At 38.3% G+C, this 230,686-nt stretch carries 210 protein-coding genes, 2 pseudogenes and 2 other annotated features (1 of these 214 cut by a window edge); of the genes and pseudogenes, 51 read left to right on the top strand and 161 right to left on the bottom strand.

The window, feature by feature from the left end:
• On the top strand, positions 1–395 hold the end of the coding sequence (locus tag PYW34_RS01920; protein ID WP_002286297.1) for a glucosaminidase domain-containing protein. 1,750 nt of this gene lie to the left of the window's left edge; the window shows 395 of its 2,145 coding nt (coding positions 1,751–2,145); its start codon lies beyond the left edge, outside the window; it ends in the stop codon at positions 393–395.
• Positions 396–446: 51 nt separating this feature from the next.
• Here the strand turns inward: PYW34_RS01920 and PYW34_RS01915 are convergent, their stop codons facing one another.
• From PYW34_RS01915 to PYW34_RS01870, 10 genes are all read right to left on the bottom strand, one after another.
• Positions 447–1,487, bottom strand: a complete 1,041-nt coding sequence (locus PYW34_RS01915; RefSeq protein WP_002286298.1) for an aldose epimerase family protein — start codon at positions 1,485–1,487, stop codon at positions 447–449.
• Positions 1,488–1,763: 276 nt separating this feature from the next.
• Positions 1,764–3,566, bottom strand: a complete 1,803-nt coding sequence (locus PYW34_RS01910; protein ID WP_002286302.1) for an FtsX-like permease family protein — start codon at positions 3,564–3,566, stop codon at positions 1,764–1,766.
• 13 nt (positions 3,567–3,579) lie between these two features.
• Positions 3,580–4,332, bottom strand: coding sequence for an ABC transporter ATP-binding protein (locus PYW34_RS01905; protein WP_002286304.1), 753 nt, complete (start codon positions 4,330–4,332; stop codon positions 3,580–3,582).
• Between the two features lie 8 nt (positions 4,333–4,340).
• The gene (locus PYW34_RS01900; RefSeq protein WP_002286306.1) at positions 4,341–4,703 is read right to left on the bottom strand and encodes a YxeA family protein; all 363 of its coding nucleotides are present in this window, start codon (positions 4,701–4,703) and stop codon (positions 4,341–4,343) included.
• Between the two features lie 175 nt (positions 4,704–4,878).
• Positions 4,879–5,751, bottom strand: coding sequence for an SPFH domain-containing protein (locus PYW34_RS01895; RefSeq protein WP_002286307.1), 873 nt, complete (start codon positions 5,749–5,751; stop codon positions 4,879–4,881).
• A gap of 50 nt (positions 5,752–5,801) precedes the next feature.
• Positions 5,802–6,290, bottom strand: a complete 489-nt coding sequence (locus PYW34_RS01890; protein ID WP_002286309.1) for a DUF5348 domain-containing protein — start codon at positions 6,288–6,290, stop codon at positions 5,802–5,804.
• Positions 6,291–6,427: 137 nt separating this feature from the next.
• Positions 6,428–7,219, bottom strand: a complete 792-nt coding sequence (locus tag PYW34_RS01885) for a DUF4097 family beta strand repeat-containing protein (protein WP_002322196.1) — start codon at positions 7,217–7,219, stop codon at positions 6,428–6,430.
• Between the two features lie 54 nt (positions 7,220–7,273).
• Positions 7,274–7,882, bottom strand: coding sequence for a DUF1700 domain-containing protein (locus tag PYW34_RS01880; RefSeq protein ID WP_002286313.1), 609 nt, complete (start codon positions 7,880–7,882; stop codon positions 7,274–7,276).
• Positions 7,875–8,192 carry a PadR family transcriptional regulator gene (locus PYW34_RS01875; protein ID WP_002286315.1) on the bottom strand — a complete coding sequence of 106 codons (318 nt, stop codon included), beginning with the start codon at positions 8,190–8,192 and terminating at the stop codon, positions 7,875–7,877. Before PYW34_RS01875 ends, PYW34_RS01880 begins: the two co-directional genes overlap by 8 nt.
• A gap of 155 nt (positions 8,193–8,347) precedes the next feature.
• Positions 8,348–9,076: a DUF554 domain-containing protein gene (locus PYW34_RS01870; RefSeq protein WP_002294613.1), complete on the bottom strand. Its 729-nt coding sequence runs from the start codon at positions 9,074–9,076 to the stop codon at positions 8,348–8,350.
• A 158-nt stretch (positions 9,077–9,234) separates the two neighbouring features.
• Between PYW34_RS01870 and PYW34_RS01865 the strand changes: the two genes are divergently transcribed.
• Positions 9,235–10,116, top strand: a complete 882-nt coding sequence (locus PYW34_RS01865; protein WP_002286319.1) for a LysR family transcriptional regulator — start codon at positions 9,235–9,237, stop codon at positions 10,114–10,116.
• Between the two features lie 236 nt (positions 10,117–10,352).
• On the opposite strand, the gene PYW34_RS01860 is transcribed toward PYW34_RS01865, so the two are convergent.
• Together PYW34_RS01860 and PYW34_RS01855 are read right to left on the bottom strand one after the other, a co-directional pair.
• Entirely contained in the window at positions 10,353–11,396 is a 1,044-nt protein-coding gene (locus PYW34_RS01860; RefSeq protein ID WP_002294614.1) for a HAMP domain-containing sensor histidine kinase, read from the bottom strand.
• A 2-nt stretch (positions 11,397–11,398) separates the two neighbouring features.
• Entirely contained in the window at positions 11,399–12,067 is a 669-nt protein-coding gene (locus PYW34_RS01855) for a response regulator transcription factor (RefSeq protein WP_002286323.1), read from the bottom strand.
• Between the two features lie 141 nt (positions 12,068–12,208).
• Here PYW34_RS01855 and PYW34_RS01850 point away from each other — a divergent pair, with 141 nt between their 5' ends.
• Positions 12,209–14,545 carry an ATP-binding cassette domain-containing protein gene (locus PYW34_RS01850; protein ID WP_002323231.1) on the top strand — a complete coding sequence of 779 codons (2,337 nt, stop codon included), beginning with the start codon at positions 12,209–12,211 and terminating at the stop codon, positions 14,543–14,545.
• A gap of 114 nt (positions 14,546–14,659) precedes the next feature.
• Here PYW34_RS01850 and PYW34_RS01845 read toward each other — a convergent pair whose 3' ends face one another.
• Entirely contained in the window at positions 14,660–14,971 is a 312-nt protein-coding gene (locus PYW34_RS01845) for a hypothetical protein (RefSeq protein ID WP_002333221.1), read from the bottom strand.
• Positions 14,972–15,151: 180 nt separating this feature from the next.
• Here PYW34_RS01845 and PYW34_RS01840 point away from each other — a divergent pair, with 180 nt between their 5' ends.
• Genes PYW34_RS01840 through PYW34_RS01830 form a run of 3 tightly spaced genes read left to right on the top strand, consistent with a single transcriptional unit; the run spans position 15,152 to position 17,679 of the window.
• On the top strand, positions 15,152–16,627 hold the full coding sequence (locus PYW34_RS01840) for a UbiD family decarboxylase (protein ID WP_002334442.1): 1,476 nt from the start codon (positions 15,152–15,154) through the stop codon (positions 16,625–16,627).
• 46 nt (positions 16,628–16,673) lie between these two features.
• Positions 16,674–17,258, top strand: coding sequence for a UbiX family flavin prenyltransferase (locus tag PYW34_RS01835; protein WP_002297414.1), 585 nt, complete (start codon positions 16,674–16,676; stop codon positions 17,256–17,258).
• A 1-nt stretch (position 17,259) separates the two neighbouring features.
• The gene (locus PYW34_RS01830) at positions 17,260–17,679 is read left to right on the top strand and encodes a hypothetical protein (protein ID WP_002286333.1); all 420 of its coding nucleotides are present in this window, start codon (positions 17,260–17,262) and stop codon (positions 17,677–17,679) included.
• A gap of 280 nt (positions 17,680–17,959) precedes the next feature.
• On the opposite strand, the gene PYW34_RS01825 is transcribed toward PYW34_RS01830, so the two are convergent.
• From PYW34_RS01825 to PYW34_RS01815, 3 genes are all read right to left on the bottom strand, one after another.
• Complete coding sequence (locus tag PYW34_RS01825) at positions 17,960–18,244, bottom strand: DUF1905 domain-containing protein (RefSeq protein WP_002294619.1); 285 nt, start codon at positions 18,242–18,244, stop codon at positions 17,960–17,962.
• A gap of 351 nt (positions 18,245–18,595) precedes the next feature.
• Complete coding sequence (locus PYW34_RS01820; protein WP_002286342.1) at positions 18,596–19,306, bottom strand: DUF4811 domain-containing protein; 711 nt, start codon at positions 19,304–19,306, stop codon at positions 18,596–18,598.
• Positions 19,303–20,775, bottom strand: coding sequence for an MDR family MFS transporter (locus PYW34_RS01815; protein ID WP_002286343.1), 1,473 nt, complete (start codon positions 20,773–20,775; stop codon positions 19,303–19,305). Before PYW34_RS01815 ends, PYW34_RS01820 begins: the two co-directional genes overlap by 4 nt.
• A 137-nt stretch (positions 20,776–20,912) precedes the next feature.
• On the opposite strand from PYW34_RS01815, the gene PYW34_RS01810 reads away from it, so the two are divergent.
• The gene (locus tag PYW34_RS01810) at positions 20,913–21,386 is read left to right on the top strand and encodes a MerR family transcriptional regulator (RefSeq protein ID WP_002286344.1); all 474 of its coding nucleotides are present in this window, start codon (positions 20,913–20,915) and stop codon (positions 21,384–21,386) included.
• A gap of 152 nt (positions 21,387–21,538) precedes the next feature.
• Here the strand turns inward: PYW34_RS01810 and PYW34_RS01805 are convergent, their stop codons facing one another.
• Complete coding sequence (locus tag PYW34_RS01805) at positions 21,539–22,090, bottom strand: PadR family transcriptional regulator (RefSeq protein ID WP_002286354.1); 552 nt, start codon at positions 22,088–22,090, stop codon at positions 21,539–21,541.
• Between the two features lie 104 nt (positions 22,091–22,194).
• Here PYW34_RS01805 and PYW34_RS01800 point away from each other — a divergent pair, with 104 nt between their 5' ends.
• Entirely contained in the window at positions 22,195–22,725 is a 531-nt protein-coding gene (locus PYW34_RS01800; RefSeq protein ID WP_002286355.1) for a phenolic acid decarboxylase, read from the top strand.
• Between the two features lie 482 nt (positions 22,726–23,207).
• Here the strand turns inward: PYW34_RS01800 and PYW34_RS01795 are convergent, their stop codons facing one another.
• Together PYW34_RS01795 and PYW34_RS01790 are read right to left on the bottom strand one after the other, a co-directional pair.
• Positions 23,208–23,651: a GNAT family N-acetyltransferase gene (locus PYW34_RS01795; RefSeq protein ID WP_002286361.1), complete on the bottom strand. Its 444-nt coding sequence runs from the start codon at positions 23,649–23,651 to the stop codon at positions 23,208–23,210.
• 15 nt (positions 23,652–23,666) lie between these two features.
• On the bottom strand, positions 23,667–24,827 hold the full coding sequence (locus tag PYW34_RS01790) for a class C sortase (RefSeq protein WP_002333220.1): 1,161 nt from the start codon (positions 24,825–24,827) through the stop codon (positions 23,667–23,669).
• Between the two features lie 506 nt (positions 24,828–25,333).
• On the opposite strand from PYW34_RS01790, the gene PYW34_RS01785 reads away from it, so the two are divergent.
• Complete coding sequence (locus PYW34_RS01785; protein WP_016925797.1) at positions 25,334–27,034, top strand: hypothetical protein; 1,701 nt, start codon at positions 25,334–25,336, stop codon at positions 27,032–27,034.
• A 101-nt stretch (positions 27,035–27,135) separates the two neighbouring features.
• Here the strand turns inward: PYW34_RS01785 and PYW34_RS01780 are convergent, their stop codons facing one another.
• Together PYW34_RS01780 and PYW34_RS01775 are read right to left on the bottom strand one after the other, a co-directional pair.
• Complete coding sequence (locus PYW34_RS01780; RefSeq protein ID WP_002294625.1) at positions 27,136–27,969, bottom strand: endonuclease/exonuclease/phosphatase family protein; 834 nt, start codon at positions 27,967–27,969, stop codon at positions 27,136–27,138.
• A 303-nt stretch (positions 27,970–28,272) separates the two neighbouring features.
• The gene (locus tag PYW34_RS01775) at positions 28,273–30,438 is read right to left on the bottom strand and encodes a PTS transporter subunit IIBC (protein ID WP_002286368.1); all 2,166 of its coding nucleotides are present in this window, start codon (positions 30,436–30,438) and stop codon (positions 28,273–28,275) included.
• A gap of 259 nt (positions 30,439–30,697) precedes the next feature.
• On the opposite strand from PYW34_RS01775, the gene PYW34_RS01770 reads away from it, so the two are divergent.
• Genes PYW34_RS01770 through PYW34_RS01755 form a run of 4 tightly spaced genes read left to right on the top strand, consistent with a single transcriptional unit; the run spans position 30,698 to position 35,691 of the window.
• Positions 30,698–32,992 (top strand): glycoside hydrolase family 65 protein, encoded by a 2,295-nt coding sequence (locus PYW34_RS01770; protein ID WP_002333219.1) that lies wholly within the window; start codon positions 30,698–30,700, stop codon positions 32,990–32,992.
• Entirely contained in the window at positions 32,985–33,650 is a 666-nt protein-coding gene (gene pgmB, locus PYW34_RS01765; protein ID WP_002286375.1) for a beta-phosphoglucomutase, read from the top strand. Before PYW34_RS01770 ends, pgmB begins: the two co-directional genes overlap by 8 nt.
• Positions 33,643–34,650 carry an aldose epimerase family protein gene (locus PYW34_RS01760; protein WP_002294627.1) on the top strand — a complete coding sequence of 336 codons (1,008 nt, stop codon included), beginning with the start codon at positions 33,643–33,645 and terminating at the stop codon, positions 34,648–34,650. Before pgmB ends, PYW34_RS01760 begins: the two co-directional genes overlap by 8 nt.
• Positions 34,651–34,671: 21 nt before the next feature.
• Positions 34,672–35,691 carry a LacI family DNA-binding transcriptional regulator gene (locus tag PYW34_RS01755; protein WP_002294628.1) on the top strand — a complete coding sequence of 340 codons (1,020 nt, stop codon included), beginning with the start codon at positions 34,672–34,674 and terminating at the stop codon, positions 35,689–35,691.
• 280 nt (positions 35,692–35,971) lie between these two features.
• Here the strand turns inward: PYW34_RS01755 and nhaC are convergent, their stop codons facing one another.
• The 4 genes from nhaC to tyrS form a co-directional block, all read right to left on the bottom strand.
• On the bottom strand, positions 35,972–37,339 hold the full coding sequence (gene nhaC / locus PYW34_RS01750) for a Na+/H+ antiporter NhaC (RefSeq protein ID WP_002286385.1): 1,368 nt from the start codon (positions 37,337–37,339) through the stop codon (positions 35,972–35,974).
• A 109-nt stretch (positions 37,340–37,448) separates the two neighbouring features.
• Positions 37,449–38,846: a tyrosine-tyramine antiporter gene (gene tyrP, locus PYW34_RS01745; protein WP_002316652.1), complete on the bottom strand. Its 1,398-nt coding sequence runs from the start codon at positions 38,844–38,846 to the stop codon at positions 37,449–37,451.
• A 266-nt stretch (positions 38,847–39,112) separates the two neighbouring features.
• Positions 39,113–40,990 carry a tyrosine decarboxylase gene (tdc, locus tag PYW34_RS01740; protein ID WP_002286400.1) on the bottom strand — a complete coding sequence of 626 codons (1,878 nt, stop codon included), beginning with the start codon at positions 40,988–40,990 and terminating at the stop codon, positions 39,113–39,115.
• A 290-nt stretch (positions 40,991–41,280) separates the two neighbouring features.
• Positions 41,281–42,537 carry a tyrosine--tRNA ligase gene (gene tyrS / locus PYW34_RS01735; RefSeq protein WP_002294629.1) on the bottom strand — a complete coding sequence of 419 codons (1,257 nt, stop codon included), beginning with the start codon at positions 42,535–42,537 and terminating at the stop codon, positions 41,281–41,283.
• Between the two features lie 111 nt (positions 42,538–42,648).
• Positions 42,649–42,854 (bottom strand) — a binding site (T-box leader).
• Positions 42,855–43,116: 262 nt separating this feature from the next.
• On the opposite strand from tyrS, the gene PYW34_RS01730 reads away from it, so the two are divergent.
• Positions 43,117–44,418, top strand: a complete 1,302-nt coding sequence (locus PYW34_RS01730; protein WP_002296829.1) for a polysaccharide deacetylase family protein — start codon at positions 43,117–43,119, stop codon at positions 44,416–44,418.
• A 68-nt stretch (positions 44,419–44,486) separates the two neighbouring features.
• On the opposite strand, the gene PYW34_RS01725 is transcribed toward PYW34_RS01730, so the two are convergent.
• The gene (locus PYW34_RS01725; protein WP_002294634.1) at positions 44,487–45,086 is read right to left on the bottom strand and encodes a TetR/AcrR family transcriptional regulator; all 600 of its coding nucleotides are present in this window, start codon (positions 45,084–45,086) and stop codon (positions 44,487–44,489) included.
• A gap of 253 nt (positions 45,087–45,339) precedes the next feature.
• Here PYW34_RS01725 and PYW34_RS01720 point away from each other — a divergent pair, with 253 nt between their 5' ends.
• Both PYW34_RS01720 and PYW34_RS01715 read left to right on the top strand, forming a co-directional pair.
• Positions 45,340–46,221 carry an ABC transporter ATP-binding protein gene (locus tag PYW34_RS01720; protein WP_002294635.1) on the top strand — a complete coding sequence of 294 codons (882 nt, stop codon included), beginning with the start codon at positions 45,340–45,342 and terminating at the stop codon, positions 46,219–46,221.
• Positions 46,222–46,233: 12 nt separating this feature from the next.
• Positions 46,234–47,844: an ABC transporter permease gene (locus tag PYW34_RS01715; protein WP_002301601.1), complete on the top strand. Its 1,611-nt coding sequence runs from the start codon at positions 46,234–46,236 to the stop codon at positions 47,842–47,844.
• 76 nt (positions 47,845–47,920) lie between these two features.
• On the opposite strand, the gene PYW34_RS01710 is transcribed toward PYW34_RS01715, so the two are convergent.
• The 5 genes from PYW34_RS01710 to dhaM all read right to left on the bottom strand — a co-directional run bounded on the left by PYW34_RS01710 (position 47,921) and on the right by dhaM (position 51,688).
• Entirely contained in the window at positions 47,921–48,580 is a 660-nt protein-coding gene (locus PYW34_RS01710; protein ID WP_002289290.1) for a Crp/Fnr family transcriptional regulator, read from the bottom strand.
• A gap of 282 nt (positions 48,581–48,862) precedes the next feature.
• Complete coding sequence (locus PYW34_RS01705; RefSeq protein WP_002289292.1) at positions 48,863–49,528, bottom strand: glucose-6-phosphate 1-dehydrogenase family protein; 666 nt, start codon at positions 49,526–49,528, stop codon at positions 48,863–48,865.
• A gap of 146 nt (positions 49,529–49,674) precedes the next feature.
• Positions 49,675–50,280 carry a dihydroxyacetone kinase subunit DhaL gene (gene dhaL, locus PYW34_RS01700; RefSeq protein ID WP_002289293.1) on the bottom strand — a complete coding sequence of 202 codons (606 nt, stop codon included), beginning with the start codon at positions 50,278–50,280 and terminating at the stop codon, positions 49,675–49,677.
• A 27-nt stretch (positions 50,281–50,307) separates the two neighbouring features.
• Complete coding sequence (gene dhaK / locus PYW34_RS01695) at positions 50,308–51,318, bottom strand: dihydroxyacetone kinase subunit DhaK (protein WP_002289294.1); 1,011 nt, start codon at positions 51,316–51,318, stop codon at positions 50,308–50,310.
• Positions 51,293–51,688: a dihydroxyacetone kinase phosphoryl donor subunit DhaM gene (dhaM, locus tag PYW34_RS01690; protein WP_002304157.1), complete on the bottom strand. Its 396-nt coding sequence runs from the start codon at positions 51,686–51,688 to the stop codon at positions 51,293–51,295. Before dhaM ends, dhaK begins: the two co-directional genes overlap by 26 nt.
• A 153-nt stretch (positions 51,689–51,841) precedes the next feature.
• Here dhaM and PYW34_RS01685 point away from each other — a divergent pair, with 153 nt between their 5' ends.
• On the top strand, positions 51,842–52,162 hold the full coding sequence (locus PYW34_RS01685) for a heavy metal-binding domain-containing protein (RefSeq protein ID WP_002289297.1): 321 nt from the start codon (positions 51,842–51,844) through the stop codon (positions 52,160–52,162).
• Between the two features lie 111 nt (positions 52,163–52,273).
• Here the strand turns inward: PYW34_RS01685 and PYW34_RS01680 are convergent, their stop codons facing one another.
• The 6 genes from PYW34_RS01680 to PYW34_RS01655 form a co-directional block, all read right to left on the bottom strand.
• Positions 52,274–53,131: an LPXTG cell wall anchor domain-containing protein gene (locus tag PYW34_RS01680; protein WP_002289299.1), complete on the bottom strand. Its 858-nt coding sequence runs from the start codon at positions 53,129–53,131 to the stop codon at positions 52,274–52,276.
• A 107-nt stretch (positions 53,132–53,238) separates the two neighbouring features.
• Positions 53,239–54,543 (bottom strand): glycosyltransferase family 2 protein, encoded by a 1,305-nt coding sequence (locus tag PYW34_RS01675; RefSeq protein ID WP_002294643.1) that lies wholly within the window; start codon positions 54,541–54,543, stop codon positions 53,239–53,241.
• On the bottom strand, positions 54,540–55,049 hold the full coding sequence (locus PYW34_RS01670; RefSeq protein WP_002294644.1) for a hypothetical protein: 510 nt from the start codon (positions 55,047–55,049) through the stop codon (positions 54,540–54,542). Before PYW34_RS01670 ends, PYW34_RS01675 begins: the two co-directional genes overlap by 4 nt.
• 174 nt (positions 55,050–55,223) lie before the next feature.
• A complete protein-coding gene (locus tag PYW34_RS01665) occupies positions 55,224–57,359 on the bottom strand; it encodes a HelD family protein (RefSeq protein WP_002296832.1) in 2,136 nt (711 codons plus the stop codon).
• A gap of 82 nt (positions 57,360–57,441) precedes the next feature.
• Positions 57,442–59,097 (bottom strand): FAD-dependent oxidoreductase, encoded by a 1,656-nt coding sequence (locus tag PYW34_RS01660; RefSeq protein ID WP_002294648.1) that lies wholly within the window; start codon positions 59,095–59,097, stop codon positions 57,442–57,444.
• Position 59,098: 1 nt separating this feature from the next.
• Complete coding sequence (locus PYW34_RS01655) at positions 59,099–59,413, bottom strand: rhodanese-like domain-containing protein (RefSeq protein ID WP_002294651.1); 315 nt, start codon at positions 59,411–59,413, stop codon at positions 59,099–59,101.
• Between the two features lie 169 nt (positions 59,414–59,582).
• Here PYW34_RS01655 and PYW34_RS01650 point away from each other — a divergent pair, with 169 nt between their 5' ends.
• Positions 59,583–59,843, top strand: coding sequence for a metal-sensitive transcriptional regulator (locus PYW34_RS01650; RefSeq protein WP_002294653.1), 261 nt, complete (start codon positions 59,583–59,585; stop codon positions 59,841–59,843).
• Positions 59,844–59,856: 13 nt separating this feature from the next.
• Entirely contained in the window at positions 59,857–60,171 is a 315-nt protein-coding gene (locus PYW34_RS01645; protein WP_002321527.1) for a DsrE family protein, read from the top strand.
• A gap of 729 nt (positions 60,172–60,900) precedes the next feature.
• Here the strand turns inward: PYW34_RS01645 and PYW34_RS01640 are convergent.
• The 36 genes from PYW34_RS01640 to PYW34_RS01465 all read right to left on the bottom strand — a co-directional run bounded on the left by PYW34_RS01640 (position 60,901) and on the right by PYW34_RS01465 (position 102,440).
• Entirely contained in the window at positions 60,901–61,455 is a 555-nt protein-coding gene (locus tag PYW34_RS01640; protein ID WP_002294657.1) for a CDP-alcohol phosphatidyltransferase family protein, read from the bottom strand.
• A gap of 125 nt (positions 61,456–61,580) precedes the next feature.
• Positions 61,581–63,509 (bottom strand): endonuclease MutS2, encoded by a 1,929-nt coding sequence (locus tag PYW34_RS01635; RefSeq protein ID WP_002294659.1) that lies wholly within the window; start codon positions 63,507–63,509, stop codon positions 61,581–61,583.
• 305 nt (positions 63,510–63,814) lie between these two features.
• Positions 63,815–64,531, bottom strand: a complete 717-nt coding sequence (locus PYW34_RS01630; protein ID WP_002292560.1) for an MIP/aquaporin family protein — start codon at positions 64,529–64,531, stop codon at positions 63,815–63,817.
• On the bottom strand, positions 64,532–66,355 hold the full coding sequence (gene glpO / locus PYW34_RS01625; RefSeq protein ID WP_002294666.1) for a type 1 glycerol-3-phosphate oxidase: 1,824 nt from the start codon (positions 66,353–66,355) through the stop codon (positions 64,532–64,534).
• Positions 66,356–66,368: 13 nt separating this feature from the next.
• A complete protein-coding gene (glpK, locus tag PYW34_RS01620) occupies positions 66,369–67,865 on the bottom strand; it encodes a glycerol kinase GlpK (RefSeq protein ID WP_002294668.1) in 1,497 nt (498 codons plus the stop codon).
• Positions 67,866–68,000: 135 nt separating this feature from the next.
• Entirely contained in the window at positions 68,001–69,461 is a 1,461-nt protein-coding gene (locus tag PYW34_RS01615; protein WP_002296783.1) for a helix-turn-helix domain-containing protein, read from the bottom strand.
• On the bottom strand, positions 69,451–70,746 hold the full coding sequence (locus tag PYW34_RS01610) for an NAD(P)/FAD-dependent oxidoreductase (protein WP_002294670.1): 1,296 nt from the start codon (positions 70,744–70,746) through the stop codon (positions 69,451–69,453). Before PYW34_RS01610 ends, PYW34_RS01615 begins: the two co-directional genes overlap by 11 nt.
• A 331-nt stretch (positions 70,747–71,077) precedes the next feature.
• On the bottom strand, positions 71,078–71,755 hold the full coding sequence (locus PYW34_RS01605) for a type 1 glutamine amidotransferase domain-containing protein (protein ID WP_002294671.1): 678 nt from the start codon (positions 71,753–71,755) through the stop codon (positions 71,078–71,080).
• Between the two features lie 29 nt (positions 71,756–71,784).
• Positions 71,785–72,876: an NADH-dependent flavin oxidoreductase gene (locus PYW34_RS01600; RefSeq protein ID WP_002294672.1), complete on the bottom strand. Its 1,092-nt coding sequence runs from the start codon at positions 72,874–72,876 to the stop codon at positions 71,785–71,787.
• A gap of 100 nt (positions 72,877–72,976) precedes the next feature.
• Positions 72,977–73,411, bottom strand: coding sequence for a MarR family winged helix-turn-helix transcriptional regulator (locus PYW34_RS01595; RefSeq protein WP_002294674.1), 435 nt, complete (start codon positions 73,409–73,411; stop codon positions 72,977–72,979).
• A gap of 583 nt (positions 73,412–73,994) precedes the next feature.
• Positions 73,995–75,452 carry a glycoside hydrolase family 1 protein gene (locus tag PYW34_RS01590; protein ID WP_002294677.1) on the bottom strand — a complete coding sequence of 486 codons (1,458 nt, stop codon included), beginning with the start codon at positions 75,450–75,452 and terminating at the stop codon, positions 73,995–73,997.
• Positions 75,449–77,344, bottom strand: a complete 1,896-nt coding sequence (locus tag PYW34_RS01585) for a beta-glucoside-specific PTS transporter subunit IIABC (protein ID WP_002317516.1) — start codon at positions 77,342–77,344, stop codon at positions 75,449–75,451. The genes PYW34_RS01590 and PYW34_RS01585 overlap by 4 nt, the downstream gene beginning before the upstream one ends.
• 57 nt (positions 77,345–77,401) lie before the next feature.
• Positions 77,402–79,177, bottom strand: a complete 1,776-nt coding sequence (locus PYW34_RS01580; protein ID WP_002320969.1) for an HTH domain-containing protein — start codon at positions 79,175–79,177, stop codon at positions 77,402–77,404.
• 49 nt (positions 79,178–79,226) lie between these two features.
• Complete coding sequence (locus tag PYW34_RS01575; protein ID WP_002296776.1) at positions 79,227–80,723, bottom strand: glycoside hydrolase family 1 protein; 1,497 nt, start codon at positions 80,721–80,723, stop codon at positions 79,227–79,229.
• A 193-nt stretch (positions 80,724–80,916) separates the two neighbouring features.
• Positions 80,917–82,539 carry a glycoside hydrolase family 13 protein gene (locus PYW34_RS01570; RefSeq protein WP_002294685.1) on the bottom strand — a complete coding sequence of 541 codons (1,623 nt, stop codon included), beginning with the start codon at positions 82,537–82,539 and terminating at the stop codon, positions 80,917–80,919.
• A 448-nt stretch (positions 82,540–82,987) separates the two neighbouring features.
• Entirely contained in the window at positions 82,988–84,301 is a 1,314-nt protein-coding gene (locus PYW34_RS01565) for an NCS2 family permease (protein WP_002294686.1), read from the bottom strand.
• 244 nt (positions 84,302–84,545) lie between these two features.
• Positions 84,546–84,770 carry a hypothetical protein gene (locus PYW34_RS01560; RefSeq protein ID WP_002294687.1) on the bottom strand — a complete coding sequence of 75 codons (225 nt, stop codon included), beginning with the start codon at positions 84,768–84,770 and terminating at the stop codon, positions 84,546–84,548.
• 19 nt (positions 84,771–84,789) lie between these two features.
• A complete protein-coding gene (locus tag PYW34_RS01555) occupies positions 84,790–85,212 on the bottom strand; it encodes a VOC family protein (RefSeq protein WP_002320973.1) in 423 nt (140 codons plus the stop codon).
• Positions 85,213–85,354: 142 nt separating this feature from the next.
• Complete coding sequence (locus PYW34_RS01550; protein ID WP_002296773.1) at positions 85,355–86,065, bottom strand: B3/B4 domain-containing protein; 711 nt, start codon at positions 86,063–86,065, stop codon at positions 85,355–85,357.
• A 17-nt stretch (positions 86,066–86,082) separates the two neighbouring features.
• The gene (locus PYW34_RS01545) at positions 86,083–86,580 is read right to left on the bottom strand and encodes a GNAT family N-acetyltransferase (protein WP_002321138.1); all 498 of its coding nucleotides are present in this window, start codon (positions 86,578–86,580) and stop codon (positions 86,083–86,085) included.
• A 36-nt stretch (positions 86,581–86,616) separates the two neighbouring features.
• Complete coding sequence (locus tag PYW34_RS01540) at positions 86,617–87,069, bottom strand: MarR family winged helix-turn-helix transcriptional regulator (RefSeq protein ID WP_002294693.1); 453 nt, start codon at positions 87,067–87,069, stop codon at positions 86,617–86,619.
• 134 nt (positions 87,070–87,203) lie between these two features.
• Entirely contained in the window at positions 87,204–87,809 is a 606-nt protein-coding gene (locus PYW34_RS01535) for an NUDIX hydrolase (RefSeq protein WP_002294695.1), read from the bottom strand.
• Between the two features lie 368 nt (positions 87,810–88,177).
• On the bottom strand, positions 88,178–88,798 hold the full coding sequence (locus PYW34_RS01530) for an AAA family ATPase (RefSeq protein ID WP_002294697.1): 621 nt from the start codon (positions 88,796–88,798) through the stop codon (positions 88,178–88,180).
• A gap of 1 nt (position 88,799) precedes the next feature.
• Positions 88,800–89,669 carry a class II fructose-bisphosphate aldolase gene (locus tag PYW34_RS01525; protein WP_002294699.1) on the bottom strand — a complete coding sequence of 290 codons (870 nt, stop codon included), beginning with the start codon at positions 89,667–89,669 and terminating at the stop codon, positions 88,800–88,802.
• 22 nt (positions 89,670–89,691) lie between these two features.
• Positions 89,692–90,099, bottom strand: coding sequence for a hypothetical protein (locus PYW34_RS01520; protein ID WP_002294701.1), 408 nt, complete (start codon positions 90,097–90,099; stop codon positions 89,692–89,694).
• An 18-nt stretch (positions 90,100–90,117) separates the two neighbouring features.
• Positions 90,118–91,407, bottom strand: coding sequence for a PTS sugar transporter subunit IIC (locus PYW34_RS01515; protein ID WP_002294703.1), 1,290 nt, complete (start codon positions 91,405–91,407; stop codon positions 90,118–90,120).
• A gap of 26 nt (positions 91,408–91,433) precedes the next feature.
• On the bottom strand, positions 91,434–91,736 hold the full coding sequence (locus tag PYW34_RS01510) for a PTS sugar transporter subunit IIB (RefSeq protein WP_002287534.1): 303 nt from the start codon (positions 91,734–91,736) through the stop codon (positions 91,434–91,436).
• A gap of 24 nt (positions 91,737–91,760) precedes the next feature.
• Positions 91,761–93,854, bottom strand: coding sequence for a BglG family transcription antiterminator (locus PYW34_RS01505; RefSeq protein ID WP_002287536.1), 2,094 nt, complete (start codon positions 93,852–93,854; stop codon positions 91,761–91,763).
• 488 nt (positions 93,855–94,342) lie between these two features.
• Positions 94,343–95,107: a TIM44-like domain-containing protein gene (locus PYW34_RS01500; protein WP_002287538.1), complete on the bottom strand. Its 765-nt coding sequence runs from the start codon at positions 95,105–95,107 to the stop codon at positions 94,343–94,345.
• A 110-nt stretch (positions 95,108–95,217) separates the two neighbouring features.
• A complete protein-coding gene (gene mdcB / locus PYW34_RS01495) occupies positions 95,218–96,087 on the bottom strand; it encodes a triphosphoribosyl-dephospho-CoA synthase MdcB (RefSeq protein WP_002287541.1) in 870 nt (289 codons plus the stop codon).
• A gap of 24 nt (positions 96,088–96,111) precedes the next feature.
• Positions 96,112–97,188: an acyltransferase family protein gene (locus tag PYW34_RS01490; protein WP_002287542.1), complete on the bottom strand. Its 1,077-nt coding sequence runs from the start codon at positions 97,186–97,188 to the stop codon at positions 96,112–96,114.
• A 23-nt stretch (positions 97,189–97,211) separates the two neighbouring features.
• Positions 97,212–97,805 carry a malonate decarboxylase holo-ACP synthase gene (locus PYW34_RS01485; protein WP_002287544.1) on the bottom strand — a complete coding sequence of 198 codons (594 nt, stop codon included), beginning with the start codon at positions 97,803–97,805 and terminating at the stop codon, positions 97,212–97,214.
• A gap of 3 nt (positions 97,806–97,808) precedes the next feature.
• On the bottom strand, positions 97,809–99,485 hold the full coding sequence (gene mdcD, locus PYW34_RS01480; protein WP_002287546.1) for a biotin-independent malonate decarboxylase subunit beta: 1,677 nt from the start codon (positions 99,483–99,485) through the stop codon (positions 97,809–97,811).
• Entirely contained in the window at positions 99,475–99,774 is a 300-nt protein-coding gene (locus PYW34_RS01475; protein WP_002287548.1) for a malonate decarboxylase subunit delta, read from the bottom strand. Before PYW34_RS01475 ends, mdcD begins: the two co-directional genes overlap by 11 nt.
• Before the next feature lie 101 nt (positions 99,775–99,875).
• The gene (gene mdcA, locus PYW34_RS01470) at positions 99,876–101,522 is read right to left on the bottom strand and encodes a malonate decarboxylase subunit alpha (RefSeq protein ID WP_002287549.1); all 1,647 of its coding nucleotides are present in this window, start codon (positions 101,520–101,522) and stop codon (positions 99,876–99,878) included.
• A gap of 6 nt (positions 101,523–101,528) precedes the next feature.
• Positions 101,529–102,440, bottom strand: coding sequence for an ACP S-malonyltransferase (locus tag PYW34_RS01465; protein ID WP_002287550.1), 912 nt, complete (start codon positions 102,438–102,440; stop codon positions 101,529–101,531).
• A gap of 119 nt (positions 102,441–102,559) precedes the next feature.
• On the opposite strand from PYW34_RS01465, the gene PYW34_RS01460 reads away from it, so the two are divergent.
• Entirely contained in the window at positions 102,560–103,417 is an 858-nt protein-coding gene (locus tag PYW34_RS01460; protein ID WP_002287551.1) for a LysR family transcriptional regulator, read from the top strand.
• Between the two features lie 186 nt (positions 103,418–103,603).
• Here the strand turns inward: PYW34_RS01460 and PYW34_RS01455 are convergent, their stop codons facing one another.
• Together PYW34_RS01455 and PYW34_RS13035 are read right to left on the bottom strand one after the other, a co-directional pair.
• The gene (locus PYW34_RS01455) at positions 103,604–103,966 is read right to left on the bottom strand and encodes an MmcQ/YjbR family DNA-binding protein (RefSeq protein WP_002287552.1); all 363 of its coding nucleotides are present in this window, start codon (positions 103,964–103,966) and stop codon (positions 103,604–103,606) included.
• 188 nt (positions 103,967–104,154) lie between these two features.
• Positions 104,155–104,337: a hypothetical protein gene (locus PYW34_RS13035; protein WP_002294711.1), complete on the bottom strand. Its 183-nt coding sequence runs from the start codon at positions 104,335–104,337 to the stop codon at positions 104,155–104,157.
• Between PYW34_RS13035 and PYW34_RS01450 the strand changes: the two genes are divergently transcribed.
• Positions 104,312–105,751: a helix-turn-helix domain-containing protein gene (locus PYW34_RS01450; RefSeq protein ID WP_002287554.1), complete on the top strand. Its 1,440-nt coding sequence runs from the start codon at positions 104,312–104,314 to the stop codon at positions 105,749–105,751. The genes PYW34_RS13035 and PYW34_RS01450 overlap by 26 nt on opposite strands.
• A gap of 6 nt (positions 105,752–105,757) precedes the next feature.
• On the opposite strand, the gene PYW34_RS01445 is transcribed toward PYW34_RS01450, so the two are convergent.
• The 4 genes from PYW34_RS01445 to tdc (PYW34_RS01430) form a co-directional block, all read right to left on the bottom strand.
• The gene (locus PYW34_RS01445; RefSeq protein ID WP_002321255.1) at positions 105,758–108,310 is read right to left on the bottom strand and encodes an HAD-IC family P-type ATPase; all 2,553 of its coding nucleotides are present in this window, start codon (positions 108,308–108,310) and stop codon (positions 105,758–105,760) included.
• Positions 108,311–108,423: 113 nt separating this feature from the next.
• Positions 108,424–109,755, bottom strand: coding sequence for an amino acid permease (locus PYW34_RS01440; protein WP_002287558.1), 1,332 nt, complete (start codon positions 109,753–109,755; stop codon positions 108,424–108,426).
• Positions 109,721–111,199, bottom strand: coding sequence for an amino acid permease (locus tag PYW34_RS01435; RefSeq protein ID WP_002287560.1), 1,479 nt, complete (start codon positions 111,197–111,199; stop codon positions 109,721–109,723). Before PYW34_RS01435 ends, PYW34_RS01440 begins: the two co-directional genes overlap by 35 nt.
• A 304-nt stretch (positions 111,200–111,503) precedes the next feature.
• Entirely contained in the window at positions 111,504–113,339 is a 1,836-nt protein-coding gene (gene tdc / locus PYW34_RS01430) for a tyrosine decarboxylase (RefSeq protein WP_002287561.1), read from the bottom strand.
• 469 nt (positions 113,340–113,808) lie between these two features.
• On the opposite strand from tdc (PYW34_RS01430), the gene PYW34_RS01425 reads away from it, so the two are divergent.
• Positions 113,809–115,236, top strand: a complete 1,428-nt coding sequence (locus tag PYW34_RS01425) for a helix-turn-helix domain-containing protein (RefSeq protein ID WP_002287562.1) — start codon at positions 113,809–113,811, stop codon at positions 115,234–115,236.
• A gap of 91 nt (positions 115,237–115,327) precedes the next feature.
• Here PYW34_RS01425 and PYW34_RS01420 read toward each other — a convergent pair whose 3' ends face one another.
• The 3 genes from PYW34_RS01420 to PYW34_RS01410 all read right to left on the bottom strand — a co-directional run bounded on the left by PYW34_RS01420 (position 115,328) and on the right by PYW34_RS01410 (position 116,495).
• A complete protein-coding gene (locus PYW34_RS01420) occupies positions 115,328–115,693 on the bottom strand; it encodes a DUF1622 domain-containing protein (RefSeq protein WP_002294718.1) in 366 nt (121 codons plus the stop codon).
• The gene (locus PYW34_RS01415) at positions 115,690–116,055 is read right to left on the bottom strand and encodes a DUF1622 domain-containing protein (RefSeq protein WP_002287567.1); all 366 of its coding nucleotides are present in this window, start codon (positions 116,053–116,055) and stop codon (positions 115,690–115,692) included. Before PYW34_RS01415 ends, PYW34_RS01420 begins: the two co-directional genes overlap by 4 nt.
• 191 nt (positions 116,056–116,246) lie before the next feature.
• Positions 116,247–116,495 (bottom strand): hypothetical protein, encoded by a 249-nt coding sequence (locus tag PYW34_RS01410; protein ID WP_002321251.1) that lies wholly within the window; start codon positions 116,493–116,495, stop codon positions 116,247–116,249.
• Here PYW34_RS01410 and PYW34_RS01405 point away from each other — a divergent pair.
• From PYW34_RS01405 to PYW34_RS01385, 5 genes are all read left to right on the top strand, one after another.
• A complete protein-coding gene (locus PYW34_RS01405) occupies positions 116,494–116,622 on the top strand; it encodes a hypothetical protein (RefSeq protein WP_002287569.1) in 129 nt (42 codons plus the stop codon). The two genes, PYW34_RS01410 and PYW34_RS01405, sit on opposite strands and share 2 nt — an antisense overlap.
• Positions 116,623–116,678: 56 nt before the next feature.
• Positions 116,679–118,373, top strand: a complete 1,695-nt coding sequence (locus PYW34_RS01400; RefSeq protein ID WP_002287570.1) for an oleate hydratase — start codon at positions 116,679–116,681, stop codon at positions 118,371–118,373.
• Between the two features lie 99 nt (positions 118,374–118,472).
• Positions 118,473–118,646, top strand: a complete 174-nt coding sequence (locus PYW34_RS01395; protein WP_015370987.1) for a hypothetical protein — start codon at positions 118,473–118,475, stop codon at positions 118,644–118,646.
• A 377-nt stretch (positions 118,647–119,023) separates the two neighbouring features.
• Positions 119,024–120,157 (top strand): alcohol dehydrogenase catalytic domain-containing protein, encoded by a 1,134-nt coding sequence (locus tag PYW34_RS01390; protein WP_002287572.1) that lies wholly within the window; start codon positions 119,024–119,026, stop codon positions 120,155–120,157.
• Between the two features lie 30 nt (positions 120,158–120,187).
• Complete coding sequence (locus tag PYW34_RS01385) at positions 120,188–120,508, top strand: YrhK family protein (RefSeq protein WP_002287574.1); 321 nt, start codon at positions 120,188–120,190, stop codon at positions 120,506–120,508.
• 28 nt (positions 120,509–120,536) lie between these two features.
• Here the strand turns inward: PYW34_RS01385 and PYW34_RS01380 are convergent, their stop codons facing one another.
• From PYW34_RS01380 to PYW34_RS01330, 11 genes are all read right to left on the bottom strand, one after another.
• A complete protein-coding gene (locus PYW34_RS01380) occupies positions 120,537–121,001 on the bottom strand; it encodes a GNAT family N-acetyltransferase (RefSeq protein WP_002287575.1) in 465 nt (154 codons plus the stop codon).
• Positions 121,002–121,132: 131 nt separating this feature from the next.
• Positions 121,133–122,386: a PTS sugar transporter subunit IIC gene (locus PYW34_RS01375; protein WP_002287577.1), complete on the bottom strand. Its 1,254-nt coding sequence runs from the start codon at positions 122,384–122,386 to the stop codon at positions 121,133–121,135.
• Positions 122,387–122,414: 28 nt separating this feature from the next.
• On the bottom strand, positions 122,415–122,732 hold the full coding sequence (locus tag PYW34_RS01370) for a PTS lactose/cellobiose transporter subunit IIA (RefSeq protein ID WP_002287579.1): 318 nt from the start codon (positions 122,730–122,732) through the stop codon (positions 122,415–122,417).
• Positions 122,733–122,757: 25 nt separating this feature from the next.
• The gene (locus PYW34_RS01365; RefSeq protein WP_002287582.1) at positions 122,758–123,078 is read right to left on the bottom strand and encodes a PTS sugar transporter subunit IIB; all 321 of its coding nucleotides are present in this window, start codon (positions 123,076–123,078) and stop codon (positions 122,758–122,760) included.
• A 463-nt stretch (positions 123,079–123,541) separates the two neighbouring features.
• Positions 123,542–124,957 (bottom strand): glycoside hydrolase family 1 protein, encoded by a 1,416-nt coding sequence (locus PYW34_RS01360; protein WP_002333210.1) that lies wholly within the window; start codon positions 124,955–124,957, stop codon positions 123,542–123,544.
• Between the two features lie 16 nt (positions 124,958–124,973).
• Positions 124,974–126,290 (bottom strand): PTS sugar transporter subunit IIC, encoded by a 1,317-nt coding sequence (locus tag PYW34_RS01355; protein ID WP_002287584.1) that lies wholly within the window; start codon positions 126,288–126,290, stop codon positions 124,974–124,976.
• A 149-nt stretch (positions 126,291–126,439) separates the two neighbouring features.
• Positions 126,440–127,138, bottom strand: coding sequence for a FadR/GntR family transcriptional regulator (locus PYW34_RS01350; protein WP_002287585.1), 699 nt, complete (start codon positions 127,136–127,138; stop codon positions 126,440–126,442).
• Between the two features lie 288 nt (positions 127,139–127,426).
• Complete coding sequence (locus tag PYW34_RS01345; protein ID WP_002321245.1) at positions 127,427–128,383, bottom strand: aldo/keto reductase; 957 nt, start codon at positions 128,381–128,383, stop codon at positions 127,427–127,429.
• Positions 128,384–128,495: 112 nt separating this feature from the next.
• A complete protein-coding gene (gene msrA / locus PYW34_RS01340) occupies positions 128,496–129,329 on the bottom strand; it encodes a peptide-methionine (S)-S-oxide reductase MsrA (RefSeq protein ID WP_002287588.1) in 834 nt (277 codons plus the stop codon).
• A 174-nt stretch (positions 129,330–129,503) separates the two neighbouring features.
• A complete protein-coding gene (locus PYW34_RS01335; protein ID WP_002287590.1) occupies positions 129,504–131,138 on the bottom strand; it encodes a 6-pyruvoyl-tetrahydropterin synthase-related protein in 1,635 nt (544 codons plus the stop codon).
• A complete protein-coding gene (locus tag PYW34_RS01330) occupies positions 131,125–132,813 on the bottom strand; it encodes a hypothetical protein (RefSeq protein WP_002334441.1) in 1,689 nt (562 codons plus the stop codon). Before PYW34_RS01330 ends, PYW34_RS01335 begins: the two co-directional genes overlap by 14 nt.
• Before the next feature lie 145 nt (positions 132,814–132,958).
• Here PYW34_RS01330 and PYW34_RS01325 point away from each other — a divergent pair, with 145 nt between their 5' ends.
• Positions 132,959–134,596, top strand: coding sequence for a membrane protein (locus PYW34_RS01325; protein ID WP_002305330.1), 1,638 nt, complete (start codon positions 132,959–132,961; stop codon positions 134,594–134,596).
• Positions 134,597–134,740: 144 nt separating this feature from the next.
• On the opposite strand, the gene truA is transcribed toward PYW34_RS01325, so the two are convergent.
• From truA to sstT, 3 genes are all read right to left on the bottom strand, one after another.
• Positions 134,741–135,481: a tRNA pseudouridine(38-40) synthase TruA gene (gene truA, locus PYW34_RS01320; protein WP_002294728.1), complete on the bottom strand. Its 741-nt coding sequence runs from the start codon at positions 135,479–135,481 to the stop codon at positions 134,741–134,743.
• A 190-nt stretch (positions 135,482–135,671) separates the two neighbouring features.
• Positions 135,672–136,307, bottom strand: a complete 636-nt coding sequence (locus PYW34_RS01315; protein WP_002294730.1) for a DUF998 domain-containing protein — start codon at positions 136,305–136,307, stop codon at positions 135,672–135,674.
• A 146-nt stretch (positions 136,308–136,453) separates the two neighbouring features.
• The gene (sstT, locus tag PYW34_RS01310; protein WP_002304113.1) at positions 136,454–137,674 is read right to left on the bottom strand and encodes a serine/threonine transporter SstT; all 1,221 of its coding nucleotides are present in this window, start codon (positions 137,672–137,674) and stop codon (positions 136,454–136,456) included.
• 254 nt (positions 137,675–137,928) lie between these two features.
• On the opposite strand from sstT, the gene PYW34_RS01305 reads away from it, so the two are divergent.
• The gene (locus PYW34_RS01305) at positions 137,929–140,922 is read left to right on the top strand and encodes an LTA synthase family protein (protein WP_015370986.1); all 2,994 of its coding nucleotides are present in this window, start codon (positions 137,929–137,931) and stop codon (positions 140,920–140,922) included.
• A 59-nt stretch (positions 140,923–140,981) separates the two neighbouring features.
• Here the strand turns inward: PYW34_RS01305 and PYW34_RS01300 are convergent, their stop codons facing one another.
• From PYW34_RS01300 to PYW34_RS01280, 5 genes are all read right to left on the bottom strand, one after another.
• Complete coding sequence (locus tag PYW34_RS01300; RefSeq protein WP_002294735.1) at positions 140,982–141,698, bottom strand: DUF4767 domain-containing protein; 717 nt, start codon at positions 141,696–141,698, stop codon at positions 140,982–140,984.
• Positions 141,699–141,924: 226 nt separating this feature from the next.
• Positions 141,925–142,467 carry a ferritin-like domain-containing protein gene (locus PYW34_RS01295; RefSeq protein WP_002294738.1) on the bottom strand — a complete coding sequence of 181 codons (543 nt, stop codon included), beginning with the start codon at positions 142,465–142,467 and terminating at the stop codon, positions 141,925–141,927.
• Positions 142,468–142,471: 4 nt separating this feature from the next.
• A complete protein-coding gene (locus PYW34_RS01290) occupies positions 142,472–142,699 on the bottom strand; it encodes a heavy-metal-associated domain-containing protein (RefSeq protein ID WP_002294740.1) in 228 nt (75 codons plus the stop codon).
• A gap of 78 nt (positions 142,700–142,777) precedes the next feature.
• Positions 142,778–144,658, bottom strand: a complete 1,881-nt coding sequence (locus PYW34_RS01285) for a heavy metal translocating P-type ATPase (RefSeq protein WP_002294742.1) — start codon at positions 144,656–144,658, stop codon at positions 142,778–142,780.
• A gap of 188 nt (positions 144,659–144,846) precedes the next feature.
• Positions 144,847–145,461 carry a GNAT family N-acetyltransferase gene (locus PYW34_RS01280; RefSeq protein WP_002302651.1) on the bottom strand — a complete coding sequence of 205 codons (615 nt, stop codon included), beginning with the start codon at positions 145,459–145,461 and terminating at the stop codon, positions 144,847–144,849.
• Between the two features lie 141 nt (positions 145,462–145,602).
• Between PYW34_RS01280 and PYW34_RS01275 the strand changes: the two genes are divergently transcribed.
• Entirely contained in the window at positions 145,603–146,163 is a 561-nt protein-coding gene (locus tag PYW34_RS01275; protein ID WP_002294749.1) for a TetR/AcrR family transcriptional regulator, read from the top strand.
• A 304-nt stretch (positions 146,164–146,467) separates the two neighbouring features.
• Here PYW34_RS01275 and PYW34_RS01270 read toward each other — a convergent pair.
• From PYW34_RS01270 to rlmH, 11 genes and pseudogenes are all read right to left on the bottom strand, one after another.
• Positions 146,468–146,782: pseudogene (locus tag PYW34_RS01270) on the bottom strand (hypothetical protein); the annotation flags it as partial.
• A 253-nt stretch (positions 146,783–147,035) separates the two neighbouring features.
• The gene (locus tag PYW34_RS01265; RefSeq protein ID WP_002294751.1) at positions 147,036–148,676 is read right to left on the bottom strand and encodes a membrane protein; all 1,641 of its coding nucleotides are present in this window, start codon (positions 148,674–148,676) and stop codon (positions 147,036–147,038) included.
• Between the two features lie 554 nt (positions 148,677–149,230).
• Positions 149,231–149,794: a restriction endonuclease subunit S gene (locus PYW34_RS01260; protein ID WP_002330004.1), complete on the bottom strand. Its 564-nt coding sequence runs from the start codon at positions 149,792–149,794 to the stop codon at positions 149,231–149,233.
• A gap of 14 nt (positions 149,795–149,808) precedes the next feature.
• Positions 149,809–150,852, bottom strand: a complete 1,044-nt coding sequence (locus tag PYW34_RS01255) for a hypothetical protein (RefSeq protein ID WP_002334440.1) — start codon at positions 150,850–150,852, stop codon at positions 149,809–149,811.
• A 132-nt stretch (positions 150,853–150,984) separates the two neighbouring features.
• Entirely contained in the window at positions 150,985–151,389 is a 405-nt protein-coding gene (locus PYW34_RS01250; protein WP_002292291.1) for an organic hydroperoxide resistance protein, read from the bottom strand.
• 232 nt (positions 151,390–151,621) lie between these two features.
• Positions 151,622–152,257: a DUF998 domain-containing protein gene (locus tag PYW34_RS01245; RefSeq protein ID WP_002330002.1), complete on the bottom strand. Its 636-nt coding sequence runs from the start codon at positions 152,255–152,257 to the stop codon at positions 151,622–151,624.
• Positions 152,258–152,522: 265 nt separating this feature from the next.
• A complete protein-coding gene (locus tag PYW34_RS01240; RefSeq protein ID WP_002291912.1) occupies positions 152,523–153,575 on the bottom strand; it encodes a PTS sugar transporter subunit IIC in 1,053 nt (350 codons plus the stop codon).
• A 12-nt stretch (positions 153,576–153,587) separates the two neighbouring features.
• A complete protein-coding gene (locus PYW34_RS01235; RefSeq protein WP_002291914.1) occupies positions 153,588–154,526 on the bottom strand; it encodes a 2-dehydropantoate 2-reductase in 939 nt (312 codons plus the stop codon).
• A gap of 450 nt (positions 154,527–154,976) precedes the next feature.
• Complete coding sequence (locus PYW34_RS01230; RefSeq protein WP_002334439.1) at positions 154,977–155,627, bottom strand: hypothetical protein; 651 nt, start codon at positions 155,625–155,627, stop codon at positions 154,977–154,979.
• A gap of 99 nt (positions 155,628–155,726) precedes the next feature.
• Complete coding sequence (locus tag PYW34_RS01225; RefSeq protein WP_002296569.1) at positions 155,727–156,236, bottom strand: DUF1456 family protein; 510 nt, start codon at positions 156,234–156,236, stop codon at positions 155,727–155,729.
• 84 nt (positions 156,237–156,320) lie between these two features.
• Positions 156,321–156,800, bottom strand: coding sequence for a 23S rRNA (pseudouridine(1915)-N(3))-methyltransferase RlmH (gene rlmH, locus PYW34_RS01220; protein WP_002287841.1), 480 nt, complete (start codon positions 156,798–156,800; stop codon positions 156,321–156,323).
• Between the two features lie 427 nt (positions 156,801–157,227).
• Here rlmH and PYW34_RS01215 point away from each other — a divergent pair, with 427 nt between their 5' ends.
• Positions 157,228–158,517: a S1C family serine protease gene (locus PYW34_RS01215; protein ID WP_002294152.1), complete on the top strand. Its 1,290-nt coding sequence runs from the start codon at positions 157,228–157,230 to the stop codon at positions 158,515–158,517.
• Positions 158,518–158,555: 38 nt separating this feature from the next.
• On the opposite strand, the gene ytpR is transcribed toward PYW34_RS01215, so the two are convergent.
• The 4 genes from ytpR to pepA all read right to left on the bottom strand — a co-directional run bounded on the left by ytpR (position 158,556) and on the right by pepA (position 161,395).
• Positions 158,556–159,161 (bottom strand): YtpR family tRNA-binding protein, encoded by a 606-nt coding sequence (ytpR, locus tag PYW34_RS01210; protein WP_002294153.1) that lies wholly within the window; start codon positions 159,159–159,161, stop codon positions 158,556–158,558.
• A gap of 204 nt (positions 159,162–159,365) precedes the next feature.
• A complete protein-coding gene (locus tag PYW34_RS01205) occupies positions 159,366–159,830 on the bottom strand; it encodes a universal stress protein (RefSeq protein ID WP_002287838.1) in 465 nt (154 codons plus the stop codon).
• A 21-nt stretch (positions 159,831–159,851) separates the two neighbouring features.
• Entirely contained in the window at positions 159,852–160,172 is a 321-nt protein-coding gene (locus PYW34_RS01200) for a thioredoxin family protein (RefSeq protein ID WP_002287837.1), read from the bottom strand.
• Between the two features lie 143 nt (positions 160,173–160,315).
• Positions 160,316–161,395, bottom strand: coding sequence for a glutamyl aminopeptidase (pepA, locus tag PYW34_RS01195; RefSeq protein ID WP_002294156.1), 1,080 nt, complete (start codon positions 161,393–161,395; stop codon positions 160,316–160,318).
• Between the two features lie 199 nt (positions 161,396–161,594).
• On the opposite strand from pepA, the gene PYW34_RS01190 reads away from it, so the two are divergent.
• On the top strand, positions 161,595–161,945 hold the full coding sequence (locus PYW34_RS01190) for a PepSY domain-containing protein (RefSeq protein ID WP_002289862.1): 351 nt from the start codon (positions 161,595–161,597) through the stop codon (positions 161,943–161,945).
• A 222-nt stretch (positions 161,946–162,167) separates the two neighbouring features.
• The gene (locus PYW34_RS01185) at positions 162,168–163,115 is read left to right on the top strand and encodes a glycosyltransferase family 2 protein (protein ID WP_002289860.1); all 948 of its coding nucleotides are present in this window, start codon (positions 162,168–162,170) and stop codon (positions 163,113–163,115) included.
• 56 nt (positions 163,116–163,171) lie between these two features.
• On the opposite strand, the gene pepV is transcribed toward PYW34_RS01185, so the two are convergent.
• Positions 163,172–164,590, bottom strand: coding sequence for a dipeptidase PepV (gene pepV / locus PYW34_RS01180; RefSeq protein WP_002294157.1), 1,419 nt, complete (start codon positions 164,588–164,590; stop codon positions 163,172–163,174).
• Between the two features lie 148 nt (positions 164,591–164,738).
• Between pepV and PYW34_RS01175 the strand changes: the two genes are divergently transcribed.
• The 4 genes from PYW34_RS01175 to PYW34_RS01160 all read left to right on the top strand — a co-directional run bounded on the left by PYW34_RS01175 (position 164,739) and on the right by PYW34_RS01160 (position 167,094).
• Complete coding sequence (locus tag PYW34_RS01175; RefSeq protein ID WP_002289318.1) at positions 164,739–165,584, top strand: NAD(P)H-hydrate dehydratase; 846 nt, start codon at positions 164,739–164,741, stop codon at positions 165,582–165,584.
• A gap of 3 nt (positions 165,585–165,587) precedes the next feature.
• Entirely contained in the window at positions 165,588–166,028 is a 441-nt protein-coding gene (locus tag PYW34_RS01170; protein ID WP_002289317.1) for an acyl-CoA thioesterase, read from the top strand.
• Between the two features lie 49 nt (positions 166,029–166,077).
• The gene (locus PYW34_RS01165; RefSeq protein WP_002315615.1) at positions 166,078–166,272 is read left to right on the top strand and encodes a hypothetical protein; all 195 of its coding nucleotides are present in this window, start codon (positions 166,078–166,080) and stop codon (positions 166,270–166,272) included.
• 135 nt (positions 166,273–166,407) lie between these two features.
• On the top strand, positions 166,408–167,094 hold the full coding sequence (locus PYW34_RS01160; protein WP_002289316.1) for a GntR family transcriptional regulator: 687 nt from the start codon (positions 166,408–166,410) through the stop codon (positions 167,092–167,094).
• A gap of 407 nt (positions 167,095–167,501) precedes the next feature.
• Here PYW34_RS01160 and PYW34_RS01155 read toward each other — a convergent pair whose 3' ends face one another.
• The 6 genes from PYW34_RS01155 to infC form a co-directional block, all read right to left on the bottom strand.
• Positions 167,502–168,191 (bottom strand): hypothetical protein, encoded by a 690-nt coding sequence (locus PYW34_RS01155; RefSeq protein ID WP_002289315.1) that lies wholly within the window; start codon positions 168,189–168,191, stop codon positions 167,502–167,504.
• Positions 168,166–170,295 carry a hydantoinase/oxoprolinase family protein gene (locus tag PYW34_RS01150; RefSeq protein ID WP_002289314.1) on the bottom strand — a complete coding sequence of 710 codons (2,130 nt, stop codon included), beginning with the start codon at positions 170,293–170,295 and terminating at the stop codon, positions 168,166–168,168. Before PYW34_RS01150 ends, PYW34_RS01155 begins: the two co-directional genes overlap by 26 nt.
• A 47-nt stretch (positions 170,296–170,342) precedes the next feature.
• On the bottom strand, positions 170,343–171,680 hold the full coding sequence (locus PYW34_RS01145) for a hypothetical protein (RefSeq protein ID WP_002289312.1): 1,338 nt from the start codon (positions 171,678–171,680) through the stop codon (positions 170,343–170,345).
• 251 nt (positions 171,681–171,931) lie between these two features.
• Complete coding sequence (rplT, locus tag PYW34_RS01140) at positions 171,932–172,291, bottom strand: 50S ribosomal protein L20 (RefSeq protein ID WP_002289310.1); 360 nt, start codon at positions 172,289–172,291, stop codon at positions 171,932–171,934.
• 52 nt (positions 172,292–172,343) lie between these two features.
• The gene (rpmI, locus tag PYW34_RS01135; protein WP_002289309.1) at positions 172,344–172,544 is read right to left on the bottom strand and encodes a 50S ribosomal protein L35; all 201 of its coding nucleotides are present in this window, start codon (positions 172,542–172,544) and stop codon (positions 172,344–172,346) included.
• Between the two features lie 71 nt (positions 172,545–172,615).
• Positions 172,616–173,140: a translation initiation factor IF-3 gene (infC, locus tag PYW34_RS01130; protein WP_002293357.1), complete on the bottom strand. Its 525-nt coding sequence runs from the start codon at positions 173,138–173,140 to the stop codon at positions 172,616–172,618.
• A gap of 43 nt (positions 173,141–173,183) precedes the next feature.
• Positions 173,184–173,309: a sequence feature (ribosomal protein L20 leader region), on the bottom strand.
• Between the two features lie 150 nt (positions 173,310–173,459).
• Here infC and PYW34_RS01125 point away from each other — a divergent pair.
• On the top strand, positions 173,460–174,092 hold the full coding sequence (locus PYW34_RS01125; protein ID WP_002294161.1) for a pentapeptide repeat-containing protein: 633 nt from the start codon (positions 173,460–173,462) through the stop codon (positions 174,090–174,092).
• Position 174,093: 1 nt separating this feature from the next.
• Here the strand turns inward: PYW34_RS01125 and PYW34_RS01120 are convergent, their stop codons facing one another.
• Both PYW34_RS01120 and PYW34_RS01115 read right to left on the bottom strand, forming a co-directional pair.
• Complete coding sequence (locus PYW34_RS01120; RefSeq protein WP_002294163.1) at positions 174,094–174,999, bottom strand: magnesium transporter CorA family protein; 906 nt, start codon at positions 174,997–174,999, stop codon at positions 174,094–174,096.
• Positions 175,000–175,083: 84 nt separating this feature from the next.
• Positions 175,084–175,743: a deoxynucleoside kinase gene (locus PYW34_RS01115; protein ID WP_002294164.1), complete on the bottom strand. Its 660-nt coding sequence runs from the start codon at positions 175,741–175,743 to the stop codon at positions 175,084–175,086.
• A 315-nt stretch (positions 175,744–176,058) separates the two neighbouring features.
• Between PYW34_RS01115 and mvk the strand changes: the two genes are divergently transcribed.
• Genes mvk through fni form a run of 4 tightly spaced genes read left to right on the top strand, consistent with a single transcriptional unit; the run spans position 176,059 to position 180,132 of the window.
• Positions 176,059–177,003 carry a mevalonate kinase gene (gene mvk, locus PYW34_RS01110; protein ID WP_002288231.1) on the top strand — a complete coding sequence of 315 codons (945 nt, stop codon included), beginning with the start codon at positions 176,059–176,061 and terminating at the stop codon, positions 177,001–177,003.
• A complete protein-coding gene (mvaD, locus tag PYW34_RS01105) occupies positions 176,996–177,973 on the top strand; it encodes a diphosphomevalonate decarboxylase (protein ID WP_002288232.1) in 978 nt (325 codons plus the stop codon). The genes mvk and mvaD overlap by 8 nt, the downstream gene beginning before the upstream one ends.
• 12 nt (positions 177,974–177,985) lie before the next feature.
• Positions 177,986–179,071 (top strand): phosphomevalonate kinase, encoded by a 1,086-nt coding sequence (locus PYW34_RS01100; protein ID WP_002288233.1) that lies wholly within the window; start codon positions 177,986–177,988, stop codon positions 179,069–179,071.
• Entirely contained in the window at positions 179,068–180,132 is a 1,065-nt protein-coding gene (fni, locus tag PYW34_RS01095; RefSeq protein WP_002288234.1) for a type 2 isopentenyl-diphosphate Delta-isomerase, read from the top strand. Before PYW34_RS01100 ends, fni begins: the two co-directional genes overlap by 4 nt.
• A gap of 248 nt (positions 180,133–180,380) precedes the next feature.
• On the opposite strand, the gene PYW34_RS01090 is transcribed toward fni, so the two are convergent.
• From PYW34_RS01090 to rhaB, 10 genes are all read right to left on the bottom strand, one after another.
• Complete coding sequence (locus PYW34_RS01090) at positions 180,381–181,184, bottom strand: gluconate 5-dehydrogenase (protein WP_002294167.1); 804 nt, start codon at positions 181,182–181,184, stop codon at positions 180,381–180,383.
• 19 nt (positions 181,185–181,203) lie between these two features.
• Complete coding sequence (gene kduI / locus PYW34_RS01085; RefSeq protein ID WP_002288239.1) at positions 181,204–182,046, bottom strand: 5-dehydro-4-deoxy-D-glucuronate isomerase; 843 nt, start codon at positions 182,044–182,046, stop codon at positions 181,204–181,206.
• 15 nt (positions 182,047–182,061) lie between these two features.
• Positions 182,062–183,069 carry a sugar kinase gene (locus tag PYW34_RS01080; RefSeq protein ID WP_002288240.1) on the bottom strand — a complete coding sequence of 336 codons (1,008 nt, stop codon included), beginning with the start codon at positions 183,067–183,069 and terminating at the stop codon, positions 182,062–182,064.
• 6 nt (positions 183,070–183,075) lie between these two features.
• Positions 183,076–183,720 carry a bifunctional 4-hydroxy-2-oxoglutarate aldolase/2-dehydro-3-deoxy-phosphogluconate aldolase gene (locus tag PYW34_RS01075; protein WP_002288242.1) on the bottom strand — a complete coding sequence of 215 codons (645 nt, stop codon included), beginning with the start codon at positions 183,718–183,720 and terminating at the stop codon, positions 183,076–183,078.
• 99 nt (positions 183,721–183,819) lie between these two features.
• Positions 183,820–184,578, bottom strand: a complete 759-nt coding sequence (locus PYW34_RS01070; RefSeq protein WP_002294170.1) for an IclR family transcriptional regulator — start codon at positions 184,576–184,578, stop codon at positions 183,820–183,822.
• A gap of 126 nt (positions 184,579–184,704) precedes the next feature.
• Complete coding sequence (fucO, locus tag PYW34_RS01065) at positions 184,705–185,856, bottom strand: lactaldehyde reductase (RefSeq protein WP_002294171.1); 1,152 nt, start codon at positions 185,854–185,856, stop codon at positions 184,705–184,707.
• 81 nt (positions 185,857–185,937) lie between these two features.
• A complete protein-coding gene (gene rhaM, locus PYW34_RS01060; protein ID WP_002288247.1) occupies positions 185,938–186,249 on the bottom strand; it encodes an L-rhamnose mutarotase in 312 nt (103 codons plus the stop codon).
• Position 186,250: 1 nt separating this feature from the next.
• On the bottom strand, positions 186,251–187,096 hold the full coding sequence (gene rhaD, locus PYW34_RS01055) for a rhamnulose-1-phosphate aldolase (protein ID WP_002288248.1): 846 nt from the start codon (positions 187,094–187,096) through the stop codon (positions 186,251–186,253).
• 13 nt (positions 187,097–187,109) lie between these two features.
• Positions 187,110–188,366, bottom strand: a complete 1,257-nt coding sequence (gene rhaA / locus PYW34_RS01050) for an L-rhamnose isomerase (protein WP_002288249.1) — start codon at positions 188,364–188,366, stop codon at positions 187,110–187,112.
• Positions 188,363–189,823, bottom strand: a complete 1,461-nt coding sequence (gene rhaB, locus PYW34_RS01045; protein WP_002288250.1) for a rhamnulokinase — start codon at positions 189,821–189,823, stop codon at positions 188,363–188,365. Before rhaB ends, rhaA begins: the two co-directional genes overlap by 4 nt.
• Positions 189,824–189,975: 152 nt before the next feature.
• On the opposite strand from rhaB, the gene PYW34_RS01040 reads away from it, so the two are divergent.
• Positions 189,976–190,845: an AraC family transcriptional regulator gene (locus PYW34_RS01040; RefSeq protein WP_002288251.1), complete on the top strand. Its 870-nt coding sequence runs from the start codon at positions 189,976–189,978 to the stop codon at positions 190,843–190,845.
• 125 nt (positions 190,846–190,970) lie between these two features.
• Here PYW34_RS01040 and PYW34_RS01035 read toward each other — a convergent pair whose 3' ends face one another.
• The 9 genes from PYW34_RS01035 to tgt all read right to left on the bottom strand — a co-directional run bounded on the left by PYW34_RS01035 (position 190,971) and on the right by tgt (position 201,570).
• Positions 190,971–191,870, bottom strand: a complete 900-nt coding sequence (locus tag PYW34_RS01035) for an AraC family transcriptional regulator (protein ID WP_002288252.1) — start codon at positions 191,868–191,870, stop codon at positions 190,971–190,973.
• A gap of 164 nt (positions 191,871–192,034) precedes the next feature.
• Positions 192,035–192,859, bottom strand: coding sequence for a sugar phosphate isomerase/epimerase family protein (locus PYW34_RS01030; RefSeq protein ID WP_002294177.1), 825 nt, complete (start codon positions 192,857–192,859; stop codon positions 192,035–192,037).
• Between the two features lie 10 nt (positions 192,860–192,869).
• Positions 192,870–194,165 carry a TRAP transporter large permease gene (locus PYW34_RS01025; protein WP_002288256.1) on the bottom strand — a complete coding sequence of 432 codons (1,296 nt, stop codon included), beginning with the start codon at positions 194,163–194,165 and terminating at the stop codon, positions 192,870–192,872.
• Between the two features lie 15 nt (positions 194,166–194,180).
• Complete coding sequence (locus PYW34_RS01020; protein ID WP_002288258.1) at positions 194,181–194,660, bottom strand: TRAP transporter small permease; 480 nt, start codon at positions 194,658–194,660, stop codon at positions 194,181–194,183.
• Positions 194,661–194,665: 5 nt separating this feature from the next.
• Entirely contained in the window at positions 194,666–195,694 is a 1,029-nt protein-coding gene (locus PYW34_RS01015) for a TRAP transporter substrate-binding protein (protein WP_002294179.1), read from the bottom strand.
• 16 nt (positions 195,695–195,710) lie between these two features.
• Entirely contained in the window at positions 195,711–196,817 is a 1,107-nt protein-coding gene (locus tag PYW34_RS01010; RefSeq protein WP_002288261.1) for a glycoside hydrolase family 88/105 protein, read from the bottom strand.
• Between the two features lie 228 nt (positions 196,818–197,045).
• Positions 197,046–199,643: a bifunctional acetaldehyde-CoA/alcohol dehydrogenase gene (gene adhE, locus PYW34_RS01005; protein WP_002294180.1), complete on the bottom strand. Its 2,598-nt coding sequence runs from the start codon at positions 199,641–199,643 to the stop codon at positions 197,046–197,048.
• A 304-nt stretch (positions 199,644–199,947) separates the two neighbouring features.
• On the bottom strand, positions 199,948–200,328 hold the full coding sequence (gene yajC / locus PYW34_RS01000; protein WP_002294182.1) for a preprotein translocase subunit YajC: 381 nt from the start codon (positions 200,326–200,328) through the stop codon (positions 199,948–199,950).
• 96 nt (positions 200,329–200,424) lie between these two features.
• Positions 200,425–201,570 carry a tRNA guanosine(34) transglycosylase Tgt gene (tgt, locus tag PYW34_RS00995; protein ID WP_002294183.1) on the bottom strand — a complete coding sequence of 382 codons (1,146 nt, stop codon included), beginning with the start codon at positions 201,568–201,570 and terminating at the stop codon, positions 200,425–200,427.
• A gap of 218 nt (positions 201,571–201,788) precedes the next feature.
• On the opposite strand from tgt, the gene PYW34_RS00990 reads away from it, so the two are divergent.
• Positions 201,789–202,487 carry a DUF975 family protein gene (locus tag PYW34_RS00990; protein WP_002294185.1) on the top strand — a complete coding sequence of 233 codons (699 nt, stop codon included), beginning with the start codon at positions 201,789–201,791 and terminating at the stop codon, positions 202,485–202,487.
• Between the two features lie 167 nt (positions 202,488–202,654).
• On the opposite strand, the gene PYW34_RS00985 is transcribed toward PYW34_RS00990, so the two are convergent.
• Together PYW34_RS00985 and queA are read right to left on the bottom strand one after the other, a co-directional pair.
• Positions 202,655–205,294, bottom strand: coding sequence for a cation-translocating P-type ATPase (locus PYW34_RS00985; RefSeq protein ID WP_002294187.1), 2,640 nt, complete (start codon positions 205,292–205,294; stop codon positions 202,655–202,657).
• A gap of 618 nt (positions 205,295–205,912) precedes the next feature.
• A complete protein-coding gene (gene queA / locus PYW34_RS00980; RefSeq protein ID WP_002294190.1) occupies positions 205,913–206,944 on the bottom strand; it encodes a tRNA preQ1(34) S-adenosylmethionine ribosyltransferase-isomerase QueA in 1,032 nt (343 codons plus the stop codon).
• Between the two features lie 192 nt (positions 206,945–207,136).
• Between queA and PYW34_RS00975 the strand changes: the two genes are divergently transcribed.
• The 4 genes from PYW34_RS00975 to PYW34_RS00960 are packed head-to-tail and all read left to right on the top strand — an operon-like array spanning position 207,137 to position 210,539.
• Positions 207,137–208,312: a betaine/proline/choline family ABC transporter ATP-binding protein gene (locus PYW34_RS00975; protein WP_002294192.1), complete on the top strand. Its 1,176-nt coding sequence runs from the start codon at positions 207,137–207,139 to the stop codon at positions 208,310–208,312.
• A 3-nt stretch (positions 208,313–208,315) separates the two neighbouring features.
• Entirely contained in the window at positions 208,316–208,957 is a 642-nt protein-coding gene (locus PYW34_RS00970) for an ABC transporter permease (protein ID WP_002293405.1), read from the top strand.
• A complete protein-coding gene (locus PYW34_RS00965; RefSeq protein WP_002294193.1) occupies positions 208,954–209,871 on the top strand; it encodes an osmoprotectant ABC transporter substrate-binding protein in 918 nt (305 codons plus the stop codon). Before PYW34_RS00970 ends, PYW34_RS00965 begins: the two co-directional genes overlap by 4 nt.
• A complete protein-coding gene (locus PYW34_RS00960) occupies positions 209,868–210,539 on the top strand; it encodes an ABC transporter permease (RefSeq protein ID WP_002319469.1) in 672 nt (223 codons plus the stop codon). The genes PYW34_RS00965 and PYW34_RS00960 overlap by 4 nt, the downstream gene beginning before the upstream one ends.
• Positions 210,540–211,080: 541 nt before the next feature.
• Here the strand turns inward: PYW34_RS00960 and PYW34_RS00955 are convergent.
• The 4 genes from PYW34_RS00955 to PYW34_RS00940 form a co-directional block, all read right to left on the bottom strand.
• Entirely contained in the window at positions 211,081–211,569 is a 489-nt protein-coding gene (locus tag PYW34_RS00955) for a mannosyl-glycoprotein endo-beta-N-acetylglucosamidase (protein ID WP_002294196.1), read from the bottom strand.
• Between the two features lie 200 nt (positions 211,570–211,769).
• A complete protein-coding gene (locus tag PYW34_RS00950; RefSeq protein ID WP_002294198.1) occupies positions 211,770–212,036 on the bottom strand; it encodes a Txe/YoeB family addiction module toxin in 267 nt (88 codons plus the stop codon).
• A complete protein-coding gene (locus tag PYW34_RS00945; protein ID WP_002294199.1) occupies positions 212,036–212,299 on the bottom strand; it encodes a type II toxin-antitoxin system Phd/YefM family antitoxin in 264 nt (87 codons plus the stop codon). The genes PYW34_RS00950 and PYW34_RS00945 overlap by 1 nt, the downstream gene beginning before the upstream one ends.
• 339 nt (positions 212,300–212,638) lie before the next feature.
• Complete coding sequence (locus tag PYW34_RS00940; RefSeq protein WP_002294200.1) at positions 212,639–212,767, bottom strand: hypothetical protein; 129 nt, start codon at positions 212,765–212,767, stop codon at positions 212,639–212,641.
• A gap of 51 nt (positions 212,768–212,818) precedes the next feature.
• Between PYW34_RS00940 and PYW34_RS00935 the strand changes: the two are divergent.
• Positions 212,819–212,959 (top strand): annotated as a pseudogene (locus PYW34_RS00935) (transcriptional regulator); the annotation flags it as partial.
• A 141-nt stretch (positions 212,960–213,100) separates the two neighbouring features.
• On the opposite strand, the gene PYW34_RS00930 reads toward PYW34_RS00935, so the two are convergent.
• The 3 genes from PYW34_RS00930 to PYW34_RS00920 all read right to left on the bottom strand — a co-directional run bounded on the left by PYW34_RS00930 (position 213,101) and on the right by PYW34_RS00920 (position 219,479).
• On the bottom strand, positions 213,101–214,924 hold the full coding sequence (locus PYW34_RS00930; RefSeq protein ID WP_002294202.1) for an APC family permease: 1,824 nt from the start codon (positions 214,922–214,924) through the stop codon (positions 213,101–213,103).
• 596 nt (positions 214,925–215,520) lie between these two features.
• Positions 215,521–218,226, bottom strand: coding sequence for a YhgE/Pip domain-containing protein (locus tag PYW34_RS00925; RefSeq protein ID WP_002294203.1), 2,706 nt, complete (start codon positions 218,224–218,226; stop codon positions 215,521–215,523).
• A gap of 305 nt (positions 218,227–218,531) precedes the next feature.
• The gene (locus tag PYW34_RS00920) at positions 218,532–219,479 is read right to left on the bottom strand and encodes an NADP-dependent oxidoreductase (protein WP_002294206.1); all 948 of its coding nucleotides are present in this window, start codon (positions 219,477–219,479) and stop codon (positions 218,532–218,534) included.
• Between the two features lie 189 nt (positions 219,480–219,668).
• Between PYW34_RS00920 and rpsN the strand changes: the two genes are divergently transcribed.
• Entirely contained in the window at positions 219,669–219,938 is a 270-nt protein-coding gene (rpsN, locus tag PYW34_RS00915; RefSeq protein WP_002293413.1) for a 30S ribosomal protein S14, read from the top strand.
• A 175-nt stretch (positions 219,939–220,113) separates the two neighbouring features.
• Here the strand turns inward: rpsN and PYW34_RS00910 are convergent, their stop codons facing one another.
• The 6 genes from PYW34_RS00910 to PYW34_RS00885 form a co-directional block, all read right to left on the bottom strand.
• Positions 220,114–220,476: a type II toxin-antitoxin system PemK/MazF family toxin gene (locus tag PYW34_RS00910; protein ID WP_002289874.1), complete on the bottom strand. Its 363-nt coding sequence runs from the start codon at positions 220,474–220,476 to the stop codon at positions 220,114–220,116.
• Between the two features lie 10 nt (positions 220,477–220,486).
• Positions 220,487–221,608: an alanine racemase gene (alr, locus tag PYW34_RS00905; RefSeq protein WP_002294207.1), complete on the bottom strand. Its 1,122-nt coding sequence runs from the start codon at positions 221,606–221,608 to the stop codon at positions 220,487–220,489.
• Between the two features lie 15 nt (positions 221,609–221,623).
• Positions 221,624–221,974 (bottom strand): holo-ACP synthase, encoded by a 351-nt coding sequence (acpS, locus tag PYW34_RS00900; RefSeq protein WP_002294209.1) that lies wholly within the window; start codon positions 221,972–221,974, stop codon positions 221,624–221,626.
• 129 nt (positions 221,975–222,103) lie between these two features.
• On the bottom strand, positions 222,104–223,615 hold the full coding sequence (cshA, locus tag PYW34_RS00895) for a degradosome RNA helicase CshA (RefSeq protein ID WP_002294211.1): 1,512 nt from the start codon (positions 223,613–223,615) through the stop codon (positions 222,104–222,106).
• A gap of 321 nt (positions 223,616–223,936) precedes the next feature.
• The gene (locus PYW34_RS00890; protein ID WP_002317074.1) at positions 223,937–225,289 is read right to left on the bottom strand and encodes a UDP-N-acetylmuramoyl-tripeptide--D-alanyl-D-alanine ligase; all 1,353 of its coding nucleotides are present in this window, start codon (positions 225,287–225,289) and stop codon (positions 223,937–223,939) included.
• Between the two features lie 152 nt (positions 225,290–225,441).
• Positions 225,442–226,518 carry a D-alanine--D-alanine ligase gene (locus PYW34_RS00885; RefSeq protein WP_002293424.1) on the bottom strand — a complete coding sequence of 359 codons (1,077 nt, stop codon included), beginning with the start codon at positions 226,516–226,518 and terminating at the stop codon, positions 225,442–225,444.
• A 195-nt stretch (positions 226,519–226,713) separates the two neighbouring features.
• Between PYW34_RS00885 and PYW34_RS00880 the strand changes: the two genes are divergently transcribed.
• Positions 226,714–228,459: an ABC1 kinase family protein gene (locus PYW34_RS00880; RefSeq protein WP_002329999.1), complete on the top strand. Its 1,746-nt coding sequence runs from the start codon at positions 226,714–226,716 to the stop codon at positions 228,457–228,459.
• 248 nt (positions 228,460–228,707) lie between these two features.
• On the opposite strand, the gene PYW34_RS00875 is transcribed toward PYW34_RS00880, so the two are convergent.
• Positions 228,708–229,175 carry a YaiI/YqxD family protein gene (locus tag PYW34_RS00875; RefSeq protein ID WP_002294214.1) on the bottom strand — a complete coding sequence of 156 codons (468 nt, stop codon included), beginning with the start codon at positions 229,173–229,175 and terminating at the stop codon, positions 228,708–228,710.
• Positions 229,159–230,532 carry a hypothetical protein gene (locus tag PYW34_RS00870; RefSeq protein WP_002294217.1) on the bottom strand — a complete coding sequence of 458 codons (1,374 nt, stop codon included), beginning with the start codon at positions 230,530–230,532 and terminating at the stop codon, positions 229,159–229,161. Before PYW34_RS00870 ends, PYW34_RS00875 begins: the two co-directional genes overlap by 17 nt.
• Between the last annotated feature and the right edge of the window lie 154 nt (positions 230,533–230,686).

Raw genomic sequence — 230,686 nt, 5'->3', positions numbered from 1 at the left:
AAGGACGTTATGCTACAGATCGCCAATATTCACAAAAATTGAACGCGATCATCGAAGCGTACGACCTGACAAAATATGATGAACCGAAAAAAGAAGCAGCAACAACTGAAGAAGCAAACGCTGAAATCCTCAATATGTCTAAGCGATTCGATGTGCCAATCAAATGGACAACAGATGGCGTGCCAATCACAGGATTAGAATTTTCAACGATAAAACGCGTCAACAACGCTTCTTCCATCTTCCGTGTCGCTTCAATCTGGGATTTGTGGAACAATTTTACGGCAAGACAGATACCAGAAACAACTACTCGTACAGTTAAAGCTGCAACTGTTCCTGTACTAACCTTGTTAAGTTTAGACAAATCATTCTGGCTTGATCTGCCTTTAAAGAAATAGAATAAATTAAAAAGGGGATGTGACACTGTCACACTCCCTTTTTAATTTATTCTATTTCTTTATATTTATTTTGTATTCCGTTACAAACTCGCGTACTTGGTTAGGTTCCAGAGTGACATCTCCAAAACTTTCAAGTCGCTCCGCTCCTGGCAGTTCTTGAGTCTCAAATGTGATACCGCCATGATTTACTAATTTATTCCCGCGCATTTCCGGTCCATCTTCTCCAAAATTTGCTGTAAAAATCACGATTCCTGAAGCATCTGTTTTTACTTGGATCGATACTTTTTCATCTGGGCTTGTCAATTCCGCAGCATTTAGTAAACCAGATTGTTTTTTCAACAAAAATGGATGATCGATGCCGCCCACTATCATTGATTGGCGAAAATCACTGGCAAAGACCTCACCTAATTTTTTAGGACGTTGGAAGTCAAATGCTGTGCCACTTACTGAAACTACTTCTCCTGTAGGCGTTGTATCTTTATTGAGCGTAGCAAATAATCGGCTATTCAACCAAAGTATATGTTCGTCGATTGACTGTGCTGGATCACCGGTTAAATTGAAATAGACATGATTTGTAGGATTGAATACTGTTTTGCGGTCACTGATCCCTTGGACCGTCACTCGCCATGTATCATCGTTCGTCAGCGTATACCGTACTTCTACATCTAAAGTTCCAGGAAATCCGTTTTCCATATCTGGGCTAGTCTGATAGAAAATGACCGATGCTTCGTTTTCACCATTGATGACTGTATAATGCCACTGCTTGGCTTCAAAGCTAGGTGCACCACCATGTAAACAATGACCAGTGTCCGGGTCTGTTTTTACTTCGAACGTTTCATCATCTAATTTGAATGTGCCATTCGTAATCCGTCCAGCCATACGTCCGATTGAAGCACCGATATAAGGGTCTTTTTCTAGATATTCTTTTGCTTCATCAAAACCTAAGATCAACTCTCGTTTTTCATTATCGATTATTGTTTGAAAATGAACAACCCGTGCCCCAAGATCACTGACAGACAAAGATGTCCCATTTTGATTCGTGATCGTAATCAAGTGATAGTTTTCGCCAAAATTTTGTTCATTGATTTCCATGTTCCTTGCACCCTCTTTTCTTTCATTTGCACTGATTCCAGTATACATGGAAACCGTTTTCTTAACAGCTTATTCCGTGAGTAACGAGAAAAAATTTACTATATTCTAATAAAAGACCGTGAAAAAAAGGTTGTGACAAAAATATTGTCACAACCTCTTTTTCCGAACAAACGGTGTTCAAAAGCTTGCATCTGCGGTAATAAGCCCAACCAAACGAAAAATATGAGGAGCTATTTTTGCTTGGCTGTTCTTATTACTTGATGCAGGACAGCTTTTTCACAATCTCTTTTTCAATACGATTCCAGTATATAACCATGTCGTCAGTACATAGTAGATGAAATACAATACGAAGAAGATCGTAAACGGAACCCAAATATCTTTGTATGGATTTTGCATGAATAGACCAAACATTTGTAATCCGAATAAGACATGGACTACACCTAAGATTCCTGGTGCTAAGAATAACACGCCTACTTCTCTACGGATCGATTGTTTAAGCAACCCGCGTCGTGTTCCTATCTTTTCAAGCATTTCATAACGAGCAATGTCACTCTTGCTTCCTGACAAGATCTTGAACATCAAACAGCTAGCAAGCATGGTCAAGAAAGCTAAACCTAGGAAGAATCCCATAAATTCAAAACCAGAGAATAGACCATTATACACTTCATACATTTCATATTTCTGGTTGCTGTACTCTACTTTTTGCAAAGATGGATTGTTCATTTTATTTTGAGCAACAAGTGTTTCGATTGGTTTCAGGTTTGCTTGGAAGTCTTTTACCTGAACTAGCTGTAAAGTGGATTGTGGCAAGTTCAGTTGATCAAATTCTGATTGACTGACTACCTTGATTTCTTTTTCTTGCTGTTCCGGCAATTCATAGCTTCGAAGTTCCTCTTGTACAGTCAGTTCATTCATTTTTTTAGCAGGAACTTTTTCTTTCGTGATCTTCGGCGGTGTTCCATCTTCATGTTTTATCATGATCAATGGTTGAGCCGCAAATTCACTTGCATTATAGTAAATCGTTCCCGCATCTTCTTTTTGAGTATAAGAAGCAGAAAGTGTTGGTGAAAGTTCTTTGATTTTTTGCTGATCTTCTGCCCGAGGATTATTCATCACTAGATCATATCCAGAATTGTTTTCTGTCAAGTCTGCAATTTCATTTTTAAAACCTAATCCTACCGTCAAAGCGCCCAGTGCCAAGGCAAACAGCATAGCGACCATTGAGAGCATTTGTGTATATTCACGAATACGAAAGTTTAACTGTGACAATGTGAAATTGTTCAATTTTTTCAATGAAATCTGTTCTGATTTCTTTAGTAATGATAAAAAGAAAATGATCACAGAATGGAAAATGAAATAAGTTCCTAATACGATCGTAACTAAGGCTACCCCTATACCAAAGACTTGATAGGTCCCCACGTGTTTCATCATATAGTAACCGCAGCCTAGAAAAGCAATTCCCAGTACTACTTCAAGGAAAAACAAGAATTTATGCTGCTTGATTCTTGTTGGTGTCTGATCCGCACGAATCAATGCTAAAATCGGTTTTTTGACAATCGAAAAAGCATTGACAACAGCAGCTAATAAAAACAAAACAGCAAAAAACAAAACAGTGATCAACAACCCGTGAATACTAAAAGGTGTAAAATGCGAAATATTGAGATCTAACTGATCCACTAATAATCGGTGGACGATACTTGTCAATCCTACACCGACAGCTGAACCCACTAAAGTAGCTGCGATCCCTACTAAGAATGTTTCAGAAAAAATCATCTGTGCGATTTTTCTGCCTTTTGCTCCCAGCATCATAAACATTGCATAGTCTTTTTGCCGCATCGTCATCAAAAAGGAATTTGCATATAAAATATAAACGAATGTGATGATCCCTAGTAAAACAGAACCGAATCGGAAAATGATAACTGTAGCCGCAACGATCGTATTACTTTTCAAAAAAGCTTCGTTGCTTGCCATTGATTCAAACATGTAAAAAATAGCAGATGCCATAACTAATCCTGAGAATAACACCAAGTAGTCTCTTAAACGGCTCTTGATCCCAGTAAGTGATAATTTCCAAAGCATAGTCAATCTCTCCCTACTGTTCCAAGTTTCCAAGAATAGATAGTATTTCTCGATAGAAGGAATCACGGCTTTGATCTCCACGTTTCACTTCTTGATGGATACCGCCATCCTTGATGAATAAAATACGTTGGCAATAACTTGCAGAAAACGGATCATGCGTCACAAGAAGAATCGATACATGATCTTTTGTATTCAATTCGTCCATCGTATCTAAAAGATCCCGGGCACTTTTGGAATCCAGCGCACCTGTAGGCTCATCCCCTAATAGAATCGTTGGTTGTGTGATCAATGCACGTGCGGCGGCGACCCGTTGTTTTTGTCCACCGGAAATCTCAGAAGGATAGCTTTCCAAAATATGAGAGATGGATAAACGTTCTGCAATTTTTTGGACACGTTGCTTGATTTCTTTTGGTCTGACGCCTTGTAAAGAAAGAGGAACAGCGATATTTTCTTGTGCTGTCAAGCTTTCTAATAAATTGAAATCTTGGAAAATAAAGCCAATCTCATTCGCACGAAAATCTGCTAGTTGATTTCCTTTTAATGTGGTCACATCTTTTTGATTGATTCGGATATGCCCATCTGTTGGTTTATCTAATGTGGATAAAATATTCAAAAGTGTCGACTTACCAGAACCAGAAGCGCCCATGATCCCAATAAATTCGCCTTTTTCTACATCGAAGCTGATGCCGCTTAATGCTTGCGTCTTTTTCTCATTGTTTTTTCCGTATACTTTTGTTACATTCTGTACTTCGACTATTTTGTTCATTTCTTTCCCTACCCTTTAATTAGTTTTTCCAGTGCTGTTTTCGGCACGTCTTTTTTTTCGACTTCTTCATACGAAGTGACACCTTTATTTTTGTTCCAGGTGATTTTTAAATATGCTCCTTTACGAAGCGGTCGAGTCAATTGTCCCTTGAAGTCCAGTTCTTTTTCCTTACCCTCTTTCGTATAGCCAGGCAGGATATATCTATAGTTGACTGTTTCTTGTCCAGAGTCTGATTTTGAAACTGTTTTTGTACCATCTGTCGTAATTTGTACATAGTATTCTTCTCCACCCATAACTACGTAATCTGCGATTTTCACCCCTGCAAGTACCACAACGATGAAAACAAGTAGACCGATCAGAAGTTTTTTCACTTTTTCCCCTTCTCTCTTACTTTATATACTGATTATAGAAAAAAGCGAACAATTCTGCCTTCGAATCAACTATCATTCTTCTTTCAATTTTGTCATTTTCTTTAAAACAACTAAAAAAAGAGTTCAAGACAATAATCCGTCCTAAACTCCTTCTTCCTATCTTACAAAAAGTATGTCACTTACGGTCTTTCATGTCGCCTGTATTGATAACAGGTTGCGTTCCTTTGTCTGTAATGATTGAGACAAGTAAATTATTGATCAATTGGACTTTCCGATCATCGGTGAAATTGATTTCTTGTCCATCTTCGATTTGCTCTAAGGCCATTTGAGTGATTGTGACAGCTCCTTCAACAATGGTTTGTCGAGCAGACAAAATGGCTTTTGCTTGTTGACGTTGGAGCATGGCACTAGCGATTTCTGTTGCATAGGCTAAATGGTTCAAGCGTGTTTCGATTACTTCGACACCTGCTACTGCTAAACGCTCTTGCAGCTCTTTTTGCAACTCGTCAGACACTGCCGTCGTGTTTCCTCGAAGCGTCAAATCATTCTCATTGAATGTATCATACGGGTATTGGCTAGCGATATGCCGAATGGCTGTCTCACTTTGGATTTCTACAAAATCTTGATAATACGCTACATCGAATAATGCCTTTGCTGTATCAACGACTTTAAAGACTACTACTGCTGAGATTTCGATGGGGTTTCCATCCAAATCATTGACTTTTAAAACAGAACTATTGAAATTCCGAACTTTCAACGAAACAGTCATTTTTTGTGCCAAAGGTATCGTAAGGAAAAAGCCATTTTCTCGAATCGTACCTAAATATTGTCCAAAAAACAAAATTACTTTTGCTTGATTAGGACTGACTACAGTTGCCGAACTTAACAACAATAACGTGATCAACCAAAGAAAAATACTTAAAAAAAGTGCCCAAACTTTCGCTTGCCACATACCTAAATAGAAGAAAAACAATCCAACTAAAGCTAATACGACCAATCCGACAATCCCTGCATAACCATTGATATAAAATGCTCTTTTTTCTCTCATGCTACTTCCTGCGCTCCTTTATCCTTCAATAAATATCTAATGTTACTTTTTTAATTTTTTTTTCGAATACGCGCCATTACACCTTCTAGTTCTAACTCTTTGTCTTCAGTGATGTACCAACCGCTTGCCTGTGTCCCTCCGGCTGCCTGCGGTAAATAATCCAATTTTGTTCGAACCCAGTGCTTTTCTTCTGTAAAATAGTCTTCTACCAAGACCTCTAGATCCATCCCTGCTGAAAGAGGCAAATCTTCCCGAACAGATTTAAAGATAAATCGTTCCTTCTTCCCATCATACTTCAATATTCCTGTATCGATAATCGGTAAAGAATAATAATCCAGCTCTTTCTTCACCGTCAATAAATGTTTGAAAACTTCATGGTACACTTGCTCTAATTGGCGACCTTCTGAATTGTTCGGGTAATTAACCATCACTTTTTCTTTGTCTGGATCATAGAAGGTTTGGCTTAGTTGAGTGATATAAGTATGTAATCTTTCCATTTCTGTTTTTAACTTTTCTCTTTGACCTTCTTCTACCTTCATATACTCTTTCACCCTGTTTTCTTTTTAGATATTTTCTTTCTTATTTTACTATAGTTATGTGCGTTAAGCGATGAAAAACAGCAAAGATTGGAAGGATCTTTGCTGTTTTTTCTTAAAATATCCAGTTGAGTACAGGATCAATCTGTTTCATTGTCCTCTTGATCCGTCGTAATATTGATCGATGTGTCTTTAGCAGTGATCTTTAGCTTTTTCTGTCCTTGTTCTAACAAAGTATTTGTTATTGGCTGGTAGTCTTTTTCAATATAAGATTCACCAGACGTTTGGATAGTATAGCCACTGTTTTCCATCTCATGCAAAGATAAATTGCCACCGTTTAGGATGACTTTTCCTTCTTTGCTGATCAAACTGTCTTCTAGATGGAAGTTGCTGTTTTCACCTGTGACGATCAAGTTATCCACATTGGCCTCATCTAATCGAAGTGAGCCTAATTCATCTTTCGCAGTTATTGTTCCTCCTGTAAATTCATTGAACGATACCCAGCCATCATGTGTCTTAGTATTCACTTTTTTGATTGATACTTCGTTGATATCAATTGCACTATTATTCCCTTCGATTGTCAATTCAGATAATTCATGATCTGCAGGGACAACAATAGTGATTTGTGCACTTGTGTCTTCTAAACTAATGATTGCACCTGTTGATTTTTTGACTGCATTCACAGTCAACACGCCATTTTTCTCCTTTATTTCTGGCTTTTCTGTCTTATCATAAGTCGTTTTTATCTCAAAATCCAATCCGCGTATGACCGAAACTGTTTGATTTTCTGCATGGATGACGATTTTGTTTGCATCCTTGATTTTTTTTGTCTCAGTAACCATATCGATCAACCGAGGACCATTATCCCAAGTCAGACTCTTTTGAGCGCCTAATGTATAAGTTGCACCTGCTAGGAGGCCACCAGTAAGCATCAGACCAATACCGGTAATCAAAAAATGTTTCAATCTCAATTTATGTGTCCTCCTTCAAACGCCCGCTGAATGCAGATCTCTTTTTGTAATAAAACGTCGTCCCATCCATTTAACAAAGTTCATCATGACATAAAAAAGCCCTTTTGTTCCTTTCAGCAACAGTGGCGAAATAAATACTGCGCTTCCTGTGGCGAACAGACCGACACCGATAAAGAATAATCCACTCAGAATCGATTGTCCAAACACACTGATTCCTGAGATGATCATGAATAGGCCAACACCTAAGATACTGATACATAAAACATAGATACTAAAAATGAGCGCTAGTAAAGCAACCAATAGTCCCCCAATAACCAATATAAACCCCAGTGCTAGTGGAATGAGGACAGGAGAAGCAAATAAACCGATAATGATTAACCAAATCAGGCGAATTTGTCTTTTTGGATTTTTCACTAACTCGTTTTCTGCTTGTTCTTCTTCTGAAAAGTAACTGATTTTTAATTTTAAGGCAAACTGCTTTGGTGTACCATATTCATCAATGATCTGATCTAATGTTTTTCCAGAATCTAAAAAATATTCCTCATAATACTGGATCAAATCAAAACGATCGTCTTCAGGAATTTCTTGAAGATGATCCACAACTTCATTCAAATATTCATTCATTTGTGCTCTCCTCCAATAACCGGTCTAAAGAATCTCGAAAAACAATCCATTCATCAATAATTTCTTCTAAATGACGACTTCCCATTGGTGTCAACGAGTAATATCGACGGTTTCTGCCTTCAAAAGGTTCATCATAGGTCTCAAGATATCCTTCTTTTTTCAATCTTCTCAAAACCGGATATAGTGTAGATTCACTGACAGAGAGACTTTCTTGTACGATTTTTGTTAAGGCATACCCATACATATCTTCCTTGCTTAATGCTGCTAGCACAGTACCATCAAGAAGAACAGTTGGAATCTGGATGTGCATTACGTCACCTTCTATTCTCAAGTGTAATATTTTATTTCAATCTATATTATACAACATATAATATAGTTTCAAAATCAGTTTGTCAAATACAAAAAAACTGACTAAAAGATTTGATCCTTTTTAGTCAGCAAAAAATGGCTTCTCTTTGATTTTTATTATAACAGTGGCATAATCCAATTTGTCCACATCCAGCTCAGTGGCATGATAACGATCATTGCAGGTATCATGTCAGCTACTGGGAACATTTTCACGTTGATCATTCTAAAACCGGTAGCGACCATCAAGAATCCGCCGCAAGCTTTAAAATCTAAGATCATGTCTGGTGTAGTCAATGGATAAATAAATTTTGCCAATAAGAACAAAATATAAAAAATAATGAATTGGGGAATTGCTATCACAGAAACGACATACCCTAAATTACACGCAAAAATAGCTGCTGTGAAAAAATCAAGGACAGATTTAGAAATCAAAATCGTACTGTCTCCTGTCATCCCAGAATCTAAACTTCCATAGATCCCCGTACCACTTGCACAAAATAGAACAATGACCGTCACTAATGTGCTGATAAATTCATCGTGGGTCATACCAAGCTTTTCACTAGGGAAGATTTTAGAAATAGGTACTTGCATCAGCGCAGCCCCCTTATTTATCCCATTACCTAAATGAACAATCAGACCAATCGCTGTTCCTATCACTAAAGCAAAAATAACAGCCGGCATATTTTTCATCGGCGCAATGGAATAGATTCCCATCCCCATCGAACACACACCAAAAACCATCGTCAGCTGTGCTTTAAAATGTTCACTTAATTTATTTCCTACTAATCCGCCAATTAGTCCGCCAAGCAAAACGGAACCTACATTGATCAAAACTCCAGTTGGCATCAAAAAACTCCTCTCTTTTTCTACGAAGCGAAAAAAATCAGAAAAATTTCTGTAATTATTGCTTTCGCTGCAAGAAAGATTGTAACAGACAGAGAAGATTACACCAATTCATTTTTTGTGTTAAAGTATTCTTTATTGGAATAAGTAGGAGGAATATGATGGATATCCATAAATTCGAAGTTTTTCTTGATTTAGCCGAAACAATGAATTTCACCAAAACTGCTGATCGACAATTCACCACCCAAGGAAATATTTCTAAACAGATTCTTTCGTTAGAAACAGAATTAGACGTCAAATTATTCGAACGCGCCCATAGAAAAATCGAATTGACCGAAGCTGGAAGCTTATTGCTCCCATATGTAAAAAATGTCGTAGAACAATACCATGCTATGCAAGAAGTGCTTGAAACCTATACGAAAGACAACAATCTTTCATTAAATATCTTAACGATACCGACAATGATCAATTATAAAGGTTTTTCCAAAATCACCGAGTTTTTGAAACGCCATCCTGAATTTACAGTCCAGTTGAAAGAAGTGGAAAGTGTCGAATTAACTTACAATGACGCCAATGAACATAGTGACACGATCCACTTTGCTAGAAGTTTCCAGGCCCCACCAAGTTCGATTGAGTGGTTGCCTACTGAAACAGACGATTTTGTAGCAGTTCTACCTAAAAATCATCCTTTAGCTAGTAAAAAGAAATTGGATCTAAGCGAACTGAAAAAGGAGAACTTTTTGCTCCTTGGCCCCACTACGAACTTGTATCAACCTGTACTAGATCTGTGTCGCGAAGCTGGATTTGAACCAAAAATCTCTTATAAAGGAGCAAGAATCGACTTGATCATCAATATGATTGCAAATGACATGGGGATTGCTATTGTTATGGAAAAAACAGTCAAGAATCTATTAAAAGAAAATACTGTGATTCTCCCTATTTCTCCAACAACAGAGAGTTATCTTGCATTTACTCGTAAAGTCGGTGAGCATTCTTTGGCTTCAGATACATTTTGGGAGTATTTAAATCAAGAAGAAAACTAAGCCCTACATTTTCTGTCCATCTATCCACCCAAAAAAAGAGAGCGACGCATGACTTTCGCTCTCTTTCTTGCATCATGTCCTTGTTTCAATGACACCTCTAACATTTCTCGTAGTTCAATAAGAAAGCAGCGATTTTTATGCCAAAAGAACCGTAAGAACATTTCCCTAATCACAAAAAAACGACTAAAAACCCCTAAAAACCTTCAATAGAATTTTTAGGGGTTTTATTCTTTTTCCTATTGTTTACTTAACCGTATCATTGCTGTCGTTCCTACTCCTTCGATACTGCTATAATCAATACGTCCATCATGCAGTTCTAGAATTTTTTTAACCAGTGAAAGTCCTAGCCCATTCCCAGAAATTTGACGACTTGTATCTCCTTGATAAAATTTTTCAAACATTCGATCTCTGGTCTCTTCATTCATTCCTACACCTGAATCGGTCACTTCCAGTACAATCTCTGTGGCTGTCTCAAATAGTTTGATATGAATCTGTCCATTGATTTGATTGTACTTTATGGCGTTATCCATGATATTCAGCCACACTTGGTACAAAAACTCTTCATTGCCTGTGTAATTTACTGCAGCAAGTTCGATATCCAATTCTAGCTGTTCTTTCTCCCATTTAGGCTGCAAAAAAACGATTACTTCTCTGATTTGTTCATCTAATCGATACTCTTTCTTTTCCAGTTGGATACGCTGGTTTTCCAGTTTGTTCAATTTTAAGATGTTCTCTGTTAATTGTGAAAGCTGCGTGATACTTTCGATAATCCGATATAAAAATATTTGGCGTTCTTCGTCAGAGAGATTTGGGGCTTGTAACAATTGAACATATCCTTGGATTGTTGCTAGTGGTGTTTTGAATTCATGGGATACACTGGACACAAAGTCATTCCTCAGTGTCTCGATACTATTGAGTTCTTGGACCATAACGTTGAAATCTTTATACAGTTGCTGTACTTCTGCTACTTTCTGCTGTTCATCCATTCGAATCGAAAAATCTCCCGTTGCTACCAGACTCATATTTGTCCCTAGCGCACTGATTGGATGCAGGATACGCCGCCCAACAAAAATCGATATTCCTGTACCCACGACCATACTGAACCCCGCAAAGACGAATAACGGGTATAACGTTGGTTTTCCAGCCGATTCAGCAGGCGAGATAGAATGTCGAGACAATAAGAAAATAAAACCGAGAAAACACAGCAGTGTCACTAAGATCGAAATGAAGACAATACTAGCAAAATAGATCCATAATTGTGAAAATAGCTTTTTTTTCATCTTTAAATAACCGCCTTATAGCCTAGTCCCCGTACTGTGATGATTTGAAAATCTTCCGTCTTTTCAAAACGGGTCCTTAAACGTTTGATATGTACATCGATCGTTCGTTCTTCTGTATTCGTATCTAATCCCCAAATATCATCCATCAACTGTTGGCGAGTGAAGATCTTGTTGGGATAAGACAGTAATTTATACAGAAGCAGAAATTCTTTTTGAGGCAGAATCAACGAATGCTGATCTTGTAACACTGTATAAGCATCTAGCTCTAATTTTGTTTGTCCGATTATCAAGCTACTGCTGTAATTGATCTTTGAACGTCGAAGCAATGCTTCCACACGTAGGATCATCTCATTGACATCGATGGGTTTTGTCATATAATCATCTGCTCCTAATTTGAACCCGCGTTTCTTATCCTCAAAATCGGCCTTTGCCGTAATCATTAGAACAGGTGTGTCAAATCTGGTGCTACGTAATGAGTCTAGCAAGTCATAGCCATCCATTTTCGGCATCATGATATCTGTAATGATTAATTCTATACGTGTCGCTTCTAGTTTTTTCAGCGCATCCTCTCCATTCAATGCGGTGATGACTGAAAAGCCCGCTCGTTCCAACACAGAACGGTAAAGCAACTGTAATTGCGGATCATCTTCTACTACTAAAATACGATTCATTGATCTCCCTCTGTTTTTTGAAAAATTTCTAGATTTTTTCTTGTAGTTCATCTTCAGTTAACATTTATTTCGTATACTACGATCATTGTTCTGATATACTTATTAGTATACCGAATATTTCAATACGGGAGAAGGGTGATTATGCTTCAATTAAAAGATATAAAAAAATATTATAAAGTCGGCGAAACCACCACCAAAGCATTGGATGGTGTGTCTGTCGCTTTCAGACAAAAAGAATTCGTAGCGATTTTAGGTCCTAGTGGTTCTGGTAAAACGACTATGCTGAATGTGATTGGTGGACTAGATAATTATGATTCCGGTGATATGGTAATCAACGGAAAGTCTACTAAAGACTTTAAGGACAGTGACTGGGATGCCTACCGAAACAACTCTATCGGTTTCATTTTTCAAAGTTACAACTTGATTGGTCATCTAGGCATTATTGAAAACGTTGAACTTGGGATGACATTAAGTGGTGTTTCTAAAGACGAAAAACGAAAACGGGCAGAAGATGCATTGCACCGAGTCGGCTTGACAGATCATATGCATAAAAAGCCAAATCAGTTATCTGGTGGACAAATGCAGCGAGTGGCCATCGCTCGAGCACTAGCCAATGACCCAGATATCCTTTTGTGCGATGAACCAACCGGAGCGTTAGATACAGAAACAAGTATCCAGATCATGGAATTGATCCAAGAGTTATCGAAAGAAAAATTAGTGATCATGGTCACACATAATCCTGAACTGGCCCATCAATACGCAGATCGGATCATTGAATTTTCTGATGGTAAGATCTTAACAGATTCCCATCCTCACATCGAACGACCAAAAGATGATCAATTTAACTTACGCAGAACAAAGATGAGTTTTTGGACAGCGTTAAAGCTTTCCTTCAACAATATCCGAACAAAAAAAGGACGTACTTTCTTGACCTCCTTTGCTTCCAGTATTGGGATCATCGGAATCGCGATCGTTCTGTCCCTTTCTTCTGGATTCCAAAAACAAATCGATAACACGCAAGCTGAAACGATGGCGAAATTTCCGATTACTATTTCTAAGGTAACGACTAACCAGACTCGTGACGATGCCGGATTGGGTGCAAGCAAAGCGGATTATCCAGACAGCAAAACGATTACTGCAAAAGTCAGCGAAGAAGATAAAGCACAGCACACGAATAAGATTGATCAAACATACGTCGATTACGTAACAGACATCGATCCTAACTTAAGTAATAATATCGGATTTACCCGTACTACAGGAATCAATCTTTTACGTGATGTAAATGGCAAAGTACAGCCTGTCAGCTTCTCGAATCAAAATCCTGATACGGAATCTCTTTCTTTATCTAGTACGATGTCAGCAATGACAGGTGTGGGAGTGTCAAGTTTCCCTACACAGCTTGACACTAGCAAAGAAAACTTTTTAAAAGACAATTATTCTTTACTTGCCGGAAGTTATCCAGCCTCAGCAACAGATGTCGTGCTGATCGTAGACGGCAATAATAATACTAATATCAACGCATTGAAGAATCTTGGATTTGATGTGAAAGAAGACGAAAAACTTGATTTTGATGATATCGTTGGTACAACATTCAAATTAGTAAACAACAATACTTACTATACAAAACTTCCAACTGGGAATTTTATCCCTAATACAGATTATGATGCGATGTATCAGAATGCTTCTGATGAATTGAAGATCTCGGGGATCCTACGCGTGAAATCTTCTTCTACAATGAATCTCTTATCTCCAGGAATCGCTTATAGCGATCAATTAACGACTCAAATCGTCAACGAAAACAAAGAATCAGAAATCGTCAAAGCTCAAAGAGACAGTGGTGTAAATGTCTTAACTACTGAAAAAGTTGACGAAAATGCCAAACAAACATTGCTTAGTTATTTAGGTGGAGACAGCTTGCCTTCAAGTATCATGATTTATCCGAACAATTTTGAAGACAAAGAAAAGATCTTGGATTATCTAGATGATTACAATAAAGGCAAATCAGATGAAGATAAAATCATTTATACTGATTTAGCTGGAACGATGACTGAACTGACTGGCGGATTGATGGATGCTATCACTTATGTCCTTATTGCTTTTGCAGGGATCTCTTTAGTAACAAGTATGATCATGATCAGTATCATTACTTATACATCTGTGATTGAACGGACAAAAGAAATCGGTGTACTAAAAGCTTTAGGTGCACGTAAAAAAGACATCACTCGCGTATTTGACGCAGAAACGTGTATTTTAGGTATTTCTTCTGGGATATTAGGTGTGTTTATTGCATGGCTAGCTACGTTCCCTATCAATAGCATCTTATACAACATGACGGATCTAAAAAATGTTGCTCAACTAAATCCTGTCCATGCGATTATTCTAGTGATCGTCTCTACTATATTGACGATGCTTGGCGGTCATCTTCCTGCACGAATGGCAGCGAAAAAAGACGCCGCTATCGCTTTGCGTGCAGAATAAGGTTGTGACAACCACATTTAGATTTGAGTCATAAGAGCGCTGAAATAGTAGAAAACAGCAAGAAACGAGGAAGTAATATGTTCCTTGTTTCGCGCTGTTTTTTTTAATTATTTTTTATAATTCTGGTATACTTTTCTTTCCTTTGTACCACAACTCTTCTGGCGTATACCTGTCTTTTCCATTTATGAATACTGTTCCATCTGCTTCAATCGTTACTTCAGTCCCAATCCACATATTACGAGAAAGTGCGAGAATATTTTTTCTTTTTCCTCTTCCTTTTTTTCCAAATTGCAAGGCATCGGTTATCTCTTCTGTCCAATGAGATTTCACGTATTTTACTTCTCCGTTTTCAAATGTAACTTTCAAAATATTCGCTATATTTTCCACTTTTACTGCTTTAGGAAATGACTCCTTCATTTTTTTCACTTTCCTTCCTCCAACACTAAGTATGCGCTTTCTTTTAGTGATAAGTATATCATAGTTTATTCTATTATCAAAAAAACGCATCCATTCCATTGTAGAATACTTTACCGAACAAGTTGAATTGTTTTCCTCTTTTTCACCTTTTACTATAGATAGGTAAAGACAACTAAGGAGGAATCTCTCATGACAGATCAACCGTATGATTTAAGAAAAGTCATCGAAGAACTAAAAACACTTCCAGGTCAATATCACGAAACAGATATTGAAATCGATCCTGAAGCAGAATTATCTGGTGTTTACCGTTATATCGGTGCTGGCGGTACAGTAAAACGTCCGACTCAAGAAGGACCAGCTATGACTTTCAACAATATCAAAGGTTTCCCCGGCACACGTGTGAACATCGGAACAATGGCTAGTCGTAAACGTGTAGGTGAAATTTTGCACCATGATTATCGAACACTTGGTCGTTTCTTGAAAGACGCTGTAGAAAATCCAATCAAACCTGTGAAAGTAGACAAAGCAGACGCTCCAGCACAAGAAGTCGTTCATCTAGCTACCGATGCAGACTTCGATATTCGCAACATTTTGCCTGCACCTACAAATACTCCTGAAGATGCTGGTCCATACATCACAATGGGTGTAGTCTTAGGATCAGATCCAGAAAAAACAATGAGCGATGTAACGATCCATCGTATGGTTCTAGAAGATAAAGATACGATCGGTATGTACATCATGCCTGGCGGACGCCACATTGGTCACTTCCAAAAACAATTCGAAGCCTTGAATAAACCAATGCCTATCACTATCAATATTGGTTTAGATCCAGCAATTGCCATTGGCACGACTTTCGAACCACCTACCACTCCACTTGGCTACAATGAACTATGGTGTGCAGGAGCTTTGCGTAACGAACCTATTCAAATCGTTGATGGTATAGCAGTCGATGAAGTGGGTATTGCTCGTGCTGAATTCATCATTGAAGCAGAAATCATGCCAAATGAAACAATGCAAGAAGATATCAACACGAACTCAGGAAAAGCAATGCCAGAATTTCCTGGCTATACTGGGGATGCTAATCCAGCTGTACAAGTAGTGAAAGTCAAAGCAGTTACTCACCGAAAAGACAATCCAATCATGCAAACAACGATTGGTCCCAGTGAAGAACACGTATCTATGGCCGGTATTCCTACAGAAGCAAGTATTCTTGCCTTGGTCGATAAAGCTATTCCAGGAAAAGTAGTAAATGTCTACAATCCTTCTGCAGGTGGTGGTAAATTGATGACCATCATGCAAATCCGTAAAGAAAACGAAGCGGATGAAGGTATTCAGCGTCAAGCAGCTATTCTTGCTTTATCAGCCTTCAAAGAATTGAAGACAGTCATTTTAGTCGATGAAGATGTTGATATTTTCGACATGAACGATGTAGTTTGGACTTTCAACACTCGTTTCCAAGGAGATAAAGATATCATCGTGATCCCAGGAATGAGGAACCATCCATTGGACCCATCAGAATTACCAGAATATAATCCTGGCTCTATTCGTTTCCGTGGGATGAGTGCAAAAACTATCTTTGACGGTACAGTTCCTTTCGATATGAAAGAACATTTTGTACGTGCAAAATTCCAAGAAGTAGAAGATTGGGAAAAATATTTGAAATAATGAATGATCTGCAACTGTTTTGACATCATAAAAAGGAGTGCGGAAAATGGAACAATTGGCACAACGGAAGAAAAAAATCGTGATTGGTGTAAGTGGCGCTTCAGGCACCATTTATGCCATCAACCTAGTGAAGAAACTAAAAGAATATCCGATGATAGAAACACACGGAATCATCAGTCCATGGGCAAAACAGAACTTAAAGCTGGAATCCGACTTATCACTAACTGAATTCGAAAGCCTGTTTGATTACCATTATTCAAACAAAGATTTAGGTGCTGCTGTCGCCAGCGGATCATTTTTGACCGATGGAATGATCATCGTACCGGCAAGTATGAAAACAGTCGCAGGTATCTCTGTTGGTTTAGGCGACAACCTGATTGCACGTGCTGCTGATGTAACAATGAAGGAGCAACGAAAGTTAGTCATTGTTCCTCGTGAAACGCCATTAAATGCCATTCACTTGGAAAACTTGACTAAATTAGCACGACTAGGTGTGCAAATCATACCACCAATTCCTGCTTTTTATAATCAGCCTCAAACGATCCAAGATCTTGTTAATCACCATACAATGAAACTTTTGGATCAATTTGGAATTGTAAATGAGCATTCAAAACGTTGGCAGGGTGATTAATATGGAAAAAGAAACGATAGTTGAAGTAACCAAACTAGGTTTCACGATCCAAGCTGCTGTTAAAGTAATCGGTAAAGACTTATTGATCACTTTAACAGGCGGAGATACACCACATATCGGAACAGTCACTACATTTTCTCGTGATACAGAGATGCAAACTGTACGTTTCCCTAGCCACGATGGTCGGTTCCATAAAGACGATGTCTTAGCCGAAAAAATAGCTGTGATCATCAAAACTGCCGTTCCGGGAAGTTGTACGATCACTTCCGGTATCCATGTTGACCATATCTCCAATGCACAAATCAACGCCTCTTTTCCGATGTCAGAAGAGTTAGGTTACAAGATTTTAGATTGGTTGGAAAAAATAGATTTCCATATCAAAGAACCAGTTTATTATAAAGATGGTGAAAAACCATTATGAAAGAAGAGGTTGTGAAATCAGCGTTATGACCTGAGTATGAGAGAAAAAAATGGAAAAATAGCTTCTCATATTTTGCCGTTTTTGAGCTAATACCGAGGGACAGCTGATTGAACGCCGTTTATCAAGAGGTTGTGATAAAGCCGCTTCGTTTCGAGTAGTAAGAAAAATTTTGTAAACATGGGTTTCCACATTTTTGCATAAATTTGACTTACTACCGAGAAACTGGCTTTTGAACACCGTTTATCAAGAGGTTGTGACACGTCTTTTGTCACAACCTCTTTTATTTTTGCTTCACTGTAACTGCTACAATATCACCGATTTCTTTTCCGATGTTTTTACGAATATCTTTTCGTAGTCCAAGGATGTAGCAGACTGAACCATCTGGATTTTTCACGCCCATATTCACGATACTGCCTTCATACGGCACATTGTCAAAAGTTGCTTGGACTTTAACTCTTCCAGCACCGAATTCTTTTCTTATATCATACGGAAAAATAATATATGCCCCGCCCTTGTCGACTTCGGAAGCATAGATTTTTGATTCAAAAGAATAAATTTCCCTCATTTTATTTCTCCTATTTTTTACATCTAGTATAGCATAGCAAAAAAAAGAAGGAACTGTGACAAAAGTCTTGTCGCAGTTCCTTTTTTCGAATAAACGGTGTTCTCCTGCCAACTCCTCGGTCACAAGTCACAATAGTCAACAAACATGAGAAGCTGTTTTTTGAAATTGCTCCTTGTGACTCAGAGTTAAACGGCAGGCTCACAACCTCTTCCTTAAACGGTGTTCAAAAGCTTGCATCTACGGCACTAAGCCCAATCAGATGAAAAATATGGAGTGCTATTTTTATCTGATTGTTCTTACTGCTTGATGCAGAGCAGCTTTTTCACAACCTCCTACATGGTGTTCAAAATATTATTCGCCTTTTGCTTCTTTCACTAATTTTGCGAATGCTTGTTGTTGGAATTCAGCAGCTAAGGCTTTCGTACGTTGTTCTTGCTCTGCTTTGCTCATTTTTGGATTTTCAGTCATTGCTTTTACCATACCGTCTTGAACATAAGCTTTTGCTTCACTTTCCATCGTACTTTGCTGTTTCTTCACTAATTCAGCTAACTTGGCTGCTTGGTCCGTACTTAATTCTACCCATGTCTCTGGGATTTTGAATGTATTCACTCGGCTGTCATATTCGTGATTGTTATCAGCAATATTGAACCAGAATTTATACATGTCGTTTTTGTATTCCCAATAAGTAGTTTTCGTCACTTTTTCAGCATCGCCGTCTGTCTTTTCTACTTTATTTGTTTCGTTATCCGTACCAGTTGCTTTTGGTTTTTCTTGTTTTTCATTTGTTCGGTAAAGATACACTTTTTCTTTTCCATTCCCTAAAGCTTTATACAAAAGCATATCTGCTCCTTGGGAATCAGCACTGGAAACAATTTTTTCTGTTTTTGTTTCCGTTACTTTTTCCATTCCAAAGTGATTGGACAAATTAGCGACGATCAAACTTAGTGAAGCGACGAAGATTAGTCCGAAAATCAAAGATAAAAAGGTTTGCCATGTTTTTTTAGCGAACACGTTCGTTAAAGCAAAAGCAAGCAAGCTGACAATCAAAACTCCAATAATCATGCATTATCCCCCGCTTTCATTAGAACAGGTTCTTTTTTCTTCAATAAAAAGGCAATAATAAAGCCAAGAATCCCAAAGATGATCGCTACGATAAACGCGGCATGGTAACCTGACAGTGTGGCATTGATTGCCTGATCTTTATAAGCTAATGGCGTATTATCCAATACAGATTTGCTTGGGATATTTGCTTTTGTCACATTCGTCAACACACTGATCAAAATAGCTGTACCAATCGAGCTTGCGATTTGACGGAATGTATTATTTACCGCTGTCCCATGACTGATCAAGTTATTTGGCAATGCATTCATACCAGAAGTCGTTACCGGCATCATGACCATGGAGATCCCAAACATACGGATCGCATAAAGGATCACGATATATAAAACTGGAGTCGTTTTTGTCAAGAAAGCAAATGGTGCAGTTGCCGCTGTCAAAATGAACATCCCTGTGATGGCTAAACGTTTCGCGCCGTATTTATCGAAAATCGCACCCGTCACAGGCATCATAGCCCCCATGATCAATGCACCCGGCAACAACATCAAGCCAGAATGGAATGCTGATTCTCCACGAATATTTTGAATATACAATGGTACGACCATTTCTGCCCCTACCATCGCCATATTTGTTACACCAGCTAAAACAGCTGCAATCGTGAATGTAGATGATTTGAATACACGAAGTTCCAAGAATGGATGTTCCAAATGTAATTGACGCCATGAGAACAAGGCGATGAAAATCACACCAACAACTAAGAAACCAATTACTTTCAAGCTTCCCCAGCCGTCATCTCCTACACTAGAAAATCCGTAAAGTAAACTACCGAATCCAATCGTTGATAAAATAGCGGATAAAATATCAATGCTAGGATTTGACAATGGAATAACACTTTTCATTAGGAAGAATGCTAAAACCAAGACAAGAACAACGATTGGCAGTACCATACCAAACAAGTCACGCCAATGGTAGTTATCAATGATATAACCAGATAATGTAGGGCCTAAAGCAGGAGCAAGTCCAATAACGATCCCTGACATCCCCATTGCTGATCCTCTTTTTTCTGGCGGGAAAATAGATAGCATGATATTTTGCAATAATGGCATCGATACTCCCACACCGCAAGCTTGGATCAAGCGACCGATTAGTAATGTACTAAAATTAGGTGCTGTAAAGCAAGTAATCGTTCCGATCAAAAAGATCGTCATGGCAGAAAGATATAAATTTCTTGAACTGAATTTATTGATCAGCCATGCTGTTATTGGGATCATGATCCCGTTGACTAGCAAGAAACCAGTCGTTAACCATTGCACATCAGACGCTGAAATATCGAAAGCTTTCATCAATGTAGGAAAAGCTGTCGTCAATAAGGTCTGATTCAAAACGGTACAAAATGTACCAATTAATAAGACAACAACTAAAAGTGTCCGATTATATGGTTTTCCGTAAATATCTACGGGTTGGTTGTTACTCATATTTCTCCTTCTTTCTGAATTTTTTCTGAAACTACTAGAATACTTTAGTCCTAAATTCGCTATTTGTCAACCTACTTGACACATAAGTTAATACGGATATAATTAAGGGAAGCAAGAGGACAAAAGGAGTGACAAAAATGGTTGGGGCTTCCCTTAAACGTTTGTTGGAAAATGATCAATTGGTTGTTGGCATCAGTGAATTAAGTGATATCGTAGGTGTGTCTCCACGTCAATTAAGGTATTGGGAACAAAAGGGATTCATTCGTTCGATCGAAGCTGATGCGAATTGTCCTAGAAAATATCGTTTACCTACAGTCATAAAAGTAGAACTGATCAAAAAATATTTAGATGACGGATTTACTTTGTCAAAAGCTGCAGAAAAGGCAGAAATCCGCCAAAAGAAAATGCACCATGTCCGTAAAGTTTTTTCAAAAGCAATCAAAGATATCGAATTGATCGACGAACGCTATACGATTTTACAAATCGGTAACTTCAAAGAAGAGAATGCTAAGATGTACATCATTCATGACAACGAGACAGACGAATTAACTTACAAGCTCCTTCCTGTCGATGAAAAAGCTGACTACGAACAGTTGTTAAAAGAACTCTAAACGCCACTAATCTCCTAAGTACCAAGCTTTTTAATAAGTAGATGCTACATAAATACTTGAAAAAAGGCCTGTTTGAACATAAGAATATCCGAACGGTGATCTGCGTTTCTTTCATATAGAAAGGAATTCTCCATCACTGTTCGGATATTTTTTTATTTTTTTCGGTTACTTTCTTCTAATACATCTGTTAGCCAATTTGCATATTCTGTTTCCCGATTGATCGCATGCGCTAAAATCAGGTAGTGTCCGTAATTTTCATGTTTTTCTTTTTCAGTAGGAAAGATCGTTTTTTTTCGCTCTAATAGATGAAGTCGTTTTTCTTCATGAAGGTCACGCTGCTGCTGAATAATTTCTACTAATGCCGGATCATTCACGTCTTTGACGAAATACAATTTCAGAACAAATTCGTCTCGATTAACCGGTAGTTCATTGGTTGGTGTATGAATCCACTCTGCCAATTGTTCCTTCCCTTCTTCTGTTAATTCATAAACTTTCTTTTCCAATTTTTCACCTGTGATCTCTACTTGATGCTGAATGATTCCTTGCTCTTCCATTTTTGCAAGTTCAGGATAAATCTGACTATGTTTTGCTTGCCAAAATTCTCCTATTTCATTTTTGAACGATTGATTCAATTCATATCCTGTCATCTTCTTCTTACTTAATAACCCTAACAAAATATATCGAAGTGTATTTTTTCTTGCCATCAGTTTTCCCTCCTTGACAAATCTTTAAATCCATTCTATCATAAATGAGTAATCGAAAACATGTAGTTTATTACATGTTTTAATTTATAAGGAGATGCTTAAACATGAAAGAATTTAAAGAATTGGAAGATTTTATTGGAACTCACTTTATCTATACGTATGACAATGGTTGGGAATATGAATGGTATGCCAAAAATGACCATACTGTTGATTACCGTATCCATGGCGGAATGGTCAAAGGCCGTTGGGTAAAAGACCAAGAAGCTGATATCGTTAAATTGACGGACGGCGTATTCAAAATCACTTGGACAGAGCCAACAGGGACAGACGTGGCATTGGACTTTATGCCAAATGAAAAGAAACTTCACGGAATGATCTTTTTCCCTAAATGGGTTGAAGAACATCCAGAAATCACTGTTACTTTCCAAAACGAACATATCGCAGAAATGGAAGCAGCTCGTGAAAAATATGAAACTTATCCAAAATTACTTGTTCCTGAATTTGCTACGATCACTTATATGGGTGATGCAGGTATAGACAATGAAGATGTTATTAGCGAAGAACCATACGATGGAATGCCAGATGATATCCGTAGCGGAAAATACTTCGATGAAAATTATAAACGAGTAAAATAAGGTTGTGAAAGAGAGGTTGTGAAATCAGCGTTCTGACCTGAGTATTAGAGAAAGAAACGGAAAAATAGTTCCTCATGTTTTGCCGTTTTTTGAGCTAATACCGAGGGTCAGCTGATTGAACACCGTTTATCAAGAGGTTGTGAAATCAGCGTTATGCTTTGAGTAATAAGAACGCTAGTTAGAAAATAGCTTTTCATATTTTCTAGGCTAGTGGGCTTATTACCGAGAAGCAGCCGTTTGAACACCGTTTATCAAGAGGTTGTGAAATCAGCGTTTTGACCTGAGTATTAGAGAAACAAATGGAAAAATAGTTCCTCATATTTTGCCGTTTTTTGAGCTAATACCGAGGGTCAGCTGATTGAACACCGTTTATCAAAGATTGTAACAACTGCATATTCACACAGTTAAATTAGTGACTTCAAAATGAAATAATGCTCCCAGCAAAAAATTAGGCTGGGAGCATTATTTCGTTATTCTGTTCATCAAAAATCAGCGTTTTGATTCCATTTCATCACAAGTTCCTCCTCATTTACTGCTTCATCTTTTTGCTGTGTTTGAATTGTAAAACCTTGTGAAAGATAGAAATGAATAGCTGATTGATTTTTTTGATAGACTGTCAAAGTCAGTGTTTTATTGGTTTCTTTTATTTTTTTCATTAGTTGCGTACCGATTCTTTGTTGCCGGTATTCCCTTTTCACAAAGATTCCTGCGATAAACTGATCAATCACCCCAGCAAAACCAATAATTTCTTGATCTATTTCTGCTAAGTAAATCACTGCATCTGGTAAAGCTTTCCTAACAGATTCTACTTGATTCTCCCAATAAGTTGATGGAATGAATTCATGAGAATCCAAGTTAGCATGCAGCCAAATCGATAGAACAGATTCCAGTTCTTTGGCAGACAATTTTGTTGTTGTGCGGATCATTTTTTCTCTCCTTACTTATTCATTGATTTTAAAATAAAAACCATTTTTTTGAAGCTCTTTTACAAGTTTTCGCCCCTCAAAAAAGTATATCTTCTCTTGTTTTACTTTTCTAATACCAAAAGAAACAGCAACTTTAGGATCATCAGCTGAAACGATTCGATAAGTTCCACCAGGCAATTGATCCAGCTTGACTTTCCCATGATGGTCGCTTTGTACTGAAAACGGCACACCATTTCTAGTAAGTGTTTTTTTCTTATGTTTCAAAATGAATGAACTACCATTTACCGGTTTCCCTGACGAATCACTAATAATAAATGAAAAATCAAGCACTTTTTTACTTAATCTATACTGATAGATTAGTCGTCCGATAAACACTAACAGTATGACTACAGCTATTATCGTTCCTGCAAGAATAAACCATTGCCGCATGGTTCTTTCCTGATTTCCTTTTCCTTCTTCTTTTTTTACCGATTTGTTATAAGGAATCCGATGTCCTGTCACTAGCAAACGATGCGTGTTGATCATATACGGCGTACATGTAAGCAAGGTAACTAAGTCTTCTCCTTCTGAAATCGTTAGAACAGACGTGTCATCTGGCAGTACCACTTGTATATTTTTAACTTGATAAGCCAATTTCTCCCCCAAAACAGTCAAAATAAACGTGTCTCCGTTTTCTAAACGATCTAATTCGGTAAATAACCGTCGATTAGGTAAACCGCTGTGAGCAGAGATCACTGAATGCGTCGAATTTCCACCAAGCGGGAAAGAGGTTCCTTGCAAGACGCCTGCTCCATTTTCAAGGATCCTACCATTGAGCCGATCATAAAGTGAAATATTTAATTGGATCTTAGGTATATTGATACTTCCGATCAGCCATTCCTCTAATTGGCTGGATGTTGTACTTTCATTTCTGTTCTTTTCATTGAAAGGATCAGTACCAGGATTGAATCCTTGGTCAGTTAATCGTTGGTTTTTCTCCTCCATTTTCTTTCGCTGCACTTCAATTTCAGCTGCGGTCCGTTTTTGTACTTGTTCGATACGTTTTTGATCAATAAAACTATTTAAAGAATCCACATAAAATGGATATAAAGCGATCAGTAACCCTACGACGATACATATTAATAAAAACAAACGAAACAAAAGTCGACGAGACTGTTTTTGCTTACTCTGCTTCACATGTGTCCTCCCTTGCAAGTTTTTTTGTTCTTTCTTTTATTATATGGGTTCAGGAAAAAAATAGAAAATGAAAGCCGATGAGGTTGTGAAAAAGCTGTCCTGCATCAAGTAATAAGTACAGCCCAAAAAAATAGCTACTCATATTTTTTGTTGGGTTGGGCTTATTACCGCAGATGCAAGCTTTTGAACACCGTTTAAGGAAGAGGTTGTGAAAACTGCGTTATGCTTTGAGTAATAAGAGCGCTAGTCAGAAAACAGCTTCTCATATTTTCTAGGCTAGTGAGCTTATTACCGAGAAGCAGCTGATTGAACACCGTTTACCGAGAGGTCATGAAAAAGCTACTTTGTTTCGAGTATTAAGAAAAATTCTGTTTCAAAACAAGGAGATGCAACAAAACTTATGTCGCATCCTCTCTCCTTAGAACTTTCACTTATGTTTTTCTTGTAAAATTCATAAATATTTTCATGAATTTTCTAATTTCTTGCCTACCTCTCGCATAGGATATATGATGAATTTATCTAAAGTTTGCAAAGGAGTTCGACAATTGAAAAAATATGGCCCATTTTTAGCAATTTTTTTCATTGCTTTGGCATTTCTCATGCCTCATTTATTCACACATAAACTAATTTTGGGTGCTGATGCCCCATTCCATTACAATCGGTTCTATGATGCCGCGCAACAAATTAAATATGGGGATTTCCATTATTTTCCTTCCCTTTATGGATTCCAGCAAAGTGGCAGGATCGTGAATGCCGTTTACGGCCCATTTTTCGCTTATTTACAAGGATTGATCGTGTTGCTTGCAGGTAGCTGGTTTCATTATCAGATTCTTTCAAATTTCATTCTTTATCTTATTTCAGGATTTTCTATGCTGATTTTACTGAGATATGTCAATGTTCGAAATTGGGTAAGTGTACCAGTAGCCGTTTTATTCATGAGTACGTATTCTATTCAATACTGGTCTATCAACCAAGGATTCACTAGCTGGGGGACTTGTTTTTATCCTTTATGTATGATCCCTATTGCTGATTTCGTCCTTCATAAAAAGTTCCCTGTTATCAAAGTCGCTGTCTCAGTGGGACTTATGACACAGATCCATTTACTGTCTTCGATCATGTTAGCTTTGATGTATATCCCTTTTTATCTTTATTACTTTTTTAACCAGACTGAAAAAGGAAAAGCACTGCTTCAACTGATTAAGTCGGTCTTGCTTTATTTTGTTCTGACAGCAAATATTTGGGCAGGATTAGCTATTGTTTACAGTAGGAATAAGATTCTTCCTCCCTTTGTTAACAGAGAAATGAGTCAAAAGGCGATAGATCTGGATGGCAGTTATTGGCTCCATTACCCTAAGGCCTTTCCTATATTGATATTATCAGGTTTTTTGCTTTTTATTTTCTTTCAACAAAAGAACACCTTATTCCAAAAAATCGTGTTGTACACAAGTCTTGTTTTCTTTTTTCTTTCTACTAGCTTGATTCCATGGACGACATTGATCGAAAAAAATGTGCCTTTTATTAGTTTGATCCAGTTTCCATTTCGATTTTTCGTGCCATTTACGCTATTGCTTCTACTTTACCTTGCCCTTTCACTGAACCAGTGGTCTGAACAAAAGTGGTTCCGTCTTTTAAGTATATTTGGCATTCTTATTTTTTCAGCACAGACGATCCAGAACTTATACCAGCATCTGGAAAAGTGGGAAAATGAAACATTTGTCAGTCGACATACTTATCTATTCGATACGCCGGAAGAAGCAAGGAAAACATTCTTCAGCAAAGATATGTCTACCAGCTTGTTCGTTTTCCAAAAAACCACACCTGACTATCTGCCAATCTATAAGGAGACAAAAGACAATAAATACGACCGGTATAACGAAGAAATACTAGAAAACGAAACAACTTTTATAAAAACACATCCAGGCGGTCTTTTGACAATCAAGTGGAAAAACACTGGGGACAAAACTGTTCATATCCCTGTTATCGTCTACGATCGGACTGTGCTACAGCAAAATGGAAAAACATTGACTGATTATGAAGTAACAGATATCGGGACCCCAATCGTGAAGCAGAAAAAAGGAATCAACGAGCTCACGCTTCATTATCAAACGCCAATCTATTTCTATTTCATTCTTTCTCTTACTTTGATTGGCTGGTTTACCTTGCTATGTTTATTTATTTATCATAGATACAAGCTTTTACGTGCTTAGGCAAAAGGGATAAATACATCCGATCAAAAAACTCTCCAAACGGTATAATCGTTTGGAGAGTTTTATTTTAATCAGTTTTTTTATGTTATATGTTATATTTTTTATTCGTTCACATCTAATTCGATTTCCACCCCGTAGTGATCACTGATGATTGGACTATCGATCCCATCAAAAATCCGTTGATATTTTTTAACCTGCATTCCTTCAGGGACGAAAATAAAATCTATACGCAATTTTTCTGTATTTTGTTCCCAACCATCTATTTTCTTTTCCACAGTAGCTGCTTTTCCTTTTTCATTCGCGACAACATACGAATCTTGAAGAAGAAGGCAACTTTCTCTTACAGTATAATAACCTTGAGAGTCTACTGGATTATTGAAATCACCTAGGAAAAAAAGTGGTACGCGAGTTTCCAAAAAGTAGTTTTCCAAGTTTTTCCACTCAAAATAAAAGCCACTTTTTTTATCTGTCCACCAAGAAAAGTGGCAGCTCGAGACAAAAATGTCCTGATCATCTATCTTTGTTTTCCCAATCAAGATCTTGCGTGTCTGATAATCTTCTTTCTTTTGAGATTGGGAGACGGTAAGGACCTGACTTTCCAATGTTTTTTTCGTAAGCAGTGCATTTCCTTCTTCATATTTATCATAACCGATGTGGCTCATTTCCCAACTCCAAAAATACTCTTTTCCGTGTTCCTTTAAAAGCTGAACTAAACGGTAGGCAAAATTATCTTTACGGATAGGTACTTGATTCTTTACCTGACAGAACTTCATTAGCTTCGCAGGTTCTACTTCTTCAGATTCCAGTAATTGGTTGATTTCTTGTAAAGCAATCACTTCATAATCTTCTAACAGGATCTTATCTGCTAATTCTTGCAATTTTTTCTCTGGTTCTGGCTCAAGCCAGCTATGCGTGTTGAGTGTCATGAATTTCATTGGTTTTCTCCTTGTCTTCATTTCGAAACAAAAGGGTTGTGACAAAATTTTTGTCACAACCTCTCCAGCAAATAGTGTTCTCCTGCTAACTCCTCAGTAATAAGCTCAATGGACCAGGAGCTATTTTTTGTTTGGCTGTTTTTATCACTTGGTGCAGGGCAGCTTTTTCACGACCTCTCCACTAAACAGTATTCAAACTGCTGCTTCTCGGTAATAAGCCCAACCAAACGAAAAATAGGAGGAGCTATTTTTGTTTGGCTGTTCTTATGACTTGATGCAGGACAGCTTTTTCACAACCTCTCCTTACATTTTAATGGAGCCGATCACTTTACCAGCTGTCACTGTACCTAATTGCTTGATCACTACTTCTTCTACTTTATCGTTTGTAAATACGATCATGATCGTTGGATCTTTTTCTTCGTTTTGGATCACATCAAGATCCATCTCAGCTAATTTCGTTCCTGTTCCTACTTCTTGGCCTTCTTTGACAGCAATCTCAAAAGCTGGCTGATTCATTTGGACTGTATCGATTCCCATATGGATCAAAACTTCGATACCATCTTTCGTTTCCAGCCCAATTGCATGTTTGCTAGGGAAAATACTTGTCACTTTTCCAGCGATCGGCGCAACAACTTCTCTTGATGTTGGAATAACAGCAAAGCCGTCACCCATCATTTTTTGTGAGAATACCGGATCTTTTACTTCAGATAAAGGAATCACTTCTCCAGAAGCTGCGGAAACTAGTTCTTGTTCTATACCTAAGTATTGCTTACTACCTGCTTGTCCATTTCCTGTAGAAACCATTTCTGGCTCTGGAATCTCTGCTCCTGATTGCAGCAGATCTTCGATATCTGATTTCAAGACATCTGCTTTTGGTCCATAAACTGCTTGGACTCCATTGTCTTTGACGATCAATCCCATCGCCCCTGCTCGTTTCCAGGCTTCTTCAGTCCCTACTTTTTCTCGATCATTTACACTTACGCGTAACCGAGTCATACAAGCATCGACATCTTTGATATTTTCTTTTCCTCCCAGCAAATGAATGATCTGGACCACTTGCTGATCTGCTGTTCCTGTTCCGCTGTTAGATACAACGGTTTCTTCACTGTCATTGTCGTAATTTCCGTTACGTCCCGGTGTAGCAAAGTTGAATTTTTTGATCAAGAAATTTGCTAAGAAATACGTAACAACACCAAAAGCGATCACACACAACACGAAGTTGATAAGATCTCCACCTAGACCCGCTTTGATAGCTAACGGTGTCCGAGTCAGCAATTCGATATTCCCAAATGAATGGACCCGCAATGGCAAGATATCTGCCATCGCAAATGCAGCCCCTTGGATCACTGAATAAATGACATATAATGGCACAGCAGCAAACATAAACATGAACTCCAATGGTTCTGTTACACCTGTTAGAAAGACAGCCAACGCTGCTGAAAAATACATTGATTTATATCTTGCTTTCTTATCAGGATCGACATTACGATACATCGCAAAAGCCATTCCCATCAAGATACCTGAAGAACCAATCATTTGTCCTACTTTGAAACGAGCCGGCGTCCAGTTATGCAACACAAACTCATATTGCGACATATCCCCTGCACCTTTAAGATTCACTAAATCAGTGGCCCAAGCCAACCATAACGGATCTTGCCCAAATACTTGTGTCCCCGCCTGTGCGCCTGATAAAATCTCATACGATCCGCCAAGCTGTGTATAGTTGATAGGAATCGTCAGCATATGATGCAATCCAAATGGCAATAGTAAACGTTCTAATGTTCCAAATAAAAACGGTGCTAGAATCGGTGCGCTTTCTTGTGATTCTGCAATCCATAAACCAAAATTATTGATTCCAGCCTGTACGTTTGGCCACACCACAGCAAGAATCAATGCCACGATTGTTGACCATAAGATAACAACAAACGGAACAAAGCGCTTTCCATTGAAAAATGACAAAGCATCCGGCAATTTTCTATAATTATAGTACTTATTATAAGCCATTGCCCCGACAAATCCAGCGATGATCCCTACGAATACTCCCATATTCAAAGCTGGTGCTTCCAATACACTTGTAAAAAATCCTTTAACCATGATCTTCGTACCGAACAGAGTGTGGGTAAATGCATCTTCATTCGCAAGCATGTCACTTGTGACACCAAAGATAGCCCCAGTGATCCGATTGATTAAAATAAATGAGATCCCAGCTGCAAATGCTCCGCCTGCTCTTTCTTTTGCCCAACTTCCTCCTATTGCTAAAGCAAATAAAATATGAAGATTACCAATAATTGCCCAACCAATATTTTCAATTACTCCGCCCGTTGTGACAAGCGGCGTCCAATCAGGATTGATCAAGGGAATTGATTTCCCTATACTGATCATCAACCCAGCTGCCGGCATAACTGCTACCACAACCATTAAAGCCTTTCCAAATTTTTGCCAAAACTCAAAACTAAATATCTTTTTCATTCCGTTTAGCTCCTTTACGCAATCGGTTTCGTTAAACGTATTATAGCGTGCGTTTTCTTTTTTGTAAATGCTTTATTTTTTATTTTTCTGTCTATACCATTCTATAAAACCTATAATACGTGTGTTCCCTTCTATAATTTTCTCCTAAAAATTTATTTTTTTAAGCTTTTTTCTATGAAATATTTTCTTTTGTCTATTGACTTGTGCAATCGGTTGCGTTTATTATGAACGTATAAAACAGCTCATTAGGAGGAGAAAAATGAAACAGATCAAACGACTATTTGCTATTGATCCATGGAAAATCAGCACGACACAATTAGATAAAAAAAATCTTCGACTGCAAGAATCTTTAACAAGTATTGGAAACGGTTATATGGGGATGCGCGGGAACTTTGAAGAAACTTACTCAGGGGACCACCATCAAGGTACTTATTTGGCGGGTGTCTGGTATCCCGATAAGACACGTGTCGGCTGGTGGAAAAATGGTTATCCAGAATACTTTGGAAAAGTGATCAACGCCTTGAACTTTATCGCGATAGATATTTCGATCAACGATCAGCTGATCGACTTGGCTTCTTTGGAACCAGAAGACTTTTACTGGGAATTAGATATGAAAAATGGTGTATTATCTCGTACATTCACAATCACTACTTCTACTAATAAAGTACGCATTTCCTTCGAACGTTTTCTGAGCATTGTCAAAAAAGAATCAGCTTATATCTATTTAACTATAGAAATGCTTGAAGGTAGCGGAACAGTCAAACTCGTATCAAAATTGGATGGAAATGTTCAAAACGAAGACAGCAACTATGATGAACATTTTTGGAATGAGATTGATCGTGGAACTATAGAAGAAATCGGCTATTTGACGACTAAAACTATTCCAAACAACTTTGGGATTGAACAATTTACTGTTACTGCAGCAATGCGCCATTTCGTTAATGGAAAATCAGTCATCCCTGACTATCACGAAGATACTTTAGCATTACATGGTTGCTTGTCTGCAGAATTATCTCAAGGTGAGACATGGTCAGTGGAAAAAGAAATTATCGTTCTTACTAGTAGAGATATTCCAGAAGCGCAGCAAGCAGAAAAAGCTGTCTCAGAATTAACGAACCAGACAAACAATTATATCCAAGCAAAAGAAGAGCAAACAGCGGCTTGGGCAGAACGATGGAAGCTTGCCGATGTGGTCATCGAAGGAGACGAAGAAGCACAACAAGGTATTCGATTCAATTTGTTCCAACTATTCTCTACTTACTACGGCGAAGATGAACGATTGAATATCGGCCCCAAAGGATTCACAGGAGAAAAATACGGCGGAGCCACTTACTGGGATACAGAAGCGTATGCTGTCCCTCTTTATCTTGCTTTAGCCAAACCTGAAGTAACTAAGAATCTGCTGAAATATCGGCATAATCAACTGTCGCAAGCAATCCACAACGCTCAGCAACAAGGATTAAAAGGCGCGCTTTATCCTATGGTCACCTTCACTGGTGTCGAATGCCATAACGAGTGGGAAATCACATTCGAGGAGATTCACCGAAATGGCGCGATTGCCTATGCAATCTACAATTATACGAATTACACCGGCGATACGGAATATTTGAAAAATGAAGGACTGGAAGTTTTAGCAGAAATCGCACGCTTCTGGGCAGACCGTGTCCATTTTTCAAAACGAGCAAATAAATACATGATCCACGGTGTGACCGGCCCAAACGAATATGAGAACAATATCAATAACAATTGGTATACAAATACGATCGCAGCTTGGGTCTTGCGTTACACGCGAGAAAATTATTTAACTTATCAAAAAGAAGCTGCTATCACTATCAGCGAAGAAGAACTAGCCAAATGGAAAGATATCGCAGAGAACATGTACTTCCCAGTTGACGAAGAATTAGGAATCTTTGTCCAGCATGACACATTCTTAGATAAAGATCTCATGCCTGTATCCGATATTCCCACAAGCGATCTTCCTCTGAATCAGCATTGGTCTTGGGACAAAATCCTTAGATCTTGCTTCATCAAGCAGGCAGATGTACTACAGGGGATTTATTTCTTCAATGATACTTTTACAAAAGAAGAAAAGCAAAAAAACTTTGATTTCTATGAACCAATGACTGTCCATGAGTCTTCCCTTTCGCCAAGTATCCATTCGATTTTAGCAGCAGAATTAGGAATGGAAAGCAAAGCTGTAGAAATGTACCAGCGAACAGCTCGCTTGGATTTGGATAATTACAATAACGACACAGAAGACGGCTTGCACATCACTTCCATGACTGGTAGCTGGTTGTCGATTGTCCAAGGATTTGCTCAAATGAAAACTGCCCATGATCAGTTGAGATTCGCACCATTTCTGCCAAAAACTTGGAAAGCTTATTCTTTCCATATCAATTATCGCGGACGTTTATTGTTCATCTCAGTCACAGATGAACAAGTTACTTTCGAGTTATTAGAAGGTTCTCCTCTAGAAATTTACGTCTATGAACAGTCTTATTCTTTAGCGGATCGTCTAGAAATAACGCTAAGAAAGGAGGAAGCAAATGTTTAAAGGGGTATTGTTTGATTTAGACGGTGTCATTACCGATACTGCTGAATTCCATTATCGTGCTTGGCGAAAGCTTGGTCAGGAAATCGGCATTACGATCGACCACACATTCAACGAACAGCTAAAAGGCGTCAGCCGAGAAGACTCACTCTCTTTGCTTTTAGCTTATGGCGGAAAAGAACACTCTTTTTCAAAGGAAGAATTTGCAGAATTAGCGAAAAGAAAAAACGATTATTATTTAGAGATGATCCAGACGATCGAACCAAAAGATGTCTTCCCCGGGGTCGTGCCTTTACTGGATTCTTTAAAAGAAGAAAAAATCAAGATTGCTCTTGCTTCTGCAAGTAAAAACGGGCCATTCCTACTTGAAAAAATGGGTCTTACACCTTACTTTGATGCTATTGCCGACCCGGCAGAAGCAACAAACGGAAAACCTGCGCCAGATATCTTCCTCCTTGCAGCAAAAGCTGTCGGACTAAAAGCAGAAGAATGTATCGGGATCGAAGACGCGCAAGCCGGTATCCAAGCCATCCTCTCAAGTGGCGCTCAACCAATTGGCGTGGGACGTGCTGAAGACCTTGGAGAGGAGATCCCGCTTGTCCCTGATACGACTTTTCTTACGATCGATTACTTGAAAGAAAAGTGGCATGACCATGGATAATCCAGAGATCTCCGTCGTACCAGTTCCAGAGACTGAAATAAAGAAAATCACATTGAAGAACGACTACTTAGAAGTCGTTCTTCTCAATTACGGTGCCCGCCTGCACCAAATCTTCGCACCAGACAAAGAAGGAAAATCAGAAAATGTTTTATTGTCTTACGATCGTTTCGAAGATGTTCTAACAGACAAAAGCTTTTTTGGAGCAACTGTCGGACCTGTAGCCGGAAGGATCCGGGATGCTTCTTGGGGTGAGCATAGATTGGAGAAAAACTGCGGATCACACCATATCCACGGTGGCACGAAAGGCTGGTCTTTCCAATTTTGGGAAGTAGAAGTTTTCAAAACTCCATCATCAATAGGTGTGGTCTTTTACTTAAAAGATGAATTTTCTACCTATCCAGGACCAATCACTGCTACGATCACTTACCGTTTAACAAAAAACGAATTAGAGATGACAACCTCTGCTAGTAGCCTTGTTGAAACCATCTGCAATCCGACCAACCATGCCTACTTCAACCTTTCAGGAAATGGAACAAGAGACATCTATGAACATCAGTTAACGGTCTTTTTAGATGGTGTGCTTGAATTAGATCAAGAAAAACTGCCTACTGGAAATTGGACAAAAAAAGAAAAACTGCCAATCGACTTTAGAAAATCCCCAACACTGCAAGAGATCCTTGCATGTTATCCAGATGGACTAGATGATGTATTTCTTTTGCATCATCCTAGGCTTTCCAAAACTTCCTTACAATTATTCGAGAAGCATTCTGGTCGCCAAATGACTATAGCAACTTCTAATAAAAGTATGGTATTATTTTCTACGACTGGATTCGAAGCTGATTTCTCTGTCAATGGAAAACAGATGCATTCAAACTACGGATTAGCAATCGAACCGCAAGAAATCCCTGATATCGTTCATTTCCCCAAATTTGGATCGATCAACCTCCATCCTGGTCAAGAACGGATCAGTCAGACGATTTATCGGTTCTCTGCACAATAACAAGAGAAAGGTGTTTTTATCATGGCTATTACCGTAAAAGATGTGGCGAAAAAAGCCGGTGTTGCCACCTCGACCGTCTCTCGTGTCATCAACGATCATCCTAGTATTTCCGAGACAACAAAGAAGAAAGTCCGAAAAATTATGGATGAACTAGGTTATGTTCCTAACATGACTGCCCGCAATCTAGGAAAACGCATTTCCAGTGCCATCGGCGTAATCTTACCCCCTCTTGATTCAAAAGAGCGGATCGGTAACCCATTTTATCTTGAGATCATGGAAGCAATCAACGAAGAAGCGCGGAATTATGATATGACTACAGCAATCGCTACTGCTAAAAATTTTGAATTGCTGTTAGAGAACGTCCAGCGTATGCATTTACAAAAACAAGTAGATGGTTTTATTCTAGTGTATTCAGATAGTCAAGATCCTGTCATTGATTATTTATACCAAAACCACATCCCTTTCACTTTGATCGGACAGCCTTATCATCATGAGAACGAAATCGTTTATGTAGATAATGATAACCAGCTTCTAGGTAAACAAGCAACAGAATTTTTGATCCAGAATGGACATAAGAATATCCTGTTTGTGACAAACACGACTCATGAAAGTTTGTATTTCGAACGATATTTCGGTTATCAAAAAGCAATGATGATGGCTGGTCTTCCTGCGTTATCCAGTGTAGTACTAGAGCATCCGGAGGATTATCTGTCCTTTGAGAAAACGTTGAAAGAAAACGAAGCCACAGCATTGGTGGTCATTGACGATATCTTCGCCCTTCGCACGATGCAGTTGGCGCAAATGTACGGCTATGTCATTCCAGAGACACTCTCCGTCATTAGCTTCAACAACTCGATCTTCTCAACATTAACACACCCTTACCTTACAAGTATCGATATCGATATCTCCGAATTAGGACGTGTCGCTATGCAAAAGCTGCGCGAATTGATCCATGAAGAATTGAGCAGTGGCGTACGTTTGGTCATCCCTCATCGCTTGATCAAAAGAGAGACAGTCGTTCCTTTAGAAAACCCATACTAAATAGCTGACTCACTAAATACGCCGACCATTTATCCTATGGTCAGCTTTTTATGTAAAAGAAGATACTACTTCTAACACATTGTTTATCTGTAAAAAAGAGCGTGGGACAAAAGTAAAGAACACTTTTATCTCACGCTCTAAACACGTATAAACGGCGGAAGCAGAAGCAACTCCTTCGGAAATAAGCTGAAATTCACAAAAATTTAAAAAGCAATTTTCTTGAGTTTCTTCTTATTTCTTGGAGTTAAACGCTTCTGTCCCAGCCTCTTTTTTCCTTCCTTCAATTTTTTACACGTCGACGATTCAATAAAAAACCGCCTAATATTGTAAAGACAGGTGCAAGAATCGAGAAAAAGGCGAATGGCAAGTAATGCAACGCGCTAACTTTCATCGTTCCCATAATGAATGTGCCGCTGACTCCCCACGGTACGAGAGAATTGACGGTCGCACCTGAATCCGCTAGTGTTCGTGTCAAATAGGTTTTTGATAAGCCAACGTCATCAAAAGAACGCTTGAATGTTTCTCCTGGAAGAATGATGGACAGATACTGTTCTCCAACGATCAGATTGATTCCGATACAGCTCAAGGCAGTAAACCCGACTAAACGAGAAGGTCGGTCCATCTTTTCTTTTAATTCTTGAACGATGGTATCAACGATCAGATATTTGATCAGTAACCCACCTAATGCCAATGCAAGTAAAATCAAACTAGCAGAACCTAACATACTCATGATCCCGCCTCGAGAAAGCAGTTCATCTAGCTTTGGATCAGGTGTATTTGCGACATAACCATTCATCAAGATGTCTGCTGCTTTTCCGACCGTCAAACTTTTCTCATGGATAAAAGAAAGAACGAGAGCAGCTGTCGATCCCGCTAGTAATGTAGGGATAGCCGGAATTTTTTTGATTGCCCCCCCAAATAAAATAACTAGTGGAATCAATGTCCAAGGAGAGATCCAAAAGCTCGCTTTCATGTTTTGGATCATTTCATTGATACTAGCTAGATCGGCTGAATGACTGTTATGTCCTAATATCGTATAAAAAATCAACGAAAGGACGAATGCTGGGAAATCCGTATAACGCATACCAGCGATATGTTCGAATAGATTAACTCCTCCAATACCCGCTGCCAAGTTGGTCGTATCTGATAAAGGCGAGCAGTTATTCCCTAAAAAGGCACCGGAAACGACTGCGCCTGTAGTCATTGCATCATTGAATCCAAGTAAATGACCGATCCCCAAAAAAGCAATTCCAATCGTCGAAATCGTTGTAAATGAACTGCCGACAGTCACTCCGACAATTGCACAAACAAGAAATGCTGTCGGTAAAAAGAAACGCACAGAAACAAGTTTAAATCCATAAACCATAATCGTAGGGATGGTTCCAGATAAAATCCATGAAGCAACTAAGACACCAATCAAAAGAAAAATCAGGATTGGAATGATCCCTGGAGTGATTCCTTTGATGATCCCGTCATGGATCTCATCCCATGTGAACTTTTTAAATCTGCCATAAAACAACAAACACATGAAAGCTGCAAGGATCGGGATATGTGGCGAGAGCTGGAATCCGATGATCAGTACTCCTAGGAGTGCCAACAACACGATCAATACAGCGATACTTTCTTTTAAAGAAATATTTTTATTCATCGTCGATCTCCTATTTCAAATGAAAAGGCCCTGCCATGAAAAAACTATTCACTTGGCAGGACCTCCTACTAAATCAGCGACAAAACGTCGGCTGAAAGACTTATTTTTTTTATTTTTCTTCTAAACTTTTTTCTACCTCAATCCCCCAAGAATCTTTCTTGAAGTGATTGATGATCAATGGAATAACGAACATGACCACTGTGATAGCTGCTACTAATAATGCATCACTCAATGTCGCTGTACCTAATGTAGCAAATACGACAACGATGATAGAGAAGATCAGCATGCAGCTGACTACCCAAGCTAATCCGTTTCCGTTTTTACCAATTCGGTAAGGACGTTCGAATTCTGGATGTTTCTTACGCATTTTAAGCAATGAAACAGCAATCAAAATGTACACGATACAATAAATAACAGTTGTAGCATTTGTAAGTGTCAAGAATACAGCACTTACGTCATCCATTACACCATAAAGCAAAGCAAATAATGAAATAACGATTGATTGTGTTAGAACGACATTTCTAGATACGCCGTATTTGTTTTCTTTATGGAATCCGAATTTTGGTGGAAGGAATCCTTCACGAGCTACTTGGATGATTGTTTTTGATGGTCCAGTAACCCAAGCTGATAATTGTAAAAGCACACCAATAAATACCATGAAGCTGAAGATATTTCCGATCACTTCTGGTAAGCCTAGGATTTGACAGTCAATCAAGATAGGCTGCGTGATATTTGCTAATTCCATTTTTCCATCTGGTACGACATTTGCTACAAGCATCGCATTGATGACATTCAATAAAACTAATCCGATCAAAGCGATAAATACGCCTTTTGTATAATTTTTTGTTGCGTCTTTCAAACGAGGCATGTAAACAGAACTCATTTCGATCCCAACAAAAATAAATGTGATACCAGCTAAGTATTTCAATGAATCAATATGTTCCAAGTCAGGGAAAGCTTTTGACCATGAAAAGTCACCTAGATAGCCGTTTGAGACTAGTCCGACTTTGAAGGCTGCCAAAACACCTAAAACGAACATGATGACTACTGGGATATATACCCCTAGCCATACACCGATGTTCCCGCCGACTTTTGCCATATCGAATTTCAAGTTCAAGATCGTGATGATCCAGTAGATAACTAAAATACAACCTAAAACGAACCAGTGATTATTGCCAAGTTCTACATTACCAAATGTGTTTCCTAACAATGGTCCTAAAGTAGAAGCGACCATTACCATACCTGGGAACATTTGCACCCATAATAGCCATGCAACGACAAATCCCCATTTGCTGCCCAGTGCTGTTTTTACCCATAACTGAGGACCGCCTTCTTGAGGAAGCATCGTGGAAAGCTCACCGGAAACCATTGATATCGGACCGGCAAAAAACAAAACTGCAAAAATTGAATAAAAAATCAATGTCCAACCGACTGCGGCTAACGTAGGAATACTCCGAACCGTTGCACACAGTGCCATTGTCAGACCGATAAAGGTCCCAAGACCCATTTTACTTACTTCAGATTTACTCACCGTTGACACTCTCCTTGATTTTTTGGATAAAATAACGGTGTCTTTGAAGTAGTTTCAGCAATAAACGAAACAATTCAGCGAATATTTGAGGGGATTCTTTGAGTCTATTGCTTGAAGGGTTTCTTCAAAGACAACCTCAAAACAAAGGGATCGAAGAGCTTAGGTCTCCCCTTGCTCTTCAGATCCAAACATGCGTCAGAAACAGTTAGTATTCAAGCTGTTTTCTAACATGATTACCTTGCTTATTTTGCTTCGCTTGCCAATAATTGGTCTGCGTAGATTTTTTCCAATTTTTCTTGAAGAGCTGCTTTGATTTTTTCAGCATATTCTTCAAAGTGTTCTTCTTTGTTCATGTATGGTGTCATTACGCTGGCACGCAATACAGTTACTTTTCCGGCACGGTTCCATTCTTCATCTGAGAATCCTAGTTGGTTCACAAATTGTAATGGGCTGTTGCCATAGTCTGGGATAGCAAAGTCAGTATGTGAAGTTAAGAACTCATTACCGTAAATGCTTCCTTTCACGTATGAAGAATAATCATATACGTCATGGTTCAATTTATTCATTGCAACTAAGTCATCGTTGCCTTTTTCTTTGAATACATAGTCTACCATATTGAAATCTGGATAAGTTAATGGATGAACTTCGATTTCTTTGTCTCCTACTTTAAATGACAAGTCATTCAAGAAGTTGTAGAAACGATGTGCACCTTCGATTGATGCACCCATTAATTTACCATATCCTGTGACATTCAAAGGTAAGACATGGTGTGCTGCCCAAACGCTGGCTGCTGTTGCCCCTGCTTTTGAACCTTCCAAGATATAAGCCCCAAGTAATGCTGGGATATCTGCGCCTTTTTCAAATACATATGTCGCAAAGTAAGAGATAACGTCTCTCATGCGGATATCTTTGATGACGATACCACCGGCAGAATATGGAACATAGCCCATTTTATGTGGGTCAATCGTTACAGATTCTGCTTCTTCGATTGCTTTATATGCACTGTGTACTTCTTCTAAGATATAATCTTTGTTTTCTGTAAAGACATTGTATTTGTAATGAACATCTTTTAAATCTTCAAATGGAATGAAGTTGTTGTCTTCGTCTAAGAAAATCGCACGGCCGTATCCGCCATAAGCAGCATCTACGTGTAAGTAGAAGTAAATACCGTCTTTTTCTAATACGCGACGCAATGCAACGATTTTATCGATACCGTCGATTGCTCCTTCTTCTGTTGATCCTACAACACCGACTACACCTAGGATTGGTGTTTTTTCAGCTGCTAGACCACGAACGATTTTTTCAAGTTCGTTGATGTCCATGCGATAGTTGTGGTCAACTGGCACTGGAATCACTTGGTCTAAACCGATACCGATGATGTCGGCAGCTTTTAGCCATGAATAGTGTTTAGTTTGTGGAACCAACCATTTTCCTAATTTTTCTAAATGTTTTCCGCTACGTGCTGAGTGAGCTTTGATTTCGTCGATTTTTTCTGGGACGCTGTCTAACAGATTCATGATTTCTTCTGTTGACAAGTTCATTAATTCCCAATCGCTTTTTCCAGCAACTAGTTCAGGTGTCACTTCTTTCATTGCAAGCGGCAATGATTTGATGTTGCGGGCATACCAAAGTCCTTCTAAGTTTGCTAAAGAACCATCAGCAACGATGTGGCCCCAGCCATCTTTATAGCTCATTAATTTTGCAAATTCCATTCCTACTTCTTCTTCCATTTGGCTTGTTGCAGGAGAAGATTCATAGGCAACGTTATTACCATTCCATAGCATAGCAAAATTGTACGCTAGTAAAGATGGCATCAATGTTTCAGAGTTCATATGACCCCAGTAACGTCCGGCATTATGCCAAGGAACGGAATGGGTACGCATCCGCGCTGAAATTTCTGATAGAACATCCTTTGTTTTATTCACAGTGTGTTCAAAACTAGCACTGCTTTTTTCTTCTGGCGTAATAATAGGCATGTCTTGAGGCATGTAGTTTTGACGCCAGCCTAAATGTTCATCCACCAATTCATTCAACAAAGCTTTATAGATTTGGCCGTTCTCAGCTTTGTCCCCAATGAATAGGGCATTTAGGTTTAGATCTTTCGACAATGATTCACTCATAGTGAAACCCTCCTAAAAAAATATTTAAATTTTGTCGAGCCCTACATTACACCTGTTCTTCTATTCTGTAAACTAAGTTTTGGCCTGATTTTTAATCATATTTTAATATGTATCAATTATCCGAATTGTTCACACTTTTGAAATAATTAAAAAAAACGAGGGAATTTACAAATGTAAACTCCCTCGCAAAGATTGTATTAACGACAACCAGCGTTCTATTTTAGGATGGGTTTCAAAATTGGAATGTTGTAATAGTATTTCCCTTTTTCAAGGTAAAAACTTACTAAATTCTAATCAATTACTTTGGCCAAAAAGTAATTTTTCTTACCTTTTCGAATAACCACAAACTTACCATCGAATTCATCGGATGGATTTATGACAAAATTTAAATCGGTAACGCGGTCACCGTTAATACTTATAGCTCCGTTTGAAACATCTTCACGTGCTTGACGTTTAGATGGTTCAATTTTTGTGGAAACAAGCAGTTCCACGATATTTTCAGGTGTGCTTGAAATTTCAACGTTCGGCATTTTACCGAATCCTTGCGCGATTTCTTCCGCATTTAGTTCTTTAATATTTCCAGAGAACAATGCTTGCGTTATTTTTTGCGCTTCTTTCAAGTCTTCTTCACTATGCACAAATCTTGTAACTTCTTCTGCCAAACGGCGTTGTGCTTCACGTTTCTCAGGTTCTGTCTCTACTTTTTTCGCTAAGTCTTCGATTTCTTCTTGAGACAAGAAAGTAAAGAATTTCAAGTATTTCACTACATCGCGATCATCTTGATTCAACCAGAATTGGTAGAACTCAAATGGTGAAGTTTTCTTCGGATCAAGCCAAACGGCACCGCCTGCAGTTTTTCCGAATTTCGTTCCGTCAGCCTTCAGCATCAATGGGATCGTTAAACCGAACGCTTCTACTTCTGGTCCTTCTAATTTTCGGATTAGGTCTAATCCAGCTGTGATATTTCCCCATTGGTCTGCTCCACCGATTTGCAATTGCACATCGTATGTTTTATGCAGATGCAAAAAGTCGATAGATTGCAGAATTTGGTAAGTAAACTCTGTAAATGAGATTCCTACTTCCAAACGGCTGGCAACGATATCTTTTGCTAACATCGTGTTGATGTTGAAGTTTTTACCGTAGTCTCTCAAAAATTCAAGTAAAGAGATTTTTGACAACCAGTCGTAGTTGTTCACAAATGTGATATTTGCATCTTTACCAAACAATTTTCTCATTTGATTGGAAAGTGCGTCCACGTTATGTTGCACTTGTTCCATCGTTTGCAACACACGTTCTGTTTTGCGGCCGCTTGGGTCGCCGATCGTTCCTGTTCCGCCGCCAATCAGAATATATGGATGATGGCCTGCCAATTGGAATCTTTTCATCATCATAAATGGAATCAAATGTCCGATATGCATCGAATCACCAGTTGGATCAACGCCGCAATAAAGTGAAATGCTCTTTTCTTCAACGAGCTCGCGAAGTCTTTCTTCGTTTGTTTGCTGATTAATGGCGTCGCGCCAAGTTAATTCATCAATAATATTCATTTTACTGACCTCCGTGTAGTTTTTTTATGAAAGCAGGAACCTGCTAGCATGTGTAATTAATTATTTCTTCAGGATAGGATAGGAAATAAAAAAAGTCCCTTGGCATATAAGCCAAGGGACGAAATCTCGCGGTACCACCCAATTTGTATGTCTAGATATCCAACATACCTCTCGAACATTTAACGCTGTCGCGTGGCAATCACTGCCAAAGACTCCTGAAATGTAATTCGCTTTAAAGCATGTACTGGTTTGCAGCGACCACCAGCTTTCTGAAACATTGGCTTTAACAACTACTTCGTTTCGATCTTCGTCTTGTTATTATTAATATGTGTCTATCATAGAGCGCAACTTTTTCTTTGTCAACAGAAAAAGGATATTTTTTTTAAATTCCTCATTTTTTCTTTTTTGAATCCGCTCTAATTCCGAACATTTTATTTTCAATTATTGTTAAAAGAAATAACTTTTTCTGTATTTTTTCTGCAATTTATCGAGAAGTCACTTTACTTTGCCTCTTATTCTTTCTTCGTTACAATAAGGAATGGGACAAGTAAAAAAATGAAAAAGCAAGGGACGAGGTATATGGAAAAAAAGCAAAAAATTATTTTAGGAGCCACTTCTGCTTTAACTATCGTTATTTTAATTCTAAGTTTGTTTTTTGTCATCCGATCATCTACAAAAAAAGAACCAATCATTCCTGAAAAAAAAATAACAGAAAAAGCAAAAGAACCGACAGATGATAAGCAACAACTAGTTACTCAAGCAAAAAATCTGGCTCAAAGCTACGATTATGACCAAGCGATTGCGTTATTGGAAAAAGATAGTAAGAACGGATCTACTGAAACACAACAGCTTCTTCAAACACTAAAAAAGGAGAAAGAACAACTGATCGACTGGTCTGATCCTACTCAGATCTCTCATGTCTTTTTCCACAGCTTGATCGTGGACCCGCAAAAAGCCTTCCACTCTCAACAGGCACAAGGATACAAAGATTATATGGTGACTGTTGAAGAATTCAACCGTTCGATCGAACAACTTTATCAAAATGATTTTGTTTTAGTTAATTTGAATGATTTGATCCAAAAAGACGAACAAGGAAATCTTTCCTTTAACGGGCTTGCGCTACCTGAAGGAAAAAAACCATTGGTTCTTTCACAAGATGATGTCAGCTATTATGAATATATGGATAATTCCGGTTTTCCTAGCCGATTGGTCGTATCAAATAACAATGAAATCAAAAATGTCTATAAAGAGAAAGATAAAGAAGAAATCGGTGACTTTGACATGGTTCCTCTGATCGATGCCTTTGTCAAGAAACATCCTGATTTTTCTTATCGAGGCGCAAAAGGTACCTTGGCCCTGACAGGTTACAACGGAGTTTTAGGTTATCGAACATCAAAATCTCAATATGGAGACAATGAAAAAACAAAAAAAGAGATTAAAGAAGCTAAAAAAGTGGCGGAACAGTTGAAGAAAGACGGCTGGAGCTTTGCTTCCCATACATGGGGTCACTTGAATATGACTCAAGCTTCACTAGAAGATGTAAAAAAAGACAATGAATTGTGGCAGCAAGAAGTTGCACCTATCCTAGGAAAAACAAATATTCTGATTTATCCATTTGGTGCAGACATCAGCGACTGGCAGCCTTATTCAGCAGAAAATCAAAAATTTGCTTACTTGAAGAGTCAAGGTTTCGATATTTTCTGTAATGTCGATGCTTCTACACCAGCTTGGGGACAATTAGGTACGGATTTCTATCGAAATGCTCGGATCAATATCGATGGCATTCGTTTTCAATCTGATTTAGACGGAAAAAATCCTATTCTTGATCCATTCATCAATGTCCATGATGTCTATGACAAAGAAGCACGCGAATCTGCTTGATTTTACGTCATTTATGAACCAAAAAAGCCGAACTGACATTTTATCGTCAGTTTCGGCTTTTTTATGCTTTATTTCTTCTTCGGTGCGATTCCCTTGATCAGGACTTCTGTCCATTCTGCTGTATATGGAAGCAGTTTTGCGTATATCTCCGGCTTAGAAATTCCTTCTACCATTGCTTGAAAATAGAGGATCAAGAACTCATCCGAATATTTCAAATCCACTTTTCCTTCTTTCCGCCCTCGATGGAAAAGATCAAGCATGATACTGAAACTTTCTTGCGTATACGCATCCATCGCGTCAGAAAATTCTTTTTTTTCTTTTTTTGTATAGTATGTCATCAAATCGATATAAAATTGTTTGTTCACTCGATTGAGATAACGGATTTTGTTTTCACTCATGGCAATCAGTGTTTCTTCAAATGGAAGATTTTCCGCAATCAACGCTTTCGCTTCTTGCCCTAAATCATTCATAAATGCAAAAAATACTTCATAAATCAGCCCTTCCTTGCTGCCAAAATATTTAAAAATCGTCGCTTTACTTACCTGAGCGTTCTCAGCTACCTTATCCATTGTCACTCCAGCGGTTCCTATGTCTGTGTTCATCAAGTCAAAAGCTGCTTGTAAAATCTCTTTCTTTTTCTCTTGTGCTCTCTTTTCAAAACCGTTCATTTGTAGAGCCTCCCGTAATTTTAAACTTTTATAATATATATAGTTCAAATTTATTCTGAGGTTTATTATAACTATCTATTGAGAAAGTATCAAGCTAGCAATTCCTTGTTTATGAATTCATTGACAGAAATTTATAAAAAGAATATTATGTACTAAAATAATAAAAAAAGTTTTATAAAAAGGTATAAAACCTTTTTATTAAACTATTTAATCTTGTTTAGTATATATTTTTAGAAAAAGGAGTGGGGTTTTTATGGCAGAAATCGTCAAAGTCACACATTTGAAAAAGAGCTTTGGTCGTTTCGAAGCTTTAAAAGATGTCTCTTTCACCGTACATTCAGGTGAAGTCGTTGGATTTATCGGACCAAATGGTTCTGGAAAATCCACGACGATTCGGACACTTTTAGGGATTATAAAAAAAGACGGCGGAACGGCAACGATTTTTGGGCAAGATGTATGGGAAGATAGTTTATCTATCCATGAACGTCTTTCTTATGTTCCAGGCGATATCTCTTTGTGGGGAAATTTGACTGGAGGAGCGATCATCGATCTCTTCATGAAGCTTCATGGAAAAGGGAGTGCTCAAAAAAAAGATGAACTGATTCAACGTTTCTCTCTTGATCCTAAGAAAAAAGCAAAAAACTATTCAAAAGGAAATCGCCAAAAAGTGGGCTTGATTGCTGCTTTGGCTGTTGATTCGGATCTCTATTTATTTGATGAGCCTACTTCTGGTTTAGATCCTTTGATGGAAACGATTTTCCAAGAAGAAGTTGAAAAATTGAAAGAACAGGGCAAATCCATCCTACTTTCTTCTCATATTCTCAGTGAAGTCGAGCGACTAGCGGATAAAGTCGTGATCATACGCGAAGGAACAGTCGTAGAAGAAGGAACACTCGATGAATTGCGTCATTTGACTCGTTCGACCATCACTATAGAAACAGAAGCAGAGAATAGTCACTTAGCACAATTGAACGGTGTCCATGACTTTGTGCAAAAAGGTCACCTCGCTCAATTTGCTGCTGATAACGAAGCTTTCGATGTGATTTTAGCTGAAGCGTCCAAATTAGGTGTGAAAAAATTTGAATCTATTCCACCGACTCTTGAGGATTTATTCATGAGACATTATGAAGGATGAGGAGGAAGCGAAATGACTGATAAATTTTCACGCTGGTCCACCCTTTTTTCTCAAAACCTTAGCCGTGACTGGAAAAAGATCCTGATATGGCTAGTCGGTGTCACTGCTTTTTCTGGTGGTTTTGTCCCTGCGTTTGAAGAATTGACTTCCGGACAAGGATTAGCTGGATTATACGAAACCTTGCAAAACCCGGCAATGATTGCAATGGTCGGACCAACTCCAGCTTCGAATGCTGCTGAGTATACTTTAGGAGCGATGTATGCAAATGAAATGTTGCTTTTTTGCAGTTTGTTTGCTGCTGTGATCTCTGTTTTACACGTGGTGAGCCAAACGAGAAAAAAAGAAGAACTTGGTCTGATTGAACTTATTCGTTCCTTTCGAGTCGGACGTCAAGCAAACTCTTTAGCTGTCATCGCTGAAAGTATTCTGATCAATTTGCTTTTAGCAATATCGATCAGCTGTACGATGATTTTTTTCCAAGCAGATTCGATCACTGCAGAAGGTGCTTGGCTTTTTGGGCTATCTGTAGGTAGTATGGGGATTTTGGGGAGTGCCGTTGCACTGTTTGCTGCACAACTGATGCCAAGTTCAGCCAGTTCGAATGGTCTGTCTTTAGCGTTTTTAGGTGGACTTTACCTTCTACGAGCAATAACAGATGTAGCTGATTCCTCCCTTTCGATGTGGAATCCTTTAGGCTGGTCTTATTTGACCTATCCATTTACAACTAACAACTGGATTCCTTTGCTTTATTTGTTTTTGTTCAGTCTAATCTTGATAATCAGTTCATTTGTTTTAGAGGAACATCGAGATTTGAACACCGGCTATATCCCCGAACGTGAAGGAAAACCGTATGCTAAACGTTCTCTTTTATCCTTGCGTGGTTTATTATTCTATCTAAATAAAGGGATGACAATCAGTTGGCTTATCACTTTTGGTTTGATGGGGGCGGCATACGGCTCTATCTACGGGAATATGCAACAGTTTTTAGAAAGTAACGACTTAATGAAACAGATGTTTATCCAATCTGGCGTCTCAATTGAAAAAAACTTTACAAGCACGATCATGGTCGTCTTGATTTGTCTAGCTGCTATTTTACCAATTGCTAGCATCAATCGTTTATTTACAGAAGAAACCCACGGACGTATGAATCAGCTGTTCGCAACAAAAATTTCTAGGAACCAACTTTATTGGACCAATATGTTACTAGCTATTCTATTTGCTATATTGGCAATCCTGATTAGTTCTGGTGCACTAGGGCTTTCTGCTTTGGCTTCGATGAAGGATGCGAAAGACATGGATCTATTGATGTTTCTTAAAGCCGGGTTCAATTTCCTGCCTGCCGTTTTAGTGTTTATCGGAATTAGTGGCTTTCTATTCGGATGGCTTCCTCGAATGGGTAAACTTGCTTATATCTACTTAGCTTACTCCTTTGCACTCAATTACTTTGGCGGAATTTTGGATTTACCAGAATGGTTTTCCAAAACAGCTGTCCCTAGCTGGGTTCCACGGATGCCAAACGATTCTTTTGATCTTTCCGTGTTCCTTACGTTATCATGTATCAGCCTTGCACTGTTCGTCCTTGGTTCTATTGGTTATAGGCGAAGAGACTTACTAGAAGGATAATAAAAAAGCATGTACAATTTCATGCTAGCCTCCAAATCTGGGTCAAAAATCCAACATTTGGAGGTCATTTTTTTATTTACAAGTCTTCTAACTGCTCTTTATCAATGATCCAGACTTCTCGATTCTTTCTTTTTACATAACCATTCTCCTCTAATAATTTAAATTTTCTAGATAAAGTTTCGGGGGTCGTACCGATAAATGCAGCAAGTTCTTTCATTTTCATTGGCAGGAAAAAGTGATCCTTCCCTGTCGCTTTAGCTAAGTCAAGCAGATAGACAGCGACTCGTTCTTCTACTTTTTCCATCATCAAAAAAGTTGTCTGCTGCTGTACTTTTGTTAATTTCTCAACGTTGATTGCTAAAAGTTTCAGACTAAGGGCGGGATAATGCAGTAAGAGTTCCGAGAAATCTTTTTGTCTCAATATGCAAATTTCCGTTTTTTCTAGTGCTTCGCCAAATAAAGACTCATTTGGAACGCCTAGCAACTGGCTCTCTCCCTCATATCCGCCCGGCTCTATTACTCGTAAAAGCTGTTCCTTTCCGCTAGCAGATAATTGATACACTTTCATACTGCCGGAGGCCACGATCACTAATTGAGGTTCTCCATTCGGCGCAAGAATCTGTTCTCCTTTTTCCACATAGTGATGTTTGACAAGTGCGTGTACTTTTTCTTGATCTTGCTGTACTAAGTGATTGAACAAAGGAACAAATGAAACACATAAATGATCATGACTCATAATCTCTCCTCCTTCTAAACAGCTATTTCTAATAAAGAAACATAACTTCCCTTATTCCAACTGATAATTTTCTTTTATCATAGCATAAACGTCAAGCGAACCAGATACCAGCAAATAGAGTGGATTTCTTTTTGTCCCTTGCTTTATTTTCCTTCTTTTGAGACCTTAAGTAATTGATTCCTATCAATTTTTTAAATATTTACTTTTTGAATAATCAAAAACAAACCTTCACTCGCAAGCCGAGAGTAAGGTTTGTTTTTCGCATTGCTTATTTCGTGTTGTCTATTGAAATTTTTCCGCACCTAGCTTTTGATATAGTGGTGCTAGTTCTTGTAAGGTTTCAGCGGTTATTTGCTCAACGTGTTCGATTTCTTGCGGATAGAAGAATAGTTTACCCATTTGAAAGGTTCGGTCTCTCATCGCTTTTTTCAACTCTTCTTGTTTCTTTGTATCGGACAAATAGTCAGACAAAGCTAAGTGGTCGTCAAGTTCATGTTCTGGTTGCGGCCATATGTAATAATCCTTGATATCGACTGTTTTGCTCCACTCTTTCAGTATCGCAAGCAACTGGTTATACGCTGCAATGCTACCATATCGTTCTTCGCTTTTATAATGTTGGTACATCAAATAGATTTGGTATTGTTTTTGATTCAACAAAACTGCTAGACAGGCATTCTCGTCTTGACGAGATTCGCTTCGGTACGCGCTCCAAAAATGACTGCGTAAATTCCAGCCATTCGTCCAGCTTTCGATTTTAGGTTTGCTCATGCCGTACATATCAGGCAAAAGTGCAGCTGTCTGGAGCTGAATCTCTTTCCATTTTTGCCAGTGTTCTTTATATTCTTTCTTGATTTGTTCAATCTTATCTGTTGGATGGCTCTCTTTGAGCTGTTTGAATGCGTAGATTGGTCGATCAAACAACTGATAATCTGATTTTCCAAGTTCCATTGTTTCGCCTCTTTCCGTTATCTTTTGTATTCTACCTGAATTTTGCGATATGGACAAATAGAGGTTGTGAAAAAGCTGTTCTGCATCAAGTCATAAGAACAGCCAAACAAAAAACTGCGATGAGCATCACCGCAGTTTTATTGAACTTAAGGTTGATTGATCACATCTAAAAGCGTTGAAAATAAAATGGCACTAGAAGCAGCTCCTGGGTCGATATGTCCGATTGCACGCTCTCCTAGATAGGAAGCTCGTCCTTTTTTAGCTACCAAGACTTTGGTGTGTTCTTTTGCCTGGTCAATGATTTCTTTTGTTAAATTCCCTGCCTTCAATGCCTCTGTGACTGGCAGCCAAACATCTAACATCGTTTTATCGTCAGCTTCTGCCTTTCCTCGGCTTTGAATACCCGCTGTTCCCTGCTCGATCACTTCGCCTAATTTTTCTTGAGAATCAATAGAATCGACCTCTTTTGTCGCTTTCATCATGTTCATGAATGCAGATCCGTATAACGGACCAGAAGCCCCACCGACTTTCGATATCATCGCCATAGAGAATACTTTGAATGTATCGCTGATTGTTTCAGGATGATCGGCTTGAAAAGCTTCTTCATAAGCTGAAACCCCTCTTCCCATGTTATTTCCATGGTCTCCATCGCCAATCGGGGTATCTAGATCACTGAGATATTGTTTGTTCTGATTGATTGCCTCTGCAAATTGCGTGAGCCATTCTTGGATTTCTTGAACGGTTAGTTTCATATTATCACCCTTTTATCTTGAGATTTTTTACCATGAAATCGTCTGTACATTGCTTTCTAAAGAATCTTTCCATTGTGTCTCCGTCAAGTCGATCAGTGTTAGAGAAAGACCTTGCATATCTAGTGAGGTCATAAAATTACCGACTTTTCGGAAAACTACATTGACGCCTCTTTCTTCCAACAGAGCTAAAACATCATTCATGAACACGAACTGTTCCATCAAAGGCGTCCCGCCCATTCCGTTGACTAGTACACCTGCTTCTTTTGGTAAATTCGAGTAATCATCTAAAATCTTAGTAACAAGTTCCTTTGCCAGTACTTTAGAAGGCTGCATCTTTTCTCGACGATAGCCTGGCTCACCGTGGATACCAACACCATACTCGATCTCATCTTCTCCTAGTTCGAATCCTGGTTTCCCTACTTCTGGTACAGTTGCTGCTCGAAGCGCTAGACCGATCGTCTTAGTTGCCTGTACGACCTTTTCTCCCAGTTCTTTCAACTCAGCTAGGGAAGCACCGTTTCTTGCTGCATCGCCCACGATTTTGTGTACAAGGACAGTACCTGCAACTCCGCGTTTTCCAGCAGTATACGTACTATTTTCAACGGCGATATCATCATCTACGATCACACTTTCTACTTCAATATCGTCCATAGCAGCTAATTCCTTTGCCATATCGAAGTTCAATGCATCCCCTGTATAATTCTTAACGATCAGCAAAACTCCTTTTCCACTATCCGCTTCCTTAATAGCCGTCTGAATCTGATCTGGAGTTGGAGAAGTAAACACATCACCAAGCACCGCTGCACTTAACATCCCTTCCCCTACAAACCCGGCATGGGATGGTTCATGTCCGCTTCCTCCACCAGAAACCAAACCAACTTGTTCCGCTTTCTGATTCTTGGCTACAACACGGGAAGATTCTACACGATGAACAAGTTCTGGATAGCTTTTTACTAATCCTTCCAGCATTTCTTCGACAATATTGCTTGGATCATTCATGATTTTTTTCAATTTATTCCCATCCTTTCTTTCCGGCATTTTGTGCTTCTGTTAAGATTTGCTGAGTATCATCTGTTATACCGGCAGTGATGGCTGCTGCAAAAGCTCCTTCCACTAAAGGCGCATCCACCAGATGATAACGTTGCTGCTGCTCTTCTTCCAACATGTCTTTTGCCAGTTCCGAGTTCAATACCGCGCTACCGATATCCGCAAAAACAAAATAACTAGCTGCATCGCTTGATTCATTGACTGCTTCTACGATTTTCATCGGGTCTGATCCGATCTCGCCATTTATTCCGCCGAGAGAAAAAATTTGCACCTCTTCGGATTTTTGCATCTGCTCAATCATTTCTTTAATACCATCTGTTACTTTTTGACTATGAGAAATAAGCAAAATACTTTTTTTCACAAGAATCTTCCTTTCTTTTACATAGTTGCTAACGATTGGTTTCGCTTTCATTAATGAACAATTCAAGTATATAATAAATTTCTAATTTTGGGAAAATATGTGTAGTGCTTCTTGAAGTTTGTTATACTTTAATTAAAAGAGAGGAGTGATCGAATGATTACAACAACAACGAACAGTGTAGAGGGAAAAGCCGTAGTAGCTTATAAAGGGATCGTTTTTGGTGAGGTCATTACTGGGATCCATGCATTTAAAGACTTGGAGGCGGGGTTGCGAAATATCTTTGGCGGCCGCTCAAAAAGCTATGAAAACGAACTAATGGGTGCAAGAGAAGAAGCACTTGCCGAAATGGCCGAACGTGCAAAAGCATTAGGAGCTGATGCGATCATTGGCGTAAAAATGGACTATGAAGTATTAGGCAGCGACAATGGCATGCTGATGGTCACATGTAGTGGAACAGCTGTCTCCACGAGATAAGTAGGGGACATCTGTTTTAATAACTAAAGAGAGATGGGACATGTAGTGGCACTCAAGAATTAGATTTTTCAGTCTAACTTCGAGGTACTCTACCTTCCCATCCTCTCTTTTTTATTTCTTTTTGCGGATGATTCCGTAAGCTGCTGCGACTAACACACCCGCCCCTGCTAAGGAATAACTGACAGAAGCTGTTTTTTCATTTGTTTTTGGCAAAGTCTGACTTGTTGATTTGGATGGCTCTGTCGTTTGCTGAACTGTTTCTGTCGTGCTTCCAGAGGTCACTGATTTTTCTCCTGCCGAATGCAAAATATCTTTTATTCGTTGGAAACTAGCTGCTAAGTCAGCTTTTTTTGCTTCAAAATCATTAGCAACTGTTTGTGCTTCGCTGATCTTTCCGTGGATTGCTTGACTGGCCGCTGTGATATCCGCTTGAGTTTGACTTAGCTTTCCAGAAGCTGTTTGAGCAACCTGATTTAATTGCTGATTGAATTCTTTTGCTTGTTGGATCTTCCCGTCAAGATCTGTTTGGACAGCTTCCGCTTTTGCTTTCGCTTCGGCAAGCTTTTTCTCAAGTTGTGCACGGTCATTTCCCACTTTATTTTTAAGATCAGCTAAATCTTGATCGATTGCTGCTTGGTCTTCTTTCAATTTGTTTTTTGCAGCTTCTAATGCTTCTTCGAGTTCTTTTCTTTTATTTTCCAAGTCTTGCAAATGATCGATTTGGTCAGAAGAGGTAGAACTATTTATTGATGTATCTTCTGAAGATGAAATCGTTTCTCCTGAATTATCTGTCGGTACATTGGAAGTCATTTCTGTTTCCGAGGCACCGTTTTCAGCACCAGAAGAGCTTATAGTTGTTGAAGGTTCTGTTTGAGCAGGTTCAGAAGTTTCCGCAAAAGCTGTCTGTCCCAATAAGAAAATACTGGAAACAGCAATTGGCCAGATTAACGGCTTCATTCTTTTTTTCATCACTTTTCCCATCCTTACTACTTTTTAACTAATTTCTTATTATAAGCAAAAATGTTTGGAAGAACCATAAACACAACAGGCTGTTTGTCTAAAAAACGGTGCATCTTTTATTTTTTTGTACGTTCCGGGCTTTTCCATGTCCCGCTTCCATAACCTAAAATCGTTTTGACTGCTGGAATGAAAGTCGTCACGATCGTTATCGCGTTCACTATCCAGAACAAAAGCATATATAGTGGTGCGAAAAGAAGGTATTTCAATTTTCTTCGTCGATCATCTACAATCAGCGAAGCTAGCAACTGGAAAAATCCTGCGACCATTTCAAAGCAGATGAACACAAAACTGAATGTAAAAGTAATATAAATCTGTTCGTAGTTTCCTTGATATACATAATGCCCGATTAATCCAGCAAAAAGAACTACGGAAATACAAAAGAATATTGACCAGACAATACTCAATGTTTGATCAATGAAGATGATCGTTCTTCCAATATGTTTAAAAGGATGGAGCATCACTTTTTTGAAATTCGTCAGCCAGACTTCTGTTCCACCTTTTGCCCAACGTTTTCTTTGTCGATATAGCATCTTCAACGTCACAGGTACTTCCATGAAAAAGATAATCTCAGGAGCAAAAACAGATAACCAGTCATTTAACTGATGATCCCAAGCAATACTGATGTCTTCTGTCGCTCGATCTTGTCTGAATCCGCCCACATCGATCAAGGCTTCTTTTCGATACATCGTATTTGCTCCACTGTACGCATAAAGACCACCGAAAACAGCTGACTGTGTTCGTTTAATGATGCCCACGATACTTGAGAATTCAACCGTTTGAGATTTTGCAATCAATTTGGTACGATTTTGGACATCCATATTTGCAGTGACCGCAGCAATATGTCTTGCACCAGGGCGAATGAAATAATTCACATACCTAATCAGTGCATCTGGCTCCGGTACCGTGTCTGCATCATTGCTTAAAATCAATTTCCCTTTTGCAAAGGCAAGTCCGATATTAAACGCGTGGGCTTTTCCTTTATTTTTTTCGATCCGAACCACACGAAGATTAGCGTATTTTTTCATCAGTCTAGCTAATATTTCTGGTGTTTGGTCCGTTGAACCATCGTCTGTCACTAATACCTCATAGTTGTGATAATTCAATTTCGTCATCAAATACTCGATTGTATCTTCGATCACAATTTCTTCATTATGGGCTGGCACCATGATCGTGATGAACGGTTCGACACTCAAGGGAACATCTACCCATTCTTTTTGCTTATGTTTGTATAAAAACACATAACACCAGACACCAATAAACCATACAAATCCGCCTAAAATCGGATAAGAAACGAGAAAAAAATACATAATAGACAAACAAGTATCTAAGAATAAATTACCTGTATGGGTGATTGAGATCATTTCAGTTCCACCCCATTTTCTTTATACAAATCTGCAATGAATGTCGTATCTAGATTTTTCTCTTCGGAGACAGAATAAAAACGGACCGTTTCTCTCTCTTCTTTTGTTCCAAAACGTTCCGTATACACTTCTTCAAGTAATTCTTGTCTTTTTTTCAATTTTTCATCTTCATATTCAAAAGATTTATTTACTTTTTTGTATAGATTTCGATTGTTCCACCTAGTCAATACAAATGAGGTAATCAGGAAACTGAAAAAAATCAATACAAAAAAGCCGATTAAGAAATACAGCATTTTCTTTTCTGATAAAAAAGCGTACAAGGAAAAATCCTTGGCTCTTTCTGGTCTCGTTAATGGGAAAAAGACCCATATAAAAGGAAGAACAACGATCATCCATCCTAAAAGAGCCACTAACGTTTGCCAAATCTTTAACCAGTAATTACCTTTTGAAAAATACTTATCTTTCACCAAAATTGATGCAACTTCTTCTCTTGTTACTTTTTTCATATCCTCATCTCACGTTTTTTTGTTACGACGTAGGAGTTTACCATACATTTCATTTCTTTTCACATAAAGTGTTCCTAAATTTTTCCTAAGAAAAAGAACAAAACATTTCTCATCAGCAAATGAAAAATATTTTGTTCTTTTTATCAGTTGTTCTTTTTATTTTTTATCTCTTAATTATGTTGCTCTTTCCAATACGACAATGCTTTTCATTCCTCTAGATATCGCCGTGTACATTTGTCTGCGTCTTCTTTGCTCATCTCCATCGTTTTCAAATGGATATAAGATTACATGATCAAATTCCAGTCCTTTTGCTAGACTCAAAGGAATGATTTGGCAGTTTTCTAATCCATATGAATTTTTTTTAATCGATTCTTGTAGCGTTTGGGTTTCCTCTTCTGTTTGGGTGATAACTGCCGCTTTTTCTCCTTTTAGAGAAACCAAAATCTCAGCTAGTATTTTCAACAATTCTTCAGAGGATCGAAAAGAGCGGTATTCGGGTTCTTTTCCTTGCGGTCGGATCGATACGATGTCGATCTTCTCTTGATCCACAGCATAGGTTTTGAAAAGCTCTGTGATTGCTCCGCTAGAACGGTAACTATTTCTAAGATCATACCGATGGATCGGCAGATGGTAGTCGTCGAAACAACGCATAATATCAGCAAAAGTAGTGGAAGAATTAAAGATTGCCTGATTCTCGTCACCTACTAAAGTAAAGTGAGTTTTTGGAAATAATTCGATCAATAGACCTAATTGTGCCAGGGTATAATCTTGTACTTCATCAATCAATAGATAGCGAAATGCTGGTACATTTACCTTTTCAACAAGTAAATGACGAATAGCTAATATAATGACTGCTTCATCAACAGTACGTGTGGGTTGCCAAGCATAAGCTGAGCCATATCGTTTTTCATAAATTCTTTCAAACAACTGATGCTCATCCACCCATGCCATTTCTTCGATTTGTCTGGTTATTTTTCGATATTTTTTTTGTAAAAGTTTCCTTGCATAAGCTACAATACTTTGTTCCGAATCATCAGAAATCAATTTACCGAATAATTCCAACTGCCTATCTTCTGTCAACGAGAGTACCTGATTCTGCACAGCAGGACTTTTTGCTTGTTTCAAAAGATGATTCTTCCATTCGCTCATCAGTGCCTTTTTCGTTGCTTGAAGCCTATCGATCAATTTAGGATGAGCAGGAACTTTCTCATATATTTTTTCGATCGTTTTTTTAGAAAGGACTGTTTTTCCATTTTTAGTAAGTCCACGGATAAAATTCGGATGATCTAAAAACAAAGGATCTGATTGTTTTAGATTATCGATAAACTTTTTGCTACGCAAACGTTCTGTCTGCTCCGATACATTTTCTCCCGTGATACGTTTGAAATAAGCCTCTTCACCTTCTATTTCCTCTGCTGAAAGCTGTGAAACCAGCTGTATGATGGTTAGATTCAGTGGATTTCTTTCACCTAATGATGGTAGGACATTCGAAATATAGTCGATAAACCGATGATTAGGTGATAGAATCAGCAAGTCATCGGATGTCATCGTATCTCGATATAAATAGAGCAGATACGCAATACGCTGCATGATAGCAGAGGTTTTACCACTTCCTGCTACGCCATTTACCAAGATATTTTGACTTTTCACATCCCGAATGATTGTGTTTTGTTCCGATTGGATCGTAGCAGTGATAGCCTTCATTTCATTGGTCTCATCTTGGCCTAAGACTTCTAATAATACGTCATCTTGAATAGCTACAGACGTATCAAAAAACTTGACCAAACGATCTCTTTCCAAAAGAAATTGTCGTCTTTCTTTAATAACCGTATCGATTTTATTTTGACGAACCGTATAAGAAGATGGACCAATCATGTTATTGTAAAAAAGTTCGGCAATTGGTGAACGCCAATCATAAACAAGATTTTCATCTGCATCATCTGTGAAATTTGCTGTACCGATATAAAAGGATTCTTTTGGCTCATTATCCAGAAAGTCTACAACGACTTTTCCAAAGTAGGGACTTTTCAATAAACGTTCGATCTTTGCTAGCTGATTTTCTGCGTTTTTCTGTTTGATATTCATCTGATCGATTTCTCTATTTTTCATTTCAATCATCGAAAAAGTATCCAGGTTATCTAAGTAACTGTCAAAATTCAATCGAAGCTCGCCAGCCATTTCTTTCAACGACTGGTTTCCTTCTATTTTTGCCGTATCCATCGATTCCCGCAGTTCGTTTTTTTTATCAATTAGCTTTTGATACACGTTCTTCAGATATGCTTCTTCTAACTGTTTTTGTGTGTTGACCATACACATTCTCCTCTTTTTTTAAAGTGGTGGAACCGATTAGTTTACCTCTTTTAAGAGTCGAATGCAAGCTTTTTAACGAGTATCATTTGTTAGGATATATCAGTTCTTCAGGTCGGACAGTTTGATATAAAGAAAATGCACCATCAAGGTTTTTTACGTGGTAGCCAGACTGCTTCAAGATTCTTTCCGCTAGATAGCTACGTAATCCGCTATGACAGCTGACGATATATTCTTGTTGGCTGTCTAATTCATTTAATCGGTCCCGAAGTTCATTCAAAGGGATATGTTTGGCTTCCTTGAATTTGCCCTTTTCCAATTCTTCTGCTGTTCGCACATCTAATAAAATTTTTCCTTTTGCTAGTTCTGTCGGCAATTCATGCCATTGTACGGTTTCACTAAGCCCTTCTGCAATGTTCATTGCTGCATATCCTAGCATGTTTACTGGATCTTTGGCTGAGCCAAATGGCGGTGCATACGTCAATTCTAATTCCGGTAAATCGAAGATCGTCAAATGCCCTTTGATTGCTGTTGCTAAAATATCGATCCGTTTATCCACACCTTTTGCCCCAACACCTTGTGCACCATAAATCTCGCCAGTCTCTGGATGGAAGATCAACTTCAGTAAAATATCTGTTGCTTCTGGATAATAGCTTGCATGATCTTTTCCTGATACATGAATGACTTCAAAAGACAGTTCGTTTTCTTTGGCTGTTCTTTCACTTAAACCGGTGGATGCGGCAGTCATTCCAAACGTTCGTATAATTGCTGTTCCAATACCGCCTTGATTTCTTCGAGAAATTCCGGAAATCGTGTCCGCAACTTGTCTACCTTGACGATTGGCTGGTGAAGCAAGAGAAATAAGTGCATCTTTTCCAGTGATTTGCTGTTTTACAACGATAGCATCCCCCACCGCATAAATATCAGGAATATTCGTTTGATAACGTTCGTCTACTAGGATACCCCCGCGTATGCCTAATTCGATTCCAGCGGTCACTGCTAGCTGGTTATCAGGACGAACACCAATGGATAAAATAACTAAATCAGCAGGGATGGTACGCCCATCATCCAGTCGCAATCGTTTCCCGTGGTCTTCAAATCCAGCGACAGCATGAGAAGTAATCACTTCTACTCCTTGATGAGACAATTCTTTTTCTATAAAAGCTGCCATTTCTTCATCCAGTGTTGGAAGAATATGTGGTGCTTGTTCGATCACCATGACTTCTAAACCTCTTCTTTTTAGGTTTTCTGCCATTTCCAATCCGATGAATCCTGCACCAACGATCACGGCACGCTTTGGCTGTTTTTCTAATGCATGCATCACTTTATCGATATCTGGTACATTTCTAATAGAAAAAACATTGTCGGCTTCTGTTATCCCTGGAATCGATGGAACAACTGGTTTTGCACCAGGAGATAAAACCAATGCATCGTACTGTTCAATGTGTTTTTGACCCTCATGTACGACTTCTACCGTTTTGTTTTCGGGAAAGATGGCTGTCACTTCATGATTTGGACGCACATCTAAACAAAAACGAGCGGATAATGATTCTGGCGTTTGGACAAGAAGATTTTCCCGTTCACTGATTTCTCCCGAAAGATAATAAGGCAAGCCGCAATTTGCAAAAGAAACATACGGTCCTTTTTCAAAAACAACGATTTCTGCATCTTCCATTAATCGGCGAAGCCGTGTAGCAGCAGACATTCCACCTGCTACACCTCCGACAATAACGATTTTCATCTTATTTCCCTCCTACTGTTCGATCAAACCATTGATTCATGCCACCACGTACATTCACTACATCATAACCAGATTTCTTTAATTCTTTAGCTGCTTGTTTACTCCTCATCCCTGATTGACAAATCACATAGACGGTCTTTTCTTTGTCTCCATCATATCTGTTTATACTTTGTAATGGAACATTTTTAGCTCCTTTTATATGCCCGCCCCGGTATTCTGCAGGTGTTCTAACATCAAGTAACGCTGGATTTTCCAAAAGCTTTTCCTTTAATTCTGGGACTGTTATCGATTTTATTGATTGAAATAGCAAATTCATTTTCTGCACCTCATTTACATTTTTATAAATACCTCATGGGGTATATTAAACAGGAGCTTTATTAATATGTCAACCAGAATGACTCTTCATTTTTTTCACTACTTTTTATATTTGCATAAAATACCGATAAGGGGTATTATCTAATTATAAAAATAGAGGAGAATGTGTTATGGAGATTGATAATAAAAATATCCTGAACCGTTTGAAACGTACAGAGGGACAAATTCGTGGTATCCAAAAAATGATCGAAGACGAAAAAGAATGTATGGATGTCATCACTCAATTAAGCGCTGTTCGTTCTAGTATTGATCGCGTAATGGGCATGATCGTTGCAGATAATCTGAAAAATTGCTTTGAGAAACCTGATAGTAATCCAGAAGAACAAGCGGCTAAACTAGAACAAGCGATCAAGATGATTATTAAAAAGTAAAGGAATGATTTCAATGAAAGTCGTTTTCCATATTGATGAATTAGAAAAATGGTCAGAAACAGGGAAAAACGTAAAAAACCTGATAAAAGCTTCTCCAGAAACGACGATTGTCGTATCTGTAAATGGCATCGCGATTACCGGTTATCTAGACTCTGCCAATGCAGAATTCTTAGATTTGCAAGGAGTCGTTTTTCACGCTTGCGCCAATGCTATGCGTGCTAATCATATTTCAGAAAGTTCTTTACCTGAACAAGTAATCGTTGTACCAGCAGGTGTCCTTGATTTAGTTGAACTGCAATCCCAAGGTTATGCTTATATCAAGCCTTAGTCAGTAGAGGTTGCGACAGAAGTGATCAGCTTCAAGAAATTTCGGCTTATTTTTCGAAGAAGCTACTTCTGGAAAACCGTGAATCAAAGGTTGTGAAAACGCTGTCCTGCATCAAGTAATAAGAACAGCCAAACAAAAATAGCTTCTCATATTTTTCGTTTGGTTGGGCTTATTACCGCAGATGCAAGCTTTTGAACACCGTTTAAGGAAGAGGTTGTGAAATCAGCGGTTTGACCTAAGTATTAGAGAAAAAAACGGGAAAATAGCTCCTCATATTTTGCCGTTTTTTGAGCTAATACCGAAGGTCAGCTGATTGAACACCGTTTAAGGAAGAGATTGTGAAAAAGTCGCTTAGTTTCGAGTATTAAGAAAAATTTTGTGAAAATGGATTTCTACATTTTTGCATAAATTTGGCTTAATACCGAGAAACTGGCTTTTGAATACCGTTTAAGGAAGAGGTTGTAAAATCAGCGGTTTGACCTGAGTATTAGAGAAACAAACGGAAAAATAGCTGCTCATATTTTGCCGTTTTTTGAGCTAATACCGAAGGTCAGCTGATTGAACACCGTTTACCAAGAGGTTGTGAGCCTACCATTTAACTCCGAATCACAAGAAATAATTTCAAAAACAACTTCTCCTGTTTTTGGTTTGGTTGGCTTATTATCGAGAAGTAGCTACTGGGAGTCTATTTATCAAAAAAAGGAATGCGACATAGGTCACACCCCTTTTTTATTTTCTTTGAAACATCTTTCGGTACTCGACAGCATACAAGACAAAAGATTGTAAAAGACCGTAAGTGATGACGGCAAAAATGACTCTCACCCACAGCGTTGGTAATTCTGGGAAAAGCAGCAAAAGGATCATGCCAACATAGATGACAGCAGTCGCTACTTTGCCATACCACTTCGCTCCACTTAATTTGATATTTTTAGATAGCCCGATTAATCCAGCTACAAACATAAAGCCTTCTTTTATCAAGAATAGACCAAACAACAGCCAAAGCCACGGTCGATACCATGCCATAGACAAAATCAGAAAAAGTTGTGTCAATTTATCTGCAAACGGATCAAGCACCTTCCCTAAGTCTGTTACCTGATTATATCTCCGAGCAATGACCCCGTCTAGATAATCAGACAAACCTGAGACAACAATGACCGCTCCTGCTATATAAAATGACTGTCTCAGCACAAAATAAAGATAAATCGGCAGCAAAAAAATACGGAATATCGATAAAAGATTCGGAATCGTTTGTATTTCTTTACGCCAGTCTGTGCTTAATTTCATTTTATCGCCCTACCTCCTCAGCACTCTTTTCTTTTTATTTTAGCTTACACGGGGAATAAAACCAATGATTTCACTGTTTTTATTTTTCTTTACAGCCACTGATATTATGAGCTAATTTGAGATAATCACTTGCTGTTTTCATCGTTTACTCTTCTTTCTTCCTGTCGTTTGCGCATTTCTTTTACTAGTACTTTATGAGCTTTTTTTGATCCTCGCTCTAGGTCACGCTGCCGTTTACGTGTTTTATAATCGATAAACAGACTGTCTAAATCGTAACCTGTCGGGTACAGATCTTCTGCTGAACGCACCAGACGAACACGCTGACGAGGCACGTGGATTATTTTTTTGTCTAAATATACATCAATCGTATCTTCACCTATATCTTCATAAACTAACGCTTCTTTTTGGTATTCATTGACAAATATCCGATCACCTTTTGCAAAGAGCTGGCGTTCTTTTTTATTCTCCTTCCTATTTGTAACTGCTGTCTTAGGAAGAAATTCTTTTTTCTGTGTCCGATAGGCTTTTTCCGCCAAGTAACGCTCTGCTTGATGGATCAATTTCATCGACATATCCATTTTATGAGCAATCCACAAAGCTTGGCTTTCTCCTGTTTCTCCAACCCGCAACTGATATTTAGGACGAAGTGCTTCCCGATCGAAAGCCATAGCAGCCGGCACAAAATCTTCATGATCTCCGGCGAATTTCTTGATTTCTCCATAATGGGTCGTGGCAATGATCAATGCCCCTTGCTCATACATAGATTCCATGATTGCGATCGCTAGTGCAGCCCCTTCATTTGGCTCTGTTCCACTGCCAATCTCATCTAAAAGTACCAACGTATTCCTTTTTATCTTTTTCAAAATAGCAGCGATGTTTTGCATATGACCAGAAAATGTACTCAACGCATTTTCTAAATTTTGGTGGTCACCGACATCGACGAAAATCTCATCAAAGACAGCAAGCTCTGTCCCTTCTTTTGCCGGAACTTGCATACCGAACATCGCCATCAAAGTCAATAAACCGACTGTCTTCAACACGACTGTTTTGCCTCCGGCATTTGCTCCGGTGATAATCAAGCCTCGATAGTCTTTACCGATTTCAACATCCAATGGTACCGCATGCTCAGGTAAAAATGGATGTCTGCCTTGCTTGATAATGATATGTTCCGATTTATTGATTCTAGGTGTGCTTCCATTGATTTCTCGGCTAAATTTTGCCCGAGCAAAGATGATATCTAACACCGTGATCGTTTCGATCAATAAATCGATCACTTCTTCGTTTTCTGCGATAGCACCAGTCAATGCCGCCAGGACTTGATATTCTTCACTGATTTCTTCAGCTTTTAACAACTGATAGTGTTCATTCAATTTAGAAATCACAGTTGGTTCAATAAAAACCGTCGTTCTTTTATTTGATTCATCGATAATCGTTCCATCTATTTTATTTTTATAGCTGGCTTTGATAGGAATCGTATAGTATTCGCCTTTTTGAACAATCATTGCTTCTTGGATCATTTCTTTGTTTTTCGGATGACGCAAGAATTTCAGTAATTTTGACTGGATTTCTTTTTCGATTAGTTGTAATTGTTTGCGTACTTTACGCAAATTACGTGACGCGTCGTCACTGACTTTATTATTTTTTATTTTCTGGTCAATCAACTCTTCTACATTTATCAAATCAGGAAGATGTTTGCTATAAGCAAACAACAAGGGTGTCTGGTATTGATTCTTATCAAAAAACTTTGTGATCATCCGACTGCTTCTAAGAAAATCCGCATATTCGATCAAATCGGTTGGCTGCAGAATCAACCCTTTTTTGACTTGTTCTGTCAGTGCATCGATCCTCGGCAACCCCATAAATGGAACATGCTGACTGCTTTCTAAGATCAAGCGTGCTTCTCTTGTTTCTTCTTGACGATCCAAGACAGTTTGTAGGTTTGTCGAGACCGTCATATCGCTGATTCGTTTTTTGCTATAGTTTCCAATTGCTCTTGCTTGGATTTCCTTTTTGATCCGATCAAATTGTAATTGACTAATCATTTCGTTGTCCATATTCTCTCCTTTTCTTGAAGAGATACCTGTCCCAAAATAAATAAGGGCCTAGAGATAAATAAAAGGATAGAACACAGCTTAAAAAAGTCATGTCCTATCCTTATTAGAATACAAAGATATTGTTTTCCTGACAGGTACCGTTTCATAAGCACACCAAATAAACTTTGTTTATTGGCTATTCGACTTACTGATTAGATACCAGCTACACTCACAAAACATACCCCATTCTTCTAGGTCTTATTTATTTTCCACTTAACTATAGCAAGACACATTTTGGTTGTCAAACTTTAGTATGTTTTATAGATTTACACCATTAATGAATAGACACCTACCGCGATAATTGCTCCGATCATTGGACCTGCGATTGGTACCCATGAATATGCCCAATCTGAAGTTCCTTTATTAGCTATTGGCAATACCGCATGTGCTAATCGAGGACCAAAGTCCCGAGCAGGGTTGATTGCATATCCTGTTGGCCCTCCTAATGAAAGACCGATGGCTAAGATCAATCCACCTACAGCGAATACGTTCGTTCCAGGTGCAAATTCGTTTTGTCCAAAAGCTAGCAACCCAAGAACTAATACAAATGTACCAATTAATTCTGTGATCACATTTGCTGGATAATTCCGTATAGCAGGACCTGTTGCAAACGTTCCTAAAATCGCGCTTTCATCTTTCGTTGCATTCCAATGTGGCAAATAAGAAAGCCAAACAAGAATGGCCCCTGCAAAAGCTCCTAAAACTTGCGCAATGATGAAAGGAACGACAAGATTCCAACTAATTGCCCCTGTCATCGCCATAGCTAGAGAGACTGCAGGATTCAAATGAGCTGGGCCCATGAATCCAGAAATATAGACAGCCATTGTTACAGCGAGTCCCCAACCAAATGCGATGACAATCCAGCCAGAAGCCTGTGCTTTACTTTTGTTTAAATTCACAGCCGCACACACACCATCTCCAAGCAAAACTAGGATCAGTGTCCCAATAAACTCCCCCATGATTTGAGTCATATCACTGTTCATTTATTTCTCCCCCTTTAGTTCCCGCAGATCTGATTCTGCAATCAATGCTTCTAAACGTTTAGTCTGTTGCGCCTTCTCCTCTTCTGTCCATTCAAAATATCCAGCAATTGCATCGATCACAGGTTGCTTGATCTCATCAAGCTGATCTCGTTCAAACAACAGATGATTTGTACGACGAATGAGATAATCGCCTGGGGCCAAAACCATTTCTTCTTCTAAACCATAACGTAACCGAGCTGACTCAGCGAGACTCAAACCAGGATAAGGTGCCATTTCTTTTGCTAATTCAAAGATACGTCGGGCATTAGTCCCGTAAAAATCAGCGATATAAGTAGCATCTTCTTCCTCTAAACCGGCTGCTACTCCTTCTTTTGCTAATTCTGTCACTGTTTCTTCTAATTTAGTTGGATCGAAGTTTCCACCTGAAATCTGATATTTTTTAGAGTCGATTTCTTTCGTCTCTATTCCGTATTCTTCTTTTAATAATTGGCGTATCAATCGCAAAGCTCCTTCTGCCATCTTACGGTAATCGGTGATTTTCCCACCAGATAAAGTCAGCAAACCATCTGGTTCTCTTTCTAAAGAACTACCTCTGGAAATCGTAGAAGGTGCTTTTTCATCACGGCTGTTTTCCAAATGGTTCAACACGTCTTCTACTTCAGCACGAGAAACTTTGTTTTCCTTATATTCACTTACTGTATCGACAACTTTATTGAAGCTCTTGTCTGAAATCGATCCATTATCTCCACCATTGTAATCAGAACCAGAATTACCAATCAACAGTGGACGAAGTCCTGCCCAGCTTGCTTCGATATCATTCAATGTGATATTTGCTTCTGGATAGCGATGATTGATCACATCCAATAGATAATCTACATCTTCTTGTGTGACTTTCGGATCCGTAAAATCTCCTTGGTAATCCGTATCTGTCGTACCAAAGTAAGTCTTGTTTTCTCTTGGAATAGCAAAAACCATCCGCCCATCTTGCTTTCCTGTATCGAAGTATGTGGGTTGCGGTACAGGCAGTTTTTTCGCATCTACAACTAAATGGATCCCTTTAGTTGGACGCATTTTAGGAGAGACTGGACGCGTAAAATTCAAGTTTCGTACTTTATCTACCCAAGGACCACTCGTATTGATCACTAATTTTGCTTTGATTTCGATCACTTCATCTGTCAGCAGGTCACGAGCTTTGACGCCAACGATTTGATCGCCATCATATAAAAAGCCAACCGCTTTCATTTTACTTACTAGATAAGCCCCATCTTCGGCAGCCTTTTTGATATTATCAATCACTAAACGGGCATCATTGTTGCGGAAATCTAGATAGACACCCGCGCCTTTTAGCCCTTCTTTTTTCAAAAACGGTTCTCTTTCCAATACTTCTTCTGGTGTCAGCGTATAATTCTCATATTTGGTTCCTGTCACATTTGCCAGTTTGTCATAAAGGTCCATTGCTACTTTGACCGAGAACATATTGAAGGTTGTTGCTCCTTCGCCCTCATAGATTGGCAAAAGCATTGGATCTGGTTTTGGGATGTGTGGGGCAATACTTTGTACGACTGCACGTTCACCAACTGTGTCAGCTACTACTTCCACATCAAATGTCTTCAGATAACGAATACCGCCATGAACAAGTTTGGTCGAGCGAGAGGAAGTCCCTTCTGCAAAATCCTGCATTTCGATCAATCCTGTTTTGATTCCTGATGCTGCTGACTGGACTGCCACACCGGCACCAGTGATTCCGCCACCGATGATCAACAGATCCAATTCTTCTTGCTGCATTTTTTGAATGCTATCTTGTCTTGTCTTGTTTGAAAACATATGGATTTCCTCCTTATTCAAATGCTTGGGTAGCTTTTACTGCTTTTTTCCAACCGTTGTAAAGTTTTTCTCGGCGCTCTTCCTCCATTTGAACTTCAAATAGCTTGCCAGCTTCATAAAATTCGCGGATCTCGTCTGTATCTTTCCAATAACCGACAGCTAATCCTGCTAAAAATGCTGCCCCTAGCGCCGTTGTTTCCAAGTTTTCTGCTCGTTGGATCGGTACATTCAAGATATCTGTTTGGAATTGCATCAGATATTCATTGTTTGCTGCACCGCCATCTACTTTCAATACAGGAATCTTGATTCCAGTGTCATCTTGCATCGTATCGATGATATCTCTCACTTGATAAGCAATCGACTGTAAAGTAGCTTTAATGATATCTTCTTTTGTCGTACCACGTGTCAAGCCAAACATAGCCCCTCGTGCTGCCTGATCCCAATAAGGAGCACCTAGCCCAACGAATGCAGGAACAACATAAACCTCATCTTCGCTTGTAGAGCGTTTCGCTGCGTCTTCTGAATCGCTAGCTTTTTGCAACATTTGAAGTCCATCTCTCAGCCATTGAATCGAAGAACCAGCCACAAAAATACTTCCTTCTAAAGCATAGTAAACCTTTCCATTTATGCCGTAACCAATTGTCGTCAATAAATTATTTTTGGATAATTGCGGTTTTTCACCGGTATTCATGACAATAAATGAACCTGTACCATAAGTATTCTTGACCATGCCTGGTTCGAATGCCATTTGTCCGAATAATGCGGCTTGCTGGTCTCCTGCCATCCCTGAAATTGGTGCTTCGCTTCCATAAAAATGATAACCTTGCGTATAACCATAAACTTCTGAGTTAGAAGTGACTTTTGGTAACATCACTCGAGGAATATTTAGTAAATCTAAAATCTCCTGATCCCAATCTAGCTGATGGATATTGAACAACATCGTCCGACTGGCATTCGAGTAATCAGTAACATGTGCTTGTCCATCGGTCAGTTTCCATACTAACCAAGAATCGATCGTTCCAAACATCAATTCGCCTTTTTCAGCTCGTTCTTGCGCGCCTTCTACATGATCAAGAATCCAGCGTATCTTCGTTGCTGAGAAATAGGCATCGATCACTAACCCTGTTTTTTCGTGGAAAAATTCTTGATAGCCTTCATTTTTTAAGTTATCTGCAATTCCAGCTGACTGTCTGGATTGCCAAACAACTGCATGATAGATTGGACGTCCTGTATCTTTTTCCCATATTACTGTTGTTTCACGCTGGTTCGTTATGCCAATCCCAGCAATCTGATTTGGTTTGATCCCTGATTCGATGAACGCTCCGGCAATAACTGACTGTACAGAATTCCAGATTTCATTTGCATCATGTTCCACCCAACTTTCTTGCGGGAAATATTGCGTGAACTCTTTTTGAGAACTGCCGATGTGTCTTCCTTTCTTGTCAAAGATAATTGCTCGTGAGCTAGTTGTACCTTGGTCAATCGCCATGATATACGTTGATTCTGTCATTGTGATTCCCTCCATTATATGCAAACGCTTTCTTTAACTACTCTTATCATACTACTGTTTTAAAAAAAGAAACTGTCAAAATTTTATTCTTTTTTTCTTTTTTTGACAGTTTTTTATTATGAAGCTATTTTTTAATCAATTCTTTTCTTTTTTCAGCGTCTCTATTCTTCTTTTCAATCGAATAATGTCGTAAGGTGACGCAAATTCTGACAGATAATATTCACACTGTTTTTTGTTTCTCTGGCAAAATGTGATCACCAAATCATATTCTTTACCTTCTTCATAACTTCCAATCTCAATACCGCCGATTCCCCTCAGTTCTCTGATCAGATATTGTTGAAAAGCAATACGATAAATCGGCAGACTTTCTAAATCGATTCCAATCACTACTGGTTTTGCAATATAAAAATCGATCATCAAAAGAACATTGGCATACTGGATCATCAGGTAACTAAGCTCACTATCTTCAGCTCTTTTCCTCGGCAATTGCTGCACCGCTGTTTCCTGTAATTTCGCCAGTAACTGTGTTAAGGAATGCCCGAGCATTTTCTGCTGCTGTTCCAAAAGCCGATCACGCTCATAGACTTCGATCTTTCCAACAAAGAAAAACCATTCATTGTTGATCTGGGAAATTTGGTAGCCTACTGCCTTTTCTTCTTTGATTTTCAAACGACGAGGACGATAATGCCATAACATCGTTTCCCGAATGTAAGTATCTAAAACAGCGGTTGGTAACTTTTTGCTCCGTGTCAAATCATACTGATAAAATATTTCTTCGTCTACTATCGAAAAAGAAACAAAAAAGCTGTAAAACATCATTGTTTCGTATACATTCAGTTCTGCTGCTGTTCGACTAAGATGCATCACGATGATTGGATCGATTGCTTGATAAAGCCGGTCCGACTGATAGAGTAATTTCTTTTCTTTCAAAGTTGCGTACGTACTTTTTTCATTCAATAGTCTTTTTTTCGTAATCCCGAGCCAGCAAGCAATCTGTGCTTCTGCTGATGCCGTAAACGTTGTTTCTAATACACGGTCCAATCCTAGAATGAACGGTCTTTTTTCTGGTGTATTTTGCAAAAAAAGCGGTCGCTGATCTTCCGGGATATATTGGAATAGTTCATAATAAAAATATCGTATCTGTAGCTCTTCTCCGTATAATTGACCGTTTTTGATTTGTAATCCAAATTCCTCTAAGAGCTGGTTCAATTCTTTGATCTTTCGAAAAACAGAAGACTCACTGATATTAAACGCTGTCGCTAATCGAACGATGGATACTTGCTGATGTTCTAATAAATAGACGAGCATCTTAAACTTCAAGCTTTCCTGCAATAAAAACAATAGAATTTTTTCCAAACTTACATCTTCGTCCAACACAAGCAGCGCCTGATACTCATTTCGCTGTACTTCTACTTTTTTTTCCATCATTCGGCCAATCAATTCAATATCTTCCAAATATTGATCAAACGAGGCTTTTGACAGTTGGACATGCTCTCTCAAACCATTGATAGAGGCTGTTCCCCCTTGCAGAACAAGGTTTCGCAAAATCAGGATCTGTAACTGCTCTTTTCTTTCTAATAATGCTTCAATCTTCATAGGCAGTATTCGCCACCTTTGACCACACCATATCTGGCACACGGTATTCTGGCTGGAAAAATAGCTCATGTTCTTCTAACTGTTCAAACGTCCATCCTTCTTCTACTGCAATTGTCAGTTGGTCAAGAAGGTGGAACATCTCTTTTTTGCTTTGGAGCTGTGCTCCAAGAATCTTTTTTTCAGAATCAAATAGAAATTTGAGTTTAACTTTGCTTTGATTTATTGCTGTAAGCTTGTAGTCTACGTATCCTGTTTCAATTTTTTGGGGATAAAAAATGCTCTCTTCTTCTGTCAAACCTACGCTTCCTAAGAAATAGCCAAACCACTGATTGCCGACTGGACGATAGGTTCCCTGATCCTTTGTCTGTGAGCCACTAATTGTCTTGCTGACATTTCGTGCTGTACGGACAGCGTTATTTACTAGAGAAACATACATTTTTTCATTTGTTGGACGAAAAGTTACTTGGATCGCATCGCCAATCGCATAAACGTCTTTTTGAGACGTTTGCAAGTAGTCATCTACCCAGATCGTTCCATCATCATTCAATGTTAATTGTTCTTCCCACATCTGATTGTCGGGGCGAGAATGATTAGCCAGCAAAACAAGATCATAGTTCTCCTTTCTTTTTTCCGTCTCTACAATAGCGGTTTCATTTTCGGTCAAAGACACAACTTGTTCTTCTAAAAAAAGTGAAAGCCCTTGATTTTTCATTTCCTTTACTAACGGTTCTGTCATTTCAGGATCTAGATAACGAAAAAGAATTGACTTTCGGCTTTCGTAAAGATGGATTTGTTTTTTTCTTGATGCCAACCCTTCAGCTATTTCGATTCCTGCTTGTCCTGCACCAATAATTGCAATTTTCTTTGCATTCATGATCTTTTGCTGAAGAGCCGTTACGTTTTGTATCTTTTTAACTGGGTGAATAAGCGTTGATTCTGCAGAAATATTTCGAAACTTTTGATTTGAACCAGTTGCTAGAATCAAACGATCAAAATCCAATTTTTTTCCTCCTGCTAAAACGACTTTTTTTTCTTTCAATCCTATTACTGTCTTTTCTGTGTAAACATGGATTCGATAGCGGTCAGTCAGTTCTTCTTTCGTGATCCAAGAAAGTTGTTTTTCACTGGTAACCTTTCCTTTTAATATCAAATTGAACCCGCTGGGAATCCATCCTAACTTCGATTGCTTTTCAATCAAATATATTTCACTTGTTGGCATCAATTGGCGAAGATAAATAGCCGCATGAATCCCTGCAAACGACCCGCCGACAATTACAATGTTCATCTGCATTCCTCTTTCTTATAAGGTGTTCTACTGCTAACTTCTCAATCAGAAAACACAGTATTCATAACTCGCTTTCAACCTTATGATACATAGCGATGCAGCAGAATCAACCCTCTCCATCATACCGTGTTCTAGGTCTGCTTCTCAATAATGTACTAGTGGACCTAATTGAAGAGTATCATTTCTGAAGAGATGTTTCAAAAAATGTACTCTTATAAAAGAAAAAAACTCGCCTTTTACGTACCTCTGTCCAAATAGGAAACAGAAAAGAACGAAAAGACGAGTTTTAGCGTGTGTAATGTAATAGTTAGAATAGACACATCATTTATTTTTAATTCTTTAATGCTTCAACAACTGCTTCGCCTAATTGATGAGCAGATTGAGGATTTTGCCCTGTAAGAAGCCGCCCATCAATTTGAACCACTTCTGAAAAAGCTGCTCCAGACTGATAGTTTGCTCCTTTTTCTTTCAAAGCATCTTCTGCTAAGAATGGTACTTCATTCGTTGTACCATTTGCTTCCTCTTCTTCATTACTGAACCCAGTCACTGTACGTCCAGCTAAAATAGATTTTCCAGACTCATCTGTAACTGGCAACAATCCTACAACACCGTGACAAACAGCTGAGACCAGCCCTTCATTTCGATAGATTTGTGAAGCGACTTTCCCAAGATCTATTGCTTCTGGAAAATCCCACATTGTTCCGTGGCCACCAGCATAATAAACCGCTGCATAATCATTTGCATCCACATCATCAGGACGTAAGGTATTTCCCAAGGCCCGATTTCTGAAATCTTCATCTTCATAATAGGCCCAATCGATTTCATCCATATTCAAAACACTTTGCGGTTCTAAAGGTACATATCCGCCTTTAGGACTGACAAAATCTGCATCGATCCCATTTTTTACTAATACATCATAAAAATGAGTCAGTTCACTTAACCACAAACCTGTAGGACGCTCGATCTTTTCGTACTTTTCTACATTTGTTAATACGATCAATACTTTCATTTTCCCATCCTCTTTCTATAAAAATTGCGTTATTGATAACGTGCTTTCAAGAAATTATATAATGGGCTTGGCAAATAAAGCTCTTTATATGCTTCTTCAAAAGGTTTCGTTACAAATTCATCCTCACGGTTTTCCAATAATTTCTCTGCCCAGTCAGGATCGACGATCATTTGCTGTCCAATTGCTGCAAGTTCTGCATATTTCAATACCTGCTCTACATCTTCGCGATTGCGGATCCCACCGACACCAACTAAAGGGATCTTTCCTTGAATCGTGTTATGGACCACTTCAAGAATCGATTTATCGTTGTATTTATCAGAACGAGCTATTCGATCATACATATTTAATGAAACATGCAGATAATCTAGTTTTGACTCACGTAATCGTTCAAGAAGCCAGATCGTGTCTTCAAAACGGATACCTGGTGTTTCATATTCTTCTGGTGAGAAACGATACCCTACGATGAATGGTTTTTTAGCATATTGTTCAACCGCTGAGAAAACCGTTGTTAATAATTCTTCAATAAAACGATAACGATTTTCCAAGCTACCGCCCCATTGATCCTCTCGTCTATTCGAATGCGGAGAGAAAAATTGTTGGATCAAATACGTATTTGCTCCATGCAACTCGATTCCATCAAATCCTGATTCAATCGCTCTACGTGTGGCTTTGCCAAATGCTTGGATTGTTTCAACGATTTCTTCTTCACTCATTGCTCGTGGTGTTTCCGCATCAGGACGTTTTGCTGCAACTGCACTTGCAGATACAGGCTGTTCTCCAGATAAAGTTGCTCGACTTGTCATTCGTCCACCGTGGAAAATCTGAATAATCGCTTTTGCGCCTTCTCCTTGGATTGCTTTCGCTAGCTCACTTAATCGAGGAATCATTTCATCATGAGCGATGCTGAGTTCACCTGGCCAGCCTTTTCCGATATCTTGGACATTTGCAGCACCAGTAATAACAGCACCAAGACCTTTAGAACGTTGTTTATAATAAGTGATCTCATCTTCGGTGATCACTCCATTGAAAAAGCTGAGTTGTGTCGTCATAGGCGACAGCATCAATCGGTTCTTCAATTGAACTCCTGAAGGTAAAGTAATTGATTGATCAAATTGTGACATTGTCATTCCTCCCATAATTCGCTCTGATTAACCTATCGAGAATCATCTATCATTAAACCACTCGATTAGTTGTACATGCAACTAATTTGCTTAAAAAATTTTATTTTTTTTGTAACTTATCTGTTGCATCATTCATTGTCTGGGCTAATTCTTTACTTGCTTCATTTCCCAAAACTGCTTTGTATGACTGATGAAGTTCTTCCCAGCTACCATCGACTTCCTTAGCAAATTGGCGTCCTTGTTCTGTAAGATAAACTAATGACAAGCGACCTTCGCTAACTGTTTTGACGTATCCTTTATATTCTAATTTTTCAACAAAACGAGCAATCGTTGATGGGGCGGAATAGAGCATTTGTGCAATATCTTTTTGTGGTATTCCATCTTTTTCTTTTAATATCAATAAAATAAAACCATAAGTTGGTGCCAGACCTGTCCTTCTAAACGCTTCATCAGCTAATTTATTCAACATGCGATCTAGCTTTTTCACGCTAAAGAAAAGACATTCATCTAACGCTTTTTCAATTGGCTTTTCCATTTCATCCCCTCCATTGGCGTACATATCATAGTATGATTTTTATTTTTTGTCAAAAAACACGGAATAATGTCCGCCTCCTCTGTCTAGATTTGAAAAAAAGAAGTAGCCATCTTCAAAGAATTTCGGCTTGTTTTCGACAAAACTCCTTCTGGAACACCGTGAATCAGAGGTTGTGAAAAAGTCGTTTAGTTTTGAGTATGAAGAAAAATTTTGTGAAAATGGCTTTCCACATTTTTGCATAAATTTGGCTTAATACCGAAAAACTGGCTTTTGAACACCGTTTATATCAGAGGTTGTGAAAAAGCCGTCCTGCATCAAGTAATAAGAACAGCCAAACAAAAATAGTTCCTCATATTTTGTCGTTTTTTGAGCTAATGCCGATGGTCAGCTGATTGTACACCGTTTATTGAGAGGTCGTGAGCCTGCCGTTGAACTCCGAGTCACAAGGAGCAATTTCAAAAAACAGCTTCTCATGTTTTATGACTATGGTGACTTGTGATCGAGGAGTTGGCAGGAGAATACTGTTTATTCGTAAAGAAGGGGCTGTGACAAGACTTTTGTCACAGTCCCTTATTTCCTTTTATTATAGGATTTCGCCATTTGATTGGATGACTTGTCTGTACCAATCAAATGATTTTTTCTTTAACCGTTTCTTTGTGCCATTCCCTTCGTCATCTTGATCAACATAGATATATCCATAACGTTTTGACATTTGTGAAGTAGAAGCGCTGACGATATCAATGCAGCCCCACGACGTATAACCAAATAAATCTACTCCATCTTTGATAGCTTCCTTCATCTGCTCAATATGCTGTTTCAAATAGTCAATGCGGTAATCGTCTTGAACGGTTCCATCTTCTTCTACTTTGTCTATAGCTCCGAGTCCGTTTTCAGCTATGAACAGTGGTTTTTGATACCTATCATATAATTGATTCAAAGCAATTCTCAAACCCTTAGGATCAATCTGCCAGCCCCATTCACTTGATGGAAGATACGGATTTTTAATTCCTCCAGTTATTAAGTTTCCTTGGACCCCTTCCCAATTTTCTGGATGAGCACTGACTGCACTAGACATGTAGTAGCTAAAAGAAACAAAATCAACAGGGTAGGCTGCTAAGATTTCTTCATCACCTACTTCTATTTTTAAGTTGACACCTTTTTCTTCAAACATTCGTTGCGTATACGCTGGATAATATCCTCTTGCTTGAACATCACTAAAGAACAAAGAAGTTCTTTGCTGCTCAATTGTTTTTTGAATATCATCCGGATCACAAGAATACGGAACAAGAAGCTGATAGCTGATCATACAACCGACTTGTGAACCTTTGATAATTTCATGACAAGCTTTTGTAGCTAAAGCACTTGCTATAAACTGATGGTGTGCACCTTGGTATTTCGCTTGTTCCAAATGGGGATGGTTTTCTTCAATTACTCCTACGCTAACAAAAGGGTGATGTTTTACACAGTTGATCTCATTGAAAGTCATCCAATATTTTACTTTATTTTTATAGCGTTTGAATACTGTTTCAGCGAAACGAACGTAAAACTGAATAAGCTTTCGATTAGGCCATCCACCATATTCTGTAACCAAATATAACGGCATTTCATAATGGGAAAGAGAAACGACTGGCTCAATCCCATATTTTAGACATTCGTCAAACACTTGATCATAAAAAAATAATCCCGCTTCATTGGGTGTTTCTTCATCACCATGAGGAAAAATTCTTGTCCATGCGATAGACATCCGATAGCATTTAAAACCCATTTCAGCAAATAAACGGATGTCTTCTTTAAAGTGATGATAGAAATCATTTCCGTGTCTTTTAGGATAATAATACTTGCTGTTGGGATCCTGCGCCGCTTTTACTTGCTGATGCGTCATCATATGCCATTGATCTGTCCATTTTTCTTTAGGTAAATCGCTGTCGAATGTATACACATCAGACACAGATAATCCTTTTTCATCTACATCCCATGCACCTTCACATTGATTGGCCGCTGTCGCTCCGCCCCATAAAAATCCTTCTGGAAATTTTTTCATATCGATCCCCCTAAACTTGCTAGTTTTCTTGTTTGATTATTTTTCTTATGACTAGTAATGATATTTTTGAATCTACTACTATTTGTAACAATAACCATTGTGGTCGGATCATATCCCTCTTTGATTAATTCTTGCAAATCTACTTCCATCAATAAATCGCCTTTACGTACTTTTTTTCCATCAGATACTGCACTTTGAAAGTATTTGCCATTTAAATTCACTGTATCAATACCGATATGGATCAGTATCTCTGCTCCTTCTTCACTGACTACCCCAATTGCATGTTTCGTTGGAAAAACTGTTGAAACTTCCCCGTTTACAGGACTGTAGATTTTTCCGTCCGTTGGAATGATCGCAAACCCTTCTCCTAAAGATCCACTAGCAAATGTTGGATCGTTTACTTCAGATAAATCAATTATTTCACCTGCTGCAGGAGTACTTAACACTATATCCTTTGAGGATTCTTCTTCGATTTCATCCTTGTAGCCGAAAAGAAAAGTTAGCATACAGGAACTGATCATCGCTAAGAAATAACTAGCAACTAGCCAAACAAATCCTTCACCAATATAAATCGGGAAAGACAAAATACTTCTTGTAGCAACTGCCAAAGCACCGGCTCCTGCGGCACCAGCTACTCCACCAAATATAGCTCCACATATACAAGCAATGTAAAATGGTCGTTTATATTTAAGAGTCACACCATAAACAGCAGGTTCAGTGATTCCAAATAATGCTGTGATAAATGCAGATAAAGATAAACTTTTTACTTTCTTATTTTTCGTTTTCAAAAATACCCCAAGTACTGCTCCTGCTTGCGCAGCTACGGCAGTCATACATGCTGGACCTAGCGTATCACGACCGTAGAAAGAAAGATTGTTGGTCATTACTGGTACAAGTCCCCAATGTAACCCAAAAATCACTAACACTTGCCAAAATCCGCCGATAACAGCACCAGATAAAACAGGGCTAAAGTTATAAACAGCTAAATATCCAGCTGCAATCAGCTGACTTGCATAATCTGCAATTGGACCTACAACTAATAAAGTAATTGGGACCATCACGATGATACAAATGAATGGTGTCAATAAATTTCGAATACTTTCGTGCAAGCTTTTGCGAATCTTAGGCTCAATATAAGAAAGAACCCATACAGCTAAAATTGCTGGAATAACCGTACTTGTATACCTTGCTAGAATCACGGGCATCCCTAGAAATCGCAAGGTTATGCTATCACTATATGCACTGACAATCGTAGGATAAACGAGAGCTGCTGCAATAACCATAGCGATGAAACGATCTGTATTGAACTTTTTTGCAGCAGTATATGCCAAAAATATAGGCAAGAAATAGAAAAATGCATCAGCTGCTGCATTCAAAATGATATAAGTTCCTGATTCAGTAGTTAATAAATTCAAACTCGTACATAAGGCGAGTACTCCTTTGATCAAACCACTTCCTGCCAAGACGCCTAAAGTCGGGGCAAAAACAGCGGCGATCATGTCTATAAAAGAGTTTAAAATGCCTTTTTTCTCAGTTCCTCTCTTTCCACTAGATGCATCATCTTCTAGTTTCATTTGTTTGGATAATACGTCATACACTTCATTTACTGCATTTCCTACTACGACTTGAAACATTCCTCCAGCTTCGACTACAGTGATCACACCTTCTAGTTGCTCTACCTTCTCCTTATCTGCCTTCTTATTATCTTTTAGGGTAAAGCGTAACCTTGTTGCACAATGGTAAACATTGCTGACATTTTCTTCGCCTCCGACAAATCGGACAATATCTTTCGCTAATTGTGAATAGTCCATTTTTACTTCCCCCTTGTTAATTAATGCCGTAGCAATCCTTCTTACAAGATAAGTATAGTTCTTAGAAAACGGTTTCTCCATTCAATTAGTACCCCTTCTAATAGCGAACGAAACTGTACAATAGTGTGTATGGTTTACTTAGCCGAGCAAATCACTCACTGCTTGAAAGAAAACAAGTATATCGTTTCTCTTATAGTCAAAGGAGACAAAAAAAACACGCTTGATCTTCCTTTGCTGATGTATAAGTGGTATCTCAAGCTGATACTCTGTGATTTTTGTTTCTACTTGGCTTTTGATAAGACAGCACAACAAAGTCTCGGCATTTAACGGAAGCATAACTAGGTCAGAACTAGGAGAGATTAGTTGCTGAATGGAATCTATCTTTTTATGGATTTTTATTTGATTTTCTTCTTTGTAGTAATGATCAAGCAGTTTTGTTTTCTTTTTTTCTTCAACTATGGTCAGCTTTTCACGCAAAATCTGATAAATCTCCCAAGATTCAAACTCATCTAGAACACTAGGTAGATAAATCAAATCATCCCACTCAAAAATAAGCTCTTGCTCAGTAGTCAAAATTGCATCATATTCCGTTATTTTGTTTGATTGATTTTTGAAAAGATACACTGGTTCTATCCGGCATTCTTTGATCCACATGTTCATACTTTGTTGAATCTGTTTTTTTAGTGTATTCAAAATACTAATTGGCTGGTTACTAACAATCAGTATCTCCCCTTGTTTTCGAAAAGGATTCAACGCTTCGGCAAGATACAAAACAAAATAAGCGCTTTCAGCTAAATTGGGACGTAATTGAAAATGTATTGGGAAGAAACGCCGAATTAAATAAATTTCTAAAGGATAACGGGAGATGATCTTTTGTACAAAATGATTCATGGTATTATGTCCGGCATCCATCCTCGTTTTCATTTGTTTGATATGGGTTAGCAAAAATTCTGTTTCATGGAACAATAACGAAACAGGAAGATCTAAAAAACGAATAATCGTTTGCTCAAATGCTCTTAGATTCTTCTCTATTTCTTTGTTTTTTTCATCATTAATCATCAAATAATTTAACTCTAATAGTCGATTTTCAATTGCTTGTTTTTCTTGATTGGAAAAAGAATAGGGTAGTTCTGATGATAACTTTTTTGTGAGGGTCTCTACCATCGGAATAAATAATGTATACCTGTTTGTTTTTTCTAAAAGTTCTTCTCTTCGAAGAATGGTCAAAACGAGATACCGAGAAAATCGTATGAAGTCCTCTCCTGAAACAATATAATTATATGATATAAGAACCTCTTTTAATGTCTTTTGGACAGTCGGCATGATATTGGAAAAAATTGTACTGATTTGTTGAGGCAACCTTGCGTGTTGGATCACCGTTTCTGTTCCAACAAGAGATAAGAAAATTCTTTTTGAATTTTCTTCAGCAATGATTTTTAGTCCTTTTGTCGACGAAACTTCCAGTTCTAATTTAGGATTGCGCTCGATCCAACGCAAAATCGTTTTTATTTGTAATGATACGGCTGTTTTTGAAAGAAAGAAAATGTCTGCTATCTTTTGCATACTGACATACCCTTTTTGAAACAATAAGTACGTCACAATAGTTGAAGCTCGGAAATCCATGCTGGAATAGATTTTATGTTTCGTCACCTCTTGTATGATTTGCTGTTTAGTTTCAGATTCAATTGATTCTAAAAAATAACCTGAACGTTTATTTGACTGGATAATGATTTTCTTCTCGTAGATAGCAAGCATATTTTTGATTTCAGTTTGGATCGTTTTCTTGTTGGTACCTAAAGCTTCAGCTAATTCTTCGCTTGTTATCCAATGATTCTTATTTCTTAATACTACAAGAATTTGGAGTTGTCGTTTATTTAAGTCCATTTGCTTACACCTCCTCTTTGTTATAAACATACAGGAAAAACCTCTCAAATGACAATAGTCACTTGCAGAGGTTTAAAAATCATTTGAAGAAAGATCTATATTCAAGGTTTTTACCATTAGACTGGATAATTTGTTTATAATATTCAAAACTATCTTTTTTCAATCTCCTAAAGCTTCCGCTCCCATCATTTTGTCTATCCACATAAATAAAGCCATATCGCTTCCTCATTTCCCCTGTTCCTGCCGATACGATATCGATTGGTCCCCACCATAAGTAACCAATGATTTGGCAACCATCTTTTATTGCCTCAGCAATTTCCTGAAGATGTATTTTTAGATACTCACAACGTTTTGGATCGTGGATTCGATTCAATTCATCTGGTGCTTCATCTAGTCCAATGCCATTTTCAACTATGAATAATGGTAATTCATAACGGTCTGTCAATTCATTCATGACATAACGAAACCCTAGAGGATCAATTGGCCAACTCCAAGGTTCGGGAGATTTTTCCTTCAAAAAGGGATTATCGAAACCATTTGCTCCGCCAGTATCTACGCGCATTTCTGCTTCTTTTTTATAGACAGCGCTACGATAATAACTAAATGCAATATAATCTGCCGTGTTAGCTTGCAAGCACTGTTCGTCTCCATCTAACATTACTGGTGCACAGTCTTCTTCCTTCCATGTCCTGTAAATATAAGCTGGATAATGCCCTCGGCACATGACATCGGAGAAAAACCATGAATTGCGTTTAAATTGCAGTGAACCAAATACATTCTCTGGATCACAGTCATATGCATAAGTCGCTAATGCAGAAAAGCTACACATAATACCCATCTTAGCATTTGGATCGATTTTCTTTAATAATTGAGTAGCACGGGCGTTCGCTAGAAACATATGATGACAGGCTTGATAAATCACTTTTTTTGTTAGTGTAGCAATGGGTTCAAGTTTATCTCTAGCAGGGAATGTAACCAATCCAGCAGCTGCATAAGGCATACGAAAAGCATTATTGATCTCATTAAAGGTCATCCAATATTTCACTTTCCCTTGGTAGCGTTCAAAGACGGTCTGCGCATAAAATTCAAAAAAGTCGATTAATTTTCGATTTTGCCACCCCCCATACTCTCCTACCAATGCTAAGGGGGTTTCATAATGACTAAGAGTAATTACTGGCTCGATATCATATCGATTTAATGTATTGATTAGTCTGTCATAAAATACGAGACCAGCCTCATTTGGCTTCTGTTCGTCTCCTCTTGGAAATATTCGTGCCCATGAGATGCTTGTTCGAAAAGCTTTTAAACCTAACTCCTTCAGTAAACGAATATCCTCTTCAAATCGATGATAAAAATCAATCGCTTCATGAGAAAGATAATGGAGTGATTCGTCTAAAGCAATCTCCCAAATCTTTTTTTCTTCATTCCACTGAATACTAGGATGCTGGTTCATGATCCCGATAAGCGTATCTGTCACATTAGGTAATTTGCCGTCTTCCAACCATGCACCTTCACATTGATTAGCAGCTACTGCTCCGCCCCATAAAAAATTTTCTGGAAATATTTCCTGATCCATAACTATCTCTCCTCGCTATCAACAATTTCTTACTTGAAGTATAGCTCGATTCATCAAAACAAGATATTCTAACTATTTCGGCAGAAGAGAAGAAAAAAATTGAATGCTACTCTTCATTTTTAATATTTATATATAACAAATACATAAGACGATCCCCGAAAGAAAACACTCGTTAACCATCTAAGCAAACGATTTATTTTACTTCCAACACAAATGCTTCATAAGGTCGTAAATCAACTTTGCCGTCTGGTAACTGTTTCAGAGGATAATTTGACACAATAACCCTTAAAGCTTCACGTGGAACAGTGAACGTCTGCTTTTCACTGGACATATTACAAATAACGAGCCATTGCTGGTCTTCATATATGCGAGAATAGGCAAAGACATGCTCAGGCGTCTTTTCCACTAATTCATAGTCTCCCCAGACGATGATGTCATGTTTTCTACGCAAATCGATCAATTTCTTGTACATATAAAAAACAGAATCTTGATCTGCTAACGCTTCTTCTGCATTGATTTCTTTATAATTTGGATTGACTCGAAGCCATGGAATTCCAGTAGTAAACCCAGCATGTTCACGGGCGTTCCATTGCATAGGCGTCCTAGCATTGTCTCTTCCTTTCGCATTGATTGATTCCAAGATTTCCTCTTTTGTAAATCCAGAAGAAATCCTTTCGTTATACATATTGATTGTCTCAATATCTTTTGCTTCCGCGATATCATCGATTGGGCAATTCGTCATGCCTAACTCTTCTCCTTGATAGATATAAGGGGTGCCTTTCATCATATGGAGCAAGATAGCAAACATCTTGGCACTTTCTTTTCGATACACATCGTCATTTCCCCAACGAGAAACAATTCGCGGAAGATCGTGATTATTCCAAAATAAACTATTCCATCCTTCATCACCTAAAGATGTTTGCCATTTGGATAATACTTTTTTCAGTTCAGAGATACTCAAGGGTTTCAAATCCCATTTGTCTTTGCCTTCTTGCTGATCTAATCCTATGTGTTCGAATTGGAAGACCATGGATAATTCATTTCTTTTAGGATTGGAATAAAGTTTAGCGATTTCGGTAGTTGCTCCCCATGTTTCGCCAACAGTCATCAGATTTTTGTCACCAAAAGTTGCTTGATTCATTTCCTGAAGATACTCATGCAGTTTAGGTCCATTACTTGTGATTTCTTTATCCGGTTCTTTGCCAATCATATCGATCACGTCCATACGAAAGCCCCCAATACCTTTATCGATCCAGAAATTCATCATTTGATAAATCTCTTGGCGAACCTGTTTATTTTTCCAATTCAAATCAGGTTGACGCTTGCTATACAAGTGCAGAAAATATTGCCCCGTTTTTTCATCCAACTGCCAAGCAGAACCACTGAATATTGAGCGCAATCTATTAGGCTCTTTTCCATTGACCGGATCACGCCAAATATAATAGTCCCGATAAGGATTTTCTTTATTTTTACGGGCCTCAATGAACCACGGATGTTCATCAGAAGTATGATTCACCACCAGATCCATGATGATACGGATATTTCTTTTCTTTGCTTCTTCAATCAGTTCTTCCATTTCTTCCATCGTACCGAATTCTGCCATGATTGCTTGATAATTACTGATATCATACCCATTGTCATCATTCGGAGACTCGTATACTGGAGAAAGCCAAATTGCATCAATACCTAAATACGCCAGATAATCCAACCTGGAAATAATCCCCCGCAAATCTCCAATACCATCTTGATTTGAATCTTGAAAACTTCTTGGATAGATTTGATAAACAACTGAATGGTGCCACCATTTTTGTTCCATGATTTTCCTCCTATAAATGGATGTTTCTATTTTTTGCTTAATCATTTATTTTAGTCTCTCTCACTAAAAATTGTAACGCTTTCAAATAGCTATTGCACCTTGTTATCGGTAACAGAATAAAACAAAAAAACAGCTGAGGAAATTCCCTCAACTGTTTTTTGAAAGGATTGATTTATGCAGGGAAGAATGCTGATTTCACAACTTCTTTATAAACGGTGTTCACTCAGCTGTCCCTTGGTATTAGCTCAAAAAACGGCAAAATATGAGGAACTATTTTTTCGTTTTTTTCTCTAATACTCAGGCCAGAACACTGATTTCACAACCTCTTTATAAACGGTGTTCACTCAGCTGTCCCTCGGTATTAGCTCAAAAAACGGCAAAATATAAGAAACTATTTTTTCGTTTTTTTCTCTAATACTCAGGCCAGAACGCTGATTTCACAACCTCTTTATTTCACATTCAATATCCACATGAATCCCACAAATACAAAGAACAGACCATACATGATTGGAGATACTTCTTTTCCTCTTTTAGCTGCTAACATGGTAATTGGATAGAAGATAAAACCTAATGCAATCCCATCTGAAATACTATAAGTCAAAGGCATGCCGATCAAGATCAAGAATGAAGGGATCGCAATCTCTAAGTTTCCCCATTCGATTTGTCGCAAAGATTGTGCCATCAATACTCCTACCATAATCAATGCTGGTGCAGTTACTTGTGAAGTAACAACTGATAGTAATGGAGAAAAGAACAAGCCTAACAAGAAGAAAATCCCTGTAGTAATAGCTGTGATACCTGAACGTCCTCCAACGGCGATACCAGCTGATGATTCTACAAATGCACCAACAGGAGAAGTACCAAATAAGGAACCCGCAAGCATAGCTGTTGAATCAGAAGCTAAAGCTTTCCCTACACGAGGCATCTTGTTGTCTTTCATGAAACCTGCTTGGTTTGCTAATCCAACTAAAGTTCCTGCTGTATCAAAGAAAGTCACAAGCAAGAATGTCAGCACTACGACCCACATTTGAAGAGAATTGATGTCCCCTACATGTTTTAATGCAACTAAAAATGTTGGTTTCAAACTTGGTGCTGCGGCAACAATTTCAGAAGGCATTGGAATCAAACCTGTGACCAGACCTAAAATCGTTGTAGCTGCCATCCCGATGAAGATGCCACCTGGTACACGCCGAACAAGCAAGATAGCAGTTACGACTAATCCAAAAATCGTCAACCAAGTAGAACCAACGTTGAGTGATCCTAATCCTACTAATGTAGATTCATTCGAAACGATGATCCCACCTTCGCTCAGACCAAGGAAAGCGATAAATAGACCGATACCGCCAGAAATCGCATATTTCAAATCTGCTGGGATCGCATCAATGATCATTTCCCGCAGCTTGAAGATTGTGATCAAAATAAAAATCAAAGAAGCAACGAATACGCCGGCTAATGCTGTTTCCCATGGAATCCCCATTCCTAAACAAACAGAATAAGCAAAAAAAGCATTGATCCCAAGAGCAGGTGCCGTTCCAATTGGATAACGGGCTAATACCCCCATTAAAACACAGCCGATCGCACTGGCTAATGCAGTCGCAGTAAACACTGCTCCTTCATCCATTCCAGAAGCACCTAATACAGTTGGATTTACAAATAAGATATAAGCCATTGAGATAAATGTTGTAAATCCTGCCAGTACCTCACGTTTTACCGTGGTGTTCAATTTTTCTATTTCGAAGTAGGAAAGTATTTTTTCCTTCATCTTCCATCCCCCTAAATCCGAACATTATAAATAAAGTCCGTTAAAATTTCGATTTATTAATAAAACAACGTGTTTTATCATATACTAAAACAAAACATAAGTAAACAAAAAATTCGGATTTTAAGCAAAATCCGAACGTTCCATCTGATTAAATCCCTTTATCTCAAAGTTCATGAACATTCACTTTGGATTACAAGAATTTCTTTATTGTGTTAATAAAGTTTCTTCATTCTAGTCTCAAAAATCAATAGTGTGATTTGATTTTACCATTTCGTTTCTGTTCTTCTTTGATGAATTCTTTTGTATCGACAGGATTCAGATTATTTAGTCCGCCAAAACCTGTATCGACCATTTTTCCCCAGCCTTTTGTCTTCTTTTTTCCTGATTTGAGATTCTTTGCTCGAAGCTTCTCACTATGTTTTGCTCGCCGATACTTCAAATAACCTTCTAATCTTCCCATTAGATCCACTGTTTTTCCTCCTTTTTATTCAATCAGACGACTCAGCTTTTCCTATAACAAAATAATTGCCTTCAGGGTCAGAAAAATTGAAAGTCAAGATGCCATTGTTATCTGTGATTTCTCCTGGTTCTTCCATGTTCTCGTAGATAGTTTCAAATTCATCCGTAAAAAATACTAAAGAAGGCGGTGGTCCTAATACCTCTGGTGAAAACTTCTGCACAAATACTTTTGGGAATACGCCTAATTCTAATTCTTTTGAGATGCTGAGTACAATACTCTTAAATTCTTCTGGCAATTCGATTGTTTCAGAAATTTCTGCACCAATTTTTTCTACAAAGAATCGGCAAATCATCTCTACGTCATTGACATAAAGCATCACACGTGTTTTTTGTATCATCATTTGACCCTTCTTTCTATTTGATTTTCTTTCCTGTCTATAAACTGATTCCATTATATCACGAAAGCGCAAACACCTTGTGTTTGATACTATTCAAGAAAAATAAAGCAATAGTTTCTAGGATTGCTTTCCTCCACAAACTTTTTTTACAAAAAAAAAAACGGCAATGAATGCCGCTCTTCTTATTTCGATTCTTTTATAATTCTGCTTCTGATTCATCTTTGGTTAGTGTGTGTCTAACACTAGTTACGCCAAATGTTTGATCGATTTTTTCCTTCAACGCTTCGATTGCCTGTGCGCCACGTGCCGCTTGTTCAGCATTGATGGATTCAATGACCAGCACCGCTGCTTGTGTTTCTTCCGTCAGCATTGTTCTTTGGGCTTCACGCCAGTTGAGACAGCGACAGATCGCTCCTTGTTCATCATAGTAGATGATTTCTTCCGGAAGTGCCGGAGCATCGGAATCTGCACCTAAAGGCAGGAATGATTCGCCACCTTGGGCTTTTCCTAAATGCAGATTTCCTGCGATCTTTTCGATATCTTCTCCGCCGCAAGGTACGCCAAAAGACAAGGAAATACTATTATAGATATCTACAAGCGGATTGATTGGGAAAAATTCCCGTTCTTGATTTGCACGTTTCAGTAAAGCTTCAATAGAAGAACGTGCACCTTTTTTAGTCTTGAATGTGGTAAATGCCTGACGCCACTGAGCAATGACTTCGTTTTGGCTGAATGTTTCTTCTGTAAGGTAATTTCTTGCTTCTTTTGCTGCCTCATTCAATAATTGATGATACGTTTCTTCACTTTCTTTTGTTACGTGGTTATCGATACCATTTACGGATAAGATTTCGATGGTTGCTTCAGGAAATACTTCCCAGAAATTGGTATCCACTATTACTTTTTTCATCTGTTCACACCTCTTGATTAGAATAATTGCTTGATGAATAGATAGTCTGTTTGGGGATCATCTCCCATATAAAAAACATGTTCGCTGTATTTGATAAATCCTTTTTTACGATAAAAAGCGAGCGCAACATCGTTGTGTTCCCAAACACCGAGCCAAATGGCTGTTTTTTGCTTTTCTTTTGCTTTTTCAATAGCTGTATCTAGTAAAAATGTACCGATACCTTGATGTTTAAATTTTTTTCGTACATAGATTCGCTCGATTTCTAAAAAATGATCAGCCATTTCCTCAGATTGACTCGTTCCTGTATTTAGTTTCAGGTAACCCGCAGGCTCTTGATCGATACTCACTAGGAAAAAATCGGTTTCTTTATCTTTTAGCTCTTCTGTAAGTTTTTCTAGTGCATAAGCTTGTGTCAAGTAATCAGCTAAATGCTCCGGTGAATTATCTTTTCCAAATGTATCTGTAAATGTTTCGATACTAATTTGTTGTAGTAAGTCTACATCTGAAGGCGTCATTTTTCGAATTTCGTATTTATTCACGGCTTCTTCCTTTCAATAGATCCTTTTATTGCCTTTTTTGACAAAATTCCAATCTTCGCTAACATTCTTGCATACTTTATTTAAAAGATATTCCAATTGTTTTGCTTCTTCGTCAGAAAGACCATTTAATGCGACTGCATTGGAGTAGTTGTTTTCTCGAATGATGAAAGGATAGATTTCTGCTCCTTTTTTAGTCGGATAGAGTTTCTTGATTTTTTTATTTTCTTTATCTTCCAAACGTTCGATCATCCCATTGGATTCTAATTTCTTGATTGCTCGGGCAGTCGTTGTACGATCTACTTTGATCATTTCTGCTAGTTTTTCTTGGATGATTCCAGGATTTTCGCAAATACGTACTAAATAAAGATACTGTCCTCTTGTTAAATCGACTTCTTTGAATTCGATATTGCTAATAGAATCTAGCGCTCGGGCAATCATTCCGATGTCTCGAAGGATTTCAGCCATTTCATCCCACCTTTATTTTGTTTGTAAGACTAGTTTACCTCTTTTTGTTGCAAATGCAACTATTTTCAATAAAAAAATCAAGTTCTTTTTTAATAACTAGTAAAGTATATTCTTTTCTTCTTTTACGAAAAAGCTCAATCACAATAGATCTGGTTTTTGTTTTCTAAAATAAGTAACTGTTTCTTCGTTGTTCGCTTTTCTGATAGCTTTGGCAACTCTTCTATACTAAAAAATCCCATGTTGGAAGTTTCATTATTCTCAATAAACTTGGCCTCTTCACCGTGGATCGCACAAGCAAAAACAAGTTTATAATACTGAAAAAGCTGTGGAATATCTTTTTGTTTATTCGTATCAAAAACTGCTCGCAACTGAGTAGTTTCTACTGTTAATCCTGTTTCTTCATAGACTTCTTTACGCACATTTTCTTCAGGAGACAATCCTATTTCAGCAAATCCACCAGGAAGTGACCATTCTTTCGTCCGTTTATCTTCGATTAGTAGGACCTTGCCATCTTTTTTGATATAGGCACGAACATCTACTTTTGGTGTTGGATGTCCTTCTCCAATCGTTGTGAGCGCTTTTATTTCTTCGAAAGTTTCTTTTCCTATTTCACTGATCAGTTCCAATGAAATCGTCCGGATCTCCTCAAAACGCTCTTTATCAAATACATCTTTTCCATAATATAGACCAGCTTGAGAAAGTGCGAGTAGTCTTTTGTATTGAGCCAACTTCTTGTTCATTCTCTTCCCTTCTTTTTTAGCAAATGTATGACTATGTAATCAAGTATAGAAGACTGGTTTAATTACGGCAAATAAATATAATGAAATCTGCAATAAATAAAAGAATGTTAAAAAACTCGAGAACAAAAGACATTCGACTTCTCTGGGGCTGTGAATAAATGGCGTTCAAAAGCTTGCATCTGCGGTAATAAGCCCCACTAAACGGTGTTCTCCTACCAACTCCTCGGTCACAAGTCACAATATTCATCAAACATGAGAAGCTGTTTTTTTGAAATTGCTCCTTGTGACTCGGAGCTGAACGACAGGCTCACGACCTCTCGGTAAACAGCGTTCAAAAGCCAATTTTTCGATATTAAGCCATTTCTTTGTTACTTATTGTCATTGATTTCTTTTTCTAATTTATCCAATAGTGGAGTGTAATCCACTTGAGTATAGTCTGTTACATCAAATTCATATAGTGTTCCTAACTGGAATTTGTCATATTTTCGGTCGGCGATGATCTTTTTGAATGCTTCTTTCGTAATATGATTGGTCCCTTTCGTTCGATCTTCCAATACGTCACCATAGTGATAATGATCCATGATATAGCTCAAATGACGATCTGATTCACGATCACGTTTGTACCGACGTTGCCATAACACTTCAAAGTCTGCTGTTAGGCGAATCGTGATCACCTGATATCCGTATCTATCTGCTAATTCTTGGAGTCGTGCTTTTTGCTTATCACTAAAAGGATACTCGGACACAATCACTTTCTTTCCTGCTTCCATATACAAATCAAGTGCTTTGTAATAGAAAGGATAAACTTTCGTCCTTTCTTGTTCCGCCCGTTCTTCCAAATTGTTAAACCCGATGGATTCTGCATAGTATTCCTTGATTTCATCGAGCGTGATGGCATACATATCTGGAAATCGTTCCCGTAGTTTATTCATAAGATATGTTTTTCCTGTACCAGGACTACCAGCCAGAAGAATGAAATACTTTTTCATCTCATTTATTTCCTAAGTTAATTGGACTTTCCAAGTTCATAAACAGTCCAATCTTATGCTTGACAATTTCTTTTACTGCTTCATTTGCTGGAATCACATTATGGCGAAGAGACTTGTTGATTTCTGTTTCACTAAAGGTTTCTTTAGCTACTTTCGTCCAGTTGACTAAAAGCTCCGTTCCAACATTGAATTTGCGGATCCCGTTATTGATCAATTCAGGATAATCTTCTTCTTTCACACCTGTTCCTCCATGGATAACTAGGGGGACATCAACTACTGCATCGATTTCTTTCAGCAAGGGAATGTTTACTTCTGTTTTTGATTTGAATTGTCCATGATTCGTACCGATAGCAATAGCTAATGCATCCACGCCTGTAGCTTCTACAAATTTCACTGCGTCTTCCGGTCTTGTATATACCTTGTCATTTTCAGCGACATGGATTCCTTCTTCTGTACCGCCGATTGTTCCAAGTTCTCCTTCTACGGAAACACCGTGCGCATGGGCATATTCTACTACTGCTTTTGTCTTCAGGATATTTTCTTTGAAAGGCAGATGGGACCCATCATACATGACAGAAGTATATCCGCTGTCGATTGCTTCTTTGATATCATCAAAGTCTCGGGCGTGGTCTAAGTGCAAGACTGCATCAACCATTTCTTCTTCTGCAATAGCTGTCATTACATTGACTAACACATGCATGCCGATATATTTAGCGGTATCGACACTTGTTTGAATAATGATCGGCGAACCCATTTCTTTTGCTGCGCCTAGCATAGCAGGAAGCATTTCTAGGTTATGCGTATTAAAAGCTCCAACTGTAAAATTCAACTCTTCTGCTGTTTTTGTTACTTCTTTCAATGTTGTATACATCTTTTATTGCCACCTTATCTTTTTATTTGTTTCCTTTGATCGTTACTTGTTTTGCAATTTGTCGCATCTCATCCATTTTGCCCATGTAGTAATCGATCCCTTGATCATCACCAGCACGAGCAGCATCTGCACGCTTCTGGTTATAGAGGCTCATCAGTTTTTTATACCCATCTCCGATCGTCTGTTTATTTTCCAAACTCTTTTCTAAATATTGGATGGCTTGATCGTTCACATACAATTCAGAAAATTTAAGTCCAACTTGTTCATAAAGTTTCGCTAATTTATGCTTATCTTGGGTAGTGGAAATCTCTTGTTTCAATTGTGTAATCTCTGATTGAATCTTTTCGGTCGCTTCTGGCGATAGGGCTTTTTCTTCTTTTGCCAGAACTTTTTTCGGTTCTTTTTCTTTTTTCTTAAAAAATCCAAACATCATTTTCCCTACTTTCAATTAAAATGCTTTCAAAACTGGGCTTAAGATCCAGGCATATAAGAGTGCTGCGGCTACTGTATCTACATCGGTTGCTGTAGCATTGATGAATCCCATCGAATTAAAGATCGTTACTAGCAAAGCGGGCAATAATGTAATAAAGAAACCATGAGCAATACCGCCAATGATCGCTCCTCGGCGTCCGCCAACTGCGTTGCCAAATATCCCTGCTGTCCCTCCGGCAAAGAAATTGGTTAGCATACCAGGTAAAATCATCGCTAAGCCGAACATGGGCAAAGTAAACATGGCAATAATCGTACCAATCGTTGTCGTAATGAAACCTAAAATGACAGCATTTGGGCTATAAGGAAAGAAAACTGGACAATCTAAGGCAGGGATCGCATCAGGAACTAATTTCATAGCTATCCCTCGAAATGCCGGCACGATTTCACCTAACAGTAGACGTACACCAGCTAGCAATACATACACACCCACTACGAATTGGATGGCTTGTAAAAAGGCAAACATGATATAGTTTTGATCTCCTGATAATTCAGAAGCGAATGGTTCGCCTGCAAATAAAACAGTGATGATATATAGCGGGACCATCACGACCATGACAGACAAATAAGTATCTTGCAGAAATTCGAAATGTGTCGGCAACTTGATATCTTCGATCGACTTTTTATTTTCGCCTTTCTCACCAAAAAGCTTAGCAACACCGGCTTCAAATAAGTACCCGATCGTACAAAAATGACCTAAAGCAATATCATTTGATCCAGTGATTTTACGAATGATCGGTTGCGCTACTGCCGGCATAGCAATGGCGAAACAAGCTCCGATAAAACCACCGACCAAGATCAATACGATCCCTCGCAGACCGGCAAAATAGCCAAAGACTGTCGTCATCGTTGCCATCCATAAAATTGCTTGACCAGTTAAAAAAATGTACTTCCATTTTGTGAAACGAGCCAAAATAATATTGAATACAAAAATGGCTAAGAACGTCAGTGCAATATCTCTACCTAAACCCAAATCATTCATTGCTTGACCATTGATAGATTCAATAGAAGGGATGATCCCTTGCATATGAAATCCTTCAGTAAAGATTTTCCCGAAATAAGTTAAACTTCCAACGATGATGCTCGAACCGGCACTCAACACTTGAAATCCTAGGAGTGTCTTTAACGTGCCAGAGATGACTTGTCCTGCTGATTTCTTCTGCAGTAGTAGACCCAACATAGCAATCAATGCAATGGTGATCGATGCCTGAGTCAAAATATTTTCGATGATAAAATTGATAACGCCCATGTTTTTACCCTCTTTTCTTTTTGTATTTAGATAACTCCCTTATCTTGCAGAACTGGGGTGATTTTTTCTTCAATTTCATTTTTTGAAACAATATTTTTCAAATAGATCATCGCCGTTTTAGGATCAACTGCGAACTTTTCGAACTGCGAACGAAAATTTTCTGCTGTGATGATCACATCTGGTTTCATGGAAACTGCGGAAGAAATATCACAATGGTCCAGTTTGGCTTCTACTCCTAATTTGTTCAAAACATCCTCAGCAGACATCTGTGCTGCAAAACTACTTCCTAAACCTGCACCGCATACGAATAAAATGTTCAATTTGTTCATCTTTGTTCTCCCCCGTATCATTTATTATTTCTCAACTACTGAAAAAAGCAGTTGTTTGAAATCTTCGATATTTGTGCATTCAATCAATCGATCCAACTTCTCTTCGTTGTTGATCAATTCAATTAGTTCTTTCATGATGTTCAGATGCGAGTAGGAGTCTACTGCTGCCAAACAAAAAATAATCTTTACTGGATCCATTTCAGGATTACCGAAATCGATTGGTTGCTCAATCGTAGCTACGCTGACTCCTAATTTATTGACCCCATCTTCTGGTCGGGCATGGGCTAGTGCCATGTGTTTGCCAATCACGATATACGGTCCGTAATCATTCACTGCACGAATCATCGCTTCGACATAGCGCTCTTCGACAATGTTTTCTTTAACCAATGGTCTAGCAGCTAGTTCAATCGATTCCTCCCAAGTAGTGGCTTTTTCTTTGATCATGATATTGCTGTCCGTCAAAATATCTTTTAACATAGGCTGGATCTCCCTTTTGTTGATTTCTAAATTGTTTGTTTCGAATAATTTTTCTAACTTGCCATAGATGATTCGATCTACTCGGCCACCACTTTCTTTCATGACATCTATTATTTGAGTGAATAACTCCGTCGATTCATGACTGTTAGGCTCTAACCGCTGTAGTTCTTCATTTCTTTTCAAAAAGTCTTCTATAACCAAGATATTCGTCTCAGTTAAAATCGGATCGACAACTAAAAGCGGCTTATTTCGATAATTCAATTGAAAGGTGCTGAAAACCAGATTGACATCCAATTTATCTACTAATTCGATTTCTTTTGAACTTAAAACTGCAGTAATCTCGATCTGAGGAAACTTTTCTTTCAGATTCTCTGCTAACAGATTTCCAGTAGCCATCCCATGGTTACAGACAACGACTGATTTATAAACATAATTCAAGTCTCGCTTGATTACACTGGCGATCGTCGAAAAGTGGATGACAAGAAAAGCTATCTCGTCCTCCAGTATCTTGCCACCAATTACTTCTTCGATCGTAGGAACAAAATGAGTGACTGCGCGGTAGATTGGGAAATAATTTGTTCGGATGTTTTCTTTCAATGGATTCATGACTTGGATATGATTCTTGATTCTTACAATCAGTGCAGCCATGTGCTTATAGAGATTTTCGAATAAAGCTTCTTCCTTTAGATGGAAAGGTACGTGTGTCTCGTTCTCTACAAATTGGATCAATTGGATCGTTAGTAATTGAGCTTGTACCCACTCGATTGAATTGGAGATATCTCTAGCATTGAACGTCTCAATAGTGAAACGAAGATAATTTCTTTCTACTTGCGGGACATTGTCCAATTGAAATTCCTCGATCATGTGGTCAATAAATGCAGAAAAGCTACTGTCTTTTATTTCTGTATTTTTCCAATTAATGGCAGAGATAAATTCATGTTTCCTGATTCGCTGGATCCAGATCAATGTAAAAAGCAGGATTTGTTTTTTATAAATATCATCTTCTTGTTTCAACAACTTATTGGAATAGATCTCCTGTATTTTTTTGATTTCCACCAAAGGAAAATAATGGAGAAAGATTTTTTGAGCCGGTGTTAATTGTGCATCTTGATTCATAAAGAAGTCGGTCATTCCCAGATTCTGATTGATAAAATCATAGATCATCGTACGGATAGATCGTTCTGAACCTTTATAAACCAGTCCTTGCTTTCCATAACTGACGATCTCTATCCCATAACTGACCAGTGTTGCTCGTAACCGTCTCATATCTTCATCTAATGTACTTTTAGAGATTTGAAATTCTTCTTCTTTTTTGTTTAGATGGATCGGGATTCGGCTGTAAGCAACGGCTAAAACTAGATCAAAAATACGTTCGCGCCGATTCAAAAAGCCGTCTTTCACATCTTTTATTTCAGTTTCTAATCGAGCTTGCTTTTCCTTTTCCAGCTTCAACAAAAAACCTTTGTTGCGAATTGTACGGATCTCCGGAAGCTTTTTACTGCTCAACCAGATATTCGCTTCAAGAACTTCCTGACGGATCGTCCGCTGACTGACATTGAACTCACTTGCTAGATGTTTTGCTTTTACTGGATATTGGGCTGTCATGATTCTGTGAAGTATTTCAATTGTTCTTGTTTTCATAGAAATGATCTCCTTCTGATTTCAAGTATATGGTTCCGCTTACATAATAAAAAGTAGATATTTCTGCCACTTGAAGTGGAAAGAAAGTAAGCAAAGCAAACAAAAAATAAGCCATATGCTTTTTCATCTCCTCAACGAAAAAGACATACGCCTATTATTACAAAAATTTTGCCCATCTATACAAAAAAGAGGTTGTGAAAAAGCTGTCCTGCATCAAGTAATAAGAACAACTAAACTAAAATAGTGCTTCCTATTTTTCGTTTGGTTGTTCTTATTATCGCAGATGCAAGCTTTTAAACACCATTTAGTGGAGAGGTTGTGACAGAGATGTTCAGCCTTGAGCGATAAGAAGCGATTTTGAAAAATCGCTTCCCATATTTTACAAAATCGTGCCTTATTGCCGATAGGCTATCTCTGGCACACCGTTTATTCAGAAAAAGGAGCTGCGACAAGGCTTTTGTCACAACTCCGTTCATAAATATTTCCTGTCAATCCAGCATAATCGGCTGAATAAAATCGGCTTGCCATCTTTTTTCTTTCTCAGAAAAATCAAAATACCATATCTGAGAAAAATACTGTCGTTGTGTCTTACTTCCTGAGATCAATCGCCCATCTTTTCGATCGACTGAATAATCACAGCATCTGAAATCAATTCGGATGGCAAAACTATTTTCGTGGATCTGTCGATAATTTCCTACTTCCTGAATAGTTATTTTTTTAGTATGATTTCTTACACCGTCTGCTTTGTTTTTTTGCAGAACTTTCTGATGTTCGGCAAACAGCTTGTCTGTATAACAGCTTCTGGCTTTTTCAGGAGTTTCTTCTTCCCAAGCGGATTGGATCTTCATGAATATCTTTTGGATTTCCAGAAACTGTGCTTTCTTTTCTTTAGCCGTTCCTGACATGCGGGACAATATCTCCGCTTTCAGCCTTTTCTTTTGTCTTTTATTCTTGACGATAGAAAAAGCAGAAACCCCTCCTACTGACAAAACAGCTAATGCAAGAAATCCCGTTTGCTCATAACTAGAAGGACCTGTACCTGGACCATAATACCCATAAGAATCTCTGCCGTAAGAACGACTGCCAAAATAACTGCCCCCATATGAACGACCACCAAATGAACCTCTGCCCGAACTTCGACCGCTAGATGTACCTCCACCATGACCACCCGCGACAGCGAATCCTTGGGTCGGCAGAGCAAACAAACATAGGCCCACTAACAAAATGATTGCTAAATAATTGATTTTTTTCATTGTCTTCCTCGTTATCTTTTATTACAAAAAACTATTTTTATGATAGCCTTGCTAAAAGGAAGAGTCAATAACCAGATGCATAAACTGTTTTTTTAGCAATTTTGTCTTATTTAGTCATTGAGTAACATCGGACAAATGTATGTGTCGGCAGTCCATAATTCCTCTATCTTCAGCATGAACAAGCTTGCAGACAAGAGATCTGCGCTTCCTCCAGGAGAGATTTGGTTTTCCTGACAAAAGTGCAACAGTGCTGTAAATGGACGATTTGGTAAAGCACTTTGACTAGCAGCATGAGCAAGTTTTTGCATTTCCACTAACGTTTTCTGATCACTGCGATGCAATACGCATGTGTCATCTAGCGAACTCATCAAAACTAACAACATATGCATTTGTTTCTGTACATATGAATCATTATCTAGCTCCTTAGCTGCTTGGATTGCAAGCCTGATATGCGGATACCCTAATATCGCTTCTTCATATGCACCATTTACGCCATATTTTTGCTTCACCCTATGACCATGAGTGGTTTTTTTATGACGATATTTTGTATCAGGAAAAGCAGCAAGCTTGCTGACATCATCAAGTATTTTCGATAAAGAAAAAGGCTGTTCCATACTGATTTTTTGTGCAATGACACTGATCAATAGCCCCATTGCCCAAATCGCTCCTTTATGGGTATTGATGCCATTTGTAGCAATCAGCATTGCCTTTTCCGCTTTTCGCCCAATCTCAGCAATTCTTTCTCTTAACTCCTGATCAATAGCATGATGCCATGCTATTTGAGCCATTTCTTCAAAAAAAGGAGTTAGCGTCTTAGCAGACTTAAGAAATAAAGCATAGTCCATATCGGAATGTGCACCCGCATCCAGTGCATCCACTAATCCAGGTTTTGGACTTAATGTTACTTCTGCGATCAATGCTTCCTCTACCAACGCAGCGAGTTGCTGAGTCACTGCTTTTTTTCGTTCGTCATTTATCATGACACTCACTCCTTCTTCCTACTATTACTTGCTGAAACCTTTTTTGATAGCTACCCAAATGATATGAAGTAACCAGCTTAAAGCAAATGCACAACTTGCCGTCATTAGATAAGCTACAAGAATCATGACTCCTGAAGGTAACTGCAGCCAACTATCTTTAAACAATAATAACAGTACTTGGAAAACAAATACATTGGCTAAATACGTACGATAAGCATAAACAGACAACCATTTGAACAATGGCAATTTTGGCGAATCGTTTACAATCATTTTGGAAGCGCCTATGAAGACAGCAAAGATGATGACTAAACTGTATAAACTTTGGATCGTATTCAAGTAAGGTGCATTCGCAAAGCTCAAGTCTCCTGGATGTGCGAGCAATGAACGGACAGAAAAGAACGCGATAACTAAGGCAACAGGTAAGAAAAGATAACGTACTCTGTCCAAATATTGATAGACTTTTTCGTGATAAACAAATGCGGCTACCCCATAAATCATGAAACTAGCAACAAACCGATCTAATAAGTACCAGCTGTCATGATAAGGCCCAGTCAATACTTGTGTTTGATAGAACAGATACCATGCGACATATAAAATCGTTGAACCAATCAATACTGGCCATACATATTTTTTATTAGCAAATACTTTGTAACCGAGCCAAACAAAAAACGGCATGAACAATTGGATCTGCAGCATCATAACGGTATACCATAAATGAGGCGCTCCATCACCTGTGACATATTTCAGTAAAAAGCTTGCAGTATCCGTATACGGAGTTTGTTGTTGGACTGCTGGAAATAGCCAAAGATAAGCCGTCGTCCATAGAAGATACGGAACGACTAGTTCAAAAAACTTTTCTTTCAAAAATTCCCAATAAGACAAATGCTGACTTGTTTTTACCATATTATAAACAATTGCAAAAATAAACATTGGTGCTGTGTATTTAACGATGACGTAAAAGGTACCAAGAAAAGCTGTATTTGTTGCGCTGTGGCTGTTTGCCAAAGCAAAGCTCAATATCGTTTGCATCATAACAGCCGTTACAGCTGATACTTTCTGGAAGTCACTTACGTTGATTTTGATTTTTTTGTTTTCAAACATCTCTTTCTCTCTCTTTTTCTTTATTACCAAAGTTCTTTGGTTAATTTAGGTCCTTCGACTGTTTTCAATAGAATTTTTTTCTCTGGCTCTCTCAAATACTCTTTTAGTGAAAAACCGCCTTGCCGAGTCACTACTTGGGTATCGAATTGCTCAAAAAAAGCAGGATGCGATTGAATTACCTGAATTGGCAATTCAATCGGTGAATTTGCGTACAGCAGCAAATCAAAATCACTGGTTTCTTTTACTGCCGGAATCCCAGTCGATAATTCAAATCCTAAGCTGCCGCCGATTCCCCATTTACATCCTGATAATATGTTTCTAGCAGCATGAAATTGCTGATAAACAGGATAATCCATGATTTTCTCTTGTCTATACGATTCTTGTTCGATGATGTCCCACGGATGAATGACTTGTTTGACGGCATGTTTTGAGATTTCTGTTGACCATCTCTGATTGCGGGCAGGTCCACGTAAACCAATCGGTAGTATTTCTGCGTGATCCGTCGACGCACGACGAACTGTTCCGAACATCTTTTCAGTTAGAACGACCCATTCAGGCAAGGTGAACCCTTCTATTTCATGTTTATCAAAAAGGACAATATCATGTGCTTGAATCATTTTTTATGCATCCCATTCTTCGTCCATTTTGGCACGGACTTTATTTGTTTCGACACGTCCGAATGTTTTGGCTGTTTCGTTTGTGTATCGATTTGTCAGCATCGTGTCATTTGTATTGCGGACATCTTGAATGGCTTCATTGATTGCTTCGATGACTTTGCTGACATTTTGTTCTGAAGCAGCTTGGTCGGTGATATCTTCTAGGAAATGATAGATCGCTCCTAGTTTTGTATAATTATTGATATCGTAAGCGATAGCTGGAACTTTTTCAGCAGCTGCTTCGATTTCAGCAACCGAACGTTTTGTCACACGTGCAGCACTTTCTTTAGACATCGCTTGGACGGTAATTTCTTTATTGTTTAAAGCAATCAAGCGGCTTGATTGTAATCCATGTGCTAAAAATGCACCTGAAATAGCATTTCCTGCAATCAATCCAATAACTGGATGTCCAGCTTGACGGAGTTTTGCATAAGCAGCAGCACTATTAGCCAAAGCCACATGGATACCGATCAATTCTTCGTTATAGCCGTATGCTTGGCTTGGTACATCGATCACAACGATGATTGGCCGTTTCACTTTTTTGTCTTTATCTTCTTCGTAAACGTGATCCAAAATTTGTCCCATGCGGAAACCTTCAACTAAACCAACTTCACCGTTTCGTACACGGTACATCGGGTTTTTAGGATCAGGTACGATTGATGTCACGATGGCTTCTTCTATGAATTTACTTGATTTACCATAATACACAGTACTAATAGAAGAAGTTGGATTTTTCATGCCAGTTAGTGCCGCAAACCAATCGTAACCAACACTTGCTGCAGCTGGTTCATTTCCTTCTGCTACTTCTGGTAAGTCAATTGATTTTGCTTGATGGTTAGCAATTGCTTCATTGTAATCGTCAATGGCCATTGGTTTTGAAAGATCTAAAGAATCAAGTAATGATAAATAAAATGCTGAGCTTTCACTGCGATGCGTGTCTTTTCGTTCGTCCATTGCTGCGATGACAGCAGCTTTGATTGCTTCTACACTATCAGTCACTAATTCATCAATGATTTTTGATTCTACCCGTTGACGAGATCCTAATGTATTCCAAATCAAGTCTTTGTCACTAGAATCAAATTCTCGAACGCCTGCTTCTTGTTCAATAACTTCTGGTCCATTCAAACCGACTCTCGCTTTTTTTGTTGCGATTAAATAACTCATTAATGCTGAAGTAATCGACATACCGCCAAATGATCCTACACGTCCTGGAATCAAACCGATGACTGGTACATATTGTTTTAGAGCAATGATTACATTTCCGATTTCTGAAATAGATAACAGTCCGTAGTTTGCTTCTTGCAAACGAACACCACCTGTATCTAGTACAATGACTGGAAAGATCTCATTTCCTTTTTTATTTTCTTCTAACACATGTTCAAGTGCAGCAACGATTTTTGCACCAGAAACTTCACCGATACCGCCACCTTGGAATTTTCCTTCCATAGCGATTACTACTGCTTGTTTGCCATTGATCGTGCCACGGCTGACAACGATCCCGTCATCACTTTCAGGGACGATTCCTTGTGCTGGTAAACTTGGCGCGATGATTTGATCGAATGGATCAATCAATTCACGTCCATTGTCAAGTAGAGCGTTCACTCGTTCTCTGGCGTTTAATTCTACAAAACTATTTTTCATCTGAAAGTTCCTCCATTGCTTGCGTCAATCGTAGGTACACAACTCCTGGTGTAGCACCGAAGTCATTGATCACGATATCTGCTGAAATTGGATAACGATCAAAAAATCTCGTTAATACATTGTTCCATACTTCGCCGAAGCCATCGCTTCCTGTACAAATTTTTACAGTAGATTCTGTTTTTTCTGTTGGAAACATCAAGATTTCCAAATCTCCTGAACCGACCACTCCTACATGGATTTTCTTATTGATCGGCTGTTTCGTTGGATATTTATAAGCTAATTGTTCCATGGATCTCTCCCCTTTTTGTAAAACAGAGCATACACGTTCTGCTTATTCGTCTTTCTTCTTCCATCTGGGTAAATGGCGACAAAAGGTTTTTCTCGCCAATTTTATGACCAAGTTCTGAATTTCATTGGTGGTTCATACAGGCCATCTGACCATTCGATCAAATCATCGATGGTTTGTGCAGCTAATAATGAACGTTTCGCTTCACTACGTTTGATGCCTAGATCTTCTGGTAATTTCACGATGCCGGCTGCACGCAAGCTATCTAGTGATTCTTTCGTGCTAGTCATTCCAAGAGGTGTAACACCGCCAATTGCTGCAATTGCTGCTTGTCGTTCTTCTTTTGTTTTTGCTTTGTACAAATAAGCAATTCCTTCTTCTGTCACGATATGTGTAGTATCTTCGCTATAAATCATCACTGGTGCATTGGCTAAGCCTGCTTGTTTTTGAACAGCTAGTGCATCTAATTCTTCGACAAAGACTGGTTTTTTATTTGAACCATATGTTTCAACCATTTGAACAACTAATTTTTGGCCTTTCCCTAATGGATCATCATTGTCGCGAAGTGATTGCCATGCTGGTGTAGAATGACGACGACCGCCAGGATTATGTCCCATGTTAGGCGCACCGCCAAAACCAGATAAACGTCCTTTTGTTACGGTAGAAGAGTTTCCTTCGTAATCTAATTGCAAGGTTGAACCGATAAACATATCGATGGCATATTGTCCTGCAGCTTGTGATAATGTTCGGTTACTGCGCATCGTGCCGTCTTTACCGACAAAAAAGACATCTGGGCGAGCAGCAATATATTTTTCCATACCAACTTCGCCACCAAAACTATGGATGCTTTCAACCCAACCTGATTCGATGGCTGGAATCATCGTTGGATGTGGGTTCAATACCCAGTTCTTCGCGATTTTCCCTTTTAACCCTAGTGATTCACCATAAGTTGGCAGTAACAATTCGATAGCTGCTGTATTGAATCCAATACCGTGATTCAAAGATTGTACGCCGTGTTCTGCGTAGATTCCTTTGATTGCCATCATTGCCATTAGAATTTGCAATTCTGTGATGTTTTGAGGATCTCGTGTGAATAAAGCTTCTAATTGATAAGGTTTATCTGCTTTCACGACAACGTCTACCCAGTCACCAGGGATATCTACACGTGGTAAAGAATCGACAACTTCGTTGACTTGAACGATCACGATACCATCTTTGAAAGCTGCAGCTTCGATGATTGTTGGTGTTTCTTCCGTATTGAAACCTGTGTACAAGTTGCCGTCTTTATCTGCTTTATCTGCAGCTACTAAAACAACATTTGGAATCAAATCGATGAATAAGCGTCCATAAAGTTCCAAATAAGTATGGATATCACCTAATTTCATTGTGCCGTCTTCAATCATTTGGGCGACACGCAAGCTTTGTGCACCAGCATAAGAGAAATCGATCTTGCTTGCGATTCCTTTTTCAAAAATATTCAAATGTTCTGGTCGTGAGATACTAGACATGATCAAATGCAGATCATTCACTTTTTCTGCATCTACTTTTTCAAGACTTTCTGAAAGAAAACTTGCTTGTTTTTGATTGTCGCCTTCTAATACAACTTTGTCGCCGGGAGCAATCAGTTTTTCCATTACTTCTACGATTTTTTCAGTTTCTACATACTTGCCATTGAGCAAGTTGCTGATTTTTTCCAATCGCTGCGCTTTTTTTTCGCGTTTAGAAGCCCAGTTGCGGTTTGGTTTTTCCATAATTAGTCATCTCCATTTTTGATATAGAAACGTGGCGTCATCAATACCATGTTGGTCTAGATTGATCGTACGGATCCCTTTATCTACACCAAATTTTGTATGAATCAGCTTTGTCAAAGTATTGCCGGGGGGAAATTCAATCGTCAGATCCATTCCTAATTCTTTTGCCAAGTCCATCATTTGGTTCCACTGCACAGGGAAAGCTAGGTTTTCCAACAAATCTTTACGAATCTCTTCTGCGTCCTGAGTGGCTCTTCCATCCGTATTTTTTATATACAAACATCTAGCATCAGATAGATGGACAGACTGCATATACGGCTTGAATTTCTTGACCGTATCATTCATCAAGAGACAGTGAGATGGCACAGGGACTTTCAGCAGCTTCGCTGTTTGCGCTTGGTGCCGTTTGGCTTCTGCCAACGTAACGGATAAACCTTCGATACTCCCAGATAACGTATGTTGCATCGGACAATTTTCATTTGACAGATAAACTGGATGGTCAGGATCAAATGTTTTTGCTACAATTTCCTCAGCTTCGCTTCTCGTCACACCTACTACTACGCCCATTGCATAACCGCTTGGATAAGCTTCTTTCATTAAGACTGCGCGGTGATAGACTAGTTCCGCTGCATTCTCAAATCTCAAAGATCGACAAGCAACAGCTGCACAAAAAGCACCAATCGAATGTCCTGCTGCAATATCAGGCTGAATACCGTTTTTTTCCATTTCATCTAAATAAAATACTGCTTTTGTCAGTAATGCTAGCTGGATAAAAACCGTATCTTGATAGTTTTCTTCTTTATCAACTAACCGATACCCCGTCACATTTTCTAAACGTTCCATGTACATTTCAGGGATATCCGCTAACATCCCTAACTTCTGACTGCCTTGTCCAGGAAATAAGAAACCTGTACTCATGAGCCTCGCCTCCTCAGCACTTACTTTTTCCACTGCTATCTTAGTCAATTTCTGCTATAATAAAAAATGCCAAAAAAAGAAAAAACCATAACAAAAAGGTATGGATGGGATGGATAATTATGAAATTGCTTCATCTGCAGTATTTTAAAAAAGTATTCGAAACAAAAAATGTTACCCAAGCAGCCAAAGAATTATTTATTTCTCAACCTGCCTTGAGCCGTGCGATCAAACATTTGGAAAACGAATTAGGTGTCCCTTTGTTTTACCATAGCGGCAGAAACATTGAGACGACCGTTTATGCAGAAGAATTTTATCCATATGCAGTCAAGACATTAGACACATTAGAAGAAGGAATCAAATTATTGTCTTCGGTCAATGAGAAGATCGTTACTTCCGTCATATTGTATTTAGAGGTAGCCTCTGTTTCTATTCCGAACTTGGTCCGAATTTTTATGGAAAAGCATCCTGATATCCAATTAACGATCATGCAACATCATTTACCAGATGATATTACCGATCCTGTACTGTACATCACTTCGGAGATGAAGCCTGGCATGACCAATATTCCTATCATGAAAGAACCTGTTTATGTCGCCATTCCTAAGAAACATCCTCTTGCTAAAAAAGAACATCTGCAATTAGAAGATATCCAACGCACCCCCATCTTGATGCTGTCAAAGAGCAACGCCTTCCGTCATACACTGGATGCAGCACTTGAAGCGAAAAGTATCGAATTGACGATCAGTTCGACGACAGATGATCCTGCGACATTACGTTCTATTGTCAAGCAAGGATTAGCTGTTAGCTTTTTCCCAAAAGTTTCTTGGTCTTACGATAAAAATGATCCTTTCGTCTTGCGGGAAATCAAAGATTTGCCCTTGACACGAACAATTTATTTATCTTCTAGCTTCACAGAAGATCATCCTTTGATCAAAATGATTGCAAAAACGATGCGGGAATTTTATTTAGGAAAATAAAAAAAAAAGAGCTGGGACAAAATTCTTGTCGCAGCTCTTTTTTCGAACAAACGGTGTTCCAGAAGTAATTTCTTAGAAAATAAGCCGAAATTTCCCAAAAATTTGAGAAGCAATTTTCGTAAATTCCTTCTTATTTCTTGAAGCTAAACATTTCTGTCACAACCTCTTCTCTATTGTCCTAGACATTCATTGCGTTGATTTAAAACTTCCATCAATCAAATCTGCTAGTTCATCTAGCTTTTCTATTTTACGTAGATCAATAGAGATCCAATGTTCTTTATTCATGTGATAGGCTGGAAAATACCCCTCTTTTCCTCGCAAAATTCCGCCAAGTTCAGGATCGACCTTCAAATCAAGAATATTGATGATCCTATGGTCACTTGCATCATCATAGATTTTTTCTTCTGGAACAGACATCAGGACCCCAAACCATTTTTTGCTTTTTTGATGTCTGAATACGCAATAATCAGGAAATTTTTTAAAAATATATTCTGGAGACAAATTGTATGTTTCATTGATGTGATCGATTAGTTCTTTTTTCGTTAGCATCTGCTTCCATCTCTTTCTTATTGATTCGCTTTATTCAAAGATACCACGTAAGAATAGAAAAATGAATACAAGTAGTTGCTAATCAAATACTTCGATATTTTTCTTTTTTATCAACTCTTAAATGTTCAATCCGCCTGTGTTGGTCTTGCTACCATCTACTATTAAAATGTTTATTATTGTTTGCCCACCTATTTTTTGATTTTAGTGGTATCATTTTTCAAGTTCATGATGAAATTCTTATCATCAGTAAATGCTCCAGAAAAATAAACAATGATTGAAAAATCAGTTGAAACTTGACCACCGTTTATTTTCTCCGTATTCTTAGAATAGAAGGGAGTCTGATTGATGTATTCACTAATGAAAAAAATCATTACCGAAAAAGATATTCGACGTCATGTTTCTTTAGTAGAACAATTGCTGAATCATACAAAGATAACCGTAAATGAATTAGCTGAAATCATAGGGACAACCGAACGAACGATTTTTTCTGACCTTCAATCTATTCGCTCTCAGCTGCCCGAAGGCTGGGACATCATCAGCGATCAAGCAGGAATCAGTTTGCAAAACCAGCAAAATTTATTAACAAATGACCTTTGGGAGATTTTTTTCAAACAATCAGTCAGTGTCGAACTGCTGAAAAATCTGCTTTTTACAAAAAAAGTTGCTGTCCCTGATTTTCTAGCCGACCATGGGCTTTCTTATGGGACATTGAAAAGACATGTGACTAAAATCAATCAGCGTTTAGCAAGTTACGACTTGCAGATCGATTTGACGAAATATACAGCTTGTATTCTTGGAAAAGAGCGTGCGATTCGTACTTTTTATCATCGATTGCTGATTCCTTTCACTCATAACAACTATTTTTTCGAGGATTATTCGATCCATGAATCCCATTATTTTCAATTTTTAAGAAACCTCAGTCAAACTGAACTAGCGGTTGAAACAGAAGAGATTTTCGGAACATGTTGGTTCTTTATCAATACGATCCGTATAAAAGCGAATTGCCGATTAGATTCTTCTATCCATACCAACAGCACACTCTCCTCCCTGTATGACTCTGCATTGAAAAAATTGTATTTAACGGAAGGTATTTATCTTAAAGACACTGAGCTTTCTTTTGCTTCTTTCTGCTTTCTGGAAAGTTGGAATTACAACAATAACTATGGACAAGAAACCGCTCGCTGCCTGCATCATTCTCCATTTTTAGAGGTCCTCGAAACGTTTGTAGAGGAACTAGCTTCAGAGCTGTCTCTTGATCAACTAAAAAAAACATCTCTGACTGATAACTTGGCTCTCCTCATATTAAAATATCATGAATCGCCGATATTGATTGAAGCATTGGACCGTCAATACCATCGTTTTTTAGAAACATATGATCAGCAATATGCACACTTGTATCAACAGAAAGAGAATTTACTGAACGATCTAAAAAAAGAAATAGAAATCAATGAACCAAATTACTTTCTCCAACTCTTGTCTCTACTGATCCAACAAACGATTTTTTCTATCAAACCGAATTTGTTCAATGTCTATTTTATTTTCCAAGGAGAACCTTCATGGAAGGCGTTCTTGCAGCAGGAATTAAAAGATTACTTAGGAAAACGTGTCTGCTTCTTACCTATCGAACTAACCGATCTTTCCACTATTTCTTTTGAAAAAACAGATATCTTGATTTCCAATTTCCCTCTAGATTCTCTAGATATCCCTATTGTATACATTTCTTCTATTCCAACGAAAAATGAGCTCAATCGTTTGACTGAACTCACTTTCAAAACTTTTTTATAGTAACGGCTAGCGACTGTATTCTCTAGCTGTTTTTTCTTTTTTGCGAAACAGTTTGTTCATGATCCCTTTTTCTATTTCTACAACTAAGAATAGAAGAATCACATTTGCTCCAATCAATAACTGTTGTGTCATCGTTAAACTTACTGTACCGATCAGCTGCTGGCCGACTGGTAGAAAAATAACCATCCCTTGCAATAAAGCAAGGATACCTAATGAAAGAAAAAGCGCTTTGTTTTGCAAAAGACCTTGGTTCAATGACGGCTTGGACAACTCTCTGCAATTGATCATGTAAACAGCTTGAGCTAAGACGATATTTTGCAGAAGAATGGTTTGCTGTAAGCTTTGCCCTTCAAACTGCATAGCCAATAAATAGGCAGGAACCATGATCAGTAGGGAGACATAGATGATCCGAAACAAATGATAACCAGATAGGATTCCTTGCTTTGGATCTCTTGGTGGGCGCTTCATGATTTCTGGATCTGGCGACTCGAACCCTAGTGCATAAGATAAAGTGATTGTCGTTACCATATTGACCCATAAAATCTGTACTGGGGACAAAGGTAGCGGGCGATTCAGCATAAGTGCCCAAATCAAGATCAATCCTTGAGCTAATGCAGTTGGCAAGAAGAAATTGATGGTTTTTTGCAAATTATCCAAAATCCGCCGGCCCTCTTTTACGGCTTTTGCAATCGTATGGAAATTATCATCTCCTAAAACCATATCAGCTGCCTGTTTGCTTACTTCACTACCTTTGATTCCCATAGCAATTCCTACATCGGATCTTTTCAAAGCAGGTGCATCATTTACGCCGTCTCCGGTCATTCCGACGATTTCTCCATTTTTCTGCAAAGCTTTAACAATTCGCAGTTTATGTTCTGGTGTCGTTCGAGCAAAGACATCGACTATTGGCACTTGCTGAATCAACTCTTCATCAGACATAAGATCCAAATCGATCCCTTCTAAAACTTTGGCAGTATGTTTTAAGCCAATTTGTTCCGCAATCGCTTTTGCTGTGTCTTTGTGATCCCCTGTAATCATTTTCACTGAGATCCCTGCTTGTTGGCATTCCTTTACAGCTTTGACTGCACTTTCTTTTGGCGGATCGATCAATCCGGCGATCCCTGCAAAAGTTAATTGGGTTAAAGTCTCATGCGTGAGTTCCTGTTTCGAATCTACTTTTTTATAAGCAAATCCTAAAACACGCTGACCTTTTCTCGCAAATTCTGCAGCTGTCTGACTCCATGCTTCTTGTTCTGCAGAAGAAAGAGTTGATTTAGCAAATAATACTTCTGGTGCACCTTTGACGTAAATCACCGCTCCTTTTTCCTCCGCATGCATCGTTGCCATATATTTGTATTCAGAACTGAACGGAATCTTTGCTTCTATTTTTTTCAAAGGTAGATTGGCTGTTTCTGTGTGTCGAATCAGCGCAACTTCTGTCGGATTGCCACTTAAATTTTCTGTTTTCTGTTCTTCTTTTGTTTTTAATTCCTGACAGTTTTTCATAATGGACAACACGCAGGCTTCTTCTTTTGCAGCTACATCCACAACTGTCATTTCATTTTTTGTCAATGTTCCTGTCTTATCTGAACAGATCACTGTCATAGAACCTAATGTTTCTACCGAAGGAAGTCCTTTGATGATCGCCTTTTCTTTTGCCATTTCATGTACTCCAACGGATAGAATCATGGTCAAAACAGCTGGCAATCCTTCGGGTACCATTGACACCACCAAAGCAATCGTAGCCGAAAGAAGGATATGCCAATCCATACCATATCGAAATGTCGTAAAAATAACTAAGAATAGGCTCAAACAAAGAATGCCTTGAAAAATTTGTTTGTTTAATCGGTTGATTTTTTTAATCAGAGGCGTCGTTTGTTGTTCGACCGATTGCAATGCTTGATTGATTTTACCGATTTCTGTCGTGTTTCCTGTTTCTACAACGACACCGACTGCAGAACCAGATTGTACAAGCGTTCCTGAAAAAGCCATATTTTTCTGGTCGCCGATCGATTCTTCTTCTGTCAAAACGGCATGACTTTTTTCAGATGCTTCTGATTCTCCCGTCAAAATCGATTCTTCTACTAATAAATCATGTGCTTCGATTAATCGGATATCTGCTGGAACGACATCTCCGGCACGTAAGACAATGACATCTCCTTTTACCAGTTCTTTCGCAGGGATTTTTTCTTGCATCCCGTTTGATAGTACTATCGCTTCTTGTCCCATCAGCTGCTTCAAACCATTCAATGATTCTTCCGCTTTTCTTTCTTGCCAGTAACTAACGAGTCCATTGACGATCACTACGAATAAAATAATACTTCCTTCAATATATTCACTAGAAGCAAATTTCAAAAAAGAGGCAATGATCAACACGATCATCAGCAGATCAGTAAAATGCTTTGCTATTTTTTTCCATCGTTTTGTCTGCTGCCTTGCTTTTATTTCATTATATCCTTGATCAGTCAGGCGTTTCTGTCGTTCTTCTTGCGACAAGCCTTCTGTTGATGTTTGATAGTTTTTCAATACATCTTCTACCGTCAATCTGTACCAGTTCATCCTATCCCCTCCTGTTTAATTGATACTGTTATTATACGCAGGAAAGTTTTTTCAGGCGTATCGATTATTTCAGGGGGGTCTGAAATAATTCGTTTTGCAAAATGTATCTGGGCCTAACTGATATTTCTATTGCTTATTCTTTTATATACAAAATTTAAGAATACAAACCAGATAACCAATAAAAAAGGAATAAAGCGTGTCGTGCTTTCGAATAACAAGCTGAAAGCAATTGAAGTAAAAAACACCAACAAAGCAAGATCTTTATATCTTTGTGTAGTGTTCCGTTTCTTTTCTTTAATAAATTGAACATGTGCACACAAGATCGAAGACCACACAAATAGAAAACAACTCGTTGTCATGCCTGCCAAAAGCTGAAAAAACAATCGACTATCAGCTACAAAAAAATGTAGACAAAGACCGGCAAAAAATAACATTCCTGTAATTAAAATACCGTGTAAAGGTACGCCTTTCTTAGAAAGCGCACAAAACCAATGGGGCAAACTTTTTTCTTTTGCTGTTTGATATAAAATCCTGCTAGTACTGTAGACTGCACTATTTGCTGAGGACAAAGAAGCAACCAAAATCATTAGATTGACAATTGCTGCTCCGCCTTGGCAATGGATCACTTGCAGCATAGTCACTAAAGGACTTTCTTTTAAATCTAAACAATGCCATGGAACAACAAATAAAATCGACAAAATCGTTCCTATATAGAAAAAGAGAATACGCCAAGGCAGACAGTTGATTGCTTTTTTCAAATTCTTTTGCGGATCACTTGTCTCGCCAACGGTTAAGCCGATCATTTCAATTCCAGCAAAACTGAATAAAACCATAGGAAATGAGACTACCATTCCAGCAAAGCCAAACGGTAGTAATTCATCGATCTGTCCAAAATTTTCTTTGATTCCGATAGACTGGGTATGAAAATCTGAGACACTCAATCCTATACCCAATAAGATAAAAAGGAAAATCCCCAAGATCTTGATGATTGAGAAAAAAGATTCCAATTCACCAAACCACTTGACTGCAACAAGGTTGACTGCCATTAAGATCATTAGTGCGCTACCTCCGCTTATCAAAGCTGGTACATGTACAAACCAGAAATGGATATACAATCCTATTGCTGTTAATTCCGCAAGTCCAGCTCCAAGCCAGCAAAGCCAATAAGTCCAATTGACAAAAAATGCCCACTTTTTGCCTAAATAATAGTCAACGAAATCACTGATAGAGTTAAATGTACTATTTGCTAAAAATAAATCACCCATGGCCCGCATCAAACCATAAATAGCCAAACCGCATATCAAATAAACGAGAATAACAGCTGGCCCTGCTGATGCAATTGCCTTTGCTGAACCTAAAAATAATCCTGTTCCAATTGCGCCACCTAATGCGATTAACTGGATATTTCGATTAGTTAGAGTCCGTTTCATTGCCGGTTTTTCCATCAAGTTCACCTTTTTCTTTTTCAAGCAGCATGGCGACTTCCTGTTCCCAAGAAGGTTTCTTTATTTTTTCAATACAGAGTGGTACTACAAACAAAATGACACTGATGGCTGTGACTGCAATTAGATTGATCCATGTTCCAGCTTTCATCGTCAGTCCGACAGAAAATCCGATTGCCGCAAATAAAACAATAACGACAGTCCAAACTCCAAGATTGCTCTTTTTCTCTTTTTTTCCAATTCTAAATGGTCGATTCAACTTTGCATGTGTATAACGCAATCTCAAAACTGCGATCCCCATGATGACATAGACGATACAGTAGATAACAGTAGTTGAATTTACGAGCATCAAAAATGCTTGATTGACGCCAGGAATCAGCAAATAAAAAAGTGCAAAGATTGAGATAATGACAGACTGAGTCAAAATAACGGATTTGGATACGTCAAATTGATTCGTCTTCCAAAAATTGAATTTTGGTGGATACGCACCTTTTCTAGCACTTTCTGTCACTGTCTTTGCTGGTCCTGAGGCCCAAGCAGATAATTGGACTGCTACACCAATGAAGACAAGTAAACTAAACAGATTCACAATAAGATGTGGCAAACCAAGAATTTGGCAATAAATCGAAATAGATTGCGCGATATTATTCAATTCCATTTGTCCTTTTGGTACGACATTTGCTACAACTAAAGCATTCAAAATATTGACGAAAAATATAAAAATTAACGCGGCAAATACTCCGCGAATATACGTTTTAACTGGATTTTCCAATCGAGTGATATACACAGAGGACATTTCGATACCAGTAAAAATAAACATGATCGGCGCAAAATAAACAAATGAGGATGCAGTCGTAGTATCTGGTATTAATTTGTCCCATGAAAAACTGCCTAATGTTCCGGTTGGTACGATCCCAACTTTGATCCACGCAGCAAACCCTAATAAGAGCATCATCGTCAAAGGCACGTACAATCCTAACCAAACACCGACTTTTCCGCCGATTTTTGCCATATCAAATTTCAAATTCAAAAAAGTGATGATCCAATAAACGACTAAAATGACAACTAATGTAAATTTGCTGTTCAAACCAAGCGGCACATTATCGATAATATTACCAAACAACGGAGCGAGTGCTGAAGCGACCATCACCATCCCAGGAAACATTTGGACCCATAACAGCCATGAGACAACGAACCCCCATTTTTTTCCTAGAGCATTCGATACCCAAAGTTCTGGACCACCTTTTTGGGGAAACATTCCAGCAAATTCACCAGAGATCAATGAGATTGGAAAAGCGTACAATAATACTGCAACCAGCATGTAAAAAATCATCGTCCAGCTCGTTGCTGCTACATCTGGAATATTTCGTACACTTGCTACAAGGGCGCAGGTCATTCCGATAAAGGTCATGGTCGTGATTTGCTTTGATGAACCAGTATCTTTCATCTTTATTCCTTCTTTCAATAGCGACATATGTTTTTGTTTTCTTTTATTTTTGTTCAAGAACAGAAATGACAAGGTTTCATCGATTCAGTACAAAACCCAGTATCACCGAAACATCCATTGAACGATCTTAGTGAACTGGGTTTGATACATGAAACGAACGATCCAACTTATAGAACGTTTTATAAAAAAGAATATCTTGGCGAGGAATATATGAAAAACAGGGGGAAATACAATTGTTTTGATGAAGCAAATAATTGTCTGTTCTCCATATGTCTCTTGTTATTCTTTCACACAAAAATCAGTTCTATTGGATGATTTCGTTTAGTTTCTTTTCCATTGCTTTGGCGATTTTTTTTGTATAAAAATTGAAAATTCGATCATCATTCAAATAAGGAGTCATGATAGCCGCACGTAGCAGAGTGATTTTCTGTTCTTTTTTCCATTCTTCTTTCGTTAGACCCATTCTTTCAACAAAACGAATTGGAGAATCACCGTAATCTTCTTGTGTAAATGTAGTATGAGAAGTAATAAACCGTTCACCATAAACATCGCCATCCATATAAGAAGACCGATCGAACATTTTTTCATTTAATTCATTGATAGCGTTCAAATCTGTACAGCCTTGTTCTTTGAATACCCAATTGACCATATTAAAATCAGGATGATTCAATGGATAGACTTCGATTGTTTTTCCTTTAACAGTAAAAGTCAGATGATCGAGAAATTCTCTGAATCTTTGAGCTGCCTCGATTGAAGCCCCAATCAATTGACCATATCCGGTCACATTCAATGGCAATACACGATGTGCTGTCCAGACTGCGGCGGCGGTTGCTCCAGCTTTTGATCCTTCCAAAATATAAGCTCCTAACATATCTGGAGCCTTTACTGATTTTTCAAACACATATGGCGCGAAATAAGAAATGATATTTCTCATATTTTTATGTTTGATTACGATTCCTCCAGCAGCATAAGGGACATAGCCCATCTTATGAGGATCTATCGTGACAGAATCCGCTTCTGAAATAGCTCTGAACCCTTCATATACCTCTTTGTCAATCGTTACGCAGTGGTGGAAAACATGATGTTCTTCAAAGAATTCAGCTAAGGAAGCATACGGCACAAATTCTCCTGCTTCGTTTAGAAACAGTGAACGCGCATAGCCGCCATATGCGGCATCAACATGTAAATAGAAATAGATCCCTTCATCTTTTAACCTTTCTCTTAATTGGACGATTTTATCTACACTGTCTACTTGACCTTCTTCTGTCGTTCCTACGACAGCAACCACACCTAGAATTGGGATTTTTTGTCCAGCTAATTCACGAATTGTTTTTTCCAAAGCATTAATATCCATTCGATAATCCTCTTGAACTGGGATAGCAACCATCTGATCTAAGCCGACTCCGCAAATATCTAACGCCTTCATCCAAGAATAGTGTTTTGTTTGAGGGACCAGCCATTTCCCTAATCTTTGGATATTTTTTCCGCTACGGGAAGAAGCTGCTTTGACCTCATCCATTTCTTCGTCCGTAAAGCTTTCGGTCATTTCCAAAATTTCTTCAACAGATAAATTCAAAAGTTCCCACTCAGACATTTTTTTCACTTTTTCAGGCAGCACTTCCTTGACAGCTAAAGGAATCGATTTGATGCAACGGGCGTACCATAATCCTTCAAGATTAGCAATAGAACCATCTGCTGCAATGTGTCCCCATCCGTCTGTCATATTGAATAATGAAGCAAAATCCTGTCCTACTTCTGCTTCCATTTGCGAAGTTGCCATAGAAGATTCCAATGCAACATTATTTGGGTTCCACAGCATCGCATAGTTGTAAGCTAATAAAGCAGGCATCAATGTTTCAGCATTCATTTGTCCCCAGTAACGGCCTGCTGAATGCCATGGGATCGATCCTGCGCGTAATCGCTGACTGACTTCATCCAAGACCTCTATCATATGGTCGCGGGTGGCTAGATAATCTGGAGTGAGCTTATCTCCTTCGCTAATTGCAGGCATATCTGAAGGAATATAATTTTCTCTCCATCCAAGATGTTCATCTACCATCTTGTTCAACAACATTTTATAAACTGGTCCATTTTCAGCTTTGTCGCCTATAAAGACGGCCTTGATATCCATATCTTTCATTTTTCTTCCCTCCATATTTTGTTGGTCAATGTCTTGCAGATACATGTGTTTATCTGTAACACCTCTTCACTATAGCGCCAAAAATGAGAAATTTTTTTTTATAACATCAAATCCACGTAGATTTTTACAAACAAAAATAAATAAAGTCGGATTTTTCTGATAATTCAACGCAAAAAAGCGAACAATTTTTCAATAAATCAGTCTTCTAAAATAGATAACCTAAAAAAAGCGAACAAACAAATAAAATGACTGTCCTTCATTCACTAAACATATTTTTATTTTTTTATATTGTTAAAAATTCACAATTTATTTTTTAATAGAATTATCTGTTTTCCAAATTTTATAACATAAAAAACCTTTTTTAACGGCATTTATATGCTTTTTCAGAAATTAACTGATGATTTCAAAAAGAAAACATGTCATAATATTTCCCATATTGTGCAAAAAAATATAAGGCGGAGGCTCTACTATGATTGAAGAATATATTGAGAAAAATATTTTAAGACAGCTGTTTTTATGTGGGCAATTCTATGTAAATAAAGAAGTCAATCTAGAAAAGCTCTCCAATCTCCTGCATGTTTGCAAAACCACTTTACTCAATGATATCAATAACATAAAAAAAGAATTTGAAGAACAGATCGCTTATACACATCGGGAAAAGGACCGTTACACTTTATATTTTTCAGAACATATACCTCGATGCAAGATCATGCAGCAATTGTCTCAAAATTCGTTGTTTTTAAAAACTTGTCTGCTTTATTTGGAAGAAGATGAACCTGATTATCTTCAATTAACTGAATGTGAATTCATCTCTGTCAGCAAAGCTTATTCATTAAAAAAACAAGTATTAGCTTATTTTAATGACTGCGGGATCGAAATCGACCGCTACTCCCCTCGATTCACTGAAATGGAAAGACGTCTGCTGCTTCTTAATGTGTCGTATCGTTTAGGCGGTTTTAATTCTTGGGAGCTACCTGAATCGTTTTTTGAACGTGCCGATCGTTTCATTGAATCCGTAACGGAAAATAGTGGCAGATTTTATGATAAAGAAAATAAAGAAATCTTATCGATTGGTTTTGCTATCAGTTTCCTACGCCAGCAAGTGTGTGCTGTGACAATAGATTCAAAATTTATCGAAGAAATCAAAAAACGTCCTATTTACAATTATGTCGAATCAGCATGGGAAAACACTGATTTCCAAACCTATTATAAAAAAGAAGAATTCGCCTTTATTTTGACACTATTCAATCTTTGTAATTATGGTTTCCATTCTTATCAGTTGATTGCGGAAGACTTTCAACAGCTACACCAAGTGTTTATTGACAATACTCCCGAAATAAAAGAACTAGTTGCTACCTTTGAATCTCACTTCAATCAAGAATTATTCGGAAACCAACCGTTCGAACGTGCGCTGATTCATCTGATGCGTTCGGCTTGGGATAACTATCAATTATTCATGCCAGAAAAATTTTATCTTTTAAATGAGGAACAGACAAATTTATATAAAGAAGTCCAGACAATTTTTTCCAGCTGGTCCAGCCAGTTACCTTATGATCTACGGTTGAATCCTAATTGCATGCGGGCTTTTGTGATCGAATTGAGCGGAATTCTCCGTCTGACAAAAGAACATCTGACTATCTATATCGTCACAAATTCGGATGTTCATTATCTGATTTATCGGGAAGCCTTGGAAGCTGTAACTACTTTCGATTTTCAAGTTGCACCAACAATTTATTCAAGTATATCTGATATAAAGAAGTATGCGCAGCAGTCCTCAAACCGGGTATTATGTGAACGTACATTATATACACCAGATGCGGTCCAATATGAAAATATTATTCCTATTTCGATCAATACGATCGATCGAGCTATCATTTCAGCTGTGCAAAACAAATAAGGGGCTGTGACAAAAATCATGTCACAGCCTCTTATTTGTTGAAGATGCCCATTTCTGTAACAATCTCTTGATACACGTCAGGCTCACAACCTCACTTATTTTGGACATCTAGGGGTCCGATCTCTTTATTTAAAAAATAAGAAATGATGGTTCGGATAACTACCAACGCCGCTAGTTGGAAAATATCCTGCAAGGTAGGTTTGATAATCGATTCGATGATCCCAGCTGAAACAAGAATTTCCAAACTTAGAAGTATATAGCCTCCCAACATCTTTTTAATAGCATTGTTCTCGCTGACTCGGTCGCTTTGCACTTTTGTATGGACAAATAAATATTTCAAAAAATCCTTGATTGATAGACAAACACCCCAAACCAATAAACAGATAGCAAAGATATCAAGTCCCAGTACAAGTTTTTCGAAATATGGAAGAAGAAACTGCATCAACTCTGTCGTCATCCTACCTCTCCTCTTCTTTGTTTTTCTTTGTCTTCTATTTCCTGATTCAAGAAATAAGAAATGACTGTTCGAATGATAATAATAAGTGCAAGCTTCAAAATATCTGTCCAAGTCGGCTTGATAACTGACTCGATGATATCAGCAACGACTAGTACTTCCAAGCTTAACAAAATATAACTTGCTAGCAGTTTTCTTGTATCTGCATTACGAGTATTACGTTCTGCATAGTTTTTCTTGACATGAGACCAATCAAAAAGTTTGAATAGAACAAGAACGATCCCGACAATTAAGATACCGATAGAACAAATATTTAAAATAGCAATGATCCATTCTAGAAATTCAATTAAATTTGAGCGAAACATATACGCTACCTACTTTCTTTTAATTTGTTCCTATTCTTTTATTGTAAAAGAAAGTTACCTTGTTCGTCTATTTAAAAGTTGTTCTAATGATAACGGTTCGCTTAAATTTTTCTTTTTCACTCTCCCATTTTTCTCCCTCCATCCATAAATCGTGGAAGTATCCAAAACAACGTAGCAAGTTAAAATAAGGCTTAGTCCGTCATCAGCTTTTCAAAGAAGCACTGTCTCGGTGCTTTTTTTGTACCCAAATTTCTAAAAATAGAACCATACACCTCCTCAAATCTTTTCTTCTTACCTACCCTATTTTTATTTACAGGAAAATCAGACACTTCTTCTTTTTTGTCAAAATTTCCTTTTTCTTCTCGTCCTATCATTTGGCATTCTAATAAAAACGAACTATCCTTGGATATAGAAAGAGAAAACAAGGAGGCGTTTTTCATGAGTAAAAAATTAATCAAAGTCGGCATCGGTTTAGGTTTGCTTGCCCTTGGCGCTGCATATCTAGGAAAAAAGACAGGACTATTCGAAGATGACAGTCATTTATATGATGAATTCGAATCAATCTAGCATCCTATTTAGTTGAATCACTACGGACATACTTGGAAGACATTGGAGGAATCACAATGAGAAAAAGTAAAGCAATAATGATTGGTGCCGGTATTGCCAATATGGCAGCGGCTGTTTATTTGATTCAAGAAGGCAAATGGAAAGGGGATCAGATCACCTTTTATTCATTGGATGATCACGGTTCAAATGATGGTGCACCGACCGACACTGTAGTGGATGAATATTGGAATAAAAACCATCCATTAGAAAACCAAAAAGGCTATATTGCTCGAGGCGGTCGCATGCTTAATTACCGTACCTATGTAGATTTGATGGATCTGTTAAGTCGAATACCTTCTGTTACTGAGCCAGGGATGACTGCTGAAGAAGATACGAGAGATTTTGATGCAAAACACCGAACCTTTGACAAAGCACGTTTGATGGAAGGTGGCAAAGGAATCATTGATGGCGGAAAACTGGGATTCAATAATAAAGACCGTATTCTTCTGACTAAACTGATTGCTATGCCTGATTCAGAAGAAGAAAAACTAGACAATATCACTATCGAAGAATATTTCAAAGATGATCCACACTTTTTTGAAACAAACTTCTGGTTTATGTGGGAAACAACATTTGCTTTCAGAACACGTAGTTCTGCTCAAGAATTGCGTCGCTATATGCATCAAATGATTTATGAATTCACTCAAATCGAACATCTAGTGGGCGTCAATCGAACACGTTACAATCAATACGAAAGTATTATGCTTCCTTTGATCGAGTACTTGAAAGAACAAGGATGCAAAATCATTTTGAACCGCCGTGTCACTGACTGGGAATTCAAAGAAACACCGATGCAAGATGAAATCACTGTGACTGGTTTGAAAATTACCAATACACTGACTCAAGAAGAAGAATACGTTGTGGTCGATGAAGATACAGCAGTTATTTTCACTAATGGGTCCATTACAGATTCAGCTACTTTAGGAGATTACGAAACACCAGCTGTAGAAAATATGGATTATGGTGCAGCTTCTAGTCTCTGGAAAAAAGCCAGTGAACGTTTCTACAACTTGGGAAATCCTGACAAATTCTTTGCTGATCGAGATGCAAGCGAATGGGTCAGCTTTACCCTGACGACGAAAAACCATTTGTTGTTGAATGAAATCACCCGTATCACGACTCAAGAACCAGGAAATGCCTTGAATTCATTTATTTCAACCACACCGATCACGCCGTTAGGCCAAAAAGATGTCAATATGTCTATCGTCGTGCATCATCAACCGCATTTTACGTCTCAGAAACCAAATGAAACAGTTATTTGGGGTTATTTCCTTTATCCAAGACGACGTGGCGAATTTGTGGATAAACAGTATATTAAAATGAATGGAAAAGAAATGCTAGAAGAACTGATTGGACAACTTTCAAAAGTAGATCCTGGACCAGTGAATATTCGTGAAAAAGAAACAGAAATTTTCGACAGCGTAATAAATAATATCCCTGTCTATATGCCTTATGCTTCCGCGTTGTTCAATAATCGTGCCAAAAGCGATCGACCAAAAGTCATTCCTAAACATTCGACCAATCTGGCCTTTACAGGAGAATTTGTCGAGCAGCCTTATCAGATGATCTTTACTGAACAAAGTGCTGTACGTTCTGGAGAAATCGCTGCTTTCCATTTTGCGGGTATTCCTATGTCCCGTCTTGTCAAAACACCGCGTTACGACAAAGATATTCCTACTCTAGCTCGTGCCGCAAAAAAAATGTTTGAATAATCAAGAGGTTGTGAAAAAGCTGCCCTGCATCAAGTAATAAGAACAACCAGGCTAAAACAGCTTCTTATGTTTTTGATTTGGTTGGACTTATTACCGCAGATGCAAGCTTTTGAACACCGTTTACCAAGAGGTTATGAAAAAGCTGCCCTGCATCAAGTAATAAGAGCAGCCAAGCTAAAACAGCTTCTTATGTTTTTGACTTGGTTAGACTTATTACCGCAGATGCAAGCTTTTGAACACCGTTTACCAAGAGGTTATGAAAAAGGCGTTTAGTTTCGAGTATGAAGAAAAATTTTGTGAAAATGGTTCCTCACGTTTTTGCATAAATTTGACTTAATACCGAGAAACTGATCCCTTCTGTCATAACCTCTTTTTATTTATGTCTGTTTCTTTTTGAAAACAACTATTTTTTCAACGTTTACTCTCTTGCCAATCCAACATCATCTAACGGATACAACTATTTCAATGATTACCATTACACTAAAAAATCGGAAACACACCTCTCCGAACACAAATACATAAGACTATAGAATGTTTCATTTAAGAAAAAAAGCGTTTCATTATCAAAAAGGTAAGATCTCCTTTAAAATGAAATTATCTGTAGTACTAATAATGCAGACAATTTTATGAATCTGAAAGGAGCATCTCCAATGAAAGCAGTCACTTGGCAAGGAAAACAGAAAATGGAAATCAGAAACGTAGATGATCCAAAAATATTAGAACCAACAGATGCAATCATCCGTATCACAGCAACAGCCATTTGCGGCTCCGATCTGCATCTTTACCATCATGGTGAAGCAGTTTTGGAAAAAGGGTATGTTGTAGGACACGAACCAATGGGAATCGTTGAAGAAGTGGGATCTCAAGTTCAAACATTGAAAAAAGGGCAACGTGTGGTTATCCCTTTTAATATTAGTTGTGGTCATTGTCATTTCTGCCTGAATCACATGGAAAGCCAATGTGATGAATCAAATCCAGATCAGTTATATGGCGGGCTTTTCGGATTTGGCAAGTTGAACGGTAATCATTGGGGTGGTCAAGCGGAATATCTAAGAGTTCCTTATGCAGACTCTACTTCATTTGTTGTACCAGATAATGATCTTCCTGATGAAAAAGTTTTATTTCTATCAGATATTTTGCCCACAGCTTATTGGAGCGTTGAAAACGCAGGAGTAAAAAAAGGCGATACAGTTGTGATTCTAGGTTCTGGTCCAGTCGGTCTATTCGCTCAAAAATTCGCTGTTATGGCTGGAGCAGAGCGCGTAATCGCAGTAGATCCAGTACAGCACCGTCTAGATAAAGCGGCTAATTACAATGGGGTTGAAACTTATTTCTTAGAAGACACGGCACAAGCTGGAACAGAATTGTATGAACTGGCTAAAGGTGGCGCAGATGTCATTATCGATTGTGTAGGAATGGACGGATTAGAGCCTGTCAAAGAAAAAGCGAAAAATTTAGTAAGCTTACAAAGCGGCACAATCTCTCCATTACAGATGGCATCGCAAGCTGTCAAAAAATTTGGAACAGTCCAAGTAACTGGTGTTTATATGACTCCAGCTTCTTCTTACCCGCTACAAGAATTTTTTATGCGGGATATCGCTGTCAAGCATGGACAGGCACCAATTATCCATCTAATGCCAAAAATTTACGCAATGATTGCAGAAGGACTATTCGATCCTACACAAATCATTACTCATTCGCTGCCACTATCAGAAGCAGCACAAGCATATGAGATCTTTGACAAAAAAGAAGATAAAAATATAAAAGTTGTTTTGAAACCTTGAATTCAGTAAAAAATACAGGTGATTTTCTTTATGCCCAAAATCAAACGAAATACCCATGAGATCGAAATAGGAAAAGAAGAAGATATCGAAATACGAGGACGTCGCTTCCGCTTCTATTTCCAAAATCGTTACACATTGATCTCACTGGCTGTCGATTTATTAACCGGGATTTTCTATATTTTTGGAAGCCTTGCTTCCTTAACTAAAATCCCCGATCGATATGGCACCTATTTTTATTTGGCTGGTGCTATTTTCTTGACGATTCGTCCTATTCTCAGAATCGTAAGGAACATTTTTATTTACGACGAAAAAAAAGCAATGAAGAGAACAAGCAAAAAAAAAGAGGCATGAGAATTTTTCAAATCTCATGCCTCTTTTTTCACCCTATCGTATCACTTTGATACAGACGAGCGGTCGTCCCACTTTCTTCCTTGACCATTGTCAAAAATGTCCACTCGTATCGTTCATAAAACGTGGTATGATCTGTAATTAAGTAAAGTTTTTCGTACCCAAGTTGATGCATTTCTTTTCTGATTTCCGCTAATATCCGCTTGGCTATCCCCTGCTTACGCTTTTCCGGTTCAACAAACAGGGCACAAAGATTTGGTGTCAGATCAGGGCGGTTATGGAAGTCGTTTTCAATGACGCCCGCTCCTCCGACGATGGTTTCTTTTTCATCTAAGACCACATACCATTGAGGAATACTTTCCTTATTAGCGATTCCAGTACGAATACTTTCCTCATACACAACAGCAGGAACTCCCCATTTTGATGAAAACCAATTCGCGCTTTGTTTTACTAATTCTGGGTGTTCTCTTAATTTGATCCAGTTATATGTAACCAATGTTTAAACCTCCGACTAAAATAAAACGTTTACAAAAATTATACAAATCTTTATGAAAATTAGCAATGACAACAATAGTGATGTAAAAAAAAAAACGGAAAACAATCACTTGTTCTCCGTTTTTTGATTAATCAAGCATCTAAAGCTTCTTTTCTTCTTTCTTGGATCGTAGCTACCTTGACGAACGGTAGATAGATCAAAATAGAAAGAACCAAATTGACAGCGGCTAGTACACCACCTGCAATACTTTTTGTTGCCAATACACCGCCAATAATTGGTGGAGTTACCCATGGAGGCATAACGGTAGCTGCTGGCACTAAACCTGTAGAAGTCGCAAAGTAAGCAACACTAACTAAGACCATTGGTGTCAAAATAAATGGAATGAACATGATCGGGTTCAACACGATAGGTAACCCAAACATCGTTGGTTCATTAATATTGAAGACACCTGGCGCAATCGACAAGTTTGTTACAACCATATATGGTTTGTTTTTACGTCCTACTAAATAAATAGCTAACAGTAAACCTAAAGTTGCACCTGTTCCTCCTAAGTTGACAAAGCTGTCAAAGAAAGGTTTGTTCACGATAAACGGTGCGCTATGTCCAGCTGCGATTGCATTAACGTTTGCTTCAATGGCTGGCGCATTGATTGTTTGCATCAAAGGATCGACCATATTCGCTCCGTGTAAACCAAAGAACCATAAGAATGGTGTGATAAATGCAAGCAGTAAGGCAGATGGATAAGAGTTTGCAAGTCCCATAAATGGTTCTTGGACCACTGTATAGAAAGAACCTACGATATCATCAACACCGAATGCAGCAAAAATTGCAGCAACTAAAGCAAACGCAGAGATAGTGATCATTGCTGGTAGTAATGAAGCAAATGCTTTTGCAACTGCCGGTGGCACACCATCAGGCATTTTGATGATCAATTTTTCATTTCCGCTTAAACGTACAAAGATTTCTGTTGAAATAATCCCAACAATAATAGCAATAAACAAACCGTTTGAGCTCATACCTAATGCTCCGCCTAAAGCGAAGAAAGAGCCTAAAGAAATCACACCTGCGGAAACACCGTCTTTTCGGTAGCCGTTAGCTAAATGATAAGCAAGCAAGAAAGCAATCAAGACAGAAAGAATGGCAAATGTACCGTTCCAAGCAGCAGCCCCGAATCCTTTCCATGATTCACCACCAAAAATTGAGTTCATCAATTCTTGGAACCCGGGAATCGGTAAGTTATTGATCATTACTGCTAATGCTCCTAAGATCATTAACGGCATACTCACCATAAATGAGTCCCGAATCGCAACTAAATGCCGTTGTGCACCAATTTTTGATGCTACAGGTATAAAATGTTTCTCCATAAATGCAACAAATTTATCCATAAATCTTCCCTCTTTTCTTTACTGTAGATTACGCGTTCAATCGACGATACAGATCAATGATCTCTTTTGCTAAATCTGTAAAAGCTATAGATGTCATCAGATGATCTTGACTGTGGACCGTCAAAAGCGTGACTTCAACGTGATTTCCTTGTGCTTCTTGTGTCAGCATCTCTGTTTGAGAGTGATGTGCTTGGACTAAAGATTCCTCTGCATCTTTGATTTTTTCATCTGCTAAAGTGAAATCACCTTTTTTCGCAGCAGCAATCGCTTCCATTGCATCGCTTTTTGCATTTCCGCCAAACATGATCAGACCCATGATGGCTTCTAGATTTTTTTGATCTTCCATTTATTGTATCCTCCGATAATTTTTATTATTTGTTTATTAGTTTTTCTGCTTGGTCGAGTACTTTTTCACCATTCATCATGCCATAGTCAGCCATATTGATTACATCTAAAGGAATGCCTTTAGGTGCTAGCTTTTCAGCAAATTGATTTTGCATAAAGCGTACTTGCGGTCCTAAAAGTAAAACGTCTACATTTTTAGATTCTAGTTGATTATCCGCATCTGAAGCAGATACAGCAAAGATGTCTGCTTCCATTCCTTTTGCTTCTGCTGCCTTTTGCATTTTTGTGACTAGGAGACTTGTACTCATTCCAGCTGAACATACAAGCATGATTGTTTTCTTTTCCATTTTAAACACGTTCCTTTCTATACTTACACTTGTATATAAGCAAGTAGCGTGCCAACTTTAAAAGCGCTTTAAAAAGTTGATATCATCACATTTAAGGTCTATACCAAGTTGCATACACACTAAAAAAGAAAGCGCACACTAAACACACAAATTAATTTTTATTACCTTTTTTCTTTTAACGTGCACAAAAAAAGTTGTGACACAAAACTTGTCACAACTTTTTTCAAATAAACGGTATTCAAAAGCTTGCATCTGCGGTAATAAGTCCAACCAAGTTAAAAACATAAGATGTTGTTTTTACTTTGCTATTCTTATTACTTGATGCAGGACAGCTTTTTCACAACCTCTCAATAAACGGTGTTCAATCAGCTGACCCTGGGTATTAGCTCAAAACGCTGGATTCACAACCTCTTTTATTTCAAATAACCAGTAAATACAATGAACATCTACAAAAAACTTCTATTTATTTATAGATTTCGTCAGGCAAATCCAATTCTCTCTTATCAATCAAAGTCTGATACCACGAAGCAGATTTTTTCAATGTTCTGCTTCGTTCATCGTTCAATTCGATTCGAACTAATCCATATCGATTCTTAAATGCATTCATTGGTGACACACAGTCAGTGAATGCCCATAACATATAGCCTTCGCAATTTGCGCCTTCTTCTGTTGCTTTGATCAAGTAATGCAAATGCTGTCCGATAAATTCGATACGGTAATCATCTTGCACGATTCCTTTCTCATCCATATACTGTTCTTCATATTCTCTTCCCATACCGTTTTCTGTTATCAGCCAAGGGATATTATGATAATTTTCTTTTAGATACATGGCTATATCATACATGATTTTCGGATAGATTTCCCATCCCCTGGAATTATTCATTTTCTTCCCAGGTAAATCAAAGACTTCATAATATCGTTCAGGATGGAAAGGTGTCTCTTCATTCCATTGATAACGAGGGGCGCGAACGCGTTTAGGATAATATTGATTGATTCCAAGGAAATTTACTGTATGATGCTGAATCGTTTCTAAATCCTCTGTTGCAGGATCGAAATAAATCGATTGTTTTTGACACAACTCCAGGAACTCTTCTGTGTAGTATCCTTTTACCATCGGATCAAAAAATACTCGATTATAAAACAAATCATACATATAAGCAGCTTTTTGGTCTTCTGGAGAATTGGATCGAGCATAGACCATTTCAGGATTTAAAATACAGCCAATCCTTCCACCATAATTTCCGCTGCGGTAAATCTCTACTGCTTTAGCCGTTGCTAAAACTTTATGATAATTCCACATCATCCACTTTTTTGTGTTTTGTTCATGCGGCCAGCGAACAGCATCCAAATAGCAACGCGTTTGGGGAACGATTGGTTCGTTGAATGTAAACCAGTTTTTTACCCTATCACCGTAACGATCAAAGGCAATTTGAGCATACTTAGCATAAAAATCAACTACTTTTCTTGAAGACCAGCCATCATATTTTTCCAAAAGAAAAGCTGGGACTTCATAATGTTCCAAACAAATCATCGGTTCTACGTCTGCTTCGATCAAAGAGTCGATCATTTCACTTATATGCTGAGCATATTCTTCATCTACTATACAGTTCTCATAATCAGTAAAAAAACGAGCCCAATTGATAGAAGTCCGATAATGTGTCAGATGGATGGATTTCATCAGATCCACATCCTGCTGGTATTGTTCCATAAAATTAGTTGCTACGGCTGGGCCATACCCATTATGCCAAACAAAATGTTCATTTTTATACCAGCTATCTATAAACGAATCCTGTCCTTCTTTTTTTCCTTTCCAACCTTCCGTTTGCCAAGCAGAAGATGCAGCACCAAGAATAAAATTTTTTGGAATAGTAATTTTCATGATTTCCTCCTGTTTTTTAGATCCCATCATTTTCCACACGATTTGCTACTTTTACAAATGGCAGATAGATCAAAATAGAAACAATAATACAAACAAGTTGCGTAATAACTGCACCGATATTTCCTGCTGTTGCCAGATAAGCATTGACGATCGGCGGCATTGGCCAAGGGACCATTACAACTGCTTTCGCCGCAAATCCTAAAGCGGTTGCAAAATAACCAATCGTTCCAGTGATAAGAGGCGTTAAGATAAACGGAATAGCTAAAATTGGATTCAGCATGATCGGCATACCAAAAATAACTGGTTCATTGATGTTGAAGATCCCAGGAGCAAGGGATAACTTGGTGATTTGTTTCATATCTTCCCGTTTTCCAACTAACAATACTGCAATCAGTAAACCGATCGTGACTCCAGACCCGCCCATACTCATATACATATCCCAAAATGGCATAGTAATAATGTTCGGTACTTCTTTTCCAGCTTCAAAAGCTTCCGTATTTACAGCAATTGCCGCTAAAAGCAACGGTTCCCGTATCGGCTTCACCATTTGATTTCCATGGATACCAATCACCCAAAAGACTTGCGCAATAAACATCAATAGCAAAATACCCGGTAACCCTTGTACGACACCTTCTAATGGGCGTTGTACGACATTGTAAATGATATCATAAAGGTACATTCCTGTAAGTTCTTTGATGATAAATCCCGCAGCCGCGATACCCGATACAGTCAGAATCGTCGGGAATAAAGCAGAAAAACTAGCAGAAACATTCGTTGGCACGGTATCAGGCATTCTCAGCTGTAGTTTCTTCTGTTTCCTCAACCAGCAATAAAGTTCAATAGAAAGGATGGAGACCAACATTCCCAAAAATAACCCTTTCGTATCTGTATATTGTTTAGCCAATACGTTTTCTACTATAACAGTCTGATTTTCATTCACTAATTCATAAACAGTTGGATTAACAGATAAATAAGACATCACTGCGATGATACCAGGGAATACACCATCCACTTTATTCAGCTTGGCTAATTCGATCCCTATCAGAAAAACAGCATAGATGGTCAAGAAACTTAGTGTGACATAGCTGATGGCAGATGCGATAGGCTTTAATTCTTCTAAAAAACGCAAGAAACTTATCTGTGCTAAGCCATTTTCCGAGTCAAAGACCATTGCTGAAAACAATGTGCCAAAAGCACCCGTAATAATTACCGGAATCAATGCAGCAAATGCGTTTTTTATCACCATGATATACCTTAAATTATTGATTCTCGTTGCCACGTTCCCTAAAACATTGGCTAATTTATCCATAAAACTCATTCCAGATCCCCTCATTCCTGCTTCTTCTCCTTGACGTCATCTCTTTTTGTCTATTAGTCAGCGCTTACATTTCGATGAACAGAAACTATTTACTCCTCTTTTTTACCAAATATAAAACAAAAATTCATCTGATGTATTTATCATAAAATACATCAGATGAACTGTCAATTAGTTTCTTTTTCTCCTATTATTTTCTGTAATTCTCTCCGATTTATTGCCATATGGACAGTCATTGCATCAAACGCAGCAAGTGCATTCCGCCTTTCGATGGCCTGAACGATCTCTGTATGAATATCGATCGTCTCGATTTTCAGATGCTGGATATCATAATTTTTATTAAACAAAGCAATTGATTCATTAATGATTGGGATAATATGCAGCAAGGCTACGTTTCCGCTAGCTTCTGCAATCATCGTATGAAAATCGATGTCTAATTGAACATGTTCTTGTGTGCCTTCTCGAAAAGAAGTTTCAATCTTTTGCGTTAATTTTTTCATTTGGACGATTTGATTCTTCGTTGCATATTCCGCTGCCAAACCTGCCATCTTAGGCTCCAATAAATATCTCAGTTCAAATAAGTCTCGTATCATCCGATCCTGATCTTCAATCAAAGAAAAACCGAGTGGGTCATTGGCAATCCCTCGCTTATCACTGACAAATGTCCCCGCTCCTTGCCGAACTTCAAGGATATTCCTGGAAGCTAGAGCCCGCACAGCTTCTCGCACCGTGCTTCGCCCCACCTCTAAATAATCGGACAATTCATATTCATTCGGCAGTTTATCTCCTACTTGCAACTGCATTTCCTTTAAATATCTAAGGATCTTGTCAGTAGTTACTTCTACTAGGGTTTTATTTTCTTCCAAACCACATACCTCCTTTTCATCTGATGTATTTTTTCGTAATTATTATAACACGTTTGAATCATCTGATGATTTTTTGTATACAAAATTGATTAATCCGTTCATAGACATACAAACGAAGAAGATATTTACCATAAAAAAGACTAGGATAAAATTCACTCCTAGCCTTCGATCATTTTTATTTTGAACGACAAAAAATATGATGTTCAATAACAGACGATCTTCATTCGATTCTTGATGTCATCTTTTGTTTTTTTTAATATATGGATAAAAAGTTTGATTACATCGTTTCTATTCTAGAATTTGGTCGATTCTCAATTCTTCTTCTGGTGAGAAATCTAAATTATCCATCATTCGAACACTTTCTTGTAACTGACTTAACCGACTTGCTCCGACCAGTACACTTGTAACAGATTTTTGTCGCAAATTCCATGCAAGGGCCATTTGCGCTAATGATTGTCCTCGTGATACGGCGATTGTTTGCAGTGCTTTGATTTTTTCCAGAGTTGATCCAACTTGTTCTTCTGAAAGGAATGGTATTTCCTTACGATGTGCTCTAGAATCTTCAGGAATACCATGTAGATAACGATTTGTCAGCAACCCTTGAGCAAGCGGACTGAACGTGATTGCCCCTAGCCCTTCTTCTTCTAATACTGGAGATAGATCGTCTTCTAGTAGTGCACGAGAAAACATATTGTAGCGCATCTGATGAATAATGAACGGTGCTTCCTTTCTTTTTAAAATTTCAGTCATTTTTTTTGTATCTTCTCCATTATAGTTGGATATACCAATATATAATGCTTTTCCTTGTCTTACAAGTTGCATCAAAGCTTCTGCTGTTTCTTCCAAAGGTGTATCAGGGTCTGGGCGATGATGATAGAAGATGTCAACATAATCTAGCCCCATTCTTTGGAGACTTTGGTCACAACTTGAAATGATGGATTTACGAGAGCCCCATTCCCCATATGGCCCTTCCCACATATGATAACCTGCTTTGCTAGAAATAATCAGTTCATCACGGTAGGCTTGAAAATCTTCTCTAAAAATACGCCCAAAGTTTTTCTCTGCAGCTCCAGCAGGGCCTCCATAATTATTCGCAAGGTCGAAATGGGTAATTCCCATGTCGAATGCGCCTCTTAAAATCTCTCTTTGATTATGGATAGGATCATAATCACCAAAATTTTGCCATAATCCGAGAGATAAAATCGGTAATTTCAAACCTGAATGACCGGATTTACGATATTCCATTTTTTCATAACGTGCACTATCTGCAATATACAATTTTTCTCCTCCTCATCAAATCTTTTTAAAACGCTTTCTTTTTTCTATTTTTAGTTTACTACATTTTAAAGAAAAGGAGTTAATCAAAATGATTTTTTCGTATATTTTTTTGCCATTTGTTTTTTACTCGTTGATAGATCAGAAATTGATTACGTGCTTGCTGGATTTTTTTATAACGTTTCGGTTGTTTTTTGTAAAATTGCTGATGATAGTTTTCTGCTGGCCAAAACGTACCGGCTGGTTCGATTTTTGTGACGATTGGTTGGTGGAAAGTTCCTGAACTGTCTAGTTTCTGTTTTGATTGTTCCGCTAATTCTTTTTGTCGTTCGCCTTGATAAAAAATCACTGGACGATATTGCTTCCCTCTATCTTGAAATTGTCCAAATGTATCTGTGGGATCAGTAATTTGCCAATAGATTGTCAGCAACTCGCTATAACTTATTTCTCTTGTGTCATAAATGATCTCCACAGCTTCCACATGACCTGTGTAACCACCACTTACTTGATCATAATTTGGTTTTTCAACATGTCCGCCCGTGTATCCTGACAAAACAGATAGGATCCCTTTTTTCGATTCAAACGGCTCGACCATACACCAGAAACATCCCCCTGCAAATACTGCACGTTCTTGATAGTCAGCATCTTGCATGGCATGCTTGGAAAAGTCATATTTTTGCTCCTTATCAAATCCTTCCGTAATCAATAAATAAAAGTCCATTACATCAGGCGTCAGATTCATTCGGATAGCTAATGGACGTAGTGTTGCTTCTAGTTTTGATAACTGTTCTTTAACGGATATATTTTCTCTTATGTCATTCTTTGTCTGAATCAATACTTTTCGTTCCCAATCTCGTGTATTCGGATTCAAAATCAGATTATAAAGTGTTTGAATGAATATTTGTTCCTCATCCATAGATTCTCCTCCTTTCCGAAGAAGACAAGCTAGTGACTTTAGCTGTAATTTATCATAAAGTGAGGAAATAAGCGATTACTTCATCCCCCTACAGATTTTTCGTATAAAAAAGAGAGAATCCTTATCGACAGATTCTCCTTTTTAATCAATTTATTTTATAAATGAAAAGTTAATTTACCTTTTATGGAAAACTATTTTAAAAAATAAACATAAATATGCAGTTAATGTAACAAGATAAGAAATAATAGTCGTTACTGTATAACTTGTGCTTACTTTAATATCAGCAACTCCTTTGACTCCGCTTATTTGTACCAATCCATTAGCATTCACCTGCTCCTTTACAGGTTGATGATTTATTTCTACATTCGTTCCTAAATAAGCATATACAGGAAGTGTGATTACTTGGCTCTTCTCATTAGTTACTCTATATATGATAGAACTACCAGTTGTTTTATAAGGAAGGTTTACCCATTGACTGCCAATCTTTGCTTCGTGTTTTATTATATGCTCCTTATTCTCCAATGAAGCGATAGGAGAATAATCATATAAAAAATAATCCATTCCTTTAGTGGTATACGCCTCTACTGTTTCTTTGTTTACAACAATATGTCCCGGCTGAGAAATTATTTTTTGATTGAAATTTTTTTTACTAGAAACAGTTAAAGTGATTAATAACAAAACAGTCATAAATAAATAAAATAGTTCTCTTGTCTTATTGTATCTTCTATTTTTGAAAAATATCATCGTTAATATCAGAGAAGAGAATATTATTTGCAAGCTTAAGATCCGCCAAGGAAATTGTAACAATTTGGCTGGCGTATTTTGCAGAAGATACCATGGCACCAAACTAGTTGTAGCTAGCCAAGTCAAACACGTACCATAATAAATCTTTTTTTCTATGTTTGTTAATTTTTTAAATAAAATCAGGGGAATACATAAAGATAACAGACCAACTAGTCCCATTGAGTAAGTAGTTAAGTCGTTGTTCATAGCTTCAGTCAGACTATCGAACACATTAGATGCATGAGCATATAAATTTGTCACGCTAGGTTTGTTGATTTTTTGGTAGAGCATTTGTTCAAACATCGGATACCAAAAAGCACTCGTCAGAACCAATGTCATTCCTGCCGCACTAAATAATTTTTTAAATATAGCAATAAAATCTGCATTCTTGAAACCTTTAGAAACCAAACGAATAAAAATAAAAATGATAATTAATGCTGTACTCATTAATGTTGATAGTACATGGCTGTACACTAGCAAACTCATACTCAATGCTAGCTTTACAGACGGATACTTTTCTTCTTTTCCAGAGATGATTTGATAAGCATAAAATAATACAGGGATAACAAGTGTTATTGCGATAGCTTCGGCAATTGCGGAACGATAGTAGATGTCTACTGTCCGATAAGCAGAGAAAATATAGAGACAACTAAATAAAAATGCCGCTTTTTTTTGTTTTAAAAACCGCTCGCCATAATGATAAGCTACGAGTGTTGTACACAAGTTCAATAACCAAACGTAAATAATATAGCTTACAATCAAATTTTTTGTCATCCAATATAACATTACAGCTGGAAAAAAAGTCAGAAAGGGATAAAAATAATTTACACCATATCCAGTATAATTGAATGTCTCATAATTAATCGGACTGGTAAAAATAGTCGATAACCCCTTGATTCGAGATAAGTGAAAAGAAAGATCTCCAGTGGTATAAATACTCTGTGTATTTTTGAAAAAGATGAAAGAATATATACTACTAACTATAATTAATCCACTCAATATTACTACTTTTTTATTTATTTTCATTCTTCTTGTTTATCTCCTTTTTAGTCACATATCGAGAATCTTTCAACTTATTAGGTGCAAATCGTTTAAAACTTGAATACACCACTAAACAATAAGTCAGAATACTGATCCATAAAGCCATGAGAGCAGTTGGAGTATATTTTGTTGTAATTTCTATCTTATTTTCTCCAGCATTTACATCCACATTCACTAAGCCATGTTTTTTATAAGAGTCATTTACGACTTTACCGTTTACTTTTACCTGTGTACCTAAATAAGCATATACTGGTACTGTCACTTTTTGCTTTTTGTTGCTTGCCACTGTGTAAGTAATGTTATTATCTGCAGCTTTATACTTCCCTTTTTCCCACGATTCTCCTACTTTTACTTCATGTTTTTCTAAGTGAGGCCTTTCTTTTATCGCTTCTGTTGGGGCGTAATCGTATAATCCTCCCATATCTGATGTTGTATAACGTGGGAGTGTTTCTTCATTGATAACAATATGACCGTGTTTTGATTGGATAACTTTTGCGTAATTTTCTTTTGCTGCTATAGACGTGATGAGTAGAAACACCACAGTAGCGCCAATGATTAACCATGAATATTTTTTATTCATAGTCTTTTTCATAAAAACAAGCGTTATGATCATTGAAGAAAAAAAGATTTGGATACCTAAGATACGCCAAGGAAACTGGAGCAAGCTTATCGGTGTTTTTTGAAACAAAAACCATGGAAATAAATTAGTTACGCATACCCATGTAGAAACTACGCCAACATAGATGATTTTTTCTTTTTTCTCCATTTCTTTCAGTATGAATAAAGGAAAAATCAACGCAACCAATCCTAATAACCCCATAGTGTATGTTGTAATATCGTTATTTAACGCTTGAATGATACTATCTGAAATAGAAAGTGCTTCTAGCTGCAAATCTGTTTTGAAGGGACTGTGTATTTCTTGATAATTCATCTGCTGCAACATAGGATACCAAAAATAGCTAGTTAATGCACAAGTCAAAAAAACAGCCTTTACTAAATTCACGACCACAAATTTTATATCGTTTTTTATTTGCTTGCTTAAAAACAAACGAACTATAATCATACAAGCAATCAATGCACTACACAATAGTGTAGTTAAGACATGAGTATACACAAGTAGACTTATACTGACAGATAAAGCGATGACTTTTTTTTCTCTATTGAATATCAATCCATAAGCATAATATAAAACAGCTGGGATAATCGTAAGAGCGATTGCTTCTGCAATTGCGGATCGATAATAGATATCAACTGTTCGATAAGTTGCAAAAGTATATAAACAACTAAATAAAAAAGCAGCATCTATCTTTTTAAAAAACTTTTCTCCATAATAAAAACTAATCAGAATCGTACAAATATTTAATAACCAAATATATAGAACATAACTTAATATTAAGTTATTTGAAATTCCATAAAAAACGACTGCAGGAATTATTGTAAGAAAAGGATAAAAATAGTTCAGTCCATCTCCATAGTTGTTAAATGTTGTATAGTTGATTGGCCCTTCAAAAATAGAAGATAACCCTTTGATTCGTGAAAGATGAAAAGATAAATCACCTGTTGTATAAATTTCTTGAGCATTTCTCATAAAATTTACTGAATATAAAGTACTAAGTAAGATAAGAACTACTAAAAGAAATGCTTTTTTACTTATTTTCATAGATTTGTTGTTCTCCTTTTTTAATTCTATTTTCAGTATACTAGAATTGTCTTTTTTTAATAAGTTTTGCGTTAAATTTTTCATAGCACTAGTATGATATACTAGAAAAGAATCAATTTTTATTACTTTTAAATAGGAGAAAAAAATGAAAAAAAACAAAAACCAAATAATAGATATCATTTTTATGTTATTTCTAAGTTTTGCTTACGTCATCCCTCTATTCATGTCTAAGGGAATCTATCATAGTGTCAATCAGGATACTTACTTTCATTTATCTCGAATCATAGGACTAGATAATGTATGGAGTTCTCCAGTAAACTTCAATAACTTCGATCATCATGGAACAATGATGAATATTTTTTATCCATGGCTTACTCTTTATCCAGCTTTTTTATTTTATAAAATGATGGGAAATCTTGTTTTAAGTTATAATATCTACTATTTTTTTATCACTTTTTTAACAATGGTCGTTTCTTATTTTTCTATGAAACAAATAAAAAACAATCGTTATATTTCGCTGTTATTTTCGATTATTTATACATTTTCCGCCTATCGTGCCATTGACATATTCCATCGTGCTTCATTGGGAGAAGCTGTCGCTTTAACATTTTTGCCTTTGATACTAATGGGGTGTTACGAAATTTATATTAGAGATTACCAAAAATGGTACTGGTTGTCTATTGGCATGACGCTAGTAGTGTATACTCATTTACTTTCTGTCGCTATGGTTTCTGTATTTATTGGAGGAACGTTGTTTCTTTCTTTTTATTTTTGGGACCAAAAAATCGCTAGACTCTTAAGTCTTTTAAAAGCTACCGTCCTCACCTTTTTTTTAAGTGCGGGATTCTTAATTCCTTTTATTCAACAATCTAGAGCACAAGAATTGAAAGTCCCACTGGGAAAAGAATTAAGTGGTATGGCTCCTAGTGATATGCTGACACATATTTTAAATAATAACTATAACAACTATACTATTGGATTATTCTTATTTCTCGGATTGATTGGTGCTTTTATTTTTATAAAAAAATTAACTGCTGATGATTTATTTATTTTCTTTCTTGGTGTATTTGTTCTTTTTTGTTCAACCAATTTATTTCCTTGGCAACTTTTTAACCATACACCAGTTAAGAGTCTACAATTTGTCTGGCGGTTAAATGGTTTTTCTTCTTTATTTATAGCCTATACGATGAGTATAGTGATCTATTATATTTTTTCTACTAAAAATAATTCATGGAAAATAATGGTCTTTACGTTTCTTGCACTAATATTGCATCTCTCAGGAGTAAGCAATTCTATCCATGCTAACAAAGATTCATTAACACTTATAGCACCTGAAGACGCTGTTGCTATAGCTGAAAATTACAATCATACTGATTATGCAAACAAAGAGTCAATCTATCATCCTGATATGATTAATAATGATCAATATTTACTAGGTAACCAGGAAATAAATCCAACAACTCATTTTATGAGTAACAAACTTACAATTGAATTAGATAATTCGAATAATAAAAATACTGTCTTGACGACACCTATTTATCGTTATAAAGGGCAAGTGGCTTCTATTAATGGCAAACTAGTACAAACAAAATTATCTAAGTTTGGCACAACTGAATTAACTATTCCTCCAGGTATAAATAAAGTCGTTATTACTTATCAGTACACAAAACTAGCAATTGCTTCAAGATATTTATCTATCGTTACTTTGATTTTATTTTTACTTTATCGATTTACTTTTTCTAAACAAAAACAACCGAGAAGAGAAGTACAACATTCTCACTAGATTTTTATTTAAGAAAGACTTTTTAGCTGTACACATAAACAGGCTAAAAAGTCTTTTTTTATATTTCTTTAATTTGCTTCATACATTATTTAACATCGATATTTATACTGTGAAACATGCGTTTCATCCATTATCAAAGTATTTTTATCGATAATAAACTTCATCCAAAAACAGACCTTGTGCAGGGACGGTTTCTCCTGCATGTTGCCGCACTTTGCTTTCAAATATTTCATCGATTGTTTCTATCGGCATGGCACCTGTGCCGATTTCTAGTAATGTCCCCATGATAATCCGCACCATTTTATATAAGAATCCGTCTCCGACAAAAGTAAAATGAAGCATTTCTCCCTTTCGTTCGATAGATAATTCATCAATCGTACGCACTGTGGATTTTTTTGATTTTTTCAATGCAGAAAAACCAATGAAATCATGTGTACCCACTAATTTTTCGCAAGCTGCATTCAGCTTGTCCATATCCAACTCTTGAGGGAAATAAAAGCTGTGGTTTCGCTCAAATGCTGAAGGAATCACGTTGTTCCAAACATAATAGCTGTATTTTTTGCCCACCGCATTATATCTTGAATGGAAGCGCTCAGGCATTTCTTCGATTCTTTTGATGACAATATCCCGCGGAAGGTAACGATTCATAAAGTCGATCATTTCTGCCAGTCCAATTTCTGTGTTTGTTTTAAAATTTGCTACTTGTCCTCGCGCATGGGTGCCAGCATCTGTTCTTCCTGATCCAATAATTTCTATCTCTTCATTTGTCATCTGATGCAATACTTTTTCGATTTTTCCTTGAATGGTTTTATCGTCATCTCCAAGTCTTTGCCATCCTGAATATCTTTTTCCGTCATATTCGATTGTCAACTTGATGTTTCTCATATTTTAGTGGCTCCTCTGTCTTCCATTTGGTCTTCTCTCTACCTTTTTAAGATTGTAGCACAAAATATAGCTCCTTGCTTCTCTAAGACAGAAGCTATACAAGAAAACTGTGGAAATATATATTTCAGAAAAACAAAAAACAGCCACCGGATGAAGTATCCGCTGACTGTTCAATTTGACGGCTCAAGTTTTACTGTTTGAGATGCAAGATACTCAACCAGGCAATGGGCACATAATTAAAGAAAAAACTGATTCTTTGGCAAAAACCTATTTTATTCAGTAATGGCCAAGAATTTATAGAAGGAATTCTTGCCAGTCCATAAATCGCCGCAAAAAGCAAACTGATCACAGACAGTCCAAGGTATAAGTGGCTTACGTCCATTTGCCCATTTTTTCGATAGATCAAGAAAAGAAGAACTGGAAACAATAAAAAACCACTGTAACCTAAACCTGATCCGATATTATGGACCCATGTCGAGACATTCCACGAAGATTCATGGGTATTGATACTGAACAAACCTGTAAAGATACAATCACCTATACCATAGAACGCGATGGCTGCTGTAACTAGGGTAGCTAACACACGAGATGTACTTACAAATGCAGCATACAATGCAGGCAATGACAGGATGAAAAAGATCCCTGAAACCACAGACCAAATAAGAAACGCTTTTCTTACAGGACTGGAAACCTCTCCAAATACACTGATCACGCTCTTCATTTGATCTAATTCAGGATAATACAATCCTAATACGTACGGAGTCAAAAAATCACTCAGCACGCCTAATAATAAAAAGAAAAAACCAAATTTACGTAAAAAATCCATGATACGCCTCCAATAACAATTACCTATGCTTTTAATTGTTATTATAAACGACTTTATCTTGATTTAACAGAAACCTCTATTTACACGAACATCTATATAACTCATTAAAAACTCGAATCATTTTAAAAATACTAAATATCTAACGTTCAACGTTCACTTAATCCATCTAAACAATCTTTCAATTTGATTTTTTCCCCACTTCTTTTACGCGCGCCTAGCTCTCCTATTGCAGTAAACAACAGATCACTTGACGAATTTAAGGCAGTTTCCATTGAATCCTGGATAACACCGATAATAAATCCAATACCGACGATTTGCATCGCGACATCATTAGAGATACCAAACAAACTACATGCTAATGGAATCAATAACAGTGAACCGCCCGCAACACCTGAAGCTCCACAAGCAGCTAAAGCAGACAAAATACATAAAAGGACTTTCAAAACAAAAGGTGCTTCAATCCCTAAAGAATGTACAGCAGTCAACGTCATCAAGGAAATGGTAATCGCGGCACCGCCCATATTGATCGTAGCACCTAACGGGATCGATATGGAATAAGACTCTTTTGTCAATTTCAATCTTTCAGCCAACATCATGTTTATCGGGATATTTGCGGCAGAACTTCGGGTAAAGAAAGCGGGAAGTGCGCTTTCTTTCAAACAAAAGAAAATCAATGGATAGGGATTTTCTTTAATAAACAAAAACGTGAGGAATGGGTACACAACTAATGCGACAAACAGCATCGTACCGATCAAAACAAGTAAAAGCTGCAGATACTCTGCCAATCCAGCGATTCCAGTCGTAGCAATTGATTGATAAACCAATCCTAAAATCCCTATCGGAGCAAATGCAATAATCACTTGTACGACTTGTGACAACGCTATAGATATCTGATCCACCAACTCTTTTGTCGATTCTGAACGTGCTCGAAAAGCTAGTCCCAACAATACAGCCCAGAATAAGACGCCAAGGTAATTCGCATCAATAAGAGATTGAACAGGATTTTGTGTGACATTCGTCAACATAGTAGATAAAACACTTTCCAAACTTTGCGGTGCTTTTTCAGATACTGTTTCTTGTAAAGTAATAGGAACAGTAAAAATTGAACTTACAATAACTGCTACAAGTGCAGAAAGCAATGTTCCCACTAAATATAAGATCAAAATAGGCTTCACGAATGTCTTATTCCCAATTTTATGCTTGGCAATTGACGCCATCGTCAAGAAAAAAACCAGAATAGGTGCGATTGCCTTCAAGCAACTGACAAACAACGTTCCCAATATTGAAATAAATGTCCATGTGGGGAAAAAGATACCAAACAATATTCCGACTAAAATACCAACAACAATACGTTGAACTAACGACATATCCAAAAACTTCTCTAACAAATGACCACCCTTTCACAATTTTAACAATCATTGTATCATTTTATGCAAAGAAATTAAAGGTATAATTTTCTAAAAATTCTAACAATACAAACAACCATTTCTTGCTAATTTTGTACTTTTTCTGTCTACACGTTGTTTTTTGAGATATTCTAAGTTAGGATGTTATTAATGGGCAACTTATCAGGAAACGTTTTCTTATGTTTTTGTCCAATTTTTTTGTGAGGTGTTTATTCTTGAAAAAAATAAAGAAGGAGAGTTATGGCTTCCTGACAATCTTTGTCGCTTGTATAATGATGGTTTTACAGCGTATATTGATTTCAGCAGTCACTATTCCTACATATGCAACAAACCCTGGTCGATTCTACATCTATACATTTTTACAAACTTCCGTTGTTATTGGTGCAAATTTGATCCCACTTTACATGGGTTACCAATATCAAAAAATCGCCCGTTTAAAAGTTTTACATTATTTAAGTCGTTTTGCCTTTATATTCCTAATAGCCACACTAGTTTGCAATATCTTTTTTTACGTACAAGCTGGCAGCTTGAATATTCGTGATTATTGGCTTATCCTAACACCTATCAGTCAGAATTACTTTACTTATGCTGTTTCTTGTACTTTGCTTTTTTGTAGTATTCCTTATACAGTTGGATTTTTAAATAAATTATCGAAAACAACAATTAAATATCTACTATTATTTTTAACAATTGGATTAGTTGGCTGCTCTGCTCTATTTAATAAAGACCCGTTTGCATTACAGAATGGACAGAGTATTTTATGGATTTTTTATTTATTTTTAATGGGTTATGGTTTGAAAGAATGGAACTGGAAAGAAAAGGTCCGCTATAAGCTTCCTCAAGTATTTATCAGCTTGATTGTTTTATTCGGTTTGATTATTTTGATGACACAAATTTCACTCATCATCAGAGGAAATACAGATACAGCGCTGAGGTTTTCTAAACCATATTCTCTCTTCGCAATGTATTATACTTTCTCTTCGTTTTTATTTTTAGAAATGCTATCTGATAAATTAGGTATAAAAGGAAGAGGAAATTTTCTTGCTGTATTTTTGATTGTCACTCAAGTTATATGTAATTTCCCTTTAGTTTCTTATCGCGTATCTACATTTATGAAACGTGAATTTCCAAACTCAGGGAAGGCATGGCTGATAAATATCGGGCAGTTTTTTATTTGCTATTTATTAGCAGTGTCCCTCCTAGTTATCTTTTTATTTTATATACAAAAAATCCGTTTCATTCATCGTTTCATCGAATACTTCGCTTTTGATTCGATTGAACAATTAACTCAGCGTTGGAAAAAAAGAATTCATTGGCTTTTTGTTCATAAAAGTTATTTTTTAGTTGCAGCATTTTTTTACTGCTTTACCTTCGTGCAGATTTTCGTTTTAGAACCAAAAGAAGGTTGGAAAGAAACTATCCAGGTTGCCTTAAAAATATTTACTCAGCGACAAGCACCCATGATCCTGACAATCATCATTATTATGGGATTTTTCTTCTTACTATTGTTGATTTCCAATCGTTTTTGGTACGCCTTGACTGCTACCTTGATCATTAACTTACTGCTCACTATTTCGACAGTAATCAAAATGGAAATGCGGGAAGAGCCTGTCTTTCCTTCAGATTTAAAAATGCTGACCGGATTGTCAGAACTATTATCGATGGTTAGCCCAGTCTTATTAATCGTGGGCGGATTGATCCTTCTCCTATTATTGATTACTAGTATTATTGTACAACGTAGACTACAAAAACAGTATTCCTTGAAGATTCATTGGAAACGTCGATTTATCAGTATCGCTGTATTATTAGGATGTTTTTCGGGTGTCTTTTTCATTAATCACAAAAATTCGCCTTCTTTCTTGCTGTTTAATTTATTTAAAGTAAACAAGACTTTCTTTAACCAGCAAGGCGCCGTAAAAGATAACGGACCAGTCATTCAATTCCTAAACAATATCGACATTAAAATCATGGAAGAACCTGCTGGCTATTCGAAAGAAAAAATTAATGGAATAATGAAAAAGTACAACACAAAGGCAGATGAAATCAACCAAACAAGAAGTGACTGGTTAAACAATCAGACGATCGTTCTCAATTTAAGTGAAAGCTTCAGTGATCCTGCACGTGTCCCTAATCTGACAGTACCTACAGACCCTATTCCTTACATCAAAAGCATTATAACAGAAGGAACAGGAGGATTGATGTTATCCGTCGGTTATGGTGGCGGAACAGCTAACATGGAATGGGAAGGACTGACAGGCTTGAGTATCAGTAACCTGTCTGCTTCGTTAGTTACACCTTATACCCAGCTAGTGGAGCGTCAGAAAATAAGTCCAAATATTACCGATCTATTCGATGAAAAAATAGCCATCCATCCTTTTACAGCTGCTCTTTATCGCAGAAAACAAGTGTTTGATAAATTTGGTTTTGACAGGTTCTATTATTTAGACAGTCCGGATAAATTAACTTATACGGATAAAATAGAACAAAGCCCACGCATATCGGATGATTCAGCATACAAAGAAACCTTGAAAGCTTTACAAAGCAATACAGAAACGTCACAATTCATCCAATTATCCACTATGCAAAACCATATGCCTTATGATGATTACTATAGTGAATTGAACTACACTGCTGAAGGAACTGCTGTCATTCCTAATAGAAGAAAAGAATTACAAACTTATATGCAAGGCCTTCACTATACCGATACAGCAGTAAAAAAATTCATCCAAGAAATCGACAAAATCGATAAACCGATTACCTTTGTTTTTTATGGTGACCATTTACCCGCAATCTATAGTGGGAATGATTCGAAAAAATATGGATTAGAACAGCACCAGACAGATTATTTCATTTATAACAACAAGTATAGTCGTGAACAAGCAGCTACGTTAAATAAAGAAGTTGTTGCTCCTAATAACTTTGGTGCTATGGCTCTTGAGCATGCGAATATCAAAGTAACTCCTTACTATGCGTTGTTGACAGAAGTATCTAATCATCTACCTGCATTAACAATTGATCCTACAGAAAGCTTGTCTAATCGTTTTAATGGAAAACAGGTCTTTGTTACAGAGGATAGTCAAATTATCCAAAAAAAAAATTTAACTGAGAAACAAAAAGAAATTCTAGAAGATTATCGTCTGATACAATATGATCTTGTTGCAGGTAACCAGTACAGTGCAACATGGGCGACACAAAAAATAAAAGACTAACAAATAAACTGAGCAAGGGGTTGTGATAAAAGACATGTCACAACCCCTTGTTTATCTCATTAATTTGCTTGTCCATAAACGATTTGATTAAAGCCATTTTTCAATTCATTATTCGCTGTCTCGTTGAAGTAAAGATAATTATCGGGATTCCCCTGATTTTGTTGTGTCACCAATACTTTTGGCTGATTTTGCTGAAACCCGAATAGATAGACGTGCTTTTTCAGATATGGTTCTGTCTCTGCATCGGAATAGACGGCTGTGATTTGATAGTCTGCTTGACCTGTCCCACTTTCTGACCATTCTGCAGAAACAGGCACTCCACCAATAGCCATCTTCCACTCCCCGTTCAAAATAGCTTGAGGGACTTTAAGACCATATAAGTCCACACTCATTTGATTCGTATAACTTTTGTATTGTTGTCCCATTGTTTGGCCCCATTTGGTCATAAATGCCTCTAATTGTGCGGATTTGTCTGCATTCCACAGTGTTTGTTCAACTTGTTCGCTGCTTTCTGAAGAGGAAGATGAAGCCTCTACAGAAGAACTTGAAGTAGATGTTTGAGTTGTTTCAGTCGTTTTGGAAGACTCTGACGAAGTAGAGGTATCTGCTGTTTCTGTACTTGCTGCAGTTGACTTGCTCTCTGTGCTAGTTGTTGTAGTAGTTGCAACTGTTGCTTTCGCTGTTTCTTTTGTTGATTCTTTTTTCGATTCATTCCCGTTGGTACAACCAGCTAACAAAAAAGCTAGACCAATTGTTACTAAAATCCTTTTTTTCAATTAAAAAACTCCTTTCGATTACTCCCACTTCTTTATTCTATCAAATAAGCAATGTGATTTTATTGATTTTTCGTATTTTCTCATCAATCTTTCAAATCTTCTAAAAACTGAGAAGCACCCGCTGATGTTGTCTGTAATACATCAGCGGGTGCTTCTTTTATTTTAATCTTCGTGATTTTCCAATTTACCTCACGCTTTATATTTGTATTTGAAGAAACATAGACTTTTAGTCATCATCGTCTTCCTCATCCAAATCTTGTCGGACAGTTTTTCCTTGGAGTCTTTGTACTTGGTAGATGATTTCTTTATTGAAACTTAAAAGTTCAACAAGCAATTGTTGCAAGCCATATTTTTCTTCTTTTTCAGCTAATTTGATTGCCCGTGTGATAAAGACATTTTGGAAATCAAAATCTTTTGCAAAGTTTTCCAACATTGTTGAGGCTGGTAAATATTTGTTTTGACCATGTTCGTAAATTTTTCCATAACGCATGACTTCTTCTAAAGTAGACGGAACGATTTCATTTTCAATCACTAACTCATGAGAGATTTTATTGAACCATCTCGCTTCTTGATCAGCATATTCTGAAAAAAGGGTACTTAATTCTTGCGAAGATGTACCCAAAACATACAATTGTGCTTGGATCAATTTCATTTCTTCTAATTTAAAATTTGCTAATACATGCCCCACCATGGCGCCAGCAGTTGGTTTATGATGGTCGATATCTGCTTGTTTTGTTTCTTGAACAAATTTTTCTTCCACTATATTCATTGATTTACGCCTCTTTTACTTTTGCTGATTGGACTTCATAACCTAATTTTTCCACAACTGCAGCTAATTGTTCAGGGTGGACTTCATCTGGATCAAAGTTTGCTTTGATTTTGCTCGCATTAAACAAAACTTTCGTATTGCTTACCCCAGGCTGTTGAGAAACCGCATGTTCGATTTTTTGCATACAGCTTGGACAAGCTAGTGTATCTAATTGCATAATAATTTTTTTCATCGTAGTTCTTCCTTCCTTTTTCTTGATAGTCTTATTCTAGATTACAGCTTCCATAAAAAAATTGATTCTTATCAAGTTTTACGATTTTTCTTCTTTGCTTTCGTGTCCAAAATACAATAAACGCATCGCGTTAAAGATAACGATCAAGATACTAGCTTCGTGAACGAACATCCCACTAGCCATGTAAATAAACCCGGCAAATAAGCCGATGAGTAAAAATAAGACGACACCAATGGCAATCACTACATTTTCACGGGTATTTAAAACAGTTTTCTTAGCCAAGCGGTAGGCATGAACCAACGATTCAAAATTAGATTGCATCAAGACAACGTCACTCGTTTCGATAGCAACATCCGTTCCTGATCCCATAGCAATCCCGATATCAGCCGCAGCCAAAGAGGGAGAATCATTGATTCCATCTCCAATAAAAGCAACGCGCAATCCTTGTTCTTGGTATTTTTTCACAAATTGAACCTTTTCGTCTGGTAATAATTCAGCATGGACTTCATCAATGCCTAACATATCAGCTACATAATCAGCAGTCATCTGATTATCACCTGTCAGCATCACTAACTGTTTTGCTCCTGCTTGTTTCAACTTAGCTAATTGTTCAGCGACTTCTGGTCGAATCACATCTGACACACCTATGATTTGAGTGATTTTTTTGTCGATTGCTACAATAATGACCGAGCTGCCTGTTTGTTGTAATTGATGTAAATCTTGTACTTGCTTTGGTGTGAGAGAAAGTTTGTGAGCGGCAATCAATTTGGTGTTGCCCGCACAAACTGTATGACCATCAATCTCAGCTGTGATTCCTTGTCCCTTGATTGTCTGATTATCTTTGACTGCTAATTGTTGAAAATCAATGTCTTTCTCCTGAGCATAATGGATCACGGCGCGCCCCAGAGGATGATCGGATAACGTTTCTAATCGAGCCACTAAAGCTAAGCTGTCCCCTTCATCCTCTGTATAGTTCTTGATAGTGGATACAGCAGTAGTTCCTTTGGTCAATGTACCAGTTTTATCAAAGACAAAAGTATCGATTTTGGAAAAAGTATCCATTGCTTCACCGCCTTTGACTAAGATGCCCCGTTTCGCTCCATTACCGATTCCTGCTACATTCGAAACAGGCGCACCAATGACTAAAGCGCCAGGACAACCAAGAACCAAAACAGTGATTGCTAAACGAAAATCACGACTAATCAGACCAACAACCAACGCAATAAGTAAAACGGTTGGAGTATAATACTGAGAAAATCGATCAATGAATTTTTCCGCATGGGATTTGGTATCTTGTGCTTCTTCTACTAATTCGATAATTTTGGCAAAGGTCGTATCATCTCCGACCTTAGTTGCTTCAATCGTCACGTAGCCATCTGCTAAAATCGTTCCAGAGAAGACTTCATCTCCACTGATTTTGACGACTTGTCGTGATTCACCAGTCACTGCGGCTTCATCCGCATACCCTTTCCCGTCAATGACTCGTCCGTCCACAGGAATAGCTCCACCAGTTTTTACTAAGACGATATCGCCTTCTTCCACGTCATCGATTTCCACTTCTTCAGTCGTTCCATCTTCTTGGACAACACTAGCAGTAGATGGGGCCATCTCGGTCAAAGCCTTGATTGACTCCCGCGTTTTGGTCAATGTTTTTTGTTCCAGATAGCTACCAAACAAAAACAAGAATGTAACGATAGCTGACTCCTTGTATTCTCCGATCATAAAGGCACCAAGCACAGCAATAGTAACGAGTAAATCAATTGAGATAACTTTGACTTTCACTGCCTGATACGCATGGATCATAATAGGTATGACCGCAATAATAGAAGCTATGGCTAGAGCAATGTTATAGAACAAGACAAAACCAGTAAATTTTCCGATAAAACCAAAAATAATCAACACAGCTGATAAGGCGGTGATATGATTTCGATGCTCTTGGATCCACTTTTGTAATTTCATCTTTCTCCCTCTTTTCCTTTCATTCTTACGAGACTAAGTATAGATACTTATCCATCATAAAAAATTGACCACTATCAAGTTTAGTCAAAAAGGCGGTTTTCTTTTGGTAGAATACACTACAAAAAATAGTTAGCAAGAAGACTCACTAAAAGTGATCTTGCCAACTATTGTCGTTTCTATCGAAATTTTCATTGAATGATTTTCCTGTACAGCATACATCGGAGATCTATTTCTTTATCTAAGATTTTTATCTTGCTAATTTTTTCCTTTAGTCTTTCAAATCCACGTCGTTCATAGAATTGATACGTACAGCCACTATCTGTAAAAAGGAATATTTCTTTTCCTTTCTCTCTTTTTTCAAATTCTGTTAGCAACTTGGTACCGATGCCTTTTGTTTTCAAATCAGGATTTGCAGCTAAAAAAATGATCTCTCCATCTGGCGAATGCTTCTTTAAATATGCTGCAAGCATTTGTTCATTTGCTGTCTCGTAAGCTCCTTTACTTTCTTTAGCAAATATATTTTGTAAAAAATCGAATATCTTAACATATATTTGCTGTCCAAAAGAACGATGTTTCTTTTTTTCTCCTTTTATCTCCGCCAGCAAAACACCTGCCAACTCGTCCTCTGCATACAAAGCAAGAATTTGAGTTGCTCGATTCAACTCCATATACAAAAAATATCTTCCGTAAAGATTCAGCAGAAGTTCATTTTCCATATATCTCTCAAAGTTCATTCCTTCAACAGCAAAATAGATAGCTTTTTTGTAATCTTTCTTTTCTAAGGGTTTAAAAGTTAGTTTCATCATTTCGCCTCCTCAACTTCAATGATTGTGTTATACTTACATTATAATAGACACAGTGTCTACTATCTATAATCAATCATCTATAAGTTTGTCGATTAAGCGACAGCTTTGCTTTGATATGTCGGATAAGGAGATAGGTAAATGAAAAAGACAGATAGACGCGTCAAAAAAACAGAAAAAGCTTTGGCTGAAGCACTATCCACATTATTAGTAAATAAAAAGATTCAAGCAATCACTATACGCGAACTAACAGAAACGGCAGATGTACATCGTTCGACTTTTTATACACATTATAAGGATATCTATGATCTATATGATCAATTAGAAAGCAACTTTTTTCGGGATCTAAATGAAATTCTCTCTTATGATCCAGCCCATAGCTATGAGGAACTATACACTCGCTTGATTGACTATGTTTACGCAAATACTTTTTTATATCGCTTATTTATCCTCAACCATGGTGATATTTCGTTTCAGAAGAAAGTTAAACAAGTTATTGAAGAAAACTATCTGAACATATGGCTATATGAAGACAAGAAAACGATTATCACAGAAGAAATGAGATTCTTTACTACGTACCACGTCCAAGGTTGTCTATCCGTTCTCAATCGGTGGGTAGAAAGCAATTACAAGTACTCCAAAAAAGAATTATTAGAACTCTTACAGAAACTGAATGATCACATAGAGAAAATCATGCCTTGAATAAAAACATACTAAGCTTAGTTAAGAAGAACCGTAACCTTCTCGTATAACAACTGAATCTTATTTAGCCAAATTGTTTACTGAAGATTTTTTGAGTAAAATTTCTATAATTCCTACTTATTGAAAAGTAGTTTGTAGTGCTGCTTCTCCCTCTCTAAGTGATATATCTTGTTGTACCAATCAAATTCACCTCATCATTAATAAATTACTTTTAGGCTAATTTATTACAACTTATAGGTTGAAGCTGTAACCAATTTATAGTCATATTATATTTTTATCATCCAGTTTATTGAATTCTTCTCGTTTACCTCAATTCATTTTCAAGGGGAATCAGCTCATCATCTAACATTTTACGCCATGCTCGCTTCATTTCTTGTGGGTATTTAAATGGTTTCGCTTCTGGATGTTTGGCTTTATATCCTTCGTAATCCTTACTGTTGATAATTGCTTTCATATTAGGAATTGGATCTTCACCTGGCATATATTGCAGATTAGAAGCATGTAATTTTTTCTCAGAAACAAACCACTCATTGGAAAAGACATGAATCAAATCATCACTTACTTGTGTAAAATAGCGACGTTTAATGACAAAGATATCTTCATTGCTATCTAGTGTACCTTCATTTCTTTGTGCTTAAATTCAAAGATAATTTTCTCAATAAAGATTTTTGATTCCAGTAAGATTCCTTTACTCCTTTTACAACATAGCGTTGTCCTTTGTTTTGAAACATCTTCTTCCCCTCTTTGCCATTAAAAATAGCCCAATTCTCTATAAAGAAGATTAAGCTTCATTATTATAATATAAAGTTTAAATTTGGTTTATTACTTACTTTTTCTTATTCTCTAGTAAGCTAATATTGAAAAAAATGTAATCAGATCATTATTTTTATATGTTGTAACTTCCTGATAAGAAAACTAATTAAAAGAAAGAGGTAACTACATAAACTAATTAAAAAAGCTAACTTCATAGTTGGAGGATAAATGGAAGAAACTTCAATGATTGTTTCTCCTTGTGTTCCTTCAATCGACACTAGTCCTTCACTATTATCAATCTCTCTTTTTTGTCCATTTACTTTTGCGACTGTTCCCCAATAATCAAATACAGGAAGCGTTATTTTTTGTCCTTTAGATTCATGTACTGTATAGACTATTTTCGAATCCATCACTTGATAAGGCATAGTATGCCATTCCTTGCCAATTCTTACTTCATGATTCTGCAAATGTTCTTTGTATTGTAATGCTTCCGTGGGTGCATAGTCATAAAGTCCTCCGGGAAGGAGTGTCGTGTAACGAATAAGATTTTCTTGATTCATTACCAAGTGATCTCTCTGAGTGACAACTTTATGTTCATAGTTTGCTTTTGTTGCAGCAGATACAGCCAACAGTAATAAAACAATTGCCGTTATATTAACTACTTTTCTTTGCTTAGCTGATGTGCTCTTCATGAAAACGAACGATAAAATCAACGAGCCAAACAGTACTTGAAAGCCTAAGATTCGCCAAGGAAATTGAATCATTTGAATGGGTGTATTTTGTAATAAAGACCATGGAAAAAATTTGGTGGATAAGAGCCAAGAGACTACCGCACTAAGGTAAATCACTTTTTCTTTGCGATTAAATCCTTTAAAAAAGAAGAGTGGACAGATCAAAGAAATAATACCAATGATTCCTACCGTAAAGGTTGTCAGGTCATTATTCATCGCACCAATCAAACTATCCGAGACATTTAATGCTTGGTGTTGTAAGGTCGTTTTATCTGGCTCATTAATCGATTGAACCATGATTTGTCGGAACATCGGATACCAAAAGTATGCTGTTAAAAGAATCGTCATTCCTACTGCCTTTGACAACTCCACAATCAACCGGATGCTTTCTTTTTTTCTTGTTTCACTTACTACAAAGCCGCCTAAGACTAGTAAGCCAACGGCTATTACACTCATAAAAGTGGAAAGAACATGTGTATAAATGAGTAAGCTCATACTGACTGCTAATGGAATTGCACATGGCTTTTTCTCATAAATCAGTGCGTAAGCATAATACATAACTATCGGTATAACCGTAAGTGCAATCGCTTCAGCAATAGCAGAACGATGATAAATATCAATCGTACGGTACCCATAAAATGTATATAAACAGCTAAATATAAAAGCCGCATCGATTCTTTTTAAAAATTTTAGTCCATAATGAAACATCAGCATGATAGTACAAACATTCAATAGCCAAACATATAAGATATAACTAACGATTAAATTATTACTTATCCAATAAAAAATGACTGCCGGAAAAAAGGTCAAGTAGGGATAAAAATAATTCACTCCGCTCCCATAATGATTAAACGTCGTAAAATTGATTGGACCAGAAAAAATTGAAGATAACCCTTTGACTCTAGCAAAATGGAAGGCAATATCCCCCGATGTAGAAATAGTATGAACATTTCTAAAATAATTGATTGAATAAAGTCCAGCAATAATTGCTAGGAGAATGGACAATATTATTTTTTTCTTTACTTGCATTACTTAATTATATACTCCTTTCATGGATTGCTTTATCTAGTATAACTTAAATTTTAAATAAATCGTTATTTATTTTTACTCTCACTTAAAAAAGCACTAAAATTATAAGAGAGGGAGGTAATGGTCTGAACACCAAGAATTGTTCCAACATCGAATTGCTTAACTAATGAGTTCAAAGCTTAATTATGTGGCTCTTATATTTACCGAGCGTGGATTGCGATCTCTTTAGCGAAACAAACATCTTTCATAAAAAAAACAGCCATATCCGCTTTCTTGGATATGACTATTTACTACTACTTTACTATCTTTCATTCTTCTTGTCTCACTTATGATAAGGCGCTGCGTATCATGAGTGAATGATATTAGGAAAACTTCATAAAATAAATCTTTTATACATTTCCACTTCTAGATGGTTATTCATGTTAGAAGAATCAAACTATTTTTTTACTGTCGTAATAATATTAAAACACTAGAACAAATCAATTAAATTCCATAAAATATAAATAATAGACCTAGCATCATCTGGTATAAAATGGATGCTAGGTCCGTTATATTTACTCAAAATTGATTCTACGAATAGATCTTCTTATCATTTCTATTTTAGTAGTCATGCGTTGTTGTTCTTCTAAAGGTGGTAATGGTATAAGTAGTTTAGATAAATTTGTACCATTTACATTTGGTTGCCCAGTTCCGTAAGAAATTTTTTCTAATAACTTCCAATATAATGGCGAGTCTAAGAAGCAGTCTACGTATTCTGATAATAATTTCTCAACTAACCTAATTCGAATCAAGTAAGAAGCAAAAACAGATTCCTCACTTATTTCCTTAACCAAGAAACTTTTTCCCATAGTTCCTCCTGTCCTTGCTATCAAAATGTCATTTTCTTCCAATCTTAAATCAACTAGTTTAGAATTACTAATATCACAGTAAGGCACACTGGACCAATTTACACGTCCCTCTTGTATATCTGTGATTCTTAAAAACTTAACATTGCCTTTTTTTTTCGCCGAATCTGTATAGCCATATTGAATCTTAGTAGAAATACTTCCTAAATAAACCCATAGTTGAACATCGCTAGATGATTTTTCTTGTCGTTCTTTATGAACAACAGTGATCATCTTGAGTTGTCCGACTATTTTTTAGTTGCAGCAATCTTTTTGGGACGCTTATTTGCATGAAGCAACGTTGCTAAGTCTAGTAATAAAACATTGGCTAACACAGGATTGGCTTTCTCGCGATACGCTGCGGCGCCACTTTCAAACAATACTGCTAGACGATCTTCTACAACAACGATTTGTTCCAAATACGGTGGAAATTTGATTCGTTTTAGGATCCGGCTAGGAGAGTCCCGCTCGGACACTAAGAGTTCCGAGGTATAAGGACCATAAGAACGACTGGCTAAGAGATAATGGCCATAAAAAGCCACACCTTGAATCTTATCAGATGTTTTTCTGCTCATTGTCACGGTTGGTTGGATTTTGTCTTTGCGGCGAATTGCTGTTCTCATTTCAGCTATCGTCGGCAATAGATAGAAAGTCAACTGTCCTTCACCTTTTAGTGTGAAGTTGCCAGATACCAGTTGATCATTGTTTTGAGTCAAATACGATGCTTGTGGAATCTCTGAGAGATCAGTTGTCAGCCAATAAGCGATTGGCTGTCCCGTCTCTTCAGATGTATCTGCTAAGATATCGATCAAACGTAAAGCGGCTACTCGTCCAGTAGCAGATCCTGTGATTGTCAACCATAAAAGTTCCCGTTTTGTATCATATACTAAGCCCCCTACATGTGGCCGTTTAGGTAAAATCAGCAGTTTGATCGGCTGTCCTGTTTCTCTATCCAGTACATGAATAATAGAATGATGCTGATGGTCATAGCAGTAGGCAGAAATAAACACAAAATCTTGAGAAAAAGCCAACCCTTGCGGCGTCATCCATTGACAAACCTCATTTTCGCCGGTTTCCGGCACCACCATTCTTGTTTCTGTTAATCCAGGAATGTTATATTGTTTTGCTTCAGCCTTTTCCCAAGCTGCTTGAACAATAGGATACCGTTTTAACTTTTTTTCAATATCCTGATGTATCCGTTGCTGCTTCCAATGCTTAAACTTTAGGACATAGTAAACAAGGAGGCCAATGACCAGCAACACTAAAATCATTATTGCTACCCGCTGTGTCATTTTTTTGCCTCCTTGTTCTATTCGATCAATCGTCCATATACCGCTATTAATTACCGTAACTACATGTTTCTTTTACTAGCGTTTCTTTATAGGATCTTTCATAATCTCATTTATAGTAACATTAAGAATCCCTTATTCTACTATAGTCACTTCCACATCAATATTGCCTCTTGTTGCTTTAGAGTATGGGCAAAATGCGTGGGCTTCTTCTGCGATTTTCTCTGCTTGGTCCTTCTCAAGTCCTGGCAAAGAAACTTCTAAAACGACCCCGATTTGGTAGCCCCCATCTTCTAATTGAAATAAAGATACCCGTGCTTTGACTTCAGAATCAGACTCAAGATTATTTTCTTCCAGCATGTGTTGAACCGCGCCGTTGAAGCAAGATGCGTATCCAGCCGCAAAAAGTTGTTCCGGATTTGTCCCTTCACTATGGATTCCTGGGCGGTCGATCTTCATGTGCATACTTCCGTTTGGTGCCTCAACTTCGCCATCACGGCCTCCACGATTGATCATTGCTGTTTCGTACATTTTTTTCATTGAGATCATCCTTTCTTTCGTCGTTCTATATTAAGTGTAACGAGTATTTTTTAATCTGACAAAGGTAATGCTTGCATTCGGCGACATCAGTTAGACAACATCGATGATCAGTGATAGAAGCAGTTTATCTATACAAAAAAAGAAGGGTTCTATGATATTTGGTGTCCTTACTCGCCTTGAGTAACAACACCAAATATCATAGAACCACTTAATCAGCTTCACACTGCTTTTTCTACTTTCGTAGTTGAAAAAAACTTAAACAAATCATCGGCAAATAGTTAAAGAAAAAACTTAATCGTTGAAAGAAGCCCAATTGCTTAAAGAAGGCAAACTGACTAATCGACGGAATCCGTGCTAATCCGTAAAGACCTGCAATTAGTAAACTAATAACTGTTAAAACAAGATAAAAATGGCTAAGCGTACCTTGACCACTTTGACGATAAAGCAGAACAAGTAACAATGGGAAAAGTAGAAAGCCTGCATAGCCTAGCCCAGAACCTATATTATGGATCCAAGTCGATAGATTCCAAGAGCTTTCATTCGTATTGATACTGAATAAGCCAGTAAAAATACAATCACCTATCCCATATAAACCAACTGTTGCAACAACAAGTATTGCAAGTGTTTTTGATGTTCCAACAAATAGGTGATACAACGCAGGCAACGAAAGAACAAAAAAAAGTCCAGATACAACTGACCAGACCAAGAAAGCACGTCTGACTGGACTATCTACGTCACCAAACACACTAATTACGGTAGTCATTTGATTCAGTTTGGGATAAAAAAGGCCAAGGATATACGGTGTCGATAAATCACTAATCACACCTAATAATAAAAAATAAAAACCATATTTTTGCAAAAAAATCATTTTCTTCCCCTACTTTTTAGTGATTATTCGATACATCCAACAATCAAATTTTTTCTCATTTTAACACATATTTTTATTCTAGTTGCCTTTTGAACAATCAATAACATAAAGGTGAGTTTCTTCTACATTTTAAAAAATCGAATGGCACTGAAGAGTTCAGTTGTCAGCATCAATCTCCTACTCAAAAAGGCAAAAAAACGTAAGTCAGATGTTGTTGACATCTCACTTACGCATCCATTGATTGAAAATTTCTTAGTAAAATCTACTAGCCTAAAAATTTGAAGACTTCTTCTCGATCATACAGTTTAAATACTTTCTCGCATAAAAATTGAGTAATTAGTGCCGCAAAAACAGGGATGACTAACCAACAAAGAACAACAAGAAAGCCATTTAGCCCTGCATCTAAAGAAGCCAACGGACCAACAAGTCCGACCACGCCGAAACCAGCAGAAGCAGGCGTACCTGAAATAGAAAATAGAGCGACAGGAATAGCTGTAATCACTGCACTAACTAAACAAGGAATAAGAATCACAGGTTTTCTAAATAAATTAGGCATCATCATCTTCATAGCGCCTAAAGCAATCGCAATTGTCACACCTGACTTATTAACCTTCCAAGAGTTCACTACTAAAACAAAAGTGGTTGCAGCTACGCCCATCGCAGCCGCACCAGCAGAAACACCATCTAGTTGGATTGCCATTCCGATTGCTACTGTTGAAATAGGAGAGATAATCAAAAAGGCAAAGGAACAACCAATCAAGATAGACATTAACAGCGGTTGTAAGGTAGTGAAGTTATTAATCAATGATCCAATTGCAGAAGTAATTGCTGTTACAAAAGGGAATAAATAAAAACCAAGTAAACCTGCACCTACACCTACAACAATCGGTGTTAACACAATCGACACTGACCCAAAACTATTTCCAATCAGTAAAATCAGCCCGACAGCAATCGATGCTGTCAGCATCGTATTAATAATATCGCCTGTACCAGCACCAACGTAAACACCCGTTTCACCCAAATCAGGTGTGAATTTGACTACACCAGAACCAACAAAAGAAGCTCCGGCTACAACCATCATTCTCATCGGATCAAATCCAAATTGTAAGGCAATCAAACCACCAATGATCAAAGGTGTTGCTAGTTGAAAAATAACTGCTAACTGTGCGATCGTTACCGCAAAGGGATACGCACTAAAATATTTTAAAATGGCACCTAATACTGCATTAGGAATCAATCCAATAATGATTCCTGTTGCTGTACCAGCGAGGACTTTATTCAGAAAAATTTTCGGTGATATTTTTTGTGAAGTTTCCATTCAATCTCTCCTTTATTTTACGTTCAAACTATCTTCTTTTGCATGGACAAGCTCAGTCAAGAAATCACAATAAGGCGTCGCAACACCATATTTCTTCCCTTTTCTAGAAATTGCGCCATTGATATAATCGATTTCTGTTAATCGATGGTTCTTAATCAAGTCTTGATACATTGAAGGATAATGTAACCCAATTGTTTCCGGGTCAAAACAAGATTCACAATGTGCAATGACTTCTGGGACATCTAGTTCAATCTTCTCTACTGCTGCTACTTTGGCAAACTCATTGACAATCGTCGCCACCATTTTATGAGCAGTCGATGTTTTTCCTAGCTCAGCCATATTAACGTCTAAGATTGTGCATAGTCCGTTCATTGTTCCGTTCACACATGCTTTGCGATAAATAGAATAGTGAATATTGTCAGAAAAATGAGCATTTAATCCTGATTCAGACAATTTGTCTGCTAATTTTTTTGCAGCTGCTTCTTTTCCATCACCTAAATTTTGTAATTCTACTGAACCACTTCCAAATAATTTGACCTGACCAGGACCTTCAAGACCTGCCGTCCACATGGTATTTCCAATATAGATATTTTCCATTGGTACAAATTTCTCAATAATATCTTCATGCCCGATACCATTTAATAGACATAAGACCTCTGTATCTTTTTTGATTAATGATTGGATATCCTGCAGCATTTTTTCCAGCTGCATCGCTTTGGTAAATAGAATAATCAGATCAACTTGATCTTCTTTTTCTACTTCGGATTGAAGAACGATTGGTAGTTTTGCTTCTACCTCTTTACCATTAAAATTTGCTTGTAATCCATGTTCTTTGATTTGTTGGACATGTTCTGCCCAGCCATCGATTAATAATACTTCGTTCCCACTTTGGTGAAGCATCAACCCAAAGCGACTTCCCATTGCGCCAGCGCCTGCAATTGCTATTTTCATTGATTCTTCCTCCTTTTTCTTTCTATTATACTCATTTGAGAATCTTTTCACAACCTCGTTTTGTTATTCTTCTCTTATTTATCATGTTTATATCCACCATTCAAGTTATTTTATCAGCAAATCAATAAAAACTGGAATAGAATCCCAATTTCATCGTAAGAGAAACTAGACTAGCAATAAGAAAATAGAAACATTCATAGAAAAAATCTCACTCCTCTGATTATAAAAGAGGGGGCATTAACCTCGTGTATACTAAAACCTTCCATTCATTCGATGGATGATTTTCTTTTTGTGAAAAAATATTCATTGTAGTACGATGTTGCGCAACACAGACGGATGGTATTGCTTATTATTTATTAAAATCGAACAATACACTTATTTAAAAACTTCTTTCCCAGATTTTCTTCCATTTTTACAGTTATAACTAGTATTATCATGAAAAATAGCCTTTTATTGTCTATGGGAATAATAATTTAAAATTGCTACTTTTTTATTAATTAGTTCATCGCCCAATAATCTCTCCAGTTTCTTAGCATCTCCTGACTCAACCGGAATTATCCAAGCCCAGTCTAAATAATTTTTTAAAATCTCATCATATTTTGCAAATATTTCATTGCCATATTCCGTCCTTAAAATTATATTTTCAGTGCCAGACAAGTGATTTATATTGAGTTGATAAAAAAGATCTCCATCTAAAAAAATATCATTAGAAGAAGATTTCCCCACAGTAATGACCATTCCATCAGCTCTATGTGTTACATACAAATAATTGTATGACCTCATTTCACCTAATGAATCAATTATTTCTTGCCCTTTAGCTCTAATATATTGATCTCTATTACCTATCTCACTCTTATTTAACAAAAGTTTTTTCATGTCAAATTTAATCGGCTGTTTTATTTTTGTAAATTCGCTTCTACTACTAATCCAATCCGAGATTAATTTTTCAACATGTCCCAGAGTAAACTCTGATTTATTCGCTAAATACTTTTTTTGTTGTATTAAAGACATCTTTCCCCGAAGCTCAAAATTGAGCCTACATCGATTCTCTATCTCTTCAAAAAGCATCTTATCTTCATCATTCTTATATTCATCATTCATAAAACCAATCCAGCTCCTCGATTAAGATAATATTTTAATCTCATACAAAAACTAGCTCTCATCAAAACAACCATTGTTTTGATTTCTCATGAAATTTCTTTATACTTTTCTCCGATTATAAATTCCTAACCCCTTGAGAAAATTACGCATATATTTATCTCCGCAAGGCTTAAAATTTCGTTGGCCTTCTTTTCTCAAAAATGCCCCGATTTCGCCTTTTGATGGATAGATTTCTGCCTCAGCAAAAACGTCTAAAATATCATCAGTGGTCATAGACAAGGCGATTTTTAATTTTTTTAGCAACACATTGTTGATATATTTGATTTCCTTGCTTTTTTGCGGCGTGTCTACTATCGGCTTATCTTTTTGCGGACCACGCGCCAAGAGAATCAGGCCATTTAGGAATGCGTCAAAAACTTGGTTGTTGATGGTTTTTTCATACACATTATTTTCTGCATTATCTTTGTTCTTATCCTGTACTTTGGTCAGTACCGCCTGAGCTTCTTCTTTAGTCAGTGGTACACCGCCTAGCTCAAAAGCTTTAATCAAATCCGTATCTTTCAAATCAATCGCATAACGCAATCGCAATAACCTATCATTGTTATTCATTTGTTCCTCCGAAGTATTTAGTCTTTACTTTCTTACGTACTTTTTGTCTTGCTAAGATTTTTAGGATCAATGATAAAAACCGCATCACTTATGATAAGGCGCCCCCGCATTGATCCGGAAGGCACGGTAGATTTGCTCGACAAGGATCAGACGCATCAATTGATGTGGATACGTCATTTTTCCAAAAGAGATCTGAGCATTGCTTCTTTTCATGACGGCTTCGCTGAGTCCTAAAGAGCCGCCGATAACAAAAACAAGGTGGCTTTTTCCTTGGATACCTAATTGGTCGATTTGTTTAGCAAAAGATTCACTTGTAGGATTTTTCCCTTCAATTGCTAAGGCATAGACGTATTCTTGTTCTTTGATTTTCGCTAAGATCCGTTCCCCTTCTTTTTCTTTTACTTGTCTCATTTGCGCTTCGCTTAAATTCTCCGGGGCTTTTTCGTCAGGAACTTCGATCAATTCGATTTTTGCATAGGCATTCAGCCGTTTGACATACTCATTGATACCTTGGATCAGGTATTTTTCTTTTAATTTTCCTACTGAGATAATTTTGATATTCATGTTTTCTCTCCTTTGGTCTTCATGCTCACTTTGTTTATTATAATCAATTTTTTCGTCTATATGTTTATTTTGGCTATTTTTGTTAAAAAGATTTCCCCAACAGTTATGCACAACATCCACAGGTTTATCCACAGAAAACAGTGTTATTTTACCTTATTTCATCACATTCATTAGGCAAACATACGTTTTATAAGAATTTATCCACTTTATACACAGGCTGTGGATATGTTTTATCCCTTATTTTTCCAATCCTATCCGCGTAGTTTTACACAGTATCTGTGGAAAAAGAAAATCAAATATTTTCATCTGAAAACAATGATTTTTCCTAAAGTTTTTCATAAAAAGTTCACAGTCTCAAAGTAGACTAAAGTCAACAAATAAGACTATACTAACAGTAGATAAATGAATGTAATTGGAGGAGGAACACATGGATAGAAAAAATGTGACACCAAAGATGAAAAAAAGTAAAAATAATAGCCTCTGGCGTAAGTTAGGTCTGGGGCTTGTTGGAGGGATCGTTGGAGGACTACTGACAGCTGGCATTTTTTATGCAGCGATGGGCACTGGCAACAATAGTTCTACTGCTACAAGCGGCAATCAGAATTCTGCCGGTGAAACAGTTGTGGAAAATGTCAAAGTCAATGTAGATTCTGATATCACCAAAGCGGTAGATAAAGTTCAAGACGCTGTCGTTTCTGTTATCAACTTACAAAGTCAAAACCAATCAAGCGGTTTTGGCGGACTATTCGGGCAGCAAGAAGAAAGTAGCAGCTCAGATGATAGTAATTTGGAAGCTTATAGTGAAGGAAGCGGCGTGATCTACAAAAAAGACGGGAATACTGCTTATGTAGTCACGAATAATCACGTAGTAGATGGCCAGCAAGGTCTTGAAGTCTTGATGAAAGACGGTACGAAGGTAAAAGCTGAATTAGTTGGAACAGATGCTTATTCAGATTTAGCGGTGTTGAAGATCAATTCAGACAAAGTCGAAACAGTTGCCTCTTTTGGTGACTCAAGTGCTCTGAAGGTTGGTGAGCCTGCGATTGCGATTGGTTCCCCACTAGGATCTGAATATGCAAATTCTGTCACTTCAGGAATCATTTCTTCCTTGAACCGACAAGTGACAAGTACGAATGAATCGAACGAAACAGTCAATATCAATGCGATCCAAACAGATGCAGCAATCAACCCTGGAAATTCTGGTGGTCCTTTAGTTAATATCGAAGGACAAGTTATCGGTATCAACTCAAGTAAGATCGCAAGTACTTCTGAATCTACTTCTAATGTAAGCGTAGAAGGAATGGGATTTGCTATTCCAAGTAACGATGTAGTGAATATCATCAATCAACTGGAAAAAGACGGAAAAGTGACACGTCCAGCTCTAGGTATCACAATGGTCGACTTATCTGCCGTTTCTACTCAGCAACAAGAACAAATCTTGAAGATTCCTTCATCTGTAACTAACGGTGTCATCGTGACAAATGTCCAAACAGCTACACCGGCTGAAAAAGCTGGATTGAAACAATACGACGTCATTACTAAGATCGATGACAAAGAAGTTTCTTCTGGTGTAGAACTTCAATCTGCTTTGTATAAGAAAAAAGTGGGAGATTCTGTCAAAATCACTTACTATGAAGGCTCGAAAGAAAAAACAACTACTGTTGAATTGACGATCGATCAATCGGCATTAAAACAAAATCAAAATAGTGAAAATTAATAAAAAAGAGGTTGTGACAAAGACTTGTCACAACCTCTTTATTTTGGAAATGCTTCTCCGACTACGGCATCCTCAGGCAATACTAAGATTCCTTTTTTTGCTGGAGCATTTGGCAAATGCAATTCACGAGCGGAACAGATCATTCCATAGCTATCTACCCCTCGCAAAGTTCCTGGCCAGATCATCATTCCATCTGGCATCATAGCTCCTGGTTTTGCAACGACAACTTTTTGTCCAGCTTCGATATTGGGTGCACCGCAAACGATTTGCAATACTGTACCATTGTCTACTTCTGTCTCAGTAATCGATAAATGGTCAGAATCAGGATGTGGGACGCATGTTTTTACGTACCCGACAACGATCTTCGGTTCATGATCAGCTTCAAGCTGTTCTTCGAATCCTGCTTCTTTGATCAATCGATTCAATTTCGCTAATTCCTCATCTGTTAAGCTTACTTGGCCGTTCCCTTCGATTGTTAGATGATCGGAGATATGGAAAAAGTTCCAAGCAACAACTTGACCTTGTTCATCTTTGATCCGAGCAACATTCCATTTGCGTTCAACAGTGTTTTCTGTTCCTTTATCGTCGGCTATAATAACCATCAAGGTGTCTCCGACGTGTGCTTTGTTATAAGCAAAAATCATGTTCTTTCCTCCATTATCCTTTGCTGAGATTTATCTTAACAAAAAATTGCATTCACTGCATGAAATTTTTTTCATGCTTTATTTCCGAAGAAGCCTCTTCTGGAACACCATTTATTCGTAACAAGGGACTGTGACAAGACTTTTGTCACAGTCCCTTTACTGTTTTAGTTAATTGATTAAAAAGGTCGTACAAGTTCCACTTGCTTAATTACTTGGCTGTTCTTCTTCGTCAGAAACGATCAAGACATCACAAGGTGAATGACGTATCACGTAGCTGGCTACACTTCCTGTCATAAAGCGTTCGACTGCATTTAGACCTGACTGCCCAACCATGATTAGATCGATCTCATATTTTTTTGGCAATTTGACTGCCATGGATTCACGAACAGAACCATATGCAATAATTCCTTCTATATTTGTGTAATCAACAGATTTCCCATATTCTTTACATTCTTCGATCATTTCCTTGGCTGTTTCAGTTTGCTGATCGACTAGATTTTGATCAATAGGTGCATAGCCCATAAAGTTATAAAATTGCTGATCGATTACGTTTGCTACATATACTTTCCCATTATTACGGCGAGCCACTTCTACCGCTTTTTTGAAAGCAGCAAGTGCTTGTTCACTACCGTCGATACCTACTAAAATATTCTTATATTCTTGATTCATCTTGACCCCTCCTAACAGATGTCAGCCTTTTGTTACACTTTCTAGGAACGATTCGATTTCCTGTTTTGTTTTACGATCTTTATTCACTAGACGACCTAATTCTTTTCCGTCTTGGATCACGACAAAACTTGGGATACCAAAAATGTTCCATTCAGCGGCTACATCTATGTACTTGTCACGGTCTACTTCAATAAATTGCCAATCAGAAAAGTCATTTTCAATTTCAGGCATTTGCGGTTTGATAAAACGGCAGTCTCCGCACCAGCCGGCAGTAAAGAAAAATACACTCTTTCCAGTTTCTACGTAGCCTGCTAATTCTTCTAAACTATTTGGGATAATCATTCTTTGTCCTCTACTTTCTGTTTATGTATTTTTCAATTAAATTATACACCTTTCTTTCGAACTAACAAACATTGATCCTCTTTTTATAAAAAAAATCTGGCAAAAAGCAATCTTTTGCCAGATTTTATAGTTTCACTATCGCATTATTTTCCGTATACGATCGTATTCACTGTTGATTTATCCAAACCTTTCAGTGTTTGAATCAACATTTCTCGTGCAGCTTCAAAATCGCGAATACTGAACATCGTTTGATGCGTATGGATATAACGTCCCACTACGCCAATCACTGTACTTGGGATTCCTTCGTTTTGTGTATGAGCAGCACCTGCATCTGTACCGCCTTTTGAAACAAAGTATTGATAAGGGATATTGTTTGTTTCAGCGATATCCAGCAAGTACTCGCGCAAACGAGGAAGCATGATCAAACCTGGATCTTGGATACGCATCAATGTACCTTCTCCTAAATGTCCGAATGTGCCATTTTTCGTCACTGTATCATCTGCTGCAGAGCAGTCTACTGCAAAGAACAGATCTGGCTTGAATTTATTGACAGAAGCTTTAGAACCACGCAAGCCTACTTCTTCCTGGACATTCGCGCCTGCAATCAATGTATGACCTAATGTTTCATTTTGCAACGCTTCTAAAGCTTCTAATACCATTGTACAGCCATAGCGGTTGTCCCATGATTTACTGATAATATTCTTTCCGTTGGCTGTTTTGATCGTTTCAGCGTAAGGAACGATTGTGTCTCCTGGAAGGACACCGTAACTCATTGCCTCTTCTCTTGATTCAAACCCAGCATCGAACAAAATATCGGTTACTTCTACTGATTTTTGTCCGCTTGTTCCTCGCAATAAATGTGGGGGAACGGAAGAAGAAATACATGGATAATTCTTACCAGTAGAGGTTTTAAGTGTAAAACGCTGAGCAGAAACAACGTAAGGATTCCAGCCGCCTAGAGGTACGACTTTAAAAAGCCCGTTTTCTTGGATTTGTGTCAGCATGAATCCGACTTCATCCATATGTGCTGCGACCATTACACGGGGTGCATCCGCTTCTTCATGATGGCGCAGACCAAAAATGCCGCCCAAACCATCTAACTGTAACTCATCTACCAGCGGTTCCATATGACTTTCCATATAAGCGCGAACATCTTGTTCAAAACCGCTTGTTCCTTGTAATTCTGTTAACTCTTTGATTCGTTGAAATGTTTTTTCTTCCATATGCTATTCGTCTAAATTTCAGACTAAACTCCTCTCAGACTTATATTGATCTGCGGATAAAATATGATTTTTTCTGCAGACCGATCGTATTTATTATAGCTTATTTTTTCTGGTAGCGGTTATTTATTTCAAAGAAAATATGAGAGTGTGGTAAAATAAGCACAAGGAGTAACAAGTGAGAAGAAGGAGGTATGTCCACATGTATGAAGAAAGCGAACTAAGCTATTTTAAAGGCGGGTTAGCAGTTGGAATCGGTCTAGGATTATTGAGCGGGGTAGCTTCAACGATTTGGTATCATCGCAAAAAAGTATTGTCAGCAGACCAAGTACTTGAAAATATCAAGTCATCTTTTCTAAAAGAAGGTGCAATCGAAGGTTCTTGGATCTCTTTTGAAAAGGAACCTATTAGGAAATTCGCCGTTCGGTCGAGTGCTTATCGGGGAGGTCTTTCTCGAATAGAAGATGGCGAAACTGTTTATTATGAATTTTTAGCAGATGCTCATACAGGAACCGTATTAGAAATTTCAAGAAAAAAAGGTGCAACAGATTAATACGTCAAAAAAGTGAGAGAACGAATACGCACCCACTATTCAAAAGAGAGGTATCATGTCCTTCTTTTGTAGTGGGTGGTTTTTTAGATAGAGCTTTCCAAACATATATTCCAGTATTTTCTTTTTAAATAAATGATATTTAGCGGGAAAAACTAGCATTTCCTTTGATTATGAGGTATTTTTAATTTAGCTTTTGTTTTCTATAGTTAAGGAGAGTGAAAAATGGAACAACAAGAAAAAATTGCTGTTCTGATTCCTTGTTACAATGAGGAAGCAACAATTTCAACAGTCATTGCAGACTTTAAACGAGAATTACCAGAAGCAGATATTTATGTCTATGATAATAATTCGACCGATCGAACATACGAATTGGCCGTTCAAGGTGGAGCAATCGTAAAAAAAGAACCTCGTCAAGGAAAAGGAAATGTGATCCGCCAAATGTTCTTTGATATCGATGCCGACTATTATTTAATGGTAGATGGCGATGATACTTATCCTGCAGAAGCTGTACATGGTTTGCTCGAGAAATTACGTTCTGGTGAAGCAGATATGGTCATTGGTGATCGCCTATCAAATGGAACCTACTTTGATGAGAATAAGAGACCTTTCCACGATTTTGGAAATAACCTTGTTAGAAATACAATTACTAGAATGTATAAAACAAAAATTCTTGATGTCATGACCGGCTATCGAGGATTCAATCGTATCTTTGTCAAAAGTTTTCCTATTATGAGTTCTGGTTTTCAAATCGAAACGGAATTGACGATCCATGCTTTAGATAAAAAATTCAAGTTCGTTGAAATCCCAATCGATTATCGTGATCGTCCTGAAGGCAGCGAATCAAAATTGAATACATTCTCTGACGGATTCAAAGTGATCATGATGATTATTAAAATGTTTAAAGATTATAAGCCTTTGCTTTTCTTTGGGATTTGGACCATCTTCTTCTTTTTATTTGGATTGGTCACGGGGATTCCTGTGATTCGCGAATATATGCTGACAAGCTTTATTACACGCATCCCTTCTGCGATTTTAAGTACTGGATTGATGACTTTAGCACTTCTTTCATTAGTAACAGGGTTGATTTTGGATACAGTCGTCACGAACGCTAAGAAAGAATATGAATTGAATCTATATCATGTTTATCATGAATACCACAGTAGAAAGTAAAAAAAGGATCAAGACTGCAAAAATAATTTGCAATTCTTGATCCTCTTTTTAATTAATTATTTCGCCAAACGATAGATGGCATCTGCATAGATTGCTGTTGCTCTGAACAAGTCATCAAGACTCATAAATTCGTTTGCTTGATGCATTGTATCAGTATATCCTGGGAACATCGCTCCATAAGCAACGCCACGTTTCAACAAACGTCCGTAAGTTCCGCCACCGATGATTTGTTCGTAGCCTTTTTCTCCAGTGTGGTCTTCATAGACTTGCAATAATGTAGCCACCAATGGATCATCCATTGGTACGTAATGTGGTTCCATTACGCGAGCACCTCGAGTAACTGTTGCGCCTTCTTGCCCCACTGTTTGTTCGATGTCACTTTGCAATCCGTCTACTGTTACACCTTTTGGAAAACGGAAATTCATATTGATGAAGTTCGCTTCCTCTGTACCATTTTCTTCAAAAGCAAATAGTCCAGCATTCATTGTCAATTTGCCCATTTTTTCATCTTCATAAGCGACTCCTAGTTTTTCTCCATAAAAATCTTCATGGACATAAGCAGCTGCTACATGGATAAATTGTTTAGCAGATCCTAGGAATTCATAGTTATCTAAGAACAATGCCAAGAAAGAACCTGCATTGATACCAGATTGTGGGCTTGCACCATGTGCGCCTTTACCAACTAATTCGATTTTTACATACGTATTGTCCGCTTCAATCGTTCCGCTTACTGGATTTGCTTCGATGAATTGGTAAAATGCTTCTTCCATCGCGATAGCTGCATCTGCACTTGGTACTTGAAGTGCTGCAGTTGCTGTTCCTGGCACCATATTTTCGCGAAGTCCGGAAACAAAAGATTTCAAGACATAATCTCCTGCATTGTCGCCTTTGAAGCGTAAAGCTAAAGAAACATTTCCTTTTTCACCATTGATGATTGGGAATTCAGCATCTGGTGAGAAACCAAAATCTGGTTCTTCTTCATGTTCGAAATAATAAGCCATATCGCCCCAGCCGCTTTCTTCATCGCTGCCGACTACGAAGCGAACTTTTTTTGATAGTTTCAAGTCAAGTTCTTTAATGATCTTCATCGCATAGTAAGCTGCCATACTTGGACCTTTGTCATCGCTTGATCCGCGTGCAAAGATCTTTCCATCCTTGATTACTGGTTCATAAGGATCTGTGTCCCAGCCATCTCCTGCAGGAACGACATCCATGTGTCCAAATATCCCTAGCGTTTCGTCTCCTTCGCCAAGATCAATATGCCCTGCATAGTTATCGACATTTTTTACTTTAAATCCATCACGTTCGCCATAAGCTAACATATGTTTCAATGCGTCGCGAGGTCCAGGTCCAAATGGTGCATCTGGTGTTACTTTTGAGTCATCGCGCTCGCTGTTGACACGTAAAAGATTTTTCAAGTCTTCAAGCAAGTCTTCTTTACGTGCTTCTACTTCTTTTTGCCAATCAATTGTCATAAAGTTAATCCTCCACTTATTTAAGTCTTCGTGTTCATGATACCACAAATTACAGAAAAAAATAGTTCAAAAAATCTGACAATTCCTTTTCTTATCTGTTTTTCTCTAAAAAAAATATACGCTATAATGAGTAAAAGGAGGTTTTTAGATGCTGATAAACGAACAACTAGTGAAAAGAGTCATCACACCTCGTCCAAAAATTTCACATAAAGGAACATTTGGACGTATCGTTTTGATTGGCGGCAATGAACAATATGGCGGAGCAATCATTATGAGTGCTTTAGCTGCCGTACACAGCGGAGCGGGTCTCACGACTGTAGTAACTGATGAAAAAAATCGGAGTGCTCTTCACAGTCATCTGCCAGAAGCAATGATTGTAGTTTGGACGGATACTGACCAGTTTCTTTCCGTAATAAAGCAAGCAGATGTACTCTTGATTGGTCCCGGATTGGGTACTTCTTCTAAGAGTTTGGAACGTTTCAAACAAGTACTAGAAAACCAATCAAAAGAACAATGGCTGGTGATTGATGGCTCTGCTTTAAGTTTACTTGCTGCTAATCATCTTTTGCTACCCTATCCCGAACAAACTGTACTTACACCTCATCAAATGGAGTGGCAACGGTTGAGTTCTCTACCGATACAAGAACAACGGGATAAAGAAAACAAAAAGAAGCAACAGGAAATCGGTGCTGTGCTCGTTTTGAAAAGTCATGAGACAAAAATTTATGGTCACCAGCACTTCTACACCAATCCTTTAGGTTCTGCTGCTATGGCAACGGGCGGCATGGGTGACACTTTAGCTGGGATGATCACAGGATTTTTAGCCCAGTTTCCTCAAAATGACCAAACGATTGCAGCAGCTATTTATCTTCATAGTTTCATTGGAGACCAGCTGGCAAAAGAACAATATATTGTTTTGCCGACACAAATCAGCGAAGCACTTCCGAAATGGATGAATTATTTTTGTAAAAAATCAATGGAAAACGAGGCATGAGTCATGGAGAAATTTACAGGTTATGTGCGAGAACCTTTTTATTATGAAACAGATCAAATGGGGATTATTCATCACAGCAATTATATCCGCTGGTTTGAAGAGGCTCGGGTAGCCTTATTGGTACATCTAGGGTTTCCCTATAAAAAAATCGAAGAATCTGGGATCATCATCCCCGTTCTGGAAGTAAATTGCAGCTATAAAGAAATGATCCATTACGGAGAAAAAGTGAGCATCCATCCAACTATCCAAAAGTATACGGGGACACGGTTGGATTTTAGCTACGAAATTGTGGGAACTGAAGACAAAAAATTAAAAACTACTGGCAGTAGTAAACACTGTTTTTTACTTTCTGATTCGCAACGATTAGTGAAGCTGAGCAAAGTCAATCCGGAGTTAGATCAGTTATTCCAAGCGTACGCTTCTTTGGATGATGTAAATTCTTAATAAAGACCGTCTAAGCATTTTTCTTGTATTGTGTCGAGTAGTTCGTATAATGAAAAGAAAAAAGCAGGTGATCCCCATGTATGTCGTTAAAGTAATGCACGGTTACATCGATAAAACTGGCTGTCGCACTCGGGAAAAAAACTTAGACAATCTGCTCATTTTCAAAGACAAAAAAGAATCCGAAGCTTTTGCTAAAAGAATCGGCGGTCGTGTCAAACCGATCCAAGAGGTACGACCAGATTGATTCAATATTTTTCTTTTCGAGGCTCTAATAGGCATGCCTATCAGGGCTTTTTTTGCAGACTGTGTTTTTATGCCCACACGATTTGTAAGCGATTTATGTTATAATAGATTATATCTGCATAGAAAGGAAGGTTAAATGGTTATCAATAATTTGCAACAGCAAGCTTATGAATCTATACGTAAACAAATCATTTATTCCGAGTTAGCACCTGGAAGTAAAATCTCCGATAAAGTGTTAGAAGAACAACTAGCTATCGGGCGTACACCGATTCGAGAAGCACTGATCCAACTGCGCAATCAAGAGCTTGTAAAAACCATTCCACAGTCCGGCACTTATGTTTCAAAAATCGATATCCGATCTGCTTCATTAGCCCGTTATACGCGGGAAAAGTTGGAAAAACCGATCCTGCAAGAATGCAGTGCGAAAATGACCAAGCAAGATCAAGCTAAACTAGAAAAAATACTAGAACAAACCGATCAGGCAGTAATCGCTCAAAATAAAAAAGCTTTTTTTGATTTGGATACTGATTTTCACCGAACTTGTTATGAAATTGCTGGAAAACGAGAAATTTGGGATTGGCTAGAAAGTTATAGTACGCACTTGAACCGTTTCAGATGGTTACGTTTGACGATTTCAGAATTAGACTGGGGTCGAGTATTAGATGAACATCAGACAATGCTTCAATCAATGATTGATCATAACTTTGATGAAGTCGGATTTCTTTGCACGATGCATTTACATATGATTATCGAGGAGCAAGAATACGTGATTCATAATTACCCCGATTATTTTGAAGATATTCAGGACAGACCCATCAAATAAGAGGTTTTGGAATCAGCGTTTTGACCTGAGTATTAGAGAAAGAAACGGCAAAATAGTTCCTCATATTTTGCCGTTTTTTTTGAGCTAATACCGAGGGTCAGCTGATTGCACACCGTTTATTGAGAGGTTGTGAAAAAGCTGCCCTGCATCAAGTAATAAGAACAGCCAAGTAAAAATAGCTTCTTATGTTTTTAACTTGGCTGGACTTATTACCGCAGATGCAAGCTTTTGAACACCGTTTTCCAAGAGGTCGTGAGCCTGCCGTTCATCTCCGAGTCACAAGGAACAATTTCAAAAAACAGCTTCTCATGTTTGTTGAATATTTTGACTTGTGACCGAGGAGTTGACAGGAGAACACCGTTTATTCGGAAAAAAAGGACTGTGACACGACTTTTGTCACAGTCTCTTTATTTGTAATCTAAATCATACTCCGTACATCTTTTTTCTATTTTTTTTATTTCTTCTAAGATCCCTTGGCTACGAATTTCATTATATGGCCAAAGTAAGACTGCCTCTAATACATAAGGCGAAAAATCGCTTTGATTCATCTCTTTTGAAAAACTCATCGCTGCTATCTCGCTCAATGCACGAATGTTTGATTGATGTGTATAAAAAGGCAACCGCCACAGCACAATTTTTTCGCTTTGCGTATAAATTCCCTTAACAGAAGCTTCGATGTGGTGAAATAGTTCATGTCCAATAATCAAAGCTTGCGCTGTTTCTTTAGAGATCGAAGCTAGTCCTGAACATTTTAATTTTTCTAACGGCTCCGTCATCAATCGAATCCCTTCATCTTCTGCATAAGTTGCAAAAGTGATTCGTTCGTTTATTTGCTCTGATTCACAGGAAACGATTGGAACAGCCATTTGTTCACAAATTTCTCCTACATCGGCAAAAGGGTACTTTTTTTTGATGCTACATGCCGTTTCGATACCACAATCGATTGATTGTTGTATAAGAATTTTCTGCTTGGACAAAGGAATCTTTTTCCAAAATAAATCTCGCCGAAACTGGTAGAATCCCCAAATTTCTTCGGGGATCTGTTGTAATTCGTTTAGTAACTCTTCTAACTTATGTTTGTTTGATATTTCCGGCAACGACGATCACTTCTTCCTCCGGTTCCATAGTAGATACTTCCAGATCCATCAAAAGCTGTAGTTGTTCCAGATCCGTCGCTGTAAAATCAGAGACTCTTGCTCCTAAGCAGAGATAAAATTCTGGTCGGGCAATCAATTCAGTTTGATAAACTGCCATATCTTCCCAAAGTTGTTCGACAGCTGTCATATAATTGGCTGCAGTTGTTTTCATACATGAAGCATGTCCACGTTGGACCTTGATAAATCCTTTTTGATCGATGATCCGAAGACTTCCAGCATTTTTTGAACGATTCTGTTCGCCGCATACATAAAAGAAAGGTGTATTTTCCAATAAGCAAACTTCATTTTTATTTAATCGCATATCCTCTGCAGCAAGCTCTAGTGCTTCTTCTGTTGTGATCTCCTTGGTTAGATCGGTTGCTTTCACTTCCGTAGAACCAGTAGCGATAGCCGTTACTTTTGAAGTCTGTGGATCGATTTCTACGTGGACTTCGATCGATTCTGGTGTAGCGCCTGATTCAATCGCTTTATTCATCGCTTCATTTTTCAACGATCGTATATCTTCTTTACTTGGCGAAGGGATGATACGTTCTACAACATCTCGGACCATTGCAAGTGCTACACCAATAGAAGAAATCACTTCGGCGTTTTCAGGAATCGAATATTTCACACCCATTTTATTACTAAAGTAAGTAATCAATGAGGCAGCGCCGCCCCCTACACCTACAAGAGAAATCTGATCTTTCTCCAAGTGATACTTGTCTGCCAATTCTAAAATCACCGGTTCAATCTTAGCATAGGATTTTTCCATGATCTGTTCTGCGATGTCTTCAACCGTCGTATGACAATAATCAGCTAATGCTTGGATGGCTTTTCGTGCAGATGGGACATTTCCATAAGAAAAATGTTCTTCTTGCACTAATCCAAGGACATTGGCTGCACATGTATTTGTAATAGTCACTTCTTCTCCGTCTTCCATCACTACCTTGACGTAATCAGCAGGGTCTCCTTCTTTAGGAGAGAAAAATTCAACCTTAGGACCTTTGATTTTTTCTGTCTCCGTAAATACTGCATAATCTAGACCGGCAATATGTGCAGAACGTGGACCGACATCGATGATTCCTGACTGATTAGCCCGTACCATCGAACCGCCTGCCACACCTAGAACCCGAACATCTAATGAAGAGATATATGTTGGGTGGCCACCTACAATTGAATAATCGATTGCTGGACGTCCATTTTTAATGACCCCGATATTGGTTGTTGTTCCGCCTACTTCAAAATAAACACCATTAGACGCTCTCAAGTACATCAAAGAGCCCATGACTGATGCTGCTGGACCGGAAAGCATGGTTAAAACAGGTCGTTTTTTCATTTCATTGATTTCCATTACTCCGCCGTCTCCGCGCATAATCATCAAAGAAACATTGACCCCTGCTTCTCGTACGGAATCTTCTGTAGAGGTTGCCGTATCTAGCATTTTTGGTAAAATAGATGCATTGATTGCTGCTGTCCGAGTTCTTCTTGTCAATCCATATAATTTTGTGATGTCAGAAGCCATCGTTGTAGGGATCGATTTTACCGATGCTGCTTCATAAACAACTCGTTCTGGTTCCCCATTATCTACTCCAAATGCCATAGAAGAAACCAAGACCTCCGCTCTTTCTCTTTCTAAAGAAGAAATCGTTTCTGAAACACGGTCTACATTTAAGTGTTTGACAGGTAAGAATGCATTGACAATCTCTATTTTTTTCTTATTCCCTAAATCGATATCGTTCAATCTAGTTTGTCGTTTTGCTAAAAAACCTTCTAATCCACCTTTTGCCATCCCGATTACGCCGACTTTTGCTACGTCTCCTTCAATCAGTGCATTAGTCGCTTGTGTGGTAGAATGTGCAACAAACACAACATCTTCTGGACTGATATTATTTTCCCGCAAACAATTTTGAAAAGACTGAACGACACCTGCGGCTACTCCACGGACATCATCGTGGGTTGTTTTCACTGAAGATTTTCCGATGATTTCGTGCGTCGCATTATCGATTGCGACTGCTTTCGTATGTGTACCGCCAACATCAATTCCCATTCGCACAAAACGTTTCATTTTCTTTTCCTCCATTCATCTAATCGTTTTTATCGACGTTTTGTTTACTAGGCGTTCCCGTACAATAAGAACGTGATCAGGCATAAGATCGCTCCGATGATCCAACCAGTTGGGATGGATTTCTTCATATATTCTCGAGAAGTTACTTTTGTATAACCTAATCCCCAAGCAACCCAAGATTGTGTAATATCTAAATGCTGAGGAGCAATCGTTGTGATTGCAAATAACGGGAACAAAAAGGCTGGCGACATCGTTGGATTAACAGCTAATACGACAGCTAAAATAGCTGAGCCTGAACCGACTAGATTCATTGGACCGCGGAAAAATCCTAGTGGTGTCAATATAGCAAATACGATTGCCAAGACTAATGGTGATTGCGGTATCCAATCTCCAAAAATAGCTGAAAAATAAGGAGAAGCATACGCAGCTGAATTATTGAACATCGCTAAGGTCATCAAGAAACCAACCATTGGTGCAACATCTACTGCGCCATCTGTAAATAATTTCGCAAACTGACGACAGATTTCTTTATAACCTCCGCGCAATTTTCCAGTAAACAGCAATGCCCAGATACCTGCTAGAATAAAACCTAAGATGATTGGAAGATCTAAAAGAACGACCCCTAAAACTGGTAATAATACGGCTAACCATGAGATCATTGGTGCGTCGCCACCTTCAGCTGGTACGTTTGCTGCCATTGCATAGCGTTTCTTTTTGTTCATTGATATATTAGCGACCGTTAGTACCACAACTAAGCTTACAATCATCCCAATCATACCAATTTGGAAATAGTCATTATAAGTATAGCTTTCAGCCGCTGGATTGAAACCAGCATAAATCGTTTGATATTGTTTGAAATTGACGATATTAGCAAAGATTCCAGCCATAATCGAGCCCATAAATGAGAACAGTGCAACCGGTACTGAAATACCTAATGACATCAAGATTGGCAACACAATAACTGCAATAGAAATCACTGGTCCGATTCCTGTCATCGACATGAATATAACAGCGGTTACAATACATAGTAAGCTCATCGTGATTCTTGGCTTGTCCCCTCCAAGTTCAACTACCTTTCGAATCAGGGTAGCTGCGATTCCGCTATCTACTAGAACACGCCCGAAAAAGGCACCAAAGAAGACATTTACCAAGATCGATTTGGCGTACTCAGCTGGCCCCGTCGTATAGATATGCGTCAACACATCAATTACTCCTTGCCCTTCCATCGCCGGGTTTGGTGAAAACGTGTTTCCGACTAGCGCTAATCCCATCCATACAGTAGCCATGATGGCAAAGCCGACCATCAAGTTGTAGCCTTTTACACAGTACCAGACCATGAAAAAGAATGAGATAACTAACAAAATACCAATAATAATATCACTCATGTTATTCCTCCGTCCATTTTGTTTTTCTGATAAGCAAACTAATATATCAGTCAAACTCATTCTAACTTATGTAGTTAGCGCTTTCATTAAAGGATGACCATAAATGTTCAGTTTTCAATTAAAAAACCTTAATTATGCTATTTTAGACTTATACGTTATTGTCCTGTTTCATTTGATGGAGGATTGTAAATAAAAAAAGAGGAAAGAACATAACTTTTCGTTATCTTCTTTCCTCTTTATAATTGTTTAGCTTATTTAGCCAAAGCTTCTTTTGCTTGGTCAGCCAATGCAGTAAATGCTGCTGCATCGTTAACAGCCAAGTCAGCTAACATTTTACGGTTGATGTCGATTTCAGCAACTTTCAAACCGTGCATTAATTTTGAGTAGCTCAAGCCATTCATACGAGCTGCTGCGTTGATACGAGCAATCCACAATTTACGGAAGTCGCGTTTCTTTTGACGACGATCGCGATATGCGTAGTTGTATGAATTCATTACTTGTTCTTTTGCTGTTTTAAATAAAGTGTGTTTTGAACCGTAGTAACCTTTTGCTAATTTTAGCACTCTTTTACGACGTTTACGAGTTACTGTTCCACCTTTAACACGTGCCATGTATAATTCCTCCTAATAAAAATAAATCTTCAGATTCTGTTATTTGTACTTCTTATTTCATTTTTGCTAGTTGTTGGCGAATACGTTTGAAGTCGCCACTAGAAACCATGCTTGCTTTACGCAATTGACGGCGTTGTTTTTTTGTTTTGCCGTGGAAACGGTGACTTGTAAACGCGCGGAAGCGTTTCAATCCGCCTTTACCAGTACGTTTGAAACGTTTTGCTGATCCGCGGTGTGTTTTTTGTTTTGGCATGACTATATTTCCTCCTCAAAATCTTTCGTTATCCGACTATCGGCTGTCCAACAGCCAGTTAGTCATTCAAATTACTTACTGTCGTTTTTCGGTGCCAGCGTCAAGAACATGCTGCGTCCGTCCATTTTCGCTTTTTGTTCCACTGTTGCAATATCCGCAGTTTCTTCAGCTAAGCGATTCAAGACTTTTTGACCAATTTCTTTATGGGTAATGGCACGGCCTTTGAAACGGATAGAAGCTTTCACTTTATCGCCCTTTTCCAAGAACTTACGTGCATTACGAAGTTTTGTATTGAAGTCATTCAAGTCGATCGTAGGACTTAAGCGAACTTCTTTTACATTGATCACTTTTTGTTTTTTACGCGCTTCGCGGTCTTTCTTTTGTTGTTCGAAACGGTATTTACCGTAGTCCATGATTCGCGCAACTGGTGGTTTCGCACCAGGGGCAACTAACACAAGATCCAAGTTTGCTTGTTCTGCAATATTCAATGCTTCTGCTTTTGTCTTAACTCCTAATTGCTCACCATCTGAACCGATCAATCGTAACTCTCGTGCACGAATGCCGTCGTTAACCATCATATCCTTTGCTATGGTCATTCACCTCCAAATATTATGAGAGAAAGAAAAGCTTACCGAATAAACGGCAATAAAAAAACGAGTTCTCTTACAGAACCCGCGCGTACTTCACCTAATAGAACCAGTGAAAACTATCTAGCCCAGTGACATTATCAACTAAGGCGAGAAGCGGGTGCTTCTGCTTTTATTTCTCAACCATCATAGTATAGCAAAAACTAATCTTTTTGTCAATGTTTTTCATACAGTTTGTCTTCCTTTTCTGAAAATGATTAGATTAGCAGACTTTCTAGCAGTGATTCCCGCTTCTTTGCTATACTAAAGAAAAACGAGGTGAACCCACATGAAAAAAATCGAACCTATTCCACCTTCTCTTCCTCTTCTTACAAAGGGAGAGTTTTATTTAGAAGATGAGGAGATCTTCTCTGGTCTTCTGATCAACGGGGGTGACCAAAGCTATCTCGATGCCAAAAATATGGTATTAAGAGAGAGTCATATCCAAAAACTTACGATGCAAAAAACAGTTTTACGTCATTTTGAATGCAGTAATGTCATTTTTGAAAAATGTGATTTTTCCAATCTGGAGTGGATTGGTGGCAGTTTCCACCAAGTCGTGTTTCATCAATGTAAATTAACAGGTACGAATTTTGCCGAAAGTTATCTTCGAGACTGTACTTTCACTGATTGTATTGCTTCGATGGCTTCCTTTAGTAGTACAAACTTGAAAGCTGTCTCCTTCGATCATTGTCAATTAGAAGACAGCGAATTTTATGAGGTCACTTGGAAAAACCTTTTTTTGTCTGACAATCAGTTGACCGGTTCGAACTGGTTTCGAACTTCTCTGAAGGGATTAGACTTTACGACTAATTTCTTCACAGCAATCGCTTTATCTCAAGATTCTTTGGCGGGACTAATCGTCAACCAAGAGCAAGCACTTGTGATCGCCCAAGCCCTTGGTTTGCAGATCAAAGACTAGATCAACGAATCCGCCGCCACAGTGCAATAAGCATCCAAATAGATAAGACCAAACTGATGATCAAGGCGATTCCCCATCCGAAAACGGAATGGGTAAAGGGTAACTGGAGATTCATTCCGAAGAATCCTGTCACAATAGTTGGAACGGTCAAGATCAGCGACCAGACCGTCAAAAATTTCATCGTGTCATTCAAGTTGTTATTCAGCAAATTATTATAAGTGCCAGAGAGCTGGTCTAAAATCTGCGAAGCTAAGTTCGTCATTTCAACTGCTTGTCGTGCTTCGATCAGCGCATCGTCCAACTCTTCTTTTTCCTTTTCTGACAACTTGCGATAAATAGCCAATGCCTTGATTTGTTCTAAAAGTACTACATTTTGTTTTGTTCCTGTAACTAAGTAAACCAAACCGATCTCTAAATCTGAAAGTTGCAGCAGATTCTTGTTCGTTGTTTTTTCTCTTAATTTCAGATTAAGCCGCTGACGTTCACTATTCACTTCCTCGATTAAAGGAAAAAAGGAATCAGAAATCAAAAACAATGTACGAAACAATAAACTGTATACACTCATGTCTGGCATTCGTTCCAAAAGCGATCGAATTAGTCGAATCACGTACTCGGTATTCGGCGTGGTAAATGTAAACAAACCGTCTTCTTTTAAAATAAAAGCGATAGGACTAGTTTCATAATGATTATCGACTTTTTGCTGGTGCGGAACATTTGATACAAGCAGTAACGCTTCATCAAAAGAATCGTACTCTACGCGCGCCCGTTCATTTTTATCTAGAGAATAAGTCAGCATCTCGTCACTAATGCCATATTCTTCTTTTAAGTTTTTAACAGCTAGCACATCGTTTTGCTGTACATTGATCCAAAAATTACGGTCTTGATTAAAATAGTGTTTTTCCCGCATACTCTATCCTCCTGACATTTGTTTCCAGTATAAAGAAAAAAGTCGCTCAAATAAAGGTTTACCCTTTATTTGAGCAACTGTAAATCAAATGGCTACTTTGGTTTGGCGAATCTCTGCTAATTTTTCTTCGATCATTTTCAAGACTTCTTCTTTTGCTTGAGGATCTTCCACAAAATTATAGCGGTCTCCATCGATTTGGATTTTTGGACTTTCTTTGTATTCTTCATACCATTGATCGTAACGTCTGTTCAATTCTTTGTAATAATCGTATAGACTTGGATCAAAGGACAATTGTTCATACGAACGACCACGTTTTTCGATACGCTCCAACATCGTATCAAAAGATACACGAATATGAACTAATAAATCCGGATGTTTTTTATGGGCAGCATAGGGAAGTTCTTCCATCATGTTTTCCAGCAGTTCATCATACACACGAACTTCTGTTTCTGTTGCTCTTCCTAGATCTGCATTTAGATGGAAAAGCAGTGAATCTTCATAAATCGAACGGTCCAATACATTATTGTCATCTTTCATTGCTTGTTTGATGCTTGCAAAACGTTTATTCAAAAAATAAATTTGCAGCAAAAAAGCATACTGTTCAGGGTTTGCATAAAATAAGGGCAAGACTTCATTATCATCAATCGATTCATAAAATGCCTGACTATCAAAGTGTTCAGCCATCATTTCTGTTAAACTTGATTTTCCGGCACCAATTGTACCTGCTAAAACGATCACGCTCATTTACCTCCAGCTCACTTCATCACTAAATATTGTGTTTAACTCCAACCTTTTTAAATATACCCCCAATATCTAGTAGTGTCAATTGTATTTTTTTCTAGTCAAAGAAGAAAAAAAGTCAAAAAATTCTTAAGAAAAAAGTGTTTTTTCTTTAGAAAACGTATTCTTAGTTTTACTTCTGAGATGGTTTTAGTAAAATAAAGGAGGAATGTTTTTTGAGACCCTTAGTGGACAAAAAAATTCGTGAAGCAGCGCAACTCGTTTTGGGCGCTTTATTTTTTGCTTAAAAATCACTTTTACGTGAGAAGGAGTTAGATTATGGCAAACTATGGCCAAGGAGAATCAAGCGGAAAGATCATATTGATGGGCGAGCACGCGGTTGTTTATGGAGAACCAGCGATTGCCTTTCCTTTCTATGCAACAAAAGTCACCGCATTCCTTGAAGAGCTGGATGCAATGGACGATCAACTGGTTTCTTCCTACTATTCAGGAAATTTAGCCGAAGCTCCTCATGCATTAAAAAATATCAAAAAATTATTCATTCACTTAAAAAAACAGCATGACATCCAAAAAAACTTGCAACTGACCATTGAAAGCACGATTCCTGCTGAACGTGGAATGGGATCAAGCGCTGCAGTCGCCACAGCAGTCACTCGTGCTTTTTATGATTACTTAGCATTTCCTTTGTCTCGTGAAATACTATTAGAAAATGTCCAGCTTTCGGAAAAAATCGCCCACGGTAATCCTAGTGGAATCGATGCAGCCGCTACTAGCAGCTTGCAGCCGATTTATTTTACAAAAGGGCATCCTTTCGACTACTTTTCTTTGAACATCGATGCTTTTTTGATTGTCGCTGATACAGGAATCAAAGGACAAACAAGAGAAGCCGTCAAAGATGTCGCTCACCTCTTTGAAACCCAGCCTCATGAAACTGGACAAATGATCCAAAAATTAGGATACTTGACGAAGCAAGCAAAACAAGCAATCATTGAAAATTCACCAGAAACGTTGGCACAGACAATGGATGAATCACAATCACTTCTGGAAAAGCTGACAATCAGCAATGATTTTCTTAATCTATTGATCCAAACAGCAAAAGATACCGGGGCATTGGGTGCCAAATTAACTGGCGGTGGACGCGGTGGCTGTATGATTGCATTAGCACAAACAAAAACAAAAGCCCAAGAAATCAGTCAAGCACTTGAAGATGCGGGTGCTGCTGAAACTTGGATACAAGGATTAGGAGTACATACCTATGTTTAAAGGCAAAGCACGCGCATATACCAACATTGCTCTAATCAAATATTGGGGTAAGAAAAATGAAGAACTCATCCTTCCAATGAACAACAGCCTTTCGTTAACATTGGATGCATTTTATACAGAGACAGAAGTCATCTTTTCTGATAGCTATATGGTAGATGAATTTTATCTAGATGGCACCTTGCAAGACGAAAAAGCAACAAAAAAAGTCAGTCAGTTTCTTGACCTTTTTCGTAAAGAAGCCGGCCTCTCACTAAAAGCTTCAGTAATCAGTCAGAATTTCGTTCCTACCGCAGCTGGATTAGCCTCCTCTGCCAGCGGGCTAGCTGCTTTAGCAGGCGCTTGCAATACTGCTCTTAAGCTTGGATTAGATGATCTCTCTCTTTCAAGATTTGCTCGACGCGGGTCTGGTTCAGCTTGCCGAAGTATTTTCGGTGGTTTCGTCGAATGGGAAAAAGGCCATGACGACTTAAGTTCTTACGCTAAGCCAGTCCCTTCCGATTCTTTCGAAGACGATTTAGCAATGGTTTTCGTTTTGATCAACGACCAGAAAAAAGAAGTGTCCAGCAGAAATGGGATGCGTCGGACAGTCGAAACATCCAGTTTTTATCAAGGCTGGTTAGATTCCGTTGAAGGGGATCTATATCAATTGAAACAAGCAATCAAAACAAAAGATTTCCAACTTCTCGGAGAAACGATGGAAAGAAACGGACTAAAAATGCATGGAACGACTTTAGCTGCCCAGCCTCCATTCACTTACTGGTCTCCTGACAGCTTAAAAGCGATGGATGCGGTGCGACAATTGAGAAAGCAAGGCATTCCATGCTACTTTACGATGGATGCTGGCCCTAATGTCAAAGTTTTAGTGGAAAACAGCCATTTATCTGAGGTACAAGAAACATTTACCAAATTATTTAGCAAAGAACAAGTAATTACTGCCCATGCCGGTCCAGGAATTGCGATTATTGAATAAAGGGAGATTTTTATGATTGAAGTATCTGCACCAGGCAAACTCTATATTGCCGGAGAATATGCAGTTGTTGAAACAGGCCATCCAGCAGTTATCGCTGCAGTCGATCAATTCGTGACAGTCACTGTAGAATCTGCACGAAAAGTCGGAAGTATCCAATCTGCACAATATAGTGGGATGCCTGTACGTTGGACAAGACGCAACGGAGAATTAGTTTTAGATATTCGGGAAAATCCTTTTCATTATATCCTTGCTGCTATTCGCTTGACTGAAAAGTATGCACAAGAAAAAAACATTCTTTTATCCTTTTATGATCTGAAAGTAACAAGTGAGTTAGACAGTTCAAATGGCCGGAAATATGGATTGGGTTCTAGCGGTGCCGTGACCGTTGCAACGGTCAAAGCCTTGAATGTTTTTTACGCGTTGAATTTATCTCAGTTGGAGATTTTCAAGATTGCAGCACTAGCCAATTTAGCAGTTCAAGATAATGGTTCCTGCGGCGACATCGCTGCTAGCTGTTATGGTGGCTGGATCGCTTTCTCAACCTTCGACCATCCTTGGCTCCAAGAACAAGAAACTCAGCATTCTATCAGTGAGTTACTTGCCCTGGATTGGCCAGGTCTATCCATTGAGCCATTGATTGCTCCTGAAGATTTACGTTTATTGATTGGTTGGACGGGTAGCCCTGCCTCTACTTCTGATTTGGTCGATCAAGTTCACCGTTCGAGAGAAGATAAAATGGTGGCTTATCAGCTTTTCTTAAAAAATAGTACAGAATGTGTCAACGAAATGATCAAAGGGTTTAAAGAAAATAATGTAACGTTGATCCAACAGATGATTCGAAAAAACCGACAATTACTGCATGATTTATCTGCAATCACTGGGGTCGTCATCGAAACGCCTGCTTTGAACAAATTGTGTAATTTAGCTGAACAGTATGAAGGAGCCGCAAAATCTTCTGGTGCAGGTGGGGGCGATTGCGGAATCGTAATTGTTGACCAGAAATCTGGCATTCTTCCTTTAATGAGTGCATGGGAAAAAGCAGAAATCACTCCACTGCCGTTACATGTCTATAGCGATCAAAGAAAGGAAAACCGATGAATCGAAAAGACGAACATGTTTCACTAGCTAAAGCCTTTCATGATAAACAAAAAAACGAATTTGACTTCGTACGGATCATCCATAACCCTTTGCCGCAAATAGCAGTTTCTGATGTCGATCTAAGTACACAGGCAGTTGGGTTTACACTAAGCAGCCCATTTTATATCAATGCGATGACTGGCGGAAGCGAAAAAACAAAAAAAATCAACCAAGATCTTGCAATCGTCGCAAGAGAAGCAGATTTGATGATTGCCACTGGTTCAGTCAGCGCTGCCTTGAAAGTCCCTTCTTTAGCCGATACTTATACGATTATGCGACAAGAATATCCTCACGGGAAAATCATTGCCAACATCGGTGCAGGGACTTCTGTCGAAAGAGCCAAAGAAGCTATCCGATTGTTTCACGCAGATGCCTTACAGATTCATTTGAATGCACCTCAAGAGTTGGTTATGCCTGAGGGAGACCGTGATTTTACCAATTGGAAAGTACTTATTCAAGAAACTCAAACAGCCATTGACGTCCCCCTCATCGTAAAAGAAGTCGGTTTTGGCATGACAAGAGAAACGCTCAATGATCTAGCTGCTTTAGGAGTTCATACAGTTGATATCAGCGGTCGAAGCGGAACAAGCTTCACCCAGATCGAAAACGCCCGTCGCTCCAAGCGGGAACTGAGTTATTTAGCTGACTGGGGGCAATCGACAGTCTCTTCATTGCTTGAAGCAAATGAAGCAGACACTTCTATGGAAATCCTAGCCTCCGGAGGTATCCGCAATGCCTATGACATATTTAAAGCCCTTTGTCTCGGCGCAAATGCCGTGGGTACTTCAGGAACCGTACTGACGCATCTGATGAATCACGGCGTAGAAGAAACTATTATACTGATGAAGCAATGGCAAGAAGAGCTTCGTCTGCTTTATACTATGGTTGGCGCAACGAATACCGCGGCCCTACACCAACAATCTCTGATCTTTTCCGGACCAGTGAAGGATTGGTGCGAAGCAAGAGGGATCGACTTAGTGAAGTATGGAAGACGCACAGAAAAGAGCGTGGGACAAAAGTAAAGAACACTTTTGTCTCACGCTCTAAACACGTACAAACGGCGGAAGTAAAAGCAACTCCTTCGGAAATAAGCTGAAATTCACAAAAATTTGAAAAGCAATTTTCGTGAATTCCTTCTTATTTCTTGGAGTTAAATGCTTCTGTCCCAGCCTCTTTTTTCGAATAAATGATGTTTAATCAGCTGTCCTTCGGTATTCGTTCAATCCGCTGATTTCACAACCTCTCCACTAAACAGTGTACTAAAGCTCTTTTAAGGTTGTTTTCCGATATAGGCAAGTATGCCTCCGTCCACATACAAGACATGGCCGTTAACGAAATCAGATGCGCTAGAAGCCAAGAAGACAGATGGTCCAGCCAAATCGATTGGCTCGCCCCAGCGTGCTGCTGGCGTACGTCCAACGATAAATTGATCGAATGGATGACGTTCACCGTTTTCTTGTGTTTCGCGTAATGGAGCAGTTTGCGGTGTAGCAATATAACCTGGTCCAATTCCATTACATTGGATATTGTATTGACCGTATTCAGAAGCGATGTTTTTCGTCAGCATTTTTAATCCGCCTTTTGCCGCAGCATAAGCACTGACCGTTTCGCGTCCTAATTCACTCATCATGGAGCAGATATTGATGATTTTACCGCCGCCTTTTTCGATCATATCCGGAATAACTGCTTTTGAAACGATGAATGGGGCATTTAAATCCACGTCGATTACTTGGCGGAAGTCTGCCGCATCCATTTCGATCATCGGTGTCCGTTTGATGATCCCTGCATTGTTGACTAGAATATCAACTGAACCTACATCTTCTTTGATCTGTTGAACCATCGCTTGAACCGCTTCTTCATCGGTCACATCGCAGACATAACCTTTTGCATCGATGCCTGCTTCTTTATAATGCGCTATACCTTCATCAACTGATTCTTGATTCAAGTTATTAAATACGATTTTTGCTCCTGCTGTAGCTAAAGAGCGTGCAATCTCAAATCCAATACCATAGACAGCACCGGTGACTAATGCTACTTTTCCATCTAAACGAAACATATCCATACTAAATTCCATCATTTTCTCTCCCTTATGCTTATTTTAATTGATCCATTTGCACCATATCCATGTCTGTATAGGTGATATTTTCTCCGCACATTGCCCAGATGAATGAGTAATTGCTTGTACCTACACCTGAATGGATCGACCAGCTTGGCGAAATAATGGCTTGTTCATTGTCTACAACTAAATGTTTTGTTTCATCTGGTTTGCCCATCATGTGGAACACACGTGTATCTTCATTGGCATAATCAAAGTAGACATAAGCTTCCATACGACGTTCATGTGTATGACAAGGCATCGTATTCCAAGCGCTTCCTGGTTCTAAAATCGTATAACCCATTTGTAATTGACAGCTTTCGCATACATTTGGATGGATGTATTGGTAGATTTTACGTTCATTCAGTGTCAGGCCTTCACCAGTCTCCATTGGTTTTACTTGGTCGATACTGATTTTTACATTTGGATATTTATGATGAGCTGGAACAGAACTAATATAGAATTTAGCTGGGTTTTCAGCATCTTGAGAAGAAAATACAACATGTCGTGTTTCTTTTCCGATATAGTATCCGTCTTGTTTTTTCATTTCTTCTTTTTGCCCATCGATCTCGATGAATCCTGGTCCACCGATATTGATCACACCTAGTTCACGACGCTCTAAGAAGTAATCAACACCTAGTTCTTTGTCTAATGTGATTTCTAATTCTTTTTCAGTAGGTGTCACTCCACCAAAGATCATTCGATCGTTGTGCGTATAAGTCAAACTGATTTTCCCTGGTTCAAATACCTTTTCTACTAAAAATTCTTTTCTCAATTGTTCCGTTGAATAATGACGGATATCTTCTGGACTGTGTGTATAACGTGTTTCCATTTCTTGCATTTTCTTCTACTCCTTCTATCGAATGATTTTTCCAGAGCCGCATGCTAAAAATTGTGCGACTTCTTCTTGACTAAATTGGTTGCAGTCCCCATGGATCGTATGCTTCAAGGCAGAAGCTGCCGTAGCAAAATCAATGATTTCTTGCGGAGACATATTGGATAAAATCCCATGGAGCACGCCACCTGCAAAAGCATCTCCGCCACCTACTCGATCCACGATTGGGGTGATTCTATGGACTTGGGATTCCACATATTCATGGTTCATCCACAATGTCCCCTTCAATTCATTTTCACTTGCTGAATGAACGGTACGCTTGGTCGAATAAAACACCTGAATATTCGGGAACTTTTCCTGCATTTTTTGATAATAATAAATTAGAGGTTGTTCTTCTGCTTCTGGCGCTTTCTCGATACCTAACAAATAAAGAGCATCCATTTTTCCAGCTGAGCAGATATCTACTAAAGGTAAAAGCTGATGGATTACTTCGCTGGCTTCTTGCTGTGTCCATAATTTTCCACGATAGTTGATATCGAAGCTGATCAGGCAGCCAGCTTTTTTTGCAGCTTCTATCACCTGTTTCGTCATTTTTTGCCATTTTTTAGACAAAGCTGGGGTGATTCCTGAAACATGAAATATATCTATTCCTTGGAATAACTCCTCTAGCGACCATTCCAAATGATCCATTTCAGCAAAACTTGATCCGGCACGATCATAGATCACTGAGGCGGCGCGTTCGCCACTACCAGTTTCCATATAATAAGTACCTAGTCTTGATCCACCAGATAATACCTGTTTCGTATCTACTCCATAACATTGCAAGTGCTTTTTGACTGCTTTTCCCAATGCGTTATCAGGTACTTTTGTAGCAAAAATCGCTTCATGTCCGTAATTAGCTAAAGAAATTGCTACGTTTGCTTCCCCTCCGCCATAATGGGCAGCGAATCGTTCACTTGAATCGATACGGGTTCCCTGCTCTGTGGACAATCGCAACATGATTTCTCCGAGTGTCACTACTTTTCCCATAAGCAGCTACCTCTTGATTTCTTTCATTTTTGCTGCATACTGTTGCGCGACTTCCGTTACTTTGTCAAAATCTCCTGTAGCTGCGGGTGCTAAAAGGTTCCCACCTACTCCGACTGTTACGACACCAGCATCGAACCACTCTTTCATATTGTCCAGACTCACACCGCCAGTTGGCATGATATTGACTTGAGGCATCGGCGCCTTGAAGGCAGAAATGATACTTGGTCCATAAGCGCTTCCAGGAAATAGTTTGACGATATCTACCCCGCTTTTCAGCGCTGTTTTGATCTCGGTAATAGTCATACATCCTGGTAAGTAAGGAATTTGATACAGATTGCACATCTCTGCCGTTTCTTGATCAAAGGAAGGGCTAACAATATACTCTGCGCCAGCTAAGATAGCCAAGCGAGCTGTGACAGCGTCTAATACTGTGCCTGCGCCAATCACTATTTCTGGTTGGTCTTTGTAGAATGACAAAAGTTCTTTGATTACTTGATCTGCTTGAGGGACTGTAAAAGTCAACTCAATACCAGTTAGACCACCTTTGATGATTGCGTGGCAAGCATTCAAAGCTTCTTCTTTGCTTTTTCCGCGTACCACCGCAATCACTCCGGCGTTTTTCAATCGAGATAAAATATCAATTTTTTTCATCTTCTCCACCTATTTCCTATTTAGAAATTTTATTTTATAACTTGGAAATCTATACCCATATTATACGGCAGAAAAGAAAAATTGCAAACGCTTTTTTCATTATTTTTGAATTCTTTGCTCGATTTCGCTTTTTGTTTGCTTGAGGGCACTGATTATTTGTTCTTTTGTCTCATCTGTTAAACGATATTTCGGCATACTTACACTAAATGCACCAATGATTTGTTCGTTTTTCACGATTGAGGCTCCTATACAAAAAATATCACGTTCGATTTCTTCATCGTCAAATGCGATGTGGGTTTCTTTTACCGTTTGGATTTCCTTTTTCAACCGTAATGCATTGGTGATCGTATATTCTGTGTAAGGGATCAACGGATGCTTTTCAAGATAATCAGTGTACTGCTCTTCACTGAATTCTGCTAATACGGCTTTGCCCATCGCAGAATTGTATAATGGTCGGGTGATTCCGATTTTTGAAGACATGCGGATCGTTTGATGTTTTGGATCTAGTTTGTTCACGTACAAGATCTCATTGTTGTCCAATACCCCTAAGTGGATAGTCTCATCGATCTTTTGCTGCAGCTGTTCTAAAAACGGTAAAGTCAACTCTACCAAATCGATTTGTTCAATGTTTTTATTCGCGTAGCGAATAAGCTTTGCACCTAAACGATAGTTTTTCTCTGAATTTTTATTTACGTAGCCGATCATCAACAAAGTATCTAGTATTTTCAAGACTGTAGAAGAGGTCATTCCCACACCCTTTGCGATCGTCTGCAAAGAGACATCTTGGTTTTCCGCTAAATAGTCTAGTATTTTAGAGGCTTTGATCAATACAGTTCCATAAGGCTTTTTATTTTCCATATAATATTCTCCTATTTCTTTATAAGAAAAATTATAGCGGAAATACCATCAATTTAAAAGAGATATCCAGATATAAACTACCATTTCTCTTTACAGGCAATTTAATGTTGAAGATCCGCTTCGTTTTTACATCAAACTTTGATATAAAGCAATGATTTCTTCTACTGTCGTTTCTCTTGGATTTCCTGGTGTGCATACATCTCGCAAAGCATCTTCTGCAATTGCTGGAATATCTGCTTCTTTTACACCTAATTCAGAAATGGTTTCTGGGATTCCAACCGCTTTGCTCAACCGATCGATCTCACCACAAGCCGCTTCTCTTACATCTTCTAAAGACATTTCAGCTGCTCCTTTAATCCCTAGAACAAGAGCGATCTCACGGTACTTTTCTCCAGTATATTCTTTGTTATATTTCATGACAGTTGGCAAAAGTGCTGCACACGCTACGCCATGAGGAATGTTGTACCATGCACTTAACGGGTGAGCCATCCCGTGTACCAGTCCTAAACCGACATTTGAGAAGCCCATTCCCGCAATATACTGTCCTAATGCCATTTTTTCTCGCCCATTTTGATCGCCATCTACAGAAGCTTCCAAAGAATGGCCGATGATTTCGATTGCTTTTAAATGCAGCATATCAGTCATTTCCCAAGCGCCTTTTGTGATAAACCCTTCAATAGCATGCGTCATAGCATCCATACCTGTTGATGCAGCCAATTTTTTCGGCATTCCCATCATCATATCGCTGTCGATGAACGCGACGATTGGGATATCATGAGGATCAACACAAACAAATTTTCGGTGATTTACTTCATCTGTGATGACGTAGTTGATCGTTACTTCTGCTGCTGTTCCAGAAGTCGTTGGTATAGCTAATATAGGTAAACATGGATTTTTCGTATCAGCAACACCTTCTAAACTAATGACGTCTGAAAACTCTGGATTCGTCAAAATAATCCCAATGGCTTTTGCCGTATCGATTGGCGAACCTCCACCGATTGCGATCAAACAGTCTGCCTCTGCCTCTTTAACAAAAGCCACTCCATCTTTTACATTTTGGATCGTTGGATTAGGTACGATCCCGTCGTATAAAGCATAAGCGATTGCTGCTTTATCTAGAAGTTCTGTTACTTTTGTTGCTATACCGTGCTCGATCAATCCTTTGTCAGTAATGACAGCTGCTTTGCCGAATCCTCGCTGCTGAAATTCAGGGACGATCGACTCAATCGCTCCTTTTCCAAAATACGATGTTTCATTTAAAATCATTCGATTACTCATTTTCTATTCCTCCTAATTTGTATTATTTTTCACAATAAAAACGAAAGAACCCCAAGCAACCGGTTGCCCAGTTGCTTGTTGCTACAGTTCAAAGACTGGCATCAATTCCCAACTGACTGGAGAGGCATCTGGATTTGTCTCCATGATATCTTCCATGTACTTCCACCATTTTTGATTGATAGATGTATTTGCCATTTTTTCCCATAACTTTTCATCTTCGATCACTAAGTAACCAAATAACAAACTTGTACTCGGATCAAGATAGATCGAATAGTCGATGACCCCGTGTTCACGAAGTGCTGTACGCATTTCTGGCCAAAGTTCATCATGTCTTTTTTTGTATTCTTCTTGTTTTTCTGGGTAAACTTTCATGCAAAAAGCTTTTTTCACCATGTCAGACACCTGCTTTCGTATGAACTTCCTCCAAATAACCTGCTTTTGGAGTGACACCAAACGCATCTGCTAAATGCCACAGGTTTTCGTCCGTGATTGTTTGCAAGATTGGTCCTTGCGCTTTGACGTACGTATAGACTTCTGCTGCCTTTTCTGCTGTCTCGATCAAACCAAAGACTTCATCCATGTCTTTTCCTGACCCGTAGATTCCATGTTGTGGCCATAAAACCAATCGAGTTTCTTTCATTTTTTCAGCTGTTGCTTCCCCAATCTCATTTGTTCCCGGAACCATCCACGGAATGATGGAAATTCCTTCTGGAAAAACAACTAAGCATTCCGTACACATTTGCCATAGCGTACGACTAAAGGAACGTTCGTCTAATTCATGCGTAAAACTCATCGCTAATAGATGACTAGCATGGCAATGCATAACGATCCGATTATCTGGGTCTACTTCTAAACGGGCGATATGACTCATGAAATGACTTGGCAACTCGCTTGTAGGAAGGCATTCGTTTTCCAGCCCCCACAAAAGTTCCAGTGTTTTGCCATCTTCAGCAACTCGAACGATTCCAAGATTCTCGGCAGGTTCGCTCGCTACATTTTTAAAATATCTTCCTGAACCAGTTACAATAAAATAGCATCCTGCTAAACGGCTGGCATCAAAAATCATCGAGATGCGGCGGATCACTTTTTCAGGATCCAAGAACGGTGTGATCTCTTCTTCTTTTAGTAAATAAGAAATATTCCCGCCATTTCTTTCATCCCATCCCAAGCGATAAAGATTCGACGTCGTTTCGATCATTTCTTTCACATAAGGCGCTTGTAAAATATCTATTTTTTTCAATATAGCCACACTCCTATTTTCTTAATTCCAACACGTCTTTTTGATATTCCTGGACTTCTTCCAGCCAATCCAAACCAACTGGAACTTGATTTTTGTAACAGAAATAATTCCATACATCGGCATACGGGAAATCTTTCAATTCTTCCGTATAAGCCATTCTTGAAGTAAAGTCAAAAGCCAGCTCCATTTCTTTCAATCGCTCAACTGGTTCCAGCATAGCTTTCAGCAGTGCTTTTTGTGTATTTCTCGTACCGATGACCCAAGCAGCGATACGGTTGATCGTTGCATCAAAGAAATCCAGACCGATATTTGTTTTTTCCAACAATTCGTTACGGACTAATTCTTTAGCGATTTCCTGCAATTCATCATCCATCAAAACCACATGGTCTGAATCCCAACGCACTGGACGGGAAACATGCAACATGATTCCTTTGCTGAATAAAGCTAATGAAGATAATTTATTGGAAATCACTTCTGTTGGATGAAAATGTCCAGCATCTAGACAAACAAGTTTGTCACGAGTCAACCCGTAACCCATATAAAATTCATGGGAACCGACTGTATAAGCTTCAGCGCCTAAACCAAATAGTTTGCTTTCTACTGCATCTTGTACATACCGTTCATCTAACTCTTCTGTAAAAATTTCATCGAGTGATTCCATTAAACGTTCCCGTGGGGTAAAACGATCAATCGGATTATCTTTCATCCCATCAGGTACCCAAAAGTTATTGATACTTGTTTGCCCAGTTTCTTTCCCAAAGTACTCCGCGATTTTGCGGCTTCTTTTCCCGTGTTCGATCCAGTATTCACGAACTTCTTTATCTGGATGAGCCAATGTAAAGCCGTCTTTCATCATTGGATGCGAAAAGAAAGTCGGATTGAAGTCAAGACCGATTTCTTCTTTTTTTGCCCACTCTACCCATTTTTCAAAATGTTTCGGCTCAATTTCATTTAGATCGACAGATTCTTCTGTATCCAAATAGATAGCATGAAGGTTCAATTTGTGTTTGCCCGGTATCAACGAATAAGCCTTCTCCAGATCTTGTCTAAGCTCTTCAGGTGTTCGTGCGGCTCCTGGAAAATTCCCTGTCGCCATGATTCCACCGGTCAATTCGCCATCCGGTGTCAAGAAACCTTTGACATCATCTCCTTGCCAGCAATGCATAGAAATTTTGATGTCCTGTATCTTTTCTAGTACAGCATCTGTATCTACACCGATAGTTGCATATTTTTCTTTTGCTTGTTCGTAATTTCTTTCAATCGTGTTCATACGATTACTCCTTTGATTTTATTCACGTACCATTCCATCGTGTTTTGCTTATTTTCATCTGGGTAAAAAGTTTCACATGGAAACGACTGTTTGATTACATTTCTTGCTTGTTCTATATTCGAAAACTGACCTGTACTGAGCATTTGCATGGCAACATTCCCGATTGCTGTGGCTTCACTAGGTCCTGCTTCTACAATGATTCCGGCATAATCTGCTGTCAATTGATTCAGTAGACGATTATTCGATCCGCCCCCTACGATGTGCAGCTTTTCCAATTTCGTTCCAGTTAAGTGTTCTACTTTGATCAGCTCTTGTGCGTAACAAAGAGCAAGATTATCATACACACAACGAGCGATAGCTCCCGATGAGACAGGGACTGGCTGCTCTGTTTCAAAACAGTATTGCTGAATCTCTTCTATCATATTTGGGGGATTCAAAAATCGAGGGTCATTGATTTCCATCACTTGCTGCAGCGGTTTTTCTTTTGCAGCAAGCTCTGCCAATTCCGCATAACTGTACTCGTACTCTTGCATTCGGGCAACTTCCTGGATCAACCACATCCCCATGATGTTTTTCAAAAAACGCACCGTGTTATGGGCACCCCATTCATTCGTATAATTTTCAGAAAAAGCATTGCGAGAAACATTGGCGATCTTTGTTTCAATCCCTAAAAGCGACCATGTCCCACTGCTGATATAACCCCAACGTTCTCCTTGACCTGGCGTTCCTAATACAGCTGACGCCGTATCATGACTTGCTACTGTGATAAAGGTCACATCTGGCAAATCATATTTTGAAAATTGTTCTTTTTGCAGATCTCCTAGTATCGTTCCCGGCTCTGTCAATGGTGGAAATAATTCCTTCGAGACACCGATTTTTTCAAGAAGTTCTATTTCCCATTCTTTTGTCCCTGCATTCAGCAGCTGCATAGTAGATGCATTAGTTTTCTCCGTCACCATGTTACCAGTAAAGACATACCCTAAATAATCAGGTATCAGTAACAATTTATGTGCTTTTGCCAAATTTTCTTTTTCTTCAGCAAACAATTGGAACAAGGTATTGAAAGGCTGGATCTGAATCCCTGTCTGCTCATACAACTTATCTAGAGAATAGATTTCAGAAAACTGTTCTACTGCTCCATTGGTACGCTTGTCCCGATAAGCAATCGGATCATTTATCCGATCCCCTTGTTCATCAATCAGACAGTAATCGACTGCCCATGTATCGATCCCCGCAAAAAGGCGATCAATTCCTGTCTGCTTTAATTTTTCAAATCCAATCAAAATCTCTTTGATAAGATAATCGATCTTCCAGCGATCGTGACCGTCTTTGTTCCGAAAGCCGTTTTTGAACCGGTGTACTTCTTCCAAGATCAAAGAACCTTTTGCATCCCTCGTACTTTTCATTAGTCGTCCGCTTGATGCACCGATATCGATGGCAACAAATGTTGGATTCATTTCTCCACCTCTTTTACTTTATTGTTGATTAGCACTTTATTAATAAAGCGTTATCATTTATTAACAATGCTATCATAATACAGAATCTTATATTTTGCTTCACACTATTTTGGTATATAATTGCATTATCTTGACAAGTTGGGAGTGTTTACATGGATTACTGGGAAAAAGCCAACCACTCATGGTCGGAAGACTCAAAAAGAGTGATCTTGACGCCTACACAAAGAAGCAGGAATTTATTTTTTTATATCCAAGAAATCGGTTACTTCAAAGCACCAATCCCTTACTATACTGAACGAGCACATTTACCTTCTTACTTGATAAAGTTTACTTTGTCTGGCAAAGGTTCGCTTACATATAATGATAATCAGCAACAGCTAAAAGCTGGAGACTTATTTTTTATTGACTGCCAAGAATATCAGCGTTATCAAACGATCAGCGAAGAACCATGGGAAATGGATTGGATCCATTTGAATGGTCAGAACGTCCAATCATTTTATCAGGAGTTCACAAAAGACGGCCATAACACCTTCCATTCAACAGGGGATCCATCAGAAAACAAGATCCACCATTTGATCACAGAATTGATCCACATGCAACAAGGCACGAATGCCCGTACCGATTTCCAGTCCTCTGTAGCTATCCACGAGTTGCTGAATGAACTGATTTTGCAAAAGTATCAGCTAGATTTCGAAGAAGAGGATATTCCCGCCTACGTTTACAAACTGAAGCAATACTTAGACGAACATTTCAAAGAAACGATTACACTTGATCAATTAGAACAACAATTCTTATTGAATAAATATCAGCTGAGCAAAGATTTTTCCAAATTTATCGGTTCTCCACCAATCGATTATTTGATCAGCAAAAAACTTTCTTACGCTAAAGACCTTCTTCGGTATACAGAATTTACGGTTCGAATGATTTCCGAAGAAATAGGGATTGAGAATTTTGCTTACTTTAGCCGCCTGTTCAAAGCAAAAACAGGACTATCGCCGAGAGACTTTCGTAAATTCAGCTGATTCATATAATATGTACGTCATTTTTTCAAAATATTTTGAAATATATAGATAAAAATAAAATAACCGCAGTTTCTGCTTCTATGTAAACAACAGCAGCTACTGCGGTTATTTTTTAGTGATCATTCTCATTGTTCATCTTCAAAATGTTCATAATGAACCAACTGTTTCTGTGTATCACGTTTCAAAAATTCTTTAGGCGTTATGCCGAACTCTCTCTTGAATGCTTTCAGAAAATGCGGATAAGAAGAAAAACCACTTTTACTATATACAGCACTAGAGCTGCGGTATTCTCGCAACAAGTGCTTGGCATAGATCAGCTTTTTCTTCATTACATACTGATGAAACGTAAATCCAGTGTACTTTTTAAATTCTCGTGTGATATGGTATTTGCTGACAAAAAACTGCTTTTCCATTTCCTCTAAAGAAAGCGGATGAGATAAATTTTTTGAGATATATTGTAACATTTGTTCCACACGCTCATTAGGAACTACAGCATTCTGTTCTTGCGCACTCTCTTCTTTTTGTACAACTTGATTGAGAAAAATCAAGTATTCTACCAGAGCTTGTTCATATTTTATGTCTTCACCGTAAATTTTTTTATCAGGAGGATGGTCGATAAATGATAATTTTTGCTTCAATACTTCCTGTTCTATTTGCAATACACGACTCCTCTTCTCTCCCATTGGTTGAAAACAAGCCGATAGATTAGACCATGGCGTGGAACGACTTTCTAGAAAAGAAGGGGTGACAAAGATATAGACACGCTCGAATACATCTGAAGATTGGCGGACGATACGATGCAAATCATTGGAATGGATGAGCAGCACACTTCCTGCTTTGATCGTAAATTGTCGTCCGTTCAAATAAAAAGTCGCTTCTCCCTTTAATGTAGCATGGATCTCATAGAAATCATGATGATGATAGATCGTTTTATTTTGGCTGACGACATCTTTGACATGATAGATTTCATACTGATCAGAAACCATCGTATTGACTTGTTCACCGCTGATTTTCTTTTGGAGCATGTGCCGCACCTCCTTTTGTTCACTTATGCACAATTTTATTATACCACGTTTTTTGTAATCAAAAAGAGCTGCTTTTATATACTCTTATAAAAAAGAAGAGACGTGGCATCTTCTAGCCCCGCCCCCTCCATTCTAAATATTAGTTAACCAACGTCTTCTTTACATTATTCAAGAAGACTTCTTCCATAACGAATCCCATCATCTTTTGTTTCTTCAAGAACCACATACAGGTACGGACGATTCTTCATGATGATTTCTTTGATTTTTGTGTACTCGATCACACCGTCTCCCAAATTTACCGGCACGATTTTTTCCTGTTCGACACGAAAATCTTTCAAATGAACCGCACATATCTTTTCACCAAAACGTTCAAAAGCTTCTTCTACCAATTGGACTTGTTCTTGATAATCACTACTTGTGATCAAATTGGTCGGATCTAAAATGATTCCTAGATAGTCCGAATCTACTGCTTGGATCAGCTGCTCTACCCTTGCTAAAGAATACACCGGATGATTCAAACCTGGTTCTATCCCCACCATCATTTGGTATTTTTCTCCAGCTTTTACCAAGCGACGGATAACGGACACAGCTTCAGCAAATGCTTCATCTGTGAAATTTTCTTCCGTATATTGGATTTCCGGCAAAACACATCCAGTTTCCGAAGGAACCATCGACGCACCAAAGGAAGAAGCATAGCGAAGATACTGCTCGAACTTTGTCAGCAACTCTTCTCGTATCGTTAAATCTGGATGAATCATATTGATATAGCAACTTAAAATTCCTACGGTCACTTCTTGCTTTTCTAAAACTCGTTTGACATAATTTCCCATCCCAGAATTGATCTCATTTGCGCCAGAAGGTATTTCAGGAAACGAAAGACCTAAGGCGAGCTGCAGTGTATGAATCCCTTGTTCTTTTGTTTTTTCTGCAAGATCTTCTATCGTTTGGACTTCGGAAAGATCATGTCCTCTAATTGTAATGTTCAACATAACTATTCTCCTAACTCAGCATATTGGGTAGCCACATGACGATTTGCGGGAAGTAAGTAATCAAAAACAAGACGACTAAGATAACCCCATAAAAAGGAAGAAGCGGTTTCAGCATTGCCTCTGCTTTTACGCCTCCTACACTTGCACCGACATATAGTCCTGTACCTACTGGCGGCGTGATGGAGCCTACACACAGATTCATGATTGAAAACAACCCGTAATGTACAGGATCAACCCCTACACTTGTGACGATTGGTAAAAATATTGGTGTAAAAATCAAGATAGCAGGCGCCACATCCATAAACATACCCACCAGTAATAACACAAGATTGACTAATAACAGAATAATAAATTTATTATCCGTTACGCCCATAATCAACGAACTAATTGCCTGAGGAATACCGGTAAACGCCATGGCGAAAGACATCATGGAAGAAGTAGCCAATAAGAACATGATCGTCCCTGACATTGCTACTGATTGAAACAACATATTAGGTATATCTTTTAGTTTTACCGTTTTATAGTAAAACATAGCAATCAACAGGGAGTAAATGACAGCTATCGCTGAAGCTTCTACTGCTGTAAATATCCCCGTCAAGATACCACCGATAATGATGACAATCAATAGAAGGCTAGGAATCGCCTCTTTTATTATTTTTCCAGCATGAGCCATCTGTCCTTTTTCGACAACAGGGTATTTATTCTTTTTAGCAACGATGAATGCTACTAGCATGATTCCTAGCGCCCACAAAGCGCCTACGAGATAACCTCCCATAAACAAAGCAGAGATCGAAGCACCACCAGCAACAAGTGAATACATGATAAAAGCAGTACTTGGAGGAATGACCATACCTGTCGGAGCTGACGCGATATTGACCGCTGTCGCAAACTTCCGGTCATATCCTTCTTCCACTTGCTGAGGGATCAACACTCCGCCAATCGCGGTAGAAGCGGCAATGGCCGAGCTAGAGATGGAACCAAATAAAGCATTCCCTAACACATTCGTATGAGCCAAAGCCCCCGGCACGCGCCCGACGAACAACATCGCAAAATCCACTAGTTTCTTAGCTATCCCTCCATTATTCATGATAATGCCCGAGAGAACGAAAAACGGAATAGCGATCAGCGAAAAACTATTGATACTTCCCACCATTTTTTGAGCTGAACTAAAAGCAGAAACATCAAACGGTATAACTAACAATAAAGTCATCATCGATGAGAATGCAATACTTATAGCAATCGGCATCCCTAATACAAGCAACACAACAAATACAAAAAATAACACTAATCCGGCTTCTATTGCCATTTTATTCCTCCATTTTTATATTTTTTCTTGAATTGCTGGCTTGTTGCTTAATGTATCGATTAGATTGATCAGGCTATAGATAATGATGAGTACCCCCGATACAGGTACTGACAGATAAACATATCCCATAGGAATACTTAAAGAAGGCGAGATCTGCCCCATTGTCAATGTGACAGCATTCCATCCGCCATACACCATGATCATCGCAGCAAATACCAGAAATAAACTTTGAACAACAACTTCTAAAATTTTACTTTTTTTGCCAGTTAATTTTTCACTTAAAACCGTTACGGCTAAATGTGCTTTTTGTCCCACAACATACGCGGAAGACAACATGGCAAACCAGACAAGACCGAATCGAACAAGCTCTTCCGTGACCGTATTTGGATTTCCTAAAACCGTTCTGGAAAATACTTGCCATAAAACAACAGCGACCATCCCAACAAGCAAAACAGCTCCCAGGATCTCTAATACCTTGTTTAAAATCATTTTCATCACAGCTACGCTCCTTGCTCTTGGATCTTTTGATAAAGGTCTTTGTAGGTAGGATCGTTTTTGAATATATCATGAAGTGGGGCAACTGCCTCTCGAAACGGTGTATTATCTACATCATTGAATTGGACTCCATGTTCTTCTTGTGCTAAAGCTTTTTCTTCTTCAATTGCTTTTGCAAAAGCTTCAATTTCAAAAACCGTTGATTCTTTCGCTGCTTCTTCAATGGCTTTTTCCTGCTCATCAGTTAGCTGTTCTTTGATGGCATCATTCATGATGATGATATCTGGCACACGTGTATGCTCATCATAGGAATAGTATTTAGCCACACCACCATGTCCAGCTGTATACAAGACAAATTCATTGTTTTCTGATCCGTTGATCAAATTGGATTGAAGAGACGTGTACACTTCATCACTTCCCATAGGTACGGGCGAACCGCCTAAAAGCTCTACCATTTTGATAGCGGTTTCGCTTTGCATCACACGGATCTTCTTTCCCTTCAAATCTTCCGGCGTATGGATCGGACCGTCTACCATATAAAAGCTGCGCTGACCAGAATCATAATAGGTCAATCCGGTAAATCCTAAATTTTTGGTCGATTGGTAGATTGGCTCCATTATTTCTTCATTATCCATCACCTTAAAGAAATGTTCTTCATCATTGAATAGATAAGGAACTGAAAAAATCGAATAATCTTTAGAGAAACTTTCCAACGCTGAGGCACTTACTTTTGTGAAATCTACTGCTCCTGACTGTGTCAATTCGATCAGTTCACGTTCTCCACCCAGTTGTCCATCTGGGAAATACTGGATCTGTACGGAACCATCTGTTTTTTCTTTTACTAAACGCCCAAATTCATTCATTGCATCAATTACTGGCTGGCTGTTGCTTGCATAAGCAAAGCGCAAGGTAACTATCTCATTTACGTCTGCATCTGCGACAGTTGCCACACTAGAATTATTTCCGCAGCCGCTTAGACCTAGCAGACCTAGGCTAAGCGAACTTGCTGCAAACAGCAGTGATGTTTTTTTCATATGGGTTTCCTTTCTTTTAACAATAAGAGACGAGCAATTCTGTCAAACAAAGCACCGTTAACGACTGTCCATAAGGCATTGCTGTGATTCCGATATTCCGATAAAAATCTAAACTGTCCCCCATTCCTGTCCCGATTGAAACGTTTTGAACTTCTCCTTTTTCATCGATTTGTTCAAGCAATCCTTGGATAGCACGATAAGCGACTTCTTTATATTCTTGTGGTAAATAACGTTTATGGACCGCTTTCAAAATACCGTAAGCAAATCCTGCAGTTGCAGAAGATTCTACGTAAGAAGAAGGATCATCCAACAACGTATGCCATAAACCGCTTTCAGACTGATAAGTTTTTAATGCACGCACTTGTGCTTCAAGTGTTTCGATCAATAATTTGCGCAATGCATCTTCTTTCGATAATTCTAAGATTTCAATGATCTCTGGAATAGCAATCGTCAACCAGCAGTTTCCACGAGCCCAAAATGCTTCGGCATAGTTATGATTTCCTTCAAACGTCCAGCCGTGATACCACAATCCTGTTCGTTTATCCATCAAGTATTTGATATGGATCATAAACTGGTAACGAGCTTCTTCTAAATATTCTGGGCGATTCAACAATTTCCCGATTTTTGCCAAAGGAAGCACTGTCATCATCAATGTATCGTCCCACAACTGATTCTTATTTTCCGGTCCATATGTGGCATGCTGTAACCCGTCTTCATTTGTCCGAGGCATGTCATTCATGACCCATTCTGCCCATTGTTCTAAATAAGGCAAATAGCGTGAATCTTTCGTGTCTTCATACAAGTAAGCCATAGTCAATAGCGGTGCCATTGTATTGACGTTTTTGGGCGGAGCGCCTTCTTCCATACGATCCTCAAACCATTCATTGACCACTTGATAAGCGCGAGGATTTTTTGTCATCTGGTAATTTTTATAAATACCATATAGACCGACACCTTGTGGCCAATTCCACACTGTCCAGCTTTTGTCATCTACTTTCAGTCCATCAAAGTCCAACAAAAATTCACCATTATCGTCTTTGATCGTTGTCAGGTTTTCAACGAGCAGGTCAATTTTTTCTTTCACTAATTCTTTAGGTACAAAAATCTCTTCTTTAATAATCATCTTTACGCCACCTTTTTAAACGCTTTCATTTTATATCCTTAATATAGCAGTAATACCGTCCACTATAAATATCGCTTTTTGAACAAAAACTGTCTAAAATTGACCTAAATGTTAAATAACAAAAGTAACTTTCAGTTACTTGGAAATTAAAAAAAGAACTTGGAGAAACAACGTTTTCCAAGTTCTTTTTCATCTATTTTCTTATCTTTTTTCTACGCTTTCTTTTGCTTATCCGTTGTAAGCATCAATGATGATCTGTTTCAATTCAGAGATCAATGGTTCTTTCGGATTAGCTGTCGTACATTGGTCTTCGTAAGCTAATTCAGCCATACGGTCTACGGTTGTATCTAGTGTTTCTTGTGTGACTCCTTGAGCTTTTAGACTCATGTTGATGCCGACAGATTTTCCTAATTCATAAACAGCCGTTGCTAAAGCTTCGACTAATTCCTCTGTTGTTTCGCCTTTCAGACCTAAGAATTTTGCGATATCTGCGTAATCTGTATCTGCACGGAAATAGTCATATTTAGGGAACATCGCATGTTTTTGTGGATCTTTTGCATTATAGCGGATAATATGCGGTAAAAGAATCGCATTTGTCCGTCCATGAGGGATCCCGTATTCCCCGCCGATTTTATGTGCGACTGAGTGACAAATACCTAGGAATGCGTTAGCAAACGCCATACCAGCCATTGTAGAAGCGTTGTGCATTTTTTCACGTGATTCCATATCAGGTGTTTTTACTGATTTTTCTAAATAGTCAAAGACTAACTTGATTGCTTGTAGGCTCAATCCACGTGTATAATCTGAAGCCATGACTGAAACATAGGATTCGATTGCATGTGTTAACACATCCATCCCGGTATCTGCTGTGACAGATGCTGGAACTGACATGACGAATTGAGGATCGACGATTGCGACATCTGGCGTCAATGCATAATCTGCTAACGGATATTTCACATGTGTTTCACTGTCAGTGATGACCGCAAATGGCGTTACTTCAGAACCAGTCCCTGATGTTGTCGGGATACATACGAATTGTGTTTTTTCTGGTTTGTCGATCTTATATGTCCGTTTACGGATATCCAAGAATTTTTGTTTTGCACCAAAGAAAGATGTGTCTGGGTGTTCATAGAACATCCACATTCCCTTAGCTGCGTCCATTGCAGAACCGCCTCCAAGAGCGATTACTGTATCTGGCTTGAAGTCTGCCATCAGTTTCGTTCCTGCGTATACGGTATTTGTCGATGGGTTCGGTTCAACATCTGAGAAGACTTCGATCTTCACATCATTTTTACGTCGTGCCAATACTTCACGAACTGTATCGCAGTAACCGAATTGGACCATACCAGGGTCACAAACGATCATGACACGTTCAACGTTTTCCATTTTCTCTAAGTACAATAGAGAGTTCTTTTCAAAGAAGATTTTTGGCGGTAATTTGAACCATTGCATGTTATTTCTCCGTTTCGCTACAGTTTTGACATTGATTAAGTTTACAGCAGAGACGTTACGAGAAACAGAGTTCTTACCATAAGAACCGCATCCCAAAGTCAATGACGGAATCATTTCGTTATAGATATCACCGATGCCGCCTTCTGCAGATGGTGTATTCACTAAAATACGACAAGCTTTCATTCGAAGACCGAATTTGACATGCAACTCTTCGTTTTCTGAATGGATAACTGCTGTATGTCCTAACCCTCCAAGATTCAACATACCTTCACACAAATCAAACGCATGGTCCGTGTTGTTAGCTTTGATCATGGCAAGAACTGGAGAAAGTTTTTCTCTTGATAGCGGATAATCTGGGCCTACGCCTTCCAATTCAGCAATCAGCATTTTCGTTCCTTTTGGTACACTGATTCCTGCCAATTTTGCGATTTCCATCGCAGAATGTCCAACGATTGATGGATTGACCGCATATTTTCCTTCGTTCATCACTGCATCTTCTAATTTTTGCAATTCATCTGGTTTTACGATATAAACTTGGTGTGCTTGGAATTCTGCTTTTACTGCTGCATAGATTTCTTTATCCACGATCACAGCTTGTTCAGAAGCACAAATCATTCCATTATCAAATGTTTTCGAAACGATCAAATCGTTCACTGCACGTTTAATTTTTGCTGTTTTTTCAATATAAGCTGGTACGTTACCTGGACCTACACCTAAAGCTGGTTTTCCTGTAGAGTAAGCAGACTTGACCATTCCAGCTCCACCTGTCGCTAAGACGATCGCGATACCTGGATGGTTCATTAGCATAGAAGTCGCTTCGATCGAAGGATGTTCGATCCATTGGATACAATTTTCAGGAGCTCCGGCAGCGATAGCAGCATCACGTACCACTCGTGCTGCTTCTGCAGAAGATTTTTGGGCACTTGGATGGAAAGCAAAAACGATTGGATTTCTTGTTTTCAACGCGATCATTGATTTGAAAATCGTTGTGGAAGTCGGATTCGTTGTTGGAGTTACTCCGCAAACCACACCGACTGGTTCAGCAATTTCAATCAACCCTTTTTGGACATCTTCATTGATCACACCAACTGTTTTATCATGTTTGATATTATGCCAAATATATTCGGACGCATACATATTTTTGATTGCTTTATCTTCGTAAACACCGCGGCCTGTTTCCTCTACAGCCATCTTCGCTAATGGCATATGTTGATCCAAAGCTGCCATTGCCATTTCATGCACGATATGGTCTACTTTTTCTTGATCAAAGCTTTCCATTTCTTTCAATGCTGCATTTGCTTTTTCTGCCAAATCATCAATCATTGCTTGTACGTCAATTGTCTTCGTTTTTTCTTTTTCCATTACTTTAGCCATCATTATCCTCCTAATGGGTCATGGTTATTTGTTAAATCATTCACATGTATATCATACAATATTTATTTTTCTATGTAAACACTTTTTTGTGATTTTTTTCACAGTTATTTTTAAATATAAAATTGCTTTATTTACAGGTGTTTGTATAGAAAAATATATAAAGTTATTTATTATTATTTATATGACACACCCGATTATTCAATATTGAGCAATATATCCCATGCTCTTATCTCTTTCTTTTTTGAATAAAAAATGAGGTAGGACATCTTTCTGCCCTACCTCGTCTTTAAATAAGCTTTGATACTTATTTTTCTTCCTTCTCTTCTGTCTCTTCCAGCGTTTCTGTTGTTTCAGTTTTTACTTCAACTGTCTCAGCTGGTTCTTCTGTTGTTTCAACAGTAGTCGTTGCATCATTTGTTACGACAGTCCCTGGTTTGACCGTTTTGATTGCTGCACGATCGTACTCAAGGAAGATCCCTTCGCAGTCTAAAACAACTGTCCGTTTGTCATTGTCGATTTCTGAAACAACTCCATGTAATCCGCCGATCGTTACGACTGAATCACCTGGTTTCATGCTATCTAACAAGTTTTGACGTTCTTGCTGTTGTTTCTTTTGCGAACGTGACATAAAAAACCACATTGCTAATAGCGCGATAAACATCACAAGCATTGGTAATGTTCCCATTTTTTTCACCTCACTAATTCTGTATCTACAAAAAACACTTTAGCAGAAAAATGCTGCTAACACTAGTTTTTTACTTAATTTTTAAAAGATTTTCCTTTAGAAGCTTTTTGCGTTTTCTTTATTGAACCCGTATTCTTCAAAAAAGGCTTCTCTAAATTCAAGCAAATTATCATCCATGATTGCTTGACGTACTTGTTTCATTAGATTCAACAAGAAGTATAAATTGTGGTAAGAAGTCAAACGAATCCCAAATGTTTCATCACATTTGATCAAATGGCGGATATAGGCACGTGTATAGTTTTTACATGTATAACAATCACATTTCTCATCAATTGGACGGAAATCATGGGCATATTTCGCATTTTTCACTACTAGACGGCCTTGAGAAGTCATACATGTGCCATTTCGAGCGATTCGAGTAGGCAAGACACAGTCAAACATGTCTACTCCACGGATAACACCATCGATCAATGAATCAGCAGCACCGACACCCATCAAGTAACGTGGTTTGTTTTCGGGGATCAACGGTGTAGTGAATTCTAATACACGATTCATTTCTGATTTAGGTTCCCCGACAGATAACCCGCCGATTGAGTAACCAGGGAAATCCATCCCGACTAGATCTTTCGCGCTTTGACGACGAAGATCTTCAAACCCTGCTCCTTGGATGATTCCAAATAATCCTTGACGGTCTGGATTAGCATGAGCTTTCAATCCTCGTTCTGCCCATCGAGACGTACGTTCTACTGATTTTTTCACGTAGTCGTAACTTTCATCGAATGGTGGACATTCGTCAAAACTCATCATGATATCAGAGCCCAATTTATTTTGGATGTTGATTGCTTTTTCTGGTGATAAAAACATACGCGAACCGTTCAAGTGATTTTTGAAATGCACGCCTTCTTCTTCGATATTCCGCATATCACTTAATGAAAAAACTTGAAAGCCGCCTGAATCTGTTAAAATCGGTTGATCCCAGTTCATAAATTTATGCAGTCCGCCAGCTTCTTCTACTAAGTCTTCACCAGGGCGTAGCCATAAATGATATGTATTACTTAAAATAACGCCAGCACCCATTTCTTTCAACTCTTCTGGGGACATTGTTTTTACTGTAGCTAATGTTCCTACTGGCATGAACATTGGTGTGGGGAAAGTTCCGTGTGGCGTGATCAATTCCCCTAAACGCGCGCCAGTATGTTTTTCTTTCTTGATTAAACGATAGCGAATGGCAGGTTGCGTCATTCATTTCCCTACTTTCTATATAAAATATCTTGACAACTCCCACCATCATAATCGTTTCAAGTGCTTTTTGCAAGTTCCCTCGGCTTCCTTCTACTTTATTTAATATTCTTTTTTTTATCCTTTTTTTATGAATAACAAAAAAAAAGAAAAACATTATGACAGAAATATTTTTTGATACATGGTATATTGGTGTTATTAAAGAAAAGGAGGGAAAAATCATGCAATCTTCTGCAGAATTAAAACGCCAAGCAAAAGAGAGTCTAAAAGGACGTTGGGGACAAGCTGTTTTACTAAATCTAATCCCTACATTGATTGGTATTGCTGCTATTCTTCTTATTATGATTCCTATTATCTTGTTTGCCACCACCATATATGATGGATCAGCGAGCGTCTCAGATGCGACAACTTCAGGAGGCGGTAGTTCAGGAGGCGGTGGCGGAATTATTTCCAGCATCATTAGCGCTTTGTTCATGAGCGGTATTTCTTGGACTTATCTTGATATTTTACGTGGACAAAAAGATCAGATCGAACCATTCAAAGATGCATTTCGTGGATTCAAAGGTTTGTTTATCGGCGGAGTGATCGGCTTAGCTGTGCTGATCTCGATCTTTACAACATTATGGGGTTTGCTATTAGTTATTCCTGGAATCATTAAAAGCTATTCTTATTCTCAAAGCTATTTTATCTACTACGATATCGTCCAAGAAACAGGACAAACACCTAAAGTACTGGATACGATCACTGCAAGTCGAAAATTGATGGATGGTTATAAAGGACAACTTTTCTGGTTAGATCTTTCATTTATCGGCTGGCATATCTTAGCATTAGCAACTGCTGGTATTGGTTATCTATGGCTCAGCCCATACATTTCCGCAACAAAAGCAGCATTTTATGAACAATTGCCAAAAGATATTTAAAAGAGAGTGTGACTTGTGACCGAGGGGTTGGCAGGAGAACACCGTTTATCGAGAGGCAGTAAAAGAAACATTCAGCCCATTAGAAAAAAGGAGGTGTGACAACATTCATGTCACACCTCCTTTTTGTATAGTTCCAGTAAAAAGAAAATCAACTTAGAAACAGTTAATCATTCCTCTTCTTCTGCTTCCGGTAATCGATGGAACTTGATCAGTTCATTGACCGCGATTGGTACGATAGACAAAATCCCTACCAAGAACCAGTGATTCAAACTGATGTGTACTAGGCCGAATAGTTCTTGCGTAAATGGCAGCAAAGCAACAGCCGTTGTAATAGCTAATGCCAGTAACGCCATTTCTACCAAAGCTTTATTGGTTGCTAAATTGACTTTGAAGATCGATTGGCTGCTGCGTACATTGAACACATGCAAAATCGATGAATAAGCTAAGATCAAGAATGCAACAGTTTGACCGACATGCTGACTTGCATCTACCCATGGGCTAATAGTATCGACATAACTACCTAAATAGTAACCAAACAGCGTTACGATGGTGAAGACTCCTGCGTTTATGGCGATTTTTTGCAACAAGCCTCGAGCAAAGATCCCTTCGTTTTTCGGAATAGGAGGCTGATCCATGATGCCGTGTTCTGCTGGTTCTCTTCCCAAAGCAAATCCTGGAAGACCATCGGCAACTACATTGACAAACAGTAGTTGCACAGCTGTGAATGGCGCTCCCCAGCCTAACAGCATCGCAATCAAAACAATAAAGATCTCCGAAATATTACAGCTTAGCAAAAAGTTGATAGCTTTACGAATATTCTGATAAACCGAACGTCCTTGACTGACAGCGTCTACGATCGTCGCAAAGTTGTCATCCGTCAAAATCATATCTGCGGCACTTTGCGCCACATCTGTCCCTGTGATCCCCATGGCACACCCAACGTTACTTGCTTTCAACGCTGGTGCATCATTCACACCATCCCCAGTCATCGCTACGACTGCACCCGTACGTTGCCAAGATTTGACGATCCGGATCTTGTCTTCTGGCGTTACCCGAGCATAGACAGAGAGAGCTTTGACACGCGCATCTAATTCTTCGTCTGATAATTGATGCAGTTCTGATCCTGAGAGTGCTTCTGACGGATCATTCAAGATACCTAATTCTTTCGCTATGGCACTGGCAGTTACCACATGATCTCCAGTGATCATGACTGTTTTGATGCCAGCCTTTTTCGCTCGCTTGATTGCTCCTTTACTTTCTGGACGTGGTGGATCGATCATTCCGATCAGACCAATCAAACGTAAGTCTTTTTCCAGTGCTTCAGAAGAAATATCTTGCGGTTCTTCGTCATAAGTAGCATAACCAACAGCAATCACTCTCAGTGCCCGTTTACCAAAGCGATCATTAACGATCGCCGCTTGTTCTACATCGCCTGAACTAAAGCGCGGAGCAAGAACATCGAATGCTCCTTTGGTGATTGAGATGTATTTTTCGCCCATTTGGTGAACTGTTGTCATCATTTTTCGTTCAGAATCAAAAGGAAGCTCGTTTACTCGTGGATATTTTTCTTCTAATTCTGCTTTTGTATGATAATTCTCTTCAACAGCCCTTACGATGGCTACTTCTGTTGGATTACCTTTGATAACAAGGTCGTCATCTTCTTGCTCGACCGTCACATCTGTACATAGTGCAGCCATTTTCAATATTTCCATCGCGCTGTTCGTCATTGAATCTTCGATATTCGTTACTTCATCTTCTTTGCTCCATACCCGGCGGACGCGCATTTCATTTTGTGTCAGCGTTCCTGTTTTGTCTGAGCAGATAACATTAGCGGTTCCTAGCGTTTCAACTGCTGGCAACTGTCGGATGATCGCATGTTTCCTCGCCATCTTCTGCACACCGTATGCAAGTGTCAACGTAACAATAACAGTCAAGGTTTCCGGTACAGCTGCAACAGCCAAGGAAATCGAAGTCATGAACATCTCAAGGAGTGGTTCTCCTTGCAGTTCACCAATCACAAATACTAAAGCCGCAGCCGCTAAAGCAATCATACTGATTCGTTTGCCTAGCTGATTCAATCGGACCTGTAAAGGTGTTTTTTGCATAGTATTTTCGTTCAAAAGATCCGCGATCTTACCCATTTCTGTAGCCATACCAATGGCAGTGACGATCGCTTTCCCACGACCTGCAGCAACCGTACATCCTTTAAATACCATATTAAGTTGGTCACCTAATGACTCATCTTCTTCAGCAATAAATGCTGCATCTTTTTCAACTGCTTCACTTTCTCCAGTCAACGCCGATTCTTCTACACGTAATTGTGATGCTTCGATCAAACGGGCATCGGCAGAAATAGCATCACCGGACTCTAAAACAAGAATATCACCCACTACCAGTTGCTCTGACTCAACAGTGGTCACTTTGCCGTCTCGTATGACAGTTGCCGTTTGTTTATTCATATCTTGCAAGGATTCCAGTGCTTTTTCTGCGTTTCCTTCTTGGACAATCGCCAATACCGAGTTGATCACAACGATAGCGATGATCAGCAGTCCTTCAAATAAATCCCCATGTTCTGTAGCAAATGCGGTATAAAAGGAAATCACCGCTGCTACAAGAAGGATGATCGTTGTAAAATCGGACAAGCTTCGAAATAATTTTTTGATCATCGATTCTTTCGGCGCCTCATCGAATTTATTCAATCCCTGCTTTTTTCGCCGTTCATCCACTTCTTGTGAAGACAACCCAGTATCTGGATCTGCTTCTGTTACCTTCTTTACTTCTTCTATTGTCTGCTTGTATTCTTCCATCCTATTCCTCCTTTAAAATCTTCGTACAAAAAAAGGTACTTATTTTACTATAACATCCTTTTTTTATTTACTTCAAATAAAGGGCTTATCGATTATTTGTTAAGAAAGCGTAAAATTTAAAGTGCTTATATTTGCAAACGCTACCAAAGGATGCTATTATATAGATGTAAGGAAGGAGGATACCATCAAATAGACAGAAGAATTTCTCGATAGAACAGTGTAAGCAAACAAAGTTGTTAGAAGTACAGGTTTCACCCAGACATGCGTGTAGAGTACAAACCTATAAATAGTGAATACGTATGGATGTTTGGATCACGAAGTATCCGAAACAAGAAGTAATGCGATACGTAACAATTGAATAACGTAAACGTCTGAAAATTGAATAGGAACAAGAGATGTTTCAAATGTTGAAGATGTAACGAAAACAAAATTTTTGTTTAACATGAAGAAATTCAACACCGTGCTTTGCATGTATGATGGAAAGTTACAATCATTTCTGTTTATTTGAATCCTTCCGAGGTACAAGAAAGCCGAGCTTATCGAGAGCTCGGCTTTTTCTTTGTCATAAAATCTTTGTAAAGCTTTTTTGTCATTCAAAACTAGCGGTTTTTCATAACCTTATTTCACGAACATCGCATCTCCAAAACTAAAGAAACGATAGCGCTCTTCAATCGCATGCTGGTAAGCAGATAAAGTCAATTCTCTTCCTGCAAAGGCACTAACTAACATGACTAAAGTCGATTTTGGCAAATGGAAATTAGTTGAGAAAGCTTCTACCACTTTGAATTCATAGCCAGGCGTAATGAAAATATCAGTCCATCCGCTGTCTGCTCTGATTTCTCCATTAAATTTCGTTCCAATCGTTTCTAATGTTCGAATTGAAGTTGTTCCGACAGCCACGATTTTCCCGCCATTTTTACGTACTTGGTTCAATCGCTCAGCCGCTTCTTCCGTCAAACGGTAGAATTCACTATGCATATGGTGTTCTTCAATTTTATCTACGCTGACAGGTCGGAATGTACCTAACCCTACATGTAGTGTCAGATAGACTAATTCAACACCCTTTGCTTCGATCTCATCAAGTAATTCTTTCGTAAAATGCAATCCAGCTGTTGGCGCTGCAGCAGAACCATTTTCTTTCGCATAGACAGTTTGATAGCGATCTGGGTCTTCCAGACGTTCTTTGATATATGGAGGCAATGGCATTTCTCCCAATGATTCAAGAATCTCTAGAAAAATTCCTTCATACTCAAAGTCAATGATCCGTCCGCCGTGTTCCAATTCTTCTTTCACTACTGCTTGCAATCTGCCATCACCAAAAGAGATTCTTGTCCCAACTTTGGCACGTTTCGCAGGTTTGATTAATGTCTCCCACGTATCTCCTTGTGTATTCGTTAGAAGAAGGACTTCTAAATGCGCACCAGTATCTGGTTTTTCTCCATATAAACGAGCAGGCAGAACTCGTGTATTATTCATAACTAGCGCATCACCAGGCTGTAACTCTTCAATGATTTCATGGAAATGTTTATCTTCCATCTCTCCAGTTTTCCGATCCAAAACAAGTAAACGAGAATGATCGCGGTCTTTTAATGGTGTTTGTGCGATTAATTCTTCCGGCAAGTCAAAATCAAAATCTTCTGTTGTTAACATATCGTCACTCACTTTCTATCATGTGCTTCATCATTCTATCATGTTTTTCGTTCTGTTGGCAAAATCAGCACTTTTTCACTTCTATTTTTTGTTTTCCTAAATAAAAAAACTACCCTATTTGTATTTTTTCATTGTTTTAGGCATACTAGTAATAGATAGTTCTTCATTGAAAATAGAAAAAGAGGTGGCACCATGATTGAATTTCAAAATGTGTCAAAAATTTATAAAGGTGGAAAAGTCGCTGTAGAGGACGTCAATCTTTCATTTGAAAAGGGTGAGTTCATTTGTTTTATCGGTACGAGCGGAAGCGGAAAAACGACGACGATGCGGATGATCAACCGAATGACTGATCCAACACAAGGGAAAATTTTGATTGATGGAAAATCCATCCAAGAAATTGATCCAGTGGAATTGCGACGTCAGATCGGCTATGTTATCCAAAGTATTGGATTGATGCCTCACATGACGATCCGTGAAAATATCACTCTTGTCCAAAAATTGTTGAAAGTCAGTCAAGAAGAACGGAATAAAACAGCTGAAAAAATGATTGATCTTGTGGAATTGCCCCGTGAGATGTTAGATCGCTACCCACATGAATTATCTGGTGGTCAGCAGCAGCGTATTGGAGTCGTTCGTGCCCTTGCAGCGAATCAAGATATCATCTTGATGGACGAGCCATTCGGTGCGCTTGATCCAATCACTCGTGATTCCTTGCAAGACCTTGTCAAAGATTTACAAGAGCGTTTGGGAAAAACGATCGTATTTGTAACCCATGACATGGATGAAGCGATTAAACTAGCAAGCCGTATCGCCATCATGAGTGAAGGCCGTGTGATCCAATTTGATACACCAGAAAATATTTTACGTCATCCTGCAAACGATTTCGTAGAAGAGTTGATTGGAGAAGATCGCCTACTACAAGCCAAGCCAAATGCGACAAGAGTCGGCGAAGTTATGCTAAATACAGCAATCACGATTACACCGGAAAAATCATTACAAGAAGCAATCAAACTGATGAGGGAAAAACGTGTAGATACGTTGTTAGTTACCGATAATTCGAATGTATTAAAAGGATTTATCGATGTAGAAACGTTGAATAAAAAGCGAGGAAAAGTATCCAGTGTCGGCGACATTTTGAATAAACATGTTTTTTACGTAAAAGAATCCGCCTATCTTCGTGATACCTTGCAACGCATTTTAAAACGCGGACTGAAATACGTGCCGGTCGTTGATGAACAGAACAAAGTCGTAGGTATCCTGACTCGTGCATCATTAGTGGATATCGTCTACGATGTGATTTGGGGAGAAGATCCCGCAACTACTGATGTTGCAGAGTCAGCTACTCCTGAAGAATCTAAGGAGGTCTGACCTATGCAGCAGTTTTTTCATCAGCACGGTTCAGAAATTCTCTCAAAAGGTTTTGAACATCTTTATATTTCGGGACTTGCTTTGATCATTGGTATCATCATTGCTGTACCGCTTGGTGTCTTACTGACACGTTTTCCAAAAGCTGCCACGATTGTGATTGGCTTAACCAGTGCCTTGCAGACAATCCCTTCTCTTGCTTTATTGGCATTGATGATCCCGTTATTTGGCGTAGGTAAATTACCTGCGATTATCGCACTCTTTATTTATTCATTATTGCCGATTTTACGTAATACGTACATTGGGATGAAAAATGTCGATTGGAATTATCGGGATGTGGCAAAAGGCATGGGGATGACTGAGTTCCAATCCATTTTTTCCGTTGAATTGCCCATTGCTATGCCAACGATCATGGCTGGTATCCGTTTAGCTGCCGTTTACGTGATTGCATGGGCTACACTTGCCTCTTATATCGGCGCTGGTGGTTTAGGCGATTTGATTTTTAGTGGACTGAATAATTACCAACCAGATCTCATTTTGGCAGGTACGATCCCTGTAACAATTTTAGCACTATTGGCTGATTGGCTTCTAGGTCTCTTGGAACACCGGCTGACACCGATCGCACTTAGAGAGGAGAATGAAGAATGAAACGTATATTAAAAATGACCATGATACTTTCCTCCCTTCTTATACTTGCGAGTTGTTCTTTCCCTGGTCTTGCCAGCAATACAGATGAAGACACCATTTCGATCACAGGTGGAATCACTTCAGAAGCACAGATCTTAGCAAGCCTAGTTGCCGGAATGGTTGAACATTATACAGATAAAAATACCGCAATCATCAACAATCTGGCTACCACAACTATCAACCATCAAGCGATGATGAACGGAGATGCTTCAATTTCAGCGGCTCGCTACACAGGAACAGATTTAACGACTACATTGAACCTTCCTCCTGAAAAAGATCCGAAAAAAGCGTTTGCTACCGTGAAAGATGAATTTGAGAAAAGATACGATCAAACGTGGTTCCCGTCCTATGGTTTTGAAAATACGTATGTCTTTCTTGTTCGAAAAGACACCGCACAAAAATACCATCTATCTAAAGTCAGCGATCTGAAAAATGTAGCGGATGAATTAGTAGCTGGTGTAGATACTTCTTGGATCAATCGTAAAGGAGACGGTTATGACGGCTTCCAAGAAACTTATGGCTTCTCCTTCAATTCGATATTACCTATGCAGATTGGACTTGTTTATGACGCAGTCGAAGCAGGAAAAATGGATATTGTTCTTGGCTACTCTACGGATGGACGGATCGCCAGTTATGATCTAGTCATGTTGGAAGATGATCGTCAATTCTTCCCACCATATGATGCTGCTCCAGTTGTAGACAACAAGATATTAGCTGATACGCCTCATTTAAAAGAAGCCTTAAATAAGTTAGGTCATACCATCAGTACGGAAAAAATGCAGGAATTGAACTACGAAGCAGATAATAATCTAGTGGAACCATCAGTAGTAGCACAACGTTTCTTACAAGAAAACCACTATTTTGAAGGGAAGTGAAGCAATTGGATAAAATGAATGTCTTTCAACAATTTTTCTATTATTTCCAGGAAAATGGCTCCTATATCTTTGCACAATTTATCCGTCACTTCCTGATTTCTATCTATGGTGTCCTCTTTGCAGCAGTTGTCGGGATTCCGGTTGGGATCATGATTTCTAGGAGACGTAAATTAGCAAACTGGGTGATTCGTTTGGCGAATATCATCCAGACGATCCCTTCTCTAGCCATGATCTCCATTTTAATCATTGGATTAGGCCTGGGAGTCAATGTCGTGATTGTTACTGTATTTTTGTATTCCCTCTTACCGATCATCAAGAATACGTATACCGGGATGATCCAAGTAGACAAAAACATCCTTGATGTCGGCAAAGGCATGGGGATGACTGCTAGACAACGACTATTCATGGTAGAGTTACCACTCTCTGTTTCTGTTATCATGGCAGGCATAAGAAACGCGTTAGTTGTTGCCATCGGGATAACCGCGATCGGTGCATTCGTCGGTGCTGGTGGTCTTGGAGATATCATTATCCGAGGAACCAATGCAACAGATGGCACATCGATTATTTTAGCAGGTGCATTGCCAACTGCATTAATGGCGATCATCACGGACTGGCTTTTAGGTATTTTGGAAAGACGGCTAGATCCAGCCAGCCGTACATCACGCTGATGTTATTGTAAAAAACAAAAGCTTCTGCGACCATTTGTTGGTCGCAAAGGCTTTTTTAGTTCTGTCATTTTTTAAGGCAATAATCCACTCTGATTCTTCCCTCCTTATGGGCAAAGAGTTGCTTTTTTTAACTATTTGTCCATTCCGTATACTCCAACTTCATACTGCCAACGGGTTCATCTCTGCATCCACCGACTAAGTTTTTTTCTTATCCGCTAAGGCATTTTGCCAATCCATTTTCCCATCACTCGTCATGGAATTCATACCACATGATCTCTAAATACTCGTCTGCTTGTTCTTTGAATTGGGCATCAATTCTTACATCCTTTGGCGTGGCTTTCATTTAAGCCTTTTCCATCAGTCCTCGATTGTTCGACGCCTTCAGCTGCATCATCAAAACTGGTGACTGCCGTATCGGTAACTTCGATCATCTTTTCTACAATCGGGAACTTGCCATCCTCATCCTTGGCTAAAAACATATCTAGCCATTCCAGCTTCTCGCCATGGGAGGTTTGCGGTTCCTAAAACCGGTACACGATTCTTATGGACTGCATCCGTCGCAACTAGACTTGGCGATACGATGATCCTTCACCAGAAGAGCACCCCCGTAAACCAATTGATCGATATATTGCCAATAAGAAAAGACATTGGCGTAAAAGATATCGATCCCTCGTGATGCATTGCCGTTGATACTGCTATTCATGGCCGAAAGCGCCACGACTTTGACTTCTTCCGTTTGTGTGACATTCATGTTCGGCAATGTCGCTTTGGATACCCGCTCTGCTAAAGGAACGACACTGGTATTGTATTTCGTATCTGTATCTTTTCCAAAAGACCATGCCAACGAATCCTTTGGGAACCAATAAGACGACTCCGGTTGATTGTCCATTGCTTTTTTCAACATACTTTTGGCTGTTTCTCGATAAACGACATTTCCAATTGTCTTCGCCTCACTTTGGCGATAATCGATGGTCGTTGCCACTGCCAACACTAACAACGATGCTCCAATTTTACTGATTTTCCTTGTCACACTTCTTCCTCCTTGTTTTACATAAACCCGTCAACATTCCATTCCTAAACTCAAACAATGACCCTTCAAAGGTGGAGATATAGGAACAAATTAAAGAAATCATGCAATAAATCCAAGAAGGTTGGTTTTAGAACAAAAAAAGAGTCTCCTTTTTGGGGAGACTCTTTGTTAACTATCTAAAAAGGTTGGCTCTTCTCACTTCACTCATAATGTGTCCAGGCAGAATAAATTTCCACAACTTTATTTTCCTCATCAACTTTGTAAACCACTCGATGCTGTCTATTCAGCCTGCGTGAGTATCTGCCTTCATGTGTAGGTCTCAGCTTTTCAAAAGACTGCGTGGGCATATATGGATCTTCCTTCAATGTCTGAATCACTTCTTCAAATTGTTTCTTTAAATTCGATTGCTTGATTTTTCTTAAATCCACTTTCGCAGAGTTTTTGATTGCGACTGTATAGTTACTCATCAAAGAGCTTCCCAATCAATATCATCGATATTCGTAAAGCCACTGTCGTCTTTTTCGCGGTCTCGTACTTTATCTAAAGTACCTGTTTGCTCAAGAAAAAGGGTTTCTTGAATCGCTCTCCAGTCTTCTAGCCCAATCAATACAGCATTGTTTCCACTACGATCACTAATAATCTCGATTTCAGTATGATTTTCATTTACCTCTTTCAATAACTGATAAAAATTTTTACGAGCAGTGCTAGGATTCATCGTTGTATTAGCCATTGTCTCTCCTCCTTTTTCTGATATAATTATAGCGTACTTGATTAAGTACGTCAAAAAATACAATAAAGCACTTAAATTCAGCAAACTTTTCCTCTTTTTTACATAGAGAAAAAGACCCCTTTTTAGGGAGGATCTTTGTCCACGCTCACTTCTTACTCCTTTACGACTAGCGGTAGCCAAACGTAAAGTAATTGGTAACAACGTATCATCTTTAGCAAAGGTCGAATCTAAAGCCTGTGAGTCTATGCAACAACACCAATACACGAAGGTTCCTCGTTGCAGTGTGACTTGATTGATATCTTGAATAACCTGAGGATACCCACGAAAGATTTGTAACGGTTATTCAAAACTGATTTTGGCCGTCAAGTCTTCTACTGCCTCAAAAATGATTGCCTCTTTCGTCTCCTGCCATTCATGTTCACTATCGATTTGATACTTGCTTAGACCGTCGGGTTTGTGAATCACCAATTAAAAATGGCACTGAGTTATGGTAACAAAAAATGGTCACTTGACGAGGCTGAGATTTCTACTTATGAAGACACATGGCACTTAAGAGTCGAGGTAAAGGAAGAAGCTGAAAATATAGGAGGCTGTACATTATTTGGCAAAGGATTCGGAAATTATGATCAAGACATCAAAATCAAAATGTTTTACAGCTAAATAGGAAGAATAATAACATTTCATACGCTGTTCCCATCTTTAATGGCTTATAGAGGGCACCTTTAGCTGGGAATAAGACAAAACAGACCCTCTAGCTTCAATTAAGAGCTAGAGGGTCTGTTTTTGATTTTAAAACTTGGTTTATTTCTTCAAATGGTAGCTATAGGTGCTGACAACGATATTTTCACGCCAAGACAATCGCAATCTTAACCGCAAACTTGTTTGGTTATGGAGAATATTCTGCCAGCGTCTGTTTGGTACAAATTGAGGAATCAACACAGTAGTTGTATAGTTTTGTTTCGCTGCATTTTTACTTACGATATCTACATAACGGATAATTGGATTTTCAATCGAGCGATAAGAAGAGTGGACGATTGAAAAACGGACATCTGGGAAATGCTTTTTAAATTCTGCTTCGATTTCTTTTTCTTTTTCGACATCTTCGTCTAGCGAAACATGCATCGCAACGACATAATCACCGATCGAACGTGCGTAATTCAACGCACCGATATTTACCCGTGTCACATTCCCGACTAATACAAGAACGGTATTCCCGTCATAATCATGTAGTTTTGCATCATTTTCTAAACGAAGCTGTTCTGCTACTTTTTTATAATGATCATGGATCTTATAAAAAATGAACATAACGATTGGCATAATGATGAAGAAAGGCCAAATGTCCCCTAACCGATAGACGAACAAAATCGCAATGATTGCATATGAGATGAACGCACCTGTAATATTGGCAATCGACTTGCTTAACCATCTTTTTCCTTCTTTTTTCCATTTGACGACCATCCCTGTTTGAGATAAAGCAAATGGAATGAACACGCCGATAGAGTATAACGGAATCAAGCGTTCTGTTGAGCCATGGAAAATAAACAGCAATACGATCGAACCTAGCGCTAGTGTGATAATCCCATTGGAATAGCCTAGTCGATCCCCACGATCTTGATACATGTGAGGCATGAATTTATCTTTTGCCAGATTGTATGCAAGAACTGGAAAAGCAGAAAAACCGGTGTTAGCAGCAACTGCTAAAATCAGCGCTGTAGCAAATTGAAGGACGTAATACAAAATACCATGTCCAAAGACAGCTTTACCAATTTGAGACAAAACAGTGACTTCTTTTTCAGGAACGATCCCATACCAATAGTTGATAAATGTGATCCCCACGAAGAAGAAACCTAAGATCAATGCCATCATCGTCAATGTAGCAGCGGCATTTTTTGCTCTTGGCTTCTTAAAGAATGGTACAGCATTACTAATCGCCTCCACCCCAGTTAAAGAGGAAGAACCAGAAGAAAATGCTCGTAAAATCAAAGCGATAGAAACACCCGGCACAGCCGCTCCTGGAAGTGCAGTAGCTTGCAATGGCACAGCACCTGTCACGATATTATATAAACCAACAACGATCAGTAACGAGATCACAAGGATAAATGTGTACACCGGAAATAATAGGAACGATGCAGATTCCCTCAGCCCACGAAGATTCAGCATCATCAGTAGCAAAACGATTGTCACAGAAATAGCGACTTGATGACCGTAGAGTGCTGGCACCGCTGATGTGATCGCTTCAGCACCTGCTGAGACAGATACTGCTACTGTCAACATGTAGTCGATCAATAAAGAGCCACCGGAAATCAAGCCAGCATTCTTTCCAAGATTCTCACTGCTGACGACATATGCTCCCCCGCCATGAGGATAAGCATGGATGATTTGACGATATGATAGCGTTAATGAAATCAATAAAATAATAACAAAAGCGGCAATGGGTAGCGAATACCAGATGGCTGCAGCAGACAAAGCGACTAAAACGACAACGATTTGTTCCGTACCATATGCAATAGATGATAACGCATCAGACGACAATAATGCCAAAGCAGCAAATCGGGTTAATTTGTGCTCATCATTTTCAGCAGATTTTAAAGGCTTACCTACTAACAACCTTTTTAAGTAATCCAATTTCTAAACTCCTTTACACACAATTTTACTTCAAGTTTTATAGTCGAAAATTTATAGTAAACAAGATGTTATAGTACGCTCACTGACCTTAAAAGTCAATAAACTTTAAGAAAATAATTGGAAAAAAACAGAAAAATATCAAGCGCTTTTTCAAACGCTTTAATACAGCAAAAATCTAACATTTTTTTATGGGCTTTTTCTTTGAATTCTATAATAAAAGGATAGAACTTGACTTAGAAAATCAAGTTCTATCCTTTTTGATATCTTAACTTTTGAAAGAGAGATGTAAGGTTGCTTTCTACCCATCATTCTTACTACTCGAAGCATAGCGCAGTTGTCACAACCTCTTGATAAACGGTGTTTAAAAGCTTGCATCTGCGGTAATAAGCCCAACCAAATTAAAAACATAAGAAGCTGTTTTTATTTGGTCGTTCTTATTACTTGATGCAGAACAGCCTTTTCACAACCTCTTGGTACACGGTGTTCAATCAGCTGACCCTCGGCATTAGCTCAAAAAACGGCAAAATATGAGGAACTATTTTTCCATTTTTTTCTCTAATACTCAGGTCAAAACGCTGATTTCACAACCTCTTTTTTTAATGAAAAATATGGCTCTCATGCGCCGCTTCTTTGAATTTCGTCATTTTTTCTTCGATGAACGGATAGATTGCCGTTCCTACGATTCCAAAGACAACAAACAGACCGATCATGATCCAGATTGCTTTCGTAGCATTTGGCCAATAAATTCCTCCTGCAGATTCCCGTAACAAGTTTACCGCATGAGTAAATGGCAAGAACGGATTGATCATTTGGAAGAATTTCCCTGAGACTTGGATCGGATAGTTCCCGCCTCCGCCAGAGATCGACAGTACTAAGATGATAATAGCGATCCCTTTACCGACATTATCGAATAATGCAGCCAAGACATAGACGATCATCATGAACGCTAAGGCGATCAAGACAGCAAATGACACGCTGTAGACCGGATTTTGGACATCTACTCCTAGTAAGAAAATATTCCCTAATGTAACGATCAAGCTTTGCGCAATCGCCATTGTCAAAAATGTCAGCATACGAGCAACGAATTGTTCTCGTTTCGTAAAATTGTTTCGGTCTTTCTTTCCTAAATAGTATTCTGTCGTAGCAACACTTGAAAGAAGAACAGCGCCGACCCACAGACATAGTGCAGTATAAAACGGGGTGCTAGCTGAACCGTTATTTGCGATTGGATAAAGCGCATTGGTTTGTAGCTCAACAGGTTGTGTAAAAAAGTCACTTTCTTTTGTTGCATCTAGTTTCAATAATTTGATGACTTCGCCTAGATCGACTTCTTGTTCGCCTTTTCGGATCGCGTCTGCTGCTTTTTGGATACCAGCTTTGATATTTGGCCAGTCATTGTTGATCAAGTCCGCAGCAGCGTTCACAGCTGTTTCGACTTCTGGCATTTTTTCATTTACTGTTGTCAATGTACCGGTGATTTCATTTTTTAGTGCTGGCCAATCATTTTGGATAAAATCAGCGGCCAATCCTAATTTTTGCTGAAGGATCGGTAATTCATTGTTGTATAGGTCTGCCCCTTCATTGATGCCATTGACGATGGTATCCATATTTCCATTCAGCATTGTATTGGCATCATGGATTTCTTGTCCAATTGCAGGCATTTCTTTTTGATATTTTTCTAAAATTGCCACTGCATTCGTTACAGTTGCTTTCGTTGAACTGAGAAGCGAATCAAAGTCGATCTGGTCCGCTTTGCTTAGCGCCCCTTGCGCAGTCCCAATCGTATCGATGACTTGGTCTAATAGAGAAGTGACAGTGGAACTGATTTGACCTGTATTGATACCAGCAATGATGCCATTGATATTATTAACAACGGCATCAATTTGATCTAGCAATTCATCAATAGCCTTCGTGTCTTCATTTTGAACAGCTGTGTTCAAAGCAGATAGGCGGTTTTGCAGATTGCTTAGCAAGGGTTTTAATTGATTTAGCTGATCAATAATTGGCTGCAATTTCGTATTTCCAGCACTTGTTTGCAATTTAGTCAGGAACTCGACCAGTTTATCGATTGCATTTTGTTGTTGAGATATTCCGTCAATAAAGCCGTTCAATACATTGCTGATGTTTTTCTTTTCATCATCAGTCAGCTTACCATCTTCAATAGCTGTTCTTACAGTATCTATTAACGAACCTGTCGTTGTTGCCACTTGTCCAATTGATTTCAATGTAACATCTACACTGTTTGTGATGCTTGGTATCGCATCTTTCAGCTGAGAGGCACCTGATTTTGTTTGGTTTGCTAGATCACTTGCCTGATTTTCTAAATTTTTCACATCTGGCAAGATATCCTGTACTTGTTGGATGATCGTCAAGCCTTGTTTTGCTTCATCGATTCCTTGGTTCATTGTCTCTTGGATCGAAGCAAAATCGCCGTCGATCTCTGCTAGTTGTTTACCGGCATTTTGGATCTCTGGGATTTTTTCTTGCAAATCAAGGATGATTTTTGCTTGATCTTTCAACTCAGGCATTTTGTCATTCAATGCAACGACTTTTTCACCCATCTCATCTACTTTAGGGATATAATCCACGAATTCATTTGCTTTATTCAGTTTTTCCTTGATTTCAGGTAGTTGACTTTGTAATTCGAGGACTTGTTTTGTGTAGCCGTCGATCGTGTCCAAATTTTCATCTGTTGATAAAATCATATCTTTGACTTTATTGATACTTACTAGGTTCGTATCGATGTCGTAACCTATCTCATTGAATACTTTCAATAAAGTCGAACTGGCTGTTTTGATAAATTCATTTGTGATTTGCGATTGGATCGAACTTGCTCCTTTATCGGTGATTTTCGGTGCAATCGCATTGATTTTTTCATTTACCGTATATTCGATTTTTGGTTTCTTGATATCACCACTAGTAAAACTCAGCAGATCTTCTGAGAAATCCTTTGGCAAGTAAATACCTGCGTAATACTTTCCGGAACGGACTCCGTCTTCTAATTGTTCTTTTGAATCAACGAATTGCCATCCTAATTGTTTATTTTTATGAAGCGATTCGATGACTTGCTCCCCAATGGCCACTTCTTTACCTTGAAACTCTGCTGGCTTGTCTGCACTGTAAACAGCAATTGGCAGCTCTCCAGTATTTCCATATGGATCCCATAATGCTTTGATGTTAAACCACGCATATAGCGAAGGGATGATCATGATCGCGATGATCAGAAGTGTTGCAATCGGGTTTTTGAAAATCCGTTTCCAGTCAAGCAAATATAATCGAAGCGTATTTTTGATTGACTGCATAGTTCTCCCCCTTCTTCTTTTTTCAGCTGAATTACTTTACCATGTATTTCATACTTTTTTCAATCGGCTTTTTTCAAAAAAGTCGAATTTTTGGACATATCACGGCAATTGTCTCATTGTAATCTCTTACATATTGAGAAATAATTAAGGATTACAGACTTTACTTTATCATGAAATAAAAGGGAAAGATAATTTTATGCCAAAGTTTTTATCTATTATACGTATACGCAAAAAAGCTAAAACATTTTTTGTCTTTGCCCCTACAAAAATGTTTCAGCTTTTTTCGTTTTTTATTCCTGTATTTCTTATTTTTCGAATGACAGGATGATTTTCCCAGCAGGAGGATGTCCTTCAACTAGCTGATGTGCTTGGATGACATGCTTAAGGGAAGCAGACAGATTCATTGAAATAAAAACATGAAAGGCTCCTTTTTGGTAGGCTTTGATTATGCCAGCAAAGGCTTCTGCATCTAGATATTCCTTTCTTGGAACAAACGATTCATAAAAGCCTTCCTTTTTTTGCCGCAAATCTAGATCTGGGAGGTCATTTAATGCAACATACCTGCCGCCTGGTTTCATGATCTGGATGCCGGTTTCTCCTTTGATACTTCCTTTCGTCGCATCGATTACAAGGTCTGCCTGATCAGCAAATTGCAGACCTGGATTTGTTTTATCATAAGCAGCAAATGCTGAAGCTCCTAATTTTTTTACCTTTTCCTCATTTTTACTGGATGCACTGGTTAAGATTCGGATTCCCTTTTCATGGAGAAGCTGGATCAGACTTGACCCGACCGCACCTGATGCTCCTAGTATCATTACAGTATCTGTCGGCTGGATTTCCGTCAAATGGTTGATTAGATTATAAGCCGTAATTCCTGGCGTGACCATTCCGGCTGCTTCTTCCCAACTCATTTTATCTGGAATTTTTGCTACTTTTGCTGATGGCAACACGACTTCTTCTCCGTAAGTCCCGCCGACTGCATGGACAGCTACTCGATCACCTACATGAACAGTTGTGACATCTGAACCAATCTCTGTCACAATACCAGCGCCATCATTACCTGGTACATAAGGGAATTTCAATGTTCGTATCTCTTTCATTTCTCCTAAACGCAAGGCAACATCATAAGGATTCACACTGAATGCTTTTATTTCTACACGAACATGTCCAGAACCGACTTCTCTGGGATGAGCATCGATTTCTTCAAAAACATCTTGTGCTTCTCCGTAACCGTTAATTGCAAATCTTCGCATGGTCACCATCTCCCTTTTTCTTTAAGTTTACGTTTATGCCTTTATTTTGACAAAAAAAATGTCTTTTCGTTTTGGCGCATGATTCAAAACAAAATAGTTGTCTTTTTTCGCGTAACGTGTTAAATTATTTATCTAAAAGCGTAAAGATTACGATTTACGCTAATAAAAAATAATTGGAGGAATTTGTTGATGGCTAAAAAATCAAAGATTGCCAAAGCAAAAAAACAGCAAGAAACGATTGAACGCTATGCTGCTTTACGCCAGGAATTAAAAGCGCAAAAAGATTACGAAGGCTTGCGCAAACTTCCTTTAGATGCTCGTCCAGAACGATTGAAAAATCGTGATTTGATCGATGGACGCCCTCGCGGATACATGCGTAAATTCGGGATGTCCCGTATAAAATTCCGTGAATTAGCACATAAAGGTTTGATTCCAGGAGTAAAAAAAGCCAGCTGGTAATCCAAGTCTGGCTGTAATGTAAAGGAGGAGGGCGCATGGACCACTCCTTGGATCATCAAAAAAGATACGTTCGCTTCTTCTAGCAGAAATGCTGGTACTAGAAGCAGACGTATCTTTTTTTACGCACAGCTGGTCCTTTTTTATATGTAAAGGCTGCATGGTTACTTCGCTATATTTATTTAGTAACAGGAGTCAGTGCTTCGATACCCACACTAATTTTCAATGCTCGGTCAACTTCTGCCATAATGGGTCGATCCAAATGGCAGACCTTTTCTTTCAATCTTGATTTATCGATCGTTCTGATCTGCTCCAACAGGATAACGGAGTCTCTTTCTATTCCTGTTCCAGTAGCTTTGATCCCAATATGAGTCGGAAGCTTAGGTTTAGCCATTTTTGCCGTTATGGCCGCAACAATGATCGTCGGGCTAAAATGGTTACCTAGATTATTTTGAATAACCAAAACTGGGCGTGTTCCGCCTTGCTCCGATCCCACGACTGGAGAAAGATCAGCAAAATAAATATCTCCTCTTTTTACCATAGGATCCTCCTTATTCTTGATATTCTCTTGGTATCCGCTGTCCTAATCCGCAAGCCACTTCATAGTGGATCGTACCTAATTGATCTGCTATATCCTGCATAGTGATTTCTTTGTCTGCATTTTTGCCGATAAGCGTCACTTTTGTTCCGACAGGAAATTCTTGAGGCAATCGGATCATCAGTTGATCCATACATACACGCCCAATCGTTTCACAGTAGTTCCCTTCTACCAATAGAGAAAAACCCTGCATCTTTCGTGGCCAGCCATCTGCATAACCGATCGGTATCGTTCCGATCCACTCTGCTTCAGGAGTGATATATGTTTCTCCATAGCCGATTCCTTCACCTGCTGGGAGTTTTTTGACTTGAATTAATTCAGAAACCAGCTCAAGTGCTGGCTGCAGTGGATAAACTTCCGGTAGTGCGTGCCCAGAGGGATTCAGTCCGTACATTGCTACTCCATAACGAATCATATTGCCGATTGTTTCATCATGCCATAAAGCCGTTGCACTATTGCTGACATGTATATATCGAGGAAGTTCGGGAAGTTTTTTTAGCACTTCTATAAAGCGTTCTTTTTGCAGATTCCAATATGTATCATCTGCCTGATCTGCTGTAGAAAAATGGGTAAATAAACCTTCCCATTCTAATACACGACTTTCTTTGATGAATGCAGCTGCCTCTTTTACTTCTTCAGGTGTACAAAATCCGATACGACCCATCCCAGTGTCTGCTTTTAGATGAATCGAAAGAGGCGTCTCTAGCTTACTTTTCTCTAAAACAGCAGCTGCTGCCTGCAACCATTCCCGTGTACCTGCAGTTACTGATAAATCATGAGCAACAGCTACAGTCAGTGCGTCGTAAGGAACCATATTCAAGATAAGGATGGGCTGAGTAAATCCAGCTTCTCTCAACTCGACTCCTTCATCTAAATTTGAAACACAAAAGCCCGAAGCTCCACCTGCAACTGCTGCCTCAGCTGTTTCAATAGCTCCATGACCGTATCCGTTTGCTTTTACTACTGCAAACAATTCTTTTCCTTGCGGAAGTCTTGCAACTTCATTTGCTACATTTTCAGTTATAGCTTTTTTATGTATCACTGCTTTCGTTGGGCGGTGCCAAGCGACAACCATCGTTTTTCCTTCTTTCTAGTCTTCCAAAATAATTTGTGCAAAAGCTGTTTCATTTGTATGAGTAATACTGACCCATACTTTGCCTTCATGAGGTGAACGCGTCACAACAGGCTGACCGTTTTCATTTTTTAAAATCTCGACATCTTGAAAGGTAACTTTTCCGATCCCAGTTCCCCAAGCTTTAGAGAAAGCCTCTTTGCAAGCGTAACGCCCGCCTAAAAATTCTACTTGGCGATGAAAAGGCAAGGACTGGAATAGTTTCATTTCATCAGAGGTCAAGATTCGTGCAATGAATTTTGGTTTTTCTTCGATCAGCCGAGTGATCCTAGGAAGTTCGACTGCATCGATCCCAATTCCTTTTATCATATGCTTTTCTCTTTTCAATAAATTTAGAACACTCTCATTCTACCAAATTATAACCATTTTGCCACAAATAAGTCCACAAATAACAAAAATGAAAGTTTCTCTTAAAAAAGAGAAACTTTCATTTTATGTTTAATCGTTATTTGAACGGATTACAAATCCGCGTTTTTTATCGTTGTGACGTTTACCGCCATCTTTTTGGCTGTTATTATTTTTGCTATAACCGCCTTTTGATTTGTTTCCACGATAATTACCGCCGTCACGACGATTACGGTTGTTTCCGCCACCACGTTTGCCATTTTTATTGTATCCTTTTTTCTGCATTGGCAATGGGCGTTCTGGTGTGATCTTCACTGGCACTGCATCAGCTGGATCTTTTGCTGTCGTTTTTAGCAAAAGTGCAACTAAATCTTGTGCAGAATATTCTTCTAATAATTTATCTGCTGTTTGCAGGTATTTATCTAGACCATTTTCTGCAAGTTTTGTTTCGATTTGTTCAACTGCAGCACCTAATTGACCTTTGAATGCTTCTTTTTCGGTTGGTGGACGTAAAGTCGTCATCCGTTTTTTCGTCAAGTTTTCAATCACATGCAAGTAGTCCATTTCATTTGGTGTAACGAAAGTCACAGACATACCGCCTTTTCCGGCACGGCCTGTACGTCCGATACGGTGAACGTAGCTTTCTGGATCTTGAGGGATATCATAGTTGTACACATGAGTGACACCTGAAATATCTAATCCACGTGCAGCAACGTCTGTCGCTACAAGGATATCTAAATGACCGCTCTTAAATGAACGCAATACGCTCATTCGTTTTTGTTGAGACAAATCGCCATGGATTCCTTCTGCACGGTAACCGCGTGCTTCTAATCCGCGTGCCAATTCGTCTACACGGCGTTTTGTACGTCCGAAGACGATTGTTAGTTCAGGTGTTTGAACATCAAACAAGCGAGTCATGATATCGAATTTTTCGTATTCTTTTGCGCGGACATAGTATTGATCGATCAAGTCAGCTGTCATTTCTTTCGCTTTGATCTTCACATGATGTGGATTTTTCATGAATTTAACGCCAATATTCTTGATAGCTGGCGGCATCGTTGCTGAGAAAAGTAATGTTTGTCTTTGATCAGGAACTTGTGAAATGATTTTTTCGATATCTTCCAAGAAGCCCATATTCAACATTTCATCTGCTTCATCCAAAACTAATGTTTGAACGGTTCCAAGTTTCAATGTGTGGCGGTTGATGTGGTCAAGCATACGTCCTGGTGTACCCACAACGATATGTGGACGATCTTTCAAGCCACGGATCTGACGGCCAATATCTGCTCCGCCGTAAACGGCTTGTACACGTACTTTTTTGTCGCGCCCTAAACGATATAATTCTTCTTGTGTTTGGATAGCTAACTCACGTGTTGGTGCGATAACTAAACCTTGTAATTCGTGACGATCTGGATCGATTTTTTCTAACATTGGTAATCCAAATGCAGCTGTTTTCCCTGTACCTGTCTGTGCTTGTCCAATAACGTCTTTTCCAGCTAATGCTAGTGGAATCGTTTCTGATTGGATAGGTGTTGCTTCTTCAAAACCAGCGCGTTCGACTGATTTCAACAATTCTGGTGATAATTCTAGTTCTTTAAATTTCAAATGAATCCTCCTATATGGTTGTTAACTGAGGATGTAGCTTTTTTGCTACCCCGTCGATTTGTTCGGTCAAAGTGTATTGTTTCTTTTTGACAGTGGCCACGCACGTTTTTATCCATTCTTAGCCCCTGTGGCACCACCGAAAAATCACTTTGCGAAGTTTAGGCATTAGAAAAGCCAAACGGGTCGCGTTCAGCTTTATCATTATTATGACATCTGGCTTCAACAAGTTGTTTCTATGGCAAAACCAGTCCAATTTCTCTTCATCTTTCGGCAATAGGTTATTCTAACATAGTTTTTCGTTTTCTGCAAGTTTACAGATTTTTATTTCATTTGCTGAAGCTGTTCTACCACTTCAAATAAGCCCATGCTGTTGCTGCCTTTTAGCATAATACTATCTGTTGCTTCAAGATTTTGTTTTACAGCATCAATCAATTTATTCTTTTCTTTTTCAAAATAGAACACAGGTAGTTGGGGGTATTTTTGGTTCAATTCTTCTTTTAGTGCATGCATTTGTTCCCCATAAAGGAAAATCATGGCGAATTTCTCAGGATCGATATGTTCACTCATTTGCGCATGCATATTTAAAGACTCTTTCCCTAATTCCAGCATATCTGCTAACACAGCTATTCTGCGTCCTTTTGTTGGTAGATTTTTAAAAGTATCTAATACCAGTCCCATGGCTGTTGGATTTGCATTATAGACATCGCTCAAAATAGCTGCACCATTTCCTGCCGTTAGCCATTCGGTTCTGTTTTGAGTGATAGAAACATGGGCGAGCCCTTGGCGTATCTCAGGTATGGACAGTCCAAAGAAGCGCCCGATCGTATACGCAATCAAAGCATTCGTTACATTATAACTTCCAGGCAGCGGGATCGTAAATGTTTCTCCTTCTACTACAAAATCGGTTTGTGCTTTTCCTTTTGCTGTCACTTCCGCATGAACATCGCCATTTCCAATACCGAATGTTGTGACTGTTTGTACTAATGTTGCCGTTAAAGGTGTCAGCAACGGTTCATCTGCGGGCACAACGAGTAATCCGTCTGGTACAAGTCCGTCAGTGATTTCCATTTTGGCTTTAGCGATTCCTTCTCGCGACCCAAGATTTTCTATGTGTGCTTCACCGATCATTGTGATTGCTGCAGCTTTTGGTTGAGCCATAAGTGAAAGTTCCGTGATTTCATTGGCGTGATCCATGCCCATTTCCAAGACGATCTTTTCTGTATCTTGGGGCATGTGCAAAATCGTGTAAGGAAGACCAATATTATTGTTGTAATTTCCTTGCGTCTTATATGTTTTGTATTTTTCAGACAAGACAGACGCGGTTAGATCTTTCGTGGTGGTTTTACCATTGCTTCCTGTAATTGCAACGACTTCTGCGCCTACTTTTTCCAAGTAATAGGTTGCCAATTGCTGCATGGCTTTCAAAGGATCTGCTACAGGAATAACTGGAAAATCTTTTGGAGCTTGTTCAACAGGCAAGCTCCAAAATGAAGCAGATGCTCCGTTTGTGATCGCTTGCTGGATAAATTCATGTCCATCTCGCGTACCAGCAAGAGGAACGAATAAACTTCCTTCGGTTATCTTCCGGCTGTCAAATTCGACATTGGTAATCTTTGTCAGTGCAGAGCATTCGCTGCCCACGGCTTGTGCAATTTCTTGTATTGTTAGATTCATTGAGATCTCTCCTAAAAAAGGTTGTGAAAAAAGCGTTTGGCCTAAACGGCGGGTTCGCATGACTCTCACTTCCAAGTAAATTTCTCTATTCGTATTTAGAAGCTAGAATGAACGCGGTTACGCAATCACTCCAGCTTCTTCTTTATTTCTCTTTATTCATTTTTTTCAAAAAAAGATTGACGCTGATGGTATCGATTCATTCCTAATTGAATCAGTTCTTCAATCAAATCACCGTATTTCAAGCCCATATTTTCCCATAAGAGTGGGTACATACTGAACTCCGTAAATCCTGGCATAGAGTTTAATTCATTCAGGAATAATTCATTTTTATTTGTCAAAAAGAAATCGCACCGGCTCAATCCGCTTCCACCTAACATCGTGTAAGCTAACTTCGCGTACTCTTGCGCTTTTTGATAAACTTCTTCCGGCACTTCGGCTGGAATCTGCATTTCGATTTTATTATTGATATATTTGGCTTCATAATCATAGAATGCTACGTCTTTTACGACTTCGCCAGGCAAAGTCGTCCGAACATCTTCATTTCCTAATACAGCAACTTCGATTTCGCGCGCTTCAATTCCTTGTTCAACGATTGCTCGAGAATCATACTGATAGGCTGTTGCTAAAGCATTTTGCAGCTCTTCTCGGTTTTCTGCCTTTGTAATGCCGACACTAGAACCCATATTCGCAGGTTTGACAAACATCGGATAAAGCAAAGAACCTTCACATTGATCAAATACTTTTTTAGGATTTTCTTTCCATTGATTCTTAAGTACTGGTACATAAGGAACTTGCGGCACACCAGCAGCTTGTAAAATATACTTGGTCATGATTTTATCCATGGCACATGCACTGGTCAATACGCCTGCGCCGACATAAGGCATATTCAATGTCTCTAAGAAGCCTTGGATCGTTCCATCTTCCCCGTTTGGCCCGTGTAAAACTGGAAAAACGATGGCTCCTTCTTCTTTGATTTCTCCCGGATTGATCACTTTTCCTGTAAAGCCTTCCTCTGTCTGTCCACTTGGGTCCCATGAAAGATGCAAGACATCTTTGCTAGCAGGTTTTTCTGTTAGTAATGGACCTTTGACCCATTGTCCTTCTTTTGTAATAAATACGAGTTGAACTTGGTAATAATTATAATAAATGGCATTTAAAACTGAAAATGCGGAAAGAATGGAAACTTCATGCTCTGCGCTGCGTCCGCCATATAGTAAAGTAATCTTCAAAAGATTGTCCTCCTGTATTCTAAATCGTTCAGTGATTTACTCTCATATTTTAGCACAAAACAAAAATAAACGAATAACTTATTTATAAAAAAACGAGTTGGTTTCTAAAAGAACAAACGTCATTTATTTTTTGTCAGCTAGATTATTTGTCCCGTTTTTTATAAAAAGTTATGATAAAGAAAAGGAGGGATGATGATGGCGCAAACAAATCCACGTAGCCGCTTGGCAGAAATCATTCGAGTGTTCATCAATTACAATGTAGTGCCAAACTTTGTACAGCAAAAAAATCCCGAACAGGTAAAAAAAGCCTTTGAAGAACTAGGCCCCACCTTCATTAAGATAGGACAGATGCTTTCTGTTCGAGAAGATTTGCTTTCTTCTGCCTTCACTCAAACATTCAAAACATTACAAGATAGTGTACCTAGCGACACATTTTCAACGGTCAAAAAGACGATCGAAACAGAACTTTCTCTTTCATTATCAGATATATTCGATGATTTTTCCAAATCGCCTTTTGCCTCTGCTTCTATGGGGCAGGCTCATCGTGCCAAGCTGAAGAACGGTGACTCGGTCGTCGTTAAGATCCAACACCCTAACATCGCCGAAGAGATCCGACTTGATCTTCAACTATTTGAACGAGCGATCCCTTTGATCAAATACATTCCTGAAACTAGCGTAGTTGATCTAAAAGGGGTACTCCAAGAAGTAAAACGTTCCTTGATCAATGAAATGGACTTCTTAAAAGAAAGTCAAAATGGCGAACAATTCTATCAAAAGAACAATGGCTGGAAAGAGATCCGCAGCCCCAAGATTTATGACGCTTTTTGTTCGAAAAAAGTGATCGTGATGGAAGAAATGTCTGGTAAAAACTTGAACCATTTAATGAACGCCGAAAACAAAACTGAAACTTTTATCACTGGAATTCAAAACAAGCAGCTGAAACAAGAAGTTGCAAAGCTTTTAGTTGAGAACTTTATGAAACAGGTATTTGATGATGGTTTTTTCCATGCTGATCCTCATCCAGGGAATCTGCTATTCCATGTACTAAAAAAAGAAGAACAGACACAAGCTAGCCGAAAAACTGAAATAGTCCATGAAAAAGAGTTCGGTTCCTTTGCTTTTCGAGCCTCCACTTCTACAGAAGACCCTGTTGCGCCATATACCATCAACTACATCGATTTTGGTATGATGGGGCATCTTTCTGCAGGACTTAGGCAAAAACTCACACAAGCCGTTTTAGCGCTGTATACGAAAGATGCTTATCGAATCGAAAAAGCGGTCCTTCGACTTTGTCAGCAAGAAGGCTCGTTTGATGAAAGTCGGTTCCACCAAGAACTGACAAGTTTTCTTGAACAGTATTATGATTCTCCTATTGATGAAATCAACTTGCAAGAAGTATTCACACACGTCGTGACGATTTGTCATCAAAATAATCTGCAGTTCGATCGTGATATCACGCTTTTGCTGAAAGCATTTGGGACATTAGAAGGGGTGATCCGCGTCCTTGACCCTGAAGTTTCCCTCATGGAAGTCGCTTCGCCTTTTGCCCAACATTATTTTCTCACTCATCTGGATGTAGAAGATACATTGAAACAAAGCGGATTAGACTTATTGGAAGGGATGAAGGCTGCGCCTAAGATCCCTCAACAGCTCCACCATCTATTAGAAATGTGGACTTCGGGACAAGGAAAAGTCAATTTGGAATTGAAAAAGCAAGACAAATTATTGAGCAGGATCGAAAGTATGATCAATCGGCTTGTTTTCGGTATGATTTTAGCTGCATTGATCGTAGGGTCCTCCCTGCTTGTCCAAGCAGCACCTGTAGAAAACGCAGAGGTCGTTTCCTTATTAGGGATATTTACGTATGCTATTGCCGCATTCGTCATTATTTTTTTGGCAATCGATGCATTGATCCAAATGTATAAGAAGAGGAAAAAGTAGAAAAAGGTTGTGACAGAAAGAATCAGCTTCAAGAAATAAGAAGGGATTTTGCATAAATTGTTTCTCAAATTTTTGTGAAAATTCGGCTTATTTTTCGAAGAGGCTACTTCTGAAGCACCGAGAATAAAAAATGTGAAAAAGCTGTTCTGCACCCAGTAATAAGAACAATCAAAAAGGAACATGGAGCACATTTATCCTGTTTCCCTGTTCCCTTTTTGATGTATTCGAGCATAAATAAAATACCTTCGTTACCTACTATCTTCTGTACTTGGTAAACCTTGGTCAATTGCCTTTTTTAACGCTTGACAAAAAGACATATGATCTTTCTCCGTAAAGGGTTTTGGACCCTTTGTCCTTATGCCAGCTTTTCTTAACTTTCCACTATGATAACGTTGTTCTAGAAGCGTGCCGATATTCGCTTCGTCAAATTCTTTTCCAGAGTGATGGAACACTCGGACGCCCTTCGGCAATACAAGTGAAGCTAAACCATAATCTTGCGTGATCAAAAAGTCATTCTTCTTAACCATACCGACGATTTTATAATCCGCACTATCAGCTCCGCGGTCTACGTAGACGATTTGGACATGATTAGCGTATTCTTTGGTCGTATAATGGTCCACACTGGTCACGATAACCACGTCAAGACCATAGGATTCTCCTAATTTTATGACATCTTCTTTTACTGGAGAACCATCTCCATCAATGAATAGCCTCATTCTTTTTCGCCTTCTTCCATAAATGATAAACAGTTACTAATCCGCTCAGTAAAAGACCAACATTGATCCATTTTGCCAAGATAAGCAGTTGTACACTTTCTATCGGCACTGATTCATGGTTCAGCGTGATCAATAATAGATGGATTGGCTCTCCCATTTCTTTTGCTAAAACAAACAAAAGCGTCATCAATAAAAACTGGTGGATCACACTCCCTTTATTTTGAGTAGTATACTTGACAACGATCCGGCGATCCATTGGAATAGCTGCATCAGTTTGATAATATTCCTTATTTAGCCAGCTGCCTGTTACTACGTGCCAGAAACTAAGCAGAAAGACACCTATCGCAAAACCATTTGGAATCAAGAGGACCAATAAAGAAGAACTCAGTCCAAGCAATTGCATAGCCAATGGAGACCATGTTAAACGTTTCAAAATCCATGGTCCGACTATTTTTGCTGCAATCAAGCCTGCTGCATAAGGCAAATACATAAAAATCGAAAGTTTTTCTAATCCGTACATTATGCCAACATAAAAACTGCTAAATAAAAAAAGGAAATTCCCTAGCATTCCATTTAGAAAAGTAAACAGATTTAGCCAGCTTGGCAACTTCCATTCCTTCTTCTGGTGTCCTAAAACAAACACGAACAAGATGAACAGCAGCAAGAAACCATAAATAGCAAGATCAAAAAGCCTTTCATCGAATAACAATCGGGCATTTCTCAAAAGAAACAATAAGCCAAAGAATATCAAAAATAAAACAAGCTCTCGCGTAGCTACCAGATTTCTTTTGATGTCTTTGAAATCCAGTTCGTAACGCGGATAATGACTAACCGTATGGTAGGCCATGACGTAAAAAAGTGTATAAATAGTAAAGCTTGCTGCAATCTGAGTCGGTGCAGGCAACTCAATCGCTTGATACAGGAGAAATAGCCAGATAGCTGCAAATAAGTACTTTTTCCCATCCATATTGATAAAACCTTGCGTCTTTTCGTGAAAATTGACCGTGGTATTAGCAGGTACAAGCCATGCTGCACTCAGCCCTAGCAAAACACTTGAAAAATAAAATAAAGGAAAATAAAATACGCCTAATATTCCAAGCAATGAACCAGCACCACCAATCAGCAGAGCGATCATCAGCAACGTGTAACTATCTAGACCAAATCGTAGACTGTTGACTAAAAATAGTCCAGTCATCCGAAAGGCATAAAACAGCGTAAATGGCAAAATCGTCAGCCAATTATGCGAGTCTGTTAGTCCCAAAAATAAAAGATAAGGAATAAAAATAACCGTGTTACTTAAGATAAAGGGCGTTGTTTGTGTAAAATTACGCCCAAATCGTTTGAGTTTTTCGAACATGACAATGGCTCCTTAAACAGTCTTATAACTAATCTGCTCTTCGATTTTAGCATTAAAGGGGAAATAAACCAATTTTACAGAATATATTCTTGTAAAAAAAAATACAGAAAGAAGCATAAGCTTCTTTCTGCATTTTTACGGTACTTGATTACTC

This window comes from Enterococcus faecium (genome assembly GCF_029023785.1).
Taxonomy (GTDB): Bacteria; Bacillota; Bacilli; order Lactobacillales; family Enterococcaceae; genus Enterococcus_B; species Enterococcus_B faecium.
The sequence above is the reverse complement of the archived record's forward strand: the minus strand, read 5'-3'. Positions and strand labels throughout refer to the sequence as shown.

Excerpts from the sequence above, each read along its gene's own strand:
- queA (WP_002294190.1), bottom strand. The coding sequence starts at position 206,944 with ATGTTAACAACAGAAGATTTTGATTTTGACTTGCCGGAAGAATTAATC.
- infC (WP_002293357.1), bottom strand. The coding sequence starts at position 173,140 with ATGACCATAGCAAAGGATATGATGGTTAACGACGGCATTCGTGCACGA.
- PYW34_RS01255 (WP_002334440.1), bottom strand. The coding sequence starts at position 150,852 with ATGACACAGCGGGTAGCAATAATGATTTTAGTGTTGCTGGTCATTGGC.
- PYW34_RS01165 (WP_002315615.1), top strand. The coding sequence starts at position 166,078 with ATGAAAAGAAAAAAGCAGGTGATCCCCATGTATGTCGTTAAAGTAATG.
- PYW34_RS01555 (WP_002320973.1), bottom strand. The coding sequence starts at position 85,212 with ATGGAATCAGTTTATAGACAGGAAAGAAAATCAAATAGAAAGAAGGGT.
- PYW34_RS01260 (WP_002330004.1), bottom strand. The coding sequence starts at position 149,794 with ATGATCACTGTTGTTCATAAAGAACGACAAGAAAAATCATCTAGCGAT.
- PYW34_RS01805 (WP_002286354.1), bottom strand. The coding sequence starts at position 22,090 with ATGGCAAGAAAAAATACACTTCGATATATTTTGTTAGGGTTATTAAGT.
- PYW34_RS01185 (WP_002289860.1), top strand. The coding sequence starts at position 162,168 with ATGGAACAACAAGAAAAAATTGCTGTTCTGATTCCTTGTTACAATGAG.
- PYW34_RS01010 (WP_002288261.1), bottom strand. The coding sequence starts at position 196,817 with ATGATTATTAAAGAAGAGATTTTTGTACCTAAAGAATTAGTGAAAGAA.
- PYW34_RS01760 (WP_002294627.1), top strand. The coding sequence starts at position 33,643 with ATGGATAATCCAGAGATCTCCGTCGTACCAGTTCCAGAGACTGAAATA.
- mvk (WP_002288231.1), top strand. The coding sequence starts at position 176,059 with ATGGCAAACTATGGCCAAGGAGAATCAAGCGGAAAGATCATATTGATG.
- dhaK (WP_002289294.1), bottom strand. The coding sequence starts at position 51,318 with ATGCCGGAAAGAAAGGATGGGAATAAATTGAAAAAAATCATGAATGAT.
- PYW34_RS01810 (WP_002286344.1), top strand. The coding sequence starts at position 20,913 with ATGGTTGGGGCTTCCCTTAAACGTTTGTTGGAAAATGATCAATTGGTT.
- rpsN (WP_002293413.1), top strand. The coding sequence starts at position 219,669 with ATGGCTAAAAAATCAAAGATTGCCAAAGCAAAAAAACAGCAAGAAACG.
- PYW34_RS01240 (WP_002291912.1), bottom strand. The coding sequence starts at position 153,575 with ATGGAAACTTCACAAAAAATATCACCGAAAATTTTTCTGAATAAAGTC.
- PYW34_RS01530 (WP_002294697.1), bottom strand. The coding sequence starts at position 88,798 with ATGAAAAAGTATTTCATTCTTCTGGCTGGTAGTCCTGGTACAGGAAAA.
- kduI (WP_002288239.1), bottom strand. The coding sequence starts at position 182,046 with ATGCAAGAAATGGAAACACGTTATACACACAGTCCAGAAGATATCCGT.
- PYW34_RS01505 (WP_002287536.1), bottom strand. The coding sequence starts at position 93,854 with ATGAAAACAAGAACAATTGAAATACTTCACAGAATCATGACAGCCCAA.
- PYW34_RS01225 (WP_002296569.1), bottom strand. The coding sequence starts at position 156,236 with ATGAATAACAATGATAGGTTATTGCGATTGCGTTATGCGATTGATTTG.
- PYW34_RS01465 (WP_002287550.1), bottom strand. The coding sequence starts at position 102,440 with ATGAGTACAGGTTTCTTATTTCCTGGACAAGGCAGTCAGAAGTTAGGG.
- PYW34_RS01330 (WP_002334441.1), bottom strand. The coding sequence starts at position 132,813 with ATGAAAATAAGTAAAAAAGCATTTCTTTTAGTAGTTCTTATCTTACTT.
- PYW34_RS01575 (WP_002296776.1), bottom strand. The coding sequence starts at position 80,723 with ATGGATCAGGAAATATTTCCAGAAAATTTTTTATGGGGCGGAGCAGTA.
- PYW34_RS01710 (WP_002289290.1), bottom strand. The coding sequence starts at position 48,580 with ATGAGTCATGATCATTTATGTGTTTCATTTGTTCCTTTGTTCAATCAC.
- PYW34_RS01885 (WP_002322196.1), bottom strand. The coding sequence starts at position 7,219 with ATGCTTACTGGTGGCCTCCTAGCAGGTGCAACTTATACATTAGGCGCT.
- PYW34_RS01415 (WP_002287567.1), bottom strand. The coding sequence starts at position 116,055 with ATGTTTCGCTCAAATTTAATTGAATTTCTAGAATGGATCATTGCTATT.
- PYW34_RS01445 (WP_002321255.1), bottom strand. The coding sequence starts at position 108,310 with ATGAACTGGTACAGATTGACGGTAGAAGATGTATTGAAAAACTATCAA.
- PYW34_RS01315 (WP_002294730.1), bottom strand. The coding sequence starts at position 136,307 with ATGGATTTTTTACGTAAATTTGGTTTTTTCTTTTTATTATTAGGCGTG.
- fucO (WP_002294171.1), bottom strand. The coding sequence starts at position 185,856 with ATGAGTAATCGAATGATTTTAAATGAAACATCGTATTTTGGAAAAGGA.
- PYW34_RS01385 (WP_002287574.1), top strand. The coding sequence starts at position 120,188 with ATGCCCAAAATCAAACGAAATACCCATGAGATCGAAATAGGAAAAGAA.
- PYW34_RS01125 (WP_002294161.1), top strand. The coding sequence starts at position 173,460 with ATGAAAAAAATCGAACCTATTCCACCTTCTCTTCCTCTTCTTACAAAG.
- PYW34_RS01910 (WP_002286302.1), bottom strand. The coding sequence starts at position 3,566 with ATGCTTTGGAAATTATCACTTACTGGGATCAAGAGCCGTTTAAGAGAC.
- PYW34_RS01245 (WP_002330002.1), bottom strand. The coding sequence starts at position 152,257 with ATGATTTTTTTGCAAAAATATGGTTTTTATTTTTTATTATTAGGTGTG.
- PYW34_RS01680 (WP_002289299.1), bottom strand. The coding sequence starts at position 53,131 with ATGAAAAAAAGAATGAAGCCGTTAATCTGGCCAATTGCTGTTTCCAGT.
- PYW34_RS01815 (WP_002286343.1), bottom strand. The coding sequence starts at position 20,775 with ATGAGTAACAACCAACCCGTAGATATTTACGGAAAACCATATAATCGG.
- PYW34_RS01390 (WP_002287572.1), top strand. The coding sequence starts at position 119,024 with ATGAAAGCAGTCACTTGGCAAGGAAAACAGAAAATGGAAATCAGAAAC.
- PYW34_RS01825 (WP_002294619.1), bottom strand. The coding sequence starts at position 18,244 with ATGAGGGAAATTTATTCTTTTGAATCAAAAATCTATGCTTCCGAAGTC.
- rhaB (WP_002288250.1), bottom strand. The coding sequence starts at position 189,823 with ATGAATCCAACATTTGTTGCCATCGATATCGGTGCATCAAGCGGACGA.
- PYW34_RS01780 (WP_002294625.1), bottom strand. The coding sequence starts at position 27,969 with ATGAAATTCATGACACTCAACACGCATAGCTGGCTTGAGCCAGAACCA.
- PYW34_RS01550 (WP_002296773.1), bottom strand. The coding sequence starts at position 86,065 with ATGAAAAAAGTAATAGTGGATACCAATTTCTGGGAAGTATTTCCTGAA.
- PYW34_RS01670 (WP_002294644.1), bottom strand. The coding sequence starts at position 55,049 with ATGAAAAAAGTAACAAGAGAAGAAGTTGCATCAATTTTGGTGAAAGAT.
- PYW34_RS01420 (WP_002294718.1), bottom strand. The coding sequence starts at position 115,693 with ATGACGACAGAGTTGATGCAGTTTCTTCTTCCATATTTCGAAAAACTT.
- rhaA (WP_002288249.1), bottom strand. The coding sequence starts at position 188,366 with ATGAACACGATTGAAAGAAATTACGAACAAGCAAAAGAAAAATATGCA.
- PYW34_RS01645 (WP_002321527.1), top strand. The coding sequence starts at position 59,857 with ATGAAAGTCGTTTTCCATATTGATGAATTAGAAAAATGGTCAGAAACA.
- tdc (WP_002287561.1), bottom strand. The coding sequence starts at position 113,339 with ATGAAAGATATGGATATCAAGGCCGTCTTTATAGGCGACAAAGCTGAA.
- tgt (WP_002294183.1), bottom strand. The coding sequence starts at position 201,570 with ATGACGCAACCTGCCATTCGCTATCGTTTAATCAAGAAAGAAAAACAT.
- PYW34_RS01400 (WP_002287570.1), top strand. The coding sequence starts at position 116,679 with ATGAGAAAAAGTAAAGCAATAATGATTGGTGCCGGTATTGCCAATATG.
- PYW34_RS01770 (WP_002333219.1), top strand. The coding sequence starts at position 30,698 with ATGAAACAGATCAAACGACTATTTGCTATTGATCCATGGAAAATCAGC.
- PYW34_RS00910 (WP_002289874.1), bottom strand. The coding sequence starts at position 220,476 with ATGGTAAAAAGAGGAGATATTTATTTTGCTGATCTTTCTCCAGTCGTG.
- PYW34_RS01895 (WP_002286307.1), bottom strand. The coding sequence starts at position 5,751 with ATGAGAGAAAAAAGAGCATTTTATATCAATGGTTATGCAGGGATTGTC.
- PYW34_RS01235 (WP_002291914.1), bottom strand. The coding sequence starts at position 154,526 with ATGAAAATAGCAATTGCAGGCGCTGGCGCAATGGGAAGTCGCTTTGGG.
- PYW34_RS01040 (WP_002288251.1), top strand. The coding sequence starts at position 189,976 with ATGGATTACTGGGAAAAAGCCAACCACTCATGGTCGGAAGACTCAAAA.
- PYW34_RS01840 (WP_002334442.1), top strand. The coding sequence starts at position 15,152 with ATGACAGATCAACCGTATGATTTAAGAAAAGTCATCGAAGAACTAAAA.
- alr (WP_002294207.1), bottom strand. The coding sequence starts at position 221,608 with ATGGTTGTCGCTTGGCACCGCCCAACGAAAGCAGTGATACATAAAAAA.
- PYW34_RS00965 (WP_002294193.1), top strand. The coding sequence starts at position 208,954 with ATGAAACGTATATTAAAAATGACCATGATACTTTCCTCCCTTCTTATA.
- PYW34_RS01325 (WP_002305330.1), top strand. The coding sequence starts at position 132,959 with ATGAAAAAAAACAAAAACCAAATAATAGATATCATTTTTATGTTATTT.
- PYW34_RS01755 (WP_002294628.1), top strand. The coding sequence starts at position 34,672 with ATGGCTATTACCGTAAAAGATGTGGCGAAAAAAGCCGGTGTTGCCACC.
- PYW34_RS01655 (WP_002294651.1), bottom strand. The coding sequence starts at position 59,413 with ATGAATTTGCTATTTCAATCAATAAAATCGATAACAGTCCCAGAATTA.
- PYW34_RS01515 (WP_002294703.1), bottom strand. The coding sequence starts at position 91,407 with ATGGGCGTTATCAATTTTATCATCGAAAATATTTTGACTCAGGCATCG.
- PYW34_RS01295 (WP_002294738.1), bottom strand. The coding sequence starts at position 142,467 with ATGAATATAGTGGAAGAAAAATTTGTTCAAGAAACAAAACAAGCAGAT.
- PYW34_RS01715 (WP_002301601.1), top strand. The coding sequence starts at position 46,234 with ATGACTGATAAATTTTCACGCTGGTCCACCCTTTTTTCTCAAAACCTT.
- PYW34_RS01580 (WP_002320969.1), bottom strand. The coding sequence starts at position 79,177 with ATGTTTATAACAAAGAGGAGGTGTAAGCAAATGGACTTAAATAAACGA.
- PYW34_RS01375 (WP_002287577.1), bottom strand. The coding sequence starts at position 122,386 with ATGGATAAATTTGTTGCATTTATGGAGAAACATTTTATACCTGTAGCA.
- PYW34_RS01850 (WP_002323231.1), top strand. The coding sequence starts at position 12,209 with ATGCTTCAATTAAAAGATATAAAAAAATATTATAAAGTCGGCGAAACC.
- PYW34_RS01355 (WP_002287584.1), bottom strand. The coding sequence starts at position 126,290 with ATGAGGGGATCTGGAATGAGTTTTATGGATAAATTAGCCAATGTTTTA.
- PYW34_RS01410 (WP_002321251.1), bottom strand. The coding sequence starts at position 116,495 with ATGAAAAACGCCTCCTTGTTTTCTCTTTCTATATCCAAGGATAGTTCG.
- nhaC (WP_002286385.1), bottom strand. The coding sequence starts at position 37,339 with ATGAATAAAAATATTTCTTTAAAAGAAAGTATCGCTGTATTGATCGTG.
- PYW34_RS01820 (WP_002286342.1), bottom strand. The coding sequence starts at position 19,306 with ATGATTATTGGAGTTTTGATTGTCAGCTTGCTTGCTTTTGCTTTAACG.
- rpmI (WP_002289309.1), bottom strand. The coding sequence starts at position 172,544 with ATGCCAAAACAAAAAACACACCGCGGATCAGCAAAACGTTTCAAACGT.
- PYW34_RS01675 (WP_002294643.1), bottom strand. The coding sequence starts at position 54,543 with ATGATCTCAATCACCCATACAGGTAATTTATTCTTAGATACTTGTTTG.
- PYW34_RS01540 (WP_002294693.1), bottom strand. The coding sequence starts at position 87,069 with ATGGCTGAAATCCTTCGAGACATCGGAATGATTGCCCGAGCGCTAGAT.
- PYW34_RS01570 (WP_002294685.1), bottom strand. The coding sequence starts at position 82,539 with ATGGAACAAAAATGGTGGCACCATTCAGTTGTTTATCAAATCTATCCA.
- PYW34_RS01880 (WP_002286313.1), bottom strand. The coding sequence starts at position 7,882 with ATGAATGAATATTTGAATGAAGTTGTGGATCATCTTCAAGAAATTCCT.
- mdcB (WP_002287541.1), bottom strand. The coding sequence starts at position 96,087 with ATGATAAATGACGAACGAAAAAAAGCAGTGACTCAGCAACTCGCTGCG.
- fni (WP_002288234.1), top strand. The coding sequence starts at position 179,068 with ATGAATCGAAAAGACGAACATGTTTCACTAGCTAAAGCCTTTCATGAT.
- PYW34_RS01730 (WP_002296829.1), top strand. The coding sequence starts at position 43,117 with ATGGAAAAAAAGCAAAAAATTATTTTAGGAGCCACTTCTGCTTTAACT.
- PYW34_RS01230 (WP_002334439.1), bottom strand. The coding sequence starts at position 155,627 with ATGAATGATGAATATAAGAATGATGAAGATAAGATGCTTTTTGAAGAG.
- PYW34_RS01020 (WP_002288258.1), bottom strand. The coding sequence starts at position 194,660 with ATGAAAATGATTTTAAACAAGGTATTAGAGATCCTGGGAGCTGTTTTG.
- PYW34_RS00950 (WP_002294198.1), bottom strand. The coding sequence starts at position 212,036 with ATGAGTAACTATACAGTCGCAATCAAAAACTCTGCGAAAGTGGATTTA.
- PYW34_RS01365 (WP_002287582.1), bottom strand. The coding sequence starts at position 123,078 with ATGGAAAAGAAAACAATCATGCTTGTATGTTCAGCTGGAATGAGTACA.
- yajC (WP_002294182.1), bottom strand. The coding sequence starts at position 200,328 with ATGGGAACATTACCAATGCTTGTGATGTTTATCGCGCTATTAGCAATG.
- PYW34_RS01035 (WP_002288252.1), bottom strand. The coding sequence starts at position 191,870 with ATGCTCCAAAAGAAAATCAGCGGTGAACAAGTCAATACGATGGTTTCT.
- PYW34_RS00875 (WP_002294214.1), bottom strand. The coding sequence starts at position 229,175 with ATGAGGCTATTCATTGATGGAGATGGTTCTCCAGTAAAAGAAGATGTC.
- PYW34_RS01215 (WP_002294152.1), top strand. The coding sequence starts at position 157,228 with ATGGATAGAAAAAATGTGACACCAAAGATGAAAAAAAGTAAAAATAAT.
- acpS (WP_002294209.1), bottom strand. The coding sequence starts at position 221,974 with ATGATAAAAGGAATTGGGATCGATGCAGTCGAACTTCCTAGGATCACT.
- glpO (WP_002294666.1), bottom strand. The coding sequence starts at position 66,355 with ATGTTTTCAAACAAGACAAGACAAGATAGCATTCAAAAAATGCAGCAA.
- PYW34_RS01360 (WP_002333210.1), bottom strand. The coding sequence starts at position 124,957 with ATGAAAATTACTATTCCAAAAAATTTTATTCTTGGTGCTGCATCTTCT.
- PYW34_RS01460 (WP_002287551.1), top strand. The coding sequence starts at position 102,560 with ATGAAATTGCTTCATCTGCAGTATTTTAAAAAAGTATTCGAAACAAAA.
- PYW34_RS01100 (WP_002288233.1), top strand. The coding sequence starts at position 177,986 with ATGATTGAAGTATCTGCACCAGGCAAACTCTATATTGCCGGAGAATAT.
- PYW34_RS01440 (WP_002287558.1), bottom strand. The coding sequence starts at position 109,755 with ATGGAAAAACCGGCAATGAAACGGACTCTAACTAATCGAAATATCCAG.
- PYW34_RS01725 (WP_002294634.1), bottom strand. The coding sequence starts at position 45,086 with ATGAACGGTTTTGAAAAGAGAGCACAAGAGAAAAAGAAAGAGATTTTA.
- PYW34_RS01870 (WP_002294613.1), bottom strand. The coding sequence starts at position 9,076 with ATGCCAACTGGAGTTTTGATCAATGTAGGTTCCGTTTTGCTTGGCGGA.
- PYW34_RS00920 (WP_002294206.1), bottom strand. The coding sequence starts at position 219,479 with ATGCGAAGATTTGCAATTAACGGTTACGGAGAAGCACAAGATGTTTTT.
- PYW34_RS01510 (WP_002287534.1), bottom strand. The coding sequence starts at position 91,736 with ATGAACAAATTGAACATTTTATTCGTATGCGGTGCAGGTTTAGGAAGT.
- PYW34_RS01200 (WP_002287837.1), bottom strand. The coding sequence starts at position 160,172 with ATGATTATCCCAAATAGTTTAGAAGAATTAGCAGGCTACGTAGAAACT.
- msrA (WP_002287588.1), bottom strand. The coding sequence starts at position 129,329 with ATGGATGAGGAACAAATATTCATTCAAACACTTTATAATCTGATTTTG.
- PYW34_RS01485 (WP_002287544.1), bottom strand. The coding sequence starts at position 97,805 with ATGATTCAAGCACATGATATTGTCCTTTTTGATAAACATGAAATAGAA.
- PYW34_RS01435 (WP_002287560.1), bottom strand. The coding sequence starts at position 111,199 with ATGAAAGATACTGGTTCATCAAAGCAAATCACGACCATGACCTTTATC.
- mdcD (WP_002287546.1), bottom strand. The coding sequence starts at position 99,485 with ATGAAAAATAGTTTTGTAGAATTAAACGCCAGAGAACGAGTGAACGCT.
- PYW34_RS01025 (WP_002288256.1), bottom strand. The coding sequence starts at position 194,165 with ATGGCAATAGAAGCCGGATTAGTGTTATTTTTTGTATTTGTTGTGTTG.
- PYW34_RS01610 (WP_002294670.1), bottom strand. The coding sequence starts at position 70,746 with ATGAACATTGTAATTGTCGGCGGGTCGTTTGCAGGGATTCATGCGGCT.
- PYW34_RS01890 (WP_002286309.1), bottom strand. The coding sequence starts at position 6,290 with ATGAAGGTAGAAGAAGGTCAAAGAGAAAAGTTAAAAACAGAAATGGAA.
- PYW34_RS01490 (WP_002287542.1), bottom strand. The coding sequence starts at position 97,188 with ATGTTTGAAAACAAAAAAATCAAAATCAACGTAAGTGACTTCCAGAAA.
- sstT (WP_002304113.1), bottom strand. The coding sequence starts at position 137,674 with ATGTCGTTAGTTCAACGTATTGTTGTTGGTATTTTAGTCGGAATATTG.
- PYW34_RS01280 (WP_002302651.1), bottom strand. The coding sequence starts at position 145,461 with ATGAAACTAACTTTTAAACCCTTAGAAAAGAAAGATTACAAAAAAGCT.
- PYW34_RS01160 (WP_002289316.1), top strand. The coding sequence starts at position 166,408 with ATGGTTATCAATAATTTGCAACAGCAAGCTTATGAATCTATACGTAAA.
- PYW34_RS01250 (WP_002292291.1), bottom strand. The coding sequence starts at position 151,389 with ATGAAAAAAATGTACGAAACAGCAATGATCAATCGTGGAGGCCGTGAT.
- PYW34_RS01525 (WP_002294699.1), bottom strand. The coding sequence starts at position 89,669 with ATGTATACAACATTGAAAGAAGTAACAAAAACAGCAGAAGAGTTGAAT.
- PYW34_RS01285 (WP_002294742.1), bottom strand. The coding sequence starts at position 144,658 with ATGAAATTACAAAAGTGGATCCAAGAGCATCGAAATCATATCACCGCC.
- PYW34_RS01080 (WP_002288240.1), bottom strand. The coding sequence starts at position 183,069 with ATGGGAAAAGTAGTGACACTCGGAGAAATCATGTTGCGATTGTCCACA.
- PYW34_RS01275 (WP_002294749.1), top strand. The coding sequence starts at position 145,603 with ATGAAAAAGACAGATAGACGCGTCAAAAAAACAGAAAAAGCTTTGGCT.
- PYW34_RS01705 (WP_002289292.1), bottom strand. The coding sequence starts at position 49,528 with ATGGAACTTGGAAAATCAGATTATCAGTTGTTTGATCGACCAATCTAC.
- PYW34_RS01015 (WP_002294179.1), bottom strand. The coding sequence starts at position 195,694 with ATGAAAAAAACATCACTGCTGTTTGCAGCAAGTTCGCTTAGCCTAGGT.
- PYW34_RS01345 (WP_002321245.1), bottom strand. The coding sequence starts at position 128,383 with ATGGAATATCGTAAATCCGGTCATTCAGGTTTGAAATTACCGATTTTA.
- PYW34_RS01635 (WP_002294659.1), bottom strand. The coding sequence starts at position 63,509 with ATGGACAACGAAATGATTAGTCAATTACAATTTGATCGGATCAAAAAG.
- PYW34_RS01565 (WP_002294686.1), bottom strand. The coding sequence starts at position 84,301 with ATGAAGGAAAAAATACTTTCCTACTTCGAAATAGAAAAATTGAACACC.
- PYW34_RS01600 (WP_002294672.1), bottom strand. The coding sequence starts at position 72,876 with ATGTCACAATTTGATCAATCAATTACTTTACCTTCAGGAGTTCAATTG.
- PYW34_RS00985 (WP_002294187.1), bottom strand. The coding sequence starts at position 205,294 with ATGGAAGAATACAAGCAGACAATAGAAGAAGTAAAGAAGGTAACAGAA.
- PYW34_RS01500 (WP_002287538.1), bottom strand. The coding sequence starts at position 95,107 with ATGAAAAAAATCAATTATTTAGCAATCATTTTGTTAGTGGGCCTATGT.
- PYW34_RS01425 (WP_002287562.1), top strand. The coding sequence starts at position 113,809 with ATGATTGAAGAATATATTGAGAAAAATATTTTAAGACAGCTGTTTTTA.
- PYW34_RS00870 (WP_002294217.1), bottom strand. The coding sequence starts at position 230,532 with ATGTTCGAAAAACTCAAACGATTTGGGCGTAATTTTACACAAACAACG.
- PYW34_RS01775 (WP_002286368.1), bottom strand. The coding sequence starts at position 30,438 with ATGAAAAAGATATTTAGTTTTGAGTTTTGGCAAAAATTTGGAAAGGCT.
- PYW34_RS01150 (WP_002289314.1), bottom strand. The coding sequence starts at position 170,295 with ATGAAACGTTTTGTGCGAATGGGAATTGATGTTGGCGGTACACATACG.
- dhaL (WP_002289293.1), bottom strand. The coding sequence starts at position 50,280 with ATGAAACTAACCGTTCAAGAAATCCAAGAATGGCTCACGCAATTTGCA.
- PYW34_RS01090 (WP_002294167.1), bottom strand. The coding sequence starts at position 181,184 with ATGGAATTTAGTATGGATATGTTTCGTTTAGATGGAAAAGTAGCATTA.
- PYW34_RS01535 (WP_002294695.1), bottom strand. The coding sequence starts at position 87,809 with ATGAACAAGAAGTTGGCTCAATACAAAAGACTACTCGCACTTTCTCAA.
- PYW34_RS01170 (WP_002289317.1), top strand. The coding sequence starts at position 165,588 with ATGGAGAAATTTACAGGTTATGTGCGAGAACCTTTTTATTATGAAACA.
- PYW34_RS00975 (WP_002294192.1), top strand. The coding sequence starts at position 207,137 with ATGATTGAATTTCAAAATGTGTCAAAAATTTATAAAGGTGGAAAAGTC.
- PYW34_RS01855 (WP_002286323.1), bottom strand. The coding sequence starts at position 12,067 with ATGAATCGTATTTTAGTAGTAGAAGATGATCCGCAATTACAGTTGCTT.
- PYW34_RS01835 (WP_002297414.1), top strand. The coding sequence starts at position 16,674 with ATGGAACAATTGGCACAACGGAAGAAAAAAATCGTGATTGGTGTAAGT.
- PYW34_RS01595 (WP_002294674.1), bottom strand. The coding sequence starts at position 73,411 with ATGGAAAAGCCAATTGAAAAAGCGTTAGATGAATGTCTTTTCTTTAGC.
- rplT (WP_002289310.1), bottom strand. The coding sequence starts at position 172,291 with ATGGCACGTGTTAAAGGTGGAACAGTAACTCGTAAACGTCGTAAAAGA.
- rlmH (WP_002287841.1), bottom strand. The coding sequence starts at position 156,800 with ATGAATATCAAAATTATCTCAGTAGGAAAATTAAAAGAAAAATACCTG.
- PYW34_RS01075 (WP_002288242.1), bottom strand. The coding sequence starts at position 183,720 with ATGAAAAAAATTGATATTTTATCTCGATTGAAAAACGCCGGAGTGATT.
- PYW34_RS01865 (WP_002286319.1), top strand. The coding sequence starts at position 9,235 with ATGGATATCCATAAATTCGAAGTTTTTCTTGATTTAGCCGAAACAATG.
- adhE (WP_002294180.1), bottom strand. The coding sequence starts at position 199,643 with ATGGCTAAAGTAATGGAAAAAGAAAAAACGAAGACAATTGACGTACAA.
- PYW34_RS01800 (WP_002286355.1), top strand. The coding sequence starts at position 22,195 with ATGAAAGAATTTAAAGAATTGGAAGATTTTATTGGAACTCACTTTATC.
- PYW34_RS01830 (WP_002286333.1), top strand. The coding sequence starts at position 17,260 with ATGGAAAAAGAAACGATAGTTGAAGTAACCAAACTAGGTTTCACGATC.
- PYW34_RS00880 (WP_002329999.1), top strand. The coding sequence starts at position 226,714 with ATGGCGCAAACAAATCCACGTAGCCGCTTGGCAGAAATCATTCGAGTG.
- ytpR (WP_002294153.1), bottom strand. The coding sequence starts at position 159,161 with ATGATTTTTGCTTATAACAAAGCACACGTCGGAGACACCTTGATGGTT.
- tdc (WP_002286400.1), bottom strand. The coding sequence starts at position 40,990 with ATGAGTGAATCATTGTCGAAAGATCTAAACCTAAATGCCCTATTCATT.
- PYW34_RS01405 (WP_002287569.1), top strand. The coding sequence starts at position 116,494 with ATGAGTAAAAAATTAATCAAAGTCGGCATCGGTTTAGGTTTGCTTGCC.
- PYW34_RS01120 (WP_002294163.1), bottom strand. The coding sequence starts at position 174,999 with ATGCGGGAAAAACACTATTTTAATCAAGACCGTAATTTTTGGATCAAT.
- PYW34_RS01175 (WP_002289318.1), top strand. The coding sequence starts at position 164,739 with ATGCTGATAAACGAACAACTAGTGAAAAGAGTCATCACACCTCGTCCA.
- PYW34_RS00925 (WP_002294203.1), bottom strand. The coding sequence starts at position 218,226 with ATGCAGTCAATCAAAAATACGCTTCGATTATATTTGCTTGACTGGAAA.
- PYW34_RS01795 (WP_002286361.1), bottom strand. The coding sequence starts at position 23,651 with ATGATCCGCACAACAACAAAATTGTCTGCCAAAGAACTGGAATCTGTT.
- PYW34_RS01905 (WP_002286304.1), bottom strand. The coding sequence starts at position 4,332 with ATGAACAAAATAGTCGAAGTACAGAATGTAACAAAAGTATACGGAAAA.
- PYW34_RS01685 (WP_002289297.1), top strand. The coding sequence starts at position 51,842 with ATGATTACAACAACAACGAACAGTGTAGAGGGAAAAGCCGTAGTAGCT.
- PYW34_RS01145 (WP_002289312.1), bottom strand. The coding sequence starts at position 171,680 with ATGAGTGATATTATTATTGGTATTTTGTTAGTTATCTCATTCTTTTTC.
- tyrS (WP_002294629.1), bottom strand. The coding sequence starts at position 42,537 with ATGAATATTATTGATGAATTAACTTGGCGCGACGCCATTAATCAGCAA.
- PYW34_RS01265 (WP_002294751.1), bottom strand. The coding sequence starts at position 148,676 with ATGCAAGTAAAGAAAAAAATAATATTGTCCATTCTCCTAGCAATTATT.
- PYW34_RS01070 (WP_002294170.1), bottom strand. The coding sequence starts at position 184,578 with ATGGAAAATAAAAAGCCTTATGGAACTGTATTGATCAAAGCCTCTAAA.
- mvaD (WP_002288232.1), top strand. The coding sequence starts at position 176,996 with ATGTTTAAAGGCAAAGCACGCGCATATACCAACATTGCTCTAATCAAA.
- pepV (WP_002294157.1), bottom strand. The coding sequence starts at position 164,590 with ATGACAATTGATTGGCAAAAAGAAGTAGAAGCACGTAAAGAAGACTTG.
- PYW34_RS01590 (WP_002294677.1), bottom strand. The coding sequence starts at position 75,452 with ATGAAAAAATTTCCAGAAGGATTTTTATGGGGCGGAGCGACAGCGGCC.
- PYW34_RS01475 (WP_002287548.1), bottom strand. The coding sequence starts at position 99,774 with ATGGAACAATTAGCTTATAAATATCCAACGAAACAGCCGATCAATAAG.
- pgmB (WP_002286375.1), top strand. The coding sequence starts at position 32,985 with ATGTTTAAAGGGGTATTGTTTGATTTAGACGGTGTCATTACCGATACT.
- PYW34_RS01875 (WP_002286315.1), bottom strand. The coding sequence starts at position 8,192 with ATGCACATCCAGATTCCAACTGTTCTTCTTGATGGTACTGTGCTAGCA.
- PYW34_RS01665 (WP_002296832.1), bottom strand. The coding sequence starts at position 57,359 with ATGGTCAACACACAAAAACAGTTAGAAGAAGCATATCTGAAGAACGTG.
- PYW34_RS01115 (WP_002294164.1), bottom strand. The coding sequence starts at position 175,743 with ATGAGCGTGATCGTTTTAGCAGGTACAATTGGTGCCGGAAAATCAAGT.
- truA (WP_002294728.1), bottom strand. The coding sequence starts at position 135,481 with ATGAGAAACATCAAGTTGACAATCGAATATGACGGAAAAAGATATTCA.
- PYW34_RS01520 (WP_002294701.1), bottom strand. The coding sequence starts at position 90,099 with ATGTTTGGATTTTTTAAGAAAAAAGAAAAAGAACCGAAAAAAGTTCTG.
- PYW34_RS13035 (WP_002294711.1), bottom strand. The coding sequence starts at position 104,337 with ATGATTTTTTTCATTAGTGAATACATCAATCAGACTCCCTTCTATTCT.
- rhaM (WP_002288247.1), bottom strand. The coding sequence starts at position 186,249 with ATGGTGAAAAAAGCTTTTTGCATGAAAGTTTACCCAGAAAAACAAGAA.
- PYW34_RS00990 (WP_002294185.1), top strand. The coding sequence starts at position 201,789 with ATGCAATCTTCTGCAGAATTAAAACGCCAAGCAAAAGAGAGTCTAAAA.
- PYW34_RS01660 (WP_002294648.1), bottom strand. The coding sequence starts at position 59,097 with ATGAAAATCGTTATTGTCGGAGGTGTAGCAGGTGGAATGTCTGCTGCT.
- glpK (WP_002294668.1), bottom strand. The coding sequence starts at position 67,865 with ATGACAGAATCAACGTATATCATGGCGATTGACCAAGGTACAACTAGC.
- PYW34_RS01720 (WP_002294635.1), top strand. The coding sequence starts at position 45,340 with ATGGCAGAAATCGTCAAAGTCACACATTTGAAAAAGAGCTTTGGTCGT.
- PYW34_RS01615 (WP_002296783.1), bottom strand. The coding sequence starts at position 69,461 with ATGAAGATTGAAGCATTATTAGAAAGAAAAGAGCAGTTACAGATCCTG.
- PYW34_RS00945 (WP_002294199.1), bottom strand. The coding sequence starts at position 212,299 with ATGGCTAATACAACGATGAATCCTAGCACTGCTCGTAAAAATTTTTAT.
- pepA (WP_002294156.1), bottom strand. The coding sequence starts at position 161,395 with ATGGAAGAAAAAACATTTCAACGAATCAAAGAGTTAACAGAATTACAA.
- PYW34_RS01370 (WP_002287579.1), bottom strand. The coding sequence starts at position 122,732 with ATGGAAGATCAAAAAAATCTAGAAGCCATCATGGGTCTGATCATGTTT.
- PYW34_RS01030 (WP_002294177.1), bottom strand. The coding sequence starts at position 192,859 with ATGTTGAACATTACAATTAGAGGACATGATCTTTCCGAAGTCCAAACG.
- PYW34_RS01290 (WP_002294740.1), bottom strand. The coding sequence starts at position 142,699 with ATGAAAAAAATTATTATGCAATTAGATACACTAGCTTGTCCAAGCTGT.
- PYW34_RS00890 (WP_002317074.1), bottom strand. The coding sequence starts at position 225,289 with ATGAATCTAACAATACAAGAAATTGCACAAGCCGTGGGCAGCGAATGC.
- PYW34_RS01605 (WP_002294671.1), bottom strand. The coding sequence starts at position 71,755 with ATGAAAGTATTGATCGTATTAACAAATGTAGAAAAGTACGAAAAGATC.
- tyrP (WP_002316652.1), bottom strand. The coding sequence starts at position 38,846 with ATGGGTCTTGGGACCTTTATCGGTCTGACAATGGCACTGTGTGCAACG.
- PYW34_RS01915 (WP_002286298.1), bottom strand. The coding sequence starts at position 1,487 with ATGGAAATCAATGAACAAAATTTTGGCGAAAACTATCACTTGATTACG.
- PYW34_RS01585 (WP_002317516.1), bottom strand. The coding sequence starts at position 77,344 with ATGGAGAAACCGTTTTCTAAGAACTATACTTATCTTGTAAGAAGGATT.
- PYW34_RS01650 (WP_002294653.1), top strand. The coding sequence starts at position 59,583 with ATGGAGATTGATAATAAAAATATCCTGAACCGTTTGAAACGTACAGAG.
- PYW34_RS01190 (WP_002289862.1), top strand. The coding sequence starts at position 161,595 with ATGTATGAAGAAAGCGAACTAAGCTATTTTAAAGGCGGGTTAGCAGTT.
- PYW34_RS01785 (WP_016925797.1), top strand. The coding sequence starts at position 25,334 with ATGATGAATTTATCTAAAGTTTGCAAAGGAGTTCGACAATTGAAAAAA.
- PYW34_RS01450 (WP_002287554.1), top strand. The coding sequence starts at position 104,312 with ATGTATTCACTAATGAAAAAAATCATTACCGAAAAAGATATTCGACGT.
- PYW34_RS01640 (WP_002294657.1), bottom strand. The coding sequence starts at position 61,455 with ATGAAATTAAGCACAGACTGGCGTAAAGAAATACAAACGATTCCGAAT.
- PYW34_RS00970 (WP_002293405.1), top strand. The coding sequence starts at position 208,316 with ATGCAGCAGTTTTTTCATCAGCACGGTTCAGAAATTCTCTCAAAAGGT.
- mdcA (WP_002287549.1), bottom strand. The coding sequence starts at position 101,522 with ATGGAAAAACCAAACCGCAACTGGGCTTCTAAACGCGAAAAAAAAGCG.
- PYW34_RS01630 (WP_002292560.1), bottom strand. The coding sequence starts at position 64,531 with ATGAACAGTGATATGACTCAAATCATGGGGGAGTTTATTGGGACACTG.
- PYW34_RS01455 (WP_002287552.1), bottom strand. The coding sequence starts at position 103,966 with ATGCTAACGAAAAAAGAACTAATCGATCACATCAATGAAACATACAAT.
- PYW34_RS01205 (WP_002287838.1), bottom strand. The coding sequence starts at position 159,830 with ATGAATCAAGAATATAAGAATATTTTAGTAGGTATCGACGGTAGTGAA.
- PYW34_RS01545 (WP_002321138.1), bottom strand. The coding sequence starts at position 86,580 with ATGACGCCTTCAGATGTAGACTTACTACAACAAATTAGTATCGAAACA.
- PYW34_RS01335 (WP_002287590.1), bottom strand. The coding sequence starts at position 131,138 with ATGAAAATAAATAAAAAAGTAGTAATATTGAGTGGATTAATTATAGTT.
- PYW34_RS01395 (WP_015370987.1), top strand. The coding sequence starts at position 118,473 with ATGCAAGCTTTTGAACACCGTTTACCAAGAGGTTATGAAAAAGCTGCC.
- PYW34_RS01860 (WP_002294614.1), bottom strand. The coding sequence starts at position 11,396 with ATGAAAAAAAAGCTATTTTCACAATTATGGATCTATTTTGCTAGTATT.